Source organism: Microbacterium sp. 05N427, from assembly GCF_056397105.1.
Map to the genome: position 1 here is coordinate 1 of NZ_JBFTMT010000001.1, position 226,224 is coordinate 226,224.

Consider the following 226,224-nt stretch of genomic DNA (forward strand, 5'->3'; position numbering starts at 1 on the left):
ACCGACACCGCCCGCACCCTCACCGGCCGGGCGACCGCGTGGGAACGAGTCCTCACCCACCCGATCACCGGGGCGATCCTCGCCGTCGACCACTACCGGCCCAACACCGACCTACGCCGCCTCCTACACGCCCGCGACTCCCGCTGCCGATTCCCGACCTGCGGACTCCCACCCCGCACCCAAGACCTCGACCACACCATCGACGCCGCCCACGGCGGGCCCACCGAAGAAGGCAACCTCGGCGGACTCTGCCGACGCCACCACGTCCTCAAACACCAAACCACCTGGACAGTGAAACAACACGGCGCAGGGATCCTGGAATGGACCAGCCCCACCGGGGTGGCCTACATCGACCGGCCACCCGCACCCGTCACATTCACCATCGACGACCCGGATCCACCCCCGGAACCGGACCCCGAACCCTCCGGATTCTGACCAGTGCGGGCCACCCGGCCCCTCGCCCATGAGCGCGGTCGGAGCACCTGAGAGCGCAGCCAGAGCACCAGAGCGCGGCCAGAGCACCAGAGCGCGGTCGGAGCACCTGAGAGCGCGGCCAGAGCGCCAGGGCGAAGTCAGAGCACCAGAGCGCGGCCAGAGCACCAGGGCGCGGCCAGAGCGCCAGAGCCTCCAGAGCGAAGCCAGAGCAGCCGGAGCGAAGCCAGAGCCTCCAGAGCGAAGTCAGAGCCTCCAGAGCGAAGTCAGAGCCTCCAGAGCGAAGCCAGAGCAGCGGAGCGCGGTCAGAGCGTCCGAAGCGAGGCCGCGGCAGCGTCCAGCGCACCCTCGGCGATCGCGAAGTAGGCCCATTTGCCGCGCTGCTCGCGCGTGACGAGCCCGGCCTCGGCGAGCAGCTTCATATGATGCGAGACCGTGCCCTGAGAGAGCCCGACCGGTTCGGTGAGATCGCAGATGCACGCCTCGCCACCCTCGCCGGCACCGATGAGCGAGAGCAGCTTGACGCGCGTCGGATCCCCCAGCGCCTTGAACACGCGCGCGATCCGCTCGGCCTCCTCGACCCCGACCCGGGGCTCGCGCCCGGTGGCGCAGCAGGCGTCACCGTCGGCGCAGGCGTCGCCGGCGACGATGGTCACGGGGAGCGTCATGCGCCCATCCTTCCACGTATTGACATTCATCGATAGATGATGGACCGTAGTCGCATTGATGTTCTTCAATCTGATGCTGTTCCCGATCCGAGGAGTGCAGATGTCCGACCTGCCTGTCGTCGTCGTGGGTGCAGGCCCCCAGGGCCTCGCCGCCGCCGCTCATCTCGTCGAGCGCGGGCAGGACGTGGTCGTCCTGGAACGCGGCGACAGCGCGGCCTCGGCTGTCTCGGAATGGGGACACGTACGACTGTTCTCAGGATGGCCGGAACTCATCGACGCCGCAGCGCAACGGCTCCTCGACGGCACCGGCTGGGACACCCCGAGTGAGGGGTACCCGACCGGCCGGGAATGGATCGACCTCTACCTCGATCCTCTCGCCAGGGCCCTGGGCGACCGCGTCCGCACCAGCACCGCGGTGACCGGCATCGCCAGAGCTGAGCGCGATCGGGTCGTCGACTCGGGTCGCCGCGAGGTCGCGTTCACTGTGCACACCGTCAGCGCGGACGGACGGGAGGGGCGCATCGACGCAAAGGCCGTCCTCGACGCGTCCGGCACCTGGTCGGCACCGGGTCCGGCCGGCGCCGACGGCCTTCCGGCGCTCGGTGAACGCACGGCCGGCGATCGGATCTCGTACCGGATCCCCGACGACGTATCGGCTCTCGCGAGGAAGCACGTGCTCGTCGTGGGCGCCGGCAACTCCGCCGCACACGCCGTGCTCCGCCTCACCGAGCTGGCGCGCACGGAGCCGGGGACCAGGGTCAGCTGGGTGCTCCGGCGCGGCGGAACGGGATCCGTGTTCGGCGGCGGCGACGGCGACGCCCTGCCCCAGCGCGCCGCGCTCGGCGTCCGCGCGCGGCGGGCCATGGAGAAGGGTCTCGTCGAGGTGGTCACCGGGTTCCGCGTGGCAGAGTTCCGCCCTGGTGCGGACGGCGTCACGGTCGTGGCCGGCGACGGGCGCGAGATCCCGGGCGTCGCCCACGTCTTCGCGCTCACCGGCTTCCGCCCCGACACGTCCTTCCTGACCGAGCTGCGGATCGACCTCGACCCCGCATTGGAGGCGGTGGCCGGAATCGCCGCCGAGATCGATCCGAACATCCACTCGTGCGGATCCGTCGGCGCAACCGGCGCGCGCGAGCTCGCGCAGCCGGAATCCGGGTTCTTCATCGTCGGGGCGAAAAGCTATGGCCGCGCACCGACCTTCCTCGCCCTCACCGGCTACGAGCAGGTCCGCAGCGTGGTCGCGCACCTCGCCGGCGACCTGGAGGCCGCGGCCCGCAACGAGCTCGCTCTCCCGGCCACCGGGGTGTGCGGAGGATCCGGCGACTTCGACACGACCGGCGGAAGCTGCTGCGCCGCCCCCGTCCTTCAGATCGGCGCCCGCCCGGTCGCCGTAGGCTGAACCTGGAAACGAGGAGACGCATGACCGCCGAAGCCACCCCCGCCGTGCTGTTCGTCTGCGTGCACAACGCGGGCCGCTCCCAGATGGCCGCGGGCTTCCTGCGCGAGATCGCGGGCGACCGCATCGAGGTTCGCTCCGCCGGATCCCTGCCCGCCGAGCAGATCAACCCCGTCGCCGTCGCCGCGATGGCCGAGCTCGGCATCGACATCGCCGCGGAGCAGCCCAAGGTCCTCACCACGGAGGCGGTGCAGGACTCCGATGTCGTCATCACGATGGGCTGCGGCGACGCGTGCCCGTTCTTCCCCGGCAAGCGCTACGAGGACTGGACGCTCGACGACCCGGCGGACCAGGGCATCGAGGCCGTGCGGCCGATCCGCGACGAGATCCGCCGACGGATCCAGCAGCTCGTGGGCGAGCTCCTACCCGCCTGAGGCGGGGCGCCGACCGGGCGGTGCGCGACTCAGTCGACCCGGTGCACCCGATAGCGGACTTCGGATCCGTCCCGGCGGCAGACCGCGACGAAGAGCCTGCGCTGCAGGTCCGCGAACTCGGGAGCAGCCGCTTCGACCTCGAAGGTCGTCCGGAAGTAGTACTCGCCCGGATCCACCGGCTCACCACGACCCAGCCGGGCAAGGACGTCGGCCGACCCGCTGCGCACCCCGCGCGTGCGGATGAGCAGAGGCCCCGCGGCCGCGACGGCGGAGTACTCGGCGTCGATACCGATCGTGCCATCGGACGCGATCAGCTGCCGGTCGAATCCACCGGGGAGGATCTCGGCGTCGAGGGATCCCGTGATCCGCCCGCCGAGGATCGGCACCACGCGCCGGTGTCCGGCCGACGTGACGCCGTGATCTCGCGGAGGACCGACCTGCACCGTGACATCGAACGCCGGCTCGAACCGGGGATCCGGGAGCTCTGCGAAGAAGTCGCTCACCGCACACCCCCTCGCAGCGCGGCGGCGAGCTTTTCGAGGGCCGGGACCGCAGCGGTGACGGCCGCGCGATCGCCCGGATCCAGACTCGCCAGCGCATCCCGCAGGAGTTCACCCGCGGTCTGGTCGAAACGCCCGAAAAGGTCGAGCGCGCGCGCCGACAGGGAGACGACGACCCGGCGGCCGTCGCCCTCGGCGCTGCGCCGCTCGATGAGGCCGTCGGCTTCCATCGCGCCGAGCAGGTTGCTGACCGTGGAGCGGTTGAGGTGCAGCGCCTCCGCGAGCTCGGCCGGCCCTCGCTCCGCACCGCCGGAGGACGGCAGCAGCGCGCGCACGATCTCGATCTGCGCGTCGGGGATGTCGGGCAGCTCTCCGCGCTCGCGCGCCGCGGCGAGCAGGGTGCGCCGCAACGGCGAGATGACCGCGGCGAGGCGGCTCTCGGGGTCGCCGGTGGTCATGTCGGCGGACCCCGAACGGCCGCTCACGCCGGATCCCCGACGCTGAGCGAAGCGCGCTCGTTGAGGATCGACGGGGCGAACCCCGCGGCGCGCTTGTAGGCGTTCGCGATCTCCTCGCGCTCGTTCCGCGGGATCACGTCATCGATGTGCGCGAAACCCTGCGGGGCGCGCTCGGCTGCGAGCAGCATGACCCGTTCCGGACCGGTCGCACGGGTGCCGGCCAGCAGCGCGGTCATCGCGGGGCGGCGTGCCTCCTCGTAGCCGGCGAGCGCCGCGTCGATCGCCGCGCCCTCCGCCGAGTCGCCCGCCGCGCTCTCCGCCGAGCCGCCCGCGCCGCCGGCGGCGCGGTCCGCCGCATCGGCCGCACGCACCGCGGTGCCGAGGTGGAACGCGAGGGTGCGCGCGTCGAGGATCGCCTGGGATCCGCCGTTCGAACCGTTGGGATACATCGCGTGCGCGGCGTCGCCGACGAGCGTGGTGCGCCCGAAGGTCCACTGCGGCAGCGCATCGCGGTCGACCATCGGATACTCCAGGATCTCTTCCGCGTTCGCGATGATCGCCGGCACGTCCAGGCCGTCGAACGTCCAGTCCGCGAAGAGCTCGGCGATCGGCCCCGGATCCACGGCGCGATTCCAGTCCGCACGGTCTTTGAGGCTCTCGAAGGGGCCGGTGCCGCGCTGCTCGGCGATGAAGTTCAGCCGCTGGCGCCCGTTCTGCGGAGCACCCAGCGGGTACGCGACGAACTTCTGCTCGCCGTCGCCCGCCATGATCATCGTGCGGCCGTCGACGAGCACCGGCGCGTCGGCGACCCCGCGCCACAGCGTGAGCCCGCTCCACGGCGGAGCACCCTCGGCCGGATAACGCAGTGCGCGCAGCGCGGAGTGGATCCCGTCCGCCCCGATCACCACGTCGTAGGTCGCCGTGATCTCGCCGTCCGCGGTCGCGAATCGGGCCGTCTCGGATCCGTCGTCCTCGCCCTGCACGTCCACGAGGCGATGGCCGAGTCGGATCACGTCACCGAGGCGCTCCACGACCGCGTCACGCAGGGAGAGCTGCAGTCGCCCGCGGTGCACGGAGAGCTGCGGCCAGCGGTAACCGGCGGCGAGTCCGCGCGGCTCGCTCCAGATGTGCTGGCCGAAACGGTTCATGTAGACGAGCGTCTCGGGGGCGACGCCGAGCGCCTCGACGCGGTCGCGCAGGCCGAGCTCTGTGAGCTCGCGGATCGCATGCGGGAGCAGGTTGAGCCCGACCCCCAGACCGCGGATCCGGTCCGTCCGCTCATGCACCGTGATGTCGCGGAAGCCGGCGGCCTCCAGACTGAGCGCGGTGGCGAGCCCGCCGATCCCCGCGCCGATGATTCCGATCCGCATCGATCTGCTCCTGTTCCCGGCACCCTCGCCGTCGAAGCCTAGTTTTGTCACAAAACTATCTCCGCCGCAAGCCCCGGGCCCAGGTCGCAGTTCCGGCGCAAGCCCGCCGTTTGGGTCGCAGTTCCGGCGCTTTCCGCGGCGTCTGAGCAGCAGATACTGCGACCCAGGCCACAGCAGACCACCGCAAGCCACAGCAAGCCACAGCAGGGCACAGGCGGGCCCGGCCGGCGAAGCCGGCGTCAGCGGGCGGCGGCGCGCTCGGCGGACTCCAGGACGAGGTCGACCCCGAGGAAGAACAGATCGCGGTCGCGCAGCGAGGCGAGCGCGACCGTGTGCGCCGCGATCCGGGGATGGCTGCGCGGATCCGCGAGCGGTGGCTCGTCGAACCACGGGCCGTCGAGGTCGTCGTCGCCGCGGTCGGCCCTGGCCCTCGCGATGCCCGCCGCGGTCGACAGCACGTGCGACGCGAGCAGCGCATAGTGGCGCACGACGTCGGCCTCACTGAGACCTGCCGTGGTGAACGCCTCGAGCATGAGCTCGATCGCGCTGAGCTCGCCGGGGCCGTGGGTGGTGAGCGTCGTCGCCTCCGCGCCGACCGCAGGATACGTCGAGTACAGATCCAGCGTGGCCCCGGCCAGCGCCCGCAGGCGCCCCTGCCAGTCCTCGACGGGCAGGTCGACCGTCACGACCGCGCGCTGCGTGATGTCGTCCAGCAGCGCCCGCATGAGGTCGTCCTTGCTGCGGAAGTGCCGGTAGATCGCGGTCGGATCCGCGCCCAGCCGCGTGCCGAGCTCGCGCACCGAGATCGACGCCGCCCCCGACGCCGCCAGCTCCAGCCCCGCGGACACGATCACGCCCGCATCCAGACGCGGACGCATCGGCACTGCATCGTCGATGTCCCCGCCGCGACGGGCATTCTTCGGTGGCATATCCCCTCCTGCCTCTATCGTGCCACGCCTGCAACGCGCTGTCATCGCTTTAGTCAACAGTGTTGACATCACCCTTGACTCTCGTTAGCTTTATCGCATCCCACGGCCATTCGGCCCTGCTTCAACGACGAAAGGCGGATGATGACGACGCGCGTCTTCCACGGCGGATCGGTGTTCACCGGATCCGGATCCCCCCTGCTCGGCCAGGCCGTCATCGTGCGCGACGAGCGCATCGACCGGATCGTGCCCGAGTCCGAGCTGGCCGCGTTCGTCGGCACGGAGCCCGCCGATTCCCTCGAGCTCATCGACCTGCGCGGGGCTCTGCTGAGCCCCGGCTTCCAGGACGCGCACATCCACGCGGTCGGCGGCGGGGTCGAACTGCTGCAGTGCGACCTCAGCGGCACCGAGAGCGCCGAGGAGGCGGTGGCCGCCGTCCGCGCCTACGCCGAGGCGAACCCCGACGAGGAGTGGATCCTCGGCGGCGGCTGGTCGATGGACTGCTTCCCCGGCGGCAACCCGACCCGCGACCTGCTCGACGCCGCAGCCCCCGGCCGACCCGTGCTGCTTGCCAGCCGCGACCACCACAGCCTGTGGGCGTCGACCGCGGCCATCGAGCTCGCCGACATCACCGCCGCGACCCCGGAGCCCGCCGACGGCGTGATCATCCGCGAGGCCGACGGCTCCCCGGCCGGCACCTTCCACGAGGGCGCCGGAGACCTGTTCGGCGACGTACGCCCGGTGACCGGCGAGGACCTGCGGTACCGCGGCCTGCTGCGCGCCCAGGAGGAGCTCATCGCTCTCGGCATCACCGGCTGGCAGGATGCCATGGTCGGCGGCGGCGCCGCGGGCATCGCGGATCCGCTCCCCGCCTACGAGCGCGCGATCGCCGAAGGCACGCTGACCGTGCACGTCACCGGCGCCCAGTGGTGGGCGCGCGAGGGCGGCATCGAGCAGGTCGCACACATGGTCGCAGAGCGGCGGCGGATCTCCGAGCTCGGAGCGCCAGAGCGCCTCGAGATCGGCACCACCAAGATCATGGTCGACGGCGTCGCCGAGAACCACACCGCCGCCATGCTCACCCCGTACCGCGATGCGCACGGGCACGACACGCACAACCACGGGCTGAGCTTCATCGAACCGGCACGCCTCCGCGCGTACGTGACGGCGCTCGACGCGGCGGGCCAGCAGGTGCACATGCACGCGCTCGGGGACCGCGCGGTGCGCGAGGCCCTGGATGCGCTGCAGGACGCCAGGGACGCGAACGGCGCCACCGACGGCCGCCACCACCTCGCACACCTGCAGGTCGTGGCCGAGGAGGACGTGCCCCGGTTCGCGGAACTCGACGCGGTCGCGAACATCCAGGCGCTGTGGGCCACGCACGAGGACCAGATGGACACACTCACGCTGCCCTTCCTGCAGGACGGCCAGGAGGCGCGGCACTACCCGTTCGGCGACTTCGTGCGCGCGGGGGTGAAGCTCGCCGCCGGCAGCGACTGGCCGGTCTCCAGTGCGGCCCCGATCGACGCCGTGCATGTCGCCGTGAACCGGGCGTTCCCGGGCTCCGAGCGTCCGCCGCTCGCAGGGGAGGCGCAGAGGATCGACCTCGCCACCGCACTGGCCGCCTACACATCCGGCACCGCGTACGTCAACCACCGCGACCACGACACGGGCAGCATCCGTCCCGGCTACCGCGCCGACCTCGTCGTGCTGGATCCGTCGCCGTTCGACGTGCCGGCCGAGGAGATCTTCCGCAGCCGAGTCGTGCAGACCTGGATCGACGGGCGCCGGGTGTACGCCGCCGAGAGCGCCCTCGCCACCGCCGCGGGGTCCGCCGCCCCCGAGAACACCACCCGCACCGAGCTCGAAGGAGAGCCGTCATGACCCGAACCCGCCTTCCCCGCGTCGTCCCCCGGCGCCGTTCCGCCGGCGCCCGGCGCACTTCCGCCGTCGCGCTGGGGGCTGCGGTCCTGGTCGCCGTGACCTCCCTGACCGCCTGCTCCGGCGGCGCGAGCGGCGCCTCCAGCGGATCCGCCGGGTCGGACTGGAAGCTCACCACGAAGACGGCCGCCGCCACCGGTGACATCGACGCCTACTCGTTCGCGCTGTACGCGGAGCCCGCCACGCTCGACTACGCCTACGCGTTCGACTACCCCGACAACCAGGTGCTCGCCAACGTGTGCGAGTCGCTGCTGCGCCTGAACCCGGACTACACGCTGAGCCCGGGACTCGCGAAGAGCTTCTCCAACCCCGACCCGCTCACCTGGGTCTACGAGATCCGCGACGGCGTGACCTTCCACGACGGCACGCCGCTGACCGCCGCCGACGCCGTCGCCTCGATGCAGCGGATCATGGATCCGCAGGTCGGATCCAGCTGGTTCTCCGTGTACCAGAACGTCGACTCGATCACGCAGACCGGGCCGATGGAGGTCACGGTCAAGACCAAGATCCCCGACTCGCAGTTCAACCAGGGCATGGGCGGATCCGCCGGCGTCATCGAGTCGGCTGCGACCCTTGCGGCGAAGGGCAAGGACTACGGCAACTCGACCGGCCTCGTGAACTGCACGGGTCCGTTCTCCCTGAAGCAGTGGAAGTCGGGCGAGTCCCTCACGCTGGAGCGCTATGACGGCTACTGGGACAAGGACCTGCGTGCGAAGTCGGCGAAGGTGACGTTCTCGATCATCCCCGACGCCACCGCGCGCGTGAACGCGATGAAGTCGGGGAGCGTGGACGGATCCTGGATGATCCCGCTCGAGTCCGCCGCGCAGCTGCAGGCCTCGGGCAAGGGCGACGTGCTGTACGCCCCCTCCACCGCCACGAGCGACCTCGTCATCAGCAACATGAAGGGCGTGCTCGGCGACAAGCGCGTGCGCCAGGCGCTCATGATGGCACTCGATCGGCCTGGCATCCTCAAGGGGGCGTCGCAGAACATCGGCGAGACCACGGACGTGCTGACCACGAAGCTGGTCTGGGGATCCGCGTCCGATGCCGCGAAGAAGGCCGCTTTCGAGGACGTCACCCATTACAAGAAGGACGTCGCCGCGGCGAAGAAGCTCGTCGAGGAGGCCGGCGCGACCGGCAAGGAACTCGTCTACGTGACGTCGCCCATCGGCAACGACTTCTCCGTCGTCTCGCAGGCGACCATGGCGGCCGCACAGTCGATCGGCCTGAAGCTGACCATCAAGACGGTGAGCCCCGCGCAGTACACCGCACTGTTCAGCGACCCGAGCGCGCGCGAGGGCGTCGACCTGTTCTACACGGTCTGGTACCTGTCCAGCCCCGACGCCCTCGAGATGTACGGGGTGCTGCGCACCGGGGACTTCAGCAATTACGGAGGCTGGAGCGATCCGGCCTTCGACGAGGTCGTCAACAAGGCCGTCGGCACAATGGATCCCGCCGCGCGCAGCGAGCTGACCGCGAAGGCGCAGCAGATCGCGAACGAGGAACTGCCCTGGCTGCCGATCGCCTCCGGTCCGCTGCCGCTGTTCCTCGGCAAGCGCATCACCGGCCTCGACCCGTCGATGGCGTTCCTCTACTACCCGTGGGCGGCCCAGATCGGCAAGCGCTGACCCGCCTCCTCCATCCGATGAGCCGCCTCCGGGAACGACGCACGTTCTGCGCCGCTTCCGGAGACGGCCGAGACCACAGGTGACGCCATGAGCACTCTCCGCCGCGTCGCGGGGAAGCTGGGCGGGCTGCTGCTCACCCTCTTCCTCGCTTCGCTCCTCGTCTTCTTCTCCCGGTTCCTCGTCCCCGGCGACCCGATCCGTTTCCTGCTGCGCGGCCGCAAGCCCTCACCGGAGGCGATCGCCGACGTCACCGCGCAGTACGGCCTGGATCTGCCCCCGTGGGAGCAGTATCTGCGCTGGATCGGCGGGGTGCTGCACGGCGACTTCGGCCGCTCGCTGCAGTTCCGCCAGGACGTCACCCAGGTGCTCGGCGACCGGCTGCCGGTCACGCTCACCCTCGTCGTCATGGCCGGGGCGATCATCGCGGTCGTCGGCGTGATCGGCGGCGCACTCGCGGCGCTGAACAAGGGGCGCCCGGCCGACCGCGGGATCCTGATCACGCTCACTGTGCTCGGCGCGATCCCCTCGTTCGTCGGATCCATCGTGCTCATCGCGATCTTCTCGGTGCAGCTGGGCTGGTTCCCCTCCTTCGGATCGGGATCCGGGTTCTGGGACATGGCCTATCACCTGGTGTTGCCGTCGATCGCCCTGGCGATCGTGTTCATCGTGCTGGTCGGCAAGGTCACCCGCTCGGCGATGGTCGAGCAGCTGAACCGCGACCACGTCGAGGTCGCCACCTCGCGCGGCATCCCCCGCGTCGCCGTGATCCGCCGGCACGTGCTGCGCAATGCGCTCGGCCCGATCCTCACCGTGTCCGGGGTGCTCGTGGCCGGACTCATCGTGGCGAGCTCGATCGTCGAGCAGGCCTTCGGTCTCGCCGGGATCGGCTCCCTCCTGGTCGGCTCCGTCGACCGCCTCGACTTCCCCGTCGTGCAGGCGATCGTCCTGCTCGTCGTCACCGCCTTCGTCGTCGTGAACGCGATCATCGACGTCCTCGAACCCTGGATCGACCCGCGATCCGCCGCAGGAGCTGGTGCCAGATGACCTCCTCAGCCCCCACCCTGGCCGTACGCGTGCTGCGCATGCCGAAGAAGATGCGCGGTCGCGGCATCGTGATCACGAGCCTCGTCGTCCTCGCCGTCGTCGTGCTCGCCGCGATCCTCGCCCCCTGGGTCGCGCCCTTCGATCCGGACGCGGTCGACTTCACCGCGTTCTATGCCCCGCCGTCCGCCGCGCATTGGCTCGGCACCGACTCGCTGGGCCGTGACCTGCTCAGCCGCATCATCTGGGGCGGCCGTACGGCCCTGCTCGGTCCGCTGCTCGTCGTGGTGTTCTCCACGATCCTCGGCATCCTGCTGGGCCTGCTCGCGGGCTGGCGCGGCGGCTGGATCGACGCGGTGCTCGGCCGCATCTTCGACGTGCTGTTCGCCTTCCCCTCGCTGCTGATCGCGATGATGGCGGTCGCGCTGTTCGGCAAGGGGCTGGTCGCGCCGGTGATCGCGATGAGCATCTCGTACGCGCCGTTCGTGGCGCGCCTGACGCGGTCGCTCGTGGCGGCCGAACGCACGCGCCCGTATGTCGCGGCCTACCGCGTGCAGGGATTCGGCGGGTCGTGGATCGCGGTGCGCCGGGTGCTGCCGAACATCGCGCCGATCGTGGGCGCGCAGTCGACCCTGAACTTCGGCTACGTGCTCGCCGAGCTCGCAGGGCTCTCCTTCCTCGGCCTCGGCGTGCAGGCGCCGACGGCCGACTGGGGCGCGATGATCAACGAAGCCCAGGCCGGCATCGCCGCGGGCCAGTTCCTTCCGGCGATCGCGCCCGCCGTCGTGGTGGTGCTCGTGGTCGTCGCCGTCAACATCGTCGGCGAGGATCTCTCCGACCGCATCGGAGGGGAGATCCCCGCATGACCGGCTCCACGCTTCTCGGCTCGTCCGCACCGTCGTCCGCGACCGCGCTTCTCGACATCCGTGACCTGACGCTCGACCTCCCGGATGGCCGCCGCCTGCTGCACGGGATCTCGCTCTCCGTCGCCCCCGGCGAGACCGTGGGACTCGTCGGCGAGTCCGGATCCGGCAAGTCCCTCACCGCCCGCACCGTGCTCGGCCTCACCCCCGACCGTGCCGTGATCGGCGGGTCCGTCTGGATCGGCGGCGCGGGCTCGGCCGACGGCCGGTCGCCGCTGTCCCCCGGATCGCTCCGCGCGATCCGCCGGTCCGACGCGGCGATGGTGTTCCAGGATCCGCGCGCCGGCATCAACCCGATGCGCACGATCGGCGATCATCTCACCGAGGCGCTGCGGCTGAACGACGGCTGGTCGCGGTCGAAGGCCAGGGCCAGGGCGGCCGACCTGCTCGCCGATGTGCGGCTGCCGTACCCCGCCGAGCATCTCGACCAGCACCCGCACGAGCTGAGCGGCGGTATGCTCCAGCGCGTCATGATCGCGGGCGCACTGACGACCTCGCCCCGCCTGCTCGTCTGCGACGAGCCCACCACGGCCCTCGACGTGACCACGCAGGCCGAGATCGTGCAGGTGCTGCGCGAGCTGTGCGCGGAACGCGGCATGGGCATGCTGTTCATCACGCACGACCTCAACCTCGCCGGATCCCTGTGCGACCGGCTGGTCGTGATGAAGGACGGTGCCGTCGTCGAGGAGGGTCCTGCGCTCGACGTGCTGCGCGCCCCCGAGGCGGAGTACACGCGGCGGCTGGTCGCGGCCACACCGCGGCTGACCGGCGACGACGGAGCAGTGGCGTCCGATGCGCCCTCGGCGGCGATGGTCGAGGTGGTCGGCGTCTCGAAGACGTACCGCGTGCGCGGCCGGGGCGAGGTGCACGCGGTCGCCGACGCGGACCTGCAGATCCCGGTGGGCGGAGCCCTCGCCGTCGTGGGCGAATCCGGATCCGGGAAGTCCACGCTCGCCCGCATGATCGTGGGCCTGGAGCAGACCGACACCGGCACGATCTCCATCGCCGGACGCGGGATCACCGGGCACGCGATCGGGCGGGACGAGCGTCTCGCCCGCGCCAAGAGCGTGCAGATGGTCTTCCAGGATCCGTACCTGTCACTGGATCCACGGATCCCGGCCGGCCAGGCCGTCGGCGACGTGCTGCGGCTGCACGCGGGTCTCGACAAGGCCGCCGCCGCCGAGCGGGCCCTCGAACTGCTGACGGCCGTCGGGCTCGGCGAGGAGCACGCGGTCGCCCGGCCCAAGACGCTCTCCGGCGGACAGCGGCAGCGCGTGGCGATCGCCCGCGCCCTCGCGATCGAGCCCGACCTGCTGGTGATGGACGAGGCCACGAGCGCCCTGGATGTCTCGGTGCAGGCGCAGGTGCTGGACCTGGTCGCCGAGATCCGCCGCCAACAGGGCCTGACGCTGCTGTTCATCAGCCATGATCTGGCCGTGGTGCGCAGGGTCTGCGAACAGACCCTGGTGATGCGCCGCGGCGAGATCGTGGAACGCGGCACGACAGCCGAGATCCTCACGAATCCGCAGCACGAATACACCCGCCTGCTGCTGGACTCGGTCCCCGTCCCTGCCTGACCGGTCCCGGGTCCGGGCTGCCCCGGTCCCGGGCCGCGGTCCGTCCGTGTCCTGGTCCCGGGCCGCGGTCCGTCCGTGTCCCACTTTCGGCCCCACCATGTCCCGATTTCGGCCCTCCGGAAGCACATTCCGGGACCAGAAGTGGGACATGGCCCTCTCCACGAAGGAACTCCCATGGAACTGCACCACCTCACCGCCACCGAAGCCGCCGCGCGTTTCCGCCGTCGCGAGCTGTCCCCCGTCGAACTGCTCGACGCGGTCGTCGCGCGCACGGTGGCCACGGAACCCGTGATCAACGCCGTCACGGAGCAATGGCTCGATGAGGCGCGCGCCGCGGCCGCGGCCTCCGAGGAGCGCTTCGCCCGCGGCGAGACCACGGGCTCGCTCGAGGGCATCCCGCTGATGCTCAAGGAGGAGCAGCCGATCGCCGGCCGCACCGCGGAGGAGGGCAGTCTGCTCGAACGCGGGCACGTCGCAGACGAGACGCACCCGATCGTGGAGCGGATCCAGGCCGCCGGCGCGGTGGTGCACGGCCGCACGACGACGCCGGAGTACTGCTGCGCCCCGGTCACCCACACGGCGCTGTGGGGCGTGACGCGCAACCCGTGGAACACGGCGTTCACGCCGGGCGGATCGTCGGGCGGATCCGGCGCCGTCCTCGCGGCCGGATCCACGATCCTCGCGACCGGATCCGACATCGGCGGATCGATCCGGATCCCTTCGTCGTTCTGCGGCGTGGTCGGGTTCAAGCCGCCGTTCGCCCGCGTTCCGGGCATGGCGCCCTTCAACTCCGACACGTACTGCGCCGACGGGCCGATGGGCCGCAGCGTCGCCGATGTCGCCCTGCTGCAGAACGTGATCTCGGGCCCGTGGGCGGGCGACGCGGCATCGCTGCGCGAGGCCGTCACGGTGTCGGGCGCCGTGGAGTCCCTCGCGGGGATGCGGATCGCCGTCTGCATGGACCTCGGCGGCTACGCCGTCGATCCGGCGATCGAGGAGAACACCCTGACCGTGGTCGCGGCGCTCCGCGCGGCGGGCGCGACCGTCGAGCCGGTCGATCTGCCGTGGGGCCCCGGGCGGGTGCTGGAGACCGCCTGGCCGCACTTCGGCGCGGTGATGGGACCGTTCATCGAGAGCATCGCGGACGGGGATCCCGAGCGCACCGCGTTGCTCATGCCGTACACCCGTGCGTTCGCGGAGTCGGCGGCGAACGGCGGGGACTTCGTCACGGGGCTCGAGGCCGAATCCGCGTTCTACCGGCCGTTCGGCGAGCTCATGGAGCGCTTCGACGCGCTCCTCTGCCCCACGATCGCCACCACGGGCCTCGACGCCGAAGAGCCGTGCACCGACAGCGCCGCGGTGTTCGCGCAGCTCATGACGCTGCCGTTCAACGTGATCGGCCGGGTTCCCGTGCTCGCCGTGCCGTCCGGCATCGCTCCGAACGGCGTGCCCACGGGCGTGCAGATCGTGGGGCGCACCTTCGACGACGCCACGGTGTTCCGCGTGGGCGCCGCGCTCGAGCAGGAGCTCGGCCTGTGGACGGATCCGGCGTGGTGGCCGGCGCTCTGAATCTTGTTCAATGAGAAAGAGCGCCTGGTGCGCCGGCGGCTCGGCGAAGCTGGCGCGGTCGAAGGAGACTCATGACCGCCACCATCCGCACCCGCGTCGCCATCGTCGGCGCGGGGCCCGCAGGACTGCTGCTCTCGCACCTGCTCGCTGAGGCGGGCATCGAATCCGTCGTGATCGACCAGCGCTCCCGCGCCGAGATCGAGCGCACCATCCGCGCCGGGATCCTGGAGCAGGGCACCGTCGACCTGCTGACGACGACCGGCGCCTCCACGCGCGTGCTCACCGACGGGCATCGGCACGACGGCATCGAGCTGCGCTTCGACGGAGAGGGCCACCGGTTCGACTTCCCCGCCCTCTGCGGGCGCAGCGTGTGGCTGTACCCGCAGCACGAGGTCCTGAAGGATCTCATCGCGGCGCGCCTCGCGGCCGGCCAGGACATCCGGTTCGGCATGACCGCGACCGACGTCCAAGATCCCGATTCCGACCGCCCGCGGGTGATCGCCGCAGACGCCGACGGGACCGCCCTGGAGATCGAGGCCGACCTCGTGGTCGGGGCTGACGGCTCGCGCGGCGTCGTGCGGCGGACCGTCACCGGCGGATCCGGCACCAGCTACTTCCGGGAGTACCCGTTCGCCTGGTTCGGCATCCTCGCCGAGGCGCCGCCGAGCAACGACGTGCTCATCTACAGCAGTTCGGACGACGGTTTCGCCCTGATCAGCCAGCGCAGCGAGACCGTGCAGCGGATGTACTTCCAGTGCGATCCGTCGACGGACGCGGCGGGCTTCAGCGACGACCGGATCTGGGACGAGCTTCAGAAGCGCGTGCCCGGCACGACCCTGAAGCAGGGGCCGATCATCCAGCGCGACGTGCTGAAGTTCCGTAGCTTCGTGTCGCACGAGCTGCGCCGCGGGCGCACGGTGCTCGTCGGCGATGCCGCGCACACGGTGCCACCGACCGGCGCGAAGGGCATGAACCTCGCGGTCGCCGACGTGGTGCTGCTGAACCGGGCGATCAGGGCGCTGCTGCAGGGCGGCGACGAGCGTCCGCTGGACGCCTACCCCGAGGCCGCGTCGCGGCGCATCTGGAAGGCGCAGCACTTCTCCTGGTGGATGACGAGCCTGCTGCACAGCACCCCGGAGGCCTCCGGCTTCGACCGTCGCCGGCAGCGCGGCGAGCTGCGGATGGTCACCGAGTCGGAGGCCGGCCGCCGCTATCTCGCCGAGGCGTACACCGGCTGGCCGTTCGAGACGGCGCTGTGAACGACCGGTCGCGGCGCGAGCCGTCCGACCTCGGACAGGGCGGAGCCGGACTGCCTAGGCTGAGAGCATGACGCGGATCTGGGTGGTGCGGCACGGGCAGAGCATGCTGAACGAGGCTGAGCGCATGCAGGGCTGGTCCGATGCGCCGCTCACCGCGCTCGGCCGCGAGCAGGCGACGGCACGCGGGCTCGACTTCGCCGCCGCCGGAGTAACGTTCGACGCCGCCTTCTCGGGCGACGGGATCCGGCACCGCGAGACCGCGAGCCGGCTGCTCGACGCGGCAGGATCCGGGCTGCAGGCCCAGCAGGACCCGCGCTGGCGCGAGCTCTGCTTCGGGCGGCTCGAGGCCGTGCGCGCCCGCAAGTTCTTCCGGCTCATGCAGGCGCATGCGGCGGCCGACAATCCGTTCATCGCGACGCTGGACGCGCTCGCCGAGAAGGATCCGCTCGCCGAGGCCCCCGCGGACGTCGCCCGACGCGCGACCGCGGCGCTGCACGACGTCGCCGGCGCCGGATCCGAGGTGCTCGTGGTGACCAGCGGCATCACGATCCTGACTCTGCTGCACGGCCTCGGCGCCGACCTCGAGCACCTCGCCACCGGCCCCGAGAACCTGTCGGTCTCCACGGTGCTGCGCATCGAAGACGGCTGGCTGATCGACCGTGTCGCGGATCCGGATCCGGTCGCGGTCTGAGGAATCCGCCCCCGAACACCCGACCTGCCCCGAACACCACGGATCCCGCCCACGAGGGACGGGATCCGGGCGCGCCCCCAGCGCGGCTCAGTCGGTGTAGGAGTCCGCGACGTCGAGCGCCTCGTCGAGCACCGCGAGACCGCGGACCAGCTCGTCTTCGGTGATCACGAGCGGCGGCGCCACGTGCATGCGGTTGAAGTGGGTGAACGGCCAGACGCCGCCCTTCTTCGCCGCCGCGGCGAACGCGCCCATCGGCGCCGCGTCGGCCCCTGCCGCGTTGAACGGCACGAGCGGCTCGCGGGTCTCCTTCGAGCGCACAAGCTCCACGGCCCAGAACAGGCCCTGCCCGCGCACCTCGCCGATGCTCGGGTGCTTCTCGGCCCACGCCTGCAGCGTCGGCTCGACGATCCGGGATCCGAGGTCGCGCACGCGCTCCAGGATCCCGTCGCGGCGGAACACCTCGAAGGTCGCGACACCGGCCGCGCAGGCCAGCGGGTGGCCCGAATAGGTGAGCCCGCCGGCGAAGGAGACGTTGTCGAACGCTGCGGCGATCCGGTCTGAGATCACGACGCCGCCGAGCGGCACGTAGCCCGAGTTCACGCCCTTCGCGAAGGTGATGAGATCGGGCTTGGCGTCGAACGCGTCGATGCCGAACCACTCGCCGAGGCGCCCGAAGCCGACCATCACCTCGTCGGCGATGTACACGATGCCGTAGCGGTCGCACAGGTCCCGCACGCCCTGCAGATAGCCCGGCGGCGGCACCAGCACGCCGTTCGTGCCGACCACCGTCTCGATGATGATCGCGGCGATCGTGTTCGGCCCCTCAAGCTGGATCGTCTGCTCGAGGTGCTCGAGCGCGCGCTGCGATTCTTCCGCCAGCGTCGACGAGTGGAACGCGGTGCGGTATAGGTAGGGGCCGAAGAACCGCACCGTGCCGTTGTCGACCGAGTCGTTCGCCCATCGCCGCGGGTCGCCGGTCAGCGAGATCGCGGTGGACGTGGAGCCGTGATAGCTGCGATACATCGACAGCACCTTGCGGCGCCCTGTCGCCGTGCGCGCCATGCGCACCGCGTACTCGTTCGCGTCGGCGCCGCCGTTGGTGAAGAACACCTTCTCCATGCCTTCGGGGGCGACTTCGGCGATGAGCCGGGCCAGCTCACCGCGCACGTCGTTCGCGATCGACGGCTGGATCGTGGCGAGACGACCCGCCTGCTGCTGGATCGCGGCGACCAGATCGGGCTGCTGGTGGCCCAGGTTGAGGTTCACCAGCTGGCTCGAGAAATCGAGATAGGCGTTGCCCTGGTAGTCCCAGAACGTGGATCCTTCGCCCGCAGCCACCGGCACAGGGTCGATGAGCGCCTGCGCGCTCCAGGAGTGGAACACGTGGGCGCGGTCGTCGGCGCGCACCTGCGCCTCGGCGTCGGCGGCCGGCAGCGGGTGCACGGCGCCGTGCCGGTCGGTGTAGTGAGCGGTGTCGGTGAGGGTGCTCATGGTCTCGGATCCTTTCCGCGTCAGTGGTTGCTCGGGAAGCCGAGGTCGACCTGCGCCGGTGTGTTGTCGGGCCAGCGCGTGGTGACGACCTTGGAGCGCGTGTAGAAGTGGATCGACTCGGGGCCGTAGATGTGCGAGTCGCCGAACAGCGACGCCTTCCAGCCGCCGAACGAGAACGCCCCCACCGGGACCGGGATCGGCACGTTGACGCCGACCATGCCGACCTCGATGTCGAACTCGAACTGGCGTGCGGTGCCGCCGTCGCGCGTGAAGACGGCGACGCCGTTGCCGAACTGGTGGGCGTTGACGAGCTCGACCGCCTCCGCGTAGCTGTCCACGCGCACGACGCCGAGCACCGGACCGAAGATCTCGTCCTCGTAGAGCTTCATGCCCGGCTTCACGCCGTCGATGAGGCTGATCCCGGTGAAGAAGCCGTTCTCGTCGAGGCGCTCGCCGGCGGCGATGCGCTTCGTCCCGTCGATGAGCACCGTGGCGCCCTCGCCCGCGGCGCCCGTGACATACGACTCGACGCGATCGCGGTGCTCGCGGGTGATCAGCGGCCCCATCTCGCTCGCGGCGTCGGTTCCGTCGCCGATGCGCAGGTTCTGCACCTTCTCGGTGATCGACGCGATCAGTGGATCCGCGACCTCGCCCACGGCGACCAGCACCGAGACGGCCATGCAGCGCTCGCCGGCCGACCCGTAAGCGGCGGAGACGGCGGCGGCCGCAGCACCGTCGATGTCGGCGTCGGGCATGACGACCATGTGGTTCTTCGCGCCGCCGAGCGCCTGCACGCGCTTGCCGTTCGCCGAGGCGCGCTCATAGATCGACTTCGCGATCGGGGTGGATCCGACGAAGCTGACCGCCTTGACGTCCGGCGAGTCGAGCAGGGTGTCGACCGCGACCTTGTCGCCGTTGACGACGTTGAGCACGCCGTCGGGGAGTCCGGCCTCCTGGAACGCCTTCGCGAGCCAGATCGCCGCGGACGGGTCCTTCTCACTCGGCTTCAGCACGACCGTGTTTCCGCAGGCGATCGCCGAGGCGACCATCCACAGCGGCACCATGACGGGGAAGTTGAAGGGAGTGATGCAGGCGACGACGCCGACCGGCTGCTTGACCGAGTGCACGTCGACGCCGCGGGACACCTGCTCGGCGCGCTCGCCCTTGAGCAGGTGCACGAGACCGGCGGCGAACTCCACGTTCTCGATGCCGCGGGAGACCTCGCCCGCGGCGTCCGAGAGCACCTTGCCGTGCTCGCTCGTGACGATCGCAGCGAGCTCGGGCGTCCGCTCGGCGAGGATCTGGCGCAACCGGAAGAACACGTCGGCGCGCTTGATCAGGCTCGTCGCGCGCCAGGCCGGCAGTGCGGCCTTGGCGGCTGCGATGGCCTGCTCGACCTCGGCGGCGCTTGCGAAGGCGACACTGCGGTGCGCCTCGCCGGTCGCGGGGTTGTACACCGGGCCGGTGCGCTCGGTCGCGCCGGTGTCGGCGCCGTCGATGAAGTGGCGGATCACAGTCACGTGATGCTCCTCGGGTCGGGGATCGATGAGTCGAGACGCGGATCCGGACACTCTGATCGGACGCGTCCGCGGGCTTGTCCTCCCATGCTGGCAAAGGAGAGGATGGATCCGTGCCCTCAGATCGTCTGGACTTCCCCTCCCCTCGGACAGATCGTCCGACCCGGTCCCTGAGCGAGCGAAGCGAGACCCCCCGGTCCCTGAGCGAGCGGAGCGAGACGAAGGGCGACCCCGCCCTCCCCAACGAGCAAAGCGACTCACACCGGTCCCTGAGCGAGCGGAGCGAGACGAAGGGCGACCCCGGCCTCCCCACCGTCGCCGACGCCCTCGAAGTCGCCTCGCTGCAGGCAGGGATCCCGGAGGTGCTGGCCGGATCCGTCGACGTGCCGGTGCGCTGGGTGCACGTGTCCGACAGCGAACGGGTGGCCGCCCTGCTCGACGGCGGGGAGCTGTTGCTCACGACGGGCGCCGGCTGGCCCGGATCCGCCGACGCCCTCACCCGACTCGTCGACGAGCTGGCCGATGCGGGTCTCGCCGGTATCGTGCTGGAGCTCGGCACGCGGTTCGCCGTGGTCCCGCCGCCTCTCGTCGCGGCCTGCCGTGCGCGGGACCTCGCTCTCGTGACCCTCGACCGCGAGGTGAAGTTCGTCGCGGTCACCGAGCAGGTGCACCGCCGCATCATCGCCGGCCAGGTCGAGGCACTCCAGGAGCGGCAGCGACTGCACGAGCTGTTCACCGGACTGAGCCTGCGGGGCGCGCCGGTCGAGGTGGTCGTGCGGGAGACCGCGCGGGCGTTGCGGGCGCCGGTCGTGCTGGAGGATCTCGCGCACGAGGTCGTGGTCGCCGACCCGTTCGACCTCGCCGAAGCAGAGGTGCTGGCCGGCTGGGCTGGGCGGTCTCGCCGCCTGCCGCCGGAGTGGACGCGCGTGCCGGTCGCCGCCCGGGGCACGCGATGGGGCGAGCTCGTCGCGCTGCCAGGACCGCCGCATCCTGCGGGGCCGGCGACGGTGCTCGAGCAGGCCGCCACGGCGCTCGCTCTGTCGCGTCTTGCGGACGGCGAGGGGGCCTGGGCACGACTGCGAGCCGAGGGGCTGATCGCCGCGCTGCTCGGCGAGCGGTACGTGACGGTCGCCGATGTCGAGGCGCGCCTGGAGTCGTCGGGGTTCCCCGTGCGCGGGCGGTCCCTGTTCGTCGCCGTGTCGATGACGGGGGCGTCGCCGCGTTCAGGGCGCGACGAGTGGACCGACGCGAAGGGGACGGCCGACGCCCGCACCCTCACGGCCGACGTCGGATCCGAGCGCATCCTGCTCGTGTCGCTGCCCTCCGGGACGCGGCTGCCGGATCCGCTCGTCGCAGTGCTGGATTCGGGCGCCGTCAGCGATCCCGCCGCGACGACGGCAGAGCTGCTCGCCGCGATCCCGGTCGTGCGGCGCCTCGCCGGACAGGCCGGACCAGGGGAGCTGCTGCGCGTCGCCGACCGGCCGCTCGCGCGCCTCGCCGCCGAACTCAGCGGCGATCACCGGCTCCAGGAGCACAGCGCGCGGCTGCTCGCGCCGCTCATCCGCCACGACGACGCCACGGACGGCGACCTGCTCCGTGTGCTGCGCGCCGTGGTCGCACACCCGGGCAACCGCACCGCGGCGGCGAGCGCATCACACCTCTCCCGCTCTGTGTTCTACCAGCGTCTCGCCCTGATCGCGGATCTGCTGGGCGCCGATCTCGACGACGGCGAGACCCTGTCGGCACTGCATCTGGCACTGCTCGCCCACGGGCGGTGACGGGCGTCGTCACCGCCCACGGATCGACTCACTCCGCCGCGCGCACCCCGCCCATCACGCGCTCCCGCATCTCAGGCGACGGTTCGCCGATCGCGATGATGTTCTCCTCGGTGTCGCTGAACCACGCGCCGCGCTCGTCTCCGAGGTCCGCGATCCCGTCGACGGTCTTGAGCCCTGGGAAGTCGTACTCGTGGAACTCCACCCCGCGCGAGCGCAGCGCCGCCACATCGCGTTCGAGGTCGTCGGTCACGAGGTTGAGGGCGGTGTTCTTCGCCGTGCCCGCGAAGGCCGTGCGGTACACCAGCACGACGGCACCGCCGACGTCATAGAAGAGGTTCTCCGATGCGGCGTCCGTGTAGATCGGATCGCGATCGAGGACGTCGTGCCACCAGCGCTTGGCGCGATCGAGGTCCGTCGCCGGAAGGACGGCCGTCGCCATGAGTTTCTCGAACATGATGAGCCCCAGCCCAGGGGGTTGTCATCCCCGCGTCGGCCCAGCACAACGCCGCGCCACCTGGCGTGCGGATGAGGTCCCCGCGCTGAGTCTATTCCCGCGTGCGCCCTCCGAGAAGGCCTCCCGGAGGACTCCCTCCCGGGGGACTCAGGCGATGTACACCTTGCGCAGGGTCTCGGTGACCGTCCAGGTGGTCCGCATGCCGTCGGCGAGGCGCACGACGGATCCGGGGCCGACCTCGAGATCAGGCAGCGCCGCGTCCTCGAACACGACCCTCGCCCGCCCCGACAGCACGATGAAGAGCTCGTCGACCTCGGTGTCGGTCGCGGTGCCCGGCGTCATCTCCCAGATGCCGATCTCACGATCGCCGGTGTCGTCGAGCACGGCGATGGCCGTGGTCGGAGCGCCGGACACGACCTCGTCCGCGGGCAGCGGCTCGTGAGCGAGGACGAGGCCGGTCATGGCGGTGCCGGCGACGGGCAGCGCGGTCACGAGTCGAACCCCATGCCGACGGCGTCGAGCGTCTTCAGGAACAGGTTGCGCCGGCCCTGGTTGTGATCAGCCTGGTTCATGGCCGCGCGCACGAGGTTGACCCCGACCGAGGCCGCAGGCTCCGGCGGGAACGGGATGGGCTTCGTGCGCACCATCTCCAGCTGGGTGCGCTCCGTGGTGAGCCCCGCGAGCTCGTCGAGCATGACGTCGGCCGCGAACCGGGTCGCCCCGACGCCGAGGCCGGTGAATCCGGTCGCGTATGCGACGCGGCCGCCCCGGGCGGTGCCGAAGAAGGCGCAGAACCGGCTGCACGAGTCGATCGCGCCGGCCCAGCGATGCGTGAAGCGCAGCCCCTCGAGCTGCGGGAACGTGGTGAAGAAGTGCGAGGCGAGCCTCCGGAAGCTCTCCGGCCGGTCCTCGTACTCCTCGCGCACCTTGCCGCCGAAGTGGTAGACGGCGTCGTAGCCGCCGAACAGGATCCGATTGTCGGCGCTCAGCCGGTAGTAGTGGAACTGGTTCGCACTGTCGGCGAGCCCCTGCCGGTTCTTCCAGCCGATCGCCTCGTACTGCTCGGCCGTCAGCGGCTCCGTCATGAGCGCGTAGTCGTAGACGGGTACGGTCATCAGCCGGTTGCGCTTGAGCAGGGAGGGGAACACGTTCGTGGCGAGCGCGACCTGGTCGGCCACGACCGACCCGCTCTCGGCCGTGAGGGTCTGCACGCCCTTGCCGTTCACGCCCGTGACGCGGGTGCGCTCGAAGATCCGCACGCCGAGCTCGGTGGCGACCCGTGCGAGCTCGAACGCGAGTTTGGCCGGATGCACCATCGCGCACCCGGTGCGGTCCCACGATCCGGCGAGGTAGGTCGGCGAGGCGACCTCGGCGCGCACGGCGGCCTCGTCGAGGAAGTCTTCGCCCTCCATCCACTCGATCTGATGCGGTTCGACGGCCACGGCCATCTGCCCCGTGCGCTCCCAGTCCACGTCCATGCCGTAGCGCTCGACCGCGTCCTGGATGCCGTCGAGGTTCTCCCGCCCGAGGCGCTCGAGCTGCGCCATCTCGTCCGGCCAGCGGTTCATGCCGTTCTCTTCGCCGTGCGTGAGGCTCGCCTCGCAGAACCCGCCGTTGCGCCCGGACGCCGCCCAGCCCACCCGGTTGGCCTCGAGCAGCACGACGCTGCGCTGCGGGTCGCGCTCCTTGGCGCGGATCGCAGTCCACAGCCCCGCGTACCCGCCGCCGACGATCGCGAGGTCGGCGCGCACCTCACCCGACAGCGCCGGGAAGGCGGGTCGTTCGACGTCGTCGAGCCAGAACGCGGCATGCGCGGTGTTCTCGAGTGAGCGCTCGATGACCGAGGCGCTCGGTTGCCGTCGTTCGAAGACGGTCGTTCCCATGATGATTCCTGTCCGGGAGGGTGGATGGTTCGTCCATCGGGGCGCGACGCAGCGCCCCGGGTGCCGCGGTGCGGGCGGGTCGGGAGAGCGGCGGGCTCAGCGGATCAGCGCGTGCCCCAGTTGTAGAGGTCCTTGTGGAGCCCCGCGTAGAGGAAGCACTCGGTGTGCGAGACGCCCTCGATGGTGCGGATCCGGGTCGCGATCAGCTCGAGCAGATCCTCGTCGCTCTCGCAGATCGCCTCCGCGAGGATGTCGAAGGATCCGAGCGTCACGTTGACATATGCGATCTCGGGAATATTCGCGATCTCCTCCGCAGCGACGCGCGGATCCCCGTCGACGCGGATGCCCAGCATCGCCATGCGGGAGAATCCGAGTTGGCGGGGATCGGTCACGGCGACGATCTGCACCACTCCGCTGTCGGTGAGGCGCTGCACGCGCTGACGCACGGCCGCCTCGCTGAGTCCCACGGCACGGCCGATCTCGGCGTAGGGCCGACGACCGTCCTCCTGCAGCAGTTCGATGATCCGCTTGGAGACGTCGTCCAGCACCGGGACCTTCGGCTTGTCGCTCATGTGACGATCTTGACATTCTCAATGACTCTCTGCAACTGATTTCGCAGAATTTGATCCCGTTTTCTTTCGATTTCGTCTGTCGTCACCTATCCTGATCAGCATGCAGAGCACCCTGTCGCAGAACTTCATCGGCGGCCGGTCCGTCGCCGCCCACGGCGAGGGCCGCATGGACCTCATCGACCCCGTCACGGAGCAGGTGTACGGCCAGGCCCCGATCTCGGACCGGAGCGACGTCGACGCCGCCTATGCCGCAGCCGCCGCCGCCTTCCCGCTCTGGCGCGACACGACGCCGGCCGCGCGGCAGCTCGCGCTGTTCCGGATCGCCGACGCGATGGCCGCTCGCGCGGAGGAGTTCGCCGACCTCGAGTCGCAGGACACCGGCAAGCCCCGCGCGAACCTCGTGGCCGATGAGATCGAGCAGTCGGTCGATCAGCTGCGCTTCTTCGCGGGCGCAGCGCGCAGCCTCGAGGGTCGCGCCGCCGCGGAGTACATGGCCGGGCACACCTCCTACGTGCGGCGCGAGCCGATCGGTGTGATCGGCCAGGTCACCCCGTGGAACTACCCGCTGAACATGGCCGTGTGGAAGATCGCGCCGGCGCTGGCCGCCGGCAACACCGTGGTGCTGAAGCCCGCAGAGGCCACCCCGCTCACGACGCTGCTCCTCGCCGAGATCGTCGCCGAGCACACGCCCGCAGGAGCGCTGAACGTCGTGCTCGGCGACCGCAGCACCGGCGCCGCCCTCGTCGCGCACAAGACGCCGCAGATGGTCGCGATCACCGGATCCGTCCGGGCCGGCATGGCCGTCGCCGAGTCGGCCGCGGCCGACGTGAAGCGCGTGCACCTCGAGCTCGGTGGCAAGGCCCCCGCGATCGTGTTCCCCGATGCATCGATCGAGAAGGCTGCGGAGGGCATCGTGACCGGCGCGTTCTTCAACGCCGGGCAGGACTGCACCGCCGCGACCCGCGTGATCGTGCACGCCTCGGTGCACGACGCTCTGGTGAAGGCCCTCGTCGAGCGGGTGCGCACGCACGCCCGCACCGGCGCGCCGCACGAGGAGGGCGTGTTCTTCGGACCGCTCTCCAGCGCCGCCCACCTCGCCCAGGTGCAGGGCTTCGTGGATCGCCTGCCCGCGCACGCGACGATCGAGACCGGTGGCAAGCGACAGGGCGACGTCGGGTACTTCTTCGAGCCGACGATCGTCTCCGGCATGCGCCAGGACGATGAGGCCGTGCAGAGCGAGATCTTCGGACCGGTGCTGACCGTGCAGTCCTTCGAGGACGATGACGAAGCCCTCGCCTACGCGAACGACGTGCCCTACGCGCTGGCCGCGTCGGTGTGGACGAAGGACCACACCCGGTCGCTGCACTTCTCCCGGGATCTGGACTTCGGCTGCGTCTGGATCAACACGCACATCCCGTTCGTGTCCGACATGCCGCACGGCGGTTTCAAGCACTCCGGCTACGGCAAGGATCTGTCGCAGTACGGCTTCGACGACTACACGCGCATCAAGCACGTGATGAGCGCGCTCGACTGACACGGGCCAGGAGTGCTACTGTCGCCTACGCCGTGTGGCAGGAAGAGGAGGTGATCCCCATGAGCGAATCGACGTGGGTGCTCCTCTCCGAGGTCACGGTCGGGCGATAGGTCGTCCGGGAGCGCCGTACATGCGCACTCCCGAAAGGCACGACCATGAACATCACACCTGAACTGATCTTCACCGCCGATAGGCACATCGCTTCTGCACAGCCCATCGCTTCTGCACAGCCCATCGAGGGCATCGTCGAACGCGACTTCACGCTGGGTGGCATCGACGGCGTCCTCTGGACGCCAGAGACCGCCACCGCCGACCACCCTGTCCCGCTGATCCTGCTCGGCCATCCGAGCGGACCCGGCCTCGCCCGGATGCGTCCACGTCTGGACGGCCGTGCTCGCGCGGCCGCCGAGCTCGGCTTCGCCTCCGTGGCGATCGAGATGCCGGGGAACGGCCAGCGACCGCGGATCCCCGAGCTGCAGACCGCCCGGGCCGAACTGATGCGGGCGCTCGACGCCGGCGAACGCCCGAGCGAGGATGTGATCGATCGCCTGGTGCTCCCCCTCGTCGACAAGACGGTGCCCGAATGGCAGACCGCACTCGATGCGACGCTCGCCCTCCCCGAGATCGGCGGCCCCGTCGCCTACTCGGGCGGCGTGCTCGCGGTCGGCATCAGGCTCGCCCTGGTCGAGCCTCGGATCGTGGCCGCCGGCCTGTTCGCCGGCAGCTATGTGCCGCTGCGCATCCTGGACGAGGCCCGGCGCATCACCATCCCGCTGCACGTGCTGCTGCAGTGGGACGACGAGGGCAACGACCGGCAGCGGTCGCTCGACGTGTTCGACGCGTTCGGATCCGCGGAGAAGACGCTGCAGGCCAACCTCGGCGGGCACGCCGGCGTTCCGGCGCATGCCGGGGAGGACGCCGGGCGGTTCTTCGCGCGGCATCTGAGCCCGCGCGGCTGAGGTCAGGGGGTGGCCCCGGAACCCCCGGGGCCACCACTCTGGGCGGCGCGGAGCTCAGGCGTCGAGCTCAGGCGTCGAGGGCCTCGCGCAACGCTTGGGCCACGGCATGGCTGGACTGCGGGTTCTGTCCGGAGATGAGGTTGCCGTCGCGGACGACGTGCGAGGTCCACGGAGCAGCGCTCTGCACGACGGCGCCGCGCTCGCGCAGCGTCGCCGAGACCAGCCACGGCGTGTTCTCGCCGAGCCCGCCGGCCGCCTCCTCCTCGTCGGTGAACGCCGTGAGCGTGCGGCCCGCGAAGGCGAAGTCGCCGTCGGCCGTGGTCGCGCTGAGCAGTCCGGCCGGCCCATGACAGAACGGGGCGATCGGGAGGGCGTTCGCGTCCGCCTCGACGAGGATGCGGCCCAGATCCTCGTCGAAGGCGAGGTCGGCCATCGGACCGTGTCCGCCCGGCAGCACGATGGCGGCGAAGTCCTCCGGGGACACACTGCTCAGCGAGACCGGCTGGTCGAGCTCGTCGCGGATCGTTTCGAGGTAGGCACGGAACTCCTCGACCCGCGCCGCGTCACCGACGACCTCGGGGTTCAGGGATCCGGGGTCGACCGGCGCGCTGCGGCCGCCGGGCGTCGCGATGACGACGTCGTGGCCGGCCGCGACGAGTTCGCTATGCGCGACGACGAGTTCTTCCGCCCAGAATCCCGTGGGGTGGGCCGAGCCATCGGCGAGGGTGAGGGAGTCGGCGGCGGTCACGACCATGAGGATCTTCGACATGTGGGGTCCTTTCGACCTGTCCATGCTCTCCGATTCCGCCGGCCCACCGACATCGGAGAATCGATCGCTTCCATCGGGATTCCGGGACGCGTTCAGGAGATGAACCGCCGCAGAGCCGCGCAGGCGGCGGCGACCGCGGGGAACCTCTCCGCATCTCCGCTCCGCGTCGCGAGGTAGAGGGTGTTCAACGGAGAGATCTCGGGATCGTGGAGAGTCACGAGTTCGCCCGAGCGCAGATCGTCGGCGACGAGGTACTCCGGAAGCACCGACATCCCGATGCCGCCGATCACGGACTCCCGGATCCCGCGGAGATCGGGGATCACGGCGACGACCTTCAACGCGGCGGGCGCCCGGCCGAAGACGCTGCGCCAGTACCGTCGCACGATCGGCAGGTTCTCGGCGTAAGCCACCAGGGGGATCTCCTCGGGCTCCCTGCCCCGCCATTTCGCGGCGGCGACGAGCACGAATTCCTCGTCGTAGAAGGGCACAGCGGTGATGCCATCGCGCTGCGGCGGCACGGCGCTCACGACCACGTCGAGCGCGCCTCCGGCGAGCGCGTCGAGCAGTTCCTGCGCGAGCCCGAAGGCGAACCGGATCGGCGCGTTCGCCGCCGTGATCAGCTCGTCGAGCCGCGGGACGACCATCAGCGACAGGATCTCCGCGGGACCGCCCACGTGCACGGCCCGCGGGGTTCCGTCGCCCAGGCCCGGCGGCAGCACAGCGTCCTCGATCGCATCGAGATGCCGAGCCACCCGCTGCGCCAGTTCGCGCCCCTTCGGGGTCGTCGTCACTCCGGTGCGGCCGCGCTCGAACACGGGGAATCCCACGACCGCCTCGACCGCCTGGACGTGCGCGGAGACCGTCGCCTGCGACATTCCGAGCAACTGCGCCGCGCGGGTGAGGGATCCGGTCCTGTGCACCGTCACGAACGTGCGCAGGTGGTCGAGACTGGGAGCGCTCACGTCCGCCACTGTACGCGGACCGGCGCAGCAGCGTTCCCCGGGGACACCGCGACAGACGGCGGCCCCGGGATCCGATCCCGGGGCCGCCATGATCAGAGGCCGCGTCAGCTCAGGCCCTGCTCCTTGAGCCAGGCCTTGGCGATGTCGGTGGCCTGCTTCTTGTCGACCGTGCTCTGCACGTTGAGCTTGACGAGCTCTTCCGTGGTCAGCTTGGCGCTGACGGCGTTGATCGCCTTCGAGATCTTGTCGGAGACGGTCGCGCTCGCGATCGGCACGACGTTCGACGACAGGATCAGGTTCTTCGGATCCTTGAGGGCCACCAGGTCGCCCTTCTCGAACGCGGGGTCCGCCGAGTAGATGTCCGCAACCTGCACGGTGCCGGCACGCAGCGCCTCGAGCGTCGTCTGCCCCGTCGCCGAGAACGCCAGGTCGACGCCGTAGTCGGTCTTCGCCGCGGCAGGGCCGTACGGACGCTTCTCGAACTCGGGCGCGCCGCCCACGGTGACCGTGCCGGTCATCTTGGACAGGTCGGCGATCGACTCGAGACCGAACTTGTCAGCGTTGGACTTGAGCACCGTGTAGGTGTCCTGATCCGCGGCCTTGGCGTAGTCGAGCGCGACGAGGCCCTTCGGCAGGGTCTTCTTGAGCGCCGCGTAGACGTCGTCGGGGCTGTTCGTGTCGGCCTTGCCGCCCAGGTACTCGAGCAGGTTGCCGCTGTACTCGGGGAACAGGCTGATCGCGCCGGACTTCACATCGGGCATGTACGCATCGCGCTGCCCGATGTTGAACTGGCGCTTGACGGTCATGCCGTCCTTCTCGAGCGCCTGCGCGTAGATCTCGGCGATGATCTCGTTCGAGTAGTAGGCCTGGGATCCGATCACGATCGTGTCGGAGGATCCGGATCCGCTGCTCTCGCTGGGCTTGTCGAGCGGGTTGCTGGATCCGCACGCGCTGAGCGTGAGCGCGACGGCGACCGCGGCCGTTGCTGCGGCGGCGATCCGGGTGATGCGAGCGGTGAACATGGTGTTCCTCTCTGGGGCGATGGGTGGGTTCTGCGGATGCGGGACGGCGGAGGTGATCAGCTGCGGGCGGCGCGGAGGGCGCGTGCTCGGCGACGGGGTTCGCCCTCGGTGCGCCCGCCGCCAGAGGCTCGCACTCCGGCGGGCACGGCGGCGCGCTGCGCGAGCGCGAACAGGAGATCGGCGAGCAGGGCGAGAGCGGCCACGAGGAGCGCGCCGGCGAGCACCTGATCGAACTGGTTCAGCTGGATGCCCTGAATGATCGGGAACCCCAGCCCGCCCAGGTTCACCCAGGCGGCGATCGTGACGGTGGCGATCACCTGCAGGGTCGCGGCGCGCAGGCCGCCGATGAGCAGAGGCAGCCCGAGCCGGAACTCGACCTTCCAGAACACCTGCCACGGCGTCATGCCCATCGCTTTCGCCGCGTCGAGGACCCGCGGGTCGATCGCCTCGATGCCTGTGTAGGCGCCCGCCAGCAGGGACGGGATCGCGAGCAGCACGAAGGTGACCAGCGCGGCGGCGGGGACCTGCAGCACGCCGAACAGCAGCACGAGCAGGATGAGCAGGCCGAACGAGGGGATCGCACGGGCGGCACCCGAGATCGCCACGGCGACCTCCCTGCCGCGTCCGGTGTGGCCGATCAGCCACCCGGCGGGAACGGCGATGACCGCGGCGACGAGCACCGACAGCACGGTGTAGAGCAGATGCTGTCCGAGCAGCGCGGGCAGAGCGTACGTGCCCGTCCACTGCGCGGGATCGAGCAACCAGCGGATCGCGTCGACGAAGAGGTTCATGCGGCACCCCCCGTGGCGGCGCCCCCCGTGACGACGGCTGGCCTGGCGCCGAGCGCGGTGCGCTTCGGCGCGCGCTGCCATGGCATGAGCACGCGGCCCAGAAGCACCAGCAGCACGTCGACGATGAGCGCGAGCACGACGACCGCGAGCACGCCCGCGAAGACCTCCTCGATGAGCCGGCGATCCAGCCCGTTGGTGAAGAGATAGCCGAGGTTCGTGACGCCGATCAGCGTGCCGACGGTCGCGAGGGCGATCGTACTGACCGCGGCCACGCGCACCCCTGCGAGGATCACGGGACCGGCGAGGGGCAGCTCGACGGTCCAGAACCGGCGGCCGGATCCGTAGCCCATCGCGGTCGCCGCCCGACGGACGTCGGCATCGACCGAATCGAGCCCGTCGGCGACGGAACGCACCAGGATCGCGATGTTGTAGATCGTGAGCGCCGCGACGAGGTTCGGCTCGAGCGTCGCCCGATAGCCGAACAGCGCCGGCATCAGCATCAAGAGCGCCAGCGAGGGGATCGTGTAGAGCAGGCCGGTGAGCACGATGATCGGACCGCGCACCAGCCGGAACCGCCAGGCGATCCAGCCGAGCGGCACCGAGACGACGACGCCGAGCACAAGCGCGATCAGGCTCTGCCGCAGATGCGTTGCGGTCAGATCGAGGATGAGCCCGAGATTGTCGACGATCCAGGTCATGTCAGTCGGCGGTCCTTGCGTCGACGGCGACCTCGTCAGCTGCCCGCGGGGGGTGAGCGTCCAGCAAGGATGCCGGGGACTGCACGAGCGTGCCCTGCGCGCGACCGTCCGCATCGACGATCAGCGTGCCGTGCGGCGTCTGCTTCAGGTGCAACGCGCGCTTTCCGCGGTCGGCGCCGACGAACGCCGCGACGAAGTCGTCGGCCGGGGCCGCGAGGATTTCCTCGGGGGTCCCCTTCTGCACGATGCGGGCCGAGGTGTCCAGGATCACGATCTGATCCCCGAGCAGGAAGGCCTCGTCGATGTCGTGCGTGACGAACACCACGGTCTTGTCGAGTTCGCGCTGCAGCCGCAGCAGCTCCTGCTGCAGCTCCGTGCGCACGATGGGATCCACCGCTCCGAAGGGCTCATCCATGAGCAGGATGTTCGGATCCGCGGCGAGCCCGCGCGCGACGCCGACGCGCTGCTGCTGCCCGCCGGAGAGCTGGCTGGGGTAGCGGTCGGCGAGAGCCTGGTCGAGCCCGACCGTGTCGAGCAGCTCCCGTGCGCGGACGTGCGCGTCGCGGCGGGGGATGCCGTTGAGGCGCAGCACCGTCGCGACGTTGTCGATCACGCTGAAGTGCGGCATGAGCCCGGAGTTCTGCATCACGTAGCCGATGCTGCGGCGCAGCGCCACGGGATCCTTGTCGAGCACGCTCTCGCCGTCGATCTCGACGGCGCCGGAGGTGGGCTCGACCATGCGGTTGATCATGCGCAGCAGCGTGGTCTTGCCGGATCCGGAGGAGCCGACCAGCACCGTGGTCTGCCGGGCGGGGATGACCAGGCTGAAGTCGTCGACGGCGCAGGTGCCGTCGGGGAAGGTCTTGGTGACGGAGCGGAACTCGATCATCGGCCGTCCGCCCCTCAGGGGAGCGCCCCCTCCTGCGCAACGACGCCCTCTCGCACCGTCACGGCCCGGTCGAACGCGACGTACCCGGAGAAATCGACGCCGACCCGCTCGATCGCCGTGGGGTAAGGCTGCGGATAGGCCCAGGCCAGATCCTTGTGGTCCTGCTCGTCCACGCGCACCGAGTAGTACTGGCACTCACCCTTCCACGGGCACGTGTACGGCGTGGGGCTCTCTTGCAGCACGCCCTCCGTGATCGAGGTCGGCGGGAAGTACCGGTTTCCCTCGATGACCACCACGTCGGCGTCATCGGCGTTCGCGATGACGGTTCCTTCGAATACTGCTTGCATACTCGTCCCTCCGGGGAATCGATGCGACTCGCTTCTTCTCGGTGTGCGGCGCGACGCGGCGCCCTACCGACAGTACGCGGGGCCTCCGACATCGGAAACACCCATGCCGTGCTCCGGATTCCCCCTCCCCGGTTTCGAAGTGCGCAAACGGCTGGATCCGCTGCCGGAATGGAGCCACGTGCGCACTCTGAAACCGGGGCCGGCCGTCAAGCCGACGGGCGGCCGTAGGCCTCCAGGAGGCGCAGCCAGACCTCGCTCATGGTCGGATACGACGGCACCGCGTGCCAGAGGCGGGCGAGCGGGACCTCGCCCGCGACCGCGATCGCGGCCGCGTGGATGAGCTCGGCGACATCGGATCCGACCATCGTCACGCCGAGCAGCACCTGCCTGTCCTCGTCGACGACCATACGGGCGCGGCCCTTGTAACCGTCCGCGTGCAGCGAGGCCCCGGCGACCGAGGAGAACTCGACCTCGACCTCCCGAATACGGTGGCCGGCCTCGCGCGCCGCTGCGGCGGTGACCCCTACAGCCGCGACCTCGGGCTCCGAGAACACGACCTGCGGCACTGCGGCGTGGTCGGCCGTCGCGACGTGCCGGCCCCAGCGGTCGTCGTCGACCGGCTCGCCCTTCGCGCGCGCGGCGATCACATCGCCCGCGGCGCGGGCCTGGTACTTGCCCTGGTGCGTGAGCAGCACCCGGCCGTTCACGTCGCCGACCGCGTAGAGCCAGTCCAGGCCCGGCACCCGCAGGGTGTCGTCGGTGCGGATCGAGCGGCCAGCCGCGAGTCCGACCGTCTCCAGGCCGATGTCACCGCTGCGGGGCGTGCGTCCGGTCGCGACGAGGATCTCCGCGGCGCGCACGTCACCGCCGTCGGTCGTCACGGTCACCCCGTCGGCATCGCGGGAGACGCTCTTCGTCGCGACGCCCGTACGCACGTCGACGCCGAGCGTGCGCAGGCCCTCCTCGACGAACTCGCCCGCGAACGGCTCGACGGATCCGAGCAGGCCGCTGCGGGCGAGCACGGTGACTTCCGCACCGAGCGAGGCGTATGCGGTGGCCATCTCGACGGCGACCACACCGCCGCCGATCACGACGAGCGAGGCCGGGATCTCCTCGGCGCTCGTGGCCTCGCGGCTGGTCCACGGATTCGCCTCGTGAAGGCCGGGGATCGGCGGGACTGCGGCGTCGGATCCGGTGCTGATCGCCACGGCGTGCCGGGCGGTGAGGGTGCGCACGCTGCCGTCGGGCGTGGTGACGGCGACCTTGCGCTCGCCGCTCAGGCGCCCGTGCCCGCGCACGAGGCCGATCCCGGCGGAGTCGAGCCAGGCCACCTGGCCGTCGTCCTGCCAGTGGCTCGTGAACGAGTCACGGCGGTCGAGCACCGCGCGCACGTCGAGCTCGCCCGTGATCGCCTCGGCCGCACCGCGCACATGCTGCGCCGCGCGCAAGGCCTGCGGCGAGCGCAGCAGCGCCTTGGACGGCATGCACGCCCAGTACGAGCATTCGCCGCCGACGAGCTCGCTCTCCACGATCACGGCGGTCAGCCCCGACTGCACCGCGCGGTCGGCCACGTTCTCTCCCACCGGGCCGCCGCCCAGCACGATCAGGTCGTATTCGTCGGTCATCGTGCGCCTTTCCGTTCGTCGTGCGTCGCCGGGACGCGACCGTTCCACCCTCGCAGACCCGAGTCGCCCCGGGCTCGGATTCTTGCAGGATCGTCAGGATCGTCAGATCGTCAGGATCCGGGCCACATGCCGTGGCACCGCCCGCTGCCGGCGGCAGCATGTGCGGAACTCAGTCGATGCGGGATGCGCCGACCCCCAAACCGCCTCCTGAGCATCGGATCGACTGAGTTCGAGTCGGTGCTCAGACCGGGTCTACCGCGGGCGGGGAGTTCTCCACCGACGGATCCCGGACCTCGACGACCAGCGGATCGTCGGGACTCGCATCCCGGATCCGCCACACGCGCGTTCGGGCGCCGACGCCCGGCACCTGCGTCTGGAGGAGCATCGGCGCCCCTGCCGTCGCGCGCTCCCACGCCGCCCGGACCCGGCCGGCGGTGGTGTCGACGACGAGCTCGAAGCGGGCGACGCCGCCGTCCTCGATCGTCGACACCGTGCGTGAGGCGACCGTGCCGTCGAGCCGCTCGATCCGGCCGGCCGCTCCCCGCCAGCGCGCGTGGGCGCGCACGCGCTCCGCGCTGTGCGCCAGGGATCCGATGTAGATCGCCCAGAGCACGACCACCACGACCGCGATGAACACGGTGAAGAGGAGGGAGAACCAGACCCCGGGGGTCGGCATGGTCCACAGCGGCACGGCCGACCCCGCGCCCACGACGGTGGCGAGCAGGAGCACCACGACGAAGACCACGCGGGCACCCGTCCGCATCGCACCTCGCAGCGGGAGCTCGGCGGGCGGTACCGGATCCGGCCAGCGTTCACGCAAGACGACGACCTGGCCGACGGACGCCGAGGGCGGAGAGGTCATAGCGGGAGTCTAGGTCGTGGATGGGAGCACGCTGGGCACCCATTCCGCAGGAGACCCGCAACTCCGCAGGAGGATCCGCGCCGAATCCACCTGCGGAATTGCAAGGATCCTGCAGAGTTGAGGCGTCGCAGAGTTGCGGCGTCGCGGGACAGCCGGGCGATCCCGAACGCTCAGCGGCAGGCTGCGGCCTGCTGCACGACGGAGTCCGGCGGGGACCCGTACGCCTGAGTGCCGTTGCCCGGATCCGTGAATCCCATGCTGATGGCCCAGGCCGTCGCCCACGCCTCCGCCGAGGCCGAGTTCGTGTTGTCGACCATCGATCGGCACTTCGTCGCGATCGCGTGTCCGGCCTCGTGCGCCACGAGCGCCCTGCTGGAATCGCCCGGCCAGTCCTCGGCGACGGAGTTGGACAGCAGGATCGTCGCGTACTGGCCCGACTCGATCGGCGTGCGCGTTTCGCCGGAAAGGTAGCCGTTGTCCCCGCCGAGGTCGTTCACCCGGTCCGCCCATTGGAAGTCGAGCAGCACCCCGGGGACGAGGGATCGCGCGAAGTCCTCGATCTGCTGTCGCGCCCCTTGCAGCGGTCCGGCCTCGGCCGCGAGGGTCGCGGCGTGTCCGTCGCGCACCTGCTGCACGGTCGTGGCGTAGTCGCGGAACTCCTGCGCGACCGGCTCGTCGAAGGAGGTGGTGGCAACGAGTTTCACGGCCAGTTCGCGCAACGTCAGGACGCCCTCGTTCGGTGAAGGCACGTTGTCGCTCTCGATCTGAGCCGCGAGCCCGCCCGCGGCCTTGACCACGGCGAGACCGGTCTCGCCGATGGCGCCGGTCGCCGATCCGAGTTCCTCGGATGACCGTTCGAGAGCGGAGGCCAGCGTGCGCACGCTACGCGAATCCGCATCGAGCCTTGCGGTGCGGCCGTACAACTCCCAGAACCAGGACGGCTTCGCACCCGGCTCGGGAGCCTTCGTGCTCGTCAGCGACATGGACGCGGCAGACGCCTTCTGCGCCCTGTCCCGCGCCGTGGTGAGGCCGGCACGGTCGGCATCGCTGAGGAGGGCGGGATCGGTCACACCCAGCAACACGTCGGCGGCTCGGGAGGACTCATCGTCGACGGCGCGGACACGCTCGTTGTGCGACGCCTCATCGCCCTGCTTCGTCAACGCCGTGGTCAGCTGCGTGTGCGCCTCGTCGTAGCCGAGGTTCGCCGTGAGCTGCAGCACCGCGCCGAGCCCGGCGAGCAGCAGCACCCCGGCGATGGACAGCGACCAGGCCAGCACGACACGGCGCCGGGGCCGGGGCCGGGGAGTCGATGCGGAGGCCGGGACCGCGTTGAGCGCGGTACCGCCCACAGGACCGGCGGAGGAGAGGATGCCGGCGATCTCGTGGCCGCCGGTCGGCGCGGGGGCGGTGGGCACGGGGGTGGGCGGCATGACGGCGGTGGGATCCGGGGCGCCGTCCGCAGGTATCGACTGATCATCGGCCACGTTCGTCCCCCTGCGTTCGCGTCGCTGCGTCGTGCGCGGTGGTCATCGGCACCGCTGCGATCAGAATAGGGCCTGAAGAGGTTCGGCAGGACGATTGCAACTCTGCAGGAGGATCCGCGCTGGCATCTCCTGCAGAGTTGCAAATGTCCTACGGACTGGCGCCGCTGCGCCGCCCGCGGCCGGCCGCTTCAGCGCGCGAGCAGCAGATGCGTCGGCGCGGGGGCGGGAGTGCGGTGCCGGACGCGGCCGGGGGCGCCGGTGCGGTCGTCGAGGTCGAGCACGCTGATCTCGTCCGAGCGCTGCCCCGCGACGAGCAACACGCCGTCGTGCACGAGGTGGTGGCGCGGCCAGTCCACGCCGGCGTCGGCGAGCGCGAGGGGCTCGACCCGCTCGCCGGATCCGCGCACGCGGAGCGCGGCGATCGTGTTGCTGCCGCGCACCCCGGCGTAGAGCGTCTCCCCGTCGCGGGATCGGCTGAGCTCGGCGGGATAGTCGTGGCCTGGCGTCACGATCGCCGAGACCGGGATCCCGGAGACGAGGCCCCAGCGACCCTCGCGATCGGCGGCCAGGGTGAACAGCTCGCACGAGTACTCGGTCACCACATGCAGGTGCCCGCTCGGGTGCGCGACCATGTGCCGAGGACCGGATCCGCGCGGCAGCACGACCTCGTGATCGAGCGTCAGCCCCGACGCCGACGTACGCCAGATCCGCACGAGGTCGTAGCCGAGGTCGGTCGTCGCGATCCGGCCGTCGGGCAGGAAGGCGGCGGCGTGCGCGTGCGAGACGCGGGGATCCCCGTTCGGATCCAAGCGGTTCGGATCCGCGGCGTACGGATCAGCCGCCACGTGATCCGCTGCGGTGTGCCGCGAGACCGAACCCACGTCTCGAGACCGACGATCGCTTCCTCGGTCTCGGGACGGAAGTTCGGTCTCGCGGCCATCAGCCGGATCCACGACGCCGAGTGCGCGTTCGGCCGGGTCGCCGGTGCCGCTGCCGCCGCGGTCGCCGGCGTCGCGGTCGCCGAAGAGGGCGGCCCGCAGCTCCGCGGCCTTGTCGCGGGCGTCGGGCACCAGCCCGCCCTCCGCGTCCAGCCCGATCCGCACCACGCGGCCGTCGCCGTAGCAGCTCGCCACGAGGAAGCGGCCGTCGGGTGCGACGGCGAGGTGGCACACGTACTGCCCCGCCGCGACCGGGCGCCCGAGCGGGCGCAGGGCGTTCTCGCCCGTGCGCGCGAACGCGGCGACCTCCCCGGATCCCTCGAGCGCCGCATAGACGACGTCGAGCGTGGGGTGCGACGCGAGCCAGGACGGCGAGGGGGCAGGGGCGACGGCGCCGCGGTAGGCGAGCGTGGTCGGTCCGTGTCCCTCATCGACCGCCAGCGCCCCGATGCCGTCGGCCGGCCCGTCCATGTCGACGCCGTAGCCGCCGACCCAGAATCGCGTCATCGCATCCTCACTCTCTCGCCGAGTGCACGCCTTGCTGTCGAGCGCACAGGTCGTTCACGCCGATAGCCCGTGCATTCGGCAGCATCCCGTGCGCTCGGCATGCGGACGGACCGCCCGGCAGGTGTCAGTCGACGAGGTCGTGGCGCACGACGACCTGGTCGCGCTCCGGGCCGACGCCGATCACCGAGATGCGGGTTCCGCTCATCTTCTCCAGCGCGAGCACGTAGTCCTGCGCGTTCTTCGGCAGATCCTCGAACGTGCGCGCGGAGGAGATGTCCTCCTGCCAGCCCGGGAAGTACTCCAGGATCGGCTTCGCGTGGTGGAAGTCGCTCTGGTTCACCGGCACGTCGTCGAAGCGCACGCCGTCGACGTCGTAGGCGACGCACACCGGGACCTGGACGAGCCCGTCGAGGATGTCGAGCTTGGTGAGCACGAGATCGGTGATGCCGTTCACGCGGGTCGCGTAGCGGGTGATCGGGGCGTCGTACCAGCCCACCCGGCGCGGACGCCCCGTGGTGGTGCCGAACTCGAAGCCGCGCGCGCGCAGCCAGTCGCCCTGCTCGTCGAAGAGCTCGGTGGGGAACGGACCGGATCCGACCCGCGTCGTGTACGCCTTCACGATGCCGACGATGCGGTCCAGACGGCCGGGGCCGACGCCGGATCCGGTCGCCGCACCTCCGGCGGTCGCCGAGGAGGACGTCACGAACGGGTAGGTGCCGTGGTCGACGTCGAGCATGGTGGCCTGGCCGCCCTCGAAAACGACGACCTCGCCGCGCTGCAGAGCGTCGTCGAGCAGGTGGCCGGTATCGGCGACCATCGGGCGCAGCCGCTCGGCGTACGAGAGCAGGTCTTCCACGATCTCGTCGCACGTGATCGCGCGGCGGTTGAAGACCTTCACCAGCAGGTGGTTCTTCTGGTCGAGGGCGCCCTCGACCTTCTGGCGCAGGATGTTCTCATCGAAGAGATCCTGCACGCGGATCCCCACGCGGTTGATCTTGTCGGCGTAGGCCGGGCCGATGCCGCGGCCGGTGGTGCCGATCATCCGCTTGCCGAGGAAGCGCTCGGTGACCTTGTCGAGCGTGCGGTGGTACTGGGTGATGATGTGCGCGTTGGCACTGACCTTGAGGCGCGAGGTGTCGATGCCGCGGGATCCGAGGGCCTCGAGCTCGTGGAACAGCACCTCGAGGTCGATCACGACCCCGTTGCCGATCACGGGGGTGACGCCGGCCGAGAGGATCCCGGAGGGCAGCAGGTGCAGGGCGTACTTCTCGTCGCCGACGACGACCGTGTGCCCCGCGTTGTTGCCGCCGTTGAACTTGACGACCCAGTCGGTGCGCTCGCCGAGCAGATCCGTGGCCTTGCCCTTGCCCTCGTCGCCCCACTGGACGCCGACGATCACGATTCCTGGCATGGGATTCCCCCTTTTCAGTGGCGTGCGGGCTCCTTGGGAGCGGCCGCATCCGCCGCCGTGCTTTCGCCGGGTTTGCACCGGCTGATGAGCTGGCCCGATCGGGCGGAGCCAGTCTATCGGAGGGGGCGGACGGGCCGCGGGGACCGTGAGGTCGTGCACGCGTTCGGATATCGTGAGGCGCACGCCTCTGCCGAGGAGCACCGCCGGATGGGATGAGGACATGACGCAGGACACGGATCTCGGATCCGCGAACCAGGGCGCGCCGCCCGAGAGTTCCCCGCGTCGTGCCGCCCGGCTCGAGCAGCAGCCCCCGGCGGTCCTGCCCACCGCGACACCTGTCTTGCACGCCGGAGCCGGATCCCCGGGCCCCGGCCGACGCAGAGCGCTCCTGCTTGCGGGCGCAGCCGCCGTTCTGCTCTGCGCAGCCGGGGGCGTGCTCGTGGTCGGTCTTCGCCCCGCCGCGACCGACCACACGGCGACCGCGGCCTCGGACATCTCGGTCGACACCGGCACCCGGAATCCGGCGAACGCCCTGCTCGGAGAGGGCGGCGGCTCGCCCGGGCCCCTCCCCCGCACCGAACCGGCCACGCCGCCGGCGGCGCCCGCGACGACCTCCCCCGCGCCCGTCGAACAGCCGCTCGCGCATCCTCCGGCCGACGGCGGCACGTCCCCCGATCCGGCCCCTGGTGACGGCGCGACGCCGGGCGCCGCGGCCGGCGATCCCGGCACGCCCTCCACCCCGTCCACGCCGTCCACGCCGTCCGGACCCGGTGCGCCTGCGGGGCCGCCCCCGATCCCCGCCGCGCCGAAGCCGCTCGCGTTCACAGGTCTGACGCGGAACGCGACGATCGGCCTGCTCGGTATCCGGATCCTCTCCAGCGACACCCTGTCGCTCTCCGGAGAACCGGGCGCGACGGCGTCCGTGAACTACGGATCCTCGCCCGCCGGAGCCGTGACGTTCGACGCATCAGGCCGCGCGACCCTCACGGTCGGCGGATCCCTGATCGACCTGGGTGACCCCGTGATCACGGTCGCGTACTCGGACGGCACGGCGGGCCCCGCGATCCACGCCCGCCGCAGCACCCTCTGAACGCGGGACCCCGCGGCGACCGCGCCGGCTCCGGCCCAGCGCCGGAGCCGGCGCACCGGCGCACCGGCACCCGGCACCCGGCGCGTGGCGGGATCTCGGTGAGGGATGGCGGTCCCCGCGCTCGACCGATGTCCGTGGCCCCTGCGACGATCGAAGGATGACGGAGACCACCCAGGGACGGACGCGACGACCCGCGGAGGGCGGCGGCACGAGCGCGCCGGCCCCGCGGCGCCACGGAGCGCTCGTGCTGATCGCGGCCGTGATCACGGTCGTGCTCTGGGCCTCGGCGTTCATCGGAATCCGCGGCGCAGGCCCCCACTTCGACCCCGGTGCGCTGGCGCTGCTGCGCATGGCGGTCGGGACGGTGGCCCTCACCGCCATCGCGCTCAAGCGCGGCATCCGCCTGCCCTCGCGGCGGCACTGGCTGCTGGTCGTGGTGTGGGGCGTCGGCTGGTTCTGCGTCTACAACCTGGCTCTCAACGCCGCGGAGCACACGCTCGACGCCGGCACCGCCGCGATGGTGGTCAACCTCGCGCCGCTCATGGTCGTCGTCTTCAGCGGGCTGTTCCTGCGGGAAGGCTTCCCGAAGCCGCTGCTGATCGGGGCGCCGATCGCGTTCGGGGGCGTCGTCCTCATCGGCCTGAACTCCTCGTCGAAGAGCGGGGCGATCGACATCGCGGGCCTCCTGCTCGCGCTGCTGGCCGCGGTCATGTACGCGGGGTGCACGCTGCTGCAGAAGCATCTGCTGAGCGCGGGCAGCGACGCGACCACGCTCACCTGGCTGGGCGCGGCCATCGGCGCGGTCGCTCTGCTGCCCTGGGCGGGCAGCCTCGTGGGAGCACTGCAGACCGCGCCGCTCGACGCGACCCTGTGGGTGGTCTACCTCGGCATCTTCCCGACCGCGATCGCCTTCACCACCTGGGCCTACGTGCTGCAGCGCAGCACCGCGGGACAGACCTCCGCGACCACCTACGTGGTGCCGGCGATCGCGATCCTGCTGTCGTGGCTGATCCTCGGCGAGGTGCCGACGCCGCTCATGTTCCTCGGCGGCGCGCTCTGCCTGCTCGGGGTGCTCGTGACGCGGCTGCGGTGGCGTCGGCGCGACCGCTCGGCCTGACGGCGGGTATCAACGAGGGCGGATCTCCCCTCGGGGAATGCCGAGGGCGGCGATCGCCTCGGCGGCCGCGGCACGCTTGAGCTCGAGCGACTCACCGATCTCGGCCGCGAGCCGCGGGTGCGCCCGGATCAGCTCGTCGATGACGGCGAGCGGGATCCGCAGCACGGTCAGCACCTCGATCGCGGCGATCGTCACCGTGGTGCGCTCGCGGGTGAGCGCCGTCTGGCCGACCAGCTCGCGCGGTCCGGCTTCGCCCACCGGGATCCTCGCGTCTCCGGTCTCGAACTGCATCACGACCCGGCCGGACAGGATCAGGCGCACCTCGTTCGGAACGATGCCAGCCGAGAGCACCACTTCACCGATGCCGTAGCGCTCCAGATGCGCGCCGGCCCGCACCAGCTCCCTGCCCGCTTCGTCGAGGTGCAGGACGGGGGCTGCCTCCTCGATCGCCGCATCAAATGTTGCGGGTTCGGCGATCGGATCCGTCGCATCGCCATCGAGCGCGAATCCGCGCCGCCGTGCCGCGTACCAGAGCCAGGAGAGATAGAGGGAGAGCGCACCGGAGGCCTCGGCCGGCGCCATGATCGGGATCGACACCGTGTACCTGGCGGAGCCGGCGTATTCGGCGGTCGCCCGCTCCTCGCGCCACCGCATCGGCAGCCCGTCGGCGAGCTGCACGAGCAGGGCCATGATCTCCTGCGGCGGGTCGTCGGTGCTGAAGGTCATCGACGCCGTCGCGTAGTACGGACCGGCCGGCTCGCTCATGTTCGTGAACGAAGCGCCGGAGAGCGTCGAGTTCGGGACGATCTGGATCCCGGATCCGGTGTCGATGTGCACCGCACGCCAGTTGACCCCGACGACCCGCCCCTTCACTCCGCCGGTGTCGAGCCAGTCGCCGATCTTGAAGGGCTGCTCGAACAGCAGCAGCAGGCCGGATACGACGCCGCCTGCCGCGTTCTGAAGTGCGAGGCCGATGACGATCGAGGTCACGCCCAGGGCGGTGAAGAGCCCGCCGACGTCCGCATCCCACACCCAGGAGAACAGCATCGCGAGGCCCACGACGACCAGCACGAGCCGCGCGATCTCGACGAAGATCGACGGGACGCGACGTCGCCAGGATCCCTCCTCGGCGTTGGCGAACAGCACGACGTTGAAGGCGGAGAGCACGAGCAGGATCAGCAGGAAGCCGAAGATCGTCGCGACGACCCGCACCCAGACGTAGCCGTCGTCCTTCTGCCCGATCGCGAAGACGAGCAGGGCGAACAGGGCCCCGGCGGGGACCACCGCGTTGCGCAGCAGCGCGACCGGTTTCGCCAGCGGGTTGCCGCGGCGGCGGAGCATGCCGAGCAGCTCGGTCAGCCCCACGAGGAGCACGGGCACGCCGACCGCGAGCGCGATCAGCCACCAGGTCCAGCCCTGCTGCAACAGGCCGCCCATGTCAGGCCACCTTCCACACGGTCTCGGCCTTGCCGCGGACTTCGACGGTGCCCGCCTCGATGTACTCCACCAGTTCGGCGGTGCGGTCGCGCACCTCCTGGCTGACGTAGATGCCGGGATCGCCGCTCACCGAGCGCACCCGGTAGGCGAGGTTCACCGCATCGCCCCACAGGTCGTACGCGAGGCTCGTGCGCGCGACCAGGCCGCTCGTCACGGCGCCGGTGTCGACGCCGGCGCGCAGCCCGATCGCCGTGCCGTACTGGGCGTTGAACCTCTCCAGCACCTCGCGCAGGCTGCGCGCGAACTCCACCGCCCTGCGCACGTTGTCGACACGAGGAACGATCAGCCCCGAGGAGGCCAGGTAGCCGCCGTGCAGCGTGCGCACCTTCTCGACCCCCGCGCGCTCCGCGGCCTCGTCGAAGCCGCGCATGAGCATGTTGAGCTGCGCGATCTCCTCCTCGGCCGTGAGGCTCCTGCTGTGGTCGTCGAAGCCGATGAGCTCGGCGAAGACCACGGACACGTTGTCGTGCGCCTCGGTGATCGCCTCGTCCCCCTGCTTGTACCTCTCCGCGACGCTCTGCGGCATGAGCGTGTGCATGAGGCGCTCGTTCTCCTCGCGCTGGTCGTCGATCAGCTGCTGCTTGATCCGCAGACTCGACGCCATGTCGTTGAACGCGCTGCCGAGATCACCGAACTCGTCGCGGGATCCCGCCGGGACCTGCGCGTCGAGATCGCCCTCGGCGACCCGGTGCACCGCGGTCACCAGGCGGTTGATCGGGCGGGTGAACACCTGGGCCAGCAGGAGGGAGAGCAGGGCGACCGCGAGCATGATCCCCAGCAGCGAGATCAGCACGATCCGGGTGAAGTCGTCCACGGGCGCGAACGCCTCGCTCGAGTCGATGCGCGCGATGACCGCCCAGTCCAGACCGTCCACGTCGAGCGGTCCGTAACTGACGACGCTCGACCCGCTGATGTAGTCGGATCCCTCGAGCGTGCCGCTCTTGCCGCTCTGCGCCCTCGTCAGCGCATCGCCCGTGATCGGCTGGATCAGAACGGTGCCCTTCACCTCGACGGCACGCTCGGCCGCCGACGGCGGGGTGCCGTGGTCGATCGCACGCTGCGCGTAGTCCTTCGGGTGCTCGACGACCTCTCGCGACGTGCTGCGCATCAGCCCGTCGCGTCCCACCAGGTACACCTCGCCGGTCTTGCCCAGCCCCTGGTCCTGCCAGCCGTTCTTGCCGGTCATGACGTCGTTCACGAATGTCAGCGGCACCTGCACGGCCATCGCGCCGGTGATCGCGCTGTCGTTTCCGACGGGCGTCACGATCCACATCGAGGGAACACCGAGCGACGGCGTCCAGCGCTCGAAGTCGGTCATCTCGACCGTGTCGACCGAGTTCGTCGCGATCGCCGCGCGATAGGCATCGGCGAGCTTCGAGTCGCGGAACGGCCCCGTGTCCAGGTTGGTGCCGAGCTCCGGACCCTTGTACGCCGTGTAGACGACGTCGCCGGTGAGGTTGAGCAACAGCACATCCTCGTACCCGGCCTGGTTGATGAGGCGGGAGAAGTAGTCGCCGTAGCGCACGGCGCCGGCAGAGTAGGCGGATCCGTCTCCGGCATCGTCGTTGGTCAGATTGGCGCTGTAGCCGGCGTCGTCGAGCGTGGTGTTGCGGACCGTGTAGTGCGCCTGGAGCCACTTTCCGGCGGCGGAATCGGGAATGAAGGCCCGAGCGCCGTAGGTGTCGCCCGTCCTCTTCTCGAGCTCCGGGATGAAGTGGTCCGCGTAGAAGCCGTCGAGCGCCGCCGACTGATCGGCGGGCAGCGTCTGGCTGCGCAGCTCCTCGAAGCCGTCGTTGAGCGCTTTCGACATGTTCTGCGCGCTGAGGTTGCGCGAGTTCAGGGACGCGGTGCGCTGCACGTCCTCCAGGGCGACCTGCATCTCGTGGGTGCGCATCTCGCGGATCGTGGTGAGCTGATCGATCGAGCTCGCGTGCAGCGAATTACGGCCGTTCACGAATCCGATCGCACCGATGATCAGGGCGGAGACGAGACTCACGCCGAGCAGCATGATGAGCAGTTTCGACTGGATGCTCAGCCCGGGGCGCCCCCTGCCACTGCTCCGGCGCGCCGCCTTGGTTTCCGGTGACACGCTCTCCATGAGAAACCCCCTCGATCCGACACGACACTGCGAACGTAGCGGTATACCGGTATCCACGGGAAGGACGGGATATGTCCTTCCGTCATCGAGAGCGACGGCGCCGCGCGCGCCGGGCCACCGGCGCCGGCGGATCAGCCGGCGCGCAGGCTCCCGCCGGCCAGCCGCACGGTCGCGACCACCAGCGCCGCGCCGAGTACCCAGGCGGAGGGGGCGGATCCCGCGACGAGGATCGTGACGACACCCCCCACGCCGAGCAGCGCGGACAGCGTGGCACGCCCCGTGCCGACCGAGATCGCCCGCGGTTCACGGGCGGCCTCGCGCCGGCCCACCCGGGCGACGACGAGCGCCACCGCGATCAGCACGGCCGCGAACCAGAGCGGCCGGCTCGCCCACCATCCGGCGCTGAGCGGTACGGGCAAGGAGAGCGGGGAGAGCAGCAGCGATCCGGCGAGCGCGACCACCACGAGCATGTGCCAGGAGTAGATCGTCATCGCCCTGGCGTTGATCCATCCCACCGCCGCAGCCGTCCGAGAGCCGGCGGCCCAGGTGCGCAGCCGCGGGCGCAGGACCAGGAACAGCGCGGTCTGGGCGATGCCGGCCACCACGAGGATCGCCATCGGCGGGTTGAGCGCCGTGATGAGGTCGGCAGGGGCCGCGCCGGTGAGGATCAGCACGCCCGCCGCCGCGACGGCCGAGCCGGCGATCGCGAGCAGCGGTGCGCGGCGCATCCGGTCGAGGGATCCGTCCGCGACGGCGAAGCCGATCTGCTGCAGCAGCAGCCACACGAACGCCATGTTCACCAGCCCGACCGCGGTGAGGCCGGTCGCCCCGCGCACGATGTCGACGGCGACGACCCCTGCGGCGAGCGCGACGACCGTGAGGATCCGGTGCCGCTCGTGCAGCCGCACCATGAACGGCACGAGAGCAGAGCAGCCGAGGTAGACGCCCAGGAACCACAGCGGCTGGCTGATCCTGAATCCGGCGGTGGCGACGACATCCGCCGGCACCCCTGCGATCACGAGAGCGGCCAGCGCCACCGCGGTCGCCAGGATCGCGCCGGACGCGGGGATCAGCAGTCGCCGCATCCGCGCGGCCACGTAGTCGCCGGTCGTCGCGCCTCGCGCCCTCTGCCGCGTCCACTGCGTGTACGAGGCGAAGCCGCCGAGCACGAAGAACAGCGGCATGATCTGCAGAACCCAGGTGAGCGGGGCGAAACCGTCCCAGCCCTCCATCGCGTTGCGCAGGATCGGAGATCCGTCTGCGGCGACGCTCACCCCGACCATGAGCGAGTGCAGCAGCACCACGACGCCCAGCAGGATCGCGCGCACGCCGTCCACAGCAGCATCGCGGGTGGCCTTCGCAGGGGCGGAAGCGGGGGCGACGCGGCGCGCAGGATGCGCCGGCGCGGGGGCGAGGACGGGGGTGAGGAGTGCCATGTCCCTACGGTCGCCGTCAGGTCAGGCGCTCCGCGTCCCGCTGCGGTGCCGGATCCACCCCCTACCGCGGTATCACGACGATCAGGCGGCGCCGTCGGCTGAGCTGCGCTAGGAAGGAGGGGGGGCACCTCGCCCCGCTCGGACCAGGGGGACGTCATGACCTATCCGCAGGACCCGCAGCAGCGGCCGCCGTACCCGATGACGCAGCAGCCGGCGAACGGGCAGGCGTACTACCCGATGCCGACGTACCTCGCGACGCCGGAGCCCAAGGGCATGAGCATCGCATCCATGGTTCTGGCGCTCGCCTCGATCGTGTTCGGCTTCACCTTCCTCGTCCCGATCGCGGGCCTGATCCTGGGCATCGCCGGGCTGAGGAAGGAGCCGGCGGGGCGCGGTATGGCCCTGACCGGCGTGATCGTCTCGAGCCTGATCCTGGTGGTGTGGGTCCTGATCCTCGTCCTGTTCCTCGTCGTCGGGCTCTCGGTGTTCGGCGTCGCGATCTCAACGGCGGGCTGAACCGCCTCAGCCCGCGGGTGCGACCAGTCCGGCGTCGTAGGCGAGGATCACGGCCTGCACCCGGTCGCGCAGATCGAGCTTGGAGAAGATCCGGCTGACATGCGTCTTCACGGTCTGCTCGGCGAGGAACAGGTCGGACGCGATCTCACGGTTCGAGAGCCCCCGCCCGATCAGCACGAGGATCTCGTGCTCCCGCTCGGTCAGGCCCTTCAGGCGCAGTTCCGCGCTGTTCGAGCGCGGGCGGCTCTCCGTGAAGCGCTCGAGCAGGCGCCGGGTGATGCGCGGGGCGAGCAGGGCGTCGCCGGCCGCCACCACGCGCACCGCCTGCACGAGCTCCTCGGGCAGGGCGTCCTTGAGCAGGAATCCGCTGGCGCCCGCCTGCAGGGCCTCGTGCACGTACTCGTCGGCGTCGAACGTGGTCAGCACCAGCACCGCGGGCGGGGTGCGCCCGTCGCGCTCGGCGGAGGCGATGATGCGGCGAGTCGCCTCGATGCCGTCGAGGTTCGGCATCCGCACGTCCATGAGCACCACGTCAGGGCGCAGCCGGCGCGCCTCGTCGACGCCCTCGCTCCCGTCGGAGGCCTGCCCGATGACGTCCAGTCCGTCCTGCGCCTGCAGGATCGCGGCGAAGCCGGCCCGCAGCATCGCCTGGTCGTCCACGATCAGCACCGTCGTCATGCCTGCTCCTCCCGGGGGATCCGCACCTGCAGGACATACCCGCCATCGCCCGTGACAGCGGCCGCGACCGTGCCGCCCATCGCCTCGACGCGCTCGCGCATGCCGCGCAGCCCGTGCCCTCCGCCGTCCGCCCGCGGGGAGATCGTCCGCGTCGGAGGGGCATTGCGGATCCTGATGCCCCGCTCCGCGGGCGTCTCGGTCCAGGCGATCTCGGTCGCCGCCCCCGGAGCGTGCCGCGCGACGTTGCTCAGCCCCTCCTGCACGACGCGGAAGGCGGTGAGCCCCAGGAGCGGGTTGCTCTGCTCCGCGGCGGTGAGCTGCCAGGATCCGGTCTCCGTCACCGGCGCGAGGTCGCTCGCCCGGGCGAGAAGCGCAGGAAGGTCATCGAGCCCGGGCTGCGGGGCGTGGTCGGCCTCGCCCTCCTCATCGCGGAGCAGCCCCAGGATCACGCGCATCTCCTTCATCGCCGACCGCGCGGTCGCCGCGATGTCGTCGAACTCTGCCGCCGCATCCGCGGGCAGATCCGGCATCCGATAGCGTGCGCTCGCCGCGCGGACCTGGATCGCGGACATGCCGTGCGCGACCACGTCGTGCAGCTCGCGGGCGATGCGCGCCTTGTCCTGCACGGCCTCGCGGCGAGCGAGCTCGGCCGCGGTCGCGGCGCGCTCGGCTCGCAGCTGAGCGCGAAGGACCGACCAGTTGCGGAGGCCGGTGCCGACGAGCACGGCGCCGAGCGTGACCGCCGCGAACACGATGAGATTGGCGACCGCGAGCCCGTCATCGGGCCGGGTGGGCGCCTCCACGGCGACCATGATCGCGGAGAACACGCTGAACGCCCAGCCCGCGACGGGCAGCCACCACCGCGCCCGCCGTGCGACGCCGATCCAGACCAGCGCGTACGCGATGATCGTCGAGGCGGCGACGGGCCACGGCCGATCGGGGCCCGCCACGGCGAGGCCGGACAGCGCATTGCCGGCGATCAGCGCGAGCACGGTCGCCCAGACCGGAGCGAACAGCGCGAGCACGATCGCCGCCGCCTGCACGAGCGACAGGATGAGCGCCGCGGCCAGCGGAATGCGGTAGATCGTGACGCCCAGCGACGCCGCGACGGCGAGCTGGGCGAGCGCGAAGACGCTCGCGAGCGTCCAGATCGCGAGGTTCCCGCGTCCCGGCACGACGCGCAGCGGCAGGATCCCGAGGCGACGCAGCGCCGGAGACGCTGCAGCCTGCAGGCCAGGATCGGCCATGCGGGTTCCTCTCCTCGATCGGCGGGTGGTCGTCTCCACCGTACGGGGTCCGACTCCGCGGATGGGCAGTCCTCCCCATCCGATCCGGTTGATGCACCCGGTCGCTGCCAACGAGCCGGAGACGGCTCCCGGCGCCTCGAACGTCACCCGAGTCGCCCTCGCCGGAGTTCTGAGCCACGGCGCGGGCACAACGCACGCTCACGCACTCGGGATCGGTGGCGGACCAGTATCGAACCGTGCCTACACGGCCGCCTTGTGGACGATCCGGGCTCCCTCATCGATGCGCACGACAGAGAAGCCAGGGGCGTTGATCTCGTACCCGATGAATCCGAATGTCGGATCAGCCGAGTACCCGAAGTACTCGTAGGCATGCCCTGAACGGATCGCGTCAATCAACGTCACGACTTGATCGAGATCGTGATCGTCTTCAACTGAGAGCGCATCCACGATCCTGCCCGCATACAACCGGATCGTGTCGTCACCCGCCTCGACAACAACCGTTCGCCCGGCCGCCTCAGCAGCGACCACCCACTGACGCTCCTCCAGCCCCGGGAGGTACACATCATCGCCAAAAGCCGACTTCAGTCGAGTCGTAATCGTCAACGCGTCCATAACCCCTACCTGAAAATAGATACCCAAAAGTACTCGTCGGCGCGGCAAGAGCTGACTTCGCAATCATCTTCATAGCTCTTCCAAAGAGTTCCTTTCCTCGAACCTAAGCAACACCGCCCTTGCCGGTGAGCGCTTCCGGGACTTGGTCGATCCCACAGCCCCGCGAATGGGCAGTCCTCCCCATCCGATCCGCGTCGCACGGTCAGACTCGGCGGTTACGCTGGCAGGGTCGCGCGCGGCACGATCGCGCGACGCCAGAGCCGCAGGGGGATCCGCACGTGAGCCAGAACAACGACACCGCCGCGTTCGCCGCGCAGACCCCGCCTCCGCCGGCGGCGGGCATCGTCACTCCGCCGCCCGCGATCCCGCCCGCGCCCCCGATGCCGCCCGCCCCGAGCATCCGCCGGGAGCAGCCCGCGGCGACGACCGCTCCTCCCGCGGCGGCAGGAGCAGCGGCCCCGACGGCGCCGCCGGCACCCCCTTCCGCCGAGGCCAAGCCCGCACCGACCGAGGCGGAGATGGCGCGTGCCCGCGAGATCCTCGACACCGTGTCGAAGGCGTACTCCGCCCGCATGGTGGGTCAGGAGCGCCTGCGCACGAGCCTGCTGCTCGCGCTCATGGCCGGTGGGCACATCCTGCTCGAGTCGGTTCCCGGCCTCGCGAAGACCACGGCCGCGAGCACCCTCGCCGACACCGTCAAGGCCGACTTCAAGCGCATCCAGTGCACGCCCGACCTGCTGCCGAGCGACATCACCGGCACGCAGATCTACGACTCCGCGAGCGGCACGTTCCGCACCGTGCTCGGCCCCGTGCACGCCAACTTCGTACTGCTCGACGAGATCAACCGGTCAAGCGCCAAGACCCAGTCCGCGATGCTCGAGGCGATGCAGGAGCGGCAGACGACGATCGGCGGCGAGATCCACCGGGTGCCGCGCCCGTTCCTCGTGATCGCGACGCAGAACCCGATCGAGCAGGAGGGCACGTACGAACTGCCCGAGGCCCAGATGGACCGTTTCCTGCTCAAGGAGATCGTGGAGTATCCGAGCCCCGCCGATGAGCTCGAGGTGCTCGCGCGCATCGACTCCGGAGCCCTGGATCCGGACCGGCACGCCACCACGACGATCTCGCTCTCCGACGTCGAGCAGCTGCAGGACATCTCCTCACGCGTCTATGTCGACCCCGCGATCCGCAACTACATCGTCTCCCTCGTGTACGTCACGCGTAACCCGGTGCCGTACATCGGCGAGACCCTCGGCGGCTACATCAAGTACGGAGCCAGCCCGCGCGGATCCATCGCGTTTCTGCAGGCCTCGCGCGCGCTCGCGCTGCTCGCGGGGCGCTCCTACGTGATCCCAGAGGATGTGCGCAACCTCCGTCACCTCGTGCTGCGCCACCGCGTGCTGCTGACGTTCGAGGCCGAGGCCGAGAACGTGCGCAGCGAAGACGTCATCGACGCCGTGTTCGGCGCCGTACCGACCCCCTGACCCCCGACAGGCTCAGGGACCGGAGGACACCATGGCCAGCCTGCTGACGCCGGTGAAGGGCAAGCTCTTCATCGACTCGACACGCAAATCGACGCACGCGCTCGACGGCGCGCATGCGTCGCTGCTGCGCGGGCACAGCCTCGACTTCGACGACCTCCGCGCCTATGAGTACGGCGACCAGATCCGCGACATCGACTGGAAAGCGACAGCTCGGCTCGGCTCCCCCGTGGTGCGACGGTCGCTCGCAACCCGCATGCACACGGTGCTGTTCGCGGTCGACACCGGTCTCGCGATGACCGCGCTCGCGCACGACGAGAAGCCGAAGAAGGATCTGGCGATACTCGCGGTCGGCGTGCTGGGACTGCTCGCATTGCGGCACGGCGACGACTTCTGCCTGGTCAGCGGCGATTCCGCCGGAGTGCGCCGTCGCGAGATCGGCCGCAGCGAAGCCTCGCTGGAGCACACCCTACGCACGATCGACCGCGCCGTCGACGCCGCATCCGCCCCGAGCGACCGCGACGCGCTGCTGTCGTACGTCGCACGCACGATCGCGCGGCGCATGATCGTCGTCGTGGTCACCGACGACGCTCCGGTCACCGACGAGACGGAGCGGCTGCTGCGGCGCCTGCGCGTGCAGCACGACGTGCTGTGGATCACGCTGCGCGACGCCGAGCCGGTGCTGGAGGCACTGCCGTCCGGCCCGTCGACAGGCTCAGCGACCGGGCGGGGCAGCGCACTGCGCGCCCGCCGCGACGTCGCCACGCGCTGGGCGGTCCCCGAGTTCCTGCAGGGCGATGCCGAGCTCGCCGCCGAGTTGCACGCTGCGGACGCCGTGGACGCCGCGCACACCGAGGCGCTTCTGCGCCGGCTGGAGATCACGCACGTGCCCCTCGCCGAGCAGGACGAGGCGGTCGGCGCGCTCCTGCGGATGCTGGATGCGAGGTCTCATGTCCGGCGTGGATGAGCTGTACCCGCCCGCCCAGTACGGCTGGGGCTGGATCCTCCTCGCGATCGGGGTGCTCGCGCTGGTCGCCGGACTCGCCTGGCTCGTCGTCGTGCTGACCAGGCCGCGCCGCGCGATCGCCTTCGCCGCCGTCCCCGCCCCGGTGCCGGGCCCCACCACCGATGTCGCGACCGTGCTGCGTGAGGAGTACCTCGGCTCGATCGCGCAGATCGAGGCGGACTACCGCGACGGCCGCACCGACGCCCGCCGTGCCAACCTCGAGCTCAGCCGCGTGGTACGTGGCTTCGTGAACGAGTACAGCGGCATCGAAGCGCCCGTGCTCGCGCTCGACGACCTCGTGCGCATGGGCGTGCACCCCTCGCTCATCGACGCGATCGGCCGTAATTACTACCCGAGCATCTTCCGCCGCACCGCCCCGGTCGACCCGCTCGTGGGCGCCGATGCCGCCCGGACGGTGGTGACGACGTGGTACTAGCCAACATCTGGATCCTGCTCGCCGTCGTCGGCGCTCTGCTCCTCGCGATCGTGCTCGGAGTACTGCTCGGCCTGCGCCGCAGGGGGTCCGGATCCGCGACGGCCGGTGCCCCGATCGCGCGCGCCGAACGGATCCGCTCCCTGCCGGCGTTCCAGCGCGCGGTGCGCCGGCGCCAGGCGGCGCTCGCGGGAATCGTCGCCCTCGGAGTGCTCGCGGCTGCGCTCGGCGGCGTGGTGGCGGCACGCCCGATCGCGCAGAAGACGATCCAGCCGGTGTCCACGAACCGCGACATCATGCTGTGCCTGGATGTCTCCGGATCCATGACCGACGTCGACAAGGAGATCGTGTCGATCTTCGACAAACTCGCCGACGGCTTCAAGGGCGAACGCGTCGGGCTCACGATCTTCAACAGCTCGGCCGTGCAGGTCTTCCCCCTTACGGACGACTACGCCTTCATTCAAGAGCACCTGCGCAGCCTCATGAAGGGCCTCGACTACTCGACCGACATCCCGGAGCAGTGGATCGGCACGATGAACGGGGTCGGCGCCTCGCTCATCGGCGACGGCCTGGCCTCCTGCGCCCTGCGCTTCGATCACGCCGATCAGCAGCGCGCCCGTTCGATCATCCTCGCGACCGACAACGAGCTGAACGGATCACCGATCGTCACGCTGCAGGAGGCCGCCGACTACACGGCCTCGAAGAAGATCCGGCTCTACACGATCAACCCGGTCGACGGCATCGACCAGCCCGACAGCAAGACCCTCGCCGACGCGGCCGCGGCGACGGGCGGCAAGGCTTATGCGCTGCGAGAGACCACGACGGTCGGCGACATCGTCGCTCAGGTGCAGAAGCAGGAGGCGACCCAGCTCAAGGGGCAGGCCACGGTGATCTGGGCGGACGTCCCGCAGCTGTGGATCGCGGCGCTCATCGTCTTCGCACTCGGCTTCGTCGTGCTGCTGTGGAGGGTGCGCCTGTGATCCTCCAGCCCGTCCTCGCACCGCTCCTGGTGATCCTGATCGTGCTGCCCGTGCTGGGCGCGGCGGTCTGGATGCTCGTGCGCGCCGCACGCCGCGGCCCTTCGGCGGGGACCGGCGCCGGGCCCATGATCTGGGCGCTGCGCGTCGTGCTCGTACTCGCGTGCGGAGTGCTCCTGCTGCGCCCCGGCATCCCCGGCGGGCACGTGCGCACCCTGGCTTCCGCCACCGACGTGGTGATCGCGATCGACACCACCGCGAGCATGGTCGCCGAGGACTGGGACGGAGGCGGCTCGGCGAAGGGCGCAGCGGCCGATCAGCGCATGGCCGGTGTGCGCGAAGACGTGCGCCGCATCGCTGAGACCTACCCCGGGGCACGGTTCGCGCTCATCACCTTCGATGCGAACGCGGTGCTGCGCCTCCCGCTCACCACCGACTCGGGCGCGCTCATCTCGGCCGTCGAGGTGCTGCAGCCCGAGGTGACCCGGCAGTCCAAGGGCAGCTCGATCGGCATCGCGAACGCGCTGCTGACGCAGACCCTGCAGAACGCGCAGAAGGCCTCGCCGGATCGGGCGCGGATGGTGTTCTATCTGGGCGACGGCGAGCAGACGGTCTCCACCGAACCCGAACCGTTCGACAGCGCGAAGAAGCTGCTCTCCGGGGGCGAGGTGCTCGGCTACGGCACCGACAAGGGCGGCCCGATGCGCGAGACGACCGGCGCGGTCGGCCCTTCGACAGGCTCAGGGACCGGTTCCGCAGGCGCCGGAGAGTACATCCAGTACCAGGGATCCGACGCCCTCAGCCTCATCGACGAGAAGAATCTGCAGCGGATCGCGGCCGAACTCGGCGTGACCTACGAGCACCGCACCGCCGATGCGAAGATCATGCTGCCGCCCGCGCCGAAATCGACCACGGCGTACCGCGAGGACGACCCGCTCACGCAGCCGACCGATCTGAGCTGGATCGTGGCGCTCGCGATCGTCGCGCTGCTGTGCGTCGAGCTCGCCCGCGCGACGATGCTGATCGTGCGGATGCGCGGGCTCTCTGTCCCTGAGCGCGCGAGGCGAGACGAAGCGCGCCCTTCGTCGGGAGGTGACTCATGACGACCACCACTCCCGCAGCCCCCGAGCGCCCTTCCTCGGTTCCTGAGCGAGCCGCAGGCGAGACGAAGGACGCTCTCTCAGGCACCGCGCAGCGAGACGAAGGGCGCGAAGGGGCTGAAGCCGCGCACGCGCTGCTCGCCGCGAACCGGCGCCGCCGTATCGCACGCCGGTGGATCGCGTGGGGCTCGCTGCCGCTGCTGCTCGTCGCCGCCCTCTTCGTCGGCAAGGTCGTGAGCCTGTATGCCTTCGCCTACCAGTCGATCGTCTCGTACGTCGCGGGCGACTACACCGGATCCGTGAGCGCTGCCGAAGGCCTGAACCCGGCGAACTGGTTCGAGCCGTACAAGGCTCCGTTCGACCAGGGCGTGGGTCTCGCCGAGTCCGGCAAGCTCGCGGCCGGGCAGAAGAAGTTCGAGGAGTCGCTGAAGCTCGCACACGGGCTCGAGGTCTGCGCCGTGCGATTCAACCTCGCCCTGGTGCTCGAGCGCGAGGGCGATGCGGCCGCCGATGCGCAGCAGCACGCCACCGCGCTCGAGTTCTACGCGCAGGCCCTGCAGGTGAACGCGGACCGGCCGAAGGAGTGCGACAGCACTCAGGCGCAGGAGCAGTCGCCGGATCCGCAGCGCGACATGAGCCAGTCGAACAAGGACCAGCAGGACCGGCTGCAGCAGAAGCAGCAGGACCAGCAAGAGCAGCAGCAGAACCCCGATCCGCAGCAGCAGGATCCGCAGAGCCCGCAGCCGAAACCCGACCAGGGCAAGCTCGACGAGCTGCAGCAGAAGCTACAGCAGGGAGAGCAGGACCGCCAGCAGAGCCAGAAGAGCGATCAGGGAGACGGCGGCAGCAGCGGGACGGACAAGCCATGGTAGAGCGCAACGAACCGCCCCGGTACGTGTCGGATTCCGCCGGCGCCCCGCCCGTGCCGCCGCCCGGCGGCTACCGCGGCGCGCGCCGCGCCCTGCTCGGTCCCGCGGTGCCCCTGGTCCCGTCTCCGATCCCTGAGCGAGGGGCGCAGGGACGAGACGAAGGGGGTCCCGGCTCCGTCGAAAGCGCTCCGCCGAAGAAGAGCCCCCTCGGCTGGATCGCCCTGTGCGTTGCCATCGGGTTCGCGGTGCTCATGCTGATCCTGCTCGCGATCGGAGCTGCCGACGCGTTCTTCGGAGCGACCATGCTCGCGCTGCAGCTCGTAGTGCTGGGCCTTGCGATCGCCGCGCTGGCCACGAAGGCCGGGCGCGTGCTGGGCGCCGTCGCGCTCACGGTCGCCCTGGTCTTGAACGTCGGAACGGTGGGCGCGCTGAGCGCGATCCGCGTCGCCGCGACAGGTTCCTACGGCGGGCACAAGACCGACAAGCAGAAGCTCTGGGAGGCCTACCCGGGGATCAAGGACCAGGATCCGAACCGGTATCTGCACCAGCAGTCGCTCGAGCAGCTGCAGTTGCTGGCCGACGAGACCATGACTGATGTGCGCGCGCGGCTGACCGCCGCATACGGGCTGCAGTGGGTGAAGTCCTCCGACGCGCAGGAGCGTCCGGAGCGCAACGGCTATGGCGGCGAGTCGATGCTGGTGCGGTTCACCTCCGCCACCTGGGCGACGACGACGCCGGTGACCGGCTACGCGCACAAGCTCGAGGTCATGCAGACCGTCGAGTCCGTCATCACGCAGCACGGCTGGCGGGACATGGTCGCGTTCAACGACCCGGGCAGCGGCGTGGATCCCGCCATGATCTCGAAGATGTACGGGGGCGCCACCCCCGAGTCCCAGGTGGACTGGGAGTGGTTCAGCGACGACCAGTCGGATCCGGGCTGGTTCTACGCGGACATCACCGACCTCGCGAACGACACGACCGGGGAGTACCGCGCCTCTCGGGAGCAGACCGCCCAGCGCACGGGCGAGCCGCTCGAGGGCCTGCGGCTCACGGTCGTCGGGCGCTACATGCTGAGCGAGAAGAAGGTCGACGACTTCACCAAGGCGCTGACCCGCTACCCCTGAGCCGGCGTCGGCACCTCCGGCACCGAGGGTGCGGCGGCTGTCAGTCGAGCACGTGGACGCCGTCTTCGTCACGCCAGCCGGTGATCGGGGTGAGGACTCCGTTCTCCCGGATGCTGTCCGCAAACTCCGCCGTGACCGTTTCCTCGACTCAGGGGGCGCGGACTTGTCCCCGATGATGAGCGTGGTCGGGCCCACCCGCCGGGGATCAGGCGGACCGATCTTCCCAATGCAGGCCGAGCATCAAGCAGGCAGTCAAGAGATCGGGGGTGCTCGACGTCACCGTCTCGGAAGGTCCGGGGGTAATGCACTCGCTGACAAGCGCATCGGATCGTTCGAACACGGCCCAGAGCTTGATCTCATCACCCATCCGGCTCCGGAATGCGATGCCATCCACCGCAGGCTGCAGGGTTGACGAATCCCGAAGATCAAACAGATGCCGAGCAATCGTCCTGGTCACGTCTCGACGATGCGCATCCTTAAGTAAGGCGACGTCGACGTTGACCGGAGCGATACCCAGCGCGTTGAACACGCCAGCGTCGACAAGGTACGCGAGTCCGTGAGCGGTGGTGATCTCCGCGTAGTCCCCCGTCTGCCGCCCGCGGGCGAACATGCGGCCGCTGAGCCAAGACGTACCGATCGCACCCCGATGCGGGTCCAGATACATGCCGGCCGAACCGGCATCATCCTGGATCTCGCCCAGTTCCGCGAAAGCCGTCTCGTTTGGGCGTAGGGATGCCAGAAGCTCGAGAAAACAACCCAACAGACTGTCCGAGGTGTAGAGCGTGCGGAACTGAGCGCGCTGATCGTCCCAGCGGCCATTGAATCGACCATCGTCCGACGCGAACTGCCACGGCGTCCACTGCCACGGATCGGGCTCATAACCCACTCGCCATACGTCGCCCGGAGCCCCCGACGCGGGCAGCATCACCCGCCGACTCATCCGACGAAAGCGAACGAGTTCGCCGCAGCCATCACGTCGCGCGCAACCTCAACGGGGTGCTGCGTCCGGATATACCGGGCCGGAGCCTCGAACCCTAGTACAGGATTCGAGCCCATCATCCAGCTCTGAATCGTTGCTGTGTCGTAGCGTTCGCGCATCAGACGCGCAGCCTGGAACGCGAGGCGAAGCCGCTCCTCGTCTTCGGCACCTGGGGAACGCAGACCTGCCGCCCAATCGTTCACCGGACGGGTGTTCTTCACGTTCCCCACATACGCGACCAAACGCGCGCCCAGCAGGTCACGAAGCCGGCTCACCAACTCCGGGAGGAGAAGCTCGACCGACTCGCGTTGAGCCTGCATCCCGGGACGCTGATCAGAAGCTGTTGTGCGGGTACTCATAACATCAGACTACGCCGCACAGCCATAATCAGGGTCATAATCGACACCAAAATCACCCATACAATCAATAGGACTATCACGAAGCTCGCCCGAGCCCATTGGTCGGAGAGCCCCAGCAAGTCCCCGCACGGTGCCGTCCGAGATGCTCATGAACCGGCCGCGCCAAAGCTCGACCTCGGCGCGCACCTCCTGGATCGTCGCCGCCTGCAGGAGGCACCTGGCCGCAAGCGACTACAGCGGGCTCAACGCTCGGCCATCGCTTCGGGACGCACCACCGCACGCGCAACCGCCGACAGCCGAGGAGGCTGCCGGCAGTTGGCCAGAGCTGGGCCGAGATGTTCATCTCAGGCGTCTTTGCTCAACCAGTCGAGGATGCGTGGGTCGAGTTTGGCTGAGCCATTCCAAAGCGCGATCGCAGGTTCATATCCGCTAATGAAGGCGGCGAAGTTCACGTGCCCGAAGGTCGCCATGTCCTCGGTGGAGATCTCGTCGCCATGAACAAGCTTCAGCACGTTCTCCTCCGATCGAGTCTGATCGAGCAGCATCCTGAACTGCATCGCGATCCTCGAGTCGTTTTCGACATCCCATGAATGCAGGGGCTGTCCGGGGCCCGGAACCTGATGGGGAGGCAACTTCTCGTCAGTCACGATCGAATCACTCTCAGCGTTCGGATGATCCACGGGCAGGACAGGGACCAGAGTCGCCCATCGTAGCCGCCGATCGTGACGTTGATCCAGGTGGTCGTGCGCGGCGACGCCGGTGTCCGTTGCCTTGATCCTCATCGGGCCACGCTGTGCGGCCCATACGGACCCCGAGACGGCACCTGACGGAGGGCCTCACCGACGGGTCGCGGATCCCCCGTCGCCGCTGTCGCAGGGATCCGCGGGCGTGACGTGCAGACGGCCGATCGCCCGCAGCACCACCTGGAGCCGGTCGCGCACACTCCACTTGACCATGACCCTGCCGAGGTGGGTCTTCACCGTCCCCTCGGAGACGTGCAGCGCCGCCGCGATCTCCCGGTTGGTCATCCCCTTGCTCAGCAGCAGGACGATGTCGCGCTCGCGCGGTGCGAGCACCTCCGTGTCATGCAGGTGCTGGTCCGCCTGTTCGACCGGACAGCCGGCGACGTGCGCGACGAGCAGATCCATCATCCCGCGCGAGAGGAAGACGCGTCCGCTCGCGACCTCGGTGATGGCCGTGACGAACTCGTCCGCGTCGGCGTCGCGGCCCACGATCCCGCGGACGCCGGCTTCGAGCAGGGCAGGGACGACATCGAACCTCTCACTCGTCGTGAGCACGACCACCGGCGCCTTCCGACCTCCCGACGTGAACGCCGCGATCGGACCGGGATCGAGCGGCCCCGTGCCGGCGAGGTCGTAGACGACGGCGAACGGCCGATCCTGGATCCCCTCTGGAACGTCTTCGAATGTCTTCGCCGCCGAGACCCCGAGCACCCCCTTCTCGCACAGAAGCGTCGAGAGCGCTGCGGCGAGCAGAGTGTCCGTGGACACGATCGTCACATGCGGCATCGCCGCCGGCCCCTCCGAAAGCGCGCCCGCGACGGGATCCTCATATTTCTGGACACCGGTCACTAATACCCCCTGCCCTACTGTAGCGTGTGCCGTCTGATATATTGCGGCTCCGCTGTCCCCTCTTCGGGGGACAGCGGGATCTTCGGCCGACCGGACCGACCTCACGCGGCGTTCGCGGCATCGCGGCGGGCGAGCTCCCGCAGAGCCGCTCCGTCGCCGACGGGGATGAGGAGCCCGACGACGTGCCCGAGCGCGACGAGGGTCGCGAGGATCACCAGCACAGGGGCCTGGGCGAAGAGGAACCACAGCGGCAGCGCGGCGACGACAGGGGCCAGCGACCCCGCGGCGATGACCACGGCGTCGGGCGTCGTCGCACCGGACAGGCGGACGAGCCGGCAGGAGGCCCCTCGAACCACCAGGACCGCCGGTGCTCGCCGGCCGATCAGGACGCGGTACGCGAGGACGTGGCCGAGCTCGTGCACCAGCACCGAACCGAGCAGCACGAGGCCCATGATCGCCACCGCGGCCAGACCCAGATACCCGGTCACGATGCCGATCACGAGTGCGCCGCCGAGGACTCCGAGGAGCAGGCCCATCCCCGCGCCGAAGTGCCGCAGGCTCGCGAGAGCTGCCGCGACGACTCCGGCGGGAAGCACCTTCGCCCCCGTCGTGAACCACGGCGGCATCCGCCACGACCGGCTGCCGAAGCAGACGAGCAGCTCGTCGCTGCACAGCCCGAGAGACGCGGCCTCGGGTGCGGACGCCTCCAGCCGCAATCCGAGCTCCGGGCACTCGAGCCACCCGTCCACGAGGAGGACACCCGGACGGAGAACCCGACGGATCCTATGCACGACCGGGCTCGCGGGACGCATGGCGGCCGGCGACCACCGCGAACAGCCCGGCGAAGACGATCGCGACCGCCACGATCAGAAGTCGATCGGTCCCCGGCACCGCTTTCATGGTCGCCCAGCCGATCACGAGCGTCGAGGACATGTAGAGCAGCGCGAGCAGGAACCCGCCCAGCGTTGCCGAGAGCGGCTGATCCTCGCTGTAGGGGACGACGGCGCCGCAGAGCAGCGCGGTCACGAGCCCCAGCAGGCAGCGCAGCAGGACGTCGGGCAGTTGCGTGAGCGGGATCAAGCCGATCGTCAGGACCGCGACCAGCACCGGCACGGCAAGGCCGGCTCCCGCTGCCGCCGCGGCGAGCGCCTTCGGCCACCGCCACGGCGCGCCGGCCCCTGCGGCGAGAGTCGGAACCCAGTGCACCGTCGTCGTCCGGCCCACCGACTGCACGGCCAGCACGAAGGGCAGCACCGGAAGGGCCCCGGCCAGCGCGGGCACGATCAGCATGGCCGCCGGCATCTGCCGGAGGGCGGCGACCGCGGCCACACCCAGCGGAAGAAGCAGGGCCGTGGTGAGGAACTGCGGATTCCGGACGGCGACGAGGAGCTCGACCCACAACCGACCGCACCAGGCATTCCTCGCGAGCGGGCGGGAGCCGCGCAGCACCGGAACGCCGGCGCGCGCCCCCTCGGGGCTGCGCTGCCGGGAGCCGACCCAGAGCACGAGCGCGGCGAGCGGCACCCAGATGCCGACCCCGACCCCGGCGCCGACCTCCACGGAGATCGCCGCTCGGGCGAAGATCCGCGAGGGCAGGAGTTCGGCCGGCGACCATCCCGCGGCGACGACCGACGGCGGCGCGAGGATGTCCGGCGCGGTCGCGGCGAGCACCGCCGCGACCGAGAGCACACCCGCGAACGTCGATGCGTACGGTGCGGGCAGCCGAACCCACACGCCCCCCGCGGTCTGCAGCAGCGAGAAGAGACCGACCGTCAGAAGAATCACGGTCACCAGCAGGAGTGCGTACACGAGGAGCCCGAGCACGATCCCGCCCGGGTCGGGACTCGTGCGGACGATCACCACCACCGAAGTGCTGGTGAGAGCCGCGCTGTACAGGAGGCCGGCGCCGAGCACCGGCACGAGCTGACCGATCCTGGCCTCCGCGCGGCTGATTGGAAGAAGATCCAGGAGGTTCTGCAGCGCCGTGCGCGCGGGCGCCGACACGCACAGCACCACCGCCACCAGCCCCGTGGTCAGTGCGGCCGCGGCGAAGGACGTGCGCACCAGGGAGGACCGGAGCTCCTCGGGCACCTCTGCGGTCAACTGCTGTCCGGCGACCGCGGCGAGCGCGAGCCCGAACAGGGCGGCGACGACGCCGCCGAGCGACACCCCGATCCGCACCGCGCGCGTGGAGGTCCCGAGGAGTCGCGCGACCTCCCTCGTCCACAGCACGAGCGAGGCCGCGCCGACCGCCCCGATGCGGCGCAGGCCGTTCATCCGGCCGCCTTCACTCGGCGATGCGCGCTCGTCCGGTGCGGCGCCCGACAAGCATCCGCACGACGACGTACACACCCGCGATGGCGACGGCCGCGACGATCATCCCGACGGCATCGGGCACGAAGTTCAGCGCCACGGAACCGTTCTCCGTCGATCTCCAGATCCGGATGATCCCGGGGATCACGACGTCGCCGTTGGTGAAGAAGGCCATCACCAGCGCTCCGACGATGGCGAAGAAGACGGTGCACACGCCGATGGTGCCGCCGGCAAGGCAGTGCAGGAGGAATCGGATACCCGTGGTCATGGGGGCCCTCTCGTTCGAAGTGGATGTCAGGTGAAGATCGAGGCGATGCGCTCGGCTCGCCGCTCGGCGTCGTCCCGGCGGCCGGTGACGTGCAGGAAGAGGTCCTCGAGCGAGTGGCAGGCGGGCGCGGCCGCGATCAGGCGGGCAGGCGATCCGGTCGCGACGACCCGACCGCGGTCGATGATGGTGACCTCGTCGCAGTCGCGTTCCGCACGGATCATGTCGTGCGTGGCGACGAGCACGGCGCGTCCCCCTCGCGCGTAGGCGAGGAGGAGGCGCCGCACCGCCGCGGCCGCGTCGGGATCGAGACCGCGGAACGGCTCGTCGAGCAGGAGCAGGGAGGGCTCGTGCATGACGGCCGCGATGAGCTGCAGCTTGCGCTGCATCCCATGGGAGTACTCCGCGACCGCGGAGGGGAGATCGGCGTCGATCCCCAGCGCCTCGGCGAGCGCGAGGGCACGCACCTCGTCGTCTCTGCCTCGCAGCGCGTCGTGGAAGCGGAGGTACTCGCGCCCGGTCAGGACGCCGGGGAGCGGGAGATCGTCGGGCGCGAACCCCAGTTCCCTCCTGCTCCTCTTGTCTGCGACATCGACCCCGGCGATGCGGACGCTTCCCCGGGTGGGCGGCACGAGGCCTGCGACGATGTGGAGGGCCGTGGTCTTGCCGGAGCCGTTCGGGCCGAGCACACCGTGTATGCGTCCCGACGGCAGCGTGAGCGAGACGTCCTGGAGCACGGTCTTGGCCCCGTAGCTCTTCGTGAGCGCCTGCGCGCTCAGCACCGCCATCCCCATCGTCAGCACCGTCGCCCTAGGAGTGGCAGTACATCTTCCAGGTGCCGCCCGCCTGGAACGCCGGCATGTCCACGGCCGGCCATCCGCCCTGGCTCCGGCAGTAGATGAACCAGGCGGTGAAGAGCCCGAGGGCGATCACCACGGCGATCGCGATCGCGATGATCCACCAGAAGCCGTCCTGACGGACGGTCAGCGAATCGCTGACCCGCTCCCTGCCCCTCTCGATCGCGCTGGCAAGGTTGTTCTGCATCGACACGGTCGCAGCTGTCAACGACATGCGGCCTCCTTCTTTCGTCTGTACTCGGGCCCCGGAACGGTCGGATCCGATCCGGGAGTGCTCCGATGCTAGGAACGGGCGCAGCGCGGGCGCGTCCGACTTTCGTCTCGACCTGACGCCACGTTCGCCCACGTCTGCGCGACCACCCTCCACACCCGACGACCCTCTGGGGCGGGGCGGAAGTGCCGACCGTCTCCGTCCGATCTTCTGCTCGGGCGGGCGCACCGATATCTTCGAGGAATGCACACGTCTCTGCCGGAGCAGACCCTGGCCCGCCCCGCCCGCTTCGCGATCGGCACGAGGGGGTGGTCGATCGTGCGTCTGGTCGGAGCGGTCGCGATCCTCGCCGCGGTCACGCACCAGCTCATCGTGACCCTGGGCGTCGCGCTGCAGGCGACAACCCCCTACGGCGCACATGTGCCCACCGTCGTCGCGAACTTCCTGAGCTTCTTCACGATCGAGTCGAACGTGCTGTCGGCGGTGGCGCTGATCCTCGCCGCGGTCTGGGGGCTGCGGATCACTGCCTCGTCCACGGGCGCGGAGACCCCCGCGGTCGAGCCGCGCTGGCTGGCGATCCTCCTCGCCTGCACCTCGACCTACATGATCGTCACCGGCATCGTCTACAACACGCTGCTGCGCGGCATCGAACTGCCGCAGGGCACCACCGTGCCGTGGGCGAACGAGATGATGCACGTCGTCGGGCCGCTCATCCTGCTCGCCGACGTGCTCCTCGCTCCTCGTCGGCGATGCCTCGGCTGGGGCGTGCTGAGCATCGTCGCCGCCTTCCCCATCGTGTGGGCGGTGTACACGCTGATCCGCGCGAACCTCGTGATCAGCCCGCGCACGGGCGAGACCGGCTGGTACCCCTACCCGTTCCTGGATCCGCGGCTCGTCCCGGGCGAGTACCTCGGAGTGGCCGGCTACATCGTCGGGATCGCCGTCGCGATCCTCGCCGTGGGCGCCGGGGTGATCTGGGTCTCCCGCAAGCGCGGGAGCTGACCGGGCGGCGCGGATCACGACCCTGCTGTCCTGCGACCGTCGCGCACTCCCGACCTATGCCGCGCTCGGTGTCGACGTCCGCCTGATCTGAGCGCATCCGGCCCGCCCCCGCTCATCCCTGCGCCGTCGAAACCCGCGAAACGCCGCCGATAGACTGGGTCCCATGTCCAAGGTCCTCCAGTCCCTGCCCGTCGGCGAGCGCGTCGGCATCGCCTTCTCGGGAGGTCTCGACACCTCCGTGGCCGTCGCGTGGATGCGCGACAAGGGTGCTGTCCCGTACACCTACACGGGCGACCTGGGCCAGCCCGACGAGGACGACATCGCGTCGATCCCTGGACGAGCGCTCGAGTACGGCGCCGAGGACTCGCGCCTTATCGACTGCAAGACCGCGCTGGTCGAGGAGGGCTTCGTCGCCCTGGCCTGCGGCGCGTTCCACATCCGCTCCGGCGGCAAGACCTACTTCAACACGACGCCGATCGGCCGCGCCGTCACGGGCACGCTGCTGGTGCGCGCCATGAAGGAGGACGGGGTCGACATCTGGGGCGACGGCTCCACCTACAAGGGCAACGACATCGAGCGGTTCTACCGCTACGGCCTGCTGGCCAACCCGCGCCTGCGCATCTACAAGCCCTGGCTCGACGCCGACTTCGTCACCGAGCTCGGCGGACGCCAGGAGATGAGCGAGTGGCTCATCGCGCACGGCTTCCCCTATCGCGACTCCGCCGAGAAGGCGTACTCGACCGACGCCAACATCTGGGGCGCCACGCACGAGGCCAAGACCCTCGAGCACCTGGACGTTTCGCTCGAGACCGTCGACCCGATCATGGGCGTGAAGTACTGGGATCCCTCCGTCGCGATCGAGACCGAAGACGTCACGGTGACCTTCGAAAAGGGTCGCCCCGTCGCGCTCAACGGCGTCGAGTTCACGGATCCGGTGGAGCTCGTCTTCGAGGCGAACCGCATCGGCGGCCGGCACGGCCTGGGCATGAGCGACCAGATCGAGAACAGGATCATCGAGGCGAAGTCGCGCGGCATCTACGAGGCCCCCGGCATGGCGCTGCTGTTCATCGCCTACGAACGCCTGATCAACGGCATCCTCAACGAGGACACCCTCGCGACCTACCACGAGCAGGGCCGGCGCCTGGGCCGTCTCATGTACGAGGGCCGCTGGCTCGAGCCGCAGTCGCTCATGCTGCGCGAGTCGATCCAGCGCTGGGTCGGATCCACGATCTCGGGCACCGTCACGGTCCGCCTGCGCCGCGGCGACGATTGGACGATCCTCGACACCGTCTCCCCCAACCTCTCGTACGGCCCGGAGAAGCTTTCCATGGAGCGCGTCGGCGACGCCGCCTTCGGTCCGGTCGACCGGATCGGCCAGCTCACGATGCGCAACCTCGACATCGCCGACTCGCGTGCGCGTCTCGAGCAGTACGCGGGCCTCGGCCTCGTGGGCGGCGCGACGGGCGAGCTCGTCGGCCGCGTGACGGCGGGCGAGTCCGGCGAGATCGCGTCCGCGGTCGAGGGCACGACCCTCGCCGACACCGAGGAGGCCCTGGCCGACGCCGTGGATGCGGCGAGCGAGGGCGCGGCTTTCGACTCCGGCACGGACTGAGCGCGGGAGGGCGGATCAGCCCTCCTCGAATGGATCCGGAAGAGAAGTAAAGAGCTTATTTTCACGGAAGATCAGTGATACGCTTTTCTCATGATCGCCGTGATCCTCGACATCGTCGGCTCCCGCGCCCTCGACGACCGCTCGGGCGCCCAGCACGCGCTCGATGACGCCGTCGCGCGCGTGGAGGCCGACAAGCCTCTCGCCGCGAGTCCGCTCCGACCCACCGTGGGAGACGAGCAGCAGGGCCTCTACCCCACGCTCGACACGGCGCTCGCCGCGCTGATCCTGCTGCGGCTCGCGCTGCCGGAGGGGGTCGACTGCCGCTTCGGCGTGGGCATCGGGCCCGTCGAGGAGATCCCCACCGTCACGGGGGGCCTGCCGGAAGGGCCGGGCTGGTGGGCCGCACGGGCCGCGATCGAGCACACGCACGCCCTCCAGCGCCGCACCGTGCCCGGCGCGCGCACCTGGGTCGTCGCACACGATGCCGAGCCCGAGACGACCCACCTCCTCGCCCGCCAGGCGAACATCGCGTTGCTGACCCGCGACCAGCTCATCACCGACATGAGCGCGCGCACGCGCCGACTCACCTACGGTCGCTGCCTGGGCGTCATGCAACGCGAACTCGCCGCCGCCGAGGGCATCACCCAGCCCGCGGTCTCGCAGGCGCTCTCCTCATCCGGGGCGGGGGCCGTGATCGAGGGGCTCCGGCTGCTCCTGGCCTGAGCCCCCGCCTCAGGGACCGCGTGTCTCTTCGCGTTCGCCACCCCGGAACGCTCCTGGCGTGGTTCCGGTGCGGTGGCGGAAGTACTTCGAGAAGTTCGCGGCATCGTCGAAGCCGAGCCTCGCGGCGATCGCGGCGACCGCGATCTGTTCATGGGCAAGGAGACGTTTCGCCTCGAGGATCACGCGACGGTCGATGAGGCCCTTCGCGCTGGTTCCCGCGTGCGCCCGCGCGAGCCGATTGAGCGTGCGCTCCGAATAGCCGAGGCGCCGCGCATACCAGGCCGTCGTGCGATGCTCCGCGAAGCTGCGCTCGACCTCGTCGAAGAACCAGTGAAATGCCTCCGGTGGCTCCGCCTCCGGAGCGGCGCGCGTCGTGGTCGTACCGGCGAGGGCGAGCAACACCGCTGCGAGCGTATGCCTCGCGGCGTGGGTCAACGCCTGCGGGGCGATCTCCGGGGTGCCGGGAGCTTCCGTCGCGAGCGCGGTGAGACCTGCGAGCAGGACGGCGAACGCCCCGCCCCCTGTCGCCGCGCCCGGCCAGTGGTTCCGGGAGAACCCGCCGAGGGATCGGAGCAGCGCGACGGTCTCCGGGGGGAGGGCGATGGGGTTGAACATGACCACGGCCCCTTCGAGCAGACGCATGTCTCCCCAGAGCTGCACCTGCCCGAGATGCACCCAGAGGACGTCGCCGGCGGAGAGCGCGTATCGGGCGAAATCGACCTCGTGCGTGCTTTCGCCTCGGTCGATCGCGAGCAGCAGTTCGAAATCGGGCCGTTGCAGGGCGGCGAACTCGGCAAGCCCCGCACGGGTGCGGATCCGGTCGATCGTGGTCACCTCGATCGACGAGCGCTGCGCATCCGCAGGGCTGTATGGGATCCGCCTCACCCCCGATGTCCGAAATTCACCACGTTCTGTCCCGGTTGGACCGTGTTCTCCGCCCGCCATGAGCATAGTTTTACACCAACGGGGGTGACAGGTCCCAGACATTCACCGTCACCCGTCCTCCACTCGAAGAGAAAGTTCCGCAGAGAAACGACATGACCGAGCTCACCATCACCGTCCTGGACGCACCGGCGTCGTCCCTGCACAAGACGAGCGTGCTCGTCACCGGAGAGACCGAGGCGGTACTCGTCGACGCGGGGTTCACTCGCGCCGATGGGCACCGGATCGCCGCGGCGATCCTCGACGCCGGCAAGACTCTGACCACCGTTCTCGTGACCGGCGGCGATCCCGACTTCTACTTCGGCGCCGAGGTCATCGCTGACGCATTCCCTGAGGCCCGGTTCCTCGCTCCGAGCGACGTGATCGAGCACATCCAGCACAGCTACGAGGGCAAGCTGCAGGCCTGGGCGCACCTGGGCGCGAACCTGCCCACCCGTCTCGTCGGGCTGACCGCGTTCGACGGCGGCGAGATCGCCATCGACGATCGCAGCATCGAGCTGCGTCGCGCCGGCGACGACCTCGGCGATCGCCGCTGGTTCGTTTACGACGCCGCGCAGCGCGCGATCTTCGGCGGGATCCTGCTGTTCGAAGGCCTGCACGTGTGGACCGCCGACACCGGGACCTCCGAAGCCCGCAGCCTCTGGCTCCGTGCGCTCGACGCATACGAGTCGCTGGACCCGACCTTCGTCGTCGCGGGTCACCGCGTCGCGGATGCGCCGACCGACCGCACCGCGATCGAGTACACCCGCGCGTACCTGAAGCGCTTCGAGGACGTCATCGCCGCGTCCGTCGACGCTGCGGCAGCCGAGCAGACGCTGCTCGCCGAGTACCCCGAAGCCGGGTTGCAGATCGCCGCGTCGCTCGGCACCAAGGTCGCGAAGGGAGAGATGTCATGGGGCTGAACGAGTCGACCGAACCCGCGGACGTCGTCCGCAGGCAGTACCTCGCGTCGGCCGCGGGTGATCTCGCGGCCCTGCGGGCGACGCTTGCTCCCGACGTGGAGTGGACCGAGATGGCGGGCTTCCCGCTCGCCGGCACCTACCGCACTCCGGAAGGCGTCACCGCGAATGTGATGGAGGTGCTGGGACGGGACTGGACAGGCTGGACCGCGCACGACGACACCTACATCGTCGACGGCGAGAACGTCGTCGTACTGGCCCGCTACACGGCCCGCAACGACGCCACCGGCAAGGATCTGAACGTGCGGGTGGCTCACCACTTCGTGGTGCGGGGCGGACTGATCGTGCGCTTCGAGCAGTTCGTCGACACCGCCCTCGTGCGCGACGCGATGGGCTGAACCTCCGTCATCTCCCGCGTGGAGGGCGTCTCGTCGCTCTCCACGCGGGATCCGCCATCCTCAGCTAACTTGCACACTCATGTGCAGGTTAGGAGTACACTGGTCCGGTGACAGACACCACCGCACCCCGCCGCCAGCGCAGGGACGCCGCTGAGAACCGGGCCGGCATCCTCGCCGCCGCCTCGCAGACCCTCGCCGTGGATCCACATGCGTCCGTCGACCAGATCGCCCGCGCCGCCGGCCTCAGCCGACGGGCCCTGTACGGCCATTTCGACGACCGCACCGCGCTCGTGCACGCACTCGTCTCCGCCGGAGCGGCGCGCTTCAACGCCGTCGCGCAACGGGTCGACGACGCCGACAGCCGCATCGCGCTGGCGCGCCTCACCGCCGACCTGTGGCGCGAGGCGGCGCATGTGCAGGTGGCCGCGGCGATCGCCCTCGACGAGGCGCACGTCGAGGAGACCGCCGCCGCCCTCGCACCCTTGCGCCGCGTGCTGGCGGCGCTCGTCCGCCGCGGCCAGGAGGACGACGAGCTGCGCCAGGACATGGCAGCGCCGACGCTCGCCCGCCTCATCGAGGAGAGCGCCCGCACCGTCGTCACCCGCACCGACGCCTCCTCCCCCGTCGCGGGGGACATCGCGGTGCGCGCCGTGCTCAGCATCGCGGGACTCGGATGGCGCGAGATCGACGCACTGCTCGCCGCGCACCCCGAACTCTCGGCGGCCGGGGCGCCGGATACGCTTGCCACGATTCCCGCCGAGGAGGGCCGCGCATGAGGATCGCCGTGCACGACGTCAGCAAGGGCAAGAAGGGCCACGCGCTGCCCACGACCTCGCTCGAGATCGAGACGGGCCACGCCCGCTTCGTGCTCGCCGAGACCGAGCTGCGGCCCACCGTGCTGGGGCTCATCGCCACCGGCCGCATGCGCCCCGACACGGGCGAGGTCACGATCGACGGCGCACGCAACGACCGCGACCTGCGCCGCCGCATGGCGCTCGTCGACGCACCGGAGGTCAGCGACCCGCACCCCGGCGTGACGCTCGCCGCCGTCGTGGGCGAGGAGCTCATGTTCGCCGGCCTCCCCGCGACCCCGTTGCACGCGCGGCGCTGGCTCGAGCAGATCGGCTTCATCGAACTCGCGGCCCAGCCGATCGGCACGATCAAGCCGTCCGTGCGCGTGCGCGTCATGGCGGAGCTCGCCGTGCTGCGCGACGACGTGGAGGGGTTCGTGCTGGTCTCCCCCGACCGTCATGGCGGCCGCCCGGAAGGCTGGTGGCGCATCGCCACGGAGTTCGCCGAGCGCGGGTTCGCCGTGCTCGTGATCGTCGGCGGATCCGCGGCCGCCGTCATCGAGCGACTCCCGGAGGCGCTCCAGACCGACTACCCGTCCAACGCCACGGTGCCCGTGCGCCCGCTCGCCGACGTCACCGGATCCACCCGGGTGATGGACCCGGTTCCTGAACAAGCGCAGCGAGACGAAGGACCATCCGCCGTCGCCGCCCCTGCCGACCCCCCGGTTCCTGAGCGAGCGCAGCGAGACGAAGGACCATCCCCCGTCGCCGCCCCGGTTCCTGAGCGAGCGCAGCGAGACGAAGGACCACCCCCGGTCGCCGCCCCGGCCATCCCCCCGGTTCCTGAGCGAGCGCAGCGAGACGAAGGACCACCCCCCGCCGCGACAAGCTCAGGGACCGAGACCACCGATACCACCGACACCGAGAACGGAGCCGAGCGATGAAGATCCCCGCGATGATCGGCGCCGAACTGCGCCGGCTGACCGCGAGCCCCATGGCCGTGATCGCCCTGATCGCCCTGATGGCCGTGCCGATCCTGTACGGCGGCCTCTACCTATGGGCGAACCAGGATCCCTACGGCAAGTTCAACGAGGTACCCGTCGGCCTCGTCGTCGAGGACACCGGCTCGACCTCGAACGGCACCACGACGAACTACGGCGAGAAGGTCGCCGACAACCTCGTCGAGGGCAAGGCGTTCGACTGGAACCGGATGAGCGCGGGCGCCGCGCGCTCCGCGCTCAAGAACGGCGACGTCGACTTCACGGTGACCATCCCGAAGACGTTCTCCGAGGCTCTGCTGTCCGCCTCCGGCACGAGCCCCCATCAGGCGAGGATCGAGCTCGAGACGAACGACGCCAACAACTACCTCGCGTCGTCGATCGGATCCGGCGCGGTCGAGAAGATCCGCCGATCCGTCGCCGAGATGGTCGGACAGGAGGCGGCCGACAAGCTGCTCACCGGGCTCAGCGATGTGCGCGGCAAGCTCGGGGAGGCTGCCGACGGCGCGTCGCAGCTGTACGACGGTGCGAACACGGCCGTCTCGGGCAGCGGCCAGCTCGCTGACGGCACATCTCAGCTGGCCGACGGCGCCGCGCAGCTCGCCGGCGGCACGGCGCAGATCGCGGACGGCTCGCAGCAGCTCGCCGACGGCGCGGCGACGCTGGCGAACGGCGCGCAGCAGGTGAGCGCCGGCAACCAGCAGATCGCGCAGTACGCGAACGAGGCCGGATCCCTCGTGCAGCAGGCGACGAACGCGCTGCCGCAGGCACGCAGCGACATCGCCGCGGCGCTCGCGGACCGCGGCATGTCGCAGGCCGACATCGACGCGGTCCTGGCGAAGCTGGATCCGCTCGGCGACAAGCTGCGCAGCGGCAACGACACCGTGCAGGGCGCGGTCGGCCAGATCGACCAGCTCGCCGACGGCAGCGCTCAGGTCGCGTCCGGCAGCGCCACGCTCGCCGACAAGTCGCAGCAGCTCGCGAGCGGTGCGCAGACCGCGGCGACGGGCGCGGCGACCCTGAGCACCGGCGCGGCCACCGCCCGCGACGGCGCCAAGAGCCTGCACGACGGCCTCGGCACGCTCAGCAGCGGCATCGGCACGCTGCGCGACGGCCTGAAGGCCGGCGTCGACGCGATCCCGTCATCCACGCCGGAGCTGCGCGAGCAGCAGGCGAAGACGATCGCGAACCCCGTCGACGTGTCCAGCGACAAGGTCGCCGCGGCCAAGGACTACGGCCAGGGTCTCGCGCCGTTCTTCGCCGCGCTGGCCGGGTGGATCGGCATCTACGCGCTGTTCCTCATCATCAAGCCGATCTCGCGCCGTGCGGTCACGGCACTGCACTCGCCGATCCGGATCACCCTGGCCGGCTGGCTCACGCCCGCCGCGTTCGGCGCCCTGCAGATGCTGGGCCTGCTCGGCGTGCTCGCCTGGGCTCTCGGGTTCACCTTCCAGAACGGGTGGGGCGCGCTCGGGATCATGGTGCTGGCATCGGCGACCTATGCCGCGATCATCCTCGCGCTGAACGTATGGCTGGGATCCGTGGGCCAGTTCATGGGCCTCGTGCTCATGGTGCTGCAGCTCGTGACCGCGGGCGGCACTTTCCCGTGGCAGACGCTGCCGGCGCCGCTCGCCGCGCTGCACCACGTGCTGCCGATGGGCTACGTGGTCGACGCGATGCGACAACTCATGTACGGCGGCCAGGTGGGCCGAGCACTGACCGACCTCGGCGTACTCGGGATCTGGATGGTCGGCTCGCTGCTGATCGCGATGATCGGCGTGACCCGGATGACGCACAAGCGCACCCTGCGCGACCTGCAGCCCAGCCTGATCGGCTGACTCCGCGGGGCCCGGTCGGGTCGCCCCCCGGATCCGCGAGACCGAACCTGCGTCCCGAGACCGCGCATGGGATCGTCGGTCTCGGGACGCAGGTTCGGTCTCGCGGTCATTGTGGCCGGGCGAGGCGGCCGGGCCACGGGGTAGCCAGGCCACGCGGTAGCCGGGCCCGGAGGGCGACGCACCCGGCTAGGATGCGAGGACGTCTCGCGGTGCTGCGACCCGATCCTCCCGACCGTGAGACTCCGTGTCACTCGAAGGAGCAGCGATGTCGTCAACCGCACCCGCCGCCAAGCCCCGGCGCCGCACCGGGCGGATCATCGGCCGGGTCGCCTTCGGCGTGATCGCGGCGATCATCGTCCTCGCCACGGCCGCCGCCCTGTTCCTGGTGTGGGCCGTGCAGCGCTCGTTCCCGCAGACTTCCGGAGACCTCGCGCTCAAGGGGCTGCAGGCGCAGGTGACGATCCAGCGCGACGACCGCGGGATCCCGACGGTCACCGCCGACAACAGCCATGACCTGTTCTTCGCGCAGGGCTTCGTGCATGCCCAGGACCGGTTCTGGGAGATGGACTTCCGTCGGCACGTGACGAGCGGCAGGGTCGCCGAGCTCTTCGGATCCTCCCAGGTCGCCACCGACGAGTTCCTGCGCACGCTGGACTGGCACGGCATCGCCGAGAAGGAGGTCGCGGCGATGGATCCAGCCACCCGCGGCTACTACGAGGCCTACGCCGAAGGCGTGAACGCCTACCTCGCCGACCACAAGGGCGCCGAGGCCTCGTTCGAGTATGCCGTGGTCGGCATGAACAACCCCGACTACACAATCGAGCCGTGGACGCCGGCCGACTCCGTCGCGTGGCTCAAGGCGATGGCCTGGGATCTGCGCGGCAACATCGAGGACGAGACGACGCGCGCGCTGCTCGCTCCCACCGTCGACGCCTCCACCATGAACGAGATCTACCCGGCGTACCCGTTCGACCAGCACCCCGTGATCGTGCCGACGATCACCCCCATGGAGCAGGTCGGAAGCGGCGCGGCGAGCGCGCCGGACGCGACCGCCTCCGACGCAGCTCCGACGGGGAGCGCACCCGCACCCGGCTCGACGCCGAGCGCTGCGCCGACGGTCGCGCCTACGTCGAGCACCTCCGCGACGGCGAACGCTCCGGCATCGGTGCGCTGGACGACCGCCGGCAGCACCCTGGAGGCCGTGCAGAGGCTGCTCGGCGATCCGGGCGAGGGGATCGGATCCAACTCCTGGGTGGTCTCGGGGTCCCTCACCGCGAGCGGCAAGCCGCTGCTCGCGAACGACCCGCACCTGGGCGCGGCGCTCCCTTCGGTCTGGTACCAGATGCAGCTGCGCTGCCGCACGGTGAGCGCCGCCTGCCCGTTCGACGTGGGCGGGTACTCGTTCTCGGGTCTGCCCAGCATCGTGATCGGCCACAACGCCGACATCGCCTGGGGCTTCACGAACCTCACCACCGACGTGACCGACCTGTACATCGAGAAGATCGACGGCGACGCGTACTGGCGCGACGGCGTGCGCGTGCCGCTGCAGACGCGTACCGAGACGATCAAGGTCGCCGGCGACGACGACATCACGCTCACGATCCGCTCGACCGCGCACGGGCCGATCGTGTCCGGTCTCACCGACGACTTCACGGCGCTCGCGAAGGCCCCGATCGTGGGTTCGGCCGATGCGGGCTCACCGGGCGGTGAGACGGGCGTCGCCCCCGGCTCCGCCGCGGACGCTCTCCCCGGTCAGTACGCCGTGAGCCTGCGCTGGACGGCATTGGATCCCGGCACTACCTCGACGGCCATCTTCGCGATGAACACGGCGAAGGACTTCGCCGGCTTCCGGCATGCGGCATCGCTGTTCGATGTCCCCGCGCAGAACCTGATCTACGCCGACCAGAAGGGCAACATCGGCTACCAGACGCCGGGCCGCCTGCCGATCCGCGGCGCGGGCAACGGCTACTTCCCGCAGCCGGGCTGGACGAGCGCCTCCGACTGGACCGGATACATCCCCTTCGACAAGCTCCCCGTCTCCTACAACCCCGACGAGGGCTACATCGTCACCGCGAACAACGCGATCGTCCCGGACAGCTATCCGTACTTCCTCTCCAAGGACTGGGACTACGGCTATCGCGCGGCGCGGATCGCCGAGCTCATCGAACGCACTGCGAAGCAGCATCCGCTCACGGCGCAGGACATGCGCGACATCCAGTTCGACCAGCAGAGCTGGATCGGCAAACAGCTCGCTGCCGAGATGCAGGAGCTCCCGCCCTCGAAGGACGCCGGCGTCCGCAAGGCCGTCGAGCTGCTCAAGACCTGGGACGCGCAGTCCACCGCTGACTCCCCCGCCGCGGCCTATGCGAACGTGCTCTGGCAGCACCTGGCGCTGAACCTGTTCGCGAACCGCGAGCACCCGCTCCCGATGGACGGGCAGGGTCGTCTGTTCACGGTCGTGGGATCCATGCTCGAGAACCCGGCGGACCCGCTGTGGACCAACGAGAAGATCGGCGTCACCGGCCGGGACGACATGCTGACGCTGTCGGCGAAGCAGGCGTACGACGAGCTCGTGAAGGCGCAGGGATCAGACCCCAACCGGTGGAACTGGGGTGACCTGCACGCGATCACGCTCACCCACCAGACGCTCGGCAAGAGCGGCATCGCGCCGATCGAGTGGCTGTTCAACCGCGGGCCGTATCCGGTCGGCGGCGGATCCTCGCTCGTGGATGCCACCGGCTGGACGCTCGGGGGATCCTACGCGACGACAACGGTGCCGTCGATGCGGATGGTGGTCGACCTCTCCGACTTCGACGCTTCCACGTGGAACCATCTCACGGGAGCGAGCGGACACGCCTTCAGTCCGCACTATGCAGACCAGACCGAGAACTGGTCGAAGGGCCTGCAGTCCCCCTGGCCGTTCTCCCGGAAGTCGGTCGACGCCGCCACGGTGGACACTCTCGTGCTGAAGCCCCTGTGAGTTGACCGCCGCTCTCCGAGTCGTCCCCGCCAGCGGAGCCTCTGGCGTGCGCTGACGGGGACGACGCGGATAGTAGGGGAGCCACAGGGGGGCGAGGGCGCTGCCCGTCGCCGGATGTGATGGAGTGGTGCAGTGAACGATCCCGACCTGACCCCGGCCCTCGGCGGAAACGTCAGGGCGTTCACCGTCGGATCCGCGACCCTGATCGCGGAGCGCGTCGGATCCGGCTCCGAGGTGTTCCTGCTCCTGCACGGGCTCGGCATGGGGCGCAGCGTCTTCGTCGAACTGGCGCGGCGGCTCGACGGCACCGTCGTGGCCGTGGACCTGCCGGGTTTCGGCGCCGCGCCGGAGCCCGATGTGCCGCTCACCATGCCCGAGCATGCCGATCTGGTCGCGGCGCACCTGACCGCCGAGCGCCTGCCCGCGGTCACGGTCGTCGGGCACTCGATGGGGAGCCAGGTCGCGGCAGAGCTCGCCGTCCGCCACCCGGACAGAGTCCGCGCCGTCGTGCTCGCGGCGCCCACCGTCGATGCCGGCGCCCGGCGCGTGGCGCGTCAGGCGCTGCGGTTCCTGCACGACACCGCCTCGATCGACCCGCGTGTGGTGCTCCGCGGCGTGCGCGAGTACCTCCGCGCCGGTCCGCAGCTCGTCCGCAAGATCCGGGCCACGGTCGCGCACCGCCCCGAGGACCTCTATCCGCAGATCACCGCGCCCGCGCTCGTGCTGCGCGGTTCGCGGGATCCGGTCTGCCCGTCGATCTGGACTCGGGCCGTCGCCGAGGCGATTCCGCACGCGGAGCTGGCGGAGATCCCCGGATGCGGGCACGAGACGATGATCCGCGACGCCGGCCCGGCCGCGGCCCGCATCGCGGACTTCCTCTCCCGCACCTGACGCACTCGCGCACTCGCACACCTCCGAGTCGTCCCCGTCAGCGGAGCCCATGGCGTGCGCTGGCGGGGACGACTCGGAGATAGAGGGGTCAGCACCGAACCAGAGCGGCGCCTCCCCTCCGCCTCGTCGCCGTCAGCGGAGCCCATGGCGTGCGCTGGCGGGGACGACTCGGAGATAGAGGGGTCAGACCTGCTGCTGTTGCTGCCGCGCCGCGCGGAACGCGATCGTGGCTATCCCCAGGGCGGATCCGAGGAACACCACGGCGAGGATCGCCCAGCCCGCGAAGCCCAGGGCAATCGCCGTCGCGTTCACGAGGAGCGGCGCGACGAGCGATCCGATCGAGAACGTCATCCCGAACACGCCCTGGTAAGCGCCCGCGCGCACGGGATCGGCCAGCTCGAAGCTCAGCCCCCATCCACCGGCCTGGGACAGGATCTCGGCGAAGGTGTGCGCGATGAGCGCGATCAGCAGCACGGCGATCGCCGCCACGACGGGCAGGCCGGCGGCCGAGGCGTAGACGAGACAGGCCCCTGCCATGAGCACGCCCGCGATCAGCGAGACCTTGCCCGCGACGCGCAGGTCGTGCGTGTTCCGAGAGAACCGCACCTGGAAGAGCACCACCAGCACGGTGTTCGCGATGAGCAGCACCGACACCGTGGCGTCGGGCGCGGTCGTGGCGTGAGTGATCCACAGCGGCACGCCCACCTCGGCGACGCCGAACTGCATGCCGAATGCGGCGGAGAACAGGGTGAGCAGCAGATAACGCGGATCGCGCCAGGGCGAGCGCGCGCGCCAATCGCGCCGCAGCTCCCTTTCGGCGGCGGCCGTCGCGGCGGTGTTCACGGATCCGGTCTCGGTCGTGATCGTCTCGGCCACCCGCGGGGCGGCATCGACGGACGAGGGCAACCGCAGCAGCGGGATCGCACCGACCGCGCAGATCGCTCCGGCGATCACGATGACGGTGCGGTACGCGACGGGGGTCCCGATCGCCAGCGCGATCGCGGCGATTCCGGATCCGGCCGCGATCGAGAGGTTCGTCACGGTGCGCAGCACAGCGCGGGCGTGCACGCGGTTCTCGCCGGTGAAGCCGCGCGCGATCACGGCCGAGCGGGACGACTGCGCCAGGGCGTCAAGGAAGCCGCTCGCGACAGCGAGGACGATCGCGGTCGTGAACGTGCCGACGAAGGCATAGGCGACGAGGAGGAGCCCGGCCGCGACCTCGAACACGAAGGACAGCCGTCGCGCACTCCATCGGTCGGCGAGCCACCCGCCGAGGAAGGAGGCGAGGATGCTGCTCCCGCTCGCGGCGGCCAGGACGATCGCGGCCTGACCGCCGTCGAGTCCGACGATGCGGATGAAGTAGAGCACCGTGATCGAGAGGAACACGCCCCGCCCGATCCGCGCGACCGTCGTCGCGGTGACCAGGGCGCGCAGAACCGGGTCGTCGAGCGAACCGATGATGCGGCCGATCGGACCGGGGCGGCGCATCGTCTGCGTGTCCGCCGGATCCGAAGTCATAGGGTTCGATCCTAGGGCGTGGAGACGAGCCCGCGCGGGACGAGTCGTCCCTGTGAGCGGAGCCTCTGGCGTGCGATGACGGGGACGACTCGAAGAGTCGGGGCAGCACCGAACGAGAGCGGCGCCTCCCATCCGAGTCGTCCCGCGAGCGGAGCCTCTGGCGTGCGCTGACGGGGACGACTCGGAGATGGGGGTCGCCCAGCCGCGGGACGCCGGGCCGCGCGGACAGTCGCGCGGGACGCCGGGCGGGGCGGACGGCGTCATGGCCGCTCTACGCTGGGATCGTGCAAGGGGCGACGGTCGAGGGCGTGCGGATCGCGTGGGCACGCACGGAGTCCGACGAACGACGGGAGACCGGCCGTGCCCTCATCAGGGCGCTGGCCTCCGCACTCGCCCCGGGGGCGGACCTGCGGATCGAGCAGCGCTGCCCGGTCTGCGGCGGGCCGCACGGGCGACCGTTGCTGCCGTACGCACCGCTGCTGGCGAGCGCCGCGTATGCGGATCCCTGGGTCGTCGTCGCCGTCGCTCGGCAGGAGGAGGCGGACGCGATCGGCGTCGACGTCGAGCTCGACCGAACGGCGCCCGATCTCTCGCTCCTGTTCGCCCCGGCGGATCCCCCGGACCTGCGCGGCTGGACCGCGATCGAGGCGGCGCTCAAGGCCGACGGGCGCGGCCTGCTGGTCCCTCCGGACGCGGTGCGCCTCTCCCCCGACGGCCGCGCGGCGATGCCGGACGGCGGCGAGTTCCGGATCCTCCCCGTCGCCGCCGCACCCGGCACGGTCGTCACGCTCGCGTTGCGGCGTCCTGGTTCAGACTCGACGCCCACGCGTCGACCGTGACCACGTCGGCCTGGCGCGGGAACACCTTCTCGAGCAGGACCCTGTGCACCTCGGGATCCTGATCCGCGCACGCATCCGCGAGAACCGTGAGCCCGAAGTCCTGGTCCGCGGCGTGGCGGACCGTGCTCAGCACGACCCCGCTCGTGGAGACGCCGGCGAGCACGAGATCGGTCGCGTCCAGCCCGCGCAGCACCACGTCGAGGTCGGAGGCGAACGCGCCGATCCGCCGCTTGACGACCACGGGCTCCCCCGGAAGGGGCGCGAGGTCGGCGACGATCCGCGTGCCCTCCGCGTCCTCCCCCATGTGCGGCGCCAGGGGCGACTGCCTGATCGCGCCGAAGGACTTGTTGCGCGAGGCCACCTCGGGAAAGCCCTCACGGAACGCGACGCGGACGAAGACGACGGGGATCCCGGCAGCGCGGGCGGCGGCGAGCGCGCGCTGCGCGTGCGTGATCACATCGGAGCCGCCCTCGGCGTAGCGACCGGCGATGCCGTTCTGGAAGTCCATGAGCAGGAGTGCAGTGGTCATCGCCACGCCTTTCGTCTATTAGACAGGTACAACTGTGCAGTCTAGACTGTCTATATGTCCGAGACCCCGCCCGTGGCCGATGCATCCGCTGTGAGTGCGCGGCAGACCGCCCTCGATCTCCGTACGGTGGTCGCACGGCTGCTCCGCCAGTTCCGCGAGGCCGGCGCGGATGAGACCATCACGCCGTCGCAGGCGTCCGCCCTGGCCCGGCTCGGCAAGGGCGGAGTGTCGACCGTCAGCGCCCTCGCGACGGCGGAACGGGTGCGACCGCAATCCATGGCCGCGACCGTCGACGCGATCGAGTCGCTCGGGCTCGTCACCCGCAGCCCCGACCCGGGAGACGGGCGCCGACAGATCATCGAGCTCACCGATGCAGGACGCGCCAGGATCGAGGGCCAGCGGGACGCGGCTGCGACCTGGCTCGAGCATGCCCTGGACGCACTCGACGAGGACGAGCTGCGCGCGATCTCCACCGCGACGGGACTCCTGGAGCGGATGCTGCCGTGATCCGGATCCCCTCGGCGCCGATCGGCGGCCCCGCGCCCGCCGGCCGCTTCGATCGGCGGCTGCTCGCCCCGATGATGGTGGGTTCGATCCTCAATCCGATCAACACGGCCATCATCGCCGTGGCGCTCACCCCGATCGGCCTGGCCCTCGGCGCCCCGGCCCGCGACACGGTGTGGCTCGTGTCGAGCCTCTACCTGGCCACCGCGATCGGACAGCCCCTGGTCGGCCGCCTCGTGGACATCTTCGGCGTGCGCTCGCTCTTCCTGCTCGGCGCGGTGCTCGTGACGGCCGCCGGCGCGATCGGGCTGCTCGCGCCGGAGAACCGCGACAGCATCTGGTGGCTCGTGGCGGCGCGGGTCATCCTCGGCCTCGGCACCTGCGCGGGCTATCCGGCGGCGATGCACATGATCCGCGCGGAGGGCGACCGCACCGGCCTCGCATCGCCGGCCGGGATCCTCACACTGCTGAGCGTCACGACCCAGACCATCGCCGTGATCGCGCCCGCGCTCGGCGGCGTACTCGTCGGCGCCTGGGGCTGGCGCGCCACCTTCGCCGTGAACGTGCCGCTCGGACTCGCCACGCTGCTGCTCGGGGCGCTGTTCCTCCCCCGCCGGACGGGGCTCGAGCCCGCGGCGGCGGACCGGCCGCGGATCGACGGGATCGGGATCCTCCTCTTCGCCGTCACGATGCTCGCCCTGCTCGTCTTCCTGCAGAACATCGCACCGACCCTGGTGTGGCTGCTCATCGTCGCCCTCGCGGCCGGGACGGCCTTCGTCTGGCGGGAGCACCGGATCCCCGATCCCTTCATCGACGTGCGTGTGCTCTCCGGCAACCGGCCGCTGCTGCTCAGTTATGTGCGCTCCCTGCTGACCGCGACCATCTCGTACACGTTCGTCTACGGCTTCACGCAGTGGCTCGAGGACGGCCGCGGCCTCACCCCGACCGTCGCCGGCCTCGTGCTGCTCCCGGTGTTCGCCGCCGGCATCGCGGTCGCGCTGGCGTTCGGACGCCGGCCCGAGGTGGTCGGCAAGCTCCTGTTCGGATCCGCCGCGCAGCTCGTCGCCGGGATTCTCGTGCTGTTCATGACGGGCTCGTCGCCGATCTGGTTCCTCGTGCTGGCCATGCTCGTGCTCGGCATCCCGCAGGGCCTCAACAACCTCGCGATCCAGAACTCGCTGTACTACCAGGCCGAGCCCGCGCGCATCGCCTCCTCGGCCGGCCTGCTGCGCACCTTCTTCTACCTGGGCGCGATCGTGTCAGCCGTGATCTACGGCAATGTCTACGGCGCGCGGGCGACCACAGAAGGACTGCACGTCCTGGGCTGGGTCGTGGTCGGGATCGCGGCGGTGTTCCTCCTCCTCACGGTCTTCGACCGTTCGCTCGCGCGAATCGGACGGGAGGACCCTCCGGCGCGGGGCTGACGCCCGAGCGACCCGGACACCGGTCGCCGTGATCACGCGGAGTCAGGGCAGGCGGGTGATGCCGGTCCGGCGCAGCTGCGCGGTCGCGGCCCGGTCGATGCTCACCCTGACCTGGCCGACCCCATCGATCGCCGCCCAGAACAGGAACGGCAGGAAGACGGTGCGTATCAGCATCGCCCACCCGGCCTTCGCGAGTCCGACCGGGCTCCCGTCCCTCATCCGCACCACCTGGGTGCCGGTCAGCAGTCCGCCCAGCCCCCGCCCGTCGCGGAACGCCCAGCCGTAGACGAACGGCAGCACGACCACCAGCGCGAGCCCGATGACGACCGCGCCGATCGGGCGGTCCGGGTCGGCCGAGCTGGTGCCGTAGAGGATCGCCGCGACGACCGCGACGGCGTACATCAGGATGCTGTCGATCAGCCAGGCTCCGAGTGCCCCGGACATGGTCGAGTCGACGTAGAGCGTGCCGTCCTCGAACGCGCGGACACGCTTGGCTGCAGCGGTGCCGAGTTCTGGTTCGAGTCGAGCACGGACCTCGGTCAGCGCGGCTCTGCGGGCGGTGGCGTCGAGCATCCCCGGCATCGGCTTCTCCTCGGTCATCGGATCCCCTCCGCGGCTCGCGGGACGACGTTCAACGCCTGCGTCACCGGAGCCGGCTCGACGGCCGCGCCGGCCGCCTCCGGCAGCGGCGGAAGCGCCTCGGCGTCGAGCCAGGCGTCGAAGAACGCCTCCAGCCGACGGCCGGCGACTTCGGCGGCGAGCGTGCGGAACTCGGCGGTCGTAGCCGTGGCGCCCGCGTGGCGCGAGGTCCAGGTCCGCAGGATCCGGAAGAACGCATCGTCGCCCACCGTCAGCCGCAGCGCGTGCAGGGCGAGTGCGCCGCGCTTGTAGACCCGGTCGTCGAACATGAGCTCAGGACCGGGATCCGAGAGCACGAGGTCCTGCGGCTCTGCCGCGAGTGCGGCCCAGTGCCCGAGCGCCTTCGCATGCGCGCCGTGCCCGCCGCTGCGCTCGGACCAGATCCACTCGGCATAACAGGCGAAGCCCTCGTTCAGCCAGATGTCGCGCCAGTGCGCGACGCCCACGCTGTTGCCGAACCACTGATGCGCGAGCTCGTGCGCGATGAGGCGCTCGAGGCTGCCCCGCCCGTCGATGTGGTTCGCGCCGAACACGCCCATGCCCTGCGCCTCGAGCGGGATCTCCAGGTCGTCGGCCGTCACCACGACCCGGTACGACGGCAGCGGATACGGTCCGAACACCTCGGCGAATACAGCCATCATCTGCGGCAGCGGAGCCAGGTCCGCGTCCACCCGCGCGGTGAGTCCCGCGGGATGCAGCACCTGCCCCTCGACGCCTGCGAGATCCATGCCCCGGGAGACATATTTCCCGATCTGCACGGTCGCGAGGTAGCTGGGCGTCGGCATCGCGCGCTCGAAGACCCAGGTCGTGCGGCCCGCCTTGGTCGTTGTTGACAGCGGTTCGGCCGCCGCGACCGCGTACCCGGGGTCCGTCGTGATCGAGAGCCGGTAAGTCGCCCTGTCGGAGGGGTGGTCGTTGCACGGGAACCACGACGGCGCGCCGATGGGCTGCGAGGCGACGATCGCGCCATCCTCCAGTTCCTCCCAGCCGAGCGTGCCCCAGCGGGTCCGCCGCGGACGCGGGGCTCCGCCATAGGAGATCGTGAGTTCGAACGGATCCCCCGCCGCGAGCTCCCGGCCGAGCGCGACCTTGACCTTGCGGTCGGTCTGCGTGAACCCGGTGCGCCCGCCGAGGTCGCCGCGCACCTTGGTCACGCGGAGCCCCGCGAGATCCAGCGAGATCGCCTTGGTCGCCTCGACGGCACGCCCGCGCACCACGGCGACGCCGTCCAGCCGGTTCGTGCCGAGCCGGTAGTCGATCGTCAGGTCGTAGTGCTCGACGCGGTAGCGGCGATCTCCGGAATGCGGGGTGTAGTCGTCGGGGCTCACGATTCCATGCTCACAGATCCCGGCGCATTCGACGCGCACTCGCCGGGAGTCCTGGCGCTCACTCCGGTCCCTGAGGCTCTCGAAGGGCCGCCTGGTAGTTGCGAACCTTCACCACGCGCCAAGGGCCGATCGGGTTGCCGCTCCAGCGACTGCCCACCGGCACGCTCTCGCCCCGCATGACGAGCGAGGCGGGACCGACCGTCGCATCGGATCCGATCGTCGCGGCGGGCAGGATCACGCTGTGCGGGCCGAGGGTCGCACCGGCCTCGAGGGTGACGGTGTCGATGCTCATCACACGGTCGTGGAAGAGGTGCGTCTGCACCACGCAGCCACGGTTGACCGTCGCACCGTCCCCGAGCGTGACCAAGTCCGGCTCCGGCAGCCAATAGCTGTCGGTCCAGACGCCCTTGCCGATCGTCGCGCCCAGGGAGCGCAGCCACACGGCGAGCGCGGGCGTGCCCGCCGCCGCGTTGGCGAACCACGGGGCCGCCATCATCTCGGTGAAGGTGTCGGCGACCTCTGTGCGCCACACGAAGCTCGACCACAGGGGGTGCTCCCCCGGACGGATCGGCCCGACGAACGCCCACTTCGCCGCCGTCGCGAACCCTGCCGCGACGGCGCCCGCGATGAGGAGCACGAACCCGGAGAGCACCACCGTCCACACCAGCCCCGTACTCGTGGCCAGCGCGGCGAGACTCAGGAGCACGGCCAGACCGAGCGCGCAGGAGAGGATGACCGGCACGATGCGGCACAGCTCCCACAGGCCGCGGGCGACCCGCAGCGCCGTGCGCGGGCGGTAGGTGCGCTCGAGATCCGACTCGTTCACCACCCGGCGCAGACGCACCGGCGGGGATCCGAGCCAGGAGGATCCGGCCTTCGCCTTGTCCGGCGCCGCGGAGAGCACCGCGACGAGGCCGTCCTTGGGCACCTTGTGCCCGGCGCCCGCCATTCCGGAGTTGCCGAGGAACGCGCGCTTGCCGATGCGCGCCCCGGCCAGGCGCATCCACCCTCCGCCGAGCTCGTAGGACGCGACCATCGTGTCGTCGGCGAGGAACGCGCCGTCGTCGATCGTCGTCATCGAGGGGATCAGCAGTACCGTGGAGATCTCCACCTCCTTGCCCACCTTCGCCCCGAGAAGGCGCAGCCAGGTGGGCGTGAACAGGCTCGCGTACAGCGGGAAGAGCAGCGTGCGGGCGGAGTCGAGCAGGCGCTCGGTGGTCCACGCCTGCCACGCGATCCGCCCCCGGACGGGGTGGATCCCATCGTGCAGCCCGATCGACAGCAGCCGGGTCGCCGCCACGACGAGCACGGCGAAAACGAGCCCTGTGACGAGCACGGACGGCACGAGCCAGATCGCCAGGCCCGGGATCGCGGCGACGAGCGAGGCCGCGCCGCGCGCGCCCTGCACGAGGACGAGGGCGCCGACGGCGAAGGCGAGCACGGGCAGCAGCCCGAGACCCATGCTTGATGCGGCATATGCCCACAGCCAGCGCCGCGGAGCCGGCGGGCGCTCCGGCGCGAGCGGAGCGGACTTGCCGCCGACGCGCACCGCGGGCGATCCGGCCCAGCGCTGCCCCGCGCGGACGCGTCCGAAAACAGCGGATCCGGGAGCCACCTCGGCGGCCCGTCCGATCCGGGTCCCGGGCGCGAGCGTGCTGCGCGCGCCGACGACCGCGCCCGCACCGATGCGTATTCCGCCGACACGCACGGTGTCGCCGTCGATCCAGTATCCGGAGAGGTCGACCTCGGGCTCGATCGCGGCGCCGGCCCCGATGTCGAGCATGCCGGTCACGGGCGGCAGCGAGTGCAGGTCGACGTCGGGGCCGATCTTCGCCCCGAGCGCCCTCGCGTAGTAGCTCACCCACGGTGCTCCCGCGAAGCCGACCGGGTCGATCTGCTGGCTCACCTGCTCCGCGAGCCATAGCCGAAGGTGCACCCCGCCGCCACGGGGGTGGTCTCCTGCGCGCACCCCGGCGAGCAGCACCCGTGCGGCGACCGCGGCGATGGCCATGCGTCCGAACGGCGTCGCGAACACCACGAGCCCCACGATCAGCAGCCACAGCGGCGCGGTCGGCAGCCAGTCGAAACCCGGCACGAGGTGCAGGATCGCGCTGCCGGTGAGCAGCCACAGCACCCACCTGATGCCGCCCAGCACGAACAGCGGCACCCCGAGGATGGTCTGGATCCACTGCATGCGCCGGGGCGTCGGCCGAGACTCGTGGAAGTCGCCGGGCTCCAAGTCGTCGTCGCCCGCCTCGGCCTCGACGGCGTCGGCCATCCGCCGCAGGCGAGGAAGGTCGTACACGTCGGCCATCGTGAACTCGGGGGCGCGGGCCCGGATCCGGCTCACGAGCTGCGCGGCCGCGAGGGATCCACCGCCGAGCTGGAAGAAGTCCGCATCCTCGTCGAGGGGCCGCGTGCCGAGCACGGCGAACCACTGCTCCGCGAGCCAGGCGGCGGTGCCGGTCAGGGTGGAGTCGTCGGCGTCCGGATCCGTCAGCGGCCACGGCAGCGCCGCCTTGTCGACCTTGCCCGAGGTGCGCACGGGCAGGTCGTCCATGATCGCCAGCAGCGGGATGAGGGGCGCCGGGAGCGTCTCGGAGAGCTCCGCACGCGCGGCCTGCCGGTCGAAGCCCGCGGTCGGCACCACGTAGCCGACGAGCAGCGGGATCCCGGCCTCGCTGCGCTGCACCACGACGGTCGCCGCCGTGACCGCGGTGAGGTTCTGCAGCGCGGCCTCGACCTCGCCGAGCTCGATGCGCCGGCCGCCGATCTTGACCTGGTCGTCGGCGCGGCCCTGGAACACGAGGCCCGCCTCCTCGTAGCGCACGAGATCGCCGGAGCGGTAAGCGCGGTCCCAACCCAGGGACGGCATCGGCGCGTACTTCTCCGCGTCCTTGGCCGGATCCAGGTACCGCGCCAGCCCGACGCCGCCGATCACGAGCTCGCCCGCCTCGCCCTCGGCGACGCGGTTGCCCTCGGCGTCGACGACCGCGAGCTCCCAGCCGTCCAGGGGCAGGCCGATCCGCACCGGCTCCCCGGCCCGCAGCGCCTCGCCGTCCATGATGGCCGCGCACGCGACGACTGTGGCCTCGGTGGGTCCGTACGTGTTCCAGACCTCGCGGTCCTCGCCGACCAGCCGAGCGGCGAGCTCGGGCGGCAGCGCCTCGCCGCCGAAGATGAGCAGGCGTAGGTTCTCGATCGCGTCCTGCGGCCAGAGTGCGGCGAGCGTCGGCACGGTCGACACCGCGGTGATCCCGTGCCCGAGCAGCCAGGGCCCGAGGTCCTCCCCCGAGCGCACGAGCGCGCGCGGCGCCGGCACGAGGCACGCGCCATAGCGCCAGGCCAGCCACATCTCCTCGCACGAAGCGTCGAACGCGACGGAGAGCCCGGCCAGCACCCTGTCGCCGGGGCCGAGCGGCGCGTCCTGCAGGAAGAGGTTCGCCTCGGCGTCGACGAACGCCGCCGCGGAGCGGTGCGTCACGGCGACGCCCTTGGGCACCCCGGTCGAACCGGAGGTGAAGATGATCCAGGCGTCGTCCAACGGCATCGGATGCGGCACGGTCGTGATCGAGACCGAGCTCGGGTGCGGATCCTCTCCGTCGAACAACCCGGATCCGGGGACCTCCCCCTCCGTCGTCACTGCCCCCACTGTCGCTTCGGGGCGCGTTCCGTCCGTTTGGGGCGTGCCCCGCCCGGATTCGGCGGCAGGGTGCGCCCCAAACGGCAGGCCTGCGCCCCGAAACACCCCTCCGGCGCCGATCACGCCGCGTACTTTCGCCTCGCCGAAGACCAGGTCGGCCCGCTCCTGCGGGTCGTCCGCGTCGACCGGGACGTACGCCGCGCCCGCCGCGAGCGTGCCGAGGATCGCGAGGTAGAGCTCGCGCCCACCCGACGGCATCCTGATGCCGACCCTGTCACCGCGCATGACCCCGTGCTCGCGCAGCCGCGCTGCCGTGCGCCAGACCTGGGCCAAAAGCTCGCCGTAGCTGAGTGCGCCCGCCGCGTCCTCGATGGCGGAGGCCTCCGGGTACCGGCGCGCGGTCTCGACGAGGATGTCGATCAGCGTGCGCGGTGTCGCGGCGAGCGCGGCGCGGTCGAGGATGTCTTGCATCGGGCTCCGTTCGAGCTGCTGTCACGCCGGGGCGCGTGCGCGCTCAGGGTACCGCGAGCGGGGAAACAGCAGGTGAAGCGCTCGTGCGGATCCGTCCGTCACTCATCCGGTCGAGCCGCCTCGGGGCGCTGACCGGGTCCTCGGCGAATGCCTGGGGTGACGAACGATCGACCGGGTTCAGGCCGTGTAGGTGATGGTGACGGATCCCGGCGAGCCGAACGCCGGTTGCGCGCCGCTGTTGCCGGCCAGTCCTGTGGAGGTGATGGTGTTCACTGCTCCTCCGGCGTTGGCCGCGGTGTAATTGCTCCCGCCACCACCGCCACCGACCACTGCCATGACGACCGCTGGAGAGTTGGATGCGCTGCGTGCTGCGGTGGCGCCACCCGCACCGCCTCCGGCGTAGCCACCGCCTCCGCCTCCGCTTGAGGCCCACACGAAGATGCTGGTTCCGTTGGCGTCGGTCGTGGTTTGCGAGTTCGTGTTGGATGCTCCGCCTGCGGCTCCGTTGAGGCTTCCCGCACCGCCGGTGCCGCCGTTGTTGGCGGTTGCACCGGGGACGTTGCTCGCACCCGCGCCACCTGCGCCGGGGGTGGTGTTCGTGGCACCGCCACCGGCACGTCCGACGATGACGTACTGACCGTTGCCGTAGTCCAGCGTTCCGTCTTGGCCGGCCGTGGAGGCGCTTCCGCCCTCACCACCGCTCGGCACGGGGAAGGTGTTGTTGGGTGAGACGACGAACGCGTAGCCGCCTGCACTGCCGCCCCCGCCCGCGATCGCAGCAGGCTCACCGTTGACGATCAGGGCGCTTCCGCCGCTGCCGCCGAGACCGGGCTGGATCTTCTGCAGACTCGCGCTGCTCGTGGGCGGCGCGGCGGGGTTGCCGCCGGGGCCGTATCCGTCCCCGCCGGTGGAGAAGTTCCCCGAACCTCCGGCGACGAGCTGGACCGTCACAGCGGCCGACCCCGGGGGAAGCGTCAACTGTCCGGTCACCACGGCGCCTGATCCGACGGAGGTATCGGTCCCCTGGGATCCACCGGCGCCGATCACCGTGTAGGAGATGTCGGTGGCATTTCCGGGCAGGACGAACGTCAGGGTGCCCTTGACCGCACCGCTTCCAGAGACCGTCTGCGTGAACGTCTTCCTACTCGCGGCGTAGGACGGGGCCGCGACTGCTGCGGCGATGACGGGAATGCTCCAAGCCACGGTCTTGGTCACGGTCCGTCGGGACACGGGGCGCGAGGACTTGATGTCATTCATCTTGAGGCTGCTCCTTGTAACGATCTGCCGGGTTCCCGGCGGGTCACTAGGAGCGTAGAGCGGGCGTGTTCACGGCATTTCGGGAATGCCGGAGATGCAGACCGCACGCCGGCGAGCTCGAGGGCGTGCACGTCATCGGGGCCAGCTCCACTCGAACCCGAACCGTCCAGGGCCGAAACCACGGACGATCCGGTGCAGGGACCTGTCCTCAAGCCGCGTGGGGGTCTTTGTCTGCTGCTCCCGGGTGTCGACGATCTCGCGGCATCGGTTAGGGAGAGCCTTCTCGTCGAAACGGATCCAGAGCGACGCCTCATTGATGCGCTTGGAGAGGACGTGCCCCGCCTCAGTCATCGGCTCGGCCTCGCCGAGACCCTCGACGATGAACTCGATCACTGTCGTCTCTCCACGCCGGAGAGAGCGGGGGAACAGCAGCTCCGCGCCGAATGTGAAGTGCTGCTCGTCGTAGGCGAGGCCGCCGAGGCGGGCGCCGGCGACCGGCGTGACCGCGGGTTGATCGAGTGGACGAGACTCGAACTGGAGCGCGAGGAGCCAGGCCTTGGCGCCGTCGACGCGGGCTTCAAGGAAGATCTGGCAACGGCAGCGCAAAGCCTTCCGTTCTGGTCCGATGTCATAGGTGTGATGAGCACCTGTCACGACGGTGTCTTTCACGTCGTGGCCCAGCAGTGCCGCGAGCCCGGCCGCATTGGAACGGGAACCGCGCTCGTTCAGTATCTCGTCGAACAGTCGTCGCCCGTCGGGTCCAGGAGTGCGCTGGGGCGGGATCCGAGAGACCAAGGAGCCGGCTTCGAGCCAGAGGATGTCTTCAAGGCGGCGGATCACATCCAGGGAGAGACTGCCTCTCGGTATGCGCTGCCCTCTTCGCCAGTGACTCAGCGAGGCGACGCTGACCGGATCCCCGAGCGATGTCAGCATCTCGCTCAGTCTGGCCAGCGGGATTCCTCGCGCCAGGATGGCTCGATCCAGAACTTCCGCGAAAGTCGGTTCGCTCACGGCCGTCGCTCCTCCCGGGCGGAACCAGCGGCGAGGGCTCGCACCGCATCTCGCCGCTCGTTCTCGAACATGCTTCCCTCTTCTCGGGCGGCTCAGCCCGCGCCGGGCGGAGTGCGCTTCGAGTCGGCGAGCTCGTCGACAACGAGCGAGCGCTCGTCGATCGTGCCGTTGCGGTAAGCCTGGCGGCCGACCATGTGCGCGGACAACGGCGCGGTCGCGAACTGCATGAGCACGACGGGCGTCACCAGCAGCAGCCCCAGCACGACGCCGATCACGGAGCGTTGCGAGAGCGCGATCGCCAGGCAGATGAGCAGCAGTCCGAGGACCTGCGGCTTGGTCGCGGCATGCAGCCGGTTCGGCACATCGCGCAGGCGCAGCAGGCCGATCGCGGCGATGAGGCACAGCAGCGCGCCGATCAGCACGAGCACCCAGACGGCGGTATCGACGACGACATCGGGGATCCTCAGCTCGAAGACGTTCATCGCTCTCCCCCGTCCCTGCGGGTCGGGTGGGCGCAGGCCTGGTCCAGGATGACGGCGTTCATGACGGGGTGTTGTCCCTTCGCGCGACGTAGCGGGCGACCGAGATGGATCCGAACACGCCGACCGCGGCGACGACGATCAGCACCGACAGCGTGCGGGTGTGGTGGTTGATCGCCATATCAGCGCCGAGCACGCACATGACCTCGGTGAGGAGCACGTCGGCGGCCACCGCCCGGTCCAGGATCGAAGGCCCGATGACGATGCGGATCACAGCCAGCACAGCGGCGACCGCGAACACGATCATGATGACGAGCAGCAGCGGGTTCATCGGCGACCCTCCTCGGATCCCTGGGCCGGACCGGATCCCTGGGCCGGACCGGATCCGGTCGACGGACCGGATCCCTTCGGCCGATGCGGCTTCGGCGAGCTCCCGGCCACCGTACCCCCGAGACGGTCCTCCTCGGCGCGCTCGTCGGCGCGCAGTCGCGCCGCCTGAGCCGGCGAGCCGAGTGCGCGCACGATGCGACGCTCCCAGCGCAGCACACCGGCGCGCTGGCGCTCCACGTCCTCGAGCGAGCGCACGCCGATCACGTGCAGGTACAGGGTGCGCGTGTCGCGCTCGGCCTCGACCACGAGGGATCCGGGGATGAGCGACGACGTCACAGCGACGTGGGTCATCACGAGATCGTCGGCATAGCGCAGCGGCACGGCGATGATCGCGGCCCCCGGCGCACGCCGGGGGTTCAGCACCTGCACGGCGACGCTGAGCGAGCCGTGCACGACGGCGGCCAGGAACTGCACCACCAGCAGCGCCGCCCAGAACAGGTTGATCCGCCCGGAGAGCTCGATCGTGGGCAGCCGGAACACGCGGGTCACGAACAGCGCCACCGCGATGCCGGTCACGGCCGAGAGCACGGTGAACTGGCCCCAGAGCAGCATCCACAGCACGACGAGCCAGAGCAGGAACGGCAGTTGCACGCCGATCTCACGCAAGAGCCCGCGCTTCACGTCGGAGCTCATGAGGAGGCCTCGTCGCCGTCGAGAGTGTCGAGGTGCACGGGCTGCAGCAGGTTCGCGCCGATCCGCTCGCAGAGCCCGTAGATGGGGCCGGCGAACACGGTCAGGGCAAGGGTGACCGCGACCATGCCTCCGGTCGCGAGGGTCATGATGGTCGGGATCCGGCGCCGCTCCTGCTGCTCGTCGGCGGCGGGCGCGCTGCCGAGATGGGCGATGCGCTCGTTCTCCTGCTCCTCGGGCGTCTCGTCCTTGCTTCGCCAGAACGCCAGGTTCCATGCGCGCATGAGGGCGTACAGCGTGAGCAGGGAGGTGAGCACGCCGCCGACGATGAGCACCCAGATGAGCGGAGTGGCCACCTGCGCCGCCGCTTGGAACAGCGCGAACTTGCCGATGAAGCCCGAGAACGGCGGCAGCCCGCCGAGGTTGATCGCCGGCACGAAGTACAGCACGGCGATGAGCGGCGCGGCCTTCATGAGTCCGCGCACCTTGAGGATCGAGGTGCTGCCCGCCCGGCGCTCGACGAGCCCCACCGCGAGGAACAGGGTCGTCTGCACGATGATGTGGTGCACGATGTAGTACACCGTGGCGCCGATCGCGGCCGGCGTCGCGATCGCCAGTCCGAACACCATGTAGCCGACATGGCTCACCAGAGTGAAGGACAGGATCCTCTTCAGCTCCGCCTGCGCGACCGCGCCCAGGATGCCGATAAGCATCGTCGCGAGCGCCACGATCATGAGCACCGTGTTGATGCTCGACACGTTGAACAGTTGCGTCTCGGTGCGGATCAGCGCGTACACGCCGACCTTCGTCAGCAGGCCGGCGAACACCGCGGTGACGGGCGCGGGGGCGGTCGGATACGAATCCGGCAGCCAGAACGACATCGGGAACACGGCCGCCTTGATGCCGAATGCCACCACGAGCATGAGATGCAGCACGAGCTGCGTGCTGGGCGGGATCTCGCCGATCCGCTCTGCGATCTGCGCCATGTTCACGGTGCCGAGCGCCGCGTAGATGAGCGCGATCGCGACGAGGAACAGCACAGACGACACGAGTGACACGACGATGTAGACCGCGCCGGTGCGGATCCGCGACTCGGTGCTCCCCAGGGTGATGAGCACGTAGGACGCGACCAGCAGGATCTCGAAGCCGACGTAGAGGTTGAACAGGTCGCCCGCGATGAACGCGTTGAAGATGCCCGCGGCCAGGATCAGGTAGGACGGGTTGAAGATCGAGATCGGGGTCTCTTCGGCCCCGTCCGCCGCCCCCTGGCCCACCGAGAAGAGCAGGACCGCGACCAGCACGATGCTCGAGATGAGCACGAGCAGGGCCGCGAGCCGATCGACGTACAACACGATGCCGAACGGCGCGGGCCAGCCTCCCACCATCACGGCGATCGGCTTCGTCTGGTCCACCACGACGAGCAGGGTCGCGGCGATCACCGAGACCGTGGCGAGCGTGGCGACCGTGACGATGACCTGCACACGCGTGTTGCGTCCGAACACGAGCGTGATCGCGGCGCCGAGCAGCGGGAGGGCGACGAGCAGCGGGACGAGGGCGTTCATCGCGGCTCCTCCCCCGGGTTGCGGTCACCGTCTGTCTCGGTCGCTCCGGGCCCTGGCTCCGGAGCAGGATCCGGCCGGTCGACGGGGGCGTCGTCGACGAGCCCGTCCAGATCCTTCGCGTGCAGCACGCGGATCGGAGAGGTCGCCACGCCCACGAAGTCGGTGGTCGCGTCCTCGTCCTCGAGATCGACCTCGTCGTCCATGAGGTCTTCCTCGATCTCCGTGCGTTCGCGCAGGGCGATGTCGGTCTCGTCGTCCTCGACCGTGTCGGCCTTGCCCAGCTGCCAGGAGCGGTAGATGAGCGCGAGCAGGAACGCGGAGACGGCGAACGTGATCACGATCGCCGTGAGGGTGAGCGCCTGCGGCAGCGGGTCGCTCATGTCACCGTCGGTGCCGTAGAACGGCGCGCGTCCCGGCCGGCCCATCACGATCAGCAGCAGCAGGTTCACGGCGTTGCCGAGCAGCAGGAAACCGATCAGCACGCGGGTCAGGCTGCGCTCGAGCATCGCGTACACGCCGCAGCCGAAGAGCACCGCCATGACGATGATCAGCACGAGGGAGACGTCCATCAGATGTCCACCCCCCGCGCGCGCATCTCGAGCGTCTGCCGGTCGACCTCGGCGCCGAGGCTGCGCAGCACATCGAGCACGAGTCCGATGACGACGAGGTAGACACCGATGTCGAAGAAGGTCGAGCTCACGAACTCGATGTGCCCTACCCCGGGGATCTCGGCCTCCCACACAGCGCTGGAGAGCGGCGCGAGCCCGAAGAACAGCGGCACCACGGCCGCACCGACGGCGAGGATGAGCCCCGCGCCGAGCAGGCGTCCCGCGTCGGTGGGGGCGGCGGCGCCGAGCTCCCAGCGCCCGCCCGCGATGTAGCGCATGACCATGGCCATGCCCGCGACGAGACCGCCCGCGAAGCCGCCGCCGGGGGCGTTGTGCCCCGCGAAGAGCAGGTAGATCGACACCACGATGATCGTGTGGAACAGGATCCGCACGATCACCTCGAGCAGGATCGAGCGGTTCTCCGGCTTGACGTTGCCGCCGGCGACGAGCCAGGCTCGCGGCGCCGTATCGCCGGCCGTCTGCACGCGTACACCCTGGGTCGTCTCGACGAGCGGTCGACGGCGCGCCCGCCGCGGGCCTTCCGGCAGCGCTCTCGTGGCGGAGAGCCGATCGGCACGGTGCGTGACGAACACCAGGGAGGCGACGCCGGTGGCCGCGAGCACGAGCACCGAAAGCTCCCCCATCGTGTCCCAGCCGCGCAGGTCGACCAGCGCCACGTTCACGACGTTCTTCCCGTGACCCAGTTCGTAGGCGAGCTTCGGGAACGCTTCGGAGATCGGCTCGGCGACCCGGGATCCGGTCGCGACGATCGCCACGAGCGCGATCATCACGCCCGCGGCGATGCCGAGGATCGCGCGCGGCACCCTGCCGACCGAGGCGTTGTGCTCCCCCATCCGCGCCGGCAGCCGGCGCAGCACCAGCGCGAACGTGACGAGCGTCACGGTCTCGACGAGGATCTGCGTGAGCGCGAGGTCGGGGGCGCCGCTCGTGCCGAACAGCACGACCATGCCGAGACCGGTGACGGAGACCAGCACGACGCCGGTGTAGCGCTTCTGCGCCCGGATCGCGAGCAGGCCCGCGAAGATCATGATCGGCGCGACCACGAGCTGCACCGGCGTGTGCCAGGCGCTCAGCTGGGCGTTCGCAGGGCCGCCTGCGATGAGCGCGGTGGTCTCCGCGGCGATCACGACCACGAAGATCGTGCCGACGTAGACCGGCAGCGAGCCGCGCTGAGTGAACGACGTGGTGACCACGGAGAGCCGGTCGACGCTGCGCATCGCCAGGTAGTACGCGTCCTGAGCGGTGAACGGCAGCAGTCTCGGGCGACGGTCCCAGCCGAGGCGACGCGTGAGCGGGAACAGCGCAAGACCGAGCAGCACCGCCCCGAGCGACAGGAACAGGGCAGGTGCCAGACCGTGCCAGAGCGCGAGGTACCCGGGATCCAGGGCGGAGCCGTCGTAACCGGGCGCTTTCGCATCGTCCGCGTAACCGTAGAGCACCACGGTGACGGCCGAGGCGAACGGGCCGAGCACGAGCGTGCCGAAGGCCAGGATCACCGGCGACACCAGGAAGCCGAACGGCGGCGGCGGCCATTCCGTGTCTGGCATATATGCGCCCGCGGCATCCTTCTTCCGCCAGAACGCGCCCCAGAGGAACCTCGCACCGTATGCCGCGGTGAGTATGGATCCCAGGATCACACCGACGAGCGCGACGATTCCCCACGGGGATCCGCGCTGGGCCTCGTCGAAGAGCGACGCGAGCGTGGACTCCTTCGCGGCGAATCCGATGGTCGGCGGGATCCCCATCATGGATCCGACCGCGAGGAAGCCCGAGATCGCGAGCAGCGGAGCCTGGCGCCCGACGCCGCTGATCTCATTGACATCGCGGGTGGAGAGCTGGCGATCGATGACGCCGACGATGAGGAACAGCGAAGATTTGAACAGGGCGTGGCTGATCACGAGGGCGAGCCCTGCCAGCATCGCGTCCGGCGTGCCGTAGCCCAGCACGACGGTGAAGAAGCCGAGTTGGCTCACCGTTCCGAACGCGAGGATGCGCTTGAGGTCGGTCTCGCGCAGCGCCTGCACGCCGCCGAGCAGCATCGTGAACACGCCCAGCGAAATCGTGATCGGACGCCACGGGCCGGACAGCGCGAACACCGGGGCGAACCGCGCGATGAGGTAGATGCCCGCCTTCACCATGGCTGCGGCGTGCAGGTAGGCGCTCACCGGCGTCGGCGCCGCCATCGCGCCGGGCAGCCAGAAGTGGAACGGGAAGATCGCGGACTTGCTGAGCGCGCCGACCAGCAGCAGCACGATCGCGGCGTCGACCAGCGGACCGGTCGGCGCGATCTCCAGGATCCGCGACATGCTCGAGGTTCCGGCGTCCACCGCAAGGAACACCACGCCGATGAACATCGCCAGCCCGCCGAGCGTGGTCACCAGCAGAGCCTGCAGCGCGGCACGACGGCTGGCGCCGCGGCGGTGATAATGCCCGATCAGCAGGTAGGAAAGGATGCTGGTCAGCTCCCAGAACATGACCAGCAGCACGAGATCGTCGGTGGTCACCAGGCCGTACATCGCGCCGGCGAAGGCCAGCAGCACCGCGGCGAACTGGCCGATGCCCTCTTTGGATCCGCGGAAGTACCACCGGCAGTAGAGCAGCACGAGCGCGCCGACCCCGGTGACGATGAGGGCGAGCAGCCAGCTCAGTTCGTCGAGCCGGAAGGAGAGCGACAGGCCGAGCTGCGGGATCCAATCGATCGACTCCCGCGGCACGAGGGCGGAATCCGCGGATCCGGCCAGCACCTGCGGCGTGAGCACCACGAGGTGCACGAAAGCGGCCGCCGGAATGAGCGCCGCGACGGCGAATGCGCGTGCGCCGATCCAGGAGACGAGCAGCGGCAGCAGCAGAGACGCGAGGGCGAACACAGCGAGGAGTGTCAGCACGGCGGTCTCCTCTGGCTCGTCGGTCTCTGCGGGCTCAGCGCGTGAGCGTGCAGGTCGACACAGGCGGGCGGGTTCGGATCCAGTTTACGTGCCGAGACCGGCATCCACCGCCGCGATCGTCACGGAAGGGGCTGAGCGACAGGGGCGGGACCCGTCGTCGTGCCCTCGCGGAACGTGCAGGTGAAGCGGATCGAGACCGCCTGCTGCCCCGCCAGCATGCGTGCGATGGCGTCGCCCGCAGCGCGCCCCTTCTCGACCGCGGGCTGCACGGCCGTGGTCAGCACGTGCTCGCCCAGGCCGTCCACCGCGATGCCGTCGAAGCCCGCCACGCTGACGTCCTCCGGCACGTGCAGTCCCGCCTCCTCCGCCGCGCGGATCACGCCCGCGGCGAGGAGGTCGCTCTGCGCGATGACGGCGGTGGGACGAGTGTGCGGATCCGCGAACAGCGTGCGTCCCGCGATGACCCCCTCGTCGATGAGGCTGGCTCCGGCGGACACCACGCGCGCGTCGGGGAACACCGAGAGCGTGCCGTCCAGGCGTGCGCTGGTGACGGGCGTCGTGATGGATGCGATGCGCTCTGGCGTCGCGTCGCCGCGCACCTTGTCGCCGTCGAACGGCAGCGTCACCACGGCGACCTCCCTGTGCCCGAGCGCGCGCACATGGTGCGCGATCTGCGCCGCGGCCTCGCCGTTGTCGAGCTCCATCCGGGGCACGTCGTCGCCGGCATCCCCCTCGATCACCACCACGGGCAGGCCCCGGTTGCGCACGGCCTGCAGGGTCTCCCGCATGCGCGGGCTGCAGCCGATCAGCACCGCGGCGTCGATGGGCGCCGTGGCGAGCGTCGGCGCATCCGACCCTGCCTCGGGATCGTCCCGCAGCAGCAGCACTCCCGCGCCGAGTTCGGCGAGGCCGTCGGTGAGTCCGTCCATGGTCGCGGTCTTGATCGGATCCAGGAACGCGGTCCGCAGGTGCTCCTCGAGCGCGACCGCCACGATGCCGCTGCGCCCCCGTCGTAGGGAGGCCGCGCGCGGATCAGGACCGGTGTAGCCGAGCCCGGCCGCGATGGCGAGCACCCGCTCCCGCGTGGCGTCGGCGACGGGCGCCTTGCCGCTGAACACGACCGACGCCGTGGACGGGCTCACCCCCGCCGCGCGCGCCACATCCGCGATCGTGGCGCGGCGCCGCACGGCCGAAGGATCCGGATCCGAGCTCATGTCTCGACAATAACATCGTGGGGATCACAGAGATCGAATCGATTCGATACACTGTCCCGATGGACACCGCCCTCACCCGCTCCCAGTTCGTGCGCTGGCGTGCCGCGATCTTCGCGATCTTCCTCGCCAGCGGTCTGTCCATCGCAACCTGGGCCTCGCGCGTCCCTGACATCAAGGCCGCGCTGCACATCGAGAACGGCCAGATGGGCCTCCTGCTGCTGGGCATGGGGGTCTCGTCGATCATCGGCATCTCGACGAGCCCGGCGGTCATGGCACGCACCGGGGCCCGCCTCGGCATGCTCGTGACGATGCTGAGCTTCGCGGCCGGCGTCGGCCTCGTCGGCCTGGGCACCAATGTGCTCGGATCGGTTCCCGTCGTCGTCGCAGGGCTCGTGCTGTTCGGCCTCGGCAACGGGTCGCTCGACGTGATGATGAACGTCGAGGCGACCGCGATCGAACAGCAGATGGGCAAGACGATCCTGCCCGTGTTCCACGCCTTCTTCAGCTTCGGCACGGTGATCGGCGCGGGGATCGGCGCTCTCCTGGTGCACCTCGGCCTGAACGTCGCCACGCATGCCCTGCTCATCGCCGTGATCATCGCGGTGCTCGCGATCGCCTGCTGGGCCAACGTGCCGAACCGCGAAGCGACGCTCGACCCCGAACCCGCGGAGAAGCCGCACTGGCGCGAGCGCATGCACGTCGCACTCGAGGCGTGGCGGGAGCCGCGCACGTACTTCCTCGGCATCGTGATGCTGGGCATGTCGTTCGCCGAGGGCGGCGCGAACGACTGGCTCGCGCTCGGGGTCTCGGAGGATCACCAGGCGGGCCCCGCACTGGGCGCCGCTGCTCTGGCGACGTTCTCCGTCGCGATGACCGTCGTGCGGCTGTTCGGCGGCCCGCTCGTGGACCGCTTCGGCCGCGTCATCGTGCTGCGCGTGCTCGCGATCACCGCCGCAGCAGGCATCCTGCTGTTCATCCTCGCGCCGAGCACGCCGCTGGTGTTCGCCGGCGCGGCGCTGTGGGGGATCGGCGCCTCGCTCGGCTTCCCCCTGGGCATGTCGGCCGCCGCCGACGACCCGGCAAAGGCCGCCGCCCGGGTGAGCGCGGCCGCCACGATCGGCTACATCGCCTTCCTCGGCGGCCCGCCCGTCCTCGGCTTCATCAGCGACCACATCGGCCTGCTCAACACGCTCTACGTCCTGGTCGTGCTGGCGGCGCTCTCCGGCCTCTTCTCGGGGGCGGCCCGCCCGCTCCGGGAGGACGAGAAGGTCAGCGCCGGCTGAGCTGCGCCCCGCCCGATCGCCTGCGACGCCTGCACGATTCCGCGACGCATGCACGACCGGATCCGCGAATCCGTCGTGCATGCGCATCATGATCGTGCAGGCGTCGCGCCCCGATCAGCGGTGACGGACGATCGCGGCGGCGTGCGAGCGGCTGCGCGCGCCGAGCTTCGCGAGCACATTGGACACGTGCGTCTTCACCGTCGTCACCGAGATGCCGAGGTGTTCCGCGAGCTGCGCGTTGGACCAGCCGCGGAGGATGCCGTCCAGCACGTCCTGCTCGCGGGCGGTGAACGCCCCGCCCACCGGTGCCGCGCCGGGCACGGTCGCCGGCTCCCGGTGCGCCGCGGCGCCCGCGCGCACCGCGGCGAGCGCACGCCGGGTGACCCTCGGATCGAGCACGCCGTCTCCTGCGGCGACCGTGCGGATCGCCTCGACGAGGGTCGCCGCATCGGCCGTCTTCAGCAGGAAGCCCGCGGCGCCGGCGAGGATCGCCCCGTCCACGAGGTCGTCCTCGTCGAAGCTCGTGAGCACCAGGACATCGGCCAGCCCCTCGTCCACGATCTCCCTGGTGGCCGAGATCCCGTCGCGGCCGGGCATCCTGAGGTCCATCAGCACGACATCGGGACGCAGCGCTCTGGCATTCCGCACCGCCACCGCGCCGTCCGAGGCCTCGCCGACCACGTCGATCCCGTGCGCCTCGAGCATGATCCGCAGCGCGCTGCGGATCGCCCCGTGGTCATCGGCGAGGAGCACCCGCGGCACCGGCCCGGTCACGCCGCCGCTCCTCGGGGCAGTTCGGCGCGCACCGACCAGCCGTCGCCCTCCGGGCCGGCGGAGAACTCGCCTCCGAGAGCACGCACGCACTCGGCGAGCACCGCGAGGCCTGTGCCGGAGCCGGCGAGCGCCGGTCCTGACGTGCCCCGACCGCCGTGGGAGTCGACCCGGATCAGCATCCGGTCCGCCCTGTTCGAGAGCCGCACCCGCACCTCGGCGCCGACCGCATGACGCGCTCCGTTGGCCAGAGCCTCGCGCACGACACGGGCCGCGGTCTGGTCGACGAGCGGTGGGAGCGCGCCGGCCCGCCCGCCGGCCGTCAGATCGTCCGTCCGCTCGTCGGCGATGCGCACGGTGAGGCCTGCCCGCTCCGCCGCGCGCGCGAGCTCCGGGATGTCGGCCAGCCTCGGTGCGGGTGCAGGCGCGTCGCCGCCGACGCGCAGCACCGTGATCATCGAGCGCAGCGCCGCATGGGCATCGAGGCTCGCATCGCGCACGGCGCGCAGCGCTGCGCGGTCCCGCGTCTCGTCCGCGGGAGTGGACAGCGCCGCCTCCGATCGGATCGCCATCGCCGACACGTGTCCTGCGACGAGGTCGTGCAATTCCCTGGCCATGGTCTCGCGTTCATCGCGCACGGCTTCCCGCGCCGCGTCCGCGGCCCTGCGCCGCTCGAGGGCGGCGACCTCCTCCGCCCGTCCGACCGCGACAGCCCACCAGTAGTCGGTGCCGAGCAGCGTCGCGATCTGCAGAGTCACGAGCATCGCGACCCGGGCGTCGGAGGTGCGCAGCAGAGCGAAGACGAGGAACCCGCCGGCCACGATCACGAGCGCCACCGCGAGCCCTCGGCGCGCACGAGCCGTGGCCCGATGCACGGCGTGCCAGAGCACGTCCAGCAGCACGACGAGGGATCCCAGCCCTCCCACGGTCGCCGCGTCGCCGACGAACAGGGCCGCCGCCACAGGGAGTGCGAGGAGTGGGGGGATCCGGTCGCGGAGCGCGATGAGGACGCAGCCGGGCAGCGCGAACGCGAGCGCCCACCACGGCGAGAGCGCGAAGGGCGTGACCCGGAACAGATCCCAGAGCCCGGCGAAGCCGAAGGCGGAGGCGGCCACGCTGAGCAGGGCAGTACCCGCGGCGTCGGCGATCGGTCTGGATATCCGGTCGAGCGCCCGGGGGAGGAGCGAAGGAGGACGCGGCACGGCGGCTCGATCGCGCGTGCGCAGGCTGTCCATCGCCCTATCGAACCACGCGAGGCTCTGCAGACGCATCGGCCGAAAGGAGGACCAGCGTCCGTGATACTCCGCCCTTCGCCCGATCCGCGACGGTCGGGAGGACGGGAGCCTGGGAGCATGGACCTCGCCCCGGAAGCCCCGCTCGCACTCACCCTCGCCGTTCTCGCACTTCTCGACGGGCTGAGCGTGGGCACCCTGCTCATCCCGGTCTTTCTGCTGCTGCCGCCCGGTCGCGTCCGGGTGAGGCGGATCCTCCTCTACTTGGGCGCCATCACCCTCTTCTACCTGCTGGTCGGGCTGTTGTTCCTCTGGGGGCTCGTGAACGTCGTCGACGTCGCCGCAGACTTTCTCTCGTCGGACGCAGGGCGGATCGCGCGCCTCGTCGTCGGGGCAGCCCTGCTCGTGGGCGCGCTCCTCGTCCCCAGCGCGAAGAAGAAAGAGGCCGCGCTCGTCGGCGGAGGCTCATCCGACACGGGCGCGGGCGCCCCGGATCCGCTCGCGCCGGACGTCTCGGATGCGGCAGGACCCGGCCAGGGACGGATCGCCCGCTGGCGCGACCGGCTTCTCGACCCGGCGACCCCGCCGCTGGTCGTCGTCGGCCTCGCGATCGCCGCGGGCCTGATCGAGGTCGCGACCATGCTGCCGTACATCGTCGCCATGACGATGCTCGCCGACGCCGGCATCGGAATCCCGCTCCGTATCGCCGCGCTCGCGGGCTATTGCCTGCTCATGATCGCGCCCGCGCTCCTGCTGCTCGTCCTGCGCGTCCTCGCGGCCCGCGCGGTCGAGGGACCGCTGCGCCGGCTCGGCGCCTGGCTCAGCCGCACCGGTGCGGAGAACACGGCGTGGATCGTCGGGATCGTCGGGTTCCTCATCGCACGGGCCGCCGCCACCGAACTCGGCCTCTTCTCCGGCATCGGCACCCTCTTCGGAACCGGCGGGAACTGAGCCGCGCCCCGGCGGGCTAGGCTCTTCGGGTGCGTCTCGTCATCGCCCGCTGCGCCGTGGACTACACCGGCCGCCTCAACGCCCACCTTCCCCTCGCCACGCGTCTGCTCGTGCACAAGGGCGACGGCAGCCTGCTCGTGCACTCCGACGGCGGCAGCTACAAGCCGCTGAACTGGATGAGCCCGCCCTGCCGCCTCGAGCCTGAGCAGCCGGGGGAGGAGGAGGCGTCCGCGGGCGTCACCGAGGTGTGGCGGGTCACGCATCAGAAGACCGGCGACGCGCTGCGCGTGCAGATCTACGAGATCCTGCACGACTCGGCCCACGAGCTGGGCGTCGATCCCGGCCTGCAGAAGGACGGCGTCGAGGCGGATCTGCAGCGGCTGCTCGCCGAGCAGGTGCATCGGATCGCCGAGGGCGCGACCCTCGTGCGCCGCGAGTATCCGACCGCGATCGGACCGGTGGATCTCATGGTGCGCGACGCGGACGGCGCCGCGATCGCCGTCGAGATCAAGCGCCGCGGCGACATCGACGGCGTGGAGCAGCTCACCCGCTACCTCGAGCTGCTCGGCAGGGATCCGCACCTGGCACCCGTGCAGGGAGTCTTCGCCGCCCAGGAGATCAAGCCCCAGGCGCGCGTGCTCGCCGAGGACAGGGGCATCCGCTGCCTCGTCCTTGACTACGAGGACATGAAGGGCATCGAATCCGGCATTCCGCGGCTGTTCTGAGTCGTTTCCCTCGAGAGGCATGAACATGACCGCATCCCCCTACACCTGCGTCCTCTGGGACGTCGACGGCACGATCGCCGACGCATCGGCGGGAATACTGCCGCGCCTCGTCGAGGTGTACGCCGCGTTCGGCCTGCCGGAGCCCGCGCAGAGCGAGCTGTCCCGCTGGATCGGGCCGCCGATGTTCGAGTCGTTCCGCGACCTGGCCGGCCTGACCGAGGAGGACGCGCACCTCGCGGTGCGGAAGTACCGGGAACTGGCCATGCGCGACGGCTACGCCGCGAGCGTGCGGATCTATCCCGGGGTGGCCGAGGCGCTGCAGACGGTCAAGGCGGCGGGCATCCCGCAGGCCACCGCGAGCTCGAAGCCGGAGAACCAGGTGCTCGCGATCCTCGAGCACTACGGCCTGATCGACGACTTCGTCATCGTCGCCGGAGCACTGCCCGACGCATCGGGCCTGCACGACGGCAAGGAGGCGGTCCTCCGCCGCGCCCTGCACCGGCTCACCGAGGCCGGCGTCGATGTCAGCCGCCCCGTGCTGATCGGCGACCGCCTGCACGACATCGAGGGGGCCGCGCCTCTCGGCGTGCCCGTGATCTTCGTCACCTGGGGCTTCGGCGAGCCGGGGGAGTCCGCCGGCGCCATCGCCGAGGTCGCGACCCCCGACGAACTGCTGCGGATCCTGCTGCCGCAAAGCTGACCCGGGACGGATCCGGCGCACAAAAAACTCCCCCGATGCCGAAGCACCGGGGGAGTCCGAAGTCCGTGTCGCTCAGAGCGGACGGATGTTCTCGGCCTGCAGGCCCTTGGGGCCCTGTGCCACATCGAACTCGACGCGCTGGTTCTCGTCGAGCGAGCGGTAACCGGACGAGGTAATGGCGGAGTAGTGCGCGAACACGTCAGCTCCACCGTCATCGGGGGAGATGAAGCCGAAGCCCTTCTCCGAATTGAACCACTTAACCGTGCCCTGAGTCATGTACTGCCTTCTTGCTTGGGCTTACGCCGGCGCAAATGCGTCGACGATGCTAACGCTATCCGAGTCGACCCGCATCGCAACACCCCGAATGACAAGGTGACGAAAATGTTGCAACAGAGATCACGGGCGGGATCCGCTCCCGGAGCCGCCGGAGCGCCCGAGGCGTCAGCACGCGCGCCCGGGAAATGGAGCGGGTCCCCACCGCGGGGGGAGCGATGGGGACCCAGGACGACCGGAGGGTGCGTCTGAAAACAGCATAACCCATGTTCGTCGGCTTTGTCCCCCAAAAGGGGGACAAAATCACGAAGTCGGCGGTATCATCCCAATACATCGGAATACTGGGGACGAAGCGGCCCCCCCGGGGGATCCATTGGGGACTGGATGCGCCGAGGGGGCCATTGCACGCACTGGCCGCCGGTCTCTGGGGAAGACCTTCCACCCTCGCTGGGGACGTCGGGCGGGAGCAGCCGTCTTCACGTGCGTGCGGTTCACACTAAGCGAGCGTGCGCACCCCTGTCCAGGACGCACAGGCGCGGCGATCGGAAAACGCTCTCAATCGGTCAGAGAGCGCCATTCCTCCGCGAGAAGCCCATAGTTCATGCCATCCATCCACTCTCCGCTGCGATGCAGCGCGGTGCGGCGGCTGTGCTCCTCCCGCCGCATTCCCAGGCGCTCCATCATCCGCCATGACGGCTCGTTCGCCGCGAAGCAGCCGGCGTGGACGCGGCGCAGCCCGAGCTCGGTGAAGCAGGCGGCCATCACCGCACGCACCGCCTCGGTCGCATACCCACGGCCCTGTTGAGCGGGATCCATGGCCCAGCCCAGCTCCGCCTGCACGCCTGCGGCCTGCGGGAGCACCTCCGTCTGCGCCCACGCGTCCTCGACGCGCAGCATGAGGTCTCCGATCACGCCGACGCCGGGAAGCTCCACGACCAGGGTGATCGCGAGCCGTTCCGGATCCGCGAGGTGCGCGCGGAACGCCTCCGCGTCGGCGGGGGCCGTGCTCAGCCACCGGCGCACCTCGTCGAGGCGGCGGTAGCGCCACACCGCGTCGGAGTCGTCCGGCGTGCTCGCGCGCACGATGAGCCGCTCCGTGCGCAGCGGGAGGGTGAGCCGGTCCAGGGTGGGGGAGGTCATGCCTCCAGGCTAGAGTCCGGATCCGACATGCGGGCGCCGCGCACCTGGACGAGACCGTCCAGCGCCTGCAGCAGGCGCGCGGCGCCGGGACGATCCGGCGTGGTGCGGGTGTGCACCAGCACGTTCATTGCAGCGAGCACGAGCGACACCGCGCGCACGGCCTCGTCGTGATCGACGGCCCGACGCTCGGCCAGCTCGATGAGCTGCTCCCGAACGGACCCCATCCACTGCGAGAACGCGGGCAGCAGCTCGGGCCGGCGGATGAGCAGCTGCTTGATGCGCTGGCGGTCCATGCCTTCGTCCATCGACGAGCCGACCACTTCGCACAGTGCGGGCACGAGCTCGCCACGGGCGCGCAGGAACCGCTTGACCACCTCGCCGCCGGCGCCGGACTCCGGCAGCTTCAGAGCCGCCGCGGCCTTGGAGGGGAAGTAGTTGAAGAAGGTGCGCGGCGAGACGTCGACGGCCTCGCAGATCTGCTCGATCGTGGTGCGGTCCAGCCCCTGCTCCTCGACCAGGCGCAGCGCGGCCTCATGCAGAGCCTGACGGGTCTGCTGCTTCTTGCGCTCGCGCCGGCCTTCGCCGGCGGTGTTCGCGATGCTCATCTTCTTCTCCTCGTACGCGAAGCCGGGGCGGGACGTGCCCGCCCCGGCTGCATCGCTCAGGCGCTCTGGACCCTGATCGTACCGGTCTCGCTGACGCCGGCCTCGTCGGCCTGCTCCTGAAGCGCCGAGCGGGTGCGCAGCGGCGGCGCCTTGAAGAACCAGCTCAGCACGAACGCGAGCATCAGCACGCCGAAGCCGACCCAGTAGATGATGTCGATCGCCTGCGTGAAGCCCACCATGAACGGCTTGGTGAGCACCGGGTCCGCGCCGTTCAGGAACGAGGTGTCGCTGACCGAGCCGCTGGATCCGCTCGACGCCTTCGAGGTGCCCTTGTCGATCTCCTTGACGATGCTCGGCACGAGCTGGTCGACCCAGTGAGTGCGCTGGTCCTTGTTCGACCAGTCCACGACGACCTTGCCGTCCTGCACCGTCGCATGCCCCCCTTCCGCGACCTGCTTCAGGGCCGCGGCCTCCGCACCCGGAAGCGCCTCCGCGACCTTCTGGTCGATCACGGTCTGCGCCGCGGCAGCCGGGACCTGACCCGCCGCGACGGCCTGGTTCACGCCTTCGGTCACCTTCTGCGTCACGGCCTGTCCCGCCGCGGTCTTCGCCGCGGTCGCGCCCTTGTCGAGCTGCGCCTGGATGTTCTGCTCGAGCGGGCCCGTGATCGGCGTCCACAGCTGTTTCATGACGGCCTTGTTCTGCTCCTTGCCCGCCACGGCGGGATCCAGAGCCGCGTTCAGCGCGGCGGTCAGGGTCGGCTTGTCGGCCATGCTGTGCGTGATGTTCAGCGGAAGCAGCGTGAACAGGATCGAGAGCATGATCGCCGTACCCAGCGTTCCGCCGATCTGGCGGAAGAAGGTCGCGGCGCTCGTGGCGACGCCCATGTCGGGCGCGGACACCGCGTTCTGGCTCGCCATCGTGAGCGACTGCATGAGCTGACCGAGTCCGAGACCGACCACGAACATGCCGATCATCATGAACCACACCGGCGTGCTGGACGAGACGAAGGTGAGCAGCAGGAATCCGAGAGCGGTGCACAGCGTGCCGGTGCGCGGGAAGATGCCGTACTTCCCGGTGCGCGACGTGATCTGACCGGCGGCCATGGACGACGTCATGAGGCCGACGACCATCGGCAGCATGGCGAAGCCGGATTCGGTGGGGGTCAGGCCCGCGACGATCTGCATGTACAGCGGGATGGTCATCATCGCGCCGAACATGCCGAAGCCGACGAGCACGCCGATGACGGTCGCCATCGAGAACGTGTTGGAGTGGAACAGGCGGATCGGGATGATCGCGTCGTCCTTCATCGCGATCTCGATCAGCACGAAGGCGATGGCGCCCAGGCCGCCGATGACGTAGCAGGCGATCGCGGCGAACGAGGACCAGCCCCACTCACGGCCCTGTTCGGCCACGAGCAGCAGCGGTACGAGCGCCACGATCACGGCCGTCGCTCCCCACCAGTCGATACGCGGGTTCTTGTGCGTTCCGACCTTCGGAAGGTGCAGGAACGCGATCACCATGCCGAGCGCGATGAGGCCGATCGGCAGGTTGATGAGGAATACCCAGCGCCATCCCGAGATCCAGAGGATCTCGTTCGCGCCGGCGAACAGACCGCCGACGAGCGGGCCGATCAGCGAGGAGATGCCGAACACGGCGAAGAAGTAGCCCTGGTACTTGGCGCGCTCGCGCGGAGCGAGGATGTCCGCCATGATCGCGAGCGGCAGCGACATCAGCGCGCCGGCGCCGATGCCCTGGAAGGCGCGGAAGCCGGCCAGCATCAGCATCGACGTCGAGAATGTCGACAGCACGGATCCGAGGATGAACACCGTGATGCCGAAGATGAACAGCGGTCGGCGACCGAAGATGTCGCTGAGCTTGCCGTAGATCGGCACCGAGATCGTCGAGGTGATCAGGTAGGCGGTGGTGACCCAGGCCTGCTGATCGAGGCCGTGCAGGTCATCGCCGATCGTACGGATCGCGGTTCCCACGATCGTCTGGTCGAGCGACGAGAGGAACATGCCGGCCATGAGGCCGTAGATGACGAGCAGGATCTGCCTGTGCGTCATGATCGGGGCGTTCTGCTTGCGCTCCGTGCGCGTCGCCCCTGTAGTTGCTGTCGCGGTGGACATGGAGTCCCTTTCACGTGGATCGAGGACGCCGTCGCCCGTCGTCGACACCCGTCGCTTCGAGCGCCGACGTTGGCGGCAAGAATGTTGCAGCCATGCAAGATTACACGAAAGGAAAGGTTGCGCAAACGCAGAATCCCTATGAGGTTGCTGGATCCTGCCCGACCGGGACACGGCGGACGCAGAGTGCGCGCACCCCGCGGCGCAGCCGTGCTGCGCGTTGCGTGTACTGTGTCGGTATCCACACGGGTGCCCTCGCAAGGGCTGAGATCGGGCTGACGCGGCTCGAACCGTTCGAACCTGTCCGGGTAATGCCGGCGAAGGAAGTAGGAGCCCTCATGGGATCTCGCGATTCTGCGCGCGCGCTCGCGCATCTGCACGACTCCACGCACGACCTGCACGTGCCCGTCACCCGGATCGCGCTGGATCCGTCGCCGGACGGGACGCAGAACCCGCCGGTGACGATCTACCGCACCGAAGGACCGGGGAGCGATCCGGTCGTCGGCCTGGCCGCGCTGCGGGAGCGCTGGATCGCGGACCGCGACGACACCGACGCGTATCAGGGCCGGGCGCGCGATCTGCACGACGACGGCCGCTCCGCGATCCGCCGCGGCGCCGCCTCCGCGGAGTGGCGCGGCGTGCGGCGGCCGGTCCGCCGGGCCCGTGCCGGACGCACGATCACCCAGATGCGGTACGCCCGCGACGGCCTGATCACGCCCGAGATGCGCTTCGTCGCGCTGCGGGAGAGCTGCGATCCCGAGCTGGTCCGCGCCGAGGTCGCGGCCGGCCGGGCGATCATCCCGAACAACGTCAACCACCCCGAGTCCGAGCCGATGATCATCGGAAAGGCGTTCCTGGTCAAGATCAATGCGAACATCGGCAACTCCGCGGTGACGAGCTCGATCGCCGAGGAGGTCTCCAAGCTGCAGTGGGCGACCACCTGGGGCGCCGACACCGTGATGGACCTGTCGACGGGCGACGACATCCACACCACGCGCGAGTGGATCATCCGCAATTCGCCGGTCCCGATCGGCACCGTGCCGATCTACCAGGCGCTCGAGAAGGTCGACGGCGACGCCTCGGCGCTCACCTGGGAGATCTATCGCGACACCGTCATCGAGCAGTGCGAGCAGGGCGTCGACTACATGACCGTGCACGCCGGCGTGCTGCTGCGTTATGTGCCGCTCACCGCGGACCGGGTGACGGGGATCGTGTCCCGCGGCGGGTCGATCATGGCCGGCTGGTGCCTCGCGCATCATCAGGAGAACTTCCTCTACACGCACTTCGACGAGCTCTGCGAGATCTTCGCGCAGTACGACGTCGCGTTCTCGCTGGGCGACGGGCTGCGGCCCGGATCCATCGCCGACGCGAACGACGCCGCCCAGTTCGCCGAGCTCGACACGCTCGCCGAGCTGACGAAGCGGGCGTGGACGCACGACGTCCAGGTCATGGTGGAGGGGCCGGGGCACGTGCCTTTCCACCTGGTGCGGGAGAACGTGGAGCGGCAGCAGGAGCTGTGCGACGGCGCCCCGTTCTACACTCTCGGCCCCCTGGTGACCGACGTCGCCCCTGGCTACGACCACATCACCTCGGCGATCGGCGCGACCGAGATCGCGCGCTACGGCACGGCGATGCTCTGCTACGTGACGCCGAAGGAGCACCTCGGACTGCCCGACCGGGATGACGTGAAGACCGGGGTCATCACCTACAAGATCGCCGCGCATGCCGCCGACCTCGCCAAGGGCCACCCCGGTGCGCGTGACCGCGACGACGCGCTCTCGAAGGCGCGCTTCGAGTTCCGCTGGCTCGACCAGTTCGCGCTGTCGCTGGATCCGGACACCGCAGAGGCCTTCCACGACGAGACCCTGCCGGCCGAGCCGGCCAAGACCGCGCACTTCTGCTCGATGTGCGGGCCGAAGTTCTGCTCGATGCGGATCTCGCAGGACATCCGGGATCGCTTCGGCGACGGCGCGGAGCAGGAGCGCATCGCCGGCATGGCGCAGAAGTCCGCGGAGTTCGCCCAGGCCGGGGGACAGGTCTACCTGCCTATGCCGACCGTCGGATCGCGGTAGGACAGGATGCTGCGCAAGGGCGCCGCCGTGGAGAGCGACGGCGACCGCATCGTCGTGGTCGGCGCCGGGATCGTCGGGCTGAGCATTGGGTGGCGGGTCGCGCGGACGGGTCGCCGCGTGGTGCTGTGCGACCCGGATCTCGCCCGCGGCGCCACATTCGCCGCCGCGGGGATGCTCGCGCCGGTGAGCGAGTACCACTATCAGGAGGACGAGCTGCTGCCGCTGCTGCTGGCGTCCGCGGCGCGGTATCCGGAGTTCGTGCGCGCGCTCACGCCCGAGGGCCGGCCTGCCGAGGAGACGGCCGGCTACCGGCCCGGCGAGACCCTGCTGGTCGGGGTCGATCAGGGCGATCGCCGCGCGCTCGCGGATCTGCACGCCGCGCACACCGCGCACGGGCTCGCCGCCGAGCCGCTGACCGCCCGGGACGCCCGCGCCCTGGAACCGCTGCTCGGCCCGCGCGTCACGAGCGCCTACCGGATCCGCGGCGACCATCAGGTCGATCCGCGCGTGCTCGCGGCGCGGCTGCTGCAGGCCCTCGAGGCCGACGACCGGGTGCGGATCGTCCGGGAGCGCGTGACGGAGCTGCGGCGCGCGTCGGCGGATCCGGATGCACGGGTGACCGGCGTGCGTCTCGCCGGCGGAACGGTGCTGGACGCGGACGAGGTCGTGCTCGCCAACGCCCTCGGCGCCGGTGCGGTGGCCGGCCTGCCCGTGCCGCTCGGCCCGGCGCTGCGGCCCGTCCACGGCGACATCCTGCGCCTGCGCGTACCGGAGAGGCTGCGGCCGCTGCTCGGCATGACGGTGCGCGGCCTCGTGCGCGGTGAGAGCGTCTACCTCGTGCCGCGGCGCGAGGGCACACTCGTGATCGGAGCGACGCAGCGCGAGGACGGGCTCGACGGCGTCTCGGCTGCGGGCGTGCACCGGCTGCTGCGGGACGCGCAGGAGCTGCTGCCGGCCGTGGCAGAGCTCGAGCTCCTCGAGACGACCGCGCGGCCTCGGCCGGCCACACCGGACAACGCGCCGCTGCTGGGTCGGGTGCGCGGCGGACAGGGCGCCGACATCCCCGGCCTGATCGTGGCGACCGGCTTCTCCCGGCACGGCGTGCTGCTCGCCCCGATCGCCGCCGAGATCTGCACGGGCCTCGTCGAGGGCCGCGCAGATCCGCTTGCGGCGCCGTTCCGGCCTGATCGATTCGCAAAGGCACCGTCCGCCGCCGCAATGCCGCCCGTCGTCACGCCACCTGTCGCCGCGCGGTCCACCGCCCCCGCACCAGAAGGAATCCTCCGATGATCGTCCTCACCGTCAACGGCGAACCGCATGCCGCCGCGGCACCGCTCACCCTCGCCGATGTCATCGCCGACCGCACCGGGATCCGCATCGCCGCCGACGGGAGCACCCCCGACGGCGCGGCGCTCGGCCTCGCCGCCGCCGTCAACGCGTCGATCGTGCCACGCAGCGCCTGGGCCGCAGCCCGGCTCGCCGACGGTGACGCCGTCGAGATCGTCACCGCGACGCAGGGAGGCTGAACATGGGATCCGACCTCCTCGAGATCGACGGCGTCGCGCTGTCGTCCCGGCTGATCATGGGCACCGGAGGTGCACAGAGCCACGCGGGCCTCGGCGCGGCCCTGGACGCATCCGGCACCGAGCTCACGACGGTCGCGATCCGCCGCCACGATCCCTCCGCCGACGGCTCGCTGTTCCGGCTGCTCTCCGACCGCGGCATCCGGCTGCTTCCCAACACCGCCGGCTGCCTGACTGCACGGGAGGCCGTGCTGACGGCCGAACTGGGCCGGGAGGCGCTGGGCACGCACTGGGTCAAGCTCGAGGTGATCGCCGACGAGGACACGCTGCTCCCGCACGGCGCTGAGCTCGCCGCGGCGACCGAGCAGCTCGTGACGCGGGGCTTCTCGGTGTTCGCGTACACGAACGACGATCCGGCGCTCGCGCGACACCTCGAGGAGCTCGGCGCCGTCGCGGTGATGCCCTTGGGTGCGCCGATCGGCACCGGACTGGGGATCCTGAACCCGCACAACATCGCGCTCATCGTCGAGCGCGCCACGATCCCCGTGGTGCTCGACGCCGGTATCGGCACAGCCTCTGATGCGGCGCTCGCGATGGAGCTCGGATGCGACGCCGTGCTGCTCGCGACGGCGGTGACCAGGGCGCAGGATCCGGTGGGCATGGCGACCGCGTTCCGACATGCGGTGATCGCCGGGCGGCTCGCGGCGCGGTCGGGGCGGATCCCGCGGCGCACCCGGTCTCTCGCGTCGTCGCCGATGGACGGGCGGCCCGACCTGTGAGCGCGATCTCCGACGGCTCCGAGCGGCTCGCCCCCCTGGTCGCCCCGGCCACGCCGCTGACGGACGAGGAGGCGGACCGTTACTCCCGGCACATCCTCCTGCCGGAGTTCGGCGAGAGGAGCCAGCGCCGGCTGAAGAACGCCCGCGTGCTGGTGATCGGCGCGGGCGGCCTGGGCTCTCCCGTCCTCCTGTACCTCGCGGCGGCCGGGGTCGGGACGCTCGGGATCGTCGACGACGACCGCGTCGAGCCCAGCAACCTGCAGCGCCAGATCGTGCACTCGACCGCCGATGCCGGGCGGCTCAAGGTCGACTCCGCGCGCGATGCGATCCTCGCACTCAATCCGCTGATCCGGGTGGAGACGCACCCGGTACGGCTGACCGCCGGCAACGCCGTCGACATCTTCGGGCGCTACGACCTGGTCGTCGACGGCGCGGACAACTTCGCCACCCGCTATCTGGTGGCCGATGCCGCGGCGGTCGTCGGGATCCCCTGTGTGTGGGGCGCGATCCTGCGCTTCGGCGCACAGGTCAGCGTGTTCTGGGAGAAGCACGGCCCCGGCTATCGCGACCTCTACCCGGACGCGCCTCCGGCAGGTTCCGCCCCGTCCTGCGGCGAGGCCGGTGTGCTCGGCATGCTCTGCGGCGCGGCCGGATCCGTGATGGCGGCCGAGGTCGTCAAGCTCCTCACCGGGATCGGGCGGTCGCTGATCGGCCGGCTCTCGACGTTCGACCTCGCCCAGGCGCGTTGGCGGGAGTTGCGGATCGTACGAGATCCCTCCCGCCCCGCCGCGGCTGCACCGGATCCGGACTCCGCCTTCTGCGCCGTGCCGGGTGCAGTCCGGCCGCTCGGCGCCGCCGAACTCCGGGCGGTGCTCGCGGAGCGCTCGGCCGGGCGGGCGGCGTTCGCGCTCGTGGACGTGCGGGAGCCGGAGGAGTCGGCGCGCGGCCAGATCCCCGGCTCGCTCTCCGCGCCGCTGAGCGCGCTCGGATCGGACATCGCAGCGCTCGACGGCGTCTCCCGGGAGAGCAGGGTCGTGCTGTACTGCAAGGCCGGAGTGCGCGCACGCACGGCGGCGCGGATCCTCGGCGAGGCCGGCTATCGCGACCTGGATGTGCTCACCGGCGGCATGACGGCCTGGGCGGCGTCCCGCGACTGACCCCCGATGAGCCGGCGCCCAGGCTCAGCCCGCGGCGCGCAGCAGCGCTCCGCGGGCGGCCACGAGCTCCTCGACCGCCTCGAGCAGTCGCGCAGCGCCCGGCCGCTCGCCGCCCGCGGTGCCGTCGTGCACGATCACGCTGAGGGCCGCCATGGTGAGGGCGACCGCCGACATGGCCTCCGCGTCGTCCGCGCGCTCGCGGACCAGGGCGTAGTACTGCTCGCGGATCCCGCCCATCCACTGCGCGAAGGCGGGCATGAGCTCGGGGCGGCGCACGACCAGCGCCTTCATGCGCTTGCGCTGCTGCGCGTCGTCCATCGAGGCGCCGATGAGCTCGCAGAGCGCCGGAACGAGCTCGCCCTCGGCGGCGCGGAACGCGTCGGCGCCCTCGGGGGAGATCCCGCTGTCCGGCAGGTCGAGAGCGGCCGCGGCCTTGGACGGGAAGTAGTTGAAGAAGGTGCGCGGCGACACGTCCACCGCCTCGCAGATCTGCTCGACCGTGGTGCCGTCGAGGCCCCGCTCATCGACCAGACGCAGCGCGGCCTCGTGCAGTGCCTGCCTGGTCTGCTGCTTCTTGCGCTCGCGCCGGCCGCAGTTCTCCGCGTGCGGATCCGACCCGGTCAGCGCCTCTGTGTTGGTCATCGCTCTCCTCGAGAGCCGGGGCGGGCTCAGCCGCCCCGGCTCCGCTCAGGCCCTGTGGGTCCTGATGCTTCCGGTTTCGGTCATGCCGACCTTGTCCGCCTGTTCCTGCAGCGCGGAACGCGCGCGCAGCGGCGGCACCTTGAAGAACCAGGTCAGCACGAATGCGAGCAGGATCACGCCGAAGCCGACCCAGTACAGCGTCACGAGGCCGTGGATGAAGCCGATCATGAACGGCTTGCTGAGCGCGGCGTCCGCCCCGGTCAGGAACGACGTGTCGTTCACCGCAGTGCCGGAGGAACCGGATCCTGAGGCGTCGTTCTCCTTCTTCTTGATCTCGTCCTGCAGCGTCGGCACCAGCTGATCGACCCAGTAGGTGCGCTGATCGTGATCGGCCCAGTCGACCGAGACGGTGTCACCCTGCACGGTGGCGTGCGCCTTCTCGGCAACCGCCTTCACGACCTGCTCATGCGCGGCGGCCTCGGCCGCGGGCGTCGCCTCGGCGACCTTCTGCGCGATCACGGCAGGGGCGGCCGCGGCCGGCAGCTGGCCCGCCGAGACGGCCTGGTTCACGCCCGCGGTCACGGCGGTGGTGACGGCGGCGCCGGCGGCGGCCTTCGCCTTCGCGTCGCCCTCGGCCACGCTCTTGTCGAGCTGGGCCTGGATGTTCTCCGTCAACGGCGTGACCATCGAGGTCCACTGCTTGTCCATGATCCCGGCGTTCACCGCCTTGCCTGCGACGGCCGGATCCAGTGCCGCGTTCAGCCCGGCCGTGAGGGTCGCCTTGTCCTCGGTGGCATGCAGGATGTTGGCGGGCAGCAGCGAGAACAGCACCGAGAGCATGACGGCCGTGCCCAGGGTTCCGCCGATCTGGCGGAAGAACGTGGCGGCGCTCGAGGCGACGCCCATCTCGTGCGGGTCGACCGAGTTCTGGCTCGCGAGCGTCAAGGGCTGCATGAGCTGGCCGAGCCCGAGACCCAGGACGAACATGCCGAGGAAGATCTGCCAGAGCGGCGTCTCGTACCGCAGGAGCGTGAGCGAGAAGAAGCCCACGGCGGTGAAGAGCGTTCCCAGCACGGGGAAGATGCGGTACCTGCCGGTGCGCGCGGTGATCTGCCCGGAGACCAGGGACGCGATGATCAGGCCCACGATCAGCGGCAGCATCGACAGCCCCGACTCGGTCGGGTTCATGCCGACGACGATCTGCATGTACAGCGGGATCGTCATCATGGCGCCGAACATCGCGAAGCCCACGAGGACGCCGAGCACCGTGGCCATCGAGAAGGTGCGGGAGCGGAAGAGCTTCAGCGGAATGATCGCGTCGTCCTTCATGACCGCCTCGATCACGATGAACGCAACGAGTCCGACGCCGCCGATCACGTAGCAGGCGATCGACGCGGCGGAGTCCCAGCCCCACGCGCGGCCCTGCTCGACCACGATGAGCAGAGGCACGAGCGCCATGATCACGGCGGCAGCCCCCCACCAGTCGATCCGGGGACCCTTGTGCTTGCCGACCTTGGGCAGGTGCAGGAACGTGATCACCATGAACAGCGCGAACAGGCCGAGCGGGATGTTGATGAGGAACGTCCAGCGCCAGCCGTCGATCCACAGGATCTGGTTCGCGCCGGCGAACAGGCCGCCCACGAGCGGGCCGATGACGGTCGCGATGCCGAACACCGCGAAGAAGTAGCCCTGGTACTTGGCGCGCTCGCGCGGAGCGAGGATGTCGCCCATGATCGCGAGCGGCAGCGCCATGAGGGCGCCGGCGCCGATGCCCTGGAAGGCCCGGAACGCGGCGAGCATCAGCATCGACGTCGAGAACGCGGAGAGCGTGGAGCCCAGGATGAAGATGACGATGCCGAGGATGAACAGCGGTCGGCGACCGAAGATGTCGCTGAGTTTGCCGTAGATCGGCACGGCGATGGTCGACGTGATGAGGAACGCGGTGGTGACCCAGGCCTGCTGATCGAGGCCGTGCAGGTCGTCGCCGATCGTGCGGATCGCGGTGCCGAAGACGGTCTGCGCGAGTGACGAGAGGAACATGCCGCTCATCAGGCCGTAGATCACCAGCATGATCTGCTTGTGCGTCATGATCGGCTTCGCAGCGACCGGGGCTGGTGCCTCGACCGTCGTGACGGTGTCGGTGGCGGTTGCCATAGAGGTCCTTCCAGGGGAACGGGGGATGAGGCGGTGCGGATCCCGCCCGCGGACTTCATCGATCGACGCGAGCGCCGGCGCCGGCGCAAAACTTGCAACTCTGCAATGTTACACGCTTGCAAGCTTTCCTGCACGCACGGATTTCGGATCCGCCTCGTGACAGTGTCGGAGGCATCCGTCACGATGGGGGCATGACGGACGGCTACCAGCCCGGCTTCCTCTCCACCTCTGTCCCGCTCCCACGCCCCGAGCATGAGGTGCGCGAACTCGCGTATCCGCGCTTCACCGTGCTGCTTGACCCCGGGCGCCGGTTGGCGGTGGCGACGGGCGTGAACATCGACGGCGCGGCGCTGCGCGACCTGCCGCGCACCGGCGAATGGCGACTCGACCCCCGGCTCGGAGAGGACGAGCAGACCGGGCCCGCCGTGTACGCGCGCAACGACCTCGATCGCGGGCATCTGGTGCGCCGGCGCGATCCGGGGTGGGGAGAGGTCAGTGAGGCGCGCGCCGCGATGGAGGCCACCTTCGTCTACCCGAACGCGGCACCGCAGGCGGCGCGCTTCAATCAGGGTCCCGAGCTCTGGGTCGGCCTCGAAGACCACGTGCTGACCTACGCCGAGGCGACGGCGCAGCGCATCTCCGTGTTCACGGCGCCGGTGCTCGCCGACGACGACCCGCCCTATCGCGGCATCCGGATCCCGCTGCGCTTCTGGAAGATCGCGGCCTGGGAGGCGGCGGGTGCACTCTCGGCGGCGGGATTCGTGCTCGACCAGAGCGACCTCGTCGACACCAGGGACGGGCTGCTCGCCCCCGCTCCGCTCGGCGGGTTCCGCACGTTCCAGGTGCCGATCGCAGAGATCGCCGCGCTCTCCGGCGTCGATGTCGGGCCGCTCACGGCCGCCGACGTGCTGACGACCCGGGGGATCCGCCCGGTCGAATGGCGCCCGCTGCGCAGCGCCGACGACATCGTGCTCTGATCCGCTGCGGTCAGCCGGCGAGGCGTTCGCGGGCAGTCCGAAGGATTCGGAACCACGTGCGGCGACTGACGTTCAGCGCGGCGAGGCACTGCTCCTCACTCGTGCGCGCGCCGAGATGGATCAGCTCGATCGCGCGACGCAGCCGCCGGTCTTCGGCGCTCGTGTCGAAGACCTCGTCCAGCCGGGCGATCAACGCGCCGATGCGCGCCGGATCCTCATCCTCCGCGAGGAGCGGGCCGGCGTCGAACCGACGCGGGGGGAAGCCGAGTTCCGCGAGCACCATCGCCTCGACGTTGCCCACCGCCCCGAGGGGGCGGAAATCGCTGAGCGCCACGGGCCGCGGCAGGGGACCGGGGACCTCGCTGGCGATGCTCGCGGGGACAGGCGGTCGCCGATCCGGCGCGGGGTAGTGGATCAGCATGGTCTGCATGTCGCCGACGCCGTGCTGCATCATGAAAGCACCCGTGCCCAGCCGTGCCGCCTCGGCCGTCTCGGTGGCGGGCGCGGCCGCGAACAGCACGACGCCGGCGAAGGAGCGATCCGGATCCGCATCGGTGTGCTCCGCCGCGATACGCAGGCTCGCCGCGATCACGCTTTCGGTCGCCCCGAGCTCGTTCGGCTCCCTCAGCGCGCGTACCGGCACGAAACCGCTCACCATCACCAGCGGGCCCTCCCGGCGACGGATCAGCAGGGTGCGGTCCGGCCGTCGCTCCAGCCAGGCGACGATCTCGCGCCACTCCGGTCCGGAATCGAAGCCGTGCTCGCGACCGAACCGGGCCAGTTCGCCCGGTTGCAGCCGGCTGTCCGCGTAATGGGTCTCGCTGGGTTCGTTGCCGATCGCGCCGCGCAGCTCCGCCCCCTCCAGCAGCCGGGAGAGCCGCAGCAGAGCGCCCATGTCGCCGAGCTTGGCACGGGTGGCCAAGTGCTCCGCGATACGGCGCGTGAGTGCCGCCGCCCGCTTCGGCTCCGTCGCGCGCAGGTGCGCCCTGATCGAGGCCGCGAGAACGGCATGCAGGGCGATGTCATCGCCGAACCGCTCCACGACGGGCAGCGCGGCAAGCCTCCGCAGCCCGTCGCGGGTGGCCTGCCCCGGGAGCGCCGCGCTGAGCAGCCGCGCATCCAGGGTGCGGGCGAGGGCGGCGACCTCGAGGACGTCCCGCGACGCGTCGAGGATCGGCTGCCCGACCAGCCACTGGGTCAGCCGCTGCTCCAGCGCGGCGGGGCTGTCGCCTTCTGGTCGGCCCGCGGGGGCGCCGGCCGCCACGGTCAGAGCGAGCGGCGAGCCCTGCGCCCACTCCACGACGCCCGCGATCCGCTCGGCATCCACACCGCCGGCGCGCAGCAGGGCCGTTGCTTCGACGATGCCGAGCGGGCGCAGCGGGAGCGACACGACGATCGCATCGAGGCCGCCCTCGCGCCACGACGCCGACGGGCCGCGGCGTCCGGCCAGCACCACCCGGCTGGACTCGCCGAGGCTGTCCAGCAGGCGGTCGCGCAGTGCTTCCAATCGCGATCCCAGAGCATCCACCTCGTCGAGCAGGATGACACGGTCATCGGCGCCGTCGGACTCGACCGCCTCGACGGCGGACTCGAGTTCCGGGCGCAGGGTGCGTGCGTCGATGCGGGAGACCCGGAAGCCGGCCTCCCCGGCGCGACGGGCGACGGCGCGCAGCAGCGCCGACTTGCCGATGCCCCCTGGTCCGTGCACGAACAGGATCCGACTCGGACTGCGCGGATCGAGCAGTCCAGCCGCCGCCGCCAGCTCGGCTTCTCTGCCGACGAAGCGCGTGGCGTCGGACTGTTCGGCGGTGTCACGCAGTGACCGGGTTCCCACTCTCCAGAAGGTAGTGGATCCGGCCTCCGGGCGGGAGCGGAGCGCGGTCATGCGCTGAGCCGGTCACCCCGGCTCGGAGCGGGCGCCCGAGATCCTGTCCCGCGCCCTCGAGCGGGGTCAGCGCTGCCGCCGCCGTCGCGCTCCGAGCAGCAGCGCCGCTCCGGCGAGGAGCACGAGCGCCCCTGCGACGATCGCCGCGACCGGGACCACCGCACCCGTGCCGGGCAGCGCTCCGTCAGCCGGAGCGCTGACCGTGGCGCCACCGCCAGGCTCGCCGCCGCCCGGGACTCCCGGTGCAGGCGTCGCGCCGGGGGTCGGCGTGCCGGACCCCGGCGTGGAGGTCGGAGTCGGCGTGGAGGTCGGGGTCGGCGTAGGCGTCGGGGTCGGCGTCGGGGTCGGACCGTCGGCGAGCTCTCTGGTGATGAGGACGGTGACGTCGGCAGGCGCGACGACGGAGCGGGAACCCGAGGTCAGCGCGAGCGCGATGGTCAGCAGGTGCCCCTGCTCGTCCGGCGCAGCCGCGGTCAAGAGCGCCGTCGGCACTGTGATCGTGCCACGGGCGACTCCGTCGCGGTCGCGTGAGAGCGTGAAAGTCCCTGATGAGGCGGTGTAGTCGCGGCCGGCCAGGGCCGTCCCGTCGACCGTGTTCCAGCTCAGGCTCGCCGTTTCACTCTCGGGGACGAACGGGGAGGAGACCTCGATCGAGGCGGTGTCTCCGGCCGAGACGACCGTGCTGCTCGCCCGCAGGGTGATCGGGTCGTCATCGACGACCGTCTCGGATCCCGTGGCGGGAAGGATCGCGGACGCGACGTCAGGGGCGGTCGCGCTGGCCGTCAGGGTCAGGGCGCGGTTCGGCTGGGGCTGCGTGTTCCCGCGCAGCACCAGGGGCACCGTCGCCGTCGTGGCGCCTGCAGGCACCGGAATCGTCACGTCGAGCGGCTTGTAATCCGTCCCCGCCGTGGCGGTGCCGTCGGCGGACCTCACCCGCACGCTCAGGTCCACCCCCGCGGGCGCGGAGAGCTGGAGCGTCACCGGTGCGGACGTCAGAGCGTCGTTCCCCTCGGGCGACGACGAGGGTGAGAACGACAACTCCGGCGCCGGATCCGCGCCGACGATCGTGACATCTGCGGTCGGGGCACCGATCACCGCGTTCGACGACACCCCGGTGAGCAGCAACGACGCGTGCCGGTCCACCCCCCACACCCCGTCGGGCGCCGGAAGGGCCAGCGGGACGTCTGCGCGCGTCTGCCCGGCGGGCACCGTGACATCTCCCGTCACGTCGCCGAAGCGCCACGATACGACCAGATCCCCGGTCGCGGGACGATCCAGCTCCACGGCGGCGACGGCGGATCCGCCCTCCGGGCCGATCGCGGCAACCGCCGACACCTGCACCTCGGGTTGCGGTGGCACCCAGCCCGAAGCCGCGACGCGCGCCGACGGCAGCACCAGAGCCACGCCGTTCCACGAGGACGGGTAGTTCTGCAGGACGAATCCGTCGATCTTCGCCGGGTACGGCTGGAACCAGTCTCCGACGTCGGGATGCCCGGAGGATCCCGCCGTGGCGGCACCCCAGGTCAGCAGCGTGCCGTCAGCGCGGCGCACATGCCACGTGGCCCAGGTCGTCTCCACATCCACCGCAGGCGCACCGGGGGGCAGCGGCAGTGAGAAGAGGTTCCAGCCCGGACAGGTCTCGGGCGTGCAGCCGTCGACCTTCATCGCGAAGTCGGTCGAAGCCTTGACCCAGACCTTGCCCGAGGCGGTCACCACCCAGAACTCGTCGGCGCTGTTCGACACGGCCACATCCACCGCAGGATCCGCCGGCCCGAAGTCGCCGAACTGCCTGATGTGGTTGCTGGGTGCCATCGCCGGTCCCGGCATGTCCTCTCCGCACGCGAAGACCCGCCCGTCGGCCAGGCGGAACATCGCCGCGCCATCGTTGTTGCTGCCGCCGATCGCCTGCACGAGGCCGGGCAGGGCCGCTGTCAGCTCGGGTTCGACCACCGCGGTGTAACTGATCGGCCGGTAGCCCGGGGTGTCCGCGCACTGCCGCCGTCCCCACTGCAGCAGCGTGCCGTCAGCCTGCTGGGCAAGGCCAGCCCCGCCCAGGTTCCACACCTTCACCACGTCGCTCAGCGGATCCGGATGCCCGTCGCCGTCGGTGTCGGGCCCGAGCACGTAGTCGGGGTAGTTGCGGCAATTCAGCGCGGCGCCTGCGCCGAGTTGTCCGTCGGTCGTCGCGTTACCTTCACAGCCCACCGAGGCGACATGACCGTCCGACAGGAGTATGAACATGGCGGGCACCATGTAGGTCGTCTCGGTGATGGCGGTGACCCCGGCGAGTTCTCCGGACGCGCTGCCGAGGCCGTACATGGGCCCGTAGTTCGTGCCGGGCAGCCGCGTGATCGAGCCGTTGCCGTCGCCCCAGCCCCACACGGTTCCATCGCTGAGCAGCGCGTTGCCGCCGACCATGAATGCCGAGACCTGCACGGCGTCGGTGATCCCCATCGAGGCGGGCAGGTCGGCAGCGCCCCCGTGCGCGTTGCCGCGGTAGTCGCCCCAGGTCCACACCTCGCCACCCGTGCCGAGATCGATCGGCTCATCGGGGGTCGCGGTGTCGCAGTCGTCGTCCTCGTGATTGAACAGCACCTCCGCCTGCCGCGGGTGCACCGCGGCGTTCCCGTCGTTGCAGTCCGCGACCGCGTTGTCGGCCCAGCCGTCGTGGTCGTGGTCGGGATCGTCGACCTGCCAGCGCCAGGCCTGCTCGGCCACGTTTCCGGGATGCGGATCCTGCACCTGCACGCTCACCGTGTGCGGGCCGCGCAGGTCCGCCGTCGGGGTGAGCGTGAGCGTGGGATCCGTGGAGTCCTGCCGCACGCCGTCGACGAACCAGTCGTACCGTAGCGGTCGGCCCTCAGGATCGCTCGCCTGCGCCGTGAAGGTCCCGCTGTCGCCCACGGCGGTCGTCGCGTAGGCCTTGGCGTCGATGCCGCTCGGCGCGAACGCGTCGATCACCGGCGGCTGATCAGACGCCGTCACATCAACGAGGGCGTGCGCGGTCACCGCGACGCCGGCGGCGTTGGTCGCGGTGGCCGCCACGACCCGATGCCCTGCCAGTTGGTAGGTCACCACGGCCGTGTCGCCGGTGGCGTCGTCGAAGGCGCCGTCGCCGTCCAGATCCCAGGCGACCGTGCTGCCCGCCGATGCAGTGGCGGTCAGCGACACCGGTGCGCCGACGGTCGCCGCCGTGGGGGAGGGCAGGGTCAGCGCGGGCACGGCCGTCGCGGCGGATCCGGTGACCCCGTCGGCCACACCGCGCAGTGCATCGGCCGTGCTGCGCAACAGCGCCGACTGGTCTGCCTGGCCGTTCACGATCGCGGCCACGGGCCCGAGGTTCTCCAGCGGCGCGCAGTTCAGGCCGCCGGCGACCAACCCGTTCGCGCGCACCTGATCCAGCCAGGTCGCCCTGGTGGCCCCCGCGTTGCCCCAGTTGCGCAGCGCCTGATCCTCGGCCGGCGTCAGCCCGCTGCCGTTCGCGCCGTTCAGGCCGCCGAGCACGCGCCGTGCGTCCGCGCACTCGGTCTCGGTGATGGTCGTGAGGTCGGGGATCGCGGTCTGCACTGCGCCGAACCAGTCATCGAGCAGCCCGGCCGTCACGGGAGCCGCATCGGCCAGGGTGTCGGCGAGGTTCGCGGCCGATCGCGCCTGCGCGACGGCCGCCGCGGTGTCGCCCGCGGCTTGCGCCCCCTGGTATCTCTCGATCGCGGCCAGCAGCGCCGTCCACATCAACTGCTCGCGTTCGAGCGCGGTCGCGAACGCGCTCATGGTGTCGAAGACCGGGCCGTCCCCCTGCGTCTGCGGGATCGGCAGGTCCGGTTGCACCACCGAGGTCGCGGTCGTGAAATCGGTGCGCGGCGGATCCGCGTAGATCCCGAAGAACGTCTTGGCCTGGTTCGCGATGAGGTTCTTCGCACCGGACGTGACGAACGTGCGGACCGGGGATCCATCCAGCCCCCAATAGGCCGAGATCAGTCCGAAACAGGCGCCGGCATCGTCGCCCGCGCACCGAGCCGCATCCTTGATCCGGCCGGTCTGCTCGATCCAGGTGGAGATCGCGGGGGAGTCGACCCAGATGTTGATCACCTCGAGACAGCCGTGAACCGCGTCCTCCAGGTCGTCGCCGTGCTCGAAGGCCGCCATGCCGCAGCCTGCGGCCTTGTCGACGTTCAGCAGGGTGTCGAACAGCCGCGAGATCTCCTGCCAGTTACCCCACTGCGTGTGCGCGTTGTTCTTCAGCGCCAGGATCGACTGGTCGATCGGCGGCAGCTCGGGCGGGAAGGCGACCGTGATCATGTCGTGCAGCAGGGTGTCGGACGCGGCGTTGAAGACGCCGTTCTGGCAGGTGTCGACCACGATCGAGTAGTCGCCCTCCGGCAGGGATCCGCTGGGCTGGGTGATCGCGAGGATCTCGTCGACGAACGTGCCGCCGGCCTGAACGATCGTGGTCGGGGTGCCTGCCACATCGGTCAGCGGGTCGCCGTCGGCGGGCTCGTCCTTCGCATCGATGACGTAGATGTCGGCCGCCGGATAGACGAAGTCGTCGATGCCGCCCGCGTTCGCGGCTGCAGAGCAGTTGTTGAAGTACCGCAGCCGCCCGTCGATGCGCACGACCTCGTTCGGCCCCAGTGTGGCGTGCCCCTCCCCGGTGCTGAAGCGGATCGAGTCCTCGTCGGCGTGGGCCGGAATCATCGGAGTCATCACCAGCGCGGAGACGATGAGCGCCCCGATCACCAGGCCGCCACCCACTCGCCGACGCTGCTGCCCGCTCATCCGCCCCACCGCATCGCCCCGTTCTCCCTGATCCTCGGGCCACGCCGACGATGCCCCGTCCGGCGCCGTGCCCTCGCTCTTTCGTCGGGCACGTGCACCGACGCTAGTGGCGGCGGGTGGTCGGTGTCAGTGTCACGGAGGTGCCATTCTGCGCGCGCCGGCTGCCATCCGCCGTGCGCGATCCGGGTCGAAGGTCAGCCCGCGGGCAGGTCGCCGCAGTCCGGGGTCGGCGCCTTGTCGTTCCAACGGTCGAGGGTCCACTGCTCGAGCTGGGGGGTAAGAGGAGAGTCTGGGCCCACGAGCTCGACGTGTCCGAGCCCGGGGTAGGTGCGGTAGTCGACGGGGACGCCTGCGGCGCAACGGTCCTTCACCCACTCATCCTGGATCGCCGGCTTCACGAGCGGATCCGCCAGCCCCTGCGCGACGAGCACGGGAGCGGGGAACGGCCCCTTCGGCTCCTGCTCCTTGAGCATGTCGCCGAACGGGCCGTCCAGCAGCGTGTTCGGGAAGATCTGGTTCGGCACCTGGCTGCCGCGCAGGATCGCGGCGAGGCCGTCGTGCCCGTTGAAGCAGAGCCCGCCGATGCGTTCCACCGGCCCGGCGGATCCGGGGGTGAGGCTCTTCTCCACCTTCAGCTCGGGGAACACCTTGTCCCAGGTCGCCGCGATGTAGGCCGACACCGTCTTGCCGGCCGTCTCCGACTTGATCGCCTCGGCGAGCGCATACAGGTTCGAGGCCGGCGCGAACGCCGCGACGCCCTTGACCGTGAACTCCGGAGCGTAGGACGAAGCGATCTGGCCGGTCCAGAGCGAGCCCTGGCCGCCCTGCGAGTGCCCCCAGATCACAGTGTCGGTGGAGACCTTCACCGCGCTGAAGCCGAGCACCGCCCTGGATGCGTCCCAGACGTTGCGCGCCTCCGCGTCACCCACGAGGTAGGGATGCGGGCCCTTCGTGCCGAGGCCGATGTAGTCGCTGGTCACGGCGACCCAGCCGTGCTTGGTGACCATGTCGACCATGGCCGTGCCGGCGCCGTCGGCGAACGGCTCCGCGCTGAGCGAGGGCGCGCAGCCGGGGACCACCCCGACGGTGCCGTGCGAGACGGTGAGCAGGGGGAGCGGATCCGATCCGGGATCCTCCGGCGCCAGCACCGTGCCGCTCGAGACGGCCGGCGACCCGTCGGGGTTCGTGGTCGTGTACAGGATCCGCCAGGCCTTCGCCCCGGCGGGAACGCCGACCGTCATCGGTTCGGAGCGGATCAGCGTGCCGGGCTTCGAGGGTACGTCGGCGGGTGGCGTGTAGAACGCGTCCGGCACGGGCAGCGGAGTGCCTCCGAGCAGCGCGCCGCTGCCCGCGGCGAGCGCGACGGCGACCACGAGGGCGACGCTCGCCCCGATCGTGCGGAGCCAGCGCACCCACGGGCGGCGCCGGGCGTTCGTCGTGGGAGAGCGCCTCGCGAGCGCGCGCACGATCAGCTGCAGCCCGATGAAGACGAACCACGCCCCGACGCCGAGCCGGAACACGACCAGGGTCAGCACCGGCCAGAACACGGTGATCGCGGCCACCGCGAGCGTCGCGACCGCCGCGATGATCCCTGTGACGCGCTGGTCCGCGCCGGGGCGGAAGGCGCGCACCGCAGTGGCCAGAGCGAAGGCGATCAGCGCGATCGTGAGGAGCAGCGCGAGCAGGGGCGCACCCGCGACCGGCCACAGCGCCATGCCGGCTCCGAGCAGTACGAGCAGCCCGCCGAGCACACGCGCGACGATCACGGCGACCGAGCGTGTCGCGGATCCGTCGTCGCCCTGCCCGTTGCTCTCGCCCGCGGTGAGGAGCACGGCGATGCCGGCCAGCAGGATGCCGATCCCCGTGACGAGCGCGATCGTCTGCACGGTCATCGACACGAGGAGGAAGACGACGCCTACCGCGACGATCGCGATCCCCAGCACGATGCGGATCGGAGCGCTCCCCCGTGCGGCCTTCGGAGCCAGGCGGCGGAGCGGTGCCGCGCGCGGCGCGGGAGTCTTCGGAGCGGCGTTCTCGGGCGCGGCGCTCTCGGGCGCGGGTTCCTCGGCGGCGGGTGCGGACTCGTTCGGAACCACGGCGTCTCCTTCGGCTCGCGCCGCGGTCCGCGGCTGACGCCAGATTAGCGGCGCGGCCACCCTGCGCACACGAACGAAGAAGGCCCGGATCTCTCGATCCGGGCCTTCTTCATACTGTGCGCGAGGGGGGACTTGAACCCCCACGCCCTTGCAGGCACTGGCACCTGAAGCCAGCGCGTCTACCTATTCCGCCACTCGCGCATGCCGGTCCTCGCGAACCAACCTCCCGAGAATATCACGCCCCGGCGCGCACTCCGAACCGGCGCCGCGCCCGCCCGCGTCGCGTGCACGGCTTGCCGTCGAGCGCACGGCTTATGCGCGCAAACATCCCGTGAACCCGGCAGGATCCGGTGCACCCGGCAAGATCCGGTGCACCCGGCAAGATCCGGTCCACCCGGCAAGATCCGGTGCACTCGGCAAGATCCGGTGCACTCGGCAAGATCCGGTGCACTCGGCGCCAGATCCCCGAGCGCCGCACCCGCCCATGTCGAGTACACGGCTTGCCGTCGAGCGCACGGCTTATGCGCGCGAACATCCCGTGCACCCGGCAGGATCCCGTACATCCGGCGTCGCACCCGAGTCCAAGGCAGGCAGGTACCGGTGCACCCGGCAGGATCCGGTGCACCCGACGCCAGATCCCCGAGCGGCCGCACCCGCCCGCACCCAATGCACGGCTTGCTGCCGAGCGCACTGCTTATGCGCGCGAACATCCCGTGCACCCGGCAGGATCCCGCGCACCCGGCACCGCACCGCGGCACCCGGCGCCGAACCAGGGCACCCGGCGCAGAATCAGGACGAGCGGATCGCTCCGACCCCGGATCGCGCCGTCGGGGGGATCATTCAGGCCGTGTCGCTAACATGGCCGTACCGATCGGTGAGCCATGGGAGCCCAGTGGGACTACTAGACAGCTTTGAGAAGGGTCTCGAGCGTGCTGTGAACAGCGCGTTCGCGAAGACCTTCCGCAGCGGCATCCAGCCCGTGGAGATCGCTTCGGCACTGCGTCGCGAGATGGACACGAAGGCGGCCGTCGTCAGCCGCGACCGCATCATCGTGCCGAGCACGTTCCTCGTGCGGCTGAGCGGCGAGGACGCGACGGCCATGCACGGACTCGGATCCGCTCTCATCGATGAGCTGCACGTTCTGGTCAAGGAGCACGCCCGCGCGCAGGGCTACAGCTTCTCCGGCCCCGTGAACATCGCCCTCGAAGCCGACGACAAGCTCGCCACGGGCACCGTGCACGTCGAGTCCGCGTCCACGCGGAGCAGCGGACGCGTCACCTGGCAGGCCGTCATCACCACGGGCGGCACACGCCACCCCGTCTCCAAGGCGCGTACCGTGATCGGCCGCGGCAGCGATGCCGACATCACGATCAGCGATGCCGGATCCAGCCGCAAGCACGCCGAGGTGCTGTGGGACGGCGATCACGCCATGCTCCGCGATCTCGGCTCCACCAACGGCACCAAGCTCAACGGCCAGCGCGTGCGCGAGGCCCAGCTGGAGAGCGGCATGGTCATCACGATCGGCCGCACGGACCTGACGTTCGAGGTCGTGCCCGTCTCCGAGCCCGCCCGCGGCGGCCGCGGCGACGACGCCACGCGCGCGTTCGGGGTCAATCCGTGAGCGCCGCCCAGGGACAGCGGGGCGTGCGCACCAGCACCGAGGGGCAGCTGTCGGGTCCGTCCTTCGTCTCGCTGCGCTCGCTCAGGAACCGGGGGCTGCGCTCGCTCAGGAACCGGGGGCTGCGCTCGCTCAAGAACCGGGAGTCGCGCTCGCTCAGGAACCGGGGACTGCGCTCGGTGAGGAGCATGCGGCATGAGTGAACTGACGCTCCTCCTCCTGCGCATCGGCTTCCTCGTGCTGATGTGGTTCTTCGTCTTCGCGGTCGTCTACTCGCTCCGCGCGGATCTGTTCGGCGTGCGCGTGCGCAAGCTGCCCCAGGGCGAGGCGGCGGCGAGCGCCCCTGCGGCGAAGCCGGCCCCCGCGCCCGCGAAGGCCCCGGCCGCACCGAGGAGCAGGCCCGGCGGACCCGCCACCACGTCCACCGTCACCAAGCTCGTCATCACCTCCGGACCCAAGGCTGGCCTCGAGGTGCCGCTCGGATCCGAGCCGATGTCGATCGGCCGCTCGAGCGAGTCCGGGCTGGTCATCCGCGACGACTACACGTCCAGCCATCACGCGCGCCTGCTGCTGTGGGGCGACCAGTGGATGCTCCAGGATCTCGACTCCACGAACGGCACCTTCCTGAGCGGTGAGCGCGTCGGCGCCCCCGTCGCCGTGTCGATCGGCGCACCCATCAAGGTGGGCGCCACGACCTTCGAGCTGCGGGCGTAACCGGCGGCCATGGTCTTCGAGGGCTCGAGCGCCGCGATCTCCCACACCGGGAAGGTCCGCTCCAACAACCAGGACTCCGGCTATGCCGGGGCGAACCTGTTCGTCGTCGCCGACGGCATGGGCGGCCACGCGGGCGGCGACGTCGCCAGCAGCATCGCGGTCCACCGGCTGCAGAACCTCGACCACGCCTACCCCTCGACCATGGACGCGGAGGCCTCCCTGCAGGCCGCCGCCACGACCGCCGCGGGCGACATGATCCGCGCCGTCAAGGACCGTCCGGAGCTCGCCGGCCTCGGCACCACGCTCGACGCGATCATCATGGTCGACGACTACGCCGTCATCGGCCACATCGGCGACTCCCGCATCTACCTCTACCGCGACGAGACGCTCACCCAGATCACCACCGACCACACGTTCGTGCAGCGCCTGGTCGACTCGGGGCGGATCACGCCGGAAGAGGCGCGCTACCACCCGCGCCGTTCCGTGCTCATGCGCGTGCTCAGCGACATGGACGCGGATCCGGAGCTCGACATGTTCGTCATGCCGACCCTGCCCGGCGACCGCTGGCTGCTGTGCTCCGACGGACTCTCCGGCGTCGTCGATGAAGTGCACATGGAGAAGACGCTGCGGCTGGCCATGGCCCCAGGACGCACCGCGGACGGCCTGCTGAAGTACGCGCTCGACGGCGGCGCCCCGGACAACGTCACGATCGTGATCGTCGACGTCGGCGGCCAGCACCCCGTGCTCTCCGGATCCGCGACCGTCGTCGGCGCCGCGGCGAACCCGCAGGGGATCATCGTGCCCGCCGCGCGCCCTGCGCGCCCGAGCTGGCTGCATCCGGTGCGCCAGGCGGCGAACGAGCCGACGCACTTCGAGCCCGCCGCCGACTACCTCGAGGAGCTCATCGAGGAGGACCACCGCCGCTCTGTGCGTCGCCGCGTGGGGTGGATCACCGGGCTCATCGTGGTGATCGCGCTCATGGCTGCCGCACTGTTCGGCGCTTATGCGTGGACGCAGACCCGCTATTTCGTGGGCGTCGACTCCGAGTCCGACACGGTCGCCGTGTTCCAGGGGATCCAGCAGGACCTCGGGCCGATCTCCCTCTCCCACGTGTACGAGGACACCGGCATCAAGATGTCCGACCTGCCCAGCTTCAACCAGTCGCTCGTGCAGCAGACCATCACCGCACGCTCCCTCGACGACGCGACGGCCATCGTCGGCCGCCTCCGCGCCTCGGCCGGACCGGGGAAGACGCCATGACCGCCACCGCACCCGCCCACAACGCCGGCGACGTCGCGGCCGACACGGCCGTGCTGCGCGCGCTGCGCAAGATCCGAGGCCCGCAGACGCAGCGCAACCGCGAGTTCTGGCTCCTGCTGTTCGCCGTGGTCGTGGCGGGCGCAGCGCTCACTCTCGTACAGCTGGGTGCCCTCGGCCGCATCGATCCGATGATCCTGCTCATCGGCGGCGGGCTCGCCGTGCTCGTGTTCGCCCTGCACATCGTGCTGCGCTTCGTGGCCAGCGACGCGGATCCGTTCGTCCTCCCGATCGCCACGCTCCTCACCGGCGTCGGCATCGCGGAGATCTACCGCATCGACATCGCCAACCACGCCACCGGCTGGAACGCATCGTCCAACAAGCAGATCATGTGGATGGCGATCTCGGTGGCCGGCGCGATCGCTCTCGTGATCTTCCTGCGTAACTATCGCGTGCTGTACAAGTACACCTACCTCTCCGGGCTGGCGGGCCTCGTGCTGCTGGTCCTGCCCTTCATCCCCGGCCTCAAGGCCGACGCGAACGCCGATGTCTGGATCTCGATCGGCGGGCTCGGCTTCCAGCCGGGCGAGCTCTCGAAGATCTTCCTGGCGATCTTCTTCGCGGGCTACCTCGTGCGCACGAGGGAGAGCCTGTCGTCCGTGGGCAAGCGGTTCGCCGGCATCACCTGGCCACGCATGCGGGAGCTCGGGCCCGTGATCGTGGTCTGGCTGATCTCGCTCGCCATCATCGTCGCGCAGCACGACCTCGGCACCGGTGTGCTCATCTTCGGCATGTTCATCGTGATGCTCTACGTCGCGACCGGAAAGACCAGCTGGGTGCTCATCGGCGTCGTGGGCGTGGTGATCGGTGTCGCGGTCGTCGCGCAGTTCCTGACGTACGTGCAGAACCGCTTCAACACCTGGATCAACGCCTTCAACCCCGACCTCATGGAGGACCAGAGCTACCAGCTCACGCAGGGCATCTTCGGCCTCGCGCACGGCGGACTGCTCGGAACCGGCCTCGGCCAGGGCCGCCCGCAGATCACGCCGGTCGCGGAGAGCGACTTCATCATCACGAGCCTGGGCGAGGAGATCGGCCTCATCGGCCTGTTCGCCGTGCTCTGCCTGTACATGGTGTTCGTCAGCCGCGGCCTGCGGATCGGCGTCGCGGGTCAGGACGACTTCGGCAAGCTACTCGCGGTGGGGGTCTCGTTCACGATCGGCCTGCAGGTCTTCATCATGGTCGGCGGCGTCACCCGAGTGATCCCGCTGACCGGCCTCACCACGCCGTTCCTCGCGGCCGGCGGATCCTCCCTCATCGCCAACTGGCTCATCGTCGGACTCCTCCTGCGGATCTCCGACGGCGTCCGCCGTCAACCCAGGGTGGTGATCGGATGACCAAAGAACTCAGAAGGATCAGCATCCTCGTGCTGGTCATGTTCCTCGCCCTGTTCGGCTCGGTGAGCTGGATCCAGGTCGTCCAGGCGGATGCGCTCTCGCAGAACGATGCCAACCGGCGCACCCGGCTGGACAGCTACGAGATCCAGCGCGGATCCATCCTCGCCGGCGACACGCCGATCGCCACCTCGACCCCTTCGGGCGACATGTACTCGTTCCAGCGGGTGTACACGGATCCGCAGATGTGGTCCGCGGTGACCGGCTATTACAACCCGGCACTGGGCAGCGCGACCGGCATCGAGAAGGCCATGAACAGCGAGCTCAGCGGCACCGGCGGCTCGCAGTTCCTCTCGTCGATCGAGCGGATCGTCTCCGGTCAGCCGCAGAAGGGCGCGAACATCCGCCTGAGCCTCGACCCGGTGGCGCAGAAGGCCGCCTACGACGCACTGCAGGGCTATCAGGGCGCCGTCGTCGCGATCGAGCCGAAGACGGGGCGGATCCTCGCGATGGTCTCCACTCCCGGCTACGACACGAACACCCTCGCCGTGCACGACTCGAAGGCAGCCAACGCCACGTACGACGGCCTCGTCGCCGACCCGAACAAGCCGCTGAGCAACCGCGCCATCGGCGGGAACATGAACCCGCCCGGATCCACGTTCAAGCTCGTCGTCGCCGCCGCGGCGCTCGACTCCGGCAAGTTCACGATGCAGTCGACGTTCCCGAACCCGGCCGCCTTCACGCTGCCCGGCACCACCACCGCCGTGCACAACTCGTGGGGCGGCCCCTGCCCCGCCGGCAACGGGCAGACCGTGAGCCTCGCCGATGCCATCCGGTTCAGCTGCAACATCCCGATGGCCGAGCTCGCCGTGCAGCTCGGCGACGAGGCGATCCGCGCCACTGCGGAGAAGTTCGGCTTCGGCAAGGAGTTCTCACTGCCTCTCGAGTCGACCGCGTCCACGTACCCGAAGAGCCTCTCGCCCGACAAGACCGGTCTCACCGGCTTCGGACAGGGCGACGTGAGGGCGACCCCGCTGCAGATGGCCATGGTCTCGGCAGGCATCGCGAACAACGGCGTCGTGATGAACCCGCGCATGGTGGATCAGGTCGTCGGCGACGATCTTTCGGTGCAGAAGCAGTTCGACAACACCCAGTTCGGTCAGGCGATGAGCTCCGACCAGGCCGCGGCGGTCACCGCCGCCATGCAGGCGTCGGTCTCAAGCGGAGCGGCGCAGGGTGCAAGAATAGACGGAGTCGACGTGGCCGGTAAGACGGGCACAGCGGAGAACGGCGACACGAACCCCTACACGCTGTGGTTCACCGGCTTCGCGCCCGCTTCGAACCCGGAGATCGCCGTTGCGGTCGTCGTCGAAGACGGCGGTGGGCAGGGACAATCCGGATCCGGTGATGCGATCGCATCACCGATTGCCAAGAAGGTCATGGAGGCGGTGCTGAAGAAATGAGGCCGACGCAAGGTGTGCATTTCGGCGGTCGCTACGAGCTGCAGTCTCGGATCGCCATCGGTGGCATGGGCGAGGTGTGGGAGGCGACCGATCACGTCATCGGACGGACCGTCGCCATCAAGATCCTCAAAGACGAGTACATGGGGGATCCTGGCTTCCTCGAGCGCTTCCGCGCCGAGGCCCGCCACGCTGCCCTCGTGAACCACGAGGGCATCGCGAGCGTGTTCGACTACGGCGAGGAGAACGGCTCGGCGTACCTCGTCATGGAGCTCGTCCCCGGCGAGGCCCTCTCCACGATCATCGAGCGCGAGGGATCCCTCAGCGCCGACAAGACGCTCGACATCGTCGCGCAGACCGCTTCCGCGCTGCAGGCCGCGCACGCCGCGGGCCTCGTGCACCGCGACATCAAGCCCGGCAACCTGCTGATCACGCCGGACGGCCGGGTCAAGATCACCGACTTCGGCATCGCCCGCATCGCCGACCAGGTGCCGCTCACGGCCACCGGTCAGGTCATGGGCACCGTCCAGTACCTCTCACCGGAGCAGGCCTCGGGGCACGCCGCATCGCCGGCCACCGACATCTACTCGCTCGGCATCGTCGCGTACGAGTGCCTGGCCGGGAAGCGTCCGTTCACGGGCGAGTCGCAGGTCGCGATCGCGATGGCGCAGATCAACGACACCCCGCCGCCGCTGCCCCCGACCGTTCCGCAGCCGGTGCAGAACCTGGTCATGGCCATGATCGCGAAGAAGCCGGCCGACCGGCCGAGTTCCGCGGCCACGGTCGCGCGCGCCGCGCAGGCGCTGCGCCGCGGCGACCTGAACTCCGCCGCGATCGCGGTGCCGGCCGTCATCGCCGGCGTCCTGGGCGCCGGTGCTGTCGCGACCGGCGACGACGCCATGACGCAGCTCATGGGCGCGACGCAGGGTGCGACCACGATCATGCCCACGACGGCGCAGATCCCGACCGGGGCCGATGAGACCCCGGAGAAGAAAAAGCGCAGCCCGTGGACGTGGCCGCTCATCGCGCTCATCGCGCTGCTGGTCATCGTGCTCGGCGGCACGGTGTGGGCGCTGCTGTCGAACCAGAAGGCGCCGCAGCCCGTTTCGTCGTCTGCGGTCTCGACACCGCCCAAGACGCCGAGCAAGACACCCACGCCCACGCCAGCCCCGACCGCCGACACGGTCGCGCTCGGCACGCTCGGCCTGATCGGGCAGTCGTGCGACGGCGCCGTGCAGACGCTCAAGGGCGCGGGTCTTGACGGCACCTGCTCCACGGGCGACCACGCTCCGGCGCAAGACAAGGTGGGCACCGTCTACAGCACGGATCCCAGCGGCGGCAACGTCAAGAAGGGCACCGTCGTGCAGCTCACGGTGTACGGAGACCTCGTGCCGATCGGCGCGCCCGACTCCGCTCCGAAGCTCGCCGGCCCCGCCATCGCAGGCGAAACCGTGCAGCTGAGCTGGGCCGGCTTCGTGTGCCCGAGCGGCACCGGCAATGTGTCGGGCTACGTGGTGACCCTCACCAACGCGACGTTCGTCGGCGACGGATCCCAGAAGACCTTCGACGCCAACACGCTCGATGCCGAGATCTCCATCGCCAACCAGCCGGGCGCCCAGGTCACCGCGACCTACCTGGCACTCTGCGGGGACAGCAAGCGCGAGAGCGGGCCGTCGCCGCAGATGTCGGAGCCGATCCTGCCGGGCACCGGCCCGGTCACACCGCCGCCAACGCCCTGACGGGCCCGAAAGCAGTACGAACAAGAGAACCAGGGGGGTCCTCTGTGGCGACGATCACGCGCGTCATGGCCGGTCGCTACCGCGTCGATGACCTCATCGGCCGCGGTGGCATGGCCCATGTGCACCGAGGCTACGACCTGACCCTCGGGCGCGAGGTCGCGATCAAGATCCTCGACCGCGAGCTCGCTCGCGACGCGGCGTTCCGCACGCGATTCCGGATGGAGGCGCAGGCCGCGTCGCGCATGTCGCACCCCTCGATCGTGCGCGTGTTCGACGCGGGCGAGGACAGCACCCCGGAGGCCGGCGGCACGCCCGCCGAGCCGGTGCCCTTCATCGTCATGGAGCTCGTGCCCGGCGACCTCCTCAAGGACATCATCGCGCGAGGCCCCGTGCCGACCGTCGACGCCGTGCGCTATGCGGACGGGATCCTCGAGGCCCTGGAGTACTCCCACCGTGCCGGCGTCGTGCACCGCGACATCAAGCCCGGCAACGTCAAGGTGACCCCGAACGGCACGGTCAAGGTGATGGACTTCGGGATCGCCCGGGCCGTCTCCGACTCCTCTTCCACGGTCGCCGAGACCACCCAGATCATCGGCACCGCCGCGTACTTCTCGCCGGAGCAGGCCAAGGGCGAGCAGGTCGATGCTCGCACCGACCTGTACTCCGCGGGCGTCGTGCTGTACGAGTTGCTCACCGGGCGCCAGCCCTTCCGCGGGGACTCCCCGGTCGCCGTCGCCTACCAGCACGTCAGCGAGACCCCGTTGCCGCCGAGCGAGGTGCATGACGAGGAGCACTCCCCGGCCGAGCTCGAGCGCATCCGCGCCCTGGATCCGGTCGTGCTGCGCGCGATGGCGAAGGATCCCTTCCAGCGCTTCCCCGATGCGGTCTCTTTCCGCACCGCGCTCGACGACGCCGTGACCGGCGCCGTGCCCACGAAGAAGCAGCTGTCCTCGCTCACCAGCGAGCTCTACGGTTCGAGTCCGCGGCACGCGCAGGAGACCGCGCGCACGCTGCGCCAGCTCTCCACCGACACGACGATGACGCGGACGCAGTCGGGGCCCCCGGTCGCCTGGATCTGGGCCGGTGTCGCGCTGCTCGTCGTGCTGGTGGCCTCGGTGCTGATCTGGGTGCTCGCGATCAAGCCCGCCGCTGACGTGCCGACCACTACGCGCGCGGTGCCGAGCGTGGCGGGTCAGACCTACGAGTCCGCCGTCGCGCTGCTGGCCAAGAACGACCTGCGCGCGATCCGCATCGATCAGGCGGACGCGACCGTCGACAAGGGCAAGGTCGTCAGCACGGACCCCGAGGCCGGCGCCCGCATGGACAAGGGACAGTCGGTGACGGTGTACGTCTCCTCCGGCGCCGCCGATGTCGCGGTCCCGCAGTTGGTCGGCCTCAGCGCCACCGCTGCGAAGGACACGCTGACCAAGGCCGGACTGCAGCTCGGATCCGTGACCCAGAAGAACGATCCGCGCACTCCGCACGACATCGTGCTGTCGTCGAGCGTGCAGGCCGACACCGAGGTTCCTCCGGGCACCGTGATCGACCTCGTCGTCGCCAGCGGTGTGGTGACGCTCAACGACCTCACCGGCTGGACTCTCGAATCGGCGACCCAGACGCTCCAGCAGCTGGGCCTGACCGCGAACCCGGTCGAGAACCCGCAGTGCAAGGCGACCGACCCGAAGACCGTCTCATCGATGTCGGCGCCTCCGGGAGACGTGCCCGTGCTGTCCACGATCGATCTGACCTACTGCACCGGCAAGTGACCCGCCGGCGCCGTCGAGCGTCCTTCGTCTCGCTGCGCTCGCTCAGGAACCGGGCCGCCCTCGGTTCCTGAGCGTCCTCGTCTCGCTGCGCTCCCCACTCGGTTCCTGAGCGAGGAGCGCAGCGACGAGACGAAGGACGCCCGCGTCAGGTCGCGGTCGGCGACGGCTCGATGCTGACGTCACCGGGCGAGATCAGCGGGCTCGCCCACGGGAACACCCAGAACATGAGCCCGTAGAGCACGGCTGCGAGCAGCACGAGCACGATGAACAGCCGCACCCACCACGGGCCGGGGAGTATCCGCCACAGAGCGCCGTACATCAGCTCACCGCTTTCAACGAGGCCGGGGCGCCCAGGGCCCGCGGCTGGAAGCTCTCGAACACCCCGTACGCCACGATGCGCTCGGCGAGCGAGTACAGCGGCGAGCACGCGGTGAGGGTGATGTACCGCCCCCCGGCGGCGACGCCCGTCTCCTGCGGCACGGGGTTCAGCACGTCGACGCTGTCGGGCGTGACGTACTCGAGGGTGCGGAACCGATAGGTGTACCACCCCTGCTCCGTCTCGATCACGATCGCGTCGTTCAGATGCAGCCTGTCGAGCTGATTGAAGGGCTTGCCCCAGGTGGTGCGGTGGGCGGCCATCGTGAAGTTGCCTGGTTGGCCGGGCAATCCGGACGTGGGGTAGACGCCGATCCAGCCGTGATCGAGCGTGTCCGGCCTGGTCACCCCGCCGGCGATCTGCACGTTGTAGTCGGATCCCCACCGCGGCACGTGCATCTGCGCGCCCCAGGGGACGCCGTTCGCGGGCGGGGTCATCACGGGCGGCTCGTACCGGGGATGAGCGCCGTCGACGCCGTTCCCGTCGTCGATCACGGGCGGCAGGGCTGGCGCGGGCTCCTTCGCCCATGCCTGGGAGATCTGCTGCCCCTTGTCGTTCGCGGAGGCGCTCATGATGATGTCGCCGATCCACATCTGCCAGGCGGCGTACAGCAGCACCACGACGCCCGCGGTCAGCAGCAGCTCGCCGAGCACGCTCATGACCGTCGCGCGACGGCGCGGTCGTCCGCCCCGGCCGGCACGGCGCGTGGCGGCTCGCGGGGCGTCGGTCATCCCGCGATCCTATCGAGCGGACCTTGCCGTCGGACGACAGCCTGATGTCGGCGCGGCCTGTTGGGTAGACTGTGCCCATGGCACGATCCCGCAAGCCCGAAGAAGCCGCCGTCGACAAGGTCGAAGGCCAAGCCGCACCCAACGCCGTGTGGTTCAAGCCGGTCATGGTCGGCTTCATGCTGCTCGGCCTGGCCTGGATCCTGGTCTTCTACATCACCGGCATGCAGTACCCGATCCCGGGTCTGCAGTCCTGGAACCTGCTGATCGGTCTGGGCATCGCCCTGATCGGCTTCCTGATGACTACCCGCTGGCGCTGACACCGCGCTCCCCTTCTCCGAAACGCCCCCGCCCGCGCGGGGGCGTTTCTGCATTCCCGGTTCCTGAGCGAGCGAAGCGAGACGAAGGACGCTCAGGGACCTTTCCCGCAGGGTTGTCCACGGATCCGAGGGGTTATCCACATTCTGGGGATGGATATGCACATCCCGTCCCCGAAGTTATCCACAGATCTATCCCCATGTGGGGAGAATTACACGGGTGTTATTCACACGCGGCGATCCCGGAGACGACGAAGGCCCCCGCGGGGAAGCGGGGGCCTTCGTATCGGTCGGCTCAGTGGCCGGCGGTGATGATCAGCGGAGGCACGATCGCCACCACGACCAGCAGCACGAGCACGATCGCGGCGACCAGGCCGATCCACCAGAAGCGCGCGCTGCGGCGGCGGCTCGCGTTCACGTAGACGAGCGCCACCAGCGCCCCGACGACCGCACCGCCGACGTGCGCCTCCCAGGCGATTCCCGGCACGATGAATCCGTACACGAAGTTGATCCCGAGCACGACCAGTGCGCCGATGATGTTGCCGCCGAGGTGGCGGCCGATCACGATCAGAGCGACGAACAGACCGAAGATCGCCCCGGACGCCCCGACCGTGGGCTGGGCCGGATCGATCAGCGCCATCGCAACGGACCCGCCGAGACCGCTCACGAGATACAGCGTGAGGAACTTCGCCCGACCCAGCAGCGGCTCGAGCTGCTGCCCGACCATCCACAACGCCAGCATGTTGAGGCCGAGGTGGATGAGGCCGCCGTGCACGAGCAGAGCCGTCAGCAGGCGCCAGGGCTCGAACGGCGCCCCGGACAGGGACGGGTACAGATTGCCGGCCCAGAACTGCAGGTTGCTCGTGAGGAAGTCGCCGAGACCCGGCACGAACTGCAGCAGGCTCACCGCCGAGGTGATCGCCAGGATCCAGTACGTCACGATCGGACGGCCGCCGACGGCGGTCATCGAACGCGCGCCCCAGCGCCGGTTCGCGCGGCGCTGGGCCGGCGTCTGGCTACGACGCTGCTCCTGCATGCACTCCGGGCAGATCACCCCGACGGGGGCCTGGGTCTGGCATTCCGGGCAGATCGTGCGCATGCACCGCTGACAGAGCACGAAGCTCTGCCGGCCGGGATGCCGGTAGCAGAAGTTGTCGGGATTCGCGTGGAACTCCGAAGTCGTCATCCGTGCGCTCCGGAGTCCGCGGGCGGGGTCAGTTCGCGACGATGTCGACGGACTGCAGCACGACGTCCTCGACCGGGCGGTCGCCCGCTCCGGTGCGCACGGCGGCGATCTCGTCCACGACGGCCCTCGAGGCGTCGTCCGCGACCTCGCCGAAGATCGTGTGCTTTCCCTGCAGCCACGGGGTCGGGTCGGTCGTGATGAAGAACTGCGAGCCGTTGGTGCCCTCGGCCTGGCCGGTGATGGCGTTGCGACGCAGTCCGGCGTTGGCCATCGCCAGGATGTAGGGCTCGTTGAAGTTCAGCTCGCCGTGGATCTCGTCGTTGAACGTGTAGCCGGGGCCGCCGACGCCCTGTCCGAGAGGGTCGCCGCCCTGGATCATGAAGTTCGGGATGATCCGGTGGAAGATGACGTCCTGGTACAGCGCACCCTCGCCGGGCTTGCCGGTGGCAGGGTGCGTCCAGGATCCGGTGCCGTCGGAGAGTTCGACGAAGTTCTTCACGGTGCGGGGAGCGTGGTCACCGAAGAGGTTGATGACGATGTCTCCGTGGTTGGTGTGCAGCGTGGCGACGTGAGTGGCGTGAGGCATGGGTCCATTCTCGCATCGGATCCCCTGCAGTCTCTGATTCCCCCAGGAACTTCTCCGACGCACACCCGCCACTCAGGAGCTTGTCTGGCAAGATGGTGAGTCCGAACTCCGTTTCGATTGGGAGGGCATCGTGAGCCTGAGCCGCAAGCGTCAGAAGGAACTCCGTCAGCTGCAGAGCGAGGCCGCCAAGCTGTGGGCCGCCCAGCAGGTCGTCGTCGGCGATGCCGCGAACGTCGCGCGCGAGGCGGGTCGCCAGCTCGACCACTTCCGCCGCGAGCAGGTCGTGCCCACCGTGCAGGACGTGTACGAGCACCGCGTGGTGCCCGTCGTCGACAAGGGCGTCAAGTTCTCCCGCGATGTCGTCGACCACAAGGTGGTCCCGGCGATCGGCGGTGTGGTCGGATCCGCCCTCACCGCGTGGGACATCGCGAACGCCAAGCGCACCGGAACCGCGCACACCCCGCGCGCCCTGGTCACCGTGCCGGCCGAGCGCAAGAGCGGCCTCGGCATCGGCGCCGTGATCGCGATCATCCTCGGCGCCGCGGCTGCCGTGGGCGTCCTGGCAGCCGCCTGGCAGGCGCTGCGCGCAGACGACGAGCTCTGGGTCGCCGATGACCCGCTGAACGCCCCCGAGGCGTGAGCACCTCCGCTTCACCGGTCCCCGAGCCTGTAGGAGAGTCGGCCACCGGGTCGGATCCGCACGCCCGCGTGCGCGACGCCGCGGCCGAACGCGGTCTCGATATCGAGATCCGGCAGCGTCCGGCCGCGAACAGCCTGCAGGAGGCTGCTGCGCTGCTCGGCCTGGATCCGTCCGGCATCGTGAAGACGCTCGTGGTCAAGCGCAGCGATGACACGTTCCTGTTCGCGCTGGTCCCTGGCGGACGCAAGATCTCCTGGCCGAAGCTGCGCGCCCTGGTCGGCGTCAACCGGCTGAAGCTGCCGGATCCCGCCGTCGCGCTGGCGGCGACCGGCTACGAGCGCGGCACGATCGTCCCGATCGGCAGCACGACCGCGTGGCCGGTGTTCGCGGACGAGACGATCCGCGGGCGGCGGATCGCGATGGGCGCCGGCGCGCACGGCTACAGCCTGTTCGTCGACGGCGACGCGCTGATCTCGGCCTACGACGCGACCGTCGCCGACATCTCCGAGCCGGAGTAGGCCCCGAGCGGTTCAGGCCGCGACGCCCGCCATTCCCAGGGCGATGTCGACGAGCCGCACGCGCTGCAGGCCGGCGACCTCGTCGAGCGGATACCACGCGGCCATGTCGGTGGATCCGTTCTTCTCGAACCGGAGCTTCCCGCTCGTGATCCGCGCGCGATACACGATACGCAGGGTGTGCAGCGGCTTGCTCGCACCGGGCGTGACCCTGCGGCGGGCCGGGATCACGCGGGAGTGGATCCCGAGCAGCTCATCGACGACCACCTTGTAGCCGGTCTCCTCGCGCACCTCCCGGCGGACGGCGGCTTCGGGGTCCTCACCCGGCTCCAGCCCGCCTCCCGGCATCGTCCAGGACACCCGGCGGCCCTCGGTCCATCGCGCCAGCAACACCCGCCCTTCATCGTCGAGGATGACGGCGTATGCCGCGACGCGCATGTCCATGGTTCACACCCTAGGACGTCGCAGCCGGTATGGCGCGGTCAGCCGACCCGCCGTCCACCGAGGTGCACCTCCCGCACGACCGCCTCGGCGAGCTCCTCCGCCGGCACGGTCAGCGGATCCCGGTCCAGCACGATGTCCTGATGGATCGATCAGTTCTGAAGAAGCACGCACGCGCGCGCGTTCCTACGCTGAAGGATGTCCCCGGATCCGCGGGGCGTCGACAGGAGGTTGCCATGACCGAGAACACCGCCCCCGTGCTGACCGACTTCGAGCGCGCGGCTGTGAAGGAGGCCGCGAAGGAGAGTCGCACCCGCACCGCGCGGAAGAAGATCTCACCCGAGGAGGCGCGCGCCGCCGGCGAGGCCGACGTGCGGGCCAAGATCGCCGAGATGGACGGGGAGGACGGCGCCCTCGCTGAGGCGTTGCACGCTCTGGTCGCCGAGCACGCCCCGCACCTCGTGCCCCGCACGTACTACGGCATGCCGGCCTGGGCCAACGCCGCGGGCAAGGTCGTCTGCTTCTTCAAGCCCAAGGCCAAGTTCAAGGTGCGCTACGCCACGTTCGAATTCGAGTGGCCCGCCCAGCTCGACGAGGGCGCCGTGTGGCCTGTTTCCTATGCCGTCACCGCTCTCTCCGCCGCCGACCTGGCGTTCCTCGGCGAGCGCATCCGCACCGCCGCCCCCGCGGAGTGACACCGGACGGATCCGGACTCCACCGCTCAGGTCGCGATTTCTGCCGCGAAGACAGCCCGGATACGGCCGAAACTGCGACCCGAGTGTGGTGATTGCGACCTGAGCGTCAGTCTCCGCGCAGGTGCGCGGCGGTGAGTTCGGCCATCTCCTCGTCGCTGAGTTCGTCCATGCTGCGCGACTCACGCCGGTCGGAGCGGATCCATCGCATCATCAGGATCACGAGGATCGGCACATCGACGATCTCGGCGATGAACCACAGGAAGTCGCCGGACAGCTGCTGATCGCGCAGCGGGTTCGGGAACCAGAGCGGCAGCGCCCCGGGCCAGGCGCCCGCGTGGTCGAAGACGACAGTGCCCAGGCGCAGCAGCACGCCGGGGATCGCGTCGAGCACGAGTTCCACGAAGGCGAACATGAACTCGGCCACGATGAACAGGCTCGTGCGCGCGACCGTGTGCGCAGCCATCGGCAGGATCATCAGCAGTCCCAGCAACGGCACGATCACCGACGCCACTCCCTCGGTGATCGGATTGACCCGCAGCACCGCCGAGAGCGGTGTGAAGAACACCGAGAACACGAGGCACGTGAACACCGGCGCCATGATGGCGTTGCCGAAGAACTTCGCCAGCCAGGAGCGCAGGAAGCCGTTCACCCGAGCGCGGGGCCGTGTCGAGAGCACCGCACGGGCGAGCGACACCGGACGGCCGAGAGTGACGAGCACGGGCACGACGAACATGAGCAGGGCGATCCGCGTCGAGAAGGCCCAGCGCAGCGCCGTGCTCCACGTTCCCAGGAATCCGAACGATACGACGGCATAGGAGCCGAGACCGAGCAGCAGGAACATCAGCGTCAACGACAGCGGCCAGCGATGGCCCCGCCGGCGCAGCACCTCCACCCCGCCGAGATAGAGGCCGGCTGCGACGATCAGCACCACGAGCGCGGTGGGATCCAGGCTCCAGGTGCTGAGGAAGACGGGGATGGAAGGCGTGGCGGTTCCGATCTGCAATGCGGCCGCCGCGAGGCTACGCCCGGCTGCTATGCGGACGGTGAGGACCCTCCTCGATCACTCTCCCCCTGGGGCGCTTAACGCCCGATGAACTCTCGCCGTCGAGTGCACGACGCCGGCTGTTCCCGCGGTCGGGACGCGGAATGCTGACGATCATGAGCGCCGAAGTGATGATCCTCATCCTGGTGGTCGTGACCGCACTCGGTTTCGACTTCACCAACGGATTCCACGACACCGGGAACGCGATGGCCACCTCGATCGCGACCGGTGCGCTGAGGCCGAAGGTCGCGGTGGCGCTCTCCGCGATCCTGAACCTGTTGGGCGCCTTCCTCTCGGTCGAGGTCGCCGCGACCATCACGAAGGACGTGCTCACGATCCAGGGCCCCAGCGGCGACCTCGTGCCGGGCCTGAGTCCCGAGTCGGCCATGATCATCATCTTCGCCGGGCTCGTCGGCGGCATCCTGTGGAACCTGCTCACCTGGCTGCTGGGCCTGCCGTCCAGCTCCTCGCACGCCCTGTTCGGCGGGCTCATCGGCGCCGGCATCGCGGGAGCTGCGACCGTCAACTGGGCCGGCATCGTCGGGAAGATCATCGTCCCCGCCGTGCTCTCCCCGCTCATCGCGGGCGTCGTGGCGGCGGTCGGCACCTGGCTCGTCTACCGTCTGACCCGCTCCGTGCACGCGAAGCACCGCGAGGCCGGCTTCCGCTGGGGCCAGATCGGCACCGCGTCGCTCGTCTCACTCGCACACGGCACCGGCGACGCGCAGAAGACGATGGGCGTGATCGCCCTCGCCCTCATCGCGCACGGCACGCTCACCGGCGACCAGATCCTCAACGAGGGTCTGCCGATCTGGATCATCGTGACCTGCGGAGCGGCCATCGCGCTCGGCACGTACCTCGGCGGCTGGCGGATCATCCGCACGCTGGGCAAGGGCCTGGTCGAGATCGAGTCGCCGCAGGGCCTCGCCGCAGAGGCGTCCTCCGCCGCGATCATCCTCACGTCCAGCTCGATGGGCATGGCGCTGTCCACCACGCATGTCGCCACCGGATCGATCCTCGGATCCGGCGTGGGACGCCCGGGGGCGCAGGTGCGCTGGGGCATCGCGGGTCGCATGGTCACGGCCTGGCTCATCACGATGCCGGCTGCGGGCATCGTGGGAGCTCTCTGCTTCTTCGTCGCCCATGGCATCGGCGGGCTCGCCGGGGCGATCACCGTGTTCGTGCTGCTGCTCGCGGCCGCGGCCCTCCTCTACCTGCGCAGCCGCCGGCAGAAGATCGACCACAACAACGTCAACGCCGAGTGGGACGGCTCCGTCGTGCCCGAGGGCGCGGCGGCCTGAACCGAAGGACGGATGAGATGAATTTCGACATCGCTCAGATGGCCCTCTCCGCGGGCCGTGTGCTGCTGGTCGGCCTGCTGTTCGGCGCGGGGCTTCCCGCCCTGTTCGCGATCGGCATGCGGCTGCAGTCGGCAGGCACCGGCGAGATCGACGGCGAGGCCGCGGGAACGCGCCGTCCGGTGCTGACCGCGGCGGGCTGGATCCTGTTCGCGCTCGTGATCGCCGTGGTGCTCACCGGGGTGCTCTTCATCACGAGGCTGAGCATCTACCACTACTTCGGGATCTCGCTGTTCGGAGCGGGCAAGTGAACGGCAACGTCCTCAGTCGCGTGCTCGACTGGCTGCGCGCCGGCTATCCGGAGGGCGTGCCCCCCAAGGACTACTCGCCGCTGCTCGCCCTGCTGCAGCGGACGCTCACCGCCGAGGAGCTCGCGGAGGTGGTGGCGGCCCTGGCCCGACAGGAGACGGATCCGGTGCGGGTCTCGCAGATCCGCGCGGCGATCGCCGACGTGACCTCGGCGAACCCCGGTGCCGACGAGGTGCGCCGCGTCGCCGTCCTGCTCGCCGACCGCGGAGTGCCGCTGAGCACCAAGGCGCAGCGGATCGTGGGCGATCAGCGGATCCTCCGGGACGCGGCCGCTGAGGGTTCCGGCACGGCCTCCACTGCGGACGCCTCCGATGGGAACCTCATCGCCCAGGCCTTGCGCTGGCTGGGTGCGGGCTACCCGGATGGGATCCCCGCCCAGGACCGGGTGCCGATCCTCGCCCTGCTGCGTCGTCGCCTCACCGACGACGAGGTGCAGGAGGTGTGCGAGGCCGTGGCCGCGCAGAGCGGAGCGGATCCGGAGATCTCCCTCGTCGACGCGCAGGTGCTGATGATGAAGGTGATCGGCGAGCTCCCGGGCGACGAGGACGTGGAGCGCGTGCGCGCCCGCCTCGAGGAGTCGGGGATCACGCTGAGCTGAACCGGCTGGGCTCGGCTCGGCCCGGCTCGGTCCGGCGATCCTTGGCGTTCACCCGCGTGCAGCCGGAAGCAGTACGCGACGCGAACATGACCGCGCTCCGGCGTGTCTCTGCCGGACCGCACGCGCAGTCTGTCTGCACCGTTCTCAGGATGGATCCCCCCATGACGGACGAATCCGCTCGAATTTCCGCGGTTCTGCGAAATCCATCCTGAGTTCGGTTCTGACGGGTGTCGAATCCTGGCCCTCCCGACCCGCGGAACCTAGCGTGGAGGGGTGAGCACGCCATTCCCCGCCTCCGTGTACGCCGCCCGCCTCGACCGCGCCCGCGCCCTGACCGCCGAAGCGGGTCTCGACGCGATCGTCGTGGGTCCCGGTCCCGACCTCGCCTATCTCGCGGGCGTCGAGGGGAACACGATCGAGCGGCTGACCGCTCTCGTGATCCCGGCGAACGGGGATCCGACCGTCGTCGTGCCTCGCATGGAGCTCGCGAAAGTGCGCGACACGGCCGTCGGCGCGCTCGGGCTCGCCGTGGCGGACTGGGTGGACGGGCAGGATCCGTACGCCCTCGTCACCGCCGCGATGCCCGAGGCCCCCGCGCGTCTCGGCGTCTCCGACGCCCTGCCCGCCCTGCACCTGATCCCGCTCGCCGACCGCCTGGGACTGCGGCCCGAGCTCGCCACGCCCGTGCTGCGCGAGGGACGGATGATCAAGGACGCCGCCGAGGTCGCCGAGCTGCGCCGCGCCGGGGAGGCGATCGACGCCGTGCACCGACGCGTCCCCGGCCTGCTGCGCGCCGGACGCACCGAGCGCGAAGTCGGCGCCGACATCGCCGCGGCGATCGTTGAGGAGGGGCACCGCACGGTCGAGTTCGTGATCGTCGCCTCCGGGCCGCACGGCGCGGATCCGCACCACGAGGTCTCGGACCGGGTGATCCAGGACGGCGACATCGTGGTCGTGGACATCGGCGGCGCCGTGCCGGCCGGCTACAACTCCGACAGCACTCGCACCTACGCCGTCGGCGAGCCGGATCCGGAGATCGCACGCAGGATCGCCGTGCTCGTTCGCGCCCAGCAGGCGGCCGTCGACGCCGTGCGCCCCGGCGTCACGGCGGAGCAGGTCGACGCCGCCGCCCGCGACGTGCTCGCCGCGGAGGGTCTGGCCGAAGCGTTCCTGCACCGCACAGGCCACGGCATCGGCGTCACGACGCACGAGGAGCCGTACATCGCGCCCGGCAACGCACTGCCGCTGCGCGAGGGCATGGCCTTCAGCATCGAGCCCGGGATCTACTTCCCCGGCGAGTGGGGTTCCCGCATCGAGGACATCGTGGTCGTCACCGCCGACGGCTGCGTGAACCTCAACACCACCCCGCACGCGTTGACCCCGGCCGGGGCCTGAGCGGCCCGGGCACGCCGATCGAGGCGACGCCCTTCGTCTCGTCGCTGCGCTCCTCGCTCAGGGACCGATCCCAGCACCGGTTCCTGAGCGAGCGGAGCGAGACGAAGGACGCGGCCGCAGTGTGGGTCTCCCGGCGCGGGCGCAGGGGGCAAGCCCGCACCGGGAGGTCTGTGCGGCGCGGTCAGCGCACGCGGTCGAGCGCCTCGGGGATCTCGATGCGCCAGGACGACGGCGCCTCCGAGGCGGGCGCGGCGGGCAGAACGCCCTCGCCGTCCGGGTGCGGGATCGCGTCGAGCAGCGCCGCGGTGTAAGGGTGCACCGGATTGGCCCACACGACAGGGGTCGCGCCCGACTCGACGATCCGCCCGCGGTACATCACGGCGACACGGTCGGCCATCAGGCGCACCACGGAGAGATCGTGCGAGATGAACAGCATCGCCGCGCCCGAGGCCACGCACAGTTCGCGCATCATTCCGGCGACCGACGCCTGAGCGGAGGCGTCCAGCGCCGAGATCGGCTCATCGGCGACGATCAGATCGGGCTTCGCGGCGAGCGCGCGAGCGATCGCGACGCGCTGCCGCTGGCCGCCGGAGAGCTGGTACGGGTACCGATTCTCGAGGGCGGACGAGAGGCCTACCGCCTTCAGCCAGTGCGACGGCGCCTCCGAGTCGACACCGCGCGCGCGGGCGGCGCGGGATCCCTCCGCGATCTGCTGCGCGACACGGATCCGAGGGTTCAGCGAGGAATTCGGATCCTGGAAGACCATCTGGATCGCAGTGAGCTCCGCGGGACGCGTGCGCATGCCGAGCGGCTGCACCGCGCGGTCCCGGTAGAGCACCTCGCCGGCGCGAGGCTTCTCCATACCGATCACGGCGCGAGCGGTCGACGATTTCCCGCAGCCGCTCTCTCCGACGAGCGCGAGCACCTCACCGGCGGCGATGTCGAACGAGACGCCGTCCACCGCACGGAACGCGGCGCGGCCGCCGTATTCGACGACGAGGGAGTCGACGTGCAGGACCGGCTTCTGATCGCTCATCGGGTCTCCTCGGGATCCTCGGTGTGCTTCGTCGGTTCCTGACCGAGCAGAGCGCCCTTCGTCTCGTCGCGCTCGCTCGGGGACCGAGACGGGTCGGCGGGTGCGTCCACCAGGGAGTCCTGCGCGTCGGGCATCGCGTCCAGCAGCTCTCGCGTGTAGGGATGCTGCGGGTTCTGGAAGACCTGCTGCCTCGAGCCGGACTCGACGATCCGTCCGCCCCGCATCACCGCGACCTCGTCGGCGACCGCGCTCATCACGCCGAGGTCGTGCGTGACCAGCAGCACGGCGAGGTCGCGCTCGGTCGCGAGGTCGCGCAGCAGGTGCAGGATGCCCGCCTGCACCGTCACGTCGAGCGCCGTGGTGGGCTCGTCCGCGAGCAGGACCTCCGGCTCGCAGGCCAGGGCGATCGCGATCGCGATGCGCTGTCGCTGGCCGCCGGAGAACTGATGCGGATACTTCTGCAGCGCTTCCTCGGGATTCGGCACGCGCACCAGCGCGAGCAGCTCCGCCGCCCGCTTCCTGGCCTCGGCGCGGGACAGCGCGAGATGCGTGCGGATGCCGTCCGCGAGCTGGGATCCGACCGTGATCTGCGGATGCAGGCTGGCGGACGGATCCTGGAAGACCATGCCGATCCGCTTGCCGCGCACCGTGCGGTAGGCGCGGCCCGTCATGCCGACGAGCTGGAGGTCCGTCTTGTCCGCACCGCCGAGGACGATGGATCCCGACGCCGTCCCGCCCGCGGGCAGCAGCCCGAGGATCGCCATGGCGGTCATGCTCTTGCCGGATCCGGACTCTCCGGCGAGGCCCTGGATGCGCCCGGGGACGAGGTCGAGCGAGATGCCTCTCACGACCTCGGTGCGGTTGCGACGGCTCTGGCCGAGTTCGACGTGCAGGTCGCGGATCGCGAGCGCGACGGTCACTGTGCCACCTCCCCGGTCGATGCGGCGGCGGAGACCGCCGTGGGCGATTCCGCCTCGCGCTCGCGGGCGGCGAGCGGGTCGAGGGCGTCGCGCAGCGAGTCGCCGATGAAGTTGAAGGCCATCACGATGCTGAGGATCGCGATACCCGGGAACAGACCCAGCCACCAGGCCGAGGGGTTCTGCATGGCTGCGGCGATCATCGTGCCCCATTCGGGCGTCGGCGGCTGCGCGCCGAGACCGAGGAACGACAGGCCGGACAGCAGCAGGATCGCCGTGCCGATGTCGAGCGAGGCGAGCACCAGCACAGGGCCTGCGATGTTCGGCAGCACGTCCCGCAGGAGCGAGCGCAGCGGGGACGACCCCAGCAGCCGACCGGCGATCACGTAGTTCTGCGTGCGCAGGCCGAGCACGAGCGACCGGGTGATGCGGGCATAGGGCGGCCAGGCCACGATGATGCCGGCGATCACGGCGTTCATGATCGACGGGCCGAGGGAGGCGGCGATGACCATGGCGAGGATCACGGTCGGGAACGCCATCACCATGTCGGTGATGCGCATGAGGACCTCGTCGAACCAGCCACCGAGGTACCCCGCGACGGCGCCGACGACGGTTCCGACGATCATCGCGCAGACGACGAGCATCAGGGCGAGCGGGATCGTGGTCTGCGCGCCCAGGAGCAGCCGCGAGAACATGTCCCGTCCGTTGACGTCGGTGCCCATGATCGTCTCACCGCTGGGCGGCGCGAGGCGCGGGAAGTTCTGCGCCAGCGGGTCGTGCGGGGCGATCCACGGCGCGAGGATCGCGACGACGATCCAGATCAGCGCGATGACCGTGCCGACCACGGCCAGCGGCGTGCGCCAGGCGCGCGGCAGCCAGGAGCGGCGGCGCTTCGGGGCGACCTTCTCGGGGATGACGAGGTTCACGACAGCCTCACTCGCGGATCCAGGACGCCGTAGAGCACGTCGACGACGAGATTGATGACGAGGTAGAACACGCCGACCACGAGACCGACACCGGTCACCGCGAGCAGGTCGAGGTTCTTCGACGCGTTGTAGGCGTACGTGCCAAGTCCCGGCCAGGCGAACACCGCCTCGACGAGCACGGTGCCGGAGAGCAGGCTGCCGAACGCGATGCCGACGAGGGTCAAGATCGGCAGCGCTGCTCCGCGCAGCACGTAGCCGACGACGACTCGGCGGCCGCTGAGCCCCTTCGCCCGTGCCGCGCGGGCGTAGTCCATGTCGAGCACCTCGAGCACCGAGGTGCGCACGAACCGGGTGAGGGTGGCGATCGTGAACAGGCTCAGCACGAGCACCGGCAGGGCCAGGTGGCTGGTCGCGTCGAAGAACCCGACCGAGTCGCCGTTCAGCAGGTAGTCGATCGTGTAGAAGCCCGTGATCCGGGGCGGCGGAGTGAGCGTGGGGGAGATCCGGCCGGATCCGCTCACCCAGTGCAGCTGCATGAAGAACAGTTGGTAGGTCAGGATCGCCATCCAGAACGTGGGGATGCTGAGGCCGATCAGGGTGACCACGCGCACGACCTGGTCGGTGACCTTGCCTCGACGGTACGCGGCGAGCGTTCCGAGCACGATCGCGACGGCGAGGCTGATGATGATCGCGTAGAAGGCGATCTCGGCGGTCGCGGGCACGGCCTTGGCGAGGTCGGCGGAGATCGGCTGTCCCGACTTCAGCGAGGTGCCGAGGTCGCCGCGCAGCAGATTGCCGACGTAGAGGAAGAACCGGATCCACACCGGCTGATCGAGTCCGTACTTCTCGCGGAACGCTTCGACCGTGGCTGGGTTCGACGCGGCGCCCTCGCCGAGGGCGGCGCGCACCGGGTCGCCGGGCACGATCACGGTGAGGGAGAAGGTGACCAGCACGATCCCGAACAGCAGGATCACGCTCGTCACGGCCCGCCGGGCGAGGAAGCGCAGCAGCGTGCTCTGCGCTTTCCGCGACGTGCGGGTGGCGATGGCTTTCGTCTCGGACACAGGGGGCTTCCGGGTCTACGGGGCGGAGAGGGCGTGGTGCTGCGGGGGTCGGAACCTCGTGGCTCCGACCCCCGCAGAGCTCACTTCGCGGGGTGCAGCGTCCGCAGGTCGAGGGTCCAGGTCACGTTGTACTCGAGACCGGCCACCTTGGTGGTGCTGGCGAGGTTGATGCCGGGGACGATGAGCGGCACGAAGGGGCCGGACTCCTGCATCGCCTTCGCGTAGTCGCTGAACGCGGTGTTGCGCGCGTCCACACTGGTCGCGTTCTGCGCCTTGGTCACCAGGCCGGCGATCGAGGTGTCGGCCTCGGCGGCCCAGCCGGCGCGCAGGCCGACCTTCTGACCAGGGCCGAACGGCAGGAACGAGGAGGTGTCTGCGTAGTCGGGGCCCCAGTACCAGAGCGAGAACGCCTCCTGCGCCTTGACGTAGGGCTGCACCTCGGTCGCGAACGGGGCCGGAGCCAGGGTCACGTTGATGCCCGCAGCCTTGAGCTGCTCCTGGACGCGCTCGGCGACCGGCGTGAACTCCACACCGCCGACGGGGTTGTCGTTCGGGAACTGCAGCTTGATCTCCTGGCCCGTGTAGCCGGAGGCGGCGAGGGCGGCCTTGGCCTTGTCGAGGTCCTGCTTCACACCGGACTTGTTCGCACCGGGGAACATCGGCGGGATGACGCCGGTGGCCTGCACGGATCCCTTGCCGGCCAGCTCGAGGAGCTTGTCGTAGTCCAGCGCGTACCGCACCGCTTCTGCGAACTTCGGGTTCGCGGTCGCGCCGCCCACGTTCTTGTCCTGGTTGATGAGGAGGAACAGGGTCTCGGCGGACGGCGCCGAGTTGACCGTGAAGCCGTCGCCCAGGTTCTTCACCTGGTCGCCGGAGAGGTCGACCGCCACGTTCGAGTCGCCGCCCTTGAGGTTGGTCAGCTGCGTGGAGGACTGCGAGATGTTGCGCACGACGATCTTGTCGTAAGCCGCCTTGTCATCGCCGTCGTACTTGTCGTTCTTCACGAGCACGACCTGCGACGCGAGGTCGAGCGACTGCAGCTTGTAGGGGCCGGATCCGGCGGAGTTCGCGTCGAGCCAGCTCTTCGCGGCGTCGGCGGAGTCGGTCTTGCCGCCGTTCTTCTCCACCACCTTGGAGTTCAGGATCGCGAGCGACGGGTTGGTGACGATCGCCGGCAGTTGCAGCGACGGCGCCTTGGTCGACAGCTTCACGGTCTTGTCATCGACCTTGGCGACCGTGATCCCCGTCATCAGGAAGTTGGCCTTGGAGTCGGTGATGCCGGCGACGCGGTCGAGGGAGAACACGATGTCGTCCGCGGTGACCGGAGTGCCGTCGGAGAATGTGCGGCCGTCCTGGATCGTGAAGGTGAACTCGGTCGCGTCCGCGTTCTGCTTCATCGTCGCGAGGTCCGGCTTCGGGGTGCTCGAGTCGGATCCCTGGAACGTCAGCAGCGTGTCGTAGACGGCGTGCAGCACCATGTTCCCGGTGGGCACGTAGTTGCGGCCGGGATCTCCCGTCTCCAGCGAGAAGGCGGTGTCGACGACGAGCGTGCCCCCTCCGGAGGAGGAGCTGTTCGAGTTGTTCGCGGAGTTGCCCCCGGAACAGCCGGCGAGCGCGATGGCGGCCACGGCGATGAGCGCAGCAGCGGCGTGGCGGTGTGAACGGCCCACAGGCGTTCCTCCTCGTTGAAGATGGACAGGTCAGACGACCAGATCGGGTTTTCCGGCACTATATCCGACTGAACGGCTGGATTCCGGTCATTCGATTGTCACGCTTCCGTCACTACGGCAATATGTCCAGTATGAGCGACGATCAGCCCTCCGCCCCTGGACGATCCGCGCCCGTGATCGACGAAATCGCCTACGACATCCTCCGGGCGTTGCGCCGCAACGGGCGGATCTCGATCGCCGCCCTGGCGCAGGAGGTCGGGATCTCCCGAGCCAGCGCCTACTCGCGGGTGGAGTCGCTCACCCGCGCCGGGATCCTCACGGGCTACACCGCGGAGGTGGACACGACGCGTCTCGGCCTCGGCGTCAGTGCCCTCGTGTTCTGCACGATCCAACCGCAGTCGTGGACATCGTTCCTGCAGGCGATCGGGGAGATGCCCGACGTCGAATCGGCCAGGGTGATGACCGGCGAGCACGATGTGATGCTCGTCGTGCGCAGCGTCGACATGGAGGCCATGCAGTCGCTCGTGATCGGCACGATCGCGGACCGTCCAGAAGTCACCAAGGTCGAGACCGCGATCGTGATGGGCGAGGTTTTCCGTCGTCCCTTCGTGCTCCCGGACGAGATCCCGCAGCGCGTGGCGATCGGCGTCGACAGCGGCCTGATGCGGTTCACCCGCACCGACGGGAGCCGCGGCACCCGCATCTGACCCCGGCCCCTGAGCGAGCGCAGCAACCCCGGTCCCTGAGCGAGCGCAGCGACCCCGGTCCCTGAGCGAGCAAACCAACCCCGGTCCCTGAGCGAGCGCAGCGAGACGAAGGGTCAGACCTGCAGGCAGACGCTCACGTGGTCGATGCCGTCGACGGCGAAGTCCTCGATGAGACGGAGCCGGCCGTCGTCCTCCTGCTCGGCGCGACTGACCGCGTCCCCGCGCACGACGGAGCCGTCGCTGACCAGCGCATGCGCGAACGAGACGCGCACCTCGGCGCCGGCAATCTCGCCGACGAACCGGCCCTCGGTCACGGTGTCTCCGGTGTACTCGCCCCAGATCAGGCGGCCGTCCTGGTGGTAGTCGAAGGTCGTCGGGGCGTCGGAATCGACGTCGCTCGCGGTCGAGGAGACCATGGCGAAGCGCATTCCGTCGAGGAAGAGCGTGGAAGGCATGACGACGAGTATGGACCCGTGACCGGTCTTCGGCGCAATCGCCGTGTCGTCCGCCGCGGCGCTCGAACCCGGCCCGCGGAGGGGCTGCCGACATCGTCCGACCCACTCTGGAATGACATTCTCCACAGTGCCGGAATCTATTAACAGGTTCATCCACATGTGGATTACTCGGTGAATGCGGAAATCGTCCCGCTGCGCGAGGTGCGACCGGCGTCATCCCCGCGATACCGGCTGTTCACCGGTTGTTTTCCCGAGACCGGCGACGCCACATCCCGGCCGCCGCCGGAAAGCATCCGCCGATATTCCAGAGGCCCTCCCCGTCCCGCCGAGAACACCGAGCGAGGCTCTCGGATCCGTGTCAGGAAATGCGTCGGAAGACCGCGTTCCCCGCGGCGGCCAGAGCGCTCCCGACAGCGAGGATCGCCGCGCCCCCGCCGGCGTAGGCGATCTGCAGATGGCTGCCGTGGTTCTGCACGGTGATGAAGATGATGACGAACGCGACGCCGGAGGCGAGCGCGCTCACCCCCGCGATCCACCACAGCGCCGGAAGCCGGCGGGCTGGCGGCACGGCCTCCGGCACACGCCAGAGCAGCAGAGCGATTCCGCCGATGCAGCCGCATGCCGCCACGAGCATGAAGGCGGCGACCACGTCGCTCGGCCGGTGCCACTGCTGGATCACGAGCAGGATCCCGGTGACCACGGCGAACGCGCCGCCCAGCACCGCTGCCAACGGGCGCCATCGCGGCCGGCACACGAGGAAGATGGCGAATGCTGCCGCAGAAGCGACCGTCGCATGCCCGGACGGGAATGAATTTCCGAGCAGATCGGTGGCGCCGGTCTCGGCACGCTCCAGGAACACGTGCTTGGCGAGTTCCGCGGCGACCACCGCGATCCCTCCCACGGCGAGCGCGACCAGCAGGTGCCGGAACCGTCGCGTGACCAGGCCGATGACGAGCGTGAGGAGAATGCCCCCGCCGATCGCGATGGTCGGAACATTGCCGAGCACCATGCCGGTCAGGCGGTAGACCAGGTCATGCTGCGTGGACGCCCCCACGAAGGCCCGCTCGTCGACGATCTGCCCGACATAGGTGCGCACGAAGAACACGTACGTCGCCACGAAGGCCGCTGCCAGGACCACGGCGGCTATCGCGAAGGACCACACTCCACGTCTCGCCGTCATGCACCCATCATGCAGGTTCGAACTGTGCGATCCCTCACCAGTCGCTGCGATCACGCGCAGCCCGCAGATCGCCGAGGGCACGTGAGTCGTCGTGCGTCGCGATGCCGCCGCGTTGCAGAATCGGGCGGGGGAGCCGGGCATCCTCCTGGATCCGCGTGCGGATCTCCGGTGTCTCCGTCTCGGCACGACCTCGCCGGCCCGTCCGCGCCGTGTCAAGCAGGGGCAGCGCGATGTGCACGAGCGGACCGATTCCGAGCGCGAACACGACGGTGCCGACGCCGACCGTTCCGCCGAGCAGCCATCCGATCGCGAGCACGGTGAGCTCGACCGACAGGCGCGACACCCAGATCGGCCAGCCGAGACGCGCGTTCATCCCGGTCATCAGACCGTCGCGCGGTCCGGGTCCGAAACGCGCGCCGATGTAGAGCCCGCTGGCGAGGGCGACCACGAGGACGCCGGCGACGAGCACGAGCACCTGCACGAGGAGGCCGTGTACGGGAGGGATGACGGTGACGGTCGCCTGGATCGCGGTGCCCACGAGCAGCACGTTCAGGAGCGTGCCGACGCCAGGTTTCTGCCGCAGCGGGATCCACAGCAGCAGCACCAGCAGCCCGACGATGTTCGTGATCCAGCCGACGCCGATGCCGGTGCGCAGCGCGAGTCCCTCGGCGAACACCGTCCACGGATCCACGCCCAGCCCGGCGACGATCGTGAGTCCGCAGCCGAAGCCGTAGAGCACGAGCCCGACCAGCAGTTGCAGCACGCGTCTTGTCATGGATCCATGATGATCCCCAACTGGCCTGTTGCGAACAGTCCAATCACCCTAGGCTGGCCTGATGGACTCCCGTCTCTCCGCGCGCGCCCTCGTCGAGCTGCTCGGGCTGTGGCGCACGAGCGAACCTGCCTTCGACGCCCTCGCCGACGGCATCCGCCTGCTCTGCCTCGACAACCGGATCGCCCCGGAGACGGCGCTGCCCGCCGAGCGCGAGCTCGCGGCGGCTCTCGGTGTGAGCCGCACCACGGTCGCCGCGGCCTACCGCGGCCTCCGCGCCACCGGGCACATCGTGAGCCGGCAGGGGTCGGGCAGCGTGACCAGGCCGCTCGGGCGCACCACGTCGGCGCGCTGGTTCGACCGCGAGGGCATCGACCTGCAGCAGGCCAGCCCGCCCGCCTGGCCAGGTTTGCCCGGCGTGATCGCCGAGACCGCCGCGTCGGCCACCGCGCTCGTCTCGCGCGCGGGGTACGACATCCTCGGGCACGCCGAGCTTCGGTCCGCGATCGCCGACCGCTACGCCCTGCTCGGGATCCCGACCTCGCCCGCGCAGATCATGGTGACCACCGGAGCGCAGCAGGCGCTCAACCTCATCGCTTCGACCCTTCTGCGCCGGGCCGATCGCGTGCTCCTGGAGACCCCCAGCTATCCGCACGCCATGGAGACGTTCCGTCGTGTGGGTGCCCGCCTCGTCGGCGTGCCCGTCGAGACCGCGCACGGGTGGGATCTGGATCGCGCCGCACAGGCCTTCGCCCGCGCCAGGCCCGTGCTCGCGTACCTGATGCCGGAGTTCCAGAACCCGACAGGGCGTTCGATGACCGTCGAGGAGCGTGCGGTGTTCGAACGCGCCGCGCACGACGCCGGCTCCTTCCTGCTCATCGACGAGACCACGGCCGACCTCGACATCGACGGCGTTGCGCGCTTGCAGCCGCTGGGCGCGACGGACACCGGGACGATCCGGGTCGGGTCGCTCGGCAAGTCGGTCTGGGGAGGGTTGCGGATCGGCTGGATCCGCGCGGCGGACGACGTGATCCGCCGTCTGCGCGCCGCCCGCCCGACGCACGACCTGGGTACACCGGACCTCGAGCAGGCCGTCGCCACCCGCATCGTGCACCGCCTCGACGAGATCCTGCCGCAGCGTGCGGCTCTGCTCGGCGCGGGCAGGGACGCCCTCACCACGGCTCTCGTCCGGGAGCTGCCGGATTGGTCCGTGCCGCAGGTGCACGGCGGCGTCGCGATCTGGGCCGGGCTGGGCGCGCCGCTCAGCTCGGCGCTCGTGATCGATGCCGCGTCGCACGGACTGCACCTCAGCGCGGGCCCGCGGTTCGCCGTGGAGGGCGGTCAGGAGCGCCACCTGCGCATCCCGTTCACCACGGAGCCGCGCGAGCTCGAACGCGCCGTGGAGATCCTCGCCGGCTCATGGCAGCGCGTCATCGCGGGTGCCCCGCGCATGGCGGCATCGTCCTCGACGCTCGCCGAAGCGGTCGTGTGATCCGCCGCTCAGCCGATGTACCGCTCGTCGGGTCGGCCTAGGCGGCTGATTCCCCGGAACCCAACTCCTCACCCGCTCGCCAGAAGTTCATCGCTGAGGCGATCCCGGCAACGATCAGAACGGCGCCGAGCAAGAGGAACGCGATCACCCATGGCATCGCGCCGGCGACCTCCGTCACGGCCGAACCAGGGGCAACGGCGGAGGACAGTGGCGTCATCGCGAGCACCAGGTCGACGCCCCCGAGGCCGGCCAGCCAGAGATCGAAGCGCCAGCGGTAGTCGAAGAAGCGCCAGAACCGGCGTCCGGGGGCATCCACACCGGGCCGGGTCCTCCCGGCGGCGACGGCCCGTTGATACGCGAGCTTCTTGATCAGCGAGGTGATCGCCGCGACGGTCACACCGAAGCTGATCGAGCCATAGATGACCCAGTAGTGCGAGAAGTCGTTCTCGCCTCCGATATCGGCCGGCCAACCGCCGGTGAACCAGGAGATCATCGGCAGCCCCACGAGGACGAACGAGATCACGAGGCCGACGACGATCCAGAAGATGTGCCAGCCGATCGAGAGCACTCTGAACCGGGAGACCATGCTCGCGGAAGAACGGCGGGCATCCGACGGGGCGGGGTTGCGTGTCATGGCGCCTCTGCGCAGCTGCTCGCCCGCGACCAGCCCGCACATCGCAAGCAGCAGGATCACACCGGGCGCCGCACCCATTGCGACGGCGGCCGACGCGCGCAGACCGTCGAGCGAGGAGTCATCCCGGCCGCCCGCGATCGCGGTCATGAGGAGCCCGCCCCCGATCAGGAGCACCAGTGCAACGGCAGAGAGCACGGCTCCGATGATGCTGAGCACCTTCCCGAACCGCCGGTTGGCTTCGGCGACACGCGCCCGTCGTGCGACGAGCGCTTCCCCTGTCAATTCGTCGGTCACGTGGCCTCCCCTGTTCGTCGTTCCGCCCGACTCACGGACCGATCGGTCGATCGAAGAGCGTGCGGCACGCTGTGCCCTGCGATGAGCCCGGCAGTCACGAACTCTCCCGACGCCGGCCCACCAAGGGGCGTGTGTGGGAGATCCGCTGCAGGCTCATGTCGCGCACACTATCCCCCCAGGCATTCATCATCCGCCGCCGAGACGACCGTCACCTGCGTTTCGTGGTCACCGCACCCATGGCGAATCCGACGATGGCCGCGCAGGCAGCCACGAGCAGGACCGTGCGCGTCGGATGATGTTTCACGTGGGTGACCGCTCTGTCGCCGACGTCGCCGACGTACTCCGTGGCCTGGCGCACTCCTGCGACGACTTCCTGGCGAGTGGCGTCGATCGCGCCCGTGACCGCGCCCGCCGCGACGTCCACCACGTGCGACGTGGCCTCGGACACCGTCGAGACGGTGCTGTTCGCCGCATCGGCGGCCTTGTCCGCGACGTCCTGCACCGCGTCGGCGGCGGCCCGACCCATGTCGCCCGCCTCGTGCCCTGATTCCGTCATCGCTGCGACCCGCTCTTCTTGACTTGCTTCATGGCGGATCGAGCGGCTGCTTCCGCTCGTTTGAGTGCCTTCTTGCGGGCCTTCTTCACCTTGGGGTCGTTCCACATGGCATCGATGCTCGCTCTGATGTCGCGGTACCGACCGCGACCCGCCTTCGCACCGTAGAAGTAGGCCACCATCGCGACCACGCCGATACCGAGCCAGACAAAGTACTTTCCCATTTCGCTCTCTTCCTCCACACGGAACGCCGTGCGGTCGCTGGGTACGCTCGAAGGATCACGCCGTTTCGGGGTCAGCACCAGACCCTTGACAAGCACGGGCCGCTGTCCCCTCGGATGCGATGAGGACACGCAGAGGCCCAGATCCACTGCGAGAGTCTTGCCGACGGTGAAGTTCGCGAAGCTCGCCGGATTCGGTTTGAGCGGCTGTGTCCGTGGGAAGCAAGAACGGGTTGGATATGCATCCAACCCGTTCACTGTGTTGTGGAGCCTAGGAGATTCGAACTCCTGACATCCTGCTTGCAAAGCAGGCGCTCTACCAACTGAGCTAAGGCCCCGTGTCGATATTTCGACGGGTTTCGACCGAATGAGCGGATCCGATTTCTCGGATCCGCTCACATGTCGGTGGGGCTACCAGGACTTGAACCTGGGACCTCTTCATTATCAGTGAAGCGCTCTAACCGCCTGAGCTATAGCCCCTTATCAACCTCCAAGACTTTACCGGACGTTGACACGATCACGAAATCGAGCGGAGCTCAGCTGCCCTCGCGCAGGGTGATGCTGCCGGCGGACAGACGCGCACCGATGCGGTGGGTCGAGGACGGATCCGTCTGGAGCCGGGCGTCGATGGTGCCCGCCGACGAGTCCTTCATGAGCGCATAGCGCCCTGTCGGCACCGTCACGTCCATGGATCCGGCGCTCACGTCCAGGACGATGTCATCCGGCTGGCGGCCCGAGATCGTCGCGTTCAGCTCTCCCGCCGACATCGACAGGTCCGCGGTGGTGACGTCCTCCAGGCGCAGCGTGGCGGATCCCGCATTCACCTGGGTGGTCACGGTCTTCGCGCCCCCGTCGAGCGACAGCGAGCCGGCGTTCACCCTTGTGGTCAAGGTGTCGAAACGGCCTTCGGCCGAGAGAGTACCGGCATCCAGCTGCAGATCAGCGGTCAGCTCGCCCTCCAGCTCCCGGGGGAGCGTGAGCGTCATCTGCGGATCGATGCCGAACCAACCGCCGATCCACCAGCCGAACGGCCCGTTGGGGCGGTCGACCCGCAGTACATCGCCGTCGCGACGCACCGTCCAGTCGCTGCTGCCGGTGCCGCTGACCTGCATGGTGGCCTCGTTCACATCGTCGAAGCGGATCGTGGCCGAGCCGCGCCCTACCTCGACCTTCAGGCCGGTGACGCCCGTCGTGTCGACGCTGGTGCTGCGCGCCGCCGAGCCGTCGCTCGACGCGACCTGAGTGACGGCCGCGAGAGCGGACCCGCCGCCGACCGTGACCAGCGCCCCGCCGCCGATGATCGCCGCGGCGATCGTGATCGCGGTCAGCGTCCCCCGGCTCGGGCTCGGGCCCGGGTTCGCTGCAGGAGCGGGAGCGGATGCGAGAGGATCCGGACCGTTCGACGCTGATGCGCGGGTCGGGTCGTGCTCCGGGGCGCTCAGAGGGGTGAGGTTCGTCATCGGTTCGTTCCTGTCTGTGTGCCGTTCAGACCGGCATTGGAGATGTGGGCGATCGTGGCGAGCACCCGGCGGTTGCCGGACTCGTCGGGCTCGAGTCCGAGCTTCTGGAAGATGGCGGTGATGTGCTTCTCGACGCTGGCCTCGGAGAGGAACAGCGTGGCCGCGATGGCCTGGTTCGACTTGCCCTCCGCGATCAGAGCGAGCACCGTGCGCTCCCTCTCAGTGAGGCTCTGCATGCGGTCGTCCTGGTTGCGACGTGTGAGCAGCTGCGCCACCACCTCCGGGTCCAGCACCGTGGATCCGGACGCGATGCGCGCGACCGACTCAATGAACTCGGAGACGTCGGCCACTCGATCCTTCAGGAGATAGCCGAGCGGACCCGCCGATCCCTGCGCGATGATCAAGTCGCGCGCATAGCGCTCCTCGACATACTGGGAGAGCACGAGCAGCGGGAGCTGCGGGAGTCGCTTTCGCAGTGACAGCGCCGCGCGGATCCCCTCGTCCACGAACGTCGGCGGGAGCCTGACGTCGAGGATGCAGAGCTCCGGATCGGTGGCGTCGACGCTCTCGTCGAGGTCGGTCGCATCGGGGAGCGCGGCGACGACCGTGTGACCGGCGTCCTCGAGGAGCCGCACGAGTCCCTCCCGGAGCAGAACCGAGTCCTCGCAGATCAGGATCCTCATGAGATGCGCTCCTTCGGGGCGGCGTCGTGGTGCTGGTCGAGAGGCGAGCGGGTCAGGATGCGCACGGGACGCTCACCTCCAGGCTGGTCGGACCGCCCGCGGGGCTGTCCAGGCGGAACGCGCCGCCGGCCGCGAGCACGCGGTTGCCGATCCCGTCGAGGCCGCCGCCGGGCAGCACGGTCGCGCCGCCGATGCCGTTGTCCTCGACCCGTGCCCAGAGCGTTCCTCCGTCGCGCACACGCACGACGACCCGGCATTCGCTGGCCCTGGAGTGCTTGGCCGCGTTGGTGAGCGATTCCGCGATGGTGAAGTACACCGCGGCCTCGGCATCGCGCGAGCATCGCCCGCTGAGCCGCACGTCGAGCACGACCGGCACGGGGGAGCGCCCGGCCAGGGCGGACAACGCCGCGTCCAGTCCGCGGTCGTCGAGCACCGACGCGTGTATTCCGCGGGCGAGCTGGCGCAGCTCGGTGATCGCGGCCTTCGTCGAGGTGTGCGCCTCGGCGATGAGGGCCTTGGCTGCCTCCGGATCCGAGTCGATCTTCTGCTGCGCCATCCCGAGGGTCATGCCGACGGAGACGAGGCGAGGCTGGACGCCGTCGTGCAGATCCCGCTCGATGCGGGTGCGCTCGACGTCCGCCGCGCGCACTGCGCCCGCACGCTGGGCGGTGGTCGTGCGCACCTGCTCGCTGAGGTCGAGGTTGCGATCGGGAGTGGCCACGATGCCGCGCGAGATCACCCGGTGCAGCAGAGCCACGCTGATGATGCCGACGATGCCGGCCGCGGCACCCGCGGCACCGATGAGCGGAGCCCAGGCGCTCGGATACCTCGTACCCCAGCCGGTGTCGACCTCACCCGACGTGAAGAGCGGTGCGAAGGCCGTGACCGCCGACCAGCCGAACCAGGCCATGAGCCGCAGCACCAGGGATCCGAGAGCGCAGGCGATCGCGAAGTTGGCCAGTGCCCGCCACATCCGGCCGTTGTAGGCCTGACGCCACAGCGAGAGCAGCCAGCCGCCGAAGCCGGGGTGGTCGACCGCACGCCAGCGCAGAGCCGGGAGGTCGAACCCGTACAGCCCGTTCAGCCGGGCGATCTCGAACCAGGCGACGCCGAACACCGCGTAGACCAGACCCACGAGCACGATCACGCCGACGCCGATGAAGCTGAGACCGAAGCCGAGCCCCAGGCCCCCTCCGAGGATGCCCATCACACCGGATCCGACCACGCCGAGCGCGGCGAGCTCGAGGATCGTGAGGAACAGGCGCACAGGGGTGCGCGCCGCCGCCGCGACAGGACCTGTCGCGGGGGGCGGGGAGTAGGACGGTGCTGTGCTCATACCTCCACGCTAGGGGCGCGCTCGTGAGCGCGGAACGGAGGAATCCGGGTGATCCGCTTCGGGGTTTCCGTAAGGATCCCGGTTATGCATGCCTTGCCTTGATGGACTCCGGTGCGCACAGGTGCTTACGTGGACCCATCGATGTCCTCGGCGAACGGAGTGAGACGACGTGACTGCACTGCATCCGCACGAACCCCACGGCACGGGCCTCGGGCAGCGTCTGAACTGGCTGCGCGCCGGAGTGCTCGGCGCGAACGACGGCATCGTCTCCGTCGCCTCGCTCGTGGTCGGAGTGGCCGGCGCGACGACCGACAACGCCGCGCTGCTCGTCGCGGGCCTCGCCGGCCTGATCGGCGGCGCGATCTCGATGGCGCTCGGCGAGTACGTCTCGGTGAGCAGCCAGCGCGACAGCGAGCACGCCCTCATCGCGAAGGAGCGCGAGGAGCTGCGCACCATGCCCGAGGCGGAGCTCGCCGAACTCACCGAGCTGTATCGCCAGCGCGGTCTGAGCGACGACACCGCGCAGCGGGTCGCCGTGGAGCTCACCGCCCACGATGCTCTGGCGGCGCATCTCGAGGTCGAGCTCGGCATCGACCAGGACGACCTCGTCAATCCATGGCACGCGGCGATGTCCTCTGCGATCGCGTTCACGGTCGGGGCGATCCTGCCGCTGCTCGCGATCCTGCTGCCGCCAGTGGGCTGGCGGGTGCCGGTCACGTTCGTCGCGGTGCTGATCGCCCTCGCGGCGACGGGCTTTCTCTCGGCACGGATCGGCGGTTCGAACCCGGTGCGCGCCTCGATTCGGCTGGTCATCGGAGGGGCGCTGGCCCTCGTTGCGACGTGGCTCATCGGCACGCTGCTCGGAGCCACCGGAGTCGTCTGACCAGTCCCGTCATCTCCCTTCGGTTCCTGAGCGCCCTTCGTCTCGCTGCGCTCGCTCAGGAACCGCGAAGGCCCGGATCCGAGGATCCGGGCCTTCGCGCTGAAAGCGTCAGTTCGAGGTGAAGCCGACCAGCAGTCCGCCGGTGACCTTGACCGCAAGGTTGTAGATGCCGGCGACGATCGCGCCGAGCACCGTGAAAACGATGAGGTTGAGGATCGCGACGACGGATCCGAACGCCAGCACCTGCGGCAGTCCGATGACGGCGCTCAGCTTGGCGCCGTCGGCGATGCCGGCGACGAACTCGTCCGCCTTGGCGATCAGTTGCGTGGCGTCCAGCACCAGGTAGATGAGCAGGAACGAGACCAGCGTCACGATCGCGATGGCGATCGCACCGAGGAAGGACAGCTTCACAGCCGACCAGAAGTCGATGTAGACCAGGCGCAGGCGCACCTGCTTGCTGGAGGTCTTACGGGAAGACTTCTTCGCGAGCTTGTCGGCTACCGTGCTCATGCGTCAGTTCCTTCGGGGGCTTCGGGGGATTCTGTCTCGGGTGCCGCGCCGGAGTCCTCGGACTCGTCATTGTCGGCAAGGCCGCGCTCGGTGTTCCGGGCTATCGCGAGGATCCGATCGTCCTCTGCGGCCCTCGCGAAGACGACGCCCATGGTGTTGCGACCCTTCGCCGGCACCTCGGCCACGGCAGAGCGTACCACCTTGCCGCTGGCAAGAACCACAAGGACCTCATCGTCCTCCTGGACGATCAGACCCCCCGCCAGAATGCCCCGGTCATCGTTCAGTTTCGCGACCTTGATGCCCTGGCCGCCGCGGCCCTGCACCCGGTATTCGTCGACGGAAGTGCGCTTCGCGTAGCCGCCGTCGGTGACCACGAAGACGAAGCCGTCACCGGTGACGAGCGACGCGGAGAGCAGGCTGTCCGCCCCGTTGAACCGCATGCCCTTGACGCCCTCGGTCGCGCGCCCCATCGGACGCAGCGCCTCGTCGGTGGCCTGGAAGCGCACCGACATGCCGTGCCGGCTGATCAGCAGGACGTCGTCGGTGGCGTCGGCGAGGAAGGCACTGACGAGCTCGTCATCCTCACGAAGGCGGATCGCGATGACCCCGCCCTGACGGTTGGTGTCGTAGTCGTGCAGGCGGCTCTTCTTCACCAGGCCGCCGCGCGTGGCGAGCACCAGATACTGCGCCGCGTCGTAGTCGCGGATGTCGAGGATCTGCGCGATCTTCTCGTCCGGCTGCAGCGCGAGCAGGTTCGCGACGTGCTGGCCCTTCGCGTCGCGGCCGGCCTCGGGGATCTCATACGCCTTGGTGCGGTAGACCCGGCCCTTGTCCGTGAAGAACAGCAGCCAGTGGTGCGTGGTGGTCACGAAGAAGTGCTCGACGAGGTCGTCTGCGCGCAGCTGTGCGCCCTTGACGCCCTTGCCGCCGCGGTGCTGCGATCGGTAGTTGTCGCTGCGCGTGCGCTTGATGTAGCCGTCACGGGTGACCGTGATGACCATCTCCTCCTCGGCGATGAGGTCTTCCATCGAGACGTCGCCGTCGAAGCCGTGCAGGATGTGGGTGCGACGGTCATCGCCGAAGCGGTCGACGATCGCGGTGAGCTCCTCGCGGATGATCGCACGCTGGCGGCCCTCGTCGGCGATGATCTCCTTGTAGTCGGCGATTCGCACTTCGAGCTCGTTCGCCTCGTCGATGATCCTCTGGCGCTCCATCGCCGCGAGGCGGCGCAGCTGCATGTCGAGGATCGCCTGCGCCTGCTCGTCATCGATGTCGAGGAGGCGCTGCAGGCCCTCGTTCGCCTCCGCCGCGGTGGGCGAGCGGCGGATCAGGGCGATGACCTCGTCCAGCGCGTCGAGCGCCTTGAGGTAGCCCTGCAGGATGTGCATGCGCGCCTCGGCCTTGGCCAGGCGGAACTTCGTGCGGCGCACGATGACGTCGATCTGGTGGTCGAGCCAGTGCGTGATGAAGCCGTCGAGCGCGAGCGTGCGCGGCACGCCGTCGACGATCGCGAGCATGTTGGCGCCGAAGTTGTCCTGCAGCTGCGTGTGCTTGTACAGGTTGTTCAGCACGACCTTCGCGACCGCGTCGCGCTTGAGCACGATCACCAGACGCTGGCCGGTTCGGTCGCTGGACTCGTCGCGGATGTCGGCGATGCCCGTGATCTTGCCGTCCCGGGCCAGGTCGCCGATCTTCACCGCGAGGTTGTCGGGGTTCACCTGGTACGGCAGCTCGGTGATCACGAGGCACGTGCGGCCCTGGATCTCCTCGACGCCGACGACCGCGCGCATCGTGATGGATCCGCGTCCGGTGCGGTACGCCTCCTGGACCCCCTTCGTGCCGAGGATCTGCGCGCCGGTCGGGAAGTCCGGCCCCGGAATCCGCTGGATCAGGCCCTCGAGCAGCTCCTCCCGCGGAAGGCCGGGGTTCTGCAGCGCCCAGAGCGCGGCCTCCGAGACCTCGCGCAGGTTGTGCGGCGGGATGTTCGTGGCCATGCCGACCGCGATGCCGATCGAGCCGTTCACGAGAAGGTTCGGGAACCGCGCCGGCAGGACGTCGGGTTCCTCGGTCTGGCCGTCGTAGTTCGGCGAGAAGTCGACCGTGGCCTCTTCGATGTCGCGCACCATCTCCAGCGCGAGCGGGGCCATCTTGGTCTCGGTGTATCGCGGGGCCGCGGCGCCCATGTTGCCAGGGGAACCGAAGTTGCCCTGTCCGAGCGCGAGCGGGTAACGCAGCGACCACGGCTGCACGAGGCGCACGAGGGTGTCGTAGATCGCCGAGTCGCCGTGCGGGTGGTACTGCCCCATGACCTCGCCGACGACGCGGGCGCACTTGGAGAACGACTTGTCGGGGCGGAATCCGCCGTCGTACATGCCGTAGATCACTCGGCGGTGCACGGGCTTGAGCCCGTCGCGCACATCGGGGAGCGCGCGGCCGACGATGACCGCCATCGCGTAGTCGAGGTAGGACCGCTGCATCTCCGACTGCAGGTCGACCTGGTCGATCTTGCCGTGGTTATGCCCGTCGGGGCCGGTCACTGAGCCTGTCGAAGTGTCGTCAGTCATGAATCAATCTCTCGTGTGGATCGCCGCTGTCGTGGAGCGTGCGGATCAGATGTCGAGGAAGCGGACGTCCTTGGCGTTGCGCTGGATGAAGCTGCGGCGGGACTCGACGTCCTCGCCCATCAGCACGCTGAAGATCTCGTCGGCGGCTGCGGCGTCGTCGATCGTGATCTGGCGGAGCGTACGCGTGCTGTGATCCATCGTGGTCTCCCACAGCTCCTTGGCGTTCATCTCGCCGAGACCCTTGTAGCGCTGGATGCCCGCTTCCTTGGGGATCCGCTTGCCGTTCGCGAGGCCGTCGTTGAGGAGGGCGTCGCGCTCCGCGTCCGAGTACACGTACTCGTGCGGCGAGTTCGTCCACTTCAGGCGGTACAGCGGCGGCATCGCGAGGAACACGAAGCCGGCCTCGATGAGCCCGCGCATGTAGCGGAACAGCAGCGTCAGCAGCAGCGTGGTGATGTGCTGGCCGTCGACGTCGGCATCCGCCATGAGCACGATCTTGTGATAGCGCGCTTTGCCGAGGTCGAAGTCCTCGCCGATGCCGGTGCCGAAGGCCTGGATCATCGCCTGGACCTCTTTGTTGGCGAGAGCCTTGTCCAGGCGCGCGCGCTCGACGTTGAGGATCTTGCCGCGCAGCGCCAGGATCGCCTGGGTGTGCGGGTCGCGACCCTGCACGGCCGAACCGCCGGCCGAGTCGCCCTCCACCAGGAAGATCTCGCTGATCGACGGATCCTTGCTCGTGCAGTCCTTGAGCTTGTCGGGCATCGCAGCAGACTCGAAGACGCTCTTGCGCCGCGCGGTCTCGCGCGCCTTGCGGGCCGCCATGCGGGCGGTCGCGGCCTCGACGGCCTTCGTCACGACGTTCTTTGCCTGCTTCGGGTTGCGCTCGAACCAGTCGCCGAGCTGGTCGCCGACCACCTTCTGGGTGAAGGCCTTCGCCTCGGTGTTGCCGAGCTTCGTCTTGGTCTGGCCCTCGAACTGCGGCTCGCCGAGCTTGATCGAGATGACCGCGGTGAGTCCCTCGCGCACGTCGTCGCCGGTGAGGTTGTCGTCCTTCTCCTTGAGGATGTTGTTGGCGCGCGCGTAGCGGTTGACGAGCGTCGTCAGCGCCGCGCGGAAGCCTTCCTCGTGGGTGCCGCCCTCGTGCGTGTTGATCGTGTTGGCGTAGGTGAACACGTTCTCGGTGTATCCGGTGGTCCACTGCATCGCGACCTCGAGTGAGATCTTGCGCGCGGTGTCCTCCGACTCGAACGCGATGATCTCGTCGTTGACGACATCGGCCTTGCGCACGTGGTTGAGGTACTCGACGTAGTCCACGAGACCACGCTCGTAGAAGAAGACGTCGGCGCGCTGGTGGGTGACGACGGTGCCGTCGACCTCCTCGTCGACCGTGGCGCCCTCGCGCTCGTCGAGCAGCTCGATCCGCAGGCCCTTGTTCAGGAAGGCCATCTGCTGGAAGCGGGTGCGCAGGGTGTCGTACTCGAACTCGACGGTCTCGGTGAAGATCTCCGCATCGGGCCAGAACGTGATGGTGGTTCCGGTCTCGTCGGTCGCCTCGCCCTTCTCGAGCTGCTGCTGAGGGGCGCCGCCGTCGGCGAACCGGTGTCGCCAGACGAAGCCCTTCTGCTTGACCTCGACGTCGAACCGGGTCGAGAGGGCGTTGACCACGGAGGATCCGACGCCGTGCAGACCGCCGGAGACGGCGTAGGCGCCGCCGCCGAACTTGCCGCCGGCGTGCAGGATCGTCAGCACGACCTCCACCGTCGACTTGGTCGGGTCGGAGGAGTGCGGGTCGACCGGGATTCCACGGCCGTTGTCGATGACTCGGACGCCGCCGTCGGCCAGCAGCGTGACGAGGATCTTGTCGGCGTAGCCGGCGAGCGCCTCGTCGACGGAGTTGTCGACGATCTCGTAGACCAGGTGGTGCAGACCGCGTGGTCCGGTCGAGCCGATGTACATGCCGGGGCGCTTGCGCACCGCCTCGAGACCCTCGAGGATCTGGATCGAGTCGGCACCGTATTCCACTTCTGCGGCAGGCTTCGCCGCCAGGGCGGGCTCGCTCGGCGTCGTCGCGGATCCGGGTGCTTCTGCCCCCGTCTGGGTCGAGTCGTTCGCGGTCGATTCGTTCGCGTCAGAGGGGGTTTCAGGCGTCATCTGAGAGGAGGCTCCACATCGAAGATCTAGACCCTCAGTCTATCGGAAAGGACCCCTTCCTGTCTCGTTGTACGCGCTTCTGCGCGCCTGAAGTCCCTGGGACGGGATGGATCATGTCCTAACCGTAGGTATCGCGCGGACCCCGCCCTGGAGCGACTCTGGGGCCCCATTTCCACGAAGGGACGTCCGGGCCGACGAAGCGGAGGTTCTGCACACCGGCCTCCGGATACCGACGCCCGATCTCGGTGATGATCACCGCGCGCATGTACTGCAGGTTCTTCGCCCACGCCGTCGAATCGCACTTGACGGTGAGCATGCCGCCATCGAGCGACACCGGCTCGGAGTGCTTCGCGGTGTCAGGGCCGGCCAGCTCCGCCCATTGGAGCACCAGATCCTCGCGGCTCAGCGCCGCCTCCCAGCCCGCATCCTTGGTGAGTTTCGCGAGGACATCGCCGAGCGTGCCCGGATCCCGGCCCGCGGTGAACGGCGCATTCTCGTCGTCGACGAGACGCTTCTTGCGCTTCCAGTTCTTCGAGCTGGGCTTCAATCCCCGCAGCCGGAGGTAGGTCGCGATGGTCTCCGGGACGTCGGGCTCGGAGCGTTCAGCGTCGATCATCGGTCACCTCCTGTCCGTCATCCTGCGCCGTTGCCGCCGTTTCGGGGCGCACTTCTTCGTTTTGGGGCGCGTCCTTCCCTGAATCCGTGGGTTCCTGCGCCCCAAACGTCGATTCTGCGCCCCGAACCTCGCGTTCGTCCATGATCGTGCCGGCCGAGACCCGGACCACATGGCGGTGCAGCACCTCGGGGATGTCCTCCTCGACCGCGGCGGTCACCAGCACCTGCTCGTATCCCGCCGTGATCCCGGCGAGACGGCGGCGGCGCTCGGCGTCGAGCTCGGCGAACACGTCGTCGAGGATGAGGACCGGATCCCCCGCAGGGGACTCCGCGCGCAGCAGCTCGGCGGAGGCCAGACGCAGAGCGAGCGCGATCGACCAGGATTCCCCGTGTGAGGCGTATCCCTTCACCGGAAGGTCGCGCACCCGCAGCACGAGGTCGTCCCGGTGCGGCCCGACCAGGGTCAGCCCGCGCTCGAGCTCGGCCGCGCGCTTGGCGACGAGGGCGTTGCGGAAGAGCTCGGCTGTGGATCCGGCTTCGGCATCGTGATCCGGTCCCTGCGCCTGTCGAAGGGCGTCGCCCTCCTCCGGGTCGCCGCCGCGGATCGACTGGGCCCAGTTCAGGCGGGGATCATGGTCCGCCCCCGCGATCGCCGAGTAGGCGCCGGCGAGACCTGGCTGCAAGTCGGCAGCGAGCCGGGATCTCGCGTCGATGATCTCGGATCCGAGTGCGATGAGCTTGTCGTCCCAGACGTCGAGCGTCGTCAGAGCCTCGGCCTTCATCCCTCTGGCACGCGCGGACTTCAGCAGTGCGGTGCGCTGGCGCAGCACCCGGTCGTAGTCTCCGAGCACGGCCGACATTCGCGGGGTGCGCTGGATCAGCAGCTGATCAGCGAACCGGCGTCGAGCGGACGGATCCCCTCGTACGATCTGCAGATCCTCCGGCGCGAACAGCACGACATGCGCGTACCGGGGCAGGTCCGCCGTGCGACCTGGCGCGCCGTTGATGCGCGCCTTGTTCGATCCCTGACGATTGATCTGCACCTCGATCAGGACTTTTCTTTGCCCATGTGCGAGCCTGGCTCGAACGATCGCTGCATCGTGGCCGTCGCGCACCATGGGCGCATCCGAAGACACCCGGTGCGAGCCGAGCGTGGCGAGGAACACGATCGCCTCGGCGAGGTTCGTCTTGCCCTGACCGTTGCGGCCGACGAGTACGTTCGGGCCGCGGTGCAGGGTGAGTTCGGCGGTCGCGTAATTGCGGAAATCCACGAGGCTGAGATGCTCCACAATCACCAGAGCAACCTTACCCGCGGGCCCCGACACCGAGTTCTGCCGGGAAGTGCCCTCTCAGAGGCCGCGAGCGACGTAGACCATGCCGCCCTCGCGGCGGATCTCGCTCATGCCTGCCCGCTGCAGGACCGCGAGTGAAGCGAGGTTCGCCTCATCGGTGTCGGCGATCGCGCGGACCGCGCCGTGAGCGGCCGCGAGCCGCAGTCCCGCGGCGACAGCGGCGGTGGCGAGACCTCGTCCGCGGGCGGAGGGGACGAGTCCGTAGCCGAACTCGACCGTTCCCGTCTCGTCCGGCGGCCCGAAGAATCCGAAGCCGCCGACCGCGACGCCTGCGTCATCGCGGATGACGTGGAGCGTGAAGACCGGATCCGCCCGCTCGCGGGAGGCGAGTGAACGCAGCGGCACGAGCTCGTCCTCGAACGGGTACTCCGGATGCCAGTCGTCCCCGACCCGCTCATCGCGCGCCACGATCCGCGCTGCGAGAGCGGGATCGATCGGATCCAGCCTCATCCGCTCAGCGGAGCAGCAGGTTCGGTTGCAGCAGGTACTTGTACGAGTCGAGGCCTGCCTGGTCGACGGACGTCTGGCTCGTGATCAGCACGGGGCTGAGCTTGTTCGCGTTGTCGGACGAGGTGAACGTGACGCGCACGAACTCGCTCTTGAGCGCACCGAGCGCTTCGAGCAGGTACTGCGGGTTCAGTCCGAGGGTGACCTCTTCGCCGTTGAGGTGCGCGTCGACCGACTCGGAGGCGCGAGCCTGCTCGCCGCCGGAGGCGTCCATCGTGACATCCGAGGTGTCGAACGTGAACCGCAGCGGAGCGGAGCGGTCCAGCACGAGCGCGACACGGCGCACGGCCTCGGTGAGGTCAGCCGTGCTGACCACCGCGTGGTGGTCGGTCTGCTCGGGGAAAAGCCTTCTGACCGGGGGGAAATTTCCCTTGATGAGCAGCGACGTCACGGTCTTGTTCCCCGCGGTGAACGCGATGATCTCGCGGTCGCCGGCGCCGGAGAACGAGATCTGGATCGTTCCCGCGTGACCGAAGGTCTTGCCGACCTCCTGCAGCGTGCGCGCCGGGACGAGCGCCGTCTGCTCCGCGGCTTCGCCGTCCCAGGGTACGTCCCGGAGCGATACCCGGTAGCGGTCGGTGGCCACGAGGCTCAGTGTGTTCTCGCTGACCTCGAGCTGCACTCCGGTGAGCACCGGGGTCACGTCGTCGCGGGAAGCGGCGAAGGCGACCTGCGCGATCGCGGTGCCGAAGTCCTCGGCGGGAACGACGCCGCTGGTGCCGGTGACCTCGGGGATGGAGGGATATTCCTCGACCGGCATGGCCGCGAGGGTGAAGCGGGCGGATCCGCAGCGGACCGCGATGCCGCCGTCCTCCTCGACAGAGATCTCGATCGGGGCGTTGGGCAGACGACTGGCGATGTCGGACAGAAGGCGGCCGTGCACGAGGATCGTGCCCGGTTCGTCGACGGTGGCTTCGATCGTGGTGCGTGCGGAGGCCTCGTAGTCGAAGGCCGAGAGTGTGAGCCCCTCGTCACCCGCCTCGATCAGAACTCCGGCCAGGATCGGCTGCGGGTTGCGCTGAGGCAGCAGCTTGACCACGAAGGACACAGCTTCGCTGAAGACATCGCGATTGACCTGGAACCTCACCGGCGCCCCTCCGTCTACGTCATGCGGAGGATGACATGTTTCTCCGCCCCATGGCACACACCAGGGGATCCCATGCTAATGCCACGCGGCGTCAGGTCCAGGTCCAAGTGCTTCGGAACCGGATCCATCCCCAACCGGGCACCGGATGGTGATCGATGGAATGAGATTCGAAAGGAGTTCTTAACGGTGTTAACGCCTGTGGATACTGTGGATAACTCTGGGGATGCTTTGCGGCTCTAGGGAACTACAAACGTGTGAGTTGTGGAGACCCTGCGGAAACAGTGGGGTCTCGGGGGGGTCCCTCGCCGATCCGATCCCCCGAGTTATCCACAGGTTGTGGTTCCGGATGGGGAATCCACGCCGTGCGGAACTCGAGATATCCCCAAGTTATCCACATGTGGACTTCCGGGCGAGGCGGATGGCGGAAATCGTCGACGGGTCGCCGAACGGGCCTCTTCGACCTTCCTGCGGTCGGACGGAGGGGGCTGAGCGAAGAGCGCCTCAGCGCCGGCTGAGCTGGGCGGTGATCTCGGTCACCTGGTTGAAGATGGCGCGACGCTCCTTCATGAGCTCGCTGATCTTCTTGTACGCGTACATCACTGTGGTGTGGTCGCGATTGCCGAAGAGTTGGCCGATCTTCGGGAGGGAGAGGTTGGTCCGCTCGCGGCAGAGGTACATGGCGATCTGCCGCGCGGTCGCGATCTGCTGCGACCGGCTGGACCCGTACAGGTCGTCCTCGGAGAGCTTGAAATAGTTCGCCGTCGTCGTGATGATGTCGGTCGGCGAGATGATGCTGTCCTCGTCCTGGTCGACGATGTCGCGCAAGGCGGTCTGCGCGGTGGCGATGTCGAGCGCGGAGCGGTTGAGGTTCGCGAACGCGGTGGCGCGGATGAGGGCGCCCTCGAGCTCGCGGATGTTGGAGGAAACCTTCGTGGCGATGTACTCGAGCACGTCGTCCGGAACGTGCAGCTGCTCGCTCTGCGCCTTCTTGCGGAGGATCGCGATGCGCGTCTCGAGGTCGGGCGCCTGCACATCGGTGATGAGGCCCCACTCGAAGCGGCTGCGCATCCGCTCCTCGAAGCCGGTGAGGTGCTTCGGCGGGAGGTCGCTCGTGATGACGACCTGCTTGTTGTGGTCGTGCAGCTGGTTGAACGTGTGGAAGAACGCCTCCTGGGTCTCCGCACGACCCTGCAGGAACTGGATGTCGTCGATCATCAGGATGTCGACCTCGCGATAGCGCGCCTGGAAGGCGGATCCGCGGTTGTTCGCGATCGAGTTGATGAAGTCGTTCGTGAACTCCTCGCTCGACACGTACCTCACCTTGACCCCGGCGTACAGGGACTGGGCGTAGTCGCCGATCGCGTGCAGCAGATGGGTCTTGCCGAGTCCGGGTCCGCCGTAGATGAACAGCGGGTTGTATGCCTTCGCGGGCGCTTCGGCCACGGCGACGGCGGCGGCGTGTGCGAACCGGTTGGACTGACCGATGACGAAGTTGTCGAAGACGTACTTCGGGTTCAACCGTGATTCATGGCGGGTCGGTGTCGGCTGCTGCTCGATGGGGGAGTCGATGCGGGACGGCTCCTGCCGACCAGGCACGAAGTCGGCGACCGGGATCGGAAGGGTCTGCTGCTCGACCATGTCGTGGTTGACGGTCACGCGGAAAGAGGTGACCTCGTCGCCGATGCGGGCGAGTGCTTCCATGATCGGCAGGCGGAGGCGCTTGTTGATCTGTCCTGCAGTGAGGTCGTTCGGCACCTCGAGATAGAGGGTGGCCGTCATCACGCCGGCAGGCACCGCGAGGTTGAGGAAGCCCTGCAAGGGTGCGGTGACCCGTTCATCGTGGGCGAGCTCCGCGAGAAGTTCGTCCCAGATGGGGACCTCGGACTCTGCGGCTGCGGACATGGTTCCCCCGGGCGACTCGGCACAGCGGGCGGATCTGGACACGCTGCCTGTGGATAACTGCTCGTGCCACGGTAGTCAGACTGGGCCGCAAGGGCAACCTGTGACTGGGAACGACGCACGGCGTGTCCCTGTTGAAGGATCCCTCCACAGATGTGGATAATGTTCCTTTCGGCTGCTCAGTTTGCGATGTCGGGGTCGACGTCGTAGCCTTAATCGGTTGACTTATGCCATTTCGGCAGTCTTTGTCCACCGTCTCCGGCCGCATCGATCCCGGTGACAGCCTCACTTCCCGGAGAAATCATGAGCAAGCGCACTTTCCAGCCCAACAACCGTCGTCGCGCCAAGAAGCACGGCTTCCGTGCCCGCATGCGCACCCGCGCCGGCCGCGCCATCCTCTCGGCTCGCCGCGAGAAGGGCCGCACCGAGCTTTCGGCGTAAATCCGTGCTCGCCCGCCCGCATCGCCTCGTCCGCGGGTCCGACTACCGCACGGTGGTTCGACGCGGGCGGCGATACGGCGGGCCGCGGTTGGTCGTCTCCGTGCTTGACACCGGAGAGCAGCGACCTGTGCGCTTCGGCTTCATCGTGAGCAAGCAAGTGGGAAACGCAGTGATCCGGAACACCGTCCGGCGACGCCTGAAGGACGCATGCGCCCGTCAGCTCCCGTTGCCCGACGGCGTCGACATCGTCATCCGCGCCCTGCCCTCTGCGGCAGAGGCGCCTTTCGTGGATCTGCTCTCGGATCTCGGACGGGCCGTCGACCGAGGTGTGCGATGAGCGCGCTGCCCGCATACTCACGGGGAACTGCTCATATGCACGCCGGTGACGCGCTGCGGGCGGTTCCGCTGGTACCCCGCAACCTCGTGCTGGGTTTCCTCACCGCCTATCGAGCGGTGGTGTCACCGCTCTACGGCGATGTCTGTGCGTACTACCCATCTTGTTCCGCCTACGCTGTAGGTGCGGTGCAGCAGCACGGCGCGGTGAAAGGCGCAGGCCTCTCGGCGTGGCGGATCCTGCGCTGCAATCCCTGGAGCCACGGCGGCGTGGACGACGTGCCACCGCATTCCGACTTCCGACACGCCCTCACGCCACGAGGATTCGTCGTACCCTCCCGAAAGGACTGATCAGTGGGTTCCGACCTCCTGTTTGCCGCGTCAACGACGCCCGCTGCCTCGAGCGGTGGCTTCGATCTGCTCGGCATCGTCATGTGGCCGTTCAAGGCGCTGGTCGAAGCGATCCTCGTCGCCTGGCACTGGCTGTTCACGGCGATCGGCATGCCGGGCGCCGCCGGTCTCACCTGGGTGCTGTCCATCGTCGGGCTCGTGCTCGTGATCCGCGCGGCGGTCTTCCCGCTCTTCGTGCGGCAGATCAAGAGCCAGCGCAAGATGATGGAAATTGCCCCTGAACTAAAGAAAGTTCAGGAGAAGTACAAGGGCAAGCGCGATCAGCTGAGTCGCGAGGCGATGAGTCGCGAGACCATGGCGCTGTACAAGAGGCACGGCACGACACCGATGTCGAGCTGTCTTCCGCTGCTCGTGCAGATGCCCTTCCTGCTCGGCATGTTCTACACGCTGAGCGATGTGAAGAAGCACGCGGTCGCGGGCGATGGCGGCGTCTGGCTGCTGACCAAGCAGCTGACCAAGCAGTTCTACGACGCCACGCTGTTCGGCGTCGCCCCGCTGCACACGAGCCTCACCGACGCCGTGCAGCAGCAGCCGGCCGGTTGGGAGACCACGGTCGCGATCCTCGTGGTGCTGGTCGTCCTCATGATCGGATCCCAGTTCTTCACGCAGCTGCAGATCATCTCGAAGAACCTATCGCCCGAGGCCAAGACCGGCCAGGCGTATCAGATGCAGAAGATCATGCTCTACATCCTGCCGCTGGGCTTCATCTTCTCCGGTCTGTTCTTCCCGCTCGGCGTGGTCATCTACTGGTTCATCAGCAACCTGTGGACCATGGGCCAGCAGTTCCTCGTGCTCCGAGAGATGCCGACGCCCGGATCGGATGCCGCCAAGGCACGGGAGGAGCGCCTCGCCCGGAAGGGTAAGGCGATCAATTCAGATGGCAAGGTCGTGCCGATGGCCGCGTATCAGGCCGAGCAGCAGAAGATGCTCGAGGACGCGGAGCGTCTGCGGGCCCAGCAGCCCAAGCGGCAGCAGCCGAAGAGCGCCAAGCGCGCCAAGAAGGACCAGGACAGGACCCCGAACGGAGACATGGCATGACCGAACAGGATCTCGCCGAGCCGACCGTGTCCGATCTCGAGAACGAGGGCGATGTCGCCGCGGACTTCATCGAGGGACTCTTGGACATCGCCGACATCGACGGCGATCTGACGCTCGACGTCAGGCAGGGACGGGCGTACGTCTCGGTCGAGGCGGAGGGGGACGGTCTCCGTCTGCTGTCGGCCCCCGAGACGGTGCAGGCACTGCAGGAGCTGACCCGCCTCGCGGTGCAGAGCAGCACGGGATCGTTCTCCCGTGTGATCCTCGATGTCGCCGGATCCCGTGACGCGCGCCGCACGCAGCTCGAGCGCCTGGTCGATTCCGCCGTGGCGAAGCTCGATGAGGGTGCATCGCAGGCGTCGCTGCCGTCGATGTCCAGCTACGAGCGCAAGCTCATCCACGACATCGTGGCGGAGCGGGGCCTGATCTCCGAGTCCTACGGCGAGGGACCGACCCGCCACACGGTCATCCGCCGGAACTGATGTTTCACGTGAAACATGACTGAACCGGTGTCGTCCGAGCTGGAGCAGGAGCCGGCCGCCGCGTCGACGCTGTTCGGGGATCGCATCGACCTCGCCCGTGCCTTCACTGCGGCGCTGGCCGAGGAGGGGGAGGAGCGCGGCCTGATCGGCCCGCTCGAGGCGCCACGACTGTGGACGCGGCATATCCTCAACAGCGCGATCGCTGCCCCGCTGTTCCACGGATCCGTCGCGGATGTGGGTTCGGGTGCAGGGCTGCCCGGCATCGTGCTTGCGATCTCGCGACCCGATGTGCAGTTCACGCTCATCGAACCGATGGAACGCCGCGTCGTGTGGCTCGACGAGCAGGTCAGGGCGTTGGACTTGCCGAACGTATCCGTCGTGCGTGGGCGTGCGGAGGAGGTCGGCCTCAGCGGGACCTTCGACATGGTCACGGCCCGCGCCGTGAGCGCGCTGCGTACCCTCATCCCGTGGACGGCACCCCTCGCCCGCAATGGCGGAGAGCTCGCACTACTCAAGGGCATCAATGCGGCGAATGAGATCACCGCAGCCCAGAAGCAGATCCGCAAGTTCCTGCTGAGCGACGTGCGCGTCGAGGTCCTCGGTGAAGACGTGCTCACCGAGCCGACGCGGGTGCTACGCGCGACCGTTCGCGGCTGATTCCCTCAGGTAGCTCGTGTCGCGGGGTCTCTTATGGCCCGGCTCGACGGTGTGCGCCCGGGCTACGGGGAGTGAGTCCTACGAATCGGCGGGCTCCTTCCCGCTTCGCGGGCCCCTCCCGATATTCGTAGGCCTCACTCCCCTCCACCCTCCTCAACAGCGGGCTGGTTGTGCGTGCTCCGAGTGGTAGGTACCCACCGGTGCGTTTCACGTGAAACCTTCCCCAATCCGGGGATAGAGACCGGTTTGGCGCTCTCTGCGCACTGTAGGGATGGCTCCGGGTGACACTGCGTCGACGGCACCTAGCGCTCCGTTCGCCGGAGTTGGACTGGTCCCATGCTCCGGATGGAGAGCAATCCCACCATGTTTCACGTGAAACATTGTCCCTATCTCCATTCGCAAGGCAGCTGCGCCTGGCGGGAGAGGGCGCAGGGGTGTGCCGGTGGCGAATATAGGGAGGGGCCCGCGAAGCGGGAAGGAACCCTCCGATTCGTCACCCGCACACCCCGGAGCCCGGGTCCTCAACGAGCGGCGGAGCACGCACAGACAACCAATGGCCGCGAGGCCCCTCGAGCGCCAATGTTTCACGTGAAACATCACCTCGATTCGCCGATGCGGAAGGGGATTGTCGGCCGCGCAAGTTAGAGTGGAGATTCCGTCGTTCCCCGTCGGAGATCGTCGAAAGGAGTGGATGTTTCACGTGAAACAGTCCTCAAGCACCTCGACTGCTGGATACGGCGTGGACACCCCCCTGGCGCGGGAACTCGCGGATCTGACCGCTCGCCGCAGGGCGCTGGAGTCAGTCACGGTCCGTTTCGGTGGACCGACCCGTGTCTTCACGATCTCGAACCAGAAGGGCGGTGTCGGTAAGACGACGACCGCCGTGAACATCGCCGCAGCGATGGCAGATCTCGGGGCTAAGGTCCTCGTCATCGATCTGGATCCGCAGGGAAACGCCTCGACAGCGCTGGGGGTTCCGCACACCGCTGATCTGCAGAGCATCTACGACGTTCTGATCAGCGATGTCCCCCTTGCGGATGTCGTACAGGAGAGTCCCGAGTCGCCGAATCTGCTGTGCGCCCCTAGTACCATCCATCTCGCGGGCGCGGAGATCGAGCTCGTCTCCCAGGTCGCGAGAGAGCATCGCTTGCGGACAGCGCTCAATGACTACCTGGCCGGGCACCCCGCGGACGTCGTCATCATCGACTGCCCGCCATCGCTGGGTCTGCTCACGATCAACGCCTTCACCGCCGCCTCTGAAGTCATGATCCCGATCCAGTGCGAGTACTACGCGCTGGAGGGCCTGAGTCAGCTGCTCGGCAACATCCGGATGATCCAGAAGCACCTGAATCCGGAGCTCACGATGTCGACGATCCTTCTGACGATGTTCGATGGACGCACCCGTCTCGCCCAGCAGGTCGCGGAGGAGGTGCGCGGGCACTTCCCGCACGAGGTCCTGGACACCGTGATCCCGCGTTCCGTGCGTGTTTCTGAGGCACCGAGCTTCGGGCAGACGGTGATCGCCTACGACGGACAGTCCGTGGGCGCGGTGGCCTACAGAGAAGCAGCAGTGGAGATCGCCCGTCGGGCGACCGAAAACGAGAAGGGGCACTGATGGCCAAACGCACAGGACTCGGCCGGGGGATCGGCGCACTCATCCCCACTTCGGATGCCACGGAGCGTCCTGTCGACGTGTTCTTCCCGGGCGCACGTCTCGAGGCGGTTCCCGACGCAGCTCCTGCAGCAAAGGCGGCGGAGCCGGAAGAGGACCTCATCGCCGTACCCGGTGCTCGCCTGATCCGCGTGAATCCGCACGACATCGTCCCGAACCCGCGCCAGCCGCGCACGCACTTCAACGAGAGTGACCTCGCGGAGCTCGTGCACAGCGTGCGTGAGTTCGGTGTGCTGCAGCCCGTGGTCGTGCGTGAGAACGAAGACGGCAAGTACGAGCTCATCATGGGCGAGCGCCGTACCCGTGCGGCGCGGGAGGCGGGGCTCGAATCCATCCCCGCGATCCTGCGCGAAACGGCGGATGAGGATCTGCTGCGCGACGCGCTGCTCGAGAACCTGCACCGTTCCCAGCTGAACCCGCTCGAGGAGGCTTCTGCCTATCAGCAGCTTCTCGAGGACTTCGGGATCACCCAGGAGGCGCTCGCGCAGCGCATCGGTCGCTCGCGTCCGCAGGTCAGCAACACGATCCGCCTGTTGCGCCTGCCGGTTCCGGTGCAGCAGCGTGTGGCTGCCGGCGTGCTGTCTGCGGGGCACGCCAGGGCGATCCTGTCCCTCGACGATGCCGATCTCATGCAGCGGCTGGCGGACAAGGTCGTCAACGAGGATCTGTCAGTTCGTGCTACCGAGGAAGCGGCGAAGACCGTCGCCGCGGCCGGAACGGTGGCGAAGTCGGTCAAGCCTCAGGCCGGCGCGCGCCGCGCCTACCTCGACGACGTTGCGGGGAAGCTCGGGGACCGTTTGAACACCCGGGTCCAGATCGCGCTAGGAGCAAGGAAAGGCCAGGTCAAGATCGAGTTCTCGTCTATTCAGGACCTGAATCGTATCCTGTCCGAGATGGGTGAAGAAGGGTTCGGCTCCTAGGCGACCACGCACTCTCCGCCCTTAGCGAAGGCCCGGTGACGCTCCGCGTAAGCGGATCCTCCGGGCCTTCCTTCATTTCACTCCGCGTAGGCTTGGGGGGTGACTGAATCTCCGACCCGCCGCGCCAGCCTCGAAGTGCTGCGCGCCGAAGCGGCGGATGAATTGGCGGTCCTCGTTCAGGAACGGCTGCTCGGGGGAGAGGATCCCTGGGCCTTCATGGAGGAGCTGCCCAGCGTTGATGAGCTCGTGGTCTTCCTGTTGCGCGCAGACGAAATCATTGAGAGCGGAGGCGTCCGCCCCGACGAGGCGGGCAATTTCGATGTCCTCCGTCGGATCGCCCTCGACTACCCCGAGCTCACGCCTATCGTCTGGGGCTTGCTCGGGGACGGGCCGAAGTACCGTCGGTGGGATCTCCTCACCGATGACGCACGACCCTGACCTTGTTTCGCGGTGTTTCACGTGAAACATCGCGTCAGCACTCCCCACGAAGGCTGAGGGGGGCGGTCAGCGGCGCTTGCGATTCGCGATGTGGTCGATGAGATGCTGCACCTGGGCGGGGTCCGCGTCCGTGGCGAGGGTGACGTAGTGGTCCATGACGCCCGGCCGGTACCTCACGGGCATCGTCTGTCCGGGGGCGAGTCGGGTGAGCGCCGTGATCGTGAAATCCTCGTCAGCGATTCCGCGAAAGGACAGGCCATCGGCAGTCTCGACGTCGAGCATGAGGACCACGCGTGGATTGCTGTTGACCTCGCGCCAGTCGACGAGAGTTCCGATGGCGAGCGGGCCGGTACGCAGTTCTGCGTTCCGTCGACGTGCATCGCCGCTCAGGACGGGGTTCGGGGCGACGCCAGGGAAGTCGGGCCCGACGCCGAGCGACTCCCGACTCAGGTCTGGCCTGAGCTGCTCCATCAGGCCGGCGAGCTTCTTCTTCGAACCGAACATGGCGATCCCCCTCGCACCAGCGCGGAGTCTGCGCTTGGCGGCTCTTTCCTTACGGCGATTGTACGTGTCGGGTGCGCGGTCTTCTGCTCGGCTGCCCTGAGATCGAAGGCGGTCCTCCCTGCAATCCTGGATGCGATGTTTCACGTGAAACGCCGCCGGGAAACGAGGAAGCCCGCCCTCCCTGAGGAGAGCGGGCTTCGAATCCGTCGGTGGGATCAGCCGAGGAACGCGGCCAGATCCTGCTCGAGCGCGAACTTCGGCTTGGCGCCGATGATCGTGGTCTTGACCTCGCCGCCCTGGAACACCTTCATCGCCGGGATAGAGGTGATCTGGTACTTCATGGCGAGATCGGGGTTCTCGTCCACATTGAGCTTGAGGATGGTGATCTTGTCGCCGTTCTCGGACTGGATCTGATCCAGGACGGGCGCGACCATACGACAGGGACCACACCACTCGGCCCAGAAGTCGACCAGAATGGGGCCATCGGCCTGAAGCACGTCCTGCTCCCAGGTCGCCTGGCTGGTTGCCTTGGCAGTCATGATTCTCCTTTGTGAAAGCGTGAGACGCTCAGAGGCGTCAACAGCGATAGGGGCTGAAGTGTTCCCGAGGCCTAGACGAGAACCGACTCGGCGGCGGTGCCGTCCGAGAGTGCGGCGAGGAAGTGCTCCACGTCGAGTGCTGCGACGGTGCCGGATCCGGCTGCTGTGATCGCCTGGCGGTAGGTCGGGTCGATCACGTCGCCGGCTGCGAACACGCCGGGAACCGAGGTGCGCGAGGTGCGCCCATCGACCCAGATCGTGCCTTCGGCGGTCAGGTCGAGCTTCCCGTGAACGAGGTGCGTGCGCGGGTCGTTTCCGATCGCGATGAACAGGCCATCGAGGGGGAGGTCGGTGGTGCTGCCGTCTACGGTGTTGCGCAGACGCACGCCCGTGGTCGCGTCCTCACCGAGGACCTCTTCGACAGCGCTGTTCCAGATGAACTCGATCTTGTCGTTCGCGAAGGCGCGCTCCTGCATGATCTTGGAGGCGCGGAGCGAGTCCTTGCGGTGGATGATGTAGACCTTGGAGGCGAACTTCGTGAGGAAGGTGGCCTCCTCCATGGCCGAGTCTCCGCCGCCGACGACGGCGATCGTGCGCTCACGGAAGAAGAAGCCGTCGCAGGTGGCGCACCACGAGACGCCGTGACCGGAGAGGCGCTCCTCGCCCGGGATGCCCAGCGTGCGGTAGGCGGATCCGGTCGCATAAATGACAGAAGACGCTTCCAGGACCGTGCCGCTGCCGAGCGTGACCTTCTTGATCTCGCCGTCGAGCTCCAGCTCGGTGACGTCGTCGTAGAGGACCTCGGTGCCGAACCTCTCGGCCTGCTCCTGCATCTTGGCCATCAGATCGGGGCCCTGGATGCCCTCAGGGAAGCCAGGGAAGTTCTCGACCTCGGTGGTCTTCATCAGCTCGCCTCCGACCTCGACCGAACTCGCCACGAGAACCGGGTTCAGGTTCGCGCGAGCCGCGTAGATCGCCGCGGTGAACCCCGCAGGTCCCGAACCGATGATGATGACCTGTCGCATTGCCTCTCCTTGCTTTCGCACGCTTCAACACATGGTACCGGCGCGGCATTCCGTAGAGCTGGGCGAGCCTCATCCGGGGAGGGCTGCAGGCGTCAGTCGGCAGTGACGTCGACGACGCGGGTCGCGCCGAACACAGGCGAGAGGGATCCGGCCGACAAAGCGGCGAGGTCGTCGATGAACAGGGCGCGGTCGGAGGGAGGAACCCAGAGCGTGAACGACGCCAGGGCTCCGTACACGACGTCGCCGTAGGCGGATCCGTGCGAGCCGGCCCAGTCCCGGAGACCGTTGTCGATGCGTCCGGCGTCGGCGTGTGGCACATCGATGCGTGCTTCCAGGAGCTCACGACGATGCAGCAGTGCCGCGTCGTCCAGCGCGTCGGAGACCGCCGTCGAGTAGGCGCGTATCAGTCCGCCCGCACCGAGCTTCACGCCGCCGAAGTATCGGGTGACGACAGCGACCACGTCGGTGAGACCGCGGCGTCGCAGCACCTCGAGCATCGGGATCCCCGCCGTGCCGGAGGGTTCGCCGTCATCGGAGGATCGTGCCTGGTCGCCCGTCACGCCGGTCACCATCGCGGTGCAGTTGTGGCGCGCGTCCCAGTACTGCCGGCGGACGGAGGCGATCACTTCGTCCGCCTCGACCACGGACCGGACAGGGACCAGGTGGGCGATGAAGCGCGACTTCTTCACGACGAGCTCGCGGGTGACGGGCGCGGCGATCGTGTCGGGGTAGGAGCGTGTCATGGCGCCGTGATGACGATGACGCTCATCGTGAGGGCGCGAAGCGCCGCACGAGGCCCTTGAGGGCGTCGAGCTCCGGAGCGCGCAGCAGGGCGAGCAGGCCGATGTAGACGATGAGGACTACGGCGGCGATGATCAGGCAGCCGATCGCGGCCGGAATCCGGTCCGCTGTGGTCCATCCGCGTGTGCCTCCGAGGAGGAGGAACACTCCCCAGCCCGCCGCAGCGGAGGGAATGGCGGCGAGGATGAATCGCCCCAGCGCCAGGATCCAGCTGCCCGTGCCGATGCCGTTGAGGCGGCGGTGCAGGAGCACCGTCGCGACGATGGTCTGCAGGACGCTGGCCAGGGACTGTCCGAGTGCCAACGTCGCCGCCAGAGCCGACAACGGCACGATGCCGGCGTCGTGGAGGAGCTGGGTGCCGAAAGCGGTGGCGGCGATGAGGACGCACTGGAAGATCGTGAAGAAGAAGGGTGTGCGGGTGTCCCCGAGGGCGTAGAACGTGCGCTGCACGATGAAGAGCACCGCGAGGGGCAGGAGCGCGACCAGGTAGCCGACGAGGACGAGGGCTGCGGCCTGCGCCTCGTCACGGTTATCGGTGAAGATGCGCGATGCGGGGACGGTCGCAGCGACCACCGCGGCGAGAGCGCCGGTCAGGAAGAAGCCGAGCGTTCGGATGCTGCGGCCGATGTCGGTACGCAGGTCGTCGAGGCGTCCGGCGTGGGCATGTTCGCTGAGCTGCGTGAAGTAGGGCGTCCCGATCGACAGCACGATCACCGAGTACGGGAGCATGAAGATCAGCCAGGCGTTGTTCATCACGGTCAAGGACGCGTTGGAGCCCGACGCGGCCAGTGCGACACTGTGCTGATAGAACCCGGCGATGAGGCTCGACAGCGCCATCAGCATGGTCCAGCCGGCCAGCTTTCCGACATTGCCGAGACCGACCCCGCGCCAGCGGAAGTCGATGCGCAGGGCGAGCCGCGTGCGCGGCCAGAACGCCAGCAGGACGCCCGCCTGCACGGCGATGCCCAGGGTGGCGGTGGCACCGAGCCAGGCGATGCGGTCGGCAGGCCAGTCGGAGACCGCGTTCAGCGGCGATCCGAAGAGGGATCCGATGATGAGGAATCCGGCGATCGAGACCACGTTGTTGACGACCGGGGCCCAGGTGAACGGTCCGAAGATCTTGCGTGCGTTCAGGGTCTCCCCGATGAGGGCGTAAAGCCCGTAGAAGAAGATCTGCGGCAAGCACCAGTATGCGAAGGCGATGGCGAGCTGTTGCTGCTCGGGGGTCGTGCCCGCCTTCATGATGACGCTGATGATCCAGGGGGCCGCGAGCATCGCGGCCACCGTGGCCACGAGAAGCACGACCGTACCGGCGGTGAAGATCTTCGAGATGAAGGCGCTGCCGCCGTCCTCCCCGGCGACCGCCTTGACGATCTGCGGCACCAGGACAGCAGTCAGAAGACCCACCGAGATGATCGAGAACACGTCGTTCGGCAATTGATTGGCGAGCGCGAAGGCGTCTGGTGCCTTGCCCACGGCCCCGATCACGCCGACCAGCACGATCGTGCGCAGCAGTCCGGTCACGCGGGACACCATCGTGCCCGCCGCGAGCAGGGCGCTCGCGCGGCCGAGGCTACTCATGGGTCTCCTTGTCCGCCGGAGCGGATCCGGCCTTTCCGTCTGCGGAGGTCAGCGTCTGCCGTTCATCCTCGGGATCCGAGGCCGCGTCCGATCCCTCTATGCCGTCTGCGGCATGCTTCGCGGTGGCGCCCTTGCGGCGGCGGATCGTGCGGACGATCCCGGCGCCGATGAGGAGCACTCCGAGGCTGCCGAACACGATCAGGCCGATGGTCTCCCACTCCGCACGGATCGTGAGTCGTGCCGTCTGCTTCGGACCGATCGCCACTCCTGTGGGGCTGGTCAGCGTCATACTCAGGGTGAGCTCGGTGTTGGCCACGTGCGACTCGAGGGGGAGTCGCACGGGCGTGGTGCTCGAGGGCTGCGCCTCGACGTCGGTCGTCGCGGGCACATCGATGCGGCTGTCGCTGGAGGAGACGTTGAGCCGCACGCGGACCGGATAGGGGAGCTCGTTGCGCACCCAGACCGGGACGTTGACCTTCGGGCTGATCAGGATCGGGTTCGACGGCTGGATCCCGACCGCGCCCATGGTCTTCCGCGTCGCGTCGCGATGCGTCTTGAGCGCGGCGGCGAAGTCGTCGGGCTTCGTGTGCACGCCGACGCCGAGCAGGCGCATGATCGAGATACGCTCGCGCACGGTGAGATCGGCGGGACGCTCCAGGATCGTGGCGAACTGGGCCAGGCGGTCCGCGTCCTCGTTCAGGGCCGACACCGCGGCCGCGCGGTCCTCCGCCGAATCCGTCGAGACGGTCAGCTCCGTGGGCGCGCTGGACAGCACGCGGTCGAGCCGTCCGTCCTGTCCGCCGCTGAACGCCGTGACCGCGCTGGACAGTCCCTCCTCGGACCGTGCGTCGGCACGGGACAGACCGGCGAGCACCGTCGAGCCCGGGGCGTCGAACCACAGCATCGCGTTCGCCTCGGTCAGGGCGCCGCCGCGCTCGGCGGCATCGGCCTGCCTGGCAGCGGAGCTGAGCGCTTGCGAGACGGCCTCGTCGCTGACGAGCACAGCCGCACCGCCGACGGTGCCTCTCGAGGGGACAGGCGCGTCCTTCGCCCCTGCGGCGAACGTCGTCGACGGGAGGATCGACACGGTGCCGGTCCCGGACGCGCCGTAGTGCGACATCGTCGCGACCTGACCCGCGGTCACCTGGCCGCGCGGCCACAGGATGTCGGTGCGGGATCCGGCGATCGCCTCGGGCGACGCAGGGCCCTGCCCGGGAGCGGCGGTCGTCGTGGGTGTCGGAGTCGGAGTCGTCGGGGTCTTGCCGCTGGGGTTGAGGAACGGGTCGAAGTCATCGACGGTGAGCGGCGCTTTCAGGCCGGCCGCGGCCTGGGCCGTGGCATCCGCGTCGCCGAACTGCAGCGTGAGCCGCTCGTTGGGCAGCGCCTCGAGCCGCGCCAGCCATGCCGTCGCCGTGGCGGGTGCGCCGACGCCGAGCACGCGGATCGCCGCCGGGATGGAAGGGTCGACCGCGAGCACAGCCGGAGTTCCGGCCACGGCGTTCAACTGCGCCGTGAGTGCGCCGGCGGGCGCGGTGAGGGCAGTGAGCTCGGCGGCGCTCAGCAGGTCGCCAGCCGGGGCCGCGGTGATGGGGACGACCGTGATGACCGTCGCACGTGCACCCTGCGCGACCACGAGGGCGCTGCGTGCGGGAGCCGGCGCGTCCGCCGCCGCCGGAGTGGACTCGAACCGGGCCTGCAACGGATAGACGCCGGGGGCGAGCGCACCGACATCCGTCGCAGGGACCACGACCTGGGTGCGCGAGGTTCCTTCGGCATCCAGCACGGCGGTGCTCACGTTGCCGATCGGGCTGAGTGCAGGAGCCGCGCCCGATCCGTCCAGCCAGGCTCCCACGGTCTGGCGGTCGCCGAGCGGAGCACGTCCGAGCTCTAGATGCACCGTGCCCGCCCCGAGGCCGGTCGTGGCGTCGTTGCGGAGGGTGAGCGTCGCCGTCAGGGGTGTTCCGGACGCATAGGATCCGTTCCCGTTCGGCTGCAGGGAGAGCAGAACGCCCGCGTGCTGCGGTGTCTGCGTCGGACTCGGCGTGGGCGTCTCCGCCGCCGCCGCGGGCGACGCCGCGGCCAGGGGGAGCCCCAGACTCAGCGCGACGACGAGGGCCCCGGCCGCGCGGCGCAGACGCCGTCGCAGGGGGGCAGGTTCGGTCTGAGTGGAAGTCATCGGGGATCCGTCGGGCGCGCAGGGCGCGAGGGGAGTGCTGGCCCTGAGATTCTAGGCGGCGTGCTGCATCGATCCCTGGAGGCGGGCAGGGTGGGCGGCATCCCTCTCCCGTCCTCGGGTGCGTGCGCGGCGTCGCGCGTAGGCTGACGCCGTGGTCCGACACCTCCTGCCTCATCCCGATTCCGTGCTGTGCGCGGCGCTCGCCGCCGACCTCGATGCCGCCGACCTGCGCTCGGAGCCGTTGCGGGCCGCGTGGGGCGCGGAGGCCGACGACGCGCTCGCCCGGGGCATCCGCTCCCCGCTGCTCGGTGCGATCGCGGGCCGCACCGATGCCCTGGCCACACTCGGGCGCCTGTTCGTGCTCGGCATGCCGCAGCCGGAGCCCGAGGTCGCCGCTGCTCTCGCGCGCACGGGTGTCGACGGGCTCGAGACCCTGGGTCTCGGCTATCGCGAGGACGGGCGCGTGGTTCCGGCCGCCCTGATCCGGCCCCAGTCGTTCGTCGATGCCGACGGCGTCGGGGAATGGTGGATCGCGAGCGACCTCGACGAGCTCGCCCTGCACCACATGGACGGGGGCGGCGCTCTGCCGCCCGACCACGTGCTCGGCGTCGGCGGCGCCTCCCGCACCCTCGCGTCGCTCGTCATGCCGGTCGAGGTCGAGCGGGCCCTGGACCTCGGCACGGGCTGCGGAATACAGGCGCTGCTCGTCTCCCGGCACGCGGGATCGGTCATCGCCACCGACATCTCCGCGCGCGCTCTGGCCTATGCCGAGCTCAACGCGATGCTCGCCGGCGTGCGCAACATCGAGTTCCGCCAGGGCAGCATGTTCGAGCCGGTCGCCGGGGAGAGCTTCGGGCTCATCGTGTCGAATCCGCCGTTCGTGATCACGCCCCGTGGCGCCGGCGTGCCGGAGTACGAGTACCGCGACGGGGGCCTCGTGGGAGACGCGCTCGTGGAGGCGTTCGTCACGCAGGCTCCGGCGCATCTGGTCCCGGACGGATCCGCGCAGCTCCTCGGCAACTGGGAGTCCGTCGGATCCGCTCTGGGGCTCCGGCGCCTGGAGTCGTGGATCGCGCCCGAGTTGGACGCCTGGGTCGTGCAGCGCGAGACGCTGTCGCCGCTCGGCTATGCGGAGCTGTGGATCCGTGACGGCGGCACGACGCCTCGCGATGCCGCGTTCGAGCCGCTCCTGGACGCCTGGCTGGCCGACTTCGCCGCCCGTGGCGTGACCGAGATCGGGTTCGGATACGTGCTGATCCGCAGGCCTGCGGCGGTGGAGGGGAGCGAGGCCGAAGCCGCCCCGCTGCGCCGCTTCGAGACGCTTCCGCAGCCCGTGACGAGCGTGGGCCGGGCGCTCCGTGACGGCCTCGCCGGGCACGACGCGCTCGCCGAGGGGCTCCCGGACGTGCTGCTCGTCGCACCCGATGTGACCGAGGCCCGCCATCACATGCCCGGCCAGGAGGCGCCGAGCGTGATCGAGCTGCGCCAGGGCGGGGGCTTCGGGCGCACGATCTCGGTCGACCCCGCGCTCGCCGGCTTCGTGGGCGCGTGCGACGGCGATCTCAGCGTGACGCAGATCGCGGGCGCGCTCGCCGACCTCTTCGAAGTGCCGCTCGTCGACCTCTGGGCCGACCTCGAGCCGCGCCTGCGCGCACTCGTGACGGACGGCTTCCTGATCCCGGCCGACCGATGAAGGGAATGCATGACGGGATCCATGCGTTTGAATAAATCATGAAGGCTTTCGGATTCCTCTCCTTCGGGCACTATGCGAACGTGCCCGGATCCGTCACCCGCACGGCCGGGGAGATGCTGCACCAGACCATCGAGATCGCGCAGGGCGCCGACGAGATCGGCGTGAACGGCGCCTACGTGCGCGTGCACCACTTCGCGCGACAGGCCGCCTCACCCATCCCGTTGCTGTCGGCGATGGCCGCGACCACGAAGCGCATCGAGGTAGGCACGGGCGTGATCGACATGCGCTACGAGAACCCTCTGTACTTCGCCGAGGAGGCCGCCGCGCTCGACTTCATCGCCGACGGGCGAATCGCCCTCGGCGTGAGCCGTGGCTCACCCGAGACCGCGCTGCGCGGCTATGAGGCGTTCGGCTACGTCGACGAGGAGGATCGCGAGCGGGGAAGCGTGCTGGCCCGCGACAAGTTCGATCTGTTCCTCGAGGCGATCGATGGCGCCGGCATCGCCCCCGGCGATCCGCGCATGGTCGGGGAGGGGCGCTACCTCCCCGTGGAACCGCGCTCGGCGACGCTGCGCGATCACATCTGGTGGGGATCCGGCTCCCGCGCCACGGCGGAGGAGACCGGGCGGAAGGGCCTCAACCTGATGAGCTCGACGCTCGTCACCGAGGCCACGGGCCAGCCGTTCCACGAGCTGCAGCGCGAGCAGATCGACCTGTTCCGCGCCGCCTACAAGGAGGCCGGCCACACCGGCACCCCCCGGGTGTCGGTCAGTCGCAGCGTGTTCCCGCTGATCAGCGATCAGGATCGGGCGTACTTCGGGCTGCGCAACGAGGAGAACGGCGACCAGATCGGCGTGATCGACGGGTTCCGCTCCACGTTCGGCAAGACCTACGCGGCCGAGCCGGACGTGCTCATCTCGCAGCTGAAGCAGGACGAGGCCGTGATGGCGGCCGACACCCTCATGCTGACGATCCCGAACCAGCTCGGCCCCGAGTACAACCTGCACGTGCTGCAGGCTTTCGCCGAGCACGTGGCGCCGGCGCTCGGCTGGAAGCCGAACACCGAGGGCCCGGTGCAGGGCGACCCGGTCTGAGTCCCGGCTCAGACGCCGAAGGGGCGGGTATCAAGACGATGCCCGCCCCTTCGGCGTCGCCTACGCTGTCGGACATGACCGACTACTCGACCGAGGCGCAGGTGCGCCGCATCACCGAGGAGTTCGCCCGCAAGCGCTCCCGCATGTTCGTGGCGTTCGCGTGCATCGAGGGCGCGGTGCTGGCCGGTGCGGCCATCGTGGTCTACGCGCTGAAGCTCGTCGATCCCGACGTCGGCATGTGGATCTTCGTGGTGCTCGCCCTCATCGGAGCGCTGGTTCTCAGCACGATGGTCATCCAGCAGATCAAAGCCCAGCAGCAGGCGATCCGCGACGTGGGCGGCACGCCGTTCCCCGGCTCGACCGGCCCGACCTTCTGACGGCACCGGCCGAGCCCGCCCCGGTACCCTGGAGACCATGCTCAACATGGCCGATTCCCTCGCGCGCCTGGGCGCCCTCGCCGAGAATCCGGTCGTGCGGACCCTGGCCACGGCGTTCGCCGAGGCCGGCTTCGACCTCGCCGTGGTGGGCGGTCCGGTGCGCGACGCGCTGCTCGGGCGCCCCACGCACGACCTCGACTTCACCACGAACGCCCGTCCTGACGACATCCTCCGCATCGTCAAGCCGATCTCGACCACCCAGTGGGACATCGGCCGGGAGTTCGGCACGATCGGCGCCAAGGTCCCGTCGCCCGACGGTCCCTCCGAGCAGGTCGAGATCACGACATACCGTGCCGATGCCTACGACGGCGTCACCCGCAAACCGGTGGTCTCGTTCGGCGACGACATCGACGGCGACCTCGTGCGCCGCGACTTCACGGTCAACGCCATGGCGTTCCTGGTGCCGCAGCAGAAGCTCGTGGATCCGACCGGGGGAGTCGAGGACCTGCTCGTCGGCCTCCTGCGCACCCCGACCACCCCGGAGGTGAGCTTCGGGGACGACCCGCTGCGCATGCTCCGCGCGGCCCGGTTCAGTGCCCAGCTCGGCTTCAGCATCGAGGAGCGCACGCTCGCCGCGATGGCGGAGCTGCGGTCGACGCTGAGCATCGTGAGCCCGGAGCGCATCCAGGCGGAGCTGATCCGCCTGCTGCAATCCGACGATCCGGTGCGCGGGATCCGGGTGCTCGTCGACACCGGGCTCATCGACGAGTTCCTGCCCGAGGTGAGCGCGCTGCGGCTCGAGATCGACGAGCACCACCACCACAAGGACGTCTACGAGCACTCCCTGACCGCGCTCGAGCAGGCGATCGCGCTCGAGCACGCCCGTCAGCCGGGCGAGCCGGCCGATGCGGTGCTGCGTCTGGCGGTGCTGCTGCATGACATCGGCAAGCCGCGCACCCGCAAGCTTGAGCCAGGGGGCGTCGTGAGCTTCCACCACCACGACGTGGTCGGATCCCGGCTCGCTCGCAAACGGCTGCAGGCGCTGCGGTTCGACAAGGAGTCAACCGACGCCGTGGCGAAGCTCATCGAGCTGCACCTGCGCTTCTTCGGCTACTCCGAGGGGGCATGGACCGACTCCGCCGTCCGACGCTACGTGCGCGACGCCGGCGACCAGCTCGAGCGGCTGCACATCCTGACCCGCGCCGACGTCACCACGCGCAACAAGCGCAAGGCCGGTCGCCTTGCAGCGGCCTACGACGACATCGAGGAGCGGATCGCGACCCTGCGCGAGCAGGAGGAGATCGATGCGATCCGTCCCGAGCTCGACGGCAACGACGTGCAGCGGATCCTCGGCATCGCCCCGGGCCGCGAGGTCGGCGAGGCGTACCGGTTCCTGCTCGAGCTGCGCCTCGACGAGGGACTCATCGGCCCCGAGACCGCCGAGCAGCGCCTGCGCGACTGGTGGGCCGCGCGCGGCTGAGGGTCAGCGGCCCCGATGGCTCCCGGATCGGGGTCCCGGGTCTGTCGGCCCGATGGTCGTGGTCGCCTGCTGGTACGAAACTCAGTCGATTCGGGGGACTGGTGGCCGAAGTCGCGGCCGTTGCGCCCGTATCGACTGAGTTCGACACGCGGTCGGGTCGTACACCGGGCTCTGTGACTGAGTTCAGTGGGATCCGGCGGCGCCCGGATACGTGGTCGAGGCGAGGAGGCCGCCCTCGCCGGGCTCGCCGGGCTCGTGGACGGCGTCGGCGGTGGCGCTGCGGCGTTCGCCGCGCAGCGCGGCCTCGACGAGGTGCGTGAGGTCGATCGAGACGATCCTTGGCGCCGTCATCGCTCAGCCCGCCGGAGTCGGGGTCGGCGTGGGGCTGGGCACGGCGTCGGTCGGCTGCGGTGAGGGAGACGGCGTCGGTGGCATGGTCGACCCCGTCGTGGGCTGGGGCGTCGCCGTGAGCGCGCGATCGGGGGCGCGCAGGAACGGGGGCTGGGGAGTGAGGGTCGTCGACGGCTCCAGCTGGCCCGTCGCGTCATCGATCCGGCCCAGCTGCAGCGGGTAGACGTTCCAGACCGGACGTCCCTGCGCGTCCCGGAACGGCAGGGTCGTGGTGCCGCTGTCACCCCACCCCCAGAACGCGGCGGCGCTGTCGTACTGCTCGCCGTCGCGTCCCATAAGGCTGAGCGGGGTGCCGCGGTTCGTGTAGATCTGCGCCCCCTCGACCAACTTGCCGTCCTTGTCGTAGACGAAGAGATTGACGACGCGGTCGCCGTCGAGCGACACACCCGGAGTCTGCTGGCTCACGGCGTCGACCGTGTTCCCGTGATTCGTCACCGCCGTGATGAAGACCCCCGCGGCGATCGGCAGGATGAGGAGGGCGACGATGCTCGCGACGGTGCGGATGTGCTTGAAGCGATTCTTCGGCAGCCAGCGGTCACGCCCCCATTGAACGCTGAGCACTGTCAGCAGGATCAGCAGGGTCCACGCGAGGATCCGAGTACCCGGCCACCCTTGACTGAGCATCGTCCAGATTCCGAAGCCGAGCAGCACACTGACCACGGCGAACAGTCCGAATCCGCGCGCGAGCCACCACAGGGGTCGGAGCGCGCCAAGGATGCCCAGGACCTCAGCCCCCGTACGTGAGGACCGGATCCGCTCTACCGCGCGCCCTGCCGCGGCGGCGACCCGCTCGTGCAACGGGGTCTTCGTCGCTGAGATGGGACCTCGTTCGGGTAGGCCGGCCGCGGAGCGCAGCTCCTCCGCGTATGCGGCGGGATCACCCAGATCGATCGCGCCGTCGTGGTCCGCGGCCTGATCGGTGAGGTCTCCGACGAGGCCCTCGACGAGGTCGTCGACCTCCTCGGCAGGAAGGTCCGCCAGCTGGGCGCGCACGGCGTCGGCGAACGCCCGGATCCGTTCCGCGGCGGTCAAGGTGGTCTCGTTCATCGCTGCGCTCCTTCGGAGAGGATCCCGGTGGGTTCTGCGGGGGGATGGAACAGGGCGGGTGCTGCGGCCCCGGCCGGCCCTGGCGGAGCGGCGGCCGTGGGCGGGACGTGCGGGGCGAGCAGTCCCGACATCGCCACCGCGAAATGCGACCACGTCGAGATCTGCTCGTCGAGCATGTGCTTGCCCTGCGCGGTGATCGCGTAGTACTTGCGGTGCGGCCCACCGTCGGAGGGCACCACGTAGCTCGAGAGCGCCCCGCCCGAGTACAGGCGGCGCAGCGTTCCGTAGACCGAGGCATCGCCGACGTCGCCGATCCCGGCGTCACGGAGGCGCCGCACGATGTCGTAGCCGTAGCCGTCCTCATCGCGGACGACGGCGAGCACCGCGAGATCCAGCACACCCTTCAGCAGCTGCGTCGTGTCCATTCCGCCTCCTGTTCACTGCATTGCTCGGCACACTACCACGCAACACACAGTAGTGCGGAGAGGGCTGCACTTCTTTCCGCTGATCGTGGTCCTGCGCTCGTCTGGATCTCAGTCGATTCGAGGCGTCCGGGGCCCAATCCCGTGCTGCCGTGCCGTATCGACTGAGTACGACACAGATCCGACCTCGGCCCGACGGATCCCTCGTCGTACACTGGACCCACTCCGTCACCGATGATCGGAGACCCTGTGTCCTCTGGCTGGCTGCCCTCCCGCGAGCCCGCGCCCGCGGCGTCGCGCCTGCTCATCGAGCGCGCGCACGAGGAGCTCGTCGCGGGCAACATCGGCGACGGACGGCTGCAGAACGTGCGCTCGCTCGTGCGCGAGTCGTGGGAGCGGTCCTGGCGGCAGCGGGTCGGCGCCGAAGGGCTCCCTCCGCTCGACTTCACCGCGGACGCCCTCGACGCCTATCGGCTGGCGCATCCGCTCGCGGGCGCGATGGACACGATCCGCGCCCTGTTGCTGCCCGGATCCGCGGACGACTCGGGCGTCATCGTCGCGGTCGGCGACCACGCGGGCCGGCTGCTGTGGGTCGAGGGCGACGTGAATCAGCGGATCCTGTCCGGCGAGATGGGCTTCGTCGAGGGCGCGAACTGGTCGGAGCGCGCGGTCGGCACGTCCGCTCCCGGAACCGCGCTCGAGCTCGGCACCTCGGTGCAGATCCATGGCGCCGAGCACTACAACCGTCTGGTGCAGCCGTGGTCCTGCACCGCCGCGCCCGTGTTCGACCCGGAGGACAGGCGCATCCTCGGAGTGATCGACGTGACAGGCGGATCCGAAGCGGCGAGCCCGCAGGCGCGCATGCTCGTCGACGCGACCGCCCGCGCCGTCGAGGCGGAGTTGCTCGTGGCGCGGCTGCGGGCCAGGGCCGAGCCCGCCGCCCCCTCTCCGTCATCGAGGCGGCGCCCGGTGCCAGAGCGTGCGGGCCTGCGGGTCCTGGGCAGGGATCGCGCCCGGCTCGAGGTCTCAGGCGACGACGGAGAACGGTCGGTCGAGCTCAGCGCGCGGCATGCCGAGATCCTGCTGCTGCTCGCCGTGCACCGGCAGGGGCTGTCGGCTGAGCGCCTCGCCGAGTTGGTCTACGGCGAGGGGTCCTCGGCCGACACGCTGCGCCCCGAGATGGTGCGTCTGCGGAAGGCGCTGGAGCGGATCTGGTCGGCACTCGTGCCCGAGTCGCGTCCGTATCGGCTGACCGTGCCGTTGGAGACCGATGCGCATGACGTGCTGTCTCTGCTCGACCGCGGGGCGCACCGCGTGGCGCTCTCCGCCTACCGCGGACCCGTGCTGCCGGACTCGACCTCCCCGGGCATCGAGGAGTTCCGCGAGACCGTGCGCTCGACCCTGCGCGAGACGATGCGCACCGAGGCCAGCATCGACGTCCTGCTGTCGTATGCCGAGATCCCCGAGGGATCCGAAGACGCGGAGATCCTGCGGCTCTGCCTGGAGCTGCTGCCCGCGCGCTCGCCGAAGCGGGCGGGCCTGGTCAGCCGGATCGAGCGCCTCGAGCAGGGTTGATCCGGATCCGGGGCGCCCTTCGTCTCGCTTCGCTCGCTCAGGGACCGGGGGTTCGCTCGCTCAGGGACCGGGGGAGCGGGCCGGGCAACCCGTTGCAACGTGACGCACCGGGGCGCAACGTCAGCGCGCCTACCGTCGAGGCACACATCAACCCTCGCGGCGATGCGGCCGCAGAACGTCGAAGGAGACGCGATGACCATCATCGAGGAGAGCGTGTCGACCGCCTATGCGGCACCAGGGCAGCCGGGCGCGCTCGCGAACTACCGCCCGCGCTACGGGCACTACATCGGCGGCGAGTTCGTCGACCCCGTCAAGGGCCAGTACTTCGAGAACGTCAGCCCGGTCAACGGCAAGCCGTTCACCGAGGTCGGACGCGGCACGAGCGAGGACATCGACCGCGCCGTCGACGTCGCCTGGAAGGCGTTCGCGAGCTGGGGCAAGACCAGTCCCACCGAGCGTGCCAACGTCCTGAACAGGATCGCCGACCGGATCGAGCAAAACCTCGAGGCCATCGCGATCGCCGAGACCTGGGAGAACGGCAAACCGGTACGCGAGACTCTCGCGGCCGACATCCCGCTCGCGGTCGACCATTTCCGCTACTTCGCCGGCGTGCTGCGCGCACAGGAGGGCGGGATCAGCCAGCTCGACGAGAACACCGTCGCCTACCACTTCCACGAGCCGCTCGGCGTGGTCGGTCAGATCATCCCGTGGAACTTCCCGCTGCTCATGGCCACGTGGAAGCTGGCCCCGGCGCTCGCCGCGGGCAACTGCGTGGTCATCAAGCCCGCCGAGCAGACCCCGGCGTCGATCCTGTTCCTGTTCGAGATCATCGGCGACCTGTTGCCGGCGGGCGTCGTGAACATCGTGAACGGATTCGGCATCGAGGCCGGGGCTCCCCTCGCGCAGCACAAGAGGATCCGCAAGGTCGCCTTCACCGGCGAGACCACGACGGGGCGCCTGATCATGCAGTACGCCTCGCAGAACCTGATCCCGGTCACGCTCGAGCTGGGGGGCAAGAGCCCCAACGTGTTCTTCGAGGACGTCGCGAGCTCGACCGCCGATCCGTACTACGACAAGGCGCTCGAGGGCTTCACGATGTTCGCCCTGAACCAGGGGGAGGTGTGCACCTGCCCGTCGCGCGCGCTCATCCAGCGCTCGATCTACGACGGCTTCCTCGCCGACGGCCTGGAGCGCGTGAAGAAGGTGGTGCAGGGCAACCCGCTGGATCTGACCACGATGATCGGCGCCCAGGCGTCGAATGACCAGCTCGAGAAGATCCTCAGCTACATCGACATCGGGAAGCAGGGCGGTGCGAAGCTCCTCATCGGAGGGGAGCGGGTCGACCTGGGCGGCGATCTCAGCGGGGGCTACTACGTCGAGCCGACCGTGTTCGAGGGCACCAACGATATGCGGATCTTCCAGGAGGAGATCTTCGGTCCTGTGCTGTCGGTCACGAGCTTCGCCGACTTCGACGACGCGATCTCGATCGCGAACGACACGCTCTACGGTCTCGGTGCCGGCGTCTGGAGTCGCAGCGGAGACACGGCCTACCGGGCCGGCCGGGCGATCGAGGCGGGCCGCGTCTGGACGAACACCTATCACCAGTACCCGGCGCACGCCGCGTTCGGCGGGTACAAGCAGTCGGGCGTGGGGCGCGAGAACCACAAGATGATGCTCGACCACTACCAGCAGACGAAGAACCTCCTCGTCTCGTACGCCGAGGGGCCGATGGGCTTCTTCTGAACCGCCCTTCGTCTCGTCGCTTCGCTCCTCGCTCAGGGACCGGTGATCCACTCGGTCCCTGAGCGAGCGAAGCGATCGGTCCCTGAGCGAGCGAAGCGAGACGAAGGGCGCCCGGCACACGAGAGGAGTGGTGATGCCCGAGTTCCACCGTGTCGACGTCTCTGAGGAGGCGGCGGCGCTGCTGCGCGCGCTCACCGCACAGCACGGTCCGCTGATGTTCCATCAGTCCGGAGGCTGCTGCGACGGATCCGCGCCGATGTGCTTCCCGGTGGGGATGTTCCTGATCGGATCCGGAGACGTGCTGCTGGGCGACCTCGAAGTCGGCCTCGATGAGACGGTGCCGGTCTACATGTCCGAGTCCCAGTTCGAGTACTGGAAGTACACGCACCTCACGATCGATGTCGTCGACGGGCGCGGATCCGGCTTCAGCGTCGAGGCACCGACCGGCAAACGGTTCCTGACCCGCTCGCGGTGCTCGATCAGGCCGAGCTGGAGCACTTCGCCCTGGCCGTACAGGATCAGTGCGCACCCGAGGCCGAGCGGGATCGACAGGTCGACGCCGCCGGCGAGGTCGCCGAGAGGGCCGACGAACTGACCGGGCAGGTTCACGAAACAGAGCCCCACCGCGGCGGAGACCAGCCAGGCGCCGAGCCCGCGGAAGTTCCAGCCGTGTGCGAACCAGTAGCGGCCACCCTGCTGTCGGCGGTTGAACACCTGCAGCGAGTCCGAGTCGTACCAGCCGCGGCGCACGACCCAGCCGATCGTCATGACGATCATCCACGGGGCGGTGCATACGACGATGAGCGCCGTGAACGTCGAGATCGACTGCACCACGTTGAAGGCGAATCGGCCCACGAAGATGCCGACGATCGCGAGGACACCGATGAACAGGGTCGCCCGCACTCGGGTGAACCGGGGGAACACGCTCGCGAAGTCGAGGCCGGTGCCGTACAGCGACGTGGTGCCGGTCGACATGCCGCCGATGAGTGCGATGAGGCAGACCGGGATGAAGTACCAGTCCGGGGAGATCGCGAGCAGGCCCCCTGCGTAGTTGCCGTCCGCGATGAACTGCGGGTGCACGGTGGCGACGATGGACGCGGTCACGATGCCGAACAGGAAGGGGATGATCGTCGCGATCTGGGCCGTGAACGTCGCGATCATGAGCTTGCGCTTCGGCGTCTTCCGCGGGATGTAGCGCGACCAGTCACCGAGGAATGCGCCGAACGAGACCGGGTTCGACATCACGACGAGGACGGATCCGACGAACGCGGCGAGGAATCCGGGGTCACCCGGTGCGAGCGCACCGGGCGCGCCAGGATCGAACATGCCCGCGAACGCGATCGCGCCCAGCACGAACAGCACGGTGGCGGCGATCACGGCGATCTTGTTCACGAGAAGCATGAACCGGAACCCGTAGATGCACACCACGAGGACGAGCACCGCGAACAGGCCGTACGCGATGCTGAGCGTGACGTCGTTCGAAGGGACGCCGATCGCCCGGTGTGCGGCGCCGACGAGCACATCGCCCGAGGACCACACCGAGATGGCGAAGAACGCGAACGCGGTCAGCAGGGAGAGGAAGGATCCGACCACGCGACCGTGCACGCCGAGATGCGCCGAGCTCGAGACAGCATTGTTCGTGCCGTTGCGGGCGCCGAACAACGACAGCGGCGCCAGGATCAGCGCCCCCAGCACCAGCCCGGTCACGGTCGCGAGCAGCGCGTGCCAGAACGAGAGACCGAACACGATCGGGAAGCTGCCGAGCACGACGGTCGCGAACGTGTTCGCCCCGCCGAAGATCAGCCGGAACAGGTCGAGCGGTCGAGCGGTGCGTTCGGCATCGGGGATCTGCTCGACTCCGTGCGCCTCGACCTCGGTGACACCGGGCGCGGTGCCGATGGCGACTGTCTCGGTCCGGGGCGCGACGCCGGTGCCCTCCGCCTCGACGGTCATGCCGTGATCTCCGCTCCGGCGTGCACGGGGGAGAGATGCTCATGGACGGCGGTCAAGCCTCGGGCGGTGCGGGTGAACACGATCGACTCGCGTTCATGCGTCTCCTCCGTGACTCCGCCGACCTCGGTCACCGTGTGCACGGAGTGCGCGAAGACGGCCGTGTCGCCGCACACGGTGACCACTCGGTCGGAGCTCTCGCAGGAGACGACGCGCCAGCCGGCGTCGACCCACTCCGCCCAGAGCCGCTCGTAGGCGGCGCGATCGGGGAGGATCTCCGGTTCGGTGTGGAAGAGGAACGTGGCGTCCTCGTGGAAGCACGCGAAGTACGCGTCGGTGTCGGTGGCGGCGAAGGCGGCGATCAGGTGATCGGCGGCGTCGAGCACCGCGCTGGGATCGAGCAGGGCATTCATCGGTGAACGGCTCTTTCGGGTCGGGTCGGGTCGGGTGTTCCGGGTCAGGGCTGAGTGCTCTGGCGGGTGCGATCGATCTGCATCGACAGCAGCGTGATGAGTTCGTAGACGACGTGGCTCGCGGCGATGCCGGTCATCTGGGCGTGGTCGTAGGCGGGCGACACCTCCACGACATCGGCGCCCACGATGTTCGTGTCGCGCAGGCTCCGCAGGATCCGGAGCAGCTCTCGGCTGGTGAGGCCGCCGGCCTCGGGAGTTCCGGTCCCGGGCGCATGCGCGGGGTCGAGCACGTCGATGTCGATCGAGACGTACAGCGGCGCGTCGCCGATACGGGTCAGGATCCGCTCGATCGCGGCCTCGACGCCGTGCTCCTCGATCGCTTCGCTCGTCACGATGGAGAATCCGAGACGGGCGTCGTCTTCGAGGTCGCTCTTGTCGTAGAGCGGGCCGCGGGTGCCGACGTGGCAACTCGCGGTCATGTCGATGAGCCCCTCCTCGCTCGCACGGCGGAACGGGGTGCCGTGCGTGATCGGCGCGCCGAAGTAGGTGTCCCAGGTGTCCAAGTGCGCGTCGAAGTGCAGCACCGCGACCGGGCCGTGCGCGCGTGTGACGGAGCGCAGCAACGGCAGGGCCAGGGTGTGATCGCCGCCGATCGTGACGATGCGGGACGCCCGCTCGCCGAGAGCCGTCACGGCACGGTCGGTCTCCTCGACGGCTTCGGTGATGTCGAACGGGTTGAGCGCGATGTCGCCGGCGTCGACCACCTGGGCCCGCGCGAAGGGAGAGAAGTCCTGAGCGGGGTTGTACGGGCGCAGCAGACGCGAGGATTCGCGCACGTGCGATGGCCCGAACCGCGTGCCGGGGCGGTAGCTCACGCCCGAGTCGAACGGCGCGCCGACGACGGCGATGTCGGCGCGGTCGACCTCCTCCAACCGCGGAAGGCGGGCGAAGGTGGCGAAGCCCGCGTAACGCGGGTTCAGCGAGGCGTCGACGGGGCCGATCGGAGTGTTCATTGCGTTCTTCCCAGGCGGGGCGGCAGGAGCGCCCGGTGAGGATCCTCTGTCGCCGATGGTTTCGGATAGCGAGGATGCTAGAGCGAGCGGAGAGGACGAGCAAGAGCAGAAGATCGGCAGACGGTAGACATCTCCATTGTTCTGTCGCGAAAGTGCATCAGAACCGCTCTGTCACTTTGCAAAGACGCGTCTGTACAGTTGATCTGATCGCGGGGGTCGCCACCCGCCGCGAATCCGGCGATCTTGCCGGAGACCGCCACCGGCACGGGAGATCGCATGGAAATCGACGAGGATCTCATCGCCGCGCTGCACCAGGACGGCCGGATCAGCGTCCAGGATCTTGCACGGAGCCTGGGGCGTCCGCGTGCGGCGGTGGCCGGCCGACTCAGGGCGATCCTCGACGAGGGCATTCTTCGCGTGGCGGCGATGGTGGATCCGGCCCTCTCCGGGCAGCACGTGATCGGCCATCTCTCGATCGACGTCTCGGCGCGCGTGGAGCCGGTTGCGGCGTCTCTGCGGGCCATGGACGAGACGGTTCTCGTCTCGGCGATCGGCGGCGCGCACGACATCGTCAGCGAGGTGCGCGCCTCATCGACCGCAGCGCTGCAGGAATCGATCGCACGCATCCGTGCGATCGATGGCGTCTCAGGAGTGAACACGCTCATCTACACCGATGTCGTGAAGGGATTCTTCGTCTCGCGATACCGGGGCGAGAGCGTGATCGACGACCTCGACACGGCCATCATCGAACAGCTCCAGGGCGATGGCCGGATGAGCTATCGCGCACTCGGTGAGGCCGTGCGCCTGTCCCCCTCCGCCGTCGCGACGCGGGTGCGCCGCCTTATCGATGGCGGAGTGATGACGATCTCGGCGGTCGAGGCGCGCAGCCTCGCCCACCGGCAGTTGTCGATGGGTGTCGGGCTCGTGCTGAACGATGACGGCGATGCGGCGCTGGCCGCCCTGAGCGCCCGTCCTGAGGTCGATTTCGCGACGCGCACGATCGGGCGGTTCGATGCTGTGGTGACGCTCGTGCAGCCCTCCGCGGGTGGGCTGAACACGGCGCTGGAGCGGGTGCGCGGGCTCGCGGGCGTCGAGCGGATCGAGACCTGGACCCATCTCTCGGTGACCAAGGAGGACTACGCGAGATCGCTCCGCCCCGTGGTCGCCATCCGCTGAGATCGGGGCCCCTTGGCGCAGCAGGAATATCTGCGGTGGAGGTCACGTCTCGGCGTCGGAACTCCCGGGAATCGCCGACCCATGCCTACAATCGGGTGTCCCGTGCGCCGAGAACCCTGACGGCCATGGATGTTGCGGCCGCGATGAACTGCGGCCACGGAACCGATACAGAGGTGTATATGTCATTCCACAGCACTCGAGGCCGACTCGGCCTCGCCATCGGCGCGCTCGGCGCCACAGCCCTCGTTCTTGCGGGCTGCGCGACGAGCAGCACGGGCGGCGGGGGTTCGACCGGGGGGTCCTCCGGCAGCACGATCACCGTCGGCACGACCGACAAGATCACGTTCCTCGACCCGGCCGGCTCGTACGACAACGGCTCGTTCGCGGTGATGAACCAGGTCTACCCGTTCCTCATGAACAGCAAGTACGGCACGGCGGAGGTCACTCCCGACATCGCTGAGTCGGCGGAGTTCACCTCACCGACCGAGTACACGGTGAAGCTCAAGAAGGACCTCAAGTTCGCCAACGGCGACCCGCTGACTTCGGCATCCGTGAAGTTCTCCTTCGATCGCATGGTCAAGATCAACGACCCCAACGGCCCGGCCGTGCTGCTCGGCAACCTCGCCAGCACCGCGGCGCCCGACGCGACCACGGTCGTCTTCACCCTGAAGAACGGCAACGACCAGATCTGGCCGCTCATCCTCTCCAGCCCTGCCGCGCCGATCATCGACGAGAAGGTCTTCTCGGCGGACAAGGTCACCGATGACGACACCATCGTCAAGGGCAAGGCCTTCGCCGGTCAGTACGAGATCACCGACTACAAGAAGAACCAGCTCATCTCCTACAAGCCGTACGGCGGCTACCAGGGCGAGCTGGGCAAGGCGGCCAACAGCCAGGTCAACGTCAAGTACTTCGCGGACGCGTCGAACCTGAAGCTCGCGGTCGGCAACGGCGACATCGATGTGGCCTTCCGCAGCCTCTCGGCCACGGACACCGAGAACCTGAGTAAGAACAAGAAGGTCAAGCTGGTCGAGGGCCCCGGTGGCGAGATCCGCTACATCGTCTTCAACTTCAACACGATGCCGTTCGGCGCGACGACCCCCGAGGCGGACCCGGCCAAGTCCCAGGCCGTGCGCCAGGCGGCGGCCGACCTCGTCGACCGCGCGGCGATCGCGAAGGACGTCTACAAGGACACGTACAGCCCGCTGTACTCCTTCGTCGCCGACGGCATGGCCGGCGCCACCCAGCCGCTGAAGTCGATGTACGGCGACGGCAACGGCGGGCCCTCGCTCGACAAGGCGAAGAAGGTCCTCGCCGACGCCGGCGTCACGACTCCGGTCACGCTGAATCTGCAGTACAACGGCGACCACTACGGGCCGTCCTCGGGTGACGAGTACGCCGCGGTCAAGACGCAGCTCGAGCAGGGCGGTCTGTTCTCCGTCAACCTGCAGAGCACCGAGTGGACGCAGTACTCGAAGGACCGCACGGCCGACGTGTACCCGGCGTACCAGCTCGGCTGGTTCCCGGACTACTCCGAGGCCGACAACTACCTGTCGCCGTTCTTCACGACCGACAACTTCCTGAAGAACCACTACGACAACACCGCAGTCAATGACCTGATCGTGAAGTCGCAGACCGAGACCGACAAGGACAAGCGCATGGCCGACCTCGCGCAGGTGCAGGACATGGTCGCGAAGGACCTGTCCACCCTGCCCCTGCTGCAGGGCAAGCAGGTCGCGGTCGTGGGCACGGGTGTCGAGGGCACGACGCTCGACGCCTCGTTCAAGTTCCGCTACGCGCCGCTGACGAAGTAGCGCACCCGCAGACGGGGCACCGCCGCACTCGCGACGGTGCCCCGTTCTCGTTCCAGGGCGCCGAACCGGTCTCTGAGTCCGTCCAGGCCCGGATCCGCCCGATTCCGGCTCGCAGTGAAGCGACCGGATCCGCTCCACCCTCACGAAGGTTCTCCATGTCCGTTGATGTCCTCGCCGCAGATCCCGTGGCGACGCGCCCCAAGTCCTCCGGAGGAGGACTGTGGCGCTACATCCTGATCCGCCTCGTGCTGATCATCCCCACCGTCCTCATCCTGATCACCCTGGTCTTCTTCCTGATGCGGGTCACCGGCGACCCCATCACCGCGGCCCTCGGCGGTCGCCTTCCCCCCGACCAGCTCGCCGCGCGCGTGCACCAGGCCGGCTACGACCGCCCTGTCCTGATCCAGTACTTCGAATACCTCGGCAACATCCTGCGCGGCGATTTCGGCACGACGATCACGGACGGCCAGAAGGTCACCACGGTGCTGCTGACCTACGGATCCGCCACGCTCGAGCTCGCGATCTACGCGCTCATCGTCGCGTTCGCGGTCTCGATCCCGCTCGGCCTCGTCGCCGCGCACCGCCGCGACAAGTGGCAGGACGCGACGCTGCGCATCATGGCGATCCTCGCCTACGCCACGCCTATCTTCTTCGTCGGACTGCTGCTGAAGCTCGTCTTCTCGGTCTGGCTGGGCTGGATGCCGGTCTCCGGGCGCGCGAGCACCCAGACCGAGCTGCTGATGAGCGGTGTCAGCAGCCCCACCGGCATCTACCTGCTCGACGCGATCCGACTCGGAAACGGCCCGGCGATCCTCGATGTGCTGTGGCACGCGATCCTGCCCGCGCTCGCGCTCGGGCTGCTGACCGCCGGCATCTTCCTGCGGCTCATCCGCACGAACGTCATCGGCACGCTCGGCCAGCAGTACGTCACCTCCGGCCGCTCCCGCGGTGTGAGCGAGTACCGCCTCGTGACAAAGCATGCGTTCCGCCCGGCCCTCATCCCGATCATCACGGTCATGGGCCTCCAGATCGCACTGCTGCTCGCGGGAGCCATCCTCACCGAGACGACCTTCGAGTGGAAGGGCATCGGATTCATGCTGAGCGAGTATCTGAAGGCCCGCGACTTCGTGGCCGTGCAGGGCATCGTCGTGATGATCGCGCTGATCGTCGCGGTCACGAACTTCATCGTCGACATCGTCGCGGCCATGATCGACCCTCGGGTGAGGTACTGAGATGACCGTCGACAACACACCTGAACCCGTGATCCACCGCGACCTTCCGACCCCGAAGACCGAGGCGCTCGCCGCACAGGCGCCCCGCAAGCGCCGCTGGAGCGAACGGCTCCCCGTGGTCTCGCAACTGCGCCAGAGTGTGGGCCTGCAGCGCGGCATGCTCGTGACCGGCCTCGCCATCACCGGCGTCTTCGTGCTGGTCGCGATCCTGGCGCCGCTCATCGCTCCGTACTCGTGGGCGCAGCAGTCCGCGAACGGGGTGAAGTTCGGCACGCAGCAGCCGCCGAGCGCCACCAACATCCTCGGCACCACCGTGAGCGGATTCGACGTCTTCTCGCGCGTGATCTGGGGATCCCAGACCGCCCTGCTCGTGATCATCGCCGCGATCGCCTGTTCGATCTTCATCGGCATCGCGCTCGGCCTGGTGTCCGGGTACTTCGGTGGCTGGCTCGACCGCACGCTCGTGGTGATCGCCGATGCGATCTACGCGTTCCCGTCGCTGCTGCTCGCGATCGTCATGTCGATCGTGATCAGCCACGGCCAGTCGAACCTGTGGTCGGGCATCATGGCCACGGCCCTCTCGATCACCGTCGTGTTCGTGCCGCAGTACTTCCGCGTGATCCGCGCCGAGGTGGTGCGCGTGAGGGCCGAACCGTTCGTCGAGTCGGCGAGGGTCATCGGCGTACCGACCGGGCGCATCCTGACTCGTCACGTGCTGCGCAACTCGACGCGCTCGCTGCCGGTCGTGATCACGCTGAACGCCTCCGAGGCGCTGCTGACCCTCGCCGGCCTCGGCTTCCTCGGCTTCGGCATCGAGGCGACCTCGGCCGCGGAATGGGGCTACGACCTGAACCGCGCCATCGCGGACGTCACCAGCGGCATCTGGTGGACGTCCATCTTCCCCGGCCTCGCGATCGTGCTGGTGGTGCTCGGCATCACCCTCGTCGGCGAGAGTCTGAACGACCTGAGCGATCCGCGACTGCGCACCCGCCGTCGCGCGGGAGGTGCGGCATGACCGGCATGATGATCAACAGCGGCCTTCCCGACGTGGCGGACATCCGCGGACTCAAGGTGCGCTTCGCGACCGACGACGAGCCCGTCGACGCCGTCAAGGGCATCGACATCCAGGCGCACGCGGGCGAGGTGCTCGCGATCGTCGGCGAATCCGGATCCGGCAAGACCGTCACCGCCAACGCGCTGCTCGGCCTGCTGCCGGAGACCGCGACCATGTCCGGCGCGGTCATCATCCGCGGCCGCGGCGGTGAGACGGACGTCGTGCACGCGTCGGCCGCGAAGATGCGCGCCATGCGCGGGCGCGACGCGGCGATGGTGTTCCAGGAGCCGTCCACGGCGCTGAACCCCGTCTACACCGTCGGCTGGCAGATCGCCGAAGGACTGCGCGCGCATCACGACGGACGGCTCTCCAAGAAAGAGGCGAGGGTCAAGGCGATCGAGATCCTCCGCAAGGTGGGCATCCCGGATCCGGACAAGCGCGTCGACGAGTTCCCGCACCAGTTCTCCGGCGGGCAGAAGCAGCGCATCGTGATCGCGATGGCGCTCGTGCTGAATGCCGGGCTCATCATCGCCGACGAGCCGACGACCGCTCTCGACGTCACGGTGCAGGCGGAGATCCTCGAGCTGCTGCGCGCCTGCCGCGACGAGTTCGGCGCGACGATCGTGCTCATCACGCACAACATGGGCGTGGTCGCCGACCTCGCCGACCGCGTCGTCGTGATGCTGCGCGGAGACATCGTCGAGCAGGCCCCGGTGCGGGAGCTCTTCGCGAACCCGCAGCAGGAGTACACCCGGGAGCTGCTCGCGGCCGTGCCGCACGTCGGCCAGGGCAAGTCGGCTCTGTCGGTCCCTGAGATCGTCGAAGGGACCCGCACCGGACTGGGCGCTTCGACAGGCTCAGCGCCCGCCGCTGCCGATGAGGCGCCGGAAGGCAGTCTCATCGTGGCGCGGGCGTGCGAGATCGGCTACCCGGGCCGCTTCGGACGCGGCGGCGTCGTCGCCGTCAAGGGCGTCGACTTCCATGTCGGCCCCGGCGAGGTCGTGGGCCTGGTCGGCGAATCCGGATCAGGGAAGACCACGATCGGCCGCGCTGTCGTCGGCCTCACCACGGTCGTCGGCGGTTCGCTGCGCGTGCTCGGCCTGGAGATGAACGGTGTGAAACAGCGCCAGCTCACCCCGCTCCGCCCCGAGATCGGGTTCGTGTTCCAGGACCCCGCGACGAGCTTCAACCCGTTGCTCTCGATCGCCGAGTGCATCGCCGAGCCGCTCGTGGTGCATGGGAAGGCGTCGAGCGTCGCCGCCGCACGCGCCCGCGTGGACCAGTTGCTCGACGCGGTGCGGCTGCCGATGAACTTCGGCGACCGCTTCCCGCACGAGCTCTCCGGCGGACAGCGCCAGCGCGCCTCGCTGGCGCGCGCCCTGGCACTGGATCCGAAGCTGCTCATCGCGGACGAGCCCACCAGTGCGCTGGACGTCTCGGTGCAGGCGAAGGTGCTCGAACTGTTCGTGCAGCTGCAGGCCGAACTCGGCTTCGCGTCGCTGTTCATCAGCCACGACCTCGCCGTGATCGACGCCGTCTCCGACCGCATCATCGTGCTGCAGCACGGCCGGATCCAGGAGCAGGGCACCACCGCGCAGGTGCTGAACGATCCGTCGAACTCCTACACCAGGGAGCTGCTCGCGGCCCTTCCCGTGCCGGATCCGGTGGAGCAGGCCGAGCGCCGCGCCCTCTGGCAGGCGGTGCGGCGCGGGGCCTGAGCCGGGTACGTCGGAGTCAGTGCCCGAGCAGCATCCGGAACGCCAGCCACGCGATCCCGACGCCGGCGAACACCAGCACCGACACCCAGGGGAATGCGCGCTTGAGCCGGCGGCCGCCAGGAGCGACGCCGGGCGGGGGAGACCACGGCTGGGTGGGATCCCCGGGCGTCGGCGCTGCCGGCCCGGCGAAGAGCGCGGCGGCGGATGCCGTTGGCGCCGTGATCTCGGCCGGAGGGGCGTCCGTCTGGCCGGGGGCCGCTGCGCGCAGGCGCTCGTCGCGCCAGCGCGCCCACTGCTGCAGCTTGGTGAGCACCGCGCCCACGGTGCCGAACATCTGGGCCCACGCCGCCGGATCCAGGGTGGTGACCTGCCGGTTCTGGGCGTACAGGAACAGCCAGTCGTCCACGATCTCGACGTCGAAGGACGACGCACTGTCCATGAACCGCGCCATGATGTCGGGCGTGAACAGGTAGAGCGCGTCGCGCTCGTAGCCGGCCGGGCAGTAGAGCGCGAAGTAGCGGTCGAAGTCGCCCTCGAGCGAAAGCCGCTGGTGTGCGTCGTAGCTCGCGGGCAGGTTGGATCCGAAGAACCCGTTGTTGGACTGGGCATCCAGCACGATGTTGGGCAGCGGGACGTCGAGCCTGATCGCGATGTATCCCCAGTCGTGCGTCTGGCTCTCCTTCCCCGAGCCCGTCGTGTACTTGAAGTTGGCGAACTCGACGAACCGCGGAGCGACGCCGCGCACGAGGTCCGTGGCGATGCGGCTGTGCCCGAGATCGAACAGCATCCCGGGCAGCTGCGGATCCTTCAGCTCCGGCAGATAGGTCATCGCGTTCGTGTTCGCGAACCCGGCGAGGCGATAGCCCCGCACGAGCTGCCGATTCCACCAGGCGATACCGCCCCACACGGCGAGGCCGATCACGGCGAGCATCAGCAGCGGCACCACGACGCCGCCGGAGGAGCCGAGCGTAATCGTGAGGAAGACCCCGAACACGCTGAATCCGACGAAGGCGATGAACAGGACGACCGCGAGGAAGAGCACGATCTGCCCCACCCGCGGGCCCTGGCCGCTCGCCCTGGCCTCGCGTGACCACGCGGCGAGCCGGGTGCGATCGACCGGTTCGGTGAGCGCGCGGGCGTCGAACGGGGCGGCGGTGCCCGGCTGCGGAGTTGTCACCCGTCCACGCTAATCCGGGAGCACTGTTTTCGAGAGATGAACGCCGCTCCGGCTCGGGTGTCGACGCGCGGGTATATATTGATCAGGCAGAGAAGATATCCGGAGGTGGAGAGCGTGACGAAGACACTCATCGACATCGATGACGCCCTCCTCGCGAAGGCGATGGAGCTCACCGGGGCCGTCACGAAGAAGGCCGCGGTGAACGATGCCCTCGCGCAAGTCGTGCGACGGGGCGAGGCGCTCGGCTATGTCGATCTGCTCCGGTCCGGGATCGCCGTCGATCTCGACGACGCGCGGGTCATCGACGACGCGCACCGATGAGGCAGATCCTCCTGGTCGACAACTCGGCGCTGCAGCGGTTGCGCCGTTCGTCGCGCGTGGCGTCGGCATTCGTGGAGCTGCTCGAACACGGGGAGCTGGGCGGATGCCTGCCGCAGATCCTGGAGGAGGGGTACTCCGCCCGCAGCGCCGACGATCACCGGGCGCTGGTCGATGCGAGCCGCCGGGCGCGCATCTTCCTCCCGCCGGATGAACGGGTCGCGACTCTCGCGATCGATCTCCAGCGTCGACTGTTCGACGCGGGCATCGGGCGCTCGGTGGGGGTGAGCGATCTGCAGATCGCAGCGACGGCGATCCGCCATTCGCACGCGCAGCAGACGGTCACCGTCGTGCACTACGACGCCGACTTCGAGAACGTGGCGCGGGTCGCGCCGGCGTTCTCGCATCGATGGATCGTCCCTCGGGGAAGCGTGGCCTGAGCGCCGCCGATTCCGGCAGCTCGGCTCAGGAATTCACCTCGTCGGCGTCCCACTGCAGGTTCGCGCCCTCGGCGATCGGGAGGGCTTCGACTCGCTCGTCCGCGCAGAGGGCGGCGATAAGGGCGCGGGATCCGCCGACGACCGTCGAGTCGAAGTCGATCTCGCTGACCAGGATCCAGGCCTGGTCGGCAGGCCAGATCAGGCTCGGATGCTGCGCCCTCGGCGGGAAGCCGCGTTCCTCCGCGATCTTGTCGCTCCACGGGACGAAGGCGACCCAGTCCGGATCCGCGAACGCGCGCGGCGGCGCGGCGAAGAGCACATGGTTGCGCTGGGGGAGCTCGAGGCGTGCGCCTTCGGAGATCTCGCGGGAGAGGATCCCGTCCTGCCACACCGCCTTCTGGTACGGGCTGTTGAACGGGTCGTGGATGCTCTCGGCGAGCATGGCCGCGTGCGCGGCGTCAGGATCATCGGTGAAGGTGAGGAAGGCGCGTCCGGTGGATCCGAAGCTACCCAGCAGGCCGCCATAACCCTCCCAGACGCCCGCGTATCCGTCGTCCGGCGTGGTCGTGTGCGCGATCAGGTGCTCGGCGACGTGCGCCAGGATCCCGGGTGGAAGATCGCCCTCGAACGGCGCGCTGAACTCCCGCCCGTCCGGGGCGTGCCGGCGGCGCCAGTCCTCGCCCTCCGGGGTGCGCACGATCCGGTTCCACTGCGCGAGCGGATGCAGCACCGTTCCGAAGGCCGCAGCCGTGTCGGCCCACGTGGCCTGCTCGTCGCGGAGCCCGGACAGGATCCGCGCCTTCTCGTCCTCGGACATCGTCCGCAGCTCGTGGTTCGTCGGCACGTCGCCGCCGGGCACGCTCCGCACCAGGGCCGGATGGAAGATCCGCGCATACGCCTCGAACCCCCGTGGCACGACCCCGTGCATCGTCGCCAGCCCTGGATCCAGTCGGTCCCTGATCCAGCTGCCGACCTCGACGTCGTCTTCCCACCGCATGCCGCCAGGCTACCCGGCCCGATTGTGCGTGCCTCCGTGGCATGACCTCACCCGATTCGGCGCATCCAGCCGGATCCGCTAAGCTGTTCAGGTTGTCTGGGTACATCTGTGCCCTGACACGTGCACAACACCCTCCTGCTTCCGGGAAAGTCCCGGAAGCCGTTCTAGTCCGAAGGAGGTGGGTAAGTGACGCACCAGTACGAGCTCATGGTCATTCTGACCCCCGAGCTGGACGAGCGCCAGGTTGCTCCCAACCTCGACAAGTTCCTGAAGGTCATCACCAACGATGGTGGCTCGATTGACAAGGTCGACATCTGGGGCAAGCGCCGTTTCGCCTACGAGATCAACAAGAAGACCGAGGGCATCTACGCCGTCGTGAACTTCACCGCGACCAGCGAGGCCACCAAGGAACTCGACCGTCAGCTGAACCTGTCGGAGCTCGTGTTCCGCACCAAGGTGCAGCGCGCGGAAGAGGCTCAGGCCATGGTCGCCGCCGAGGCCAAGCGTGCCGAGGAGAAGGCCGCCCGTAAGCCCAAGGCCGCGAAGGTCTAAGGATCATGGCCGGCGAGACCGTCATCACCGTGGTGGGAAACCTCACTGCCGACCCCGAGCTGCGCTACACGCAGAACGGGCTGCCGGTGGCGAACTTCACCATCGCTTCGACGCCGCGCACCTTCGACCGCCAGGCGAACGAGTGGAAGGACGGCGACGCGCTGTTCCTCCGTGCGTCCGTGTGGCGCGAGTTCGCCGAGCACGTGGCGGGCTCGTTGACGAAGGGCATGCGGGTCATCGCATCCGGACGCCTGCGTCAGCGCTCCTACCAGGACCGCGAGGGCCAGAACCGCACGGCGATCGAGCTGGAGGTCGACGAGATCGGCCCCTCGCTCCGCTACGCGACCGCGCAGGTCACCCGTGCCGCCTCGACCGGCGGCGCGAGCGGCGGCAACTTCCAGGGCGGCCAGGGCGGCGCACGTCCGCAGCAGCAGACCTCGGAAGAGCCGTGGTCGACCCCCGGGTCGTCCGGCGCCTCGAGCGCTGACGCGTGGAGCACGCCGGGCAGCTTCGGCGACGACACGCCTTTCTGATCGTCGTCTTCGAACAGGTCAAGATTCCGGATCCTCACGGATCCGAACACACATTCTCGTAAGGAAAAAACATGGCTGGAAAGTCTAGCGGCGACCGCCGCAAGCCGCGGAAGGGCGCGAAGAACGCGGCCCCCGCGAAGTTCATCCGGGTGGGTGTCATCGACTACAAGGACGTCGCCACCCTCCGCAAGTTCGTCTCGGAGCGCGGCAAGATCCGTGCCCGTCGTATCACCGGTGTCTCGGTGCAGGAGCAGCGTCTGATCGCCAAGGCGATCAAGAACGCGCGCGAAATGGCGCTCCTGCCCTACGCCGGCGCTGGCCGCTAAGGGGTACCGACATGGCAAAGCTGATTCTCACGAATGAGGTCGCCGGGCTCGGTAGCGCCGGTGACGTGGTCGAGGTCAAGAACGGGTACGCCCGCAACTACCTCGTGCCGCAGGGTTTCGCTGTCGCGTGGTCACGCGGTGGCGAGAAGCAGGTCGACCAGATCCGTGCCGCCCGCCAGGCGCGCGCGATCCACGACCGTGACGACGCCGTGGCGCTGAAGAACGCGCTCGAGGCCGCCAAGGTCCGCCTGGCCGTCAAGGCCGGCGCCGAGGGCCGTCTGTTCGGCTCGGTCAAGACCGCCGATGTCGCCACCGCCGTCGAGGCTGCGGGCATCGGTGCGATCGACAAGCGCAAGGTGCACATCACCACGCCGATCAAGTCGGTCGGCGAGCACGAGGCCACGGTTCGTCTGCACGACGACGTGACCGCCGTGATCACGCTGCAGGTCGTCGCCGCCAAGTAATTCATGGCGGCGCTGCAAGCGCCGACACCCTGTCAGGGGCCGTCTCCTTCGGGAGGCGGCCCCTTTCGCATACCCGGGATCCGCGATGCGCGTACGGGGAGCCGATGCCGGCCGCGGGCTTTTCTTAATGACCAGAACCGATTTCGGGGGAGACGTCTCAGTACATTCATCGGGTCCGGCAGCGTTGCCGGCTCCGCACACCGGCGAGGGCGCCGGTGACAGTGAAAGGCATCGTCCGTGAAGATCTCGACATTCGCCAGGGCCGCGGCGGTGGGGACGGTTCTGCTCCTCGCCTTGACCGCGTGCAGCTCCCCGAAGACCGACAAGACCGCCTCCGCCGACTCCGGCGCCACGGCGTTCGCCCCGCTCACCCGCCTCGAGCTCATCGCGCCGGCCGCGCCGGGCAGCGGATGGGACCAGACCGCACGCGCGACCCAGGGCGCGCTGCAGACCGACGAGCTGGCCAAGACCGTGACGGTCAACAACGTGCCAGGAGCCTCGGGCACCGTCGCCCTCGCCCAGGTCGCGCCCAAGAAGGGCCAGAAGGACCTCCTGATCATGTCGGGGCTGGCGATGATGAGCGGCATCGTCACGAACGGCACCTCGGTGTCGCTCGACGACCTCACCCCGATCGCGCGTCTCGTCGGAGAGCACGAGGCGATCGTCGTCCCCAAGGGCTCGCCGTTCGCGAACGCCGATGACCTCTTCGCGGCGATCAAGAAGGATCCCAAGTCCGTCGCGATCGCGGGCGGCTCGGCCGGCTCCGCCGATCACCTCTTCATCGGCCTGCTCGCGCAGCACTACGGCGTGAAGCCCTCCGACGTCAACTACGTGCCGTACTCCGGCGGCGGCGAGGCCACCACCGCGCTGCTCGGCGGCAAGGTGCAGGCGGGCATCGCCGGCACGGGCGAGTTCGCGGCGCAAATCGAGAGCGGCGAGCTCGAGGGTCTGCTGGTGTCATCGCTGAAGAACGACGGCTCCCTCGCCTTCGCCCAGGCGGCCGGCGAGATCGATCCGAAGCTCGAGTTCGCCAACTGGCGCTCGATCATGGCGCCGGGAGGGATCGACGCCAAGCTGCGGGCGCAGTATCTGGCCGCGATCGAGAAGATGCACGCCGGCGACGCGTGGAAGGCCGAGCTGAAGAAGAACGAGTGGCTCGACAACTACATCGCCGGTGACGAGTTCGCGGGCTGGCTGAAGACCGAGAACACCCGGGTGCAGAGCGTCCTCAAGGACCTCGGTCTCGCGAAGTAGCACCGACGCTCGCGGAGGAGGGGATCGTCCTCCTCCGCGAGCCGTCGTGCCCGCGCCGTATCAAGCCGCATGAAGGAGCATCCGATGAGCGACGTCACTTCGCCTCAGGGAACCGCCACGCACGAGGACCCGAGTCAGGAGGAGCTCGGGAACGGACCCGGTCCGACACCGACGAGGGGACTCGGCGAATGGGCCGTCGCTGCGGCGGTGTTCGTGCTGGGCGGGGTCGTCCTCTTCGACGGTCTCGGTCAGCGCCAGTCCACTTCCGCCTCCGGGATCGGTGCCGGATTCATGCCCATCGTGGTGGGGAGCCTGCTGCTCGTGCTTGCCGTGGTGCTGGCCGTGCAGCTCGCCCGAGGTCGCCGCGGTGAGCCGGAACAGGCGGAGGGCGACGTCGACGTCAGCCGCACGCACTGGACGGCGCTCGGCATCGCAGCGGCCGGGCTGCTGTTCTTCCTGTTCACGGTGGAGCCGCTCGGCTTCATCCCGGCGACCACGGTGATGTTCTTCCTGATCTCGCTCGCGATGGGATCCCGCCGGTATCTGACCGCGGGCGTGATCGCTCTGGCGACCGCGTGCGTGATCTTCTTCTCGTTCACCAAACTGCTCTCGATCGATCTGCCCGCGGGCTTCCTGGAAGGGATGATCTGATGCCAGGCCTCGAAGGTCTCATGCACGGGTTCGAGCTGGCGTTCCAGCCGCAGAACCTGCTGTTCGCACTGATCGGCACGATCGTCGGGACGCTCGTGGGCGTGCTGCCGGGGATCGGCCCCGCCCTCACGATCGCCCTGCTGCTCCCGCTCACCTATTCCGTCGACCCGTCGGCCGCGTTCATCATGTTCGCCGGCATCTACTACGGAGCCATGTGCGGCGGTTCGACGACCGCGATCCTGCTGAAGACCCCCGGCGAATCGGGATCCGTCATCACGGCGATCGACGGCAACAGGATGGCGCGCATGGGAAGGGGCGCCACGGCCCTGGCGACCGCGGCGATCGGATCGTTCGTCGCCGGCACGATAGCGACGATGCTGGTGGCCCTGTTCGCGCCGTGGATCGTGGATGTCGCGGTGCAGCTCGGCCCGCAGGACTATCTCGCCCTCATGGTGGTCGCGTTCCTCACCGTGAGCGCGCTGGTCGGCAGCTCGCCGCTGCGCGGACTCATCTCGATGGCGGTGGGTCTCGCGATCTCGCTCGTCGGCATCGACTTCCAGAGCGGCCAGCAGCGCCTGACCTTCGGTCTTCTTCCGCTCCTCGACGGCATCGACACCGTCGTGCTGATCGTGGCGCTGTTCGCGATCGGCGAGCTGTTCTACGTCGTCGCCCACCAATCGACGCTGCTCTTCAAGGTGATGCCTTTCGCGGGGCGCTGGATGAACCGGGAGGACTGGCGGCGGTCCTGGAAGCCGTGGCTGCGCGGCACGGCGATCGGCTTCCCCCTGGGCGTCATCCCCGCGGGAGGATCCGAGATCCCTACGTTCCTGTCGTACACGCTCGAGCGCAAGCTGTCCCGCCGACCGCAGGAGTTCGGCCACGGCGCGATCGAGGGCGTGGCAGGGCCGGAAGCGGCGAACAACGCGAACGCGGCCGGCACCATGGTGCCGCTCCTGACGCTCGGCATCCCCACCTCCGCGACCGCCGCGGTGATCCTCGTCGCGTTCCAGCAGTACGGCATCCAGACCGGGCCCCAGCTGCTGGAGACCAACGGTCCGCTGGTGTGGAGCCTCATCGCGAGCCTCGTGGTCGCCAACGCGATCCTGCTGCTGCTCAACCTTCCCCTCGTGGGGCTGTGGGTCAAGCTGCTGAAGATCCCGAAGCCGTACATGTTCGCCGGCATCGCGACCTTCGCCGTGCTGGGCGCCTACGCCGCCGGCGGTTCCACCTTCGACGTCGGCCTGCTGCTCGTACTGGGCGTGCTCGGCTACGTCATGCGCCGGTTCGGATACCCGGTCTCACCGCTCATCGTCGGGGCGATCCTCGGTCCGATCGCCGAGGTGCAGTTCCGGCGCGCGCTCGACATCGCCGGCGGGGATCCCGCGACGCTGATCTCGACCCCGTTCACCTGGGCGATCTACGGCACGCTCGCCCTTGTCTTCCTCCTCACGTTCGCGCTGCGCCGTCGCCCCTCGAAGCGCGATGTGCTCGTCGAGGTGGGAGGGCTGCCCACCACGCTGACCCCCACGATCGAGGTGCCGGAGCCGGCCGCCGACGAGGCGCCGGATCGGGAGGCGGCGGGCACGCCGAACGATCAGAGGTGAGCATCGCGCAGGGCACGAGCGGCGCCCGCACGGAGGTTCTCGCCTTCGGAGGGCGCCGCGTCGCCCCGTGGGACACTGGTCACGTGCGTCGTTCGATGTCGTTGAGCACGCAGCTGCTGGTGCTGCAGATCGCGATCGTGCTGGTCATCGTCGCGGGAACCGGCGCGGTCGCCGCCGTCCTCGCCGCTCAGGCGAACCGGGATGCCTACCGGGATCGCATGGTCGCGATCGCGCAATCGGTCGCCGGTCTGCCGACCGTGGTGGAGGCTCTGCTGGCGCAGGATCCTCAGGGGCAGATCCAGCCGATCGCGGAGGCCGTGCGGAAGTCGTCCGGCCTCAGCTATGTCGTCGTGACGGATGATCGCGGCATCCGCTACTCGCATCCGAATCCGGACCGGATCGGCGAGAAGGTCTCGACGGATCCCTCCGTGGCCCTGTCCGGAAAGGTGCAGATCGAGACCCAGACGGGCACGCTGGGCGAATCCTGGCGAGTGAAGGTTCCCATCCACGGGCCGGACGACGCGGTGATCGGGATCGTCTCGGTCGGGATCTTCGAGGTCGATCTCCAAGCGCAGTTCGTCGACGATCTCCCCGGCCTGATCATCGCGCCGATCGCCGCCGCCGTGATCGGCGTGATCGGTTCGGTGTGGATCGGCTGGCTGCTGCGTCGCCGCATCTACGGCCTCGAGTCCGAGGAGATCCGCACGATGCTGGACACCCGGGAGGCGATGCTGCACGGCATCCAGGAGGGCTTCATCGCCATCGATGCGGACGGCCGGCTCGTGGTGGTCAACGATGCGGCCGCGAGGCTTCTCGCAGTGGAGTCGGACCAGATCCTCGGGAAGGACGCGGCGGACGTTCTCGACGAGGAGCTGGCACAGTTCCTGCTCTCCGGGGAGACCGCGGAGACCCCTGTGCTTTCGGGCGAGCGCGTCCTCGTCGTGCACGGCGCCGCGGCACGGGTGAAGGGGCGCGACGTCGGCCACATCGCGATGCTCCGCGATCGGACCGAGCTCGAGGAGACGCTGCGCGACCTGAGCGGCGCACGCAGCCTCGCCGATGACCTGAGGGCGCAGTCCCACGAGTTCTTCAACACGCTGCAGGTGCTCAGCGGCCTGCTCGAGACGGACCAGACTGATGCGGCGCTGTCCTTCATCCACCGCGTCGGCGGAGGCGGAGCCCTTCCGACCGGACAGCTGCTGCACGGCATCGACGACATCGAGGTCTCGGCTCTCGTGCTGGCCAAGTCCGCACGGGCGCAGGAACTCGGGATCGACCTGGTCGTGGATCCCGACTCGCATCTGCGCGAGGTCGAGCAGGACGACGACCTGCTGACGATCGTCGGCAACCTGCTCGACAACGCGATCGAGGCCCTCGAATCCCGGGGCGGGCGGGTGGTGCTGCAGATCAGGGACGACGTCGCGCCGGATCGGATCACCGTGAGCGTCGACGACGGCCCGGGGGTGCCGGTGCATCTGCGTGACGCGGTGTTCGAGATCGACGTCTCGGACAAGGGATCCGTGCCGCGCAAGGAGAGGCGCGGGATCGGGCTCACGATCGTCAAGCGCGTGGCGCAGCGGCTGGGCGGCACGGCGATCGCAGAAGCCTCCGCGTCCGGAGGCGCGCGCTTCGTGGTGGACGTGCCGTGGTCGTTCGAGGCACGGGCTCCGCGATGAATCCCGCCAGGGTCGTCATCGTCGAGGACGATCGGCTGCTCGCCGCCCTCAACGCGACACTGGTCGACGATCATCCTGGATTCGAGGTGGTCACGGTCGCGCACACCGCAGCGGCGGGCCTCAGGGAGATCGAGCATCATCACCCCGATCTGCTGCTGCTCGACGTCTATCTCCCCGACCTGAACGGCCTGGAGCTGCTGCGCCGGCTGCGGACCACGCGCACCGATATCGAGGTGATCGCGGTGACCGCCGCCCGTGATCTCGAGACGGTCCGTCGGGCGCGAGTTCTGGGCGTGCGGCACTACCTGGTCAAGCCGTTCACGAAGGCCGATCTGCACCGCCGGCTGAACGAGGTGCAGCGGGCGCTCAGCATGACGACGGGGGACGCAGATCTCGATCAGCGCGCGGTCGATCTGATGCTGGGCGGCGGATCCGATGACGCCGCGGCCGCCCCCAAGAATCTCTCGGCCTCGAGCCTGCAGCGGGTCGCGGCACTCCTCGACGGGGCGGAGGGAGACATGTCCTCGGCGGACATCGCCGACGCGCTTGGAATGTCGCGGGTGAGCGCACGCCGCTACCTCGATCATCTCGCCACGATCGGGCGGGCGGAGGTCGCCCCTCGCTACGGCGCTGTGGGGCGGCCGGAGAACCGCTATCGCGCGATCCGGCGCTGAGGGGATCGATGGCAGTGCAGCCCGAGGCGACGCTCGGATTCCGCGGATTGATTGCCTGAACATCGGAAGACCGGTAGCGTGTGCCGCAAAGGTTGCACGGGCTGGGGCGCGGGCAACTCTCGACGGGGTGGGACCCGACGAACGTGGGGACAGATTCGGGCGTTTCTGCGGGGGCCACTCCGCCGTTCTCCGCGCACCTGGATCGTGTGATCATCACCGATCACCAAGCTGGGGAGCTGGGGAGATGTCTACGAACAACAGGGGCGCTGGGGTGCTCCGCAAGGCCGCTTACGCGGCCGGGGCGATGTCGCTCGCGGTCGCAGGAATTCTGATCACGGTGCCCGGCGCATCAGCGGAAGACGCACCGTGCACGCCGATGCCCGCATCCGACGAGCAGGTGCTCGTCACGCCCGCGGTGCCGGCTACGCCGGGCACGCCCGCCGTCACGCACACCGAGTATCAGCGCTACTCCTGGAAGGGCGGGCCGGACGGGCCGGCGCCCGTCAACATCCCGCCGAGCGACGGGTGGCAGGCGAACACCGAGGCGTACTTCCCTGGCCACTCCGACGACCCGCTGAACTCGATCTTCCAGGCGGGAACTCCAGGCAACGCCGACTACTTCTACTGGGCGACGACCGACGTCGTCGACACTCCGGCCGTTCCCGGGACTCCGGAGATCCCCGCGGTCTACACGACGGTGCACCACGACGCCGTGACCTGCCCGGTCGTGACGCCACCGGTGGTGACCCCGCCGGTGGTGACTCCGCCGGTCGTCGCACCGCCGGTCGTCGCACCGCCGGTGGTCGAGCCCGAGACGCACATCGTCCCGACCACCGTGCAGACCGACGGCGACCAGACCGCGGTGCTGGTCCTCGCGGCCGGTCTGGGCGTTCTCGCAGCCGGTGCACTGACCGGGGCGGGGCTGCTCATCCGCTCGCGTCGCGGCTGAGACGCGCGCGCCGCAGCACATCATGAACGACAGGGCCACCGCGACGCGTCGCCGCCTCGCGGTGGCCCTGGTCGTCGTGGGGCTCCTCGCGGGCGGATCGGCCGTGCTGCTCTGGAGCGCGACGCGATCCGCGCTCGGCGACGTACCGATGTCCACGTCGCCGGCCTCGTCGATGCCGACGGCCGCACCGGCCGCTCCGGCTCCGTTGCCGGGCCCGACAGCGCTCGCCACGCCGACCCCGGCACCGCTGCAGGACATCGAGGGGACGCCCGTGCACGTCACCGTGCTGCAGGCGGGCACTCCGCTGATCGATGCCGATGTGAACAGGATCCAGCTCGACGGCGACGGCTGGCTGAGTCCCGATCAGGGGCTGGCGGGGTGGTACGGACCACCGCAGTGGGACACGGTCCCCGGCAACCTCTCCGCCTATCGCGGCATCATCGTGGGGCACAACGTCACGGGCTACGGCACGAAGGATGTCTTCTACGACCTCGGGCAGGTGCGGGCGGGGGACAGCGTGGTGGTCACGTACGCGCTGCAGGCGGGCGGCTACGCCACCGCGGGGTTCACCGTCACGAAGGATGCGCAATCCGCGCCGAAGCAGGACGTCGTGGCCCAGGCCACGACCACCTATCGATGGGTATGGCAGGCCGATGCGCCCGAGCGCTCGCTCGCTCTGTTCTCGTGCGATCTGGATGCTCCGCACATCGACGGCCACTCGCTCGACAACTGGATCGTGACCGCGGTGCGCGTGTCCTGATCCGTAGCTCGGGGGGCCTCGGGGTGGCCCACGTCACGCGTCGAGTTCCGTGGCGCGGACGATCCACGCCGCGCATCGAGGAGTGGTGCGTGGCGGCACGGAATCCGGGCGCGCGGTGCACACCCTCCGGGATCGCCGAGGCTCCGGCTAGGCTCCGGGCATGAGCCGCTCGATCCGGTCCTGCGTTCTCGCTGTCGCTGTCGTCCTGACGGTGACGGGCTGCACCGCCTTCCCCTACGCCCCTCCGACGTTGTCGGATGAGGTCGTGCTGCGGGTGCCGGCCGGTGAAGCCGGTGCGGTAGCGGAGCAGCTGGGCCACCGACTCGACGTCGCGGAGATCTCTGAGCGCAGCATCACCACCGAAGGCGACACGGTGACGGTCCGCTACAACCCGCCGCGCAAGAGCGGTAAGTCCGCCCCGGTGAAGCCGGAACTCTTCGAGGCCGCGGGGGTTCTGGGGATGAGGCCCGTCGTCGCAACCGCCGCGGGTTCCACGGCTGCGTCGGAGTGCAGCGCCCATGCGGCGGCCTGCACGGCGCAGACGGCCGAGGACGAGAGACTCGAGCTCGGCCGTTCATTCGTCACGAACGAACACCTGCGCACCGCGCGTGCCGTCGACGCTCAGGGGCAGTGGGCGGTGCAGCTCGACTTCACGAAGGATGGCGCCGCCGCGCTGAAGGCGCTGACGGACGCGGTCGCCTGCCAGGACGATCCCGCGCTGAAGCGGTTCGCGATCCTCGTCGACGGGAAGATCCTCACAGCTCCCTCGCTTCAGCTCGAGTGCGGGGCATCGCTCGATGACTCGGCGCAGATCGCCGGCGGCCTCGATCGCGCCCAGGCCTCCCAGATCGCAGCGCTGCTCTCGACGCCCTTGCCTGACGGAGTGAGCGTGGAGTCCTCTACGCCCTGAGGGCCGCAGCGGGCTGAGCGCGCTCGCCGCATCCGCCCGCTCAGATGAGCAGCGCCACACCCGCCGAAAGGCCGACTTGACAAACAGGTGCGTGCGTGGATGTTGTCCCCAAGTTGTACACATCCGACGATCCGTGGCGTGAACCTTAAACACGCGCTTGAAGTAGGTTTCCATCCACAGGCTGGGGAAGAGAGAAAGTGCAGGTCAGCGGCAAATAAATAGTCAGAGATCCCGACCCTCCCCACAGTTATCCCCAGGCGTTCTGCACAGACACTCCAGCGTTTCCCGCAGACTCTCCACAGAGTTATCCACAGGCGCTCTTGCATGCGGAGAAGCGTGCTTCTAGCGTTATCGAGCATCCCGATGTCGGACCTTGGTGGTGTGCTTTGTGCGGCGGGCGATCATCCCGCCCGGAGTGCGGATCCGACGGGGATGCGCTCGGCAATCGAGTCGGTGGAGAAGAAGGGGGCGCGCGTGTCGATCGCGGACATCGGGGAGGAGCGGCTCGGTTCGAGTCGCGGTCCCGAGCGGACTCCGCCGCACGACGTCATGGCCGAGCAGAGCACTCTCGGCGGCATGCTGCTGTCGAAGGACGCGGTCGCCGACGTGATCGAGTCGCTGCGCGGATCCGACTTCTACATCCCCAAGCACGAGCTGATCTTCGACGCGGTGCTCTCGCTGTACTCGCACGGCGAGCCCACCGACGTCATCGCCGTCACCGACGAGCTCATCAAGACCGGCAACCTGTCGCGTGCCGGCGGGGCCGATTACCTGCACTCGCTGACCTCGATCGTGCCGACCGCTGCGAACGCGGGCTTCTACGCCGGCATCGTGTCGGAGCGGGCGATCCTGCGCAAGCTCGTCGACGCGGGCACCCGCATCGCGCAGATGGGCTATGACGGCCAGGGCGATGCGCTCGACCTGGTCAACACCGCCCAGGCCGAGATCTACTCCGTCACCGGCACCGAGCAAGCCGAGGACTACGTGCCGCTCACCATCGCGGTCGATGCCGCCGTTGAGGAGATGGAGGCCGCGAGCGGTCGCGACGGATCCATGACCGGCGTGCCGACAGGGTTCCGCGAGCTCGACGAGCTCACGAACGGCTTGCACGGCGGCCAGATGATCGTCGTCGCCGCGCGGCCCGCGATGGGCAAGTCGACCCTCGCTCTCGATTTTGCCCGGGCGGCCTCGATCGGGCACAACCAGCCGTCCATCTTCTTCTCGCTCGAGATGGGCAAGGCGGAGATCGCCATGCGTCTGCTCAGCGCCGAAGGCGCCGTGCCGCTGCAGAACCTCCGCAAGGGCAAGCTCGACCAGCGCGACTGGACGACCGTCGCCTCGACCCGCGGGCGCATCAACGACGCGCCGCTCTACATCGACGACAGCCCGAACATGACGCTCGTCGAGATCCGGGCGAAGTGCCGCCGGCTCAAGCAACGCGTCGGGCTGAGGATGGTCGTCATCGACTACCTGCAGCTGATGACGAGCGGCAAGAAGGTCGAGTCGCGTCAGCAGGAGGTCTCCGAGTTCTCCCGTGCCCTGAAGCTGCTCGCGAAAGAGCTGCAGGTGCCCGTGATCGCGCTCTCACAGCTGAACCGTGGCTCCGAGCAGCGGCAGGACAAGAAGCCCGCGATCAGCGACCTGCGAGAGTCGGGCTCGATCGAGCAGGACGCCGACATGGTGATCCTGCTGCACCGCGACTCCGTCTACGACAAGGACGTGCGTCCCGGCGAGGCCGACCTCATCGTCGCCAAACACCGTAACGGCCCCACCGCGACGATCCAGGTCGCCTTCCAGGGCCACTTCTCCCGCTTCGCCGACATGGCCAGCGACTTCCAGGGCGGCGGCGGCGACTTCCACTGAGCGCGGAGCTGTCGGGTCAGCTGTCGTGCGGTCGCGGCATGTACCACTCGGTGAACTCTTCGGCACGCCCGTCCTCGTCGAGCTGGACGATCCAGAGGTTCAGGTAGTCGCGCTCCGCGGGGTATTCGGTGCGGCCCTGCACCAGGAACCAGCCGGCCTCCTCCCTCAGGATGCGCCACTCGAACGTCCACGACCCCGGTTCATCGAGGTCTTCCAGCCACCCGGCCACGATTGCGTCTCGCCCGACGCGCGGCGCGGAGTCGGGGCTGGTGAAGTACCGGCCGTTCGGGCTGAAGAGCGCTCCGATCTGCTTCGGATCGTTGGAGCGCCATGCCGCCACGTAGTCGGTTGTCCACGTCTCGCCCGCACTGGTCATGATTCTTGCCTACCGCCGGCAAGCAGTGGGGTCAACGGGGAGATGGCTATCGCGGAGCGGCGCAGCCGCCCGCACGTCCTGGCCGCAGACCACCACGAACCCTACGTCGTCCGCCGAGGATCAGCGACGCCCTTCCATCGCGGTCGGGCCGACGTTCTCGTCGAGCCATTGCACGAGCGGGCGTGCGGCGCGGAGCACGGTGATCACGTGTTCCGCGGCCTCGGGGGAGTGCAGCCAGGGCGTCGTCGGATCCCAGTGCTTCCTGGCGGCGAGGTCCTTGTTCCGGAGCAGCTCGATGCGCGGATGGTCCTTCGCGTATCCGCGGGGAGCGGTGGCGAGGCGATCGTGGGAGGTGACGTCGATGCCCGAAGCCTCGAGATCGCCGATGATGGCCTCGAGCCGGGGGCCCGTCGCATCGTCGGCGACGGCGGCGCGCAGGCGCGTCAGCTGGTCTGAGGCCAGCATGTGGCACCCCGCGCCCGTGCCGAGTCCGCGGGCGGAGAACTCGACGTAGCCCTGGCCGAGCATGGCCCCGATCGACGTCTTGTAGGGCGACTTGTCGGCGCTGAAGCGGATGTCGCGGTTCGGTCGGAAGATCCGTCCCTCGCCGAACTCGGCGGACAGGTCGTCCAGCAGGGCCTGCATCGGCGCGAGGACCTCGGCGTCGTAGACCGCGCGGTTCCGAGTCCAGTAGTCCTTGGTGTTGTCCGCTTCAAGGCCGATGTAGAACGCGCTCGCGCGCTCCGACCACCCGGTGAACGTCGCGCCCATGTCAGGCCTTCTTCCGCGGAGCACGTGTCTTGGGCTGCTTGGCCGGGAGGCGCCCGACCTGCTCGAGCGCGGCGGACACCCATTCCGTGGCACGTTCCGGATCGCCCCGCCATTCGGCGGGCAGCGCGAGATAGCCACCCATCGGCCTCTCCGCCGGGCCGAACGGGCCGGTTCCGGGAACAGCCCGCAGGGCGCTGAGGGAGTCTTCATCGACGAGGCGTACCCCGAGATCGTCGCCGAAGAGTCCGGCGAACATGTTGCCGTTCACGAAGGCGCCCAGGTTGCCGAACATCGGCTTGACCTCGACGCCGGGCGCGTCAGGGATGACAGCGCGGAAGAACTCCTTGGAGTCCTCGGACGGTCGCGGGATCTGCATGGCTCTGTTATCTCATGTTCGGCGGGAGAGCGTAACCCGCCGCCTCGCGCGCAGCGACTTCGCTGACGAGGTGCTGCCCTAGCTCTCGCGCTCCCGGGCGAGCGACAGAGCTCTGTCGAAGGTCGCGACCAGGACCTGGCGGCGGTCGGTGCGGTAGTCCTCATCGGGGTCGAGCTCGTCGATGTACTCGTCCCAGACACGGAGGTAGCGATCGCCCCAGGCTTCGATGGTGACGCTCGGCGGGAACGTCGCCCCCACGCGACCGGCGGATCCGATGTCGGTGAGGATCTCCAGCCAGGCCGGCACCATGGATCCGCCCCACTCGTCGGGCTGCAGCTCGGTGTCGTCGTCTTCGTCCGCGAACGATTCGGCGATCTTCGCGATGAGCTCATCGGTCATCGCGCCCAGTCCGTCCGCCACGGTGTCGTCGTCGAAGTTCCCCGGTCCCCACGTGCCCATGTGTTCCTCCACGATCGTCGGCGGACGGCGTCCCTCCCGAGATGCTAACCGAGCAACGGCCGGTGAGAGGTCCGACCCTCGAGCACCTGATGCCCGCGCGCTCCCGCCCCACCGTGGATCGGGGAACGTAACCCCGGCGATGCCTTCCGTTGAGGGCTTTCCCGGCCTAGACTCCTGCGCGAAACCTCCGCATCGCACCGGAGATCCTCGGCGCCCGGCGGAGCTGAAGGAGAAGACATGCAGACGCTGACGATCGACTTCATCTGCTCCCTCGACGGCTACGGCGCCGCAGAGGGCTGGCCCGGCCTGTGGGGGATGGGCGGTCCCGAGTACTTCGAGTGGCTCGGCTCCACGCCGGACAAGGATTATCCGATCCTCATGGGGGCGACGACGTACCGGCTCATGTCGGCGTTCGCCGCGGGAGGGGAGGAGGGCGTCGGGGTACTCGACGCGATTCCGAAGTACGTGTTCTCCTCGACCCTCGAGGAGCCGCTGACCTGGGCGAACTCGACGCTCGTCCGCGACGACGCCGTCGATTATGTGCGACGGCTGAAGGAGGAGTCGGATCGCCCGTTGCGTACCCTCGGCAGCATCGCGCTCTGCCGCGCCCTTCTGAACGCGGGGCTCGTCGACCGGTACCGCGTCGTGCTCTTCCCTGTGATCACCGGCGCGACAGGCCAGGACCGGATCTTCGACGGCTACCCCGATGTGCGTCTCGACCTCGTCGAGTCCCGCACGTTCGATGGCCGGCTGCAGTTGCTCGAATACGTCCCCACGGTGCTGGACGGGCCGCCCGGAGCCTGACCGCGCCGCTCGGCTTTCAGAGGCGGACGGCGGTCTCTGCCTCGAAAATGACGAGGTCGATCGCCGAGGCGACGCTCCGCGCGGCCTCGCCCGGGTCTATCCGTGCCAGGGCGAATGCAGCGACGACGATGCTCGTGACCGTATCGACCAGGCGGGCGCTGCGTCCGTGCTCGAGGGTCGGCGCGTGCGCCTGCACGCCGCGGGCGAACGCGTCGTGGAGCTCGGCGCGATAGTCCGCGATCACTTGTGCCACTTTCGGATCCTGCGCGATCGGCGCACCGGCGGCGTTCACGAGGAGGCATCCGTGCGTTGCCGGCATCGAGCTCAGATTGCCGAAAGCGTCGTGCAGGCCCCGCAGGTACGCGATGATCGCGCCGGGTTCGACGTTCTCGCCGGACAAGGGCCGCAGCCGCGGGCGGACGACCTCATCGAGATAGCTCCCGACGGCGGCGTCGAAGAGTCCTCGCTTCGAACCGAACGCGTTGTAGATGCTGGACCGGCTGAGCCCCGTCGCGCCCTCGAGCTCCGGGATCGAGGCGCTCTCGAAGCCGACGCTCCAGAACAGCGTGCGCGCGGCGCGCACCACGGTGTCGCGGTCGAAGCTCTGGGTGCGTGCCATGGGTGCTCCTTTTGTGTAACGGTCGGTCTAGTATATATTGGACAGGTCGTTACAGAAAAGGTTACCGCAGAGGAGTCCCACCATGGTGGTCGCAGGTCTGATACTCGCCGGAGCGGCGGCGCTCGTGCACGTCTACATCTTCGTCATGGAGTCGGTGATGTGGACGACCCCGCGCGTGCGCGCGACATTCGGCATGAGTGAGGAGGAAGCACTGGCGACGAAGTCGATGGCGTTCAACCAGGGGTTCTACAACCTGTTCCTCGCGATCGCGGTGTTCGCGGGCCTCATCTTCTTCGCAGTCGGAGCACCGGTGATCGGCGCCACGCTCGCGTTCGTCGGCGCAGGCTCGATGGCCGCTGCCGCGCTCGTGCTGCTGCTGTCCAGCCCTGACAAGCGAGGCGCGGCGCTGAAGCAGGGCGTGATCCCTGCGGTCGCGGTCATCGTCCTGGCGATCGGCCTCGTGCTCTGACCGATCCGGTCGGCAACACTCAATCCCTCACAAAGGAGTTCCATGTCCACTGCCCGAAGCACCCAGATCCAGCTCGCGAAGCGTCCCGTCGGGTGGCCGACGCCTGCCGACTTCCAGACCGCGGAGGTGACGTACGGGGCGCCCGCCGCGGGCGAGGTACGCGTGCGCAACGAGTTCGTCTCCGTCGACCCGTACATGCGCGGCCGCATGAACGACGTGCGCAGCTACGTTCCGCCGTTCGCTCTCGGTGAGACGATCGCAGGCGGTGCGATCGGCCGGGTCGTCGAGTCGAACGCTCCTGAGCTGCCGGTCGGCGCCCTGGTGCTGCACCAGCACGGCTGGGCCGACATCGTTCAGGCCGACGCATCCACTTTCCGCACGATGCCTGAGGCGCAGGGAGTCCCGGCGTCACTGCGCCTGCACATCCTCGGGATGACCGGGCTCACCGCGTACGTCGGGCTCACCGCGATCGCGGGACTGAAGCCGGGCGACACCGTGTTCGTCTCCGGTGCCGCCGGCGCGGTGGGCACAGCCGTCGGACAGATCGCGAAGCTCCTCGGCGCCGGACGCGTCATCGGCTCGGCGGGCACGCCGGAGAAGGTCGCCCTGCTGACGGAGAAGTACGGCTACGACGTCGCCTTCAACTACAAGGATGGCGACGTGCGCGGCCAGCTCGCAGCCGCCGCACCCGAGGGCATCGACGTGTTCTTCGACAACGTGGGCGGGGATCACCTCGAGGCTGCGCTCGACGCGTTCAACGACGGCGGCCGGGCGGCGCTGTGCGGCGCGATCGCCGGCTACAACACCACTGATCGTGCTCCGGGACCGGACAATCTGGCCAACATCATCACCCGGGCCCTGACCCTCAAGGGGTTCACCCTCGCGACCTATCTCGGCCTCGCGCCCGAGTTCCAGGAGAAGATGGCGGCGTGGTTCGCCGCAGGGGAGATCGCCTACGACGAGACGATCGTCGACGGCATCGAGAACACTGTCGACGCCTTCCTCGACATGATGCGCGGGGCGAACACGGGCAAGATGCTCGTGCGCGTCGCAGCGGCGGAGGCCCCGGTGGCCAACGGCTGAGCGCGCCGGACGGAGCGGCGGGGGTCTTAGGACCCCCGCCGCTGCCGCGTCACTCCGCGAAGAACGCGAGGATGTCGTCGTCCAGGGCGACCTGGTAGTCGCCCCAGATCCCGTGGGAGGCGCCGGCGTACACCTTGAGCGTGCCCTGCGAGACCAGCGAGATCGCCTTCTCCGCCGCAGCGGCGATGGGGACGATCTGGTCGTCGTCGCCGTGGGCGAGGAGGATCGGGACGTCGAGAGCCTCGAGATCCTTGGTGAAGTCGGTCTCGGAGAAGACCTTCACGCAGTCGTACGCGGCGTTGAGGCCGGCCATCATGCCCTGGCGCTGGAAGTCGTCGACGAGGCCCTGCGAACGCTTCTCCGGCTGGTGGTTGAAGCCGAAGAAGGACTCGGCGAGGTCCTTGTAGAACTGCGAGCGGTCGTTGAGCACGCCCTCGCGGATGCCGTCGAACACCTCCAGCGGGGTGCCCTCGGGATTCGTCGCGGACTGAAGCATGATCGGCGGGACCGCTCCGGCCGTCGCGACCTTGGACACGCGGCCGGCGCCACGGGTGGCCGCGTAGCGGACGACTTCTCCGCCGCCCGTCGAGTGCCCGACGAGCAGGATGTCCTGCAGATCCAGCTGCTCGGCCAGCGAGGCCAGATCGGCCACGTAGGTGTCCATGTCGTTGCCGCGGTAGGTGCGCGATGAGCGGCCGTGGCCGCGGCGGTCGTGCGCGATGGCGCGG

The 226,224-nt window shown here is 69.6% G+C and carries 214 protein-coding genes, 3 tRNA genes, 3 pseudogenes and 1 riboswitch (1 of these 221 only partly in view); of the genes and pseudogenes, 104 read left to right on the forward strand and 116 right to left on the reverse strand.

Translation table 11 applies throughout. The features are described from left to right. On the forward strand, positions 1–435 hold a 435-nt coding region (locus tag AC1DG4_RS00005; protein ID WP_477421025.1), incomplete at its 5' end, for an HNH endonuclease signature motif containing protein. Between the two features lie 302 nt (positions 436–737). Here AC1DG4_RS00005 and AC1DG4_RS00010 read toward each other — a convergent pair. Continuing rightward, positions 738–1,100, reverse strand: a complete 363-nt coding sequence (locus tag AC1DG4_RS00010; protein ID WP_477382175.1) for an ArsR/SmtB family transcription factor — start codon at positions 1,098–1,100, stop codon at positions 738–740. A 100-nt stretch (positions 1,101–1,200) separates the two neighbouring features. Here AC1DG4_RS00010 and AC1DG4_RS00015 point away from each other — a divergent pair, with 100 nt between their 5' ends. Together AC1DG4_RS00015 and AC1DG4_RS00020 are read left to right on the forward strand one after the other, a co-directional pair. Next, positions 1,201–2,499, forward strand: coding sequence for an FAD-dependent oxidoreductase (locus tag AC1DG4_RS00015; RefSeq protein WP_477382176.1), 1,299 nt, complete (start codon positions 1,201–1,203; stop codon positions 2,497–2,499). A gap of 20 nt (positions 2,500–2,519) precedes the next feature. Further along, positions 2,520–2,930, forward strand: a complete 411-nt coding sequence (locus tag AC1DG4_RS00020) for an arsenate reductase ArsC (protein WP_477382177.1) — start codon at positions 2,520–2,522, stop codon at positions 2,928–2,930. 29 nt (positions 2,931–2,959) lie between these two features. On the opposite strand, the gene AC1DG4_RS00025 is transcribed toward AC1DG4_RS00020, so the two are convergent. The 4 genes from AC1DG4_RS00025 to AC1DG4_RS00040 all read right to left on the reverse strand — a co-directional run bounded on the left by AC1DG4_RS00025 (position 2,960) and on the right by AC1DG4_RS00040 (position 6,187). Then, entirely contained in the window at positions 2,960–3,433 is a 474-nt protein-coding gene (locus AC1DG4_RS00025) for a DUF3237 domain-containing protein (protein ID WP_477382178.1), read from the reverse strand. Next, positions 3,430–3,915 carry a MarR family winged helix-turn-helix transcriptional regulator gene (locus AC1DG4_RS00030; protein ID WP_477382179.1) on the reverse strand — a complete coding sequence of 162 codons (486 nt, stop codon included), beginning with the start codon at positions 3,913–3,915 and terminating at the stop codon, positions 3,430–3,432. Before AC1DG4_RS00030 ends, AC1DG4_RS00025 begins: the two co-directional genes overlap by 4 nt. Further along, complete coding sequence (locus tag AC1DG4_RS00035; protein ID WP_477420408.1) at positions 3,912–5,258, reverse strand: flavin-dependent oxidoreductase; 1,347 nt, start codon at positions 5,256–5,258, stop codon at positions 3,912–3,914. Before AC1DG4_RS00035 ends, AC1DG4_RS00030 begins: the two co-directional genes overlap by 4 nt. 239 nt (positions 5,259–5,497) lie before the next feature. Beyond that, complete coding sequence (locus AC1DG4_RS00040) at positions 5,498–6,187, reverse strand: TetR/AcrR family transcriptional regulator (RefSeq protein ID WP_477382181.1); 690 nt, start codon at positions 6,185–6,187, stop codon at positions 5,498–5,500. Positions 6,188–6,328: 141 nt separating this feature from the next. On the opposite strand from AC1DG4_RS00040, the gene AC1DG4_RS00045 reads away from it, so the two are divergent. The 8 genes from AC1DG4_RS00045 to AC1DG4_RS00080 all read left to right on the forward strand — a co-directional run bounded on the left by AC1DG4_RS00045 (position 6,329) and on the right by AC1DG4_RS00080 (position 16,813). Beyond that, positions 6,329–8,068: an amidohydrolase gene (locus tag AC1DG4_RS00045; RefSeq protein ID WP_477382182.1), complete on the forward strand. Its 1,740-nt coding sequence runs from the start codon at positions 6,329–6,331 to the stop codon at positions 8,066–8,068. Next, on the forward strand, positions 8,065–9,753 hold the full coding sequence (locus AC1DG4_RS00050; RefSeq protein WP_477382183.1) for an ABC transporter substrate-binding protein: 1,689 nt from the start codon (positions 8,065–8,067) through the stop codon (positions 9,751–9,753). The genes AC1DG4_RS00045 and AC1DG4_RS00050 overlap by 4 nt, the downstream gene beginning before the upstream one ends. Positions 9,754–9,840: 87 nt before the next feature. After that, complete coding sequence (locus tag AC1DG4_RS00055) at positions 9,841–10,797, forward strand: ABC transporter permease (protein ID WP_477382184.1); 957 nt, start codon at positions 9,841–9,843, stop codon at positions 10,795–10,797. Beyond that, a complete protein-coding gene (locus tag AC1DG4_RS00060; protein WP_477382185.1) occupies positions 10,794–11,660 on the forward strand; it encodes an ABC transporter permease in 867 nt (288 codons plus the stop codon). Before AC1DG4_RS00055 ends, AC1DG4_RS00060 begins: the two co-directional genes overlap by 4 nt. Next, a complete protein-coding gene (locus AC1DG4_RS00065) occupies positions 11,657–13,294 on the forward strand; it encodes a dipeptide ABC transporter ATP-binding protein (protein WP_477382186.1) in 1,638 nt (545 codons plus the stop codon). The genes AC1DG4_RS00060 and AC1DG4_RS00065 overlap by 4 nt, the downstream gene beginning before the upstream one ends. Positions 13,295–13,468: 174 nt before the next feature. Continuing rightward, positions 13,469–14,863 (forward strand): amidase, encoded by a 1,395-nt coding sequence (locus AC1DG4_RS00070; RefSeq protein ID WP_477382187.1) that lies wholly within the window; start codon positions 13,469–13,471, stop codon positions 14,861–14,863. 71 nt (positions 14,864–14,934) lie between these two features. Then, positions 14,935–16,122, forward strand: coding sequence for a 4-hydroxybenzoate 3-monooxygenase (locus tag AC1DG4_RS00075; RefSeq protein WP_477382188.1), 1,188 nt, complete (start codon positions 14,935–14,937; stop codon positions 16,120–16,122). 67 nt (positions 16,123–16,189) lie between these two features. Continuing rightward, a complete protein-coding gene (locus tag AC1DG4_RS00080; RefSeq protein WP_477382189.1) occupies positions 16,190–16,813 on the forward strand; it encodes a histidine phosphatase family protein in 624 nt (207 codons plus the stop codon). Positions 16,814–16,900: 87 nt separating this feature from the next. Here the strand turns inward: AC1DG4_RS00080 and AC1DG4_RS00085 are convergent, their stop codons facing one another. Both AC1DG4_RS00085 and AC1DG4_RS00090 read right to left on the reverse strand, forming a co-directional pair. Beyond that, complete coding sequence (locus AC1DG4_RS00085; RefSeq protein ID WP_477382190.1) at positions 16,901–18,304, reverse strand: aminotransferase class III-fold pyridoxal phosphate-dependent enzyme; 1,404 nt, start codon at positions 18,302–18,304, stop codon at positions 16,901–16,903. A gap of 20 nt (positions 18,305–18,324) precedes the next feature. Further along, a complete protein-coding gene (locus tag AC1DG4_RS00090) occupies positions 18,325–19,824 on the reverse strand; it encodes a CoA-acylating methylmalonate-semialdehyde dehydrogenase (RefSeq protein ID WP_477382191.1) in 1,500 nt (499 codons plus the stop codon). Positions 19,825–19,934: 110 nt separating this feature from the next. On the opposite strand from AC1DG4_RS00090, the gene AC1DG4_RS00095 reads away from it, so the two are divergent. After that, positions 19,935–21,599, forward strand: coding sequence for a PucR family transcriptional regulator (locus AC1DG4_RS00095; RefSeq protein WP_477382192.1), 1,665 nt, complete (start codon positions 19,935–19,937; stop codon positions 21,597–21,599). A gap of 28 nt (positions 21,600–21,627) precedes the next feature. On the opposite strand, the gene AC1DG4_RS00100 is transcribed toward AC1DG4_RS00095, so the two are convergent. From AC1DG4_RS00100 to AC1DG4_RS00115, 4 genes are all read right to left on the reverse strand, one after another. After that, positions 21,628–22,053, reverse strand: a complete 426-nt coding sequence (locus tag AC1DG4_RS00100) for a VOC family protein (RefSeq protein ID WP_477382193.1) — start codon at positions 22,051–22,053, stop codon at positions 21,628–21,630. A gap of 147 nt (positions 22,054–22,200) precedes the next feature. After that, a complete protein-coding gene (locus AC1DG4_RS00105) occupies positions 22,201–22,545 on the reverse strand; it encodes a cupin domain-containing protein (RefSeq protein WP_477382194.1) in 345 nt (114 codons plus the stop codon). Further along, complete coding sequence (locus tag AC1DG4_RS00110) at positions 22,542–23,936, reverse strand: NAD(P)/FAD-dependent oxidoreductase (protein ID WP_477382195.1); 1,395 nt, start codon at positions 23,934–23,936, stop codon at positions 22,542–22,544. The genes AC1DG4_RS00105 and AC1DG4_RS00110 overlap by 4 nt, the downstream gene beginning before the upstream one ends. Before the next feature lie 104 nt (positions 23,937–24,040). Further along, complete coding sequence (locus AC1DG4_RS00115) at positions 24,041–24,508, reverse strand: Lrp/AsnC family transcriptional regulator (RefSeq protein WP_477382196.1); 468 nt, start codon at positions 24,506–24,508, stop codon at positions 24,041–24,043. A 100-nt stretch (positions 24,509–24,608) separates the two neighbouring features. On the opposite strand from AC1DG4_RS00115, the gene AC1DG4_RS00120 reads away from it, so the two are divergent. Both AC1DG4_RS00120 and AC1DG4_RS00125 read left to right on the forward strand, forming a co-directional pair. Next, positions 24,609–26,042, forward strand: a complete 1,434-nt coding sequence (locus tag AC1DG4_RS00120; RefSeq protein WP_477382197.1) for an aminobutyraldehyde dehydrogenase — start codon at positions 24,609–24,611, stop codon at positions 26,040–26,042. Positions 26,043–26,197: 155 nt separating this feature from the next. Further along, a complete protein-coding gene (locus tag AC1DG4_RS00125) occupies positions 26,198–27,001 on the forward strand; it encodes an alpha/beta hydrolase (RefSeq protein WP_477382198.1) in 804 nt (267 codons plus the stop codon). A gap of 67 nt (positions 27,002–27,068) precedes the next feature. On the opposite strand, the gene AC1DG4_RS00130 is transcribed toward AC1DG4_RS00125, so the two are convergent. The 12 genes from AC1DG4_RS00130 to AC1DG4_RS00185 form a co-directional block, all read right to left on the reverse strand. Then, complete coding sequence (locus tag AC1DG4_RS00130; protein WP_477382199.1) at positions 27,069–27,770, reverse strand: type 1 glutamine amidotransferase domain-containing protein; 702 nt, start codon at positions 27,768–27,770, stop codon at positions 27,069–27,071. Between the two features lie 92 nt (positions 27,771–27,862). Then, positions 27,863–28,732: a LysR family transcriptional regulator gene (locus AC1DG4_RS00135; protein ID WP_477382200.1), complete on the reverse strand. Its 870-nt coding sequence runs from the start codon at positions 28,730–28,732 to the stop codon at positions 27,863–27,865. Positions 28,733–28,836: 104 nt separating this feature from the next. Then, positions 28,837–29,754: an ABC transporter substrate-binding protein gene (locus AC1DG4_RS00140; protein WP_477420406.1), complete on the reverse strand. Its 918-nt coding sequence runs from the start codon at positions 29,752–29,754 to the stop codon at positions 28,837–28,839. Between the two features lie 56 nt (positions 29,755–29,810). Beyond that, positions 29,811–30,545, reverse strand: a complete 735-nt coding sequence (locus tag AC1DG4_RS00145; RefSeq protein ID WP_477378059.1) for an ABC transporter permease — start codon at positions 30,543–30,545, stop codon at positions 29,811–29,813. Further along, positions 30,542–31,243: an ABC transporter permease gene (locus AC1DG4_RS00150; protein ID WP_477378057.1), complete on the reverse strand. Its 702-nt coding sequence runs from the start codon at positions 31,241–31,243 to the stop codon at positions 30,542–30,544. The genes AC1DG4_RS00145 and AC1DG4_RS00150 overlap by 4 nt, the downstream gene beginning before the upstream one ends. Position 31,244: 1 nt before the next feature. After that, positions 31,245–32,132: an ABC transporter ATP-binding protein gene (locus tag AC1DG4_RS00155; RefSeq protein WP_477378055.1), complete on the reverse strand. Its 888-nt coding sequence runs from the start codon at positions 32,130–32,132 to the stop codon at positions 31,245–31,247. A 14-nt stretch (positions 32,133–32,146) separates the two neighbouring features. Continuing rightward, on the reverse strand, positions 32,147–32,479 hold the full coding sequence (locus AC1DG4_RS00160) for a DUF427 domain-containing protein (protein WP_477378053.1): 333 nt from the start codon (positions 32,477–32,479) through the stop codon (positions 32,147–32,149). A gap of 206 nt (positions 32,480–32,685) precedes the next feature. Next, on the reverse strand, positions 32,686–34,104 hold the full coding sequence (locus AC1DG4_RS00165) for a dihydrolipoyl dehydrogenase family protein (protein WP_477378052.1): 1,419 nt from the start codon (positions 34,102–34,104) through the stop codon (positions 32,686–32,688). Between the two features lie 241 nt (positions 34,105–34,345). Beyond that, positions 34,346–34,966, reverse strand: coding sequence for a hypothetical protein (locus AC1DG4_RS00170; protein ID WP_477378050.1), 621 nt, complete (start codon positions 34,964–34,966; stop codon positions 34,346–34,348). A 170-nt stretch (positions 34,967–35,136) separates the two neighbouring features. Continuing rightward, complete coding sequence (locus AC1DG4_RS00175; RefSeq protein WP_477378048.1) at positions 35,137–36,450, reverse strand: hypothetical protein; 1,314 nt, start codon at positions 36,448–36,450, stop codon at positions 35,137–35,139. Positions 36,451–36,638: 188 nt separating this feature from the next. Next, positions 36,639–37,895 carry a lactonase family protein gene (locus AC1DG4_RS00180; protein WP_477378046.1) on the reverse strand — a complete coding sequence of 419 codons (1,257 nt, stop codon included), beginning with the start codon at positions 37,893–37,895 and terminating at the stop codon, positions 36,639–36,641. A gap of 124 nt (positions 37,896–38,019) precedes the next feature. After that, entirely contained in the window at positions 38,020–39,306 is a 1,287-nt protein-coding gene (locus AC1DG4_RS00185; protein WP_477378044.1) for an adenylosuccinate synthase, read from the reverse strand. Positions 39,307–39,526: 220 nt separating this feature from the next. Between AC1DG4_RS00185 and AC1DG4_RS00190 the strand changes: the two genes are divergently transcribed. Beyond that, a complete protein-coding gene (locus AC1DG4_RS00190; protein ID WP_477378042.1) occupies positions 39,527–40,396 on the forward strand; it encodes a hypothetical protein in 870 nt (289 codons plus the stop codon). A gap of 157 nt (positions 40,397–40,553) precedes the next feature. Beyond that, the gene (locus AC1DG4_RS00195) at positions 40,554–41,513 is read left to right on the forward strand and encodes a DMT family transporter (RefSeq protein WP_477378040.1); all 960 of its coding nucleotides are present in this window, start codon (positions 40,554–40,556) and stop codon (positions 41,511–41,513) included. 9 nt (positions 41,514–41,522) lie between these two features. Here the strand turns inward: AC1DG4_RS00195 and AC1DG4_RS00200 are convergent, their stop codons facing one another. From AC1DG4_RS00200 to AC1DG4_RS00210, 3 genes are all read right to left on the reverse strand, one after another. Further along, the gene (locus tag AC1DG4_RS00200) at positions 41,523–42,950 is read right to left on the reverse strand and encodes a mechanosensitive ion channel domain-containing protein (protein WP_477378038.1); all 1,428 of its coding nucleotides are present in this window, start codon (positions 42,948–42,950) and stop codon (positions 41,523–41,525) included. 1 nt (position 42,951) lies between these two features. Beyond that, on the reverse strand, positions 42,952–45,099 hold the full coding sequence (locus tag AC1DG4_RS00205) for an adenylate/guanylate cyclase domain-containing protein (RefSeq protein ID WP_477378036.1): 2,148 nt from the start codon (positions 45,097–45,099) through the stop codon (positions 42,952–42,954). Between the two features lie 140 nt (positions 45,100–45,239). Next, positions 45,240–46,544 carry an acyltransferase family protein gene (locus AC1DG4_RS00210; protein ID WP_477378034.1) on the reverse strand — a complete coding sequence of 435 codons (1,305 nt, stop codon included), beginning with the start codon at positions 46,542–46,544 and terminating at the stop codon, positions 45,240–45,242. Between the two features lie 156 nt (positions 46,545–46,700). Between AC1DG4_RS00210 and AC1DG4_RS00215 the strand changes: the two genes are divergently transcribed. Then, positions 46,701–47,060 (forward strand): DUF4190 domain-containing protein, encoded by a 360-nt coding sequence (locus AC1DG4_RS00215; RefSeq protein WP_477378032.1) that lies wholly within the window; start codon positions 46,701–46,703, stop codon positions 47,058–47,060. Positions 47,061–47,066: 6 nt separating this feature from the next. On the opposite strand, the gene AC1DG4_RS00220 is transcribed toward AC1DG4_RS00215, so the two are convergent. The 3 genes from AC1DG4_RS00220 to AC1DG4_RS00230 all read right to left on the reverse strand — a co-directional run bounded on the left by AC1DG4_RS00220 (position 47,067) and on the right by AC1DG4_RS00230 (position 49,597). Next, the gene (locus tag AC1DG4_RS00220; RefSeq protein ID WP_477378030.1) at positions 47,067–47,738 is read right to left on the reverse strand and encodes a response regulator; all 672 of its coding nucleotides are present in this window, start codon (positions 47,736–47,738) and stop codon (positions 47,067–47,069) included. Next, entirely contained in the window at positions 47,735–48,985 is a 1,251-nt protein-coding gene (locus AC1DG4_RS00225; protein ID WP_477378028.1) for a sensor histidine kinase, read from the reverse strand. The genes AC1DG4_RS00220 and AC1DG4_RS00225 overlap by 4 nt, the downstream gene beginning before the upstream one ends. Positions 48,986–49,225: 240 nt before the next feature. Beyond that, entirely contained in the window at positions 49,226–49,597 is a 372-nt protein-coding gene (locus AC1DG4_RS00230; RefSeq protein ID WP_477378026.1) for a hypothetical protein, read from the reverse strand. A gap of 518 nt (positions 49,598–50,115) precedes the next feature. Here AC1DG4_RS00230 and AC1DG4_RS00235 point away from each other — a divergent pair. Genes AC1DG4_RS00235 through AC1DG4_RS00265 form a run of 7 tightly spaced genes read left to right on the forward strand, consistent with a single transcriptional unit; the run spans position 50,116 to position 56,587 of the window. After that, positions 50,116–51,081 carry an AAA family ATPase gene (locus tag AC1DG4_RS00235; RefSeq protein ID WP_477378073.1) on the forward strand — a complete coding sequence of 322 codons (966 nt, stop codon included), beginning with the start codon at positions 50,116–50,118 and terminating at the stop codon, positions 51,079–51,081. Between the two features lie 31 nt (positions 51,082–51,112). Continuing rightward, the gene (locus AC1DG4_RS00240) at positions 51,113–52,045 is read left to right on the forward strand and encodes a DUF58 domain-containing protein (protein ID WP_477420404.1); all 933 of its coding nucleotides are present in this window, start codon (positions 51,113–51,115) and stop codon (positions 52,043–52,045) included. After that, positions 52,017–52,520, forward strand: coding sequence for a hypothetical protein (locus AC1DG4_RS00245; protein ID WP_477378022.1), 504 nt, complete (start codon positions 52,017–52,019; stop codon positions 52,518–52,520). The genes AC1DG4_RS00240 and AC1DG4_RS00245 overlap by 29 nt, the downstream gene beginning before the upstream one ends. After that, positions 52,511–53,497 (forward strand): vWA domain-containing protein, encoded by a 987-nt coding sequence (locus AC1DG4_RS00250; protein WP_477378020.1) that lies wholly within the window; start codon positions 52,511–52,513, stop codon positions 53,495–53,497. The genes AC1DG4_RS00245 and AC1DG4_RS00250 overlap by 10 nt, the downstream gene beginning before the upstream one ends. Then, positions 53,494–54,597 carry a vWA domain-containing protein gene (locus AC1DG4_RS00255; RefSeq protein ID WP_477378018.1) on the forward strand — a complete coding sequence of 368 codons (1,104 nt, stop codon included), beginning with the start codon at positions 53,494–53,496 and terminating at the stop codon, positions 54,595–54,597. Before AC1DG4_RS00250 ends, AC1DG4_RS00255 begins: the two co-directional genes overlap by 4 nt. Further along, positions 54,594–55,466 (forward strand): hypothetical protein, encoded by an 873-nt coding sequence (locus AC1DG4_RS00260; RefSeq protein WP_477378016.1) that lies wholly within the window; start codon positions 54,594–54,596, stop codon positions 55,464–55,466. The genes AC1DG4_RS00255 and AC1DG4_RS00260 overlap by 4 nt, the downstream gene beginning before the upstream one ends. Next, the gene (locus tag AC1DG4_RS00265) at positions 55,460–56,587 is read left to right on the forward strand and encodes a hypothetical protein (protein ID WP_477378015.1); all 1,128 of its coding nucleotides are present in this window, start codon (positions 55,460–55,462) and stop codon (positions 56,585–56,587) included. Before AC1DG4_RS00260 ends, AC1DG4_RS00265 begins: the two co-directional genes overlap by 7 nt. 205 nt (positions 56,588–56,792) lie before the next feature. On the opposite strand, the gene AC1DG4_RS00270 is transcribed toward AC1DG4_RS00265, so the two are convergent. The 9 genes from AC1DG4_RS00270 to AC1DG4_RS00310 form a co-directional block, all read right to left on the reverse strand. After that, entirely contained in the window at positions 56,793–57,512 is a 720-nt protein-coding gene (locus tag AC1DG4_RS00270) for an RES domain-containing protein (RefSeq protein ID WP_477378071.1), read from the reverse strand. Positions 57,513–57,523: 11 nt separating this feature from the next. After that, the gene (locus AC1DG4_RS00275) at positions 57,524–57,925 is read right to left on the reverse strand and encodes a hypothetical protein (protein WP_477378013.1); all 402 of its coding nucleotides are present in this window, start codon (positions 57,923–57,925) and stop codon (positions 57,524–57,526) included. 344 nt (positions 57,926–58,269) lie between these two features. Next, the gene (locus tag AC1DG4_RS00280; protein ID WP_477378011.1) at positions 58,270–58,707 is read right to left on the reverse strand and encodes a hypothetical protein; all 438 of its coding nucleotides are present in this window, start codon (positions 58,705–58,707) and stop codon (positions 58,270–58,272) included. Between the two features lie 54 nt (positions 58,708–58,761). After that, complete coding sequence (locus AC1DG4_RS00285) at positions 58,762–59,517, reverse strand: response regulator transcription factor (RefSeq protein ID WP_477378009.1); 756 nt, start codon at positions 59,515–59,517, stop codon at positions 58,762–58,764. Positions 59,518–59,618: 101 nt separating this feature from the next. Continuing rightward, positions 59,619–60,266 carry a hypothetical protein gene (locus AC1DG4_RS00290; protein WP_477378007.1) on the reverse strand — a complete coding sequence of 216 codons (648 nt, stop codon included), beginning with the start codon at positions 60,264–60,266 and terminating at the stop codon, positions 59,619–59,621. 34 nt (positions 60,267–60,300) lie between these two features. Beyond that, positions 60,301–61,794, reverse strand: a complete 1,494-nt coding sequence (locus tag AC1DG4_RS00295) for a hypothetical protein (RefSeq protein ID WP_477378006.1) — start codon at positions 61,792–61,794, stop codon at positions 60,301–60,303. A gap of 10 nt (positions 61,795–61,804) precedes the next feature. After that, complete coding sequence (locus tag AC1DG4_RS00300; RefSeq protein ID WP_477378004.1) at positions 61,805–62,098, reverse strand: hypothetical protein; 294 nt, start codon at positions 62,096–62,098, stop codon at positions 61,805–61,807. A 26-nt stretch (positions 62,099–62,124) separates the two neighbouring features. After that, complete coding sequence (locus tag AC1DG4_RS00305) at positions 62,125–62,883, reverse strand: ABC transporter ATP-binding protein (protein ID WP_477378002.1); 759 nt, start codon at positions 62,881–62,883, stop codon at positions 62,125–62,127. A 22-nt stretch (positions 62,884–62,905) separates the two neighbouring features. Continuing rightward, a complete protein-coding gene (locus tag AC1DG4_RS00310; protein ID WP_477378000.1) occupies positions 62,906–63,166 on the reverse strand; it encodes a hypothetical protein in 261 nt (86 codons plus the stop codon). Between the two features lie 240 nt (positions 63,167–63,406). On the opposite strand from AC1DG4_RS00310, the gene AC1DG4_RS00315 reads away from it, so the two are divergent. The 3 genes from AC1DG4_RS00315 to AC1DG4_RS00325 all read left to right on the forward strand — a co-directional run bounded on the left by AC1DG4_RS00315 (position 63,407) and on the right by AC1DG4_RS00325 (position 66,500). Next, complete coding sequence (locus AC1DG4_RS00315; protein WP_477377998.1) at positions 63,407–64,165, forward strand: Pr6Pr family membrane protein; 759 nt, start codon at positions 63,407–63,409, stop codon at positions 64,163–64,165. 163 nt (positions 64,166–64,328) lie between these two features. Then, positions 64,329–65,777 (forward strand): argininosuccinate synthase, encoded by a 1,449-nt coding sequence (argG, locus tag AC1DG4_RS00320; protein ID WP_477377996.1) that lies wholly within the window; start codon positions 64,329–64,331, stop codon positions 65,775–65,777. Positions 65,778–65,867: 90 nt separating this feature from the next. Further along, complete coding sequence (locus AC1DG4_RS00325) at positions 65,868–66,500, forward strand: SatD family protein (RefSeq protein WP_477377994.1); 633 nt, start codon at positions 65,868–65,870, stop codon at positions 66,498–66,500. A gap of 9 nt (positions 66,501–66,509) precedes the next feature. Here AC1DG4_RS00325 and AC1DG4_RS00330 read toward each other — a convergent pair whose 3' ends face one another. Continuing rightward, the gene (locus AC1DG4_RS00330) at positions 66,510–67,385 is read right to left on the reverse strand and encodes a helix-turn-helix transcriptional regulator (RefSeq protein ID WP_477377992.1); all 876 of its coding nucleotides are present in this window, start codon (positions 67,383–67,385) and stop codon (positions 66,510–66,512) included. 152 nt (positions 67,386–67,537) lie between these two features. Here AC1DG4_RS00330 and AC1DG4_RS00335 point away from each other — a divergent pair, with 152 nt between their 5' ends. The 7 genes from AC1DG4_RS00335 (at position 67,538) to AC1DG4_RS00365 (ending at position 76,237) form a co-directional block, all read left to right on the forward strand. Then, positions 67,538–68,344 carry an MBL fold metallo-hydrolase gene (locus tag AC1DG4_RS00335; RefSeq protein ID WP_477420402.1) on the forward strand — a complete coding sequence of 269 codons (807 nt, stop codon included), beginning with the start codon at positions 67,538–67,540 and terminating at the stop codon, positions 68,342–68,344. After that, positions 68,335–68,739, forward strand: a complete 405-nt coding sequence (locus AC1DG4_RS00340; RefSeq protein ID WP_477377988.1) for a nuclear transport factor 2 family protein — start codon at positions 68,335–68,337, stop codon at positions 68,737–68,739. The genes AC1DG4_RS00335 and AC1DG4_RS00340 overlap by 10 nt, the downstream gene beginning before the upstream one ends. 107 nt (positions 68,740–68,846) lie before the next feature. Further along, positions 68,847–69,515, forward strand: coding sequence for a TetR/AcrR family transcriptional regulator (locus AC1DG4_RS00345; RefSeq protein ID WP_477377986.1), 669 nt, complete (start codon positions 68,847–68,849; stop codon positions 69,513–69,515). Further along, positions 69,512–70,474, forward strand: coding sequence for a P-loop NTPase family protein (locus AC1DG4_RS00350; RefSeq protein ID WP_477377984.1), 963 nt, complete (start codon positions 69,512–69,514; stop codon positions 70,472–70,474). The genes AC1DG4_RS00345 and AC1DG4_RS00350 overlap by 4 nt, the downstream gene beginning before the upstream one ends. Then, on the forward strand, positions 70,471–72,366 hold the full coding sequence (locus AC1DG4_RS00355) for a YhgE/Pip family protein (RefSeq protein ID WP_477377982.1): 1,896 nt from the start codon (positions 70,471–70,473) through the stop codon (positions 72,364–72,366). Before AC1DG4_RS00350 ends, AC1DG4_RS00355 begins: the two co-directional genes overlap by 4 nt. Before the next feature lie 265 nt (positions 72,367–72,631). Beyond that, positions 72,632–75,346, forward strand: coding sequence for a penicillin acylase family protein (locus AC1DG4_RS00360; RefSeq protein WP_477420400.1), 2,715 nt, complete (start codon positions 72,632–72,634; stop codon positions 75,344–75,346). 132 nt (positions 75,347–75,478) lie between these two features. Next, positions 75,479–76,237, forward strand: a complete 759-nt coding sequence (locus AC1DG4_RS00365) for an alpha/beta fold hydrolase (protein WP_477377978.1) — start codon at positions 75,479–75,481, stop codon at positions 76,235–76,237. A 183-nt stretch (positions 76,238–76,420) separates the two neighbouring features. Here AC1DG4_RS00365 and AC1DG4_RS00370 read toward each other — a convergent pair whose 3' ends face one another. Then, on the reverse strand, positions 76,421–77,755 hold the full coding sequence (locus AC1DG4_RS00370; RefSeq protein ID WP_477377976.1) for an MFS transporter: 1,335 nt from the start codon (positions 77,753–77,755) through the stop codon (positions 76,421–76,423). Between the two features lie 284 nt (positions 77,756–78,039). Between AC1DG4_RS00370 and AC1DG4_RS00375 the strand changes: the two genes are divergently transcribed. Continuing rightward, entirely contained in the window at positions 78,040–78,594 is a 555-nt protein-coding gene (locus tag AC1DG4_RS00375; RefSeq protein WP_477377974.1) for a 4'-phosphopantetheinyl transferase family protein, read from the forward strand. Here AC1DG4_RS00375 and AC1DG4_RS00380 read toward each other — a convergent pair. Further along, complete coding sequence (locus AC1DG4_RS00380) at positions 78,539–79,123, reverse strand: cysteine hydrolase family protein (RefSeq protein WP_477377972.1); 585 nt, start codon at positions 79,121–79,123, stop codon at positions 78,539–78,541. The genes AC1DG4_RS00375 and AC1DG4_RS00380 overlap by 56 nt on opposite strands. Before the next feature lie 54 nt (positions 79,124–79,177). On the opposite strand from AC1DG4_RS00380, the gene AC1DG4_RS00385 reads away from it, so the two are divergent. Then, the gene (locus AC1DG4_RS00385; RefSeq protein WP_477377970.1) at positions 79,178–79,630 is read left to right on the forward strand and encodes a MarR family winged helix-turn-helix transcriptional regulator; all 453 of its coding nucleotides are present in this window, start codon (positions 79,178–79,180) and stop codon (positions 79,628–79,630) included. After that, on the forward strand, positions 79,627–81,051 hold the full coding sequence (locus AC1DG4_RS00390) for an MFS transporter (protein ID WP_477377968.1): 1,425 nt from the start codon (positions 79,627–79,629) through the stop codon (positions 81,049–81,051). Before AC1DG4_RS00385 ends, AC1DG4_RS00390 begins: the two co-directional genes overlap by 4 nt. Positions 81,052–81,093: 42 nt before the next feature. Here AC1DG4_RS00390 and AC1DG4_RS00395 read toward each other — a convergent pair whose 3' ends face one another. From AC1DG4_RS00395 to AC1DG4_RS00450, 12 genes are all read right to left on the reverse strand, one after another. Further along, the gene (locus AC1DG4_RS00395) at positions 81,094–81,651 is read right to left on the reverse strand and encodes an RDD family protein (RefSeq protein WP_477377966.1); all 558 of its coding nucleotides are present in this window, start codon (positions 81,649–81,651) and stop codon (positions 81,094–81,096) included. Then, positions 81,648–83,018 (reverse strand): M1 family metallopeptidase, encoded by a 1,371-nt coding sequence (locus tag AC1DG4_RS00400; protein WP_477377964.1) that lies wholly within the window; start codon positions 83,016–83,018, stop codon positions 81,648–81,650. Before AC1DG4_RS00400 ends, AC1DG4_RS00395 begins: the two co-directional genes overlap by 4 nt. 58 nt (positions 83,019–83,076) lie before the next feature. Beyond that, positions 83,077–87,132, reverse strand: coding sequence for a Pls/PosA family non-ribosomal peptide synthetase (locus AC1DG4_RS00405; protein WP_477420398.1), 4,056 nt, complete (start codon positions 87,130–87,132; stop codon positions 83,077–83,079). Positions 87,133–87,309: 177 nt separating this feature from the next. Next, positions 87,310–88,389, reverse strand: coding sequence for a hypothetical protein (locus AC1DG4_RS00410; RefSeq protein ID WP_477377961.1), 1,080 nt, complete (start codon positions 88,387–88,389; stop codon positions 87,310–87,312). A 132-nt stretch (positions 88,390–88,521) separates the two neighbouring features. Then, on the reverse strand, positions 88,522–89,400 hold the full coding sequence (locus AC1DG4_RS00415; RefSeq protein ID WP_477377960.1) for a hypothetical protein: 879 nt from the start codon (positions 89,398–89,400) through the stop codon (positions 88,522–88,524). Between the two features lie 92 nt (positions 89,401–89,492). Beyond that, on the reverse strand, positions 89,493–89,882 hold the full coding sequence (gene mnhG, locus AC1DG4_RS00420) for a monovalent cation/H(+) antiporter subunit G (RefSeq protein ID WP_375904639.1): 390 nt from the start codon (positions 89,880–89,882) through the stop codon (positions 89,493–89,495). A gap of 58 nt (positions 89,883–89,940) precedes the next feature. Beyond that, positions 89,941–90,210: an MrpF/PhaF family protein gene (locus AC1DG4_RS00425; RefSeq protein WP_477377958.1), complete on the reverse strand. Its 270-nt coding sequence runs from the start codon at positions 90,208–90,210 to the stop codon at positions 89,941–89,943. Continuing rightward, positions 90,207–90,902: a Na+/H+ antiporter subunit E gene (locus tag AC1DG4_RS00430; RefSeq protein ID WP_477377956.1), complete on the reverse strand. Its 696-nt coding sequence runs from the start codon at positions 90,900–90,902 to the stop codon at positions 90,207–90,209. Before AC1DG4_RS00430 ends, AC1DG4_RS00425 begins: the two co-directional genes overlap by 4 nt. Beyond that, complete coding sequence (locus tag AC1DG4_RS00435; RefSeq protein ID WP_477377955.1) at positions 90,899–92,461, reverse strand: Na+/H+ antiporter subunit D; 1,563 nt, start codon at positions 92,459–92,461, stop codon at positions 90,899–90,901. The genes AC1DG4_RS00430 and AC1DG4_RS00435 overlap by 4 nt, the downstream gene beginning before the upstream one ends. Beyond that, positions 92,458–93,030: a Na(+)/H(+) antiporter subunit C gene (locus tag AC1DG4_RS00440; protein ID WP_477377953.1), complete on the reverse strand. Its 573-nt coding sequence runs from the start codon at positions 93,028–93,030 to the stop codon at positions 92,458–92,460. The genes AC1DG4_RS00435 and AC1DG4_RS00440 overlap by 4 nt, the downstream gene beginning before the upstream one ends. Then, positions 93,030–95,975 carry a Na+/H+ antiporter subunit A gene (locus tag AC1DG4_RS00445; protein ID WP_477377951.1) on the reverse strand — a complete coding sequence of 982 codons (2,946 nt, stop codon included), beginning with the start codon at positions 95,973–95,975 and terminating at the stop codon, positions 93,030–93,032. Before AC1DG4_RS00445 ends, AC1DG4_RS00440 begins: the two co-directional genes overlap by 1 nt. Before the next feature lie 119 nt (positions 95,976–96,094). Beyond that, the gene (locus tag AC1DG4_RS00450; RefSeq protein WP_477377949.1) at positions 96,095–97,189 is read right to left on the reverse strand and encodes a LacI family DNA-binding transcriptional regulator; all 1,095 of its coding nucleotides are present in this window, start codon (positions 97,187–97,189) and stop codon (positions 96,095–96,097) included. Positions 97,190–97,248: 59 nt separating this feature from the next. Here AC1DG4_RS00450 and AC1DG4_RS00455 point away from each other — a divergent pair, with 59 nt between their 5' ends. Further along, entirely contained in the window at positions 97,249–98,472 is a 1,224-nt protein-coding gene (locus tag AC1DG4_RS00455) for an MFS transporter (protein ID WP_477377947.1), read from the forward strand. Positions 98,473–98,586: 114 nt separating this feature from the next. Here AC1DG4_RS00455 and AC1DG4_RS00460 read toward each other — a convergent pair whose 3' ends face one another. Next, on the reverse strand, positions 98,587–99,246 hold the full coding sequence (locus AC1DG4_RS00460) for a response regulator transcription factor (RefSeq protein ID WP_477377945.1): 660 nt from the start codon (positions 99,244–99,246) through the stop codon (positions 98,587–98,589). Continuing rightward, positions 99,243–100,478 (reverse strand): sensor histidine kinase, encoded by a 1,236-nt coding sequence (locus AC1DG4_RS00465; protein ID WP_477377943.1) that lies wholly within the window; start codon positions 100,476–100,478, stop codon positions 99,243–99,245. The genes AC1DG4_RS00460 and AC1DG4_RS00465 overlap by 4 nt, the downstream gene beginning before the upstream one ends. A 117-nt stretch (positions 100,479–100,595) precedes the next feature. Between AC1DG4_RS00465 and AC1DG4_RS00470 the strand changes: the two genes are divergently transcribed. From AC1DG4_RS00470 to AC1DG4_RS00480, 3 genes are read left to right on the forward strand one after another with little or no spacing between them, the layout of a single operon-like run. Further along, positions 100,596–101,426, forward strand: a complete 831-nt coding sequence (locus AC1DG4_RS00470) for a GAP family protein (RefSeq protein ID WP_477377941.1) — start codon at positions 100,596–100,598, stop codon at positions 101,424–101,426. A gap of 29 nt (positions 101,427–101,455) precedes the next feature. Further along, entirely contained in the window at positions 101,456–102,151 is a 696-nt protein-coding gene (nucS, locus tag AC1DG4_RS00475) for an endonuclease NucS (protein WP_477377939.1), read from the forward strand. Positions 102,152–102,176: 25 nt separating this feature from the next. Beyond that, entirely contained in the window at positions 102,177–102,851 is a 675-nt protein-coding gene (locus AC1DG4_RS00480; protein ID WP_477377938.1) for an HAD hydrolase-like protein, read from the forward strand. Between the two features lie 72 nt (positions 102,852–102,923). Here the strand turns inward: AC1DG4_RS00480 and AC1DG4_RS00485 are convergent, their stop codons facing one another. From AC1DG4_RS00485 to AC1DG4_RS00500, 4 genes are all read right to left on the reverse strand, one after another. Next, the gene (locus tag AC1DG4_RS00485; RefSeq protein ID WP_345188359.1) at positions 102,924–103,127 is read right to left on the reverse strand and encodes a cold-shock protein; all 204 of its coding nucleotides are present in this window, start codon (positions 103,125–103,127) and stop codon (positions 102,924–102,926) included. A 552-nt stretch (positions 103,128–103,679) separates the two neighbouring features. Then, entirely contained in the window at positions 103,680–104,264 is a 585-nt protein-coding gene (locus AC1DG4_RS00490; RefSeq protein WP_477377936.1) for a GNAT family N-acetyltransferase, read from the reverse strand. Further along, positions 104,261–104,869: a TetR/AcrR family transcriptional regulator gene (locus tag AC1DG4_RS00495; RefSeq protein WP_477377934.1), complete on the reverse strand. Its 609-nt coding sequence runs from the start codon at positions 104,867–104,869 to the stop codon at positions 104,261–104,263. Before AC1DG4_RS00495 ends, AC1DG4_RS00490 begins: the two co-directional genes overlap by 4 nt. 56 nt (positions 104,870–104,925) lie before the next feature. Then, positions 104,926–107,001: an MDR family MFS transporter gene (locus tag AC1DG4_RS00500; RefSeq protein ID WP_477377932.1), complete on the reverse strand. Its 2,076-nt coding sequence runs from the start codon at positions 106,999–107,001 to the stop codon at positions 104,926–104,928. A gap of 232 nt (positions 107,002–107,233) precedes the next feature. Beyond that, a riboswitch (TPP riboswitch) is annotated at positions 107,234–107,341 on the forward strand. Between AC1DG4_RS00500 and thiC the strand changes: the two genes are divergently transcribed. The 5 genes from thiC to AC1DG4_RS00525 all read left to right on the forward strand — a co-directional run bounded on the left by thiC (position 107,337) and on the right by AC1DG4_RS00525 (position 112,529). Next, positions 107,337–109,070: a phosphomethylpyrimidine synthase ThiC gene (gene thiC, locus AC1DG4_RS00505; protein WP_477377930.1), complete on the forward strand. Its 1,734-nt coding sequence runs from the start codon at positions 107,337–107,339 to the stop codon at positions 109,068–109,070. It overlaps the preceding riboswitch by 5 nt. 6 nt (positions 109,071–109,076) lie before the next feature. Further along, positions 109,077–110,360 carry a glycine oxidase ThiO gene (thiO, locus tag AC1DG4_RS00510; RefSeq protein ID WP_477377929.1) on the forward strand — a complete coding sequence of 428 codons (1,284 nt, stop codon included), beginning with the start codon at positions 109,077–109,079 and terminating at the stop codon, positions 110,358–110,360. Beyond that, on the forward strand, positions 110,357–110,596 hold the full coding sequence (thiS, locus tag AC1DG4_RS00515; RefSeq protein ID WP_477377927.1) for a sulfur carrier protein ThiS: 240 nt from the start codon (positions 110,357–110,359) through the stop codon (positions 110,594–110,596). Before thiO ends, thiS begins: the two co-directional genes overlap by 4 nt. A 2-nt stretch (positions 110,597–110,598) precedes the next feature. Next, positions 110,599–111,372: a thiazole synthase gene (locus AC1DG4_RS00520; RefSeq protein WP_477377925.1), complete on the forward strand. Its 774-nt coding sequence runs from the start codon at positions 110,599–110,601 to the stop codon at positions 111,370–111,372. Then, positions 111,369–112,529, forward strand: a complete 1,161-nt coding sequence (locus tag AC1DG4_RS00525) for a ThiF family adenylyltransferase (protein WP_477420396.1) — start codon at positions 111,369–111,371, stop codon at positions 112,527–112,529. The genes AC1DG4_RS00520 and AC1DG4_RS00525 overlap by 4 nt, the downstream gene beginning before the upstream one ends. A 24-nt stretch (positions 112,530–112,553) precedes the next feature. Here the strand turns inward: AC1DG4_RS00525 and AC1DG4_RS00530 are convergent, their stop codons facing one another. Then, positions 112,554–113,171 carry a TetR/AcrR family transcriptional regulator gene (locus tag AC1DG4_RS00530; protein ID WP_477377922.1) on the reverse strand — a complete coding sequence of 206 codons (618 nt, stop codon included), beginning with the start codon at positions 113,169–113,171 and terminating at the stop codon, positions 112,554–112,556. A 45-nt stretch (positions 113,172–113,216) separates the two neighbouring features. Beyond that, on the reverse strand, positions 113,217–115,325 hold the full coding sequence (locus tag AC1DG4_RS00535; RefSeq protein WP_477377920.1) for an MDR family MFS transporter: 2,109 nt from the start codon (positions 115,323–115,325) through the stop codon (positions 113,217–113,219). 191 nt (positions 115,326–115,516) lie between these two features. On the opposite strand from AC1DG4_RS00535, the gene AC1DG4_RS00540 reads away from it, so the two are divergent. Then, entirely contained in the window at positions 115,517–116,302 is a 786-nt protein-coding gene (locus tag AC1DG4_RS00540) for a DNA/RNA non-specific endonuclease (protein ID WP_477377918.1), read from the forward strand. Between the two features lie 10 nt (positions 116,303–116,312). Here the strand turns inward: AC1DG4_RS00540 and AC1DG4_RS00545 are convergent, their stop codons facing one another. The 4 genes from AC1DG4_RS00545 to AC1DG4_RS00560 form a co-directional block, all read right to left on the reverse strand. Further along, positions 116,313–118,187 carry an ATP-binding protein gene (locus AC1DG4_RS00545; RefSeq protein ID WP_477377916.1) on the reverse strand — a complete coding sequence of 625 codons (1,875 nt, stop codon included), beginning with the start codon at positions 118,185–118,187 and terminating at the stop codon, positions 116,313–116,315. A 66-nt stretch (positions 118,188–118,253) separates the two neighbouring features. Next, on the reverse strand, positions 118,254–122,963 hold the full coding sequence (locus AC1DG4_RS00550; RefSeq protein ID WP_477420394.1) for a Calx-beta domain-containing protein: 4,710 nt from the start codon (positions 122,961–122,963) through the stop codon (positions 118,254–118,256). A gap of 194 nt (positions 122,964–123,157) precedes the next feature. Then, entirely contained in the window at positions 123,158–125,059 is a 1,902-nt protein-coding gene (locus tag AC1DG4_RS00555; protein WP_477377912.1) for a lipase family protein, read from the reverse strand. Positions 125,060–125,176: 117 nt separating this feature from the next. Beyond that, a tRNA-Leu gene (locus tag AC1DG4_RS00560) sits at positions 125,177–125,260 on the reverse strand. A 691-nt stretch (positions 125,261–125,951) separates the two neighbouring features. Between AC1DG4_RS00560 and AC1DG4_RS00565 the strand changes: the two genes are divergently transcribed. Continuing rightward, on the forward strand, positions 125,952–126,680 hold the full coding sequence (locus AC1DG4_RS00565; RefSeq protein WP_477377910.1) for an FhaA domain-containing protein: 729 nt from the start codon (positions 125,952–125,954) through the stop codon (positions 126,678–126,680). Here AC1DG4_RS00565 and AC1DG4_RS00570 read toward each other — a convergent pair. Continuing rightward, positions 126,670–126,867, reverse strand: coding sequence for a hypothetical protein (locus tag AC1DG4_RS00570; RefSeq protein WP_477377908.1), 198 nt, complete (start codon positions 126,865–126,867; stop codon positions 126,670–126,672). The two genes, AC1DG4_RS00565 and AC1DG4_RS00570, sit on opposite strands and share 11 nt — an antisense overlap. A gap of 5 nt (positions 126,868–126,872) precedes the next feature. Here AC1DG4_RS00570 and AC1DG4_RS00575 point away from each other — a divergent pair, with 5 nt between their 5' ends. From AC1DG4_RS00575 to pknB, 6 genes are all read left to right on the forward strand, one after another. Then, positions 126,873–127,391 carry an FHA domain-containing protein FhaB/FipA gene (locus AC1DG4_RS00575; RefSeq protein ID WP_477377906.1) on the forward strand — a complete coding sequence of 173 codons (519 nt, stop codon included), beginning with the start codon at positions 126,873–126,875 and terminating at the stop codon, positions 127,389–127,391. Between the two features lie 9 nt (positions 127,392–127,400). Next, positions 127,401–128,651 (forward strand): PP2C family protein-serine/threonine phosphatase, encoded by a 1,251-nt coding sequence (locus AC1DG4_RS00580; RefSeq protein WP_477377904.1) that lies wholly within the window; start codon positions 127,401–127,403, stop codon positions 128,649–128,651. Beyond that, complete coding sequence (locus AC1DG4_RS00585; RefSeq protein WP_477377902.1) at positions 128,648–130,045, forward strand: FtsW/RodA/SpoVE family cell cycle protein; 1,398 nt, start codon at positions 128,648–128,650, stop codon at positions 130,043–130,045. Before AC1DG4_RS00580 ends, AC1DG4_RS00585 begins: the two co-directional genes overlap by 4 nt. Then, positions 130,042–131,505, forward strand: coding sequence for a peptidoglycan D,D-transpeptidase FtsI family protein (locus AC1DG4_RS00590; RefSeq protein WP_477377900.1), 1,464 nt, complete (start codon positions 130,042–130,044; stop codon positions 131,503–131,505). Before AC1DG4_RS00585 ends, AC1DG4_RS00590 begins: the two co-directional genes overlap by 4 nt. Continuing rightward, on the forward strand, positions 131,502–133,241 hold the full coding sequence (locus AC1DG4_RS00595) for a protein kinase domain-containing protein (RefSeq protein WP_477377898.1): 1,740 nt from the start codon (positions 131,502–131,504) through the stop codon (positions 133,239–133,241). Before AC1DG4_RS00590 ends, AC1DG4_RS00595 begins: the two co-directional genes overlap by 4 nt. Before the next feature lie 65 nt (positions 133,242–133,306). After that, a complete protein-coding gene (gene pknB, locus AC1DG4_RS00600; protein ID WP_477378069.1) occupies positions 133,307–135,007 on the forward strand; it encodes a Stk1 family PASTA domain-containing Ser/Thr kinase in 1,701 nt (566 codons plus the stop codon). Positions 135,008–135,152: 145 nt separating this feature from the next. Here pknB and AC1DG4_RS00605 read toward each other — a convergent pair whose 3' ends face one another. Both AC1DG4_RS00605 and AC1DG4_RS00610 read right to left on the reverse strand, forming a co-directional pair. Continuing rightward, positions 135,153–135,326: a hypothetical protein gene (locus AC1DG4_RS00605; RefSeq protein ID WP_477377896.1), complete on the reverse strand. Its 174-nt coding sequence runs from the start codon at positions 135,324–135,326 to the stop codon at positions 135,153–135,155. Beyond that, positions 135,326–136,114 (reverse strand): class E sortase, encoded by a 789-nt coding sequence (locus AC1DG4_RS00610; RefSeq protein ID WP_477377895.1) that lies wholly within the window; start codon positions 136,112–136,114, stop codon positions 135,326–135,328. Before AC1DG4_RS00610 ends, AC1DG4_RS00605 begins: the two co-directional genes overlap by 1 nt. A 77-nt stretch (positions 136,115–136,191) precedes the next feature. Between AC1DG4_RS00610 and AC1DG4_RS00615 the strand changes: the two genes are divergently transcribed. Beyond that, positions 136,192–136,431: a cell division protein CrgA gene (locus tag AC1DG4_RS00615; RefSeq protein WP_477377893.1), complete on the forward strand. Its 240-nt coding sequence runs from the start codon at positions 136,192–136,194 to the stop codon at positions 136,429–136,431. Positions 136,432–136,723: 292 nt separating this feature from the next. Here the strand turns inward: AC1DG4_RS00615 and AC1DG4_RS00620 are convergent, their stop codons facing one another. Together AC1DG4_RS00620 and AC1DG4_RS00625 are read right to left on the reverse strand one after the other, a co-directional pair. Then, positions 136,724–137,614 (reverse strand): rhomboid family intramembrane serine protease, encoded by an 891-nt coding sequence (locus AC1DG4_RS00620; protein ID WP_477377891.1) that lies wholly within the window; start codon positions 137,612–137,614, stop codon positions 136,724–136,726. A 28-nt stretch (positions 137,615–137,642) separates the two neighbouring features. Continuing rightward, the gene (locus tag AC1DG4_RS00625) at positions 137,643–138,200 is read right to left on the reverse strand and encodes a peptidylprolyl isomerase (protein WP_045271303.1); all 558 of its coding nucleotides are present in this window, start codon (positions 138,198–138,200) and stop codon (positions 137,643–137,645) included. Positions 138,201–138,330: 130 nt separating this feature from the next. On the opposite strand from AC1DG4_RS00625, the gene AC1DG4_RS00630 reads away from it, so the two are divergent. After that, a complete protein-coding gene (locus AC1DG4_RS00630; protein WP_477377889.1) occupies positions 138,331–138,840 on the forward strand; it encodes a DNA helicase in 510 nt (169 codons plus the stop codon). Beyond that, positions 138,837–139,358: an aminoacyl-tRNA deacylase gene (locus AC1DG4_RS00635; protein WP_477377887.1), complete on the forward strand. Its 522-nt coding sequence runs from the start codon at positions 138,837–138,839 to the stop codon at positions 139,356–139,358. Before AC1DG4_RS00630 ends, AC1DG4_RS00635 begins: the two co-directional genes overlap by 4 nt. 12 nt (positions 139,359–139,370) lie before the next feature. On the opposite strand, the gene AC1DG4_RS00640 is transcribed toward AC1DG4_RS00635, so the two are convergent. Next, positions 139,371–139,799, reverse strand: a complete 429-nt coding sequence (locus tag AC1DG4_RS00640; RefSeq protein WP_477377885.1) for an NUDIX hydrolase — start codon at positions 139,797–139,799, stop codon at positions 139,371–139,373. A gap of 233 nt (positions 139,800–140,032) precedes the next feature. Between AC1DG4_RS00640 and AC1DG4_RS00645 the strand changes: the two genes are divergently transcribed. Then, positions 140,033–140,491, forward strand: coding sequence for a hypothetical protein (locus AC1DG4_RS00645; RefSeq protein ID WP_477377883.1), 459 nt, complete (start codon positions 140,033–140,035; stop codon positions 140,489–140,491). A 106-nt stretch (positions 140,492–140,597) separates the two neighbouring features. Here the strand turns inward: AC1DG4_RS00645 and AC1DG4_RS00650 are convergent, their stop codons facing one another. Then, the gene (locus AC1DG4_RS00650; RefSeq protein WP_477377881.1) at positions 140,598–141,494 is read right to left on the reverse strand and encodes a cytochrome c oxidase assembly protein; all 897 of its coding nucleotides are present in this window, start codon (positions 141,492–141,494) and stop codon (positions 140,598–140,600) included. Between the two features lie 155 nt (positions 141,495–141,649). Here AC1DG4_RS00650 and AC1DG4_RS00655 point away from each other — a divergent pair, with 155 nt between their 5' ends. The 4 genes from AC1DG4_RS00655 (at position 141,650) to AC1DG4_RS00670 (ending at position 145,193) form a co-directional block, all read left to right on the forward strand. Continuing rightward, entirely contained in the window at positions 141,650–142,834 is a 1,185-nt protein-coding gene (locus tag AC1DG4_RS00655) for an inorganic phosphate transporter (protein ID WP_477377879.1), read from the forward strand. Positions 142,835–142,851: 17 nt separating this feature from the next. After that, positions 142,852–143,142, forward strand: a complete 291-nt coding sequence (locus tag AC1DG4_RS00660; protein WP_477377877.1) for a hypothetical protein — start codon at positions 142,852–142,854, stop codon at positions 143,140–143,142. Continuing rightward, positions 143,139–143,798: a DUF3349 domain-containing protein gene (locus tag AC1DG4_RS00665; protein WP_477377875.1), complete on the forward strand. Its 660-nt coding sequence runs from the start codon at positions 143,139–143,141 to the stop codon at positions 143,796–143,798. The genes AC1DG4_RS00660 and AC1DG4_RS00665 overlap by 4 nt, the downstream gene beginning before the upstream one ends. A gap of 273 nt (positions 143,799–144,071) precedes the next feature. Further along, positions 144,072–145,193: a M24 family metallopeptidase gene (locus AC1DG4_RS00670; protein ID WP_477377873.1), complete on the forward strand. Its 1,122-nt coding sequence runs from the start codon at positions 144,072–144,074 to the stop codon at positions 145,191–145,193. A 181-nt stretch (positions 145,194–145,374) separates the two neighbouring features. Here AC1DG4_RS00670 and AC1DG4_RS00675 read toward each other — a convergent pair whose 3' ends face one another. The 5 genes from AC1DG4_RS00675 to AC1DG4_RS00695 all read right to left on the reverse strand — a co-directional run bounded on the left by AC1DG4_RS00675 (position 145,375) and on the right by AC1DG4_RS00695 (position 150,806). Beyond that, positions 145,375–146,229 (reverse strand): ABC transporter ATP-binding protein, encoded by an 855-nt coding sequence (locus tag AC1DG4_RS00675; protein ID WP_477377871.1) that lies wholly within the window; start codon positions 146,227–146,229, stop codon positions 145,375–145,377. Beyond that, positions 146,226–147,149, reverse strand: a complete 924-nt coding sequence (locus AC1DG4_RS00680) for an ABC transporter ATP-binding protein (protein WP_477377869.1) — start codon at positions 147,147–147,149, stop codon at positions 146,226–146,228. The genes AC1DG4_RS00675 and AC1DG4_RS00680 overlap by 4 nt, the downstream gene beginning before the upstream one ends. Next, positions 147,146–148,072: an ABC transporter permease gene (locus tag AC1DG4_RS00685; RefSeq protein WP_477377867.1), complete on the reverse strand. Its 927-nt coding sequence runs from the start codon at positions 148,070–148,072 to the stop codon at positions 147,146–147,148. Before AC1DG4_RS00685 ends, AC1DG4_RS00680 begins: the two co-directional genes overlap by 4 nt. Beyond that, positions 148,069–149,136 carry an ABC transporter permease gene (locus AC1DG4_RS00690; RefSeq protein WP_477377865.1) on the reverse strand — a complete coding sequence of 356 codons (1,068 nt, stop codon included), beginning with the start codon at positions 149,134–149,136 and terminating at the stop codon, positions 148,069–148,071. Before AC1DG4_RS00690 ends, AC1DG4_RS00685 begins: the two co-directional genes overlap by 4 nt. A gap of 80 nt (positions 149,137–149,216) precedes the next feature. Then, positions 149,217–150,806, reverse strand: coding sequence for an ABC transporter substrate-binding protein (locus tag AC1DG4_RS00695; protein ID WP_477377863.1), 1,590 nt, complete (start codon positions 150,804–150,806; stop codon positions 149,217–149,219). A gap of 131 nt (positions 150,807–150,937) precedes the next feature. Here AC1DG4_RS00695 and AC1DG4_RS00700 point away from each other — a divergent pair, with 131 nt between their 5' ends. Further along, complete coding sequence (locus tag AC1DG4_RS00700; RefSeq protein ID WP_477377861.1) at positions 150,938–151,513, forward strand: Lrp/AsnC family transcriptional regulator; 576 nt, start codon at positions 150,938–150,940, stop codon at positions 151,511–151,513. A gap of 113 nt (positions 151,514–151,626) precedes the next feature. Here the strand turns inward: AC1DG4_RS00700 and AC1DG4_RS00705 are convergent, their stop codons facing one another. The 3 genes from AC1DG4_RS00705 to yczE form a co-directional block, all read right to left on the reverse strand. Further along, on the reverse strand, positions 151,627–151,968 hold the full coding sequence (locus AC1DG4_RS00705; RefSeq protein WP_477377860.1) for an avidin-fold protein: 342 nt from the start codon (positions 151,966–151,968) through the stop codon (positions 151,627–151,629). A 358-nt stretch (positions 151,969–152,326) separates the two neighbouring features. Beyond that, on the reverse strand, positions 152,327–153,148 hold the full coding sequence (locus tag AC1DG4_RS00710; RefSeq protein ID WP_477377858.1) for a phosphatase PAP2 family protein: 822 nt from the start codon (positions 153,146–153,148) through the stop codon (positions 152,327–152,329). Between the two features lie 34 nt (positions 153,149–153,182). Further along, positions 153,183–153,923, reverse strand: a complete 741-nt coding sequence (gene yczE / locus AC1DG4_RS00715) for a membrane protein YczE (RefSeq protein WP_477377856.1) — start codon at positions 153,921–153,923, stop codon at positions 153,183–153,185. Between the two features lie 61 nt (positions 153,924–153,984). Here yczE and yczR point away from each other — a divergent pair, with 61 nt between their 5' ends. Continuing rightward, positions 153,985–155,412 (forward strand): MocR-like transcription factor YczR, encoded by a 1,428-nt coding sequence (yczR, locus tag AC1DG4_RS00720; protein ID WP_477377854.1) that lies wholly within the window; start codon positions 153,985–153,987, stop codon positions 155,410–155,412. 37 nt (positions 155,413–155,449) lie between these two features. Here the strand turns inward: yczR and AC1DG4_RS00725 are convergent, their stop codons facing one another. The 8 genes from AC1DG4_RS00725 to AC1DG4_RS00760 all read right to left on the reverse strand — a co-directional run bounded on the left by AC1DG4_RS00725 (position 155,450) and on the right by AC1DG4_RS00760 (position 160,593). Continuing rightward, on the reverse strand, positions 155,450–156,340 hold the full coding sequence (locus tag AC1DG4_RS00725; protein WP_477377852.1) for a hypothetical protein: 891 nt from the start codon (positions 156,338–156,340) through the stop codon (positions 155,450–155,452). A gap of 208 nt (positions 156,341–156,548) precedes the next feature. Then, complete coding sequence (locus tag AC1DG4_RS00730; RefSeq protein ID WP_477377850.1) at positions 156,549–156,896, reverse strand: hypothetical protein; 348 nt, start codon at positions 156,894–156,896, stop codon at positions 156,549–156,551. Continuing rightward, positions 156,893–157,264 carry a hypothetical protein gene (locus AC1DG4_RS00735; protein WP_477377848.1) on the reverse strand — a complete coding sequence of 124 codons (372 nt, stop codon included), beginning with the start codon at positions 157,262–157,264 and terminating at the stop codon, positions 156,893–156,895. Before AC1DG4_RS00735 ends, AC1DG4_RS00730 begins: the two co-directional genes overlap by 4 nt. 115 nt (positions 157,265–157,379) lie before the next feature. After that, positions 157,380–157,452: transfer RNA gene (locus AC1DG4_RS00740), tRNA-Ala, on the reverse strand. A 68-nt stretch (positions 157,453–157,520) separates the two neighbouring features. Next, positions 157,521–157,594 (reverse strand) — tRNA-Ile (locus tag AC1DG4_RS00745). 56 nt (positions 157,595–157,650) lie between these two features. Next, positions 157,651–158,574 carry a DUF4097 family beta strand repeat-containing protein gene (locus AC1DG4_RS00750; protein ID WP_477377846.1) on the reverse strand — a complete coding sequence of 308 codons (924 nt, stop codon included), beginning with the start codon at positions 158,572–158,574 and terminating at the stop codon, positions 157,651–157,653. Further along, positions 158,571–159,257, reverse strand: coding sequence for a LuxR C-terminal-related transcriptional regulator (locus AC1DG4_RS00755; RefSeq protein ID WP_477377845.1), 687 nt, complete (start codon positions 159,255–159,257; stop codon positions 158,571–158,573). The genes AC1DG4_RS00750 and AC1DG4_RS00755 overlap by 4 nt, the downstream gene beginning before the upstream one ends. A gap of 52 nt (positions 159,258–159,309) precedes the next feature. Further along, on the reverse strand, positions 159,310–160,593 hold the full coding sequence (locus AC1DG4_RS00760) for a sensor histidine kinase (RefSeq protein ID WP_477377843.1): 1,284 nt from the start codon (positions 160,591–160,593) through the stop codon (positions 159,310–159,312). Between the two features lie 169 nt (positions 160,594–160,762). Here AC1DG4_RS00760 and AC1DG4_RS00765 point away from each other — a divergent pair, with 169 nt between their 5' ends. Further along, the gene (locus AC1DG4_RS00765) at positions 160,763–161,476 is read left to right on the forward strand and encodes a VIT1/CCC1 transporter family protein (RefSeq protein WP_477377841.1); all 714 of its coding nucleotides are present in this window, start codon (positions 160,763–160,765) and stop codon (positions 161,474–161,476) included. 108 nt (positions 161,477–161,584) lie between these two features. On the opposite strand, the gene AC1DG4_RS00770 is transcribed toward AC1DG4_RS00765, so the two are convergent. The 8 genes from AC1DG4_RS00770 to dnaA form a co-directional block, all read right to left on the reverse strand. Next, the gene (locus AC1DG4_RS00770) at positions 161,585–161,986 is read right to left on the reverse strand and encodes a DUF3566 domain-containing protein (RefSeq protein ID WP_477377839.1); all 402 of its coding nucleotides are present in this window, start codon (positions 161,984–161,986) and stop codon (positions 161,585–161,587) included. Next, positions 161,983–164,550 carry a DNA gyrase subunit A gene (gyrA, locus tag AC1DG4_RS00775; RefSeq protein WP_477377837.1) on the reverse strand — a complete coding sequence of 856 codons (2,568 nt, stop codon included), beginning with the start codon at positions 164,548–164,550 and terminating at the stop codon, positions 161,983–161,985. Before gyrA ends, AC1DG4_RS00770 begins: the two co-directional genes overlap by 4 nt. A 45-nt stretch (positions 164,551–164,595) precedes the next feature. After that, a complete protein-coding gene (gyrB, locus tag AC1DG4_RS00780; RefSeq protein WP_477377835.1) occupies positions 164,596–166,701 on the reverse strand; it encodes a DNA topoisomerase (ATP-hydrolyzing) subunit B in 2,106 nt (701 codons plus the stop codon). Positions 166,702–166,819: 118 nt separating this feature from the next. Beyond that, the gene (locus AC1DG4_RS00785; protein ID WP_477377833.1) at positions 166,820–167,317 is read right to left on the reverse strand and encodes a DciA family protein; all 498 of its coding nucleotides are present in this window, start codon (positions 167,315–167,317) and stop codon (positions 166,820–166,822) included. Next, positions 167,304–168,611 (reverse strand): DNA replication/repair protein RecF, encoded by a 1,308-nt coding sequence (gene recF, locus AC1DG4_RS00790; RefSeq protein ID WP_477377831.1) that lies wholly within the window; start codon positions 168,609–168,611, stop codon positions 167,304–167,306. The genes AC1DG4_RS00785 and recF overlap by 14 nt, the downstream gene beginning before the upstream one ends. A gap of 54 nt (positions 168,612–168,665) precedes the next feature. Then, a complete protein-coding gene (locus AC1DG4_RS00795) occupies positions 168,666–169,118 on the reverse strand; it encodes a GNAT family N-acetyltransferase (protein WP_477377829.1) in 453 nt (150 codons plus the stop codon). Between the two features lie 4 nt (positions 169,119–169,122). Then, entirely contained in the window at positions 169,123–170,262 is a 1,140-nt protein-coding gene (gene dnaN, locus AC1DG4_RS00800) for a DNA polymerase III subunit beta (RefSeq protein WP_045271324.1), read from the reverse strand. 501 nt (positions 170,263–170,763) lie between these two features. After that, the gene (gene dnaA / locus AC1DG4_RS00805; RefSeq protein ID WP_477377827.1) at positions 170,764–172,164 is read right to left on the reverse strand and encodes a chromosomal replication initiator protein DnaA; all 1,401 of its coding nucleotides are present in this window, start codon (positions 172,162–172,164) and stop codon (positions 170,764–170,766) included. A gap of 300 nt (positions 172,165–172,464) precedes the next feature. On the opposite strand from dnaA, the gene rpmH reads away from it, so the two are divergent. From rpmH to AC1DG4_RS00850, 9 genes are all read left to right on the forward strand, one after another. Beyond that, a complete protein-coding gene (rpmH, locus tag AC1DG4_RS00810; RefSeq protein WP_477377825.1) occupies positions 172,465–172,602 on the forward strand; it encodes a 50S ribosomal protein L34 in 138 nt (45 codons plus the stop codon). A 4-nt stretch (positions 172,603–172,606) separates the two neighbouring features. After that, a complete protein-coding gene (gene rnpA / locus AC1DG4_RS00815; RefSeq protein ID WP_477377823.1) occupies positions 172,607–172,939 on the forward strand; it encodes a ribonuclease P protein component in 333 nt (110 codons plus the stop codon). Then, positions 172,936–173,286: a membrane protein insertion efficiency factor YidD gene (gene yidD / locus AC1DG4_RS00820; RefSeq protein WP_477377821.1), complete on the forward strand. Its 351-nt coding sequence runs from the start codon at positions 172,936–172,938 to the stop codon at positions 173,284–173,286. The genes rnpA and yidD overlap by 4 nt, the downstream gene beginning before the upstream one ends. A 3-nt stretch (positions 173,287–173,289) precedes the next feature. Then, positions 173,290–174,384, forward strand: coding sequence for a membrane protein insertase YidC (yidC, locus tag AC1DG4_RS00825; RefSeq protein ID WP_477377819.1), 1,095 nt, complete (start codon positions 173,290–173,292; stop codon positions 174,382–174,384). Continuing rightward, complete coding sequence (locus AC1DG4_RS00830) at positions 174,381–174,866, forward strand: Jag family protein (protein ID WP_477377817.1); 486 nt, start codon at positions 174,381–174,383, stop codon at positions 174,864–174,866. The genes yidC and AC1DG4_RS00830 overlap by 4 nt, the downstream gene beginning before the upstream one ends. Positions 174,867–174,881: 15 nt before the next feature. Next, positions 174,882–175,523 (forward strand): 16S rRNA (guanine(527)-N(7))-methyltransferase RsmG, encoded by a 642-nt coding sequence (rsmG, locus tag AC1DG4_RS00835; protein WP_477377814.1) that lies wholly within the window; start codon positions 174,882–174,884, stop codon positions 175,521–175,523. A 691-nt stretch (positions 175,524–176,214) separates the two neighbouring features. Beyond that, positions 176,215–177,138, forward strand: coding sequence for a ParA family protein (locus AC1DG4_RS00840; RefSeq protein ID WP_477377812.1), 924 nt, complete (start codon positions 176,215–176,217; stop codon positions 177,136–177,138). Next, positions 177,138–178,115, forward strand: coding sequence for a ParB/RepB/Spo0J family partition protein (locus tag AC1DG4_RS00845; RefSeq protein WP_477377810.1), 978 nt, complete (start codon positions 177,138–177,140; stop codon positions 178,113–178,115). Before AC1DG4_RS00840 ends, AC1DG4_RS00845 begins: the two co-directional genes overlap by 1 nt. 99 nt (positions 178,116–178,214) lie before the next feature. Beyond that, entirely contained in the window at positions 178,215–178,553 is a 339-nt protein-coding gene (locus tag AC1DG4_RS00850; protein WP_477377808.1) for a tryptophan synthase subunit alpha, read from the forward strand. 66 nt (positions 178,554–178,619) lie between these two features. Here AC1DG4_RS00850 and AC1DG4_RS00855 read toward each other — a convergent pair whose 3' ends face one another. The 6 genes from AC1DG4_RS00855 to AC1DG4_RS00880 all read right to left on the reverse strand — a co-directional run bounded on the left by AC1DG4_RS00855 (position 178,620) and on the right by AC1DG4_RS00880 (position 185,179). Further along, positions 178,620–179,057: a hypothetical protein gene (locus AC1DG4_RS00855; RefSeq protein ID WP_477377806.1), complete on the reverse strand. Its 438-nt coding sequence runs from the start codon at positions 179,055–179,057 to the stop codon at positions 178,620–178,622. Between the two features lie 215 nt (positions 179,058–179,272). Further along, on the reverse strand, positions 179,273–179,596 hold the full coding sequence (trxA, locus tag AC1DG4_RS00860) for a thioredoxin (RefSeq protein WP_292717765.1): 324 nt from the start codon (positions 179,594–179,596) through the stop codon (positions 179,273–179,275). Positions 179,597–179,667: 71 nt separating this feature from the next. Then, positions 179,668–180,621 (reverse strand): thioredoxin-disulfide reductase, encoded by a 954-nt coding sequence (trxB, locus tag AC1DG4_RS00865; protein WP_477377804.1) that lies wholly within the window; start codon positions 180,619–180,621, stop codon positions 179,668–179,670. Positions 180,622–180,713: 92 nt separating this feature from the next. Further along, positions 180,714–181,364: an IMPACT family protein gene (locus AC1DG4_RS00870; RefSeq protein WP_477377802.1), complete on the reverse strand. Its 651-nt coding sequence runs from the start codon at positions 181,362–181,364 to the stop codon at positions 180,714–180,716. 22 nt (positions 181,365–181,386) lie between these two features. Further along, the gene (murJ, locus tag AC1DG4_RS00875) at positions 181,387–183,003 is read right to left on the reverse strand and encodes a murein biosynthesis integral membrane protein MurJ (protein WP_477377800.1); all 1,617 of its coding nucleotides are present in this window, start codon (positions 183,001–183,003) and stop codon (positions 181,387–181,389) included. Further along, positions 182,996–185,179, reverse strand: a complete 2,184-nt coding sequence (locus tag AC1DG4_RS00880; protein WP_477377798.1) for a DUF6049 family protein — start codon at positions 185,177–185,179, stop codon at positions 182,996–182,998. The genes murJ and AC1DG4_RS00880 overlap by 8 nt, the downstream gene beginning before the upstream one ends. Positions 185,180–185,330: 151 nt before the next feature. Here AC1DG4_RS00880 and AC1DG4_RS00885 point away from each other — a divergent pair, with 151 nt between their 5' ends. The 4 genes from AC1DG4_RS00885 to AC1DG4_RS00900 all read left to right on the forward strand — a co-directional run bounded on the left by AC1DG4_RS00885 (position 185,331) and on the right by AC1DG4_RS00900 (position 189,823). Then, on the forward strand, positions 185,331–186,872 hold the full coding sequence (locus tag AC1DG4_RS00885) for a DUF7059 domain-containing protein (RefSeq protein ID WP_477377796.1): 1,542 nt from the start codon (positions 185,331–185,333) through the stop codon (positions 186,870–186,872). A 38-nt stretch (positions 186,873–186,910) separates the two neighbouring features. Further along, entirely contained in the window at positions 186,911–187,966 is a 1,056-nt protein-coding gene (locus AC1DG4_RS00890) for an LLM class flavin-dependent oxidoreductase (RefSeq protein WP_477377794.1), read from the forward strand. Between the two features lie 74 nt (positions 187,967–188,040). Continuing rightward, positions 188,041–188,343, forward strand: coding sequence for a hypothetical protein (locus tag AC1DG4_RS00895; RefSeq protein WP_477377792.1), 303 nt, complete (start codon positions 188,041–188,043; stop codon positions 188,341–188,343). A 37-nt stretch (positions 188,344–188,380) separates the two neighbouring features. Next, complete coding sequence (locus tag AC1DG4_RS00900) at positions 188,381–189,823, forward strand: CCA tRNA nucleotidyltransferase (protein ID WP_477377790.1); 1,443 nt, start codon at positions 188,381–188,383, stop codon at positions 189,821–189,823. 183 nt (positions 189,824–190,006) lie between these two features. Here AC1DG4_RS00900 and AC1DG4_RS00905 read toward each other — a convergent pair whose 3' ends face one another. The 3 genes and pseudogenes from AC1DG4_RS00905 to AC1DG4_RS00915 all read right to left on the reverse strand — a co-directional run. Next, positions 190,007–190,174, reverse strand: coding sequence for a hypothetical protein (locus AC1DG4_RS00905; protein ID WP_477377788.1), 168 nt, complete (start codon positions 190,172–190,174; stop codon positions 190,007–190,009). Between the two features lie 3 nt (positions 190,175–190,177). After that, entirely contained in the window at positions 190,178–191,281 is a 1,104-nt protein-coding gene (locus tag AC1DG4_RS00910; protein WP_477377786.1) for a hypothetical protein, read from the reverse strand. Positions 191,282–191,397: 116 nt separating this feature from the next. Further along, positions 191,398–191,706, reverse strand: a pseudogene (locus AC1DG4_RS00915) (PadR family transcriptional regulator); the annotation flags it as partial. A gap of 246 nt (positions 191,707–191,952) precedes the next feature. Between AC1DG4_RS00915 and AC1DG4_RS00920 the strand changes: the two are divergent. From AC1DG4_RS00920 to AC1DG4_RS00930, 3 genes and pseudogenes are all read left to right on the forward strand, one after another. After that, positions 191,953–193,278, forward strand: a complete 1,326-nt coding sequence (locus AC1DG4_RS00920; RefSeq protein WP_477377784.1) for a GAF domain-containing protein — start codon at positions 191,953–191,955, stop codon at positions 193,276–193,278. A 192-nt stretch (positions 193,279–193,470) separates the two neighbouring features. Further along, a complete protein-coding gene (exaC, locus tag AC1DG4_RS00925; protein WP_477377782.1) occupies positions 193,471–195,021 on the forward strand; it encodes an acetaldehyde dehydrogenase ExaC in 1,551 nt (516 codons plus the stop codon). Positions 195,022–195,154: 133 nt separating this feature from the next. After that, positions 195,155–195,528, forward strand: a pseudogene (locus AC1DG4_RS00930) (DUF779 domain-containing protein); the annotation flags it as partial. A gap of 69 nt (positions 195,529–195,597) precedes the next feature. Here AC1DG4_RS00930 and AC1DG4_RS00935 read toward each other — a convergent pair. The 3 genes and pseudogenes from AC1DG4_RS00935 to speB form a co-directional block, all read right to left on the reverse strand. Beyond that, positions 195,598–196,974: pseudogene (locus AC1DG4_RS00935) on the reverse strand (purine-cytosine permease family protein); the annotation flags it as partial. Next, positions 196,971–197,384, reverse strand: coding sequence for a nuclear transport factor 2 family protein (locus AC1DG4_RS00940; RefSeq protein WP_477377778.1), 414 nt, complete (start codon positions 197,382–197,384; stop codon positions 196,971–196,973). The pseudogene AC1DG4_RS00935 and the gene AC1DG4_RS00940, both read right to left, overlap by 4 nt. 44 nt (positions 197,385–197,428) lie before the next feature. Further along, complete coding sequence (gene speB, locus AC1DG4_RS00945; RefSeq protein WP_477377776.1) at positions 197,429–198,397, reverse strand: agmatinase; 969 nt, start codon at positions 198,395–198,397, stop codon at positions 197,429–197,431. A gap of 276 nt (positions 198,398–198,673) precedes the next feature. On the opposite strand from speB, the gene AC1DG4_RS00950 reads away from it, so the two are divergent. The 5 genes from AC1DG4_RS00950 (at position 198,674) to AC1DG4_RS00970 (ending at position 205,391) form a co-directional block, all read left to right on the forward strand. Continuing rightward, entirely contained in the window at positions 198,674–199,573 is a 900-nt protein-coding gene (locus AC1DG4_RS00950; RefSeq protein WP_477377774.1) for an Lrp/AsnC family transcriptional regulator, read from the forward strand. A gap of 179 nt (positions 199,574–199,752) precedes the next feature. Next, positions 199,753–201,387, forward strand: a complete 1,635-nt coding sequence (locus AC1DG4_RS00955; RefSeq protein WP_477377772.1) for an ABC transporter substrate-binding protein — start codon at positions 199,753–199,755, stop codon at positions 201,385–201,387. Positions 201,388–201,542: 155 nt separating this feature from the next. Beyond that, complete coding sequence (locus AC1DG4_RS00960) at positions 201,543–202,619, forward strand: ABC transporter permease (protein WP_477377770.1); 1,077 nt, start codon at positions 201,543–201,545, stop codon at positions 202,617–202,619. A gap of 1 nt (position 202,620) precedes the next feature. After that, on the forward strand, positions 202,621–203,634 hold the full coding sequence (locus AC1DG4_RS00965; protein ID WP_477377768.1) for an ABC transporter permease: 1,014 nt from the start codon (positions 202,621–202,623) through the stop codon (positions 203,632–203,634). Continuing rightward, positions 203,631–205,391 carry a dipeptide ABC transporter ATP-binding protein gene (locus tag AC1DG4_RS00970; RefSeq protein WP_477377766.1) on the forward strand — a complete coding sequence of 587 codons (1,761 nt, stop codon included), beginning with the start codon at positions 203,631–203,633 and terminating at the stop codon, positions 205,389–205,391. Before AC1DG4_RS00965 ends, AC1DG4_RS00970 begins: the two co-directional genes overlap by 4 nt. Positions 205,392–205,407: 16 nt before the next feature. Here AC1DG4_RS00970 and AC1DG4_RS00975 read toward each other — a convergent pair whose 3' ends face one another. Next, positions 205,408–206,568 (reverse strand): hypothetical protein, encoded by a 1,161-nt coding sequence (locus tag AC1DG4_RS00975; protein WP_477377764.1) that lies wholly within the window; start codon positions 206,566–206,568, stop codon positions 205,408–205,410. A gap of 114 nt (positions 206,569–206,682) precedes the next feature. Between AC1DG4_RS00975 and AC1DG4_RS00980 the strand changes: the two genes are divergently transcribed. Both AC1DG4_RS00980 and AC1DG4_RS00985 read left to right on the forward strand, forming a co-directional pair. Then, complete coding sequence (locus AC1DG4_RS00980) at positions 206,683–206,889, forward strand: type II toxin-antitoxin system VapB family antitoxin (protein WP_477420390.1); 207 nt, start codon at positions 206,683–206,685, stop codon at positions 206,887–206,889. Next, the gene (locus AC1DG4_RS00985) at positions 206,886–207,326 is read left to right on the forward strand and encodes a PIN domain-containing protein (protein ID WP_477377760.1); all 441 of its coding nucleotides are present in this window, start codon (positions 206,886–206,888) and stop codon (positions 207,324–207,326) included. Before AC1DG4_RS00980 ends, AC1DG4_RS00985 begins: the two co-directional genes overlap by 4 nt. 25 nt (positions 207,327–207,351) lie before the next feature. Here the strand turns inward: AC1DG4_RS00985 and AC1DG4_RS00990 are convergent, their stop codons facing one another. Then, positions 207,352–208,323 carry a hypothetical protein gene (locus AC1DG4_RS00990; RefSeq protein WP_477377758.1) on the reverse strand — a complete coding sequence of 324 codons (972 nt, stop codon included), beginning with the start codon at positions 208,321–208,323 and terminating at the stop codon, positions 207,352–207,354. Positions 208,324–208,509: 186 nt separating this feature from the next. Here AC1DG4_RS00990 and rpsF point away from each other — a divergent pair, with 186 nt between their 5' ends. The 13 genes from rpsF (at position 208,510) to dnaB (ending at position 220,539) form a co-directional block, all read left to right on the forward strand. Then, a complete protein-coding gene (rpsF, locus tag AC1DG4_RS00995) occupies positions 208,510–208,875 on the forward strand; it encodes a 30S ribosomal protein S6 (RefSeq protein WP_477377756.1) in 366 nt (121 codons plus the stop codon). A gap of 5 nt (positions 208,876–208,880) precedes the next feature. After that, entirely contained in the window at positions 208,881–209,408 is a 528-nt protein-coding gene (locus tag AC1DG4_RS01000; protein ID WP_477377754.1) for a single-stranded DNA-binding protein, read from the forward strand. Positions 209,409–209,479: 71 nt separating this feature from the next. Then, entirely contained in the window at positions 209,480–209,734 is a 255-nt protein-coding gene (rpsR, locus tag AC1DG4_RS01005) for a 30S ribosomal protein S18 (RefSeq protein ID WP_477377752.1), read from the forward strand. An 11-nt stretch (positions 209,735–209,745) separates the two neighbouring features. Next, positions 209,746–210,198, forward strand: a complete 453-nt coding sequence (rplI, locus tag AC1DG4_RS01010; RefSeq protein WP_477377750.1) for a 50S ribosomal protein L9 — start codon at positions 209,746–209,748, stop codon at positions 210,196–210,198. 237 nt (positions 210,199–210,435) lie between these two features. Beyond that, positions 210,436–211,452: a Bug family tripartite tricarboxylate transporter substrate binding protein gene (locus AC1DG4_RS01015; protein WP_477377748.1), complete on the forward strand. Its 1,017-nt coding sequence runs from the start codon at positions 210,436–210,438 to the stop codon at positions 211,450–211,452. An 84-nt stretch (positions 211,453–211,536) separates the two neighbouring features. After that, a complete protein-coding gene (locus AC1DG4_RS01020) occupies positions 211,537–212,103 on the forward strand; it encodes a tripartite tricarboxylate transporter TctB family protein (RefSeq protein WP_477377746.1) in 567 nt (188 codons plus the stop codon). Then, a complete protein-coding gene (locus AC1DG4_RS01025) occupies positions 212,103–213,707 on the forward strand; it encodes a tripartite tricarboxylate transporter permease (RefSeq protein ID WP_477377744.1) in 1,605 nt (534 codons plus the stop codon). Before AC1DG4_RS01020 ends, AC1DG4_RS01025 begins: the two co-directional genes overlap by 1 nt. Further along, positions 213,704–215,383, forward strand: coding sequence for an ATP-binding protein (locus tag AC1DG4_RS01030; RefSeq protein ID WP_477377742.1), 1,680 nt, complete (start codon positions 213,704–213,706; stop codon positions 215,381–215,383). Before AC1DG4_RS01025 ends, AC1DG4_RS01030 begins: the two co-directional genes overlap by 4 nt. Further along, a complete protein-coding gene (locus tag AC1DG4_RS01035) occupies positions 215,380–216,057 on the forward strand; it encodes a response regulator (RefSeq protein WP_477377740.1) in 678 nt (225 codons plus the stop codon). The genes AC1DG4_RS01030 and AC1DG4_RS01035 overlap by 4 nt, the downstream gene beginning before the upstream one ends. Positions 216,058–216,301: 244 nt before the next feature. Then, a complete protein-coding gene (locus AC1DG4_RS01040) occupies positions 216,302–217,006 on the forward strand; it encodes a hypothetical protein (protein ID WP_477377738.1) in 705 nt (234 codons plus the stop codon). Between the two features lie 22 nt (positions 217,007–217,028). Beyond that, a complete protein-coding gene (locus tag AC1DG4_RS01045; protein ID WP_477377736.1) occupies positions 217,029–217,766 on the forward strand; it encodes a class F sortase in 738 nt (245 codons plus the stop codon). 160 nt (positions 217,767–217,926) lie between these two features. After that, positions 217,927–218,676 (forward strand): SecDF P1 head subdomain-containing protein, encoded by a 750-nt coding sequence (locus tag AC1DG4_RS01050; protein WP_477377734.1) that lies wholly within the window; start codon positions 217,927–217,929, stop codon positions 218,674–218,676. 474 nt (positions 218,677–219,150) lie between these two features. Next, positions 219,151–220,539, forward strand: coding sequence for a replicative DNA helicase (dnaB, locus tag AC1DG4_RS01055; RefSeq protein ID WP_477377732.1), 1,389 nt, complete (start codon positions 219,151–219,153; stop codon positions 220,537–220,539). A gap of 16 nt (positions 220,540–220,555) precedes the next feature. Here the strand turns inward: dnaB and AC1DG4_RS01060 are convergent, their stop codons facing one another. The 4 genes from AC1DG4_RS01060 to AC1DG4_RS01075 all read right to left on the reverse strand — a co-directional run bounded on the left by AC1DG4_RS01060 (position 220,556) and on the right by AC1DG4_RS01075 (position 222,521). Next, positions 220,556–220,915, reverse strand: a complete 360-nt coding sequence (locus AC1DG4_RS01060; RefSeq protein WP_477377730.1) for a nuclear transport factor 2 family protein — start codon at positions 220,913–220,915, stop codon at positions 220,556–220,558. A 120-nt stretch (positions 220,916–221,035) separates the two neighbouring features. Further along, on the reverse strand, positions 221,036–221,686 hold the full coding sequence (locus tag AC1DG4_RS01065) for a DUF2461 domain-containing protein (RefSeq protein WP_477377728.1): 651 nt from the start codon (positions 221,684–221,686) through the stop codon (positions 221,036–221,038). A gap of 1 nt (position 221,687) precedes the next feature. After that, entirely contained in the window at positions 221,688–222,062 is a 375-nt protein-coding gene (locus AC1DG4_RS01070) for a TfoX/Sxy family protein (RefSeq protein WP_477377726.1), read from the reverse strand. 78 nt (positions 222,063–222,140) lie between these two features. Continuing rightward, positions 222,141–222,521: a DUF4259 domain-containing protein gene (locus AC1DG4_RS01075; protein WP_477377724.1), complete on the reverse strand. Its 381-nt coding sequence runs from the start codon at positions 222,519–222,521 to the stop codon at positions 222,141–222,143. Positions 222,522–222,758: 237 nt separating this feature from the next. Between AC1DG4_RS01075 and AC1DG4_RS01080 the strand changes: the two genes are divergently transcribed. Next, positions 222,759–223,325 (forward strand): dihydrofolate reductase family protein, encoded by a 567-nt coding sequence (locus tag AC1DG4_RS01080; protein WP_477377722.1) that lies wholly within the window; start codon positions 222,759–222,761, stop codon positions 223,323–223,325. A gap of 16 nt (positions 223,326–223,341) precedes the next feature. Here AC1DG4_RS01080 and AC1DG4_RS01085 read toward each other — a convergent pair whose 3' ends face one another. Beyond that, the gene (locus tag AC1DG4_RS01085; protein ID WP_477377720.1) at positions 223,342–223,944 is read right to left on the reverse strand and encodes a TetR/AcrR family transcriptional regulator; all 603 of its coding nucleotides are present in this window, start codon (positions 223,942–223,944) and stop codon (positions 223,342–223,344) included. A gap of 82 nt (positions 223,945–224,026) precedes the next feature. Between AC1DG4_RS01085 and AC1DG4_RS01090 the strand changes: the two genes are divergently transcribed. Both AC1DG4_RS01090 and AC1DG4_RS01095 read left to right on the forward strand, forming a co-directional pair. Beyond that, complete coding sequence (locus AC1DG4_RS01090) at positions 224,027–224,413, forward strand: DUF1304 domain-containing protein (RefSeq protein ID WP_477377718.1); 387 nt, start codon at positions 224,027–224,029, stop codon at positions 224,411–224,413. A 42-nt stretch (positions 224,414–224,455) separates the two neighbouring features. After that, entirely contained in the window at positions 224,456–225,496 is a 1,041-nt protein-coding gene (locus tag AC1DG4_RS01095) for an NADP-dependent oxidoreductase (protein WP_477377716.1), read from the forward strand. Positions 225,497–225,545: 49 nt separating this feature from the next. On the opposite strand, the gene AC1DG4_RS01100 is transcribed toward AC1DG4_RS01095, so the two are convergent. Beyond that, positions 225,546–226,224, reverse strand: the 3' portion of a protein-coding gene (locus AC1DG4_RS01100; RefSeq protein WP_477377714.1) for an alpha/beta fold hydrolase. Its footprint extends 143 nt past the window's final position; the window shows 679 of its 822 coding nt (coding positions 144–822); its start codon lies off the right edge, out of view — the gene reads right to left on this strand; it ends in the stop codon at positions 225,546–225,548.

Bases quoted from the DNA above. Each gene is read 5' to 3' on its own strand.
- speB (WP_477377776.1), bottom strand. From the start codon at position 198,397: ATGAACACTCCGATCGGCCCCGTCGACGCCTCGCTGAACCCGCGTTAC.
- AC1DG4_RS00610 (WP_477377895.1), bottom strand. From the start codon at position 136,114: ATGACCGACGCCCCGCGAGCCGCCACGCGCCGTGCCGGCCGGGGCGGA.
- AC1DG4_RS00485 (WP_345188359.1), bottom strand. From the start codon at position 103,127: ATGACTCAGGGCACGGTTAAGTGGTTCAATTCGGAGAAGGGCTTCGGC.
- AC1DG4_RS00570 (WP_477377908.1), bottom strand. From the start codon at position 126,867: ATGCTCCTCACCGAGCGCAGTCCCCGGTTCCTGAGCGAGCGCGACTCC.
- AC1DG4_RS00465 (WP_477377943.1), bottom strand. From the start codon at position 100,478: ATGGACAGCCTGCGCACGCGCGATCGAGCCGCCGTGCCGCGTCCTCCT.
- AC1DG4_RS00940 (WP_477377778.1), bottom strand. From the start codon at position 197,384: ATGAATGCCCTGCTCGATCCCAGCGCGGTGCTCGACGCCGCCGATCAC.
- AC1DG4_RS00100 (WP_477382193.1), bottom strand. From the start codon at position 22,053: ATGTTCGAGAAACTCATGGCGACGGCCGTCCTTCCGGCGACGGACCTC.
- AC1DG4_RS00065 (WP_477382186.1), top strand. From the start codon at position 11,657: ATGACCGGCTCCACGCTTCTCGGCTCGTCCGCACCGTCGTCCGCGACC.
- AC1DG4_RS00350 (WP_477377984.1), top strand. From the start codon at position 69,512: ATGAGGATCGCCGTGCACGACGTCAGCAAGGGCAAGAAGGGCCACGCG.
- yidD (WP_477377821.1), top strand. From the start codon at position 172,936: ATGAGCGCGCTGCCCGCATACTCACGGGGAACTGCTCATATGCACGCC.
- AC1DG4_RS00440 (WP_477377953.1), bottom strand. From the start codon at position 93,030: ATGGACGTCTCCCTCGTGCTGATCATCGTCATGGCGGTGCTCTTCGGC.
- AC1DG4_RS00155 (WP_477378055.1), bottom strand. From the start codon at position 32,132: ATGATCGAGTTCCGCTCCGTCACCAAGACCTTCCCCGACGGCACCTGC.
- AC1DG4_RS00075 (WP_477382188.1), top strand. From the start codon at position 14,935: ATGACCGCCACCATCCGCACCCGCGTCGCCATCGTCGGCGCGGGGCCC.
- AC1DG4_RS00750 (WP_477377846.1), bottom strand. From the start codon at position 158,574: ATGACGAACCTCACCCCTCTGAGCGCCCCGGAGCACGACCCGACCCGC.
- AC1DG4_RS00395 (WP_477377966.1), bottom strand. From the start codon at position 81,651: ATGACCGAGGAGAAGCCGATGCCGGGGATGCTCGACGCCACCGCCCGC.
- AC1DG4_RS01085 (WP_477377720.1), bottom strand. From the start codon at position 223,944: ATGGCACGCACCCAGAGCTTCGACCGCGACACCGTGGTGCGCGCCGCG.
- thiS (WP_477377927.1), top strand. From the start codon at position 110,357: ATGATCGTCCTCACCGTCAACGGCGAACCGCATGCCGCCGCGGCACCG.
- AC1DG4_RS00015 (WP_477382176.1), top strand. From the start codon at position 1,201: ATGTCCGACCTGCCTGTCGTCGTCGTGGGTGCAGGCCCCCAGGGCCTC.
- dnaA (WP_477377827.1), bottom strand. From the start codon at position 172,164: ATGTCCGCAGCCGCAGAGTCCGAGGTCCCCATCTGGGACGAACTTCTC.
- AC1DG4_RS00315 (WP_477377998.1), top strand. From the start codon at position 63,407: ATGCACACGTCTCTGCCGGAGCAGACCCTGGCCCGCCCCGCCCGCTTC.
- AC1DG4_RS00295 (WP_477378006.1), bottom strand. From the start codon at position 61,794: ATGAACGGCCTGCGCCGCATCGGGGCGGTCGGCGCGGCCTCGCTCGTG.
- AC1DG4_RS00405 (WP_477420398.1), bottom strand. From the start codon at position 87,132: ATGCAAGACATCCTCGACCGCGCCGCGCTCGCCGCGACACCGCGCACG.
- AC1DG4_RS00640 (WP_477377885.1), bottom strand. From the start codon at position 139,799: ATGGACATGCGCGTCGCGGCATACGCCGTCATCCTCGACGATGAAGGG.
- AC1DG4_RS00655 (WP_477377879.1), top strand. From the start codon at position 141,650: ATGAGCGCCGAAGTGATGATCCTCATCCTGGTGGTCGTGACCGCACTC.
- AC1DG4_RS00200 (WP_477378038.1), bottom strand. From the start codon at position 42,950: ATGGGCGGCCTGTTGCAGCAGGGCTGGACCTGGTGGCTGATCGCGCTC.
- AC1DG4_RS01095 (WP_477377716.1), top strand. From the start codon at position 224,456: ATGTCCACTGCCCGAAGCACCCAGATCCAGCTCGCGAAGCGTCCCGTC.
- AC1DG4_RS01045 (WP_477377736.1), top strand. From the start codon at position 217,029: ATGAACGACAGGGCCACCGCGACGCGTCGCCGCCTCGCGGTGGCCCTG.
- AC1DG4_RS00770 (WP_477377839.1), bottom strand. From the start codon at position 161,986: ATGAGCACGGTAGCCGACAAGCTCGCGAAGAAGTCTTCCCGTAAGACC.
- AC1DG4_RS00230 (WP_477378026.1), bottom strand. From the start codon at position 49,597: ATGGACGCGTTGACGATTACGACTCGACTGAAGTCGGCTTTTGGCGAT.
- AC1DG4_RS00335 (WP_477420402.1), top strand. From the start codon at position 67,538: ATGACCGAGCTCACCATCACCGTCCTGGACGCACCGGCGTCGTCCCTG.
- AC1DG4_RS00870 (WP_477377802.1), bottom strand. From the start codon at position 181,364: ATGACACGCTCCTACCCCGACACGATCGCCGCGCCCGTCACCCGCGAG.
- AC1DG4_RS00210 (WP_477378034.1), bottom strand. From the start codon at position 46,544: ATGGCACTCCTCACCCCCGTCCTCGCCCCCGCGCCGGCGCATCCTGCG.
- AC1DG4_RS00225 (WP_477378028.1), bottom strand. From the start codon at position 48,985: ATGGCCGATCCTGGCCTGCAGGCTGCAGCGTCTCCGGCGCTGCGTCGC.
- AC1DG4_RS00070 (WP_477382187.1), top strand. From the start codon at position 13,469: ATGGAACTGCACCACCTCACCGCCACCGAAGCCGCCGCGCGTTTCCGC.
- AC1DG4_RS00530 (WP_477377922.1), bottom strand. From the start codon at position 113,171: ATGACCAACACAGAGGCGCTGACCGGGTCGGATCCGCACGCGGAGAAC.
- AC1DG4_RS00645 (WP_477377883.1), top strand. From the start codon at position 140,033: ATGACCGAGAACACCGCCCCCGTGCTGACCGACTTCGAGCGCGCGGCT.
- AC1DG4_RS00910 (WP_477377786.1), bottom strand. From the start codon at position 191,281: ATGAACGAGACCACCTTGACCGCCGCGGAACGGATCCGGGCGTTCGCC.
- AC1DG4_RS00795 (WP_477377829.1), bottom strand. From the start codon at position 169,118: ATGAGGCTGGATCCGATCGATCCCGCTCTCGCAGCGCGGATCGTGGCG.
- AC1DG4_RS00340 (WP_477377988.1), top strand. From the start codon at position 68,335: ATGGGGCTGAACGAGTCGACCGAACCCGCGGACGTCGTCCGCAGGCAG.
- yczE (WP_477377856.1), bottom strand. From the start codon at position 153,923: ATGACAAGACGCGTGCTGCAACTGCTGGTCGGGCTCGTGCTCTACGGC.
- AC1DG4_RS00425 (WP_477377958.1), bottom strand. From the start codon at position 90,210: ATGAACCCGCTGCTGCTCGTCATCATGATCGTGTTCGCGGTCGCCGCT.
- AC1DG4_RS00575 (WP_477377906.1), top strand. From the start codon at position 126,873: ATGAGTGAACTGACGCTCCTCCTCCTGCGCATCGGCTTCCTCGTGCTG.
- AC1DG4_RS00270 (WP_477378071.1), bottom strand. From the start codon at position 57,512: ATGCTGCCCGCGTCGGGGGCTCCGGGCGACGTATGGCGAGTGGGTTAT.
- AC1DG4_RS00185 (WP_477378044.1), bottom strand. From the start codon at position 39,306: ATGCCAGGAATCGTGATCGTCGGCGTCCAGTGGGGCGACGAGGGCAAG.
- gyrA (WP_477377837.1), bottom strand. From the start codon at position 164,550: ATGACTGACGACACTTCGACAGGCTCAGTGACCGGCCCCGACGGGCAT.
- AC1DG4_RS00895 (WP_477377792.1), top strand. From the start codon at position 188,041: ATGACCGACTACTCGACCGAGGCGCAGGTGCGCCGCATCACCGAGGAG.
- AC1DG4_RS01060 (WP_477377730.1), bottom strand. From the start codon at position 220,915: ATGACCAGTGCGGGCGAGACGTGGACAACCGACTACGTGGCGGCATGG.
- AC1DG4_RS00455 (WP_477377947.1), top strand. From the start codon at position 97,249: ATGGACACCGCCCTCACCCGCTCCCAGTTCGTGCGCTGGCGTGCCGCG.
- AC1DG4_RS00960 (WP_477377770.1), top strand. From the start codon at position 201,543: ATGTCCGTTGATGTCCTCGCCGCAGATCCCGTGGCGACGCGCCCCAAG.
- AC1DG4_RS00905 (WP_477377788.1), bottom strand. From the start codon at position 190,174: ATGACGGCGCCAAGGATCGTCTCGATCGACCTCACGCACCTCGTCGAG.
- AC1DG4_RS00700 (WP_477377861.1), top strand. From the start codon at position 150,938: ATGAGCGACGATCAGCCCTCCGCCCCTGGACGATCCGCGCCCGTGATC.
- AC1DG4_RS00130 (WP_477382199.1), bottom strand. From the start codon at position 27,770: ATGTCGAAGATCCTCATGGTCGTGACCGCCGCCGACTCCCTCACCCTC.
- AC1DG4_RS00580 (WP_477377904.1), top strand. From the start codon at position 127,401: ATGGTCTTCGAGGGCTCGAGCGCCGCGATCTCCCACACCGGGAAGGTC.
- AC1DG4_RS00310 (WP_477378000.1), bottom strand. From the start codon at position 63,166: ATGTCGTTGACAGCTGCGACCGTGTCGATGCAGAACAACCTTGCCAGC.
- argG (WP_477377996.1), top strand. From the start codon at position 64,329: ATGTCCAAGGTCCTCCAGTCCCTGCCCGTCGGCGAGCGCGTCGGCATC.
- AC1DG4_RS00660 (WP_477377877.1), top strand. From the start codon at position 142,852: ATGAATTTCGACATCGCTCAGATGGCCCTCTCCGCGGGCCGTGTGCTG.
- AC1DG4_RS00245 (WP_477378022.1), top strand. From the start codon at position 52,017: ATGCGAGGTCTCATGTCCGGCGTGGATGAGCTGTACCCGCCCGCCCAG.
- trxB (WP_477377804.1), bottom strand. From the start codon at position 180,621: ATGCGACAGGTCATCATCATCGGTTCGGGACCTGCGGGGTTCACCGCG.
- AC1DG4_RS00480 (WP_477377938.1), top strand. From the start codon at position 102,177: ATGACCGCATCCCCCTACACCTGCGTCCTCTGGGACGTCGACGGCACG.
- AC1DG4_RS00900 (WP_477377790.1), top strand. From the start codon at position 188,381: ATGCTCAACATGGCCGATTCCCTCGCGCGCCTGGGCGCCCTCGCCGAG.
- AC1DG4_RS00385 (WP_477377970.1), top strand. From the start codon at position 79,178: ATGTCCGAGACCCCGCCCGTGGCCGATGCATCCGCTGTGAGTGCGCGG.
- AC1DG4_RS00160 (WP_477378053.1), bottom strand. From the start codon at position 32,479: ATGCAAGCAGTATTCGAAGGAACCGTCATCGCGAACGCCGATGACGCC.
- AC1DG4_RS00760 (WP_477377843.1), bottom strand. From the start codon at position 160,593: ATGAGCACAGCACCGTCCTACTCCCCGCCCCCCGCGACAGGTCCTGTC.
- AC1DG4_RS00240 (WP_477420404.1), top strand. From the start codon at position 51,113: ATGGCCAGCCTGCTGACGCCGGTGAAGGGCAAGCTCTTCATCGACTCG.
- AC1DG4_RS00535 (WP_477377920.1), bottom strand. From the start codon at position 115,325: ATGGCAACCGCCACCGACACCGTCACGACGGTCGAGGCACCAGCCCCG.
- AC1DG4_RS01040 (WP_477377738.1), top strand. From the start codon at position 216,302: ATGTCTACGAACAACAGGGGCGCTGGGGTGCTCCGCAAGGCCGCTTAC.
- AC1DG4_RS00620 (WP_477377891.1), bottom strand. From the start codon at position 137,614: ATGACGACTTCGGAGTTCCACGCGAATCCCGACAACTTCTGCTACCGG.
- AC1DG4_RS00990 (WP_477377758.1), bottom strand. From the start codon at position 208,323: ATGCGGTGGGAAGACGACGTCGAGGTCGGCAGCTGGATCAGGGACCGA.
- AC1DG4_RS00845 (WP_477377810.1), top strand. From the start codon at position 177,138: ATGGCCAAACGCACAGGACTCGGCCGGGGGATCGGCGCACTCATCCCC.
- AC1DG4_RS00140 (WP_477420406.1), bottom strand. From the start codon at position 29,754: ATGTTCACCGCTCGCATCACCCGGATCGCCGCCGCAGCAACGGCCGCG.
- AC1DG4_RS00265 (WP_477378015.1), top strand. From the start codon at position 55,460: ATGGTAGAGCGCAACGAACCGCCCCGGTACGTGTCGGATTCCGCCGGC.
- AC1DG4_RS00115 (WP_477382196.1), bottom strand. From the start codon at position 24,508: ATGAGCGACAAGCCGAAGGTCCCGGTGCTGGACGACGTCTCCAAGCGG.
- AC1DG4_RS00880 (WP_477377798.1), bottom strand. From the start codon at position 185,179: ATGACTTCCACTCAGACCGAACCTGCCCCCCTGCGACGGCGTCTGCGC.
- AC1DG4_RS00260 (WP_477378016.1), top strand. From the start codon at position 54,594: ATGACGACCACCACTCCCGCAGCCCCCGAGCGCCCTTCCTCGGTTCCT.
- AC1DG4_RS00965 (WP_477377768.1), top strand. From the start codon at position 202,621: ATGACCGTCGACAACACACCTGAACCCGTGATCCACCGCGACCTTCCG.
- AC1DG4_RS00705 (WP_477377860.1), bottom strand. From the start codon at position 151,968: ATGCCTTCCACGCTCTTCCTCGACGGAATGCGCTTCGCCATGGTCTCC.
- AC1DG4_RS00970 (WP_477377766.1), top strand. From the start codon at position 203,631: ATGACCGGCATGATGATCAACAGCGGCCTTCCCGACGTGGCGGACATC.
- exaC (WP_477377782.1), top strand. From the start codon at position 193,471: ATGACCATCATCGAGGAGAGCGTGTCGACCGCCTATGCGGCACCAGGG.
- AC1DG4_RS00215 (WP_477378032.1), top strand. From the start codon at position 46,701: ATGACCTATCCGCAGGACCCGCAGCAGCGGCCGCCGTACCCGATGACG.
- AC1DG4_RS00500 (WP_477377932.1), bottom strand. From the start codon at position 107,001: ATGTCCACCGCGACAGCAACTACAGGGGCGACGCGCACGGAGCGCAAG.
- AC1DG4_RS00520 (WP_477377925.1), top strand. From the start codon at position 110,599: ATGGGATCCGACCTCCTCGAGATCGACGGCGTCGCGCTGTCGTCCCGG.
- pknB (WP_477378069.1), top strand. From the start codon at position 133,307: ATGGCCGGTCGCTACCGCGTCGATGACCTCATCGGCCGCGGTGGCATG.
- AC1DG4_RS00585 (WP_477377902.1), top strand. From the start codon at position 128,648: ATGACCGCCACCGCACCCGCCCACAACGCCGGCGACGTCGCGGCCGAC.
- AC1DG4_RS00890 (WP_477377794.1), top strand. From the start codon at position 186,911: ATGAAGGCTTTCGGATTCCTCTCCTTCGGGCACTATGCGAACGTGCCC.
- AC1DG4_RS00730 (WP_477377850.1), bottom strand. From the start codon at position 156,896: ATGACGGAATCAGGGCACGAGGCGGGCGACATGGGTCGGGCCGCCGCC.
- AC1DG4_RS01035 (WP_477377740.1), top strand. From the start codon at position 215,380: ATGAATCCCGCCAGGGTCGTCATCGTCGAGGACGATCGGCTGCTCGCC.
- AC1DG4_RS00360 (WP_477420400.1), top strand. From the start codon at position 72,632: ATGTCGTCAACCGCACCCGCCGCCAAGCCCCGGCGCCGCACCGGGCGG.
- AC1DG4_RS00370 (WP_477377976.1), bottom strand. From the start codon at position 77,755: ATGACTTCGGATCCGGCGGACACGCAGACGATGCGCCGCCCCGGTCCG.
- AC1DG4_RS00470 (WP_477377941.1), top strand. From the start codon at position 100,596: ATGGACCTCGCCCCGGAAGCCCCGCTCGCACTCACCCTCGCCGTTCTC.
- AC1DG4_RS00410 (WP_477377961.1), bottom strand. From the start codon at position 88,389: ATGAATGACATCAAGTCCTCGCGCCCCGTGTCCCGACGGACCGTGACC.
- AC1DG4_RS00785 (WP_477377833.1), bottom strand. From the start codon at position 167,317: ATGATCGACGCTGAACGCTCCGAGCCCGACGTCCCGGAGACCATCGCG.
- AC1DG4_RS01075 (WP_477377724.1), bottom strand. From the start codon at position 222,521: ATGGGCACGTGGGGACCGGGGAACTTCGACGACGACACCGTGGCGGAC.
- rpsR (WP_477377752.1), top strand. From the start codon at position 209,480: ATGGCTGGAAAGTCTAGCGGCGACCGCCGCAAGCCGCGGAAGGGCGCG.
- AC1DG4_RS00080 (WP_477382189.1), top strand. From the start codon at position 16,190: ATGACGCGGATCTGGGTGGTGCGGCACGGGCAGAGCATGCTGAACGAG.
- AC1DG4_RS00490 (WP_477377936.1), bottom strand. From the start codon at position 104,264: ATGACCTCCCCCACCCTGGACCGGCTCACCCTCCCGCTGCGCACGGAG.
- AC1DG4_RS00110 (WP_477382195.1), bottom strand. From the start codon at position 23,936: ATGGGAACGACCGTCTTCGAACGACGGCAACCGAGCGCCTCGGTCATC.
- AC1DG4_RS00615 (WP_477377893.1), top strand. From the start codon at position 136,192: ATGGCACGATCCCGCAAGCCCGAAGAAGCCGCCGTCGACAAGGTCGAA.
- AC1DG4_RS00855 (WP_477377806.1), bottom strand. From the start codon at position 179,057: ATGTTCGGTTCGAAGAAGAAGCTCGCCGGCCTGATGGAGCAGCTCAGG.
- AC1DG4_RS00430 (WP_477377956.1), bottom strand. From the start codon at position 90,902: ATGAGCTCCGACGTGAAGCGCGGGCTCTTGCGTGAGATCGGCGTGCAA.
- AC1DG4_RS00280 (WP_477378011.1), bottom strand. From the start codon at position 58,707: ATGAGGATCAAGGCAACGGACACCGGCGTCGCCGCGCACGACCACCTG.
- AC1DG4_RS00165 (WP_477378052.1), bottom strand. From the start codon at position 34,104: ATGACCGACGAATACGACCTGATCGTGCTGGGCGGCGGCCCGGTGGGA.
- AC1DG4_RS00950 (WP_477377774.1), top strand. From the start codon at position 198,674: ATGGAAATCGACGAGGATCTCATCGCCGCGCTGCACCAGGACGGCCGG.
- AC1DG4_RS00235 (WP_477378073.1), top strand. From the start codon at position 50,116: ATGGCGCGTGCCCGCGAGATCCTCGACACCGTGTCGAAGGCGTACTCC.
- AC1DG4_RS00840 (WP_477377812.1), top strand. From the start codon at position 176,215: ATGTTTCACGTGAAACAGTCCTCAAGCACCTCGACTGCTGGATACGGC.
- murJ (WP_477377800.1), bottom strand. From the start codon at position 183,003: ATGAGTAGCCTCGGCCGCGCGAGCGCCCTGCTCGCGGCGGGCACGATG.
- AC1DG4_RS00595 (WP_477377898.1), top strand. From the start codon at position 131,502: ATGAGGCCGACGCAAGGTGTGCATTTCGGCGGTCGCTACGAGCTGCAG.
- AC1DG4_RS00495 (WP_477377934.1), bottom strand. From the start codon at position 104,869: ATGAGCATCGCGAACACCGCCGGCGAAGGCCGGCGCGAGCGCAAGAAG.
- AC1DG4_RS00120 (WP_477382197.1), top strand. From the start codon at position 24,609: ATGCAGAGCACCCTGTCGCAGAACTTCATCGGCGGCCGGTCCGTCGCC.
- trxA (WP_292717765.1), bottom strand. From the start codon at position 179,596: ATGACTGCCAAGGCAACCAGCCAGGCGACCTGGGAGCAGGACGTGCTT.
- AC1DG4_RS00380 (WP_477377972.1), bottom strand. From the start codon at position 79,123: ATGACCACTGCACTCCTGCTCATGGACTTCCAGAACGGCATCGCCGGT.
- AC1DG4_RS01065 (WP_477377728.1), bottom strand. From the start codon at position 221,686: ATGGGCGCGACGTTCACCGGGTGGTCGGAGCGCGCGAGCGCGTTCTAC.
- AC1DG4_RS00325 (WP_477377994.1), top strand. From the start codon at position 65,868: ATGATCGCCGTGATCCTCGACATCGTCGGCTCCCGCGCCCTCGACGAC.
- AC1DG4_RS00085 (WP_477382190.1), bottom strand. From the start codon at position 18,304: ATGAGCACCCTCACCGACACCGCTCACTACACCGACCGGCACGGCGCC.
- AC1DG4_RS00190 (WP_477378042.1), top strand. From the start codon at position 39,527: ATGACGCAGGACACGGATCTCGGATCCGCGAACCAGGGCGCGCCGCCC.
- AC1DG4_RS00275 (WP_477378013.1), bottom strand. From the start codon at position 57,925: ATGAGTACCCGCACAACAGCTTCTGATCAGCGTCCCGGGATGCAGGCT.
- yczR (WP_477377854.1), top strand. From the start codon at position 153,985: ATGGACTCCCGTCTCTCCGCGCGCGCCCTCGTCGAGCTGCTCGGGCTG.
- AC1DG4_RS00125 (WP_477382198.1), top strand. From the start codon at position 26,198: ATGAACATCACACCTGAACTGATCTTCACCGCCGATAGGCACATCGCT.
- AC1DG4_RS00830 (WP_477377817.1), top strand. From the start codon at position 174,381: ATGACCGAACAGGATCTCGCCGAGCCGACCGTGTCCGATCTCGAGAAC.
- AC1DG4_RS00050 (WP_477382183.1), top strand. From the start codon at position 8,065: ATGACCCGAACCCGCCTTCCCCGCGTCGTCCCCCGGCGCCGTTCCGCC.
- AC1DG4_RS00435 (WP_477377955.1), bottom strand. From the start codon at position 92,461: ATGAACGCCCTCGTCCCGCTGCTCGTCGCCCTCCCGCTGCTCGGCGCC.
- AC1DG4_RS00045 (WP_477382182.1), top strand. From the start codon at position 6,329: ATGACGACGCGCGTCTTCCACGGCGGATCGGTGTTCACCGGATCCGGA.
- AC1DG4_RS00755 (WP_477377845.1), bottom strand. From the start codon at position 159,257: ATGAGGATCCTGATCTGCGAGGACTCGGTTCTGCTCCGGGAGGGACTC.
- AC1DG4_RS01080 (WP_477377722.1), top strand. From the start codon at position 222,759: ATGCAGACGCTGACGATCGACTTCATCTGCTCCCTCGACGGCTACGGC.
- AC1DG4_RS00305 (WP_477378002.1), bottom strand. From the start codon at position 62,883: ATGGCGGTGCTGAGCGCGCAGGCGCTCACGAAGAGCTACGGGGCCAAG.
- AC1DG4_RS01050 (WP_477377734.1), top strand. From the start codon at position 217,927: ATGAGCCGCTCGATCCGGTCCTGCGTTCTCGCTGTCGCTGTCGTCCTG.
- AC1DG4_RS00220 (WP_477378030.1), bottom strand. From the start codon at position 47,738: ATGACGACGGTGCTGATCGTGGACGACCAGGCGATGCTGCGGGCCGGC.
- mnhG (WP_375904639.1), bottom strand. From the start codon at position 89,882: ATGAACGTCTTCGAGCTGAGGATCCCCGATGTCGTCGTCGATACCGCC.
- AC1DG4_RS00150 (WP_477378057.1), bottom strand. From the start codon at position 31,243: ATGACCTGGATCGTCGACAATCTCGGGCTCATCCTCGATCTGACCGCA.
- AC1DG4_RS00010 (WP_477382175.1), bottom strand. From the start codon at position 1,100: ATGACGCTCCCCGTGACCATCGTCGCCGGCGACGCCTGCGCCGACGGT.
- AC1DG4_RS00170 (WP_477378050.1), bottom strand. From the start codon at position 34,966: ATGACCTCTCCGCCCTCGGCGTCCGTCGGCCAGGTCGTCGTCTTGCGT.
- AC1DG4_RS00545 (WP_477377916.1), bottom strand. From the start codon at position 118,187: ATGACCGCGCTCCGCTCCCGCCCGGAGGCCGGATCCACTACCTTCTGG.
- AC1DG4_RS00035 (WP_477420408.1), bottom strand. From the start codon at position 5,258: ATGCGGATCGGAATCATCGGCGCGGGGATCGGCGGGCTCGCCACCGCG.
- AC1DG4_RS01025 (WP_477377744.1), top strand. From the start codon at position 212,103: ATGCCAGGCCTCGAAGGTCTCATGCACGGGTTCGAGCTGGCGTTCCAG.
- rpmH (WP_477377825.1), top strand. From the start codon at position 172,465: ATGAGCAAGCGCACTTTCCAGCCCAACAACCGTCGTCGCGCCAAGAAG.
- AC1DG4_RS00985 (WP_477377760.1), top strand. From the start codon at position 206,886: ATGAGGCAGATCCTCCTGGTCGACAACTCGGCGCTGCAGCGGTTGCGC.
- AC1DG4_RS00955 (WP_477377772.1), top strand. From the start codon at position 199,753: ATGTCATTCCACAGCACTCGAGGCCGACTCGGCCTCGCCATCGGCGCG.
- AC1DG4_RS00300 (WP_477378004.1), bottom strand. From the start codon at position 62,098: ATGACCACGGGTATCCGATTCCTCCTGCACTGCCTTGCCGGCGGCACC.
- AC1DG4_RS00180 (WP_477378046.1), bottom strand. From the start codon at position 37,895: ATGACGCGATTCTGGGTCGGCGGCTACGGCGTCGACATGGACGGGCCG.
- AC1DG4_RS00590 (WP_477377900.1), top strand. From the start codon at position 130,042: ATGACCAAAGAACTCAGAAGGATCAGCATCCTCGTGCTGGTCATGTTC.
- AC1DG4_RS01090 (WP_477377718.1), top strand. From the start codon at position 224,027: ATGGTGGTCGCAGGTCTGATACTCGCCGGAGCGGCGGCGCTCGTGCAC.
- AC1DG4_RS01070 (WP_477377726.1), bottom strand. From the start codon at position 222,062: ATGCAGATCCCGCGACCGTCCGAGGACTCCAAGGAGTTCTTCCGCGCT.
- AC1DG4_RS00055 (WP_477382184.1), top strand. From the start codon at position 9,841: ATGAGCACTCTCCGCCGCGTCGCGGGGAAGCTGGGCGGGCTGCTGCTC.
- gyrB (WP_477377835.1), bottom strand. From the start codon at position 166,701: ATGACGCCTGAAACCCCCTCTGACGCGAACGAATCGACCGCGAACGAC.
- rsmG (WP_477377814.1), top strand. From the start codon at position 174,882: ATGACTGAACCGGTGTCGTCCGAGCTGGAGCAGGAGCCGGCCGCCGCG.
- AC1DG4_RS00060 (WP_477382185.1), top strand. From the start codon at position 10,794: ATGACCTCCTCAGCCCCCACCCTGGCCGTACGCGTGCTGCGCATGCCG.
- AC1DG4_RS01000 (WP_477377754.1), top strand. From the start codon at position 208,881: ATGGCCGGCGAGACCGTCATCACCGTGGTGGGAAACCTCACTGCCGAC.
- rplI (WP_477377750.1), top strand. From the start codon at position 209,746: ATGGCAAAGCTGATTCTCACGAATGAGGTCGCCGGGCTCGGTAGCGCC.
- thiC (WP_477377930.1), top strand. From the start codon at position 107,337: ATGGGATCTCGCGATTCTGCGCGCGCGCTCGCGCATCTGCACGACTCC.
- AC1DG4_RS00145 (WP_477378059.1), bottom strand. From the start codon at position 30,545: ATGAACCTCTTCGTCGACGCGATCCGCTGGTTGCTCGATCCCGCGCAG.
- thiO (WP_477377929.1), top strand. From the start codon at position 109,077: ATGCTGCGCAAGGGCGCCGCCGTGGAGAGCGACGGCGACCGCATCGTC.
- AC1DG4_RS00040 (WP_477382181.1), bottom strand. From the start codon at position 6,187: ATGCCACCGAAGAATGCCCGTCGCGGCGGGGACATCGACGATGCAGTG.
- AC1DG4_RS00550 (WP_477420394.1), bottom strand. From the start codon at position 122,963: ATGAGCGGGCAGCAGCGTCGGCGAGTGGGTGGCGGCCTGGTGATCGGG.
- AC1DG4_RS00195 (WP_477378040.1), top strand. From the start codon at position 40,554: ATGACGGAGACCACCCAGGGACGGACGCGACGACCCGCGGAGGGCGGC.
- AC1DG4_RS00540 (WP_477377918.1), top strand. From the start codon at position 115,517: ATGACGGACGGCTACCAGCCCGGCTTCCTCTCCACCTCTGTCCCGCTC.
- AC1DG4_RS00605 (WP_477377896.1), bottom strand. From the start codon at position 135,326: ATGTACGGCGCTCTGTGGCGGATACTCCCCGGCCCGTGGTGGGTGCGG.
- AC1DG4_RS00625 (WP_045271303.1), bottom strand. From the start codon at position 138,200: ATGCCTCACGCCACTCACGTCGCCACGCTGCACACCAACCACGGAGAC.
- AC1DG4_RS00355 (WP_477377982.1), top strand. From the start codon at position 70,471: ATGAAGATCCCCGCGATGATCGGCGCCGAACTGCGCCGGCTGACCGCG.
- AC1DG4_RS00710 (WP_477377858.1), bottom strand. From the start codon at position 153,148: ATGACGGCGAGACGTGGAGTGTGGTCCTTCGCGATAGCCGCCGTGGTC.
- AC1DG4_RS00450 (WP_477377949.1), bottom strand. From the start codon at position 97,189: ATGAGCTCGGATCCGGATCCTTCGGCCGTGCGGCGCCGCGCCACGATC.
- AC1DG4_RS00020 (WP_477382177.1), top strand. From the start codon at position 2,520: ATGACCGCCGAAGCCACCCCCGCCGTGCTGTTCGTCTGCGTGCACAAC.
- AC1DG4_RS00675 (WP_477377871.1), bottom strand. From the start codon at position 146,229: ATGAGCGATCAGAAGCCGGTCCTGCACGTCGACTCCCTCGTCGTCGAA.
- AC1DG4_RS01020 (WP_477377746.1), top strand. From the start codon at position 211,537: ATGAGCGACGTCACTTCGCCTCAGGGAACCGCCACGCACGAGGACCCG.